The organism is Leeuwenhoekiella sp. ZYFB001 (assembly GCF_011784865.1).
Lineage (GTDB): Bacteria > Bacteroidota > Bacteroidia > Flavobacteriales > Flavobacteriaceae > Leeuwenhoekiella > Leeuwenhoekiella palythoae.
The window spans coordinates 406802-637487 of the sequence record NZ_CP050460.1; the positions used below are offsets into that span (position 1 = coordinate 406802).

Sequence of the window (230686 nt, forward strand, 5' to 3'; positions counted from 1 at the left end):
GCCTAAGGCTACAGCAGCGATGAGTCCGAAGACGGTGGTCAAAATTACCAGCAGATCTATACTCTTGATGCCAATTTTAGAAGCACGTGTTTTTGTATGGGTATAAACCGTACTGCTGGTATAGGCCGGGCGACCGTATTTAAATACAGCCGTGCCAATGGCTAAAGCAAAAACAGCATAAAAAGCCCAGGCGGTAAAGCCCCATTGGTAAAATGTAAATTCTAAAGCTTGAATTTCAGCAGAAGTTTTTGTAGCAATTGGCGGATGCTGCTGCATAAATACGGGCTCTTGAACAGCTCTGAGCAGAATGCCTGCACCCATTCCGGCGCTGTAAAGCATAGCGATCCAAGACAATCGCGAAAATGCAGGTTTTTCATTGGTTCTTCCCAGTTTAAATTTTCCTATGGGAGACACCGTAAGTCCTACAAGAAGAAGCACACATACTAAACCAAGAATAAGATAAAACCTTCCAAAATAGCTTCGAATGCTGGTTGAAAGCGTTTCGATCAATGCATAACTTTCTTCAGTAAATAAAATGATCAGACCGGCAAGACCAAGTAAAATCACAGCCGGAATCAGAATTAAAAGATTTGCTTTTAGCGTAGTTATGAATTTGATATTACTGTAGTTTTAGGTTCATAACGCGCAATATTGCGAATCATTCCTCCGAAAATAAAATAGTGAAAAGGCAGCATGCTGAACCAATAAAGGCGGCCCCAGAGTCCGCGAGGTCTAAAGGTAGCAGTTTGATGTAATATATTGTCGTCGTCGATCTCCCAATCAAGCCACGCCTCTCCAGGAACGCGCATTTCGGCAAAAAGCAAGAGACGACGCTCTTCTTTATCCGCGAGAAGCACGCGCCAAAAATCAAGAGAATCCCCTTCATAAAGTTCGTTGCTGTGCGTGCGTCCTCTCCGTAGACCTACACCTCCCCACAATTTATCTATAAAGCCGCGAATTTTCCACAAGGTGTTAGCGTAATACCAGCCACGTTTACCACCAATTGACCAGATGTTCTCAAGCGCTTGTTCTGGATTTTTCAGCTTTATACTTTGGCGATCTTTGAGGCAACCGTATTCGGGAATTTTGATATAATGATTAAGATCTTTTCTAAACCGCCCACTTACTAAACTATCTTTCCAGCTGGAGACTACCTGGTTTTGTTCAATTTTTTCAAAAGCGAGCTTGATAGCATCCGTATAATTTATAGGTTTTATATGGAGCATTTCCTGTAAACGCGTATCGCAGGTAATCACTTCTACACGCATACTGTCAACCAGATTGAGCGCAAGTTTATAACTGGTTGAAGTGACAAAATAAAGCCAATATGATGAAAGCTTGGGGCTCATTACCGGCACGTCTAAAATACTAAGACTAAGACCTCTTATTTTAGAGTATAGCAGCATCATTTGTTTATAGGTCAAAACATCAGGGCCGCCAATGTCAAATGAATCATTGTAGCATGATTTGTTGCCTAGAACTCCCGTTAAATACTGAATCACATTACGAATGGCAATGGGCTGACACCGCGTTTTAACCCATTTTGGGGTAATCATAAGTGGTAGTTTTTCGCAGAGATCTCTAATGATCTCAAATGAAGAACTCCCGGAACCTACAATGATGGCTGCGCGCAAAACCGTTAGATTAAAATTGCCTTGATATAACGTGTCTTCTACTTGTTTTCGGGAGTTGAGGTGCTTGCTTAATTTTTCATCATTCACGATACCACTCAAATAAATTACCTGCTCACATCGTGTTTTAGAGAGATAAATATTAAAGTTTTCTGCAGCGCGTTTTTCTTTCTCATCAAAATCAACCGTTGATGAGGTCATAGAATGAATCAGGTAATAGGCCGCATCAATGTCTTGAGGCAGTAAATCTGGATTGGGTTCTTCGAGAAAATCAATTTCAACAATACTGATCTTAGAACGCGTACGCAGGTTTACCGCTAGTCTGTTTTTGTCCCGAACGGCGCAAACCAATTCGTGCCCGGCCTCTAAAAGAAAGGGGATGAGTCGCATCCCGATATAACCATTAGCTCCTGTAAGTAATATTTTCATAGCCTTTTAAAGATACGATTTTAAAGAGGTAACCCGGTGTGAAAGTATTTGTAAAACTGACCGTTACAGATCCTCAGGACCTAGCGGAAGATTCTCAGCTTTAAAATCCATTATTTTCTTAATGAATTTATGCGTGGCTTTATCGTTAGCTTTCGCTCTGATTTTTATAAAATACTGATCTCTGTAAATGCTGTATTCTTCGGCTTGGCCTTTGTAGATGCGTAGTTTGTAGTACGGGATGATCAGTGCGTAAGATTCTAGCAACGAGCGGAAACCTACTATGATCCCGTTAGGGCGCATTTCAATATTACAGGTGTTGACATAGCTGTCCAGAATAAGTAGGTTGTGAATTTCAATACTCGTAGAAGTAATAAAAAGTTTTGACGAACCAATCCCTTTCATTTTAATGCGCTCGCGCAGCGTAAAAGGTTTTCCTAGTTCGGTGTTGATCTTTCGGGTAACTTCAGGATTATTGTAGGAGACATTAAGTAGCATTTTTTCTTTTAAAGATACCACTTTACAGGCGAATGCTATCTAAGCGGACTTTGATCAGCGTGAGTTGCGCTATTTTGCTTTGTCAACCGCTTGTTTTACGTATCTTTGCGCCTTCAGAAAAAGCACTCATGAATTTATCAGATAAACTCACAAAAGCCGTTAAAGATGCGGTTCAAGAACTTTTTAGCGCAACTCTAGAAAGTGTTGAAATTCAGCCTACTCGTAAGGATTTTGAAGGAGATCTAACCGTTGTGGTGTTTCCTATTTTGCGCGTTGCAAAAGGAAATCCGGCGGTAATAGGCGAGCAGATAGGAACTTATGTGAAAGAGAATCTAGACGAAATCGCAGACTTTAATGTCGTGAAGGGCTTTTTAAATCTTGTGATTTCAGATGCTTTTTACCTGAATTTCTTTGATGGGATTAAAGACCAAAAAAACTTTGGTCACGAGCCTGAAGCCGGTAAAGCAGTGATGGTTGAATATTCTTCGCCTAACACAAACAAGCCGTTGCATTTGGGGCACATCCGCAATAATTTATTAGGTTATTCTGTTGCCGAAATTTTAAAAGCTAGCGGAAAGAAAGTGTATAAAACACAGATCATCAACGACCGCGGAATCCATATTTGCAAGAGTATGCTGGCGTGGCAGAAATTTGGTGCAGGTGAAACTCCAGAATCAACCGGACTCAAAGGTGATAAACTGGTAGGGAATTATTACGTGAAGTTTGATAAAGCTTACAAAGAAGAACAATCATATTTAGTAGCGCAAGGAAAGACGAAAGAAGAGGCCGAAAAGGAAGCGCCGCTAATTCTCGAGGCTCAAGATATGTTGCGCAAATGGGAAGCCGGTGATGAAGAAGTTGTTGCACTTTGGAAAAAAATGAACGGCTGGGTTTATGAAGGTTTTGAAGAAACCTATAAAAATCTGGGTGTTGATTTTGATAGTTATTATTACGAAAGCAATACCTACTTATTAGGAAAAGACAATATTGAAGAAGGCCTTAAAAAAGGTGTTTTCTATAAAAAAGAAGACGGTTCGGTTTGGTGTGATTTAACCGAAGACGGTCTTGATGAGAAACTCGTTCTGCGAAGTGATGGTACTGCGGTTTATATGACGCAAGATATAGGTACTGCGATTCAGCGGGTGAAAGATCATCCGGATGTAGGCGGAATGATCTATACCGTAGGTAATGAACAAGATTACCATTTTAAAGTGCTTTTCTTAATTCTGAAAAAATTAGGTTATGATTGGGCCGAGCATTTATTCCATTTGAGCTATGGAATGGTTGATTTGCCTAGCGGAAAAATGAAAAGCCGTGAAGGTACTGTAGTTGATGCGGATGATCTTGTGGAAGAAATGGCGACAACTGCCGGAAACATTGCCCAAGAATTAGGGAAACTAGACGGCTACAGCGAAGCGGAAAAACAAGAGTTATACAAGATCATAGGTCTTGGCGCATTGAAATACTACATTTTAAAAGTAGACCCGAAAAAACGTATTCTTTTCAATCCGGAAGAATCTGTAGACTTTCAAGGAAATACAGGTCCGTTTATTCAGTATACTTTTGCGCGTATTCAGTCGATTTTGAGAAAGGCTCAAGATACCGGAGTTGCTGAAGATTATACGTATGAAACGCTTCAGCCTAAAGAGAAAGAGCTGATCAAACAACTTGCTTTATATCCTGAAACGGTACAGTTGGCCGCAGAAAACCACAGTCCGGCGTTGATTGCAAATTATACCTATGACTTAGTAAAGGAGTTTAATTCCTTCTATCAGCAAGTCTCTATTTTAGGAGCAGATACCGATGCAGAAAAAAGCTTCCGCGTAGCGCTTTCTAAAAAAGTAGGCGAAGTGATCGAAGCGGCATTTGGATTACTTGGGATTCAAGTTCCCGAGCGTATGTAATTAAAACGTCAGGCGGAGGGATGCATTAGGAGTAAAACCTAGTGAATTATTCTGTATGGCAATAGCCTGTGTGTTGTCGTCAGGGTTAACCTCATAATACCTTTGAATGGTATTGGTTTGATTTAGAATATTGATAATCCCCAGCGTAAATTTTGCTGTGACCGCATCCCAGTTAAACGAATAGTTAGCTGTGGCATCAAAACGCATGAAGTCTTCTAGATTGGCTGCATTTGGAGTGTCGTAATTCACGACGTAGGTGTTGCTACCGCTGGGCAGCGTTTCTGCATTTTCCATGGGTAAGGTATAAGGTCTTCCCGTGTGATAATTTAAACTCACTGCAATTTTAAAATTATTAAAGAGCGCATATGAACCTCCCGTATTTATAGAATGCCTGATATCTGTGTTGTTGGGAAAGGTCGCGGGATTCAGCGATTCAAAAGAATACACGTTAGTTGCCAAGGTGTAGGTAAACCAAGTGCTTAATTTTGGAGTGGTTTTGTTTACTAGAAATTCTAAACCTTTGGCCTCATAGCTGCCATTGGTTTTGATGAATTTAAATTGATTCTGAAAGCCTTGATTTGATGCAGTTATTCCGGAGACTTGTTTGTAAAAGCCGGTAAGATCAATCAGCCAATTGTTTTGAGTGTAATCAACGCCTAGACTTATTTGTTTGCTGGTGATTAAAGGAATGTCATTTTCATTGACTAAAACCCATCGCCGTTTTTCTACCCCGAGAAAATTATCTTCAAAATCAATGATCTGTGTGGTGCTTTGGTTTTTTAAAGCGGCTTCTGTTTTTAAAGCAAAATGCCCTATTTTTTGACGAATATTTATGCGAGGCTCTAGTCTAATTTTATTGAATTTTTCAAAATAGGTTGTACGTAATCCTATACGCAGCCTGAAATTGTCGGTAGCAAGGCTCCAATCTCCAAAAACCGCATGTTGCCTAACAACATCCTTTTTGCGTTGTTGAAACACCGGCTGATTGACACTTGTTGTATTGCGAATTCCAGTTTCAGTAAATTCATATCCGTGCTCAAAGTTCATGCGGGAATTCAGGTGCCAGGTTCCTTTTGCTTTAAAAGCGGTTTCGAGTACTTGATTGGTTTGAGCTAATACCTGATTGTTACTGAAATCTTGGTCTTTTGAGCGAATGTTGTATTGCGTATAATATGCATTAAGAAACGTGTCATAAGCGGGGTTAATGACGCTGCTCAGATGGATTCCGAAGGCGATATTATCCTGATCTATCAAACTTTCATTAATGAGTTGTTCATCAACGTCAGACTCAGCGTATTCTAGAGTGTTGTTGAGTGATATAAAACTTGCTCTGAGCTGATGTTTTGGACTGATATCGTAAAGAATTTTTGCTGAATAATCGTGAAATCTAAAATCAGAAAGTGCTTTGATGTTTTCAGCAGAGCTACCATCATTTTTGATCTCTGAATCTTGAAAACTTCGATTGAAATAAGAAATATACGTTGGTGTTTGAAAATAATCGGCAAAAGACCTTCTTCCGCTTATTTGAAGAGCGAGCTTTGTACTTATAGGTATTTGTAGAAAAGCGTCTGCACTGAGACCATTAAAGCCGGCACCACCTGATATTTTTTGGGTTATAGCATTAGGTGTGTACATTTTTATAGTACTGCTTACTCCACCTGAATACTCTGAGCTGTTGGCGTTTTTAGTGACTTCAACGCGCTCAGTTAAATTAGGATTGTACGCTGAAATTAAGCCAAAAAAATGACCGGTATGATACATTTTGATTTCATCCCAAAGCATCAAGTTTTCATCTTGGGTTCCGCCGCGCACATTTATGTTATTGATGCTTTCATCTATACTCTCTATTCCTGGTAAAATTTGCAGCGTTTGTAGAATGTCAGGATCTGTTAATCCCGGTAAAATGTCAAATTCACGTGTGTTTATCTCAATGCGGTCGTCTGGAAATTTACGAATACCTCGACTGAATAAGCGTTTGATCACCACTTCGTCCAACGTAAAACTTTTTGGAGCTAAACTGATTTGCTGACAATTAGAAGTGAGCTTTTCTACCTTAAGAACCTCGGTTTTATAACCTAAAAAAGATACCTTGATGCTATCTCCGGATTTTATCAGTGCCAGTTTAATAAATCCGTTGGCGTCTGTGACGGCACTCGCGTTTTTGTTTAATGCCTGAATTGTTGCTCCTTCCAGCGATTTCAGCGTTGCTGCATCAAGAATTTGAGCGCAAAAACTAGACGAAGTTCTAGGTAGAATACTATAATACCGATCATCGATTTTAGTGATCGTCAACCCGGTTTGCTTTGTGATATACTGCAAGGTTTGGTCTAATTGCTCAAACGTTGAATTCGGTAATTTTAGGTCTTGTACCGCTTCAGTTTGATACGAGAAACGTACGTTGAATGACGTTTCTACAGTATCTAAATAAGTAACCAAATCAACCTCGCTTCGGTCTTGAGCTGTGCCGAATATGGAAGTGAAAAGTAGTATGATCAGCCAACATTTTTCTTTATTCAGCATAAAATATAAAGCTTTGATCCTTGTCTGATTTATAGGTGATCCCAAACGGGAGGGTTACTCCTTGAAGCGCACTTTCTAATTTTTTGGTACTAAAACTACCAGTGAATACTTGGTCTTTTAATTGTGCCGGATAAGAAATCTGAATATTAAATTGACGTTCTAGCGCGGCGATCACAATATGATAGGGAACCTCGTCAAAGCTAAGCTCGTAGTCTAGCCAAGAGGGTTGGGTTTGATTATTGTTGATTTTCAATTCAGATTTACCAGATATCAAGCGATAGGTGTCACCAGGTTTGAGAATCAAGGTGTCAAGCGTTACCGCGACTTGTACACTTCCTTCGTAGCAGGAAACTTCAAAATAATGTTTTCTATGATTTACATTAAATTGAGTGCCCAGCACTTGTATTGTGCCTTGCGCAGTAGCAACTTTAAAAACACTTCCTTTATTGACTTTAAAAAAAGCTTCTCCTTCAAGTTCTAAATTACGCGTGCCATCTTCCCAATCTTTAGGATTATAGGAGATCTGTGAAGCATTGTTTAAGGTAGCTTCAGAAGCATCGGGTAAGGTGATTTGCACAAAACCATCTGTTGCTTTGATGATTTTTTGATCAGATTTTAAAAAGATATAAGAGGTTATTAAAATGACCAGGACGGCTGCTGCAGTGCTGATCCAAGTTTTATAGGGAAGCTTAATAACTTTAGGTTGCGGCTTTTGTGTAATTTTTGTTTTAAAGGACTTGTAAGCCGCTTGTTTATCAAGCGTATGAGACTTCAATCGGGAAGCGTATGCAGCTATTTTGTGGAATTCTTTATATGTTTGGGTTTGTTTAAATGCAGCCAATTCTTCGGCGTTCATGTCGCCGTTCAGCCATTTTAAAAGTTCTTCTTGATGCTGCATAATTTCCTTAGTTACTTGTTAGACATCTTAAAAGGGAAAAACCCTACCCTTTAAGTTGTTAAAATTCTGGGATTTGTTGCCTTAAGTTTTTTAAAGCCTGGCTCATACGTTTTTCGACCGCTTTTACAGAAATGTTAAGCATTTCTGCTATCTCTGCGTATTTCTTTCCATCTATTCTATTTAATAAGAACACTTCGCGCTGCGCTTCAGTTAACGAGCCGATGGCGCTGTTCAGCGTTTTTTTAAACTCTTTTTCGCGTAAAATAAATTGGGGGTCTTCGTTAGATTCTGATTCTTCTGAAGCTTGATTTCTTTGATAGTTCAACACCACTTTTTTATGCTTTACTGCATTAAGAAAAGAATTGTTAATGGTTGTAAATAAATAGGTTTTAGCTTTTTTGAACTCGATTTTGTTACAACGATTCCAGATTTTTACAAAAGCCTCTTGAGTCAAGTCTAGTGCTTCCTGTTCGTCCCCGCATTTATAAAAAGCAAAATTTTTAGCAGCCTGAATAAACTCTAGGTAGAAACGTTTAAAGGTAGCTTCGTGGCAAAGATCGGTATGCTTGTCTTGCTCGTTCATAGGGTTAGGGGCATCTATTATTTCAAAGCTACTAAAATATTTTTCTACTTTTTTTCAAGTGAGGGTAGGGTAAAGAGGTTTTGGGTTGTCTTAAGGGTGAATACGAACTTTAAATAACCTTTGTATAATTTTACTATTATGAAAAATCTAAAAACATTTTTAAGTATAACTTTTCTTGCAGCATTGCTTTTTGGTTCTTGTCAGAATGAAGAAGACGTGCTGATTGAAGGTAATGAGAATACCAATACGAAACAGTCAGAACCTGCAGAATATATAGAGCGTAGCACTGCAAACGACGGCTCTGAAGATGATATTCTGGATGATATAAGCTGTGCGTCTGTGATTCTTCCGGTAGTTGCAGAAGTGAACGGTCAAGAGCTTACCATTGTTAATGAAGCCAGCTTGACGTTAATCGCTGAGATTTTTGCCGAATTTACTAACGATGAAGATGAGGTGCGTTTTCAGTTTCCTATTGAAATGCGTTTAAGTGATTATTCGGTGGTGACTATTCAAAATGAGCAAGAGTTAGAGGCGTTAGAAGAAGCGTGTGAAGCGGCTGATGAGAGTAGAGATGACGCTATTAGTTGTCTGGAATTTGATTACCCTATTACCGTATTTACCTTTGACGCCAATGCACAACAGACAGGAAGCGTAGTGCTTACTAGTGATCAGGAAGCTTACGCATTTATCAATGATCTGGGTGACGATCAATATTTCAGCCTTCAATATCCAATTAGTTTATCTGGTTCGAGTGATGGAAGTATAACGATTAATTCTGATGCAGAATTGATTGCAGAATTACAATCGTGCGAGTCAGAAGATGATCTTGAGGAAGAGGCGCGTGATGAGGCCGAAGATCTAAGAGAAGATCTTGAAGAGGCGATTACCGGTGCGCGTTTTGAGCTTGAGTCTGGTGTTCAGGCAGGAGCAGAATTCAGTCAGCAATTTGCTAATTATACTTTTGAATTTACAAATGATAAGCGTGTAGTAGTGCGTAATAGCCTAACGAATCTGGTAACTAATGTGGAAGCATTTTTTAACACGACCTCAGAAACTGAAGTTTTTCTTGAGCTAAACTTTACGAGTGACTCAGAATTTTCAGTTCTTAACGGAACCTTTGAAGTGGTTAGTCAATCTTCAAGTACCATCGAATTGCAGAGCACCACAGATACGACATTTAAATTGGTTTTTTCTAAGTTATAAGCGTAAAGAATAAACGCCTCTTATAAAACGCTGTTCTTATGGATAAGGACAGCGTTTTTTTATTCCTTTTACCTTATAATAAGGCTTTACAAATAGCCTTCAAATCCTTAGCTTTGCATCCTTATTATTTGAAACACTTGATCCTGCTTTGAGGGCTGTGTTCTTATAGAATATTTTACCAATTCAAAACATTTCCTTGAATTGATATTGAGGAGTGTTTTTTAGTATATGACCTATGTTTGATAATTTAAGTGATAAGTTAGATAAGGCGATGCACGTGCTTAAGGGGCACGGCCAGATTACAGAAGTAAACGTAGCCGAAACCCTTAAAGAAATTCGTCGCGCCCTTGTAGATGCTGATGTTAATTATAAAATAGCTAAAGATTTTACCAATACGGTTAAAGAAAAAGCGCTGGGTCAAGATGTATTGACCGCTTTAAAACCAGGTCAATTGATGACCAAATTGGTAAAAGATGAACTTACCGAACTTATGGGCGGTGAGGCTGAGGGCATCAATCTTTCGGGGAATCCTTCGGTTATTTTGATGTCTGGTTTGCAGGGTAGTGGTAAAACCACTTTTTCTGGTAAGCTGGCTAACTTCCTTAAAAATAAAAAGACTAAAAAACCACTTTTGGTTGCTTGTGATGTTTACCGCCCTGCGGCGATAGATCAGTTGCATGTAGTAGGTGGGCAGATAGGTGTTGAGGTTTATTCGAATAAGGAAGAAAAAGATCCGGTTAAGATTTCTGAAGCCGCTATTGCGTACGCAAAAGCAAACGGATTTAACGCGGTGATTATTGATACCGCAGGTCGACTTGCTGTAGATCAAGCGATGATGAATGAGATCGCTGCGATTCACGAAGCGATCAAGCCACAGGAAACCTTATTTGTTGTTGACTCAATGACAGGTCAGGATGCGGTGAATACGGCAAAGGCGTTTAACGAAGTCTTGAATTTTGACGGGGTGATCTTAACCAAATTAGATGGTGATACCCGCGGTGGTGCGGCGCTTTCGATCAAAACAGTTGTAGATAAACCCATCAAATTCATCGGTACCGGTGAGAAGATGGAAGCAATTGACGTGTTCTATCCTTCACGTATGGCCGATCGTATTCTTGGTATGGGAGACGTGGTTTCTCTTGTGGAGCGTGCGCAGGAACAGTTTGATGAAGAAGAAGCGCGTAAACTGCAAAAGAAGATCGCTAAAAACCAGTTCGGTTTTGACGACTTTCTGAAGCAGATTCAGCAGATCAAGAAAATGGGTAATATGAAAGACCTTATCGGGATGATTCCCGGTGCCGGCAAAGCACTAAAAGGTCTGGATATTGATGATGACGCTTTTAAAGGAATCGAAGCGATCATTCACAGTATGACCCCGGCTGAGCGTACCCAGCCATCGATTATAAATTCAAGTCGTAAAAAACGCATTAGTAAAGGTTCTGGAACTTCGGTTCAAGAGGTGAATCAGTTGTTGAAGCAATTCAACCAAATGAGTAAAATGATGAAGATGATGCAAGGTGGCGGCGGAGCCAAAATGATGCAGATGATGAATCAAATGCGCTAAGCAGCATTCAGTTTACAGTAGGCAGTTGCAGTTTACAGTAGCCAGTCTCAGTAAGCAGTTCGACTCTAACTATAAAACCAAAACGCAATAATGACAATCTTAGACGGAAAGAAAACCAGTAACGATTTAAAAAACGAGATCGCCGAAGAAGTAAAGGCGATGAAAGAACGAGGTGAGAAAGTGCCTCATTTGGCTGCTGTTTTGGTAGGTAACGATGGCGCAAGTTTGACCTATGTAGGGAGCAAAGTGCGTGCTTGTGAGCGTATTGGTTTTGAGTCTACCTTAATACAATTGCCGGAAGAAACCACAGAAGAAGAACTTTTAGATCACATCAATAAACTGAATAATAATCCCGAGATTGATGGTTATATTGTTCAGTTACCGCTGCCGAAGCATATTGACGAACAAAAAGTGTTATTGGCGGTGGATCCTGACAAAGATGTAGATGGGTTTCACCCAACGAACTTTGGTAAAATGGCGCAAGATATGCCGGTTTTTATCCCGGCAACTCCGTTTGGGATTATGGAATTACTCAAGCGCTATAACGTAGAGACTTCAGGAAAGCATACGGTTGTCATTGGTCGTAGTCATATTGTAGGCCGCCCTATGAGTATTTTGATGTCTCAGAAAGGAACGCCTGGAGATAGCACTGTAACCTTGACGCACAGTCGCACCAAAAACCTTGAAGAGCTTACCAAGCAAGCTGACATTATCATTACGGCTTTAGGAGTACCTGAGTTTTTAAAGGCTAATATGGTTAAGGAAAATGTAACGGTTATCGATGTGGGAATTACCCGTGTACCAGACGAGACTAAAGAACGCGGTTACCGAATAGCAGGTGATGTAGATTTTGCTGAGGTAAGTAAAAAAGCAGATTTTATTACACCAGTTCCCGGTGGAGTAGGACCTATGACGATCGCGATGTTATTAAAGAACACTTTGCTTGCCAGAGCAAGACATAACGATCTTCAATCTTAAGATTGGAAAGTATACTAAAATAAAAAAAGAGGTCTATTAGACCTCTTTTTTTATTGGCGTGCCAAAGGATTAAGTATTTTAGAGCTTGGCTCAAAATTGAAAATTCGACTTTGAACCAAATGACTAAACGCTTGTCCTTAGGTAGTTTATTCAGAAAAATTTGGAATTAAAGCAAATGTCTTGCGCCTAATGCTGCTCCGATAATACCCGCATGATTACGCGTATGAGCTGCTACAATGGGTACGTCAGTTTTTAAATACTTGATGTATTCGTCCAGGTTTTTACTGGCACCACCACCTATAATGATCATTTCTGGTTGTGAAACTTGCATGGTAAGTTGTATGAATTTATTAAAGCGTTTTCCCCACTTTTTGAAACTCATATTATTATCAAGGCGCACACGGCGCGATGCATATTTTTCAATGATTTTCTTCTTTTTGTAGCGCATCTGGCCCAACTCAAAATTTGGTATAAGTTCGCCGTTATAAAAAACGCCACTGCCTATACCTGTGCCCACCGTCACCACGATAACCAGACCTTCAACGCCTTTGCCTACACCAAATTCCATTTCTGCGAGGCCAGCAGCATCAGCATCATTCATCACATTTACTGGTAAGCCTATTTTCTGCGAAATCATATCATCTACCTGAACACCTAACCAGGATTTGTCAAGATTACCATGTTCAAGCGCTTTACCCTTATGTATTACCGTTGGAAAACCTATGCCTACCGGACCTTTCCAGTCCCAATGTTTTACAACTTCGGCAATAGTGTTGACCATGGCTTTGGGTTCACGAGGAACGGGAGTGTCTAATCTAAAACGTTCACCTAAATATTCTTCTTTTTCGAGATTTACAGGAACGCCTTTTATTCCGGTTCCTCCTACGTCTACTCCCAGTATTTGCATAAATAGTTTTTTGGTCTTCAATAAAAAGTACTTAAAATTCAATCGTAAATTTTAAGCAGCTTATAATCTTGAGTGGCAATTTATTGAAAAACGGCAAAAACCAGCAAAATAATTGCAAGAATATAAAATAGCCAGAAAGGTTTGAAGTCTGTGGGGTTGGGTCCAAAAAGGAGTTTGGTGAGTTTAAACATCTCTGGTCGATGCTTGGCAATAAAGTTATACCCGTGATCACTTAAACGTTGAAAGCTTCGGTTGTTGACATACCAGCGGTGCGCATTCCATTTTATGGAATCACTGTAGGTATAACATCGATAAGCAGAATCTGGACCACTGTAAATGCTTCCGTCAAGTTCGATTAATCTACTCGCTTTTTTAAATTCTTTCAACGGAATATCAGGAAAGTCATTATGCGCGTCTTGATAGGTTTTATAGATGATGGCGTCTTTAGTTTTTATTTTCCATCGGGTGACCCAATATTTGCAAAAACCACACGTGCCGTCCCAGATCAGGACCGGCTTTCCTTGTGGAGGAAAATTAGTCTTCTTGATTTTCTGAAACATCCGGAATGATTTGATTGATGATTTCAGGTTCAGGATCGCCGTACTCGTGTTTGTAGATTTTAACGACTAAAAGAAATAAACTTATTAGCAAGGGACCAAAGATCAATCCTATAAAACCAAATAAAGGTACCCCGACGATAACACCAATTAGCGTTACTAGCGGATGTACATTGGCTAAGCGTTCTAACACATAAAGCCGAATCAAATTGTCTGTAGAGCCCACTACGACAAGACCATAAATTGCAATTCCCACGGCTTGTAGATTGTTTCCACTGGCTATGAGTAAAATGGTGACTGGCACAATACCTAATAAAGTACCTACAAAAGGAATCATACTTCCAATAGCGGTAATAACAAACCAGAAAAAGGGATCGGGAACCCCGAAAATGAAAAATCCTATGAGCGCAACAATACCTTGTGCCAAAGCGACTAACGGAATTCCTAATGCGTTGCTTTTTACCATGGCAACACTTTCGTGACCTATACGAGCTATGTTTTCTTTATTCAGCGGAATAAATGCATAAAGCGACTGGTGCATTTTATCATTATTAATAAGCATGTAGTACAAGATAAAATACATAATACCAATGGCGATAAATACATTGAAGGTGCCGCCGGCAAGGTTTTGAAGGTTAGTAGAAACCCAACTTGTAATGGAGTTGGTATCTATAGATTCACTGACTTTAAAGCCAAGGTCTGCCTCCCAAACGCCTACTTGTTTCTTAACAACTTCAACCACACGTTCAGAATTGCGCACGGCTTTCCCAATTTTATTGGTAAGCATCATCACAGTCAAACCGATAGGAACCAGTATAATTACAAACGAAGCCAGCATTGCAACAGCAGCCGCGAGGCCTTCTTTCCATTTGCGTTTTACGACTAAAAAGTTGTAGAACTTACGCAGCAATACATAAAGTGTAATGGCGCCTAAAACTCCAGATAAATACGGAGTCATCTCTTCTACGATCAATATGAATAAAAAGAGAATGAGAACAATTAAAAAAAGTTGGCGTACGAGTTCTGGTTTAAGTTTATTCATTATTTAGCAAATAACTGTGAGAGGTCTTTAAAGCTTTTAAATTCAAGCGCATTGCCACAAGGATCATAAAAAAACATAGTAGCTTGTTCACCGGGTAGTCCTTCAAACCTGATGTAAGGTTCAATTACAAATTCAACCTTTTTAGCTCTTAGGGTATCAGCGAACGTTTCAAAAGCATCCCAATCTAAAACTACTCCAAAGTGCGGTACAGGAACCGCCTTACCATCTACGGCATTATGATGCGCAGCAGCTTTTTCTTCTTTCGGTTTATAGTGAATCACCAATTGATGCCCAAAGAAGTCAAAGTCGACCCAGTGGGTGTCGCTTCTACCTTCTTCAAGTTCGAGTACATCGCGATAAAATATTCGGGCTTTTTCGACATCGTCTACAGGTATGGCCAGATGAAAAGGAGCAGGCATAAGGTTTGTTTTAATTATTACGTAAGGCTTTGATCAATTCTTGTTTAGTCATTTTTGACCTGCCTTCAATGCCTACTTTTTGCGCTTGCTTATAGAGGTCTTGTTTGGTGCGGTCTTCATACTTTTCAGCTTTTCCACCTTTTTTACCGGAGTCTGGAGTATTAGCAATACGTGCAGATTTTTCTTTGCTATAGCCTTTGTCGCGCAAGGCTTCATATTGTTCTTCGTTTTTTACTGAAGGAATTTGAGCTGCCATACTATCGTTTTTGGTTGTAACCTAAAAGTAAGGCGATTAATACACTTAGCCCGTGTCATTAACACAGGTTTAAATGTTTACAGGAATTGTGCTGAAATAAAGGGGAGCCGTTGAGGCTTAATTACGACGTCTGCGTCGAGGTCCAGAAGGTTTGATTGCCGGTTTTTTACCGGTCTCTTGTTCCGGCTCAAAGACTTTACTGCTGTCTGCTAAAAGATTATTGAGCTCGCTCAATTCCGAAGGTTTAAAAGCTCTGTATTTTCCTACCGGAATATCTAGACTGATATTCATAATGCGCACCCGTTTTAAACGCGTAACATTGTACCCTAAATATTCGCACATGCGGCGTATTTGTCTGTTAAGGCCTTGTGTCAGGATAATTTTAAAACGCTTTTTCCCCAGTTGTTCTACCTCACATTTGCGGGTGATCGTGTCTAAAATTGGGATGCCGTCAGACATTCTTTTTACAAAAGAAGCGTCTATGGGCTTATCAACATCCACGATATATTCTTTATCGTGGTTGTTACGAGCCCGAAGAATTTTATTCACGATGTCCCCGTCATTTGTTAAAAATATGAGACCTTCACTGGCTTTATCTAATCTCCCTATCGGAAATATTCGGGTGGGGTAATTGATGTAATCAATGATGTTGTCCTTTTCCACGCGAGTATCTGTAGTGCAAACAATACCTACAGGTTTGTGGAAGATAAGATATACCGGGGCATCTTTTTTCTCACCTACGACTTTGCCGTCAACCCTGATCTCATCAGCGCTGCTTACTTTAGTTCCCATTTCAGGAACGCTTCCGTTTACGGTAACGCGACCGGCATCAATAAGTTTGTCAGCCTCGCGGCGCGAACAAAAACCGACTTCGCTGAGAAATTTATTTATACGGGTAACATTAGCGTCTAACATAGTGTTTAAGGTAAAATTAAAACCGAATTAATCCTTCAAGAAGGTAATGATTTTCTCATTGACATCAGTGTCGTAGAGCGAGTGGTTGAGACCTTCAGTTTCTATAAATTGAGATTTTTGTAGTGCTTTGTGAATGGCTTGAGAACCCGAAAAAGGAGTGATAGGATCCTCTTTGTCGTGGATTACCAAAGTAGGCACTTTTATTTTTGTCGCAAACACCGAAGATGAAAAGTCACGCGTTTTAAAATCAAAGGTGTTTTGAAAAAACCTGTCTAAGGCTTGCAGCGCTCTGGTGTTGAGACCTAGGATTTTCTGATAGTCTTTCAATATGCTTTCAAGTTTATCAGGAGCCCCTAGAATCACCAGTTTTTCTGTTTTTATACTAGATTCTTGCGATTGATTATACAACACGGTCATGCCGCCCATAGAATGACCAATAAGATAATCAGGACGATAGATCTCAAGCATTTTGTCTAGGGTTTGATGATATAGCGGAACATAAAAGTATTTTCCGCTACTGTAACCGTGAGCAGGCGCGTCAAAAGCAATGATGGTATAGTCTTCTTTTTGTAGTCTGAAAATCATTTCTTTCCAGCGGTGACTGTGACTTTCCCAGCCGTGTACTAATAGAACGGTTTTACCACTTCCGGACCATTTATAAGGTTGAATTTTTAAATCTTCTACTGCAACTACAGGCTCTAGATTGGGGTTTAAAAATTCTTCGTGATGCGCTCCAATGCGTCCTCTACGAGGTTTACTAAAAACCTTGAAGGCTTTTCTTGCTGAAGCTTTTGGGTTGACTAATGCTAAGGCATTTATATAAAATCCTATTGCTTTAGGTAGTATTTTTTTGATCAGTTTATTCATAAAAAAACCCTCTTTTAAAAGAGGGTTCAAATATACGGGTTATGTAAAATTTAATGTCTGTTTTCGGCATCTATAACATCAGTGTCTTTTCTGTACTTTAAGAGTGAAATTCCTGAAAGGAAAAATATACCGCCTAAAATTGCTAATGCCCACGGACTAACACCGGTACTCATACTTCCAAAAATTCCCATAATACCTAATACCAATGCTATGGCGCCGCCAATTACCATTACTAGTGCTAAAATCTTAATCATAATATTTGTACTTATTAGGTTAGATTTTAAAAGTAGTAGAAATGAAGTTTAGCAGCTTTGAGATTAACGTGGCTTTAGGTAAGAATTAATACTTATTTATAACTTCTGAAATTTTTAATCTGATTTTCAAAAGGTTGAAGAGTGTTATTCTTCTTCTCGATGTACCTTATTAAAATCAAATGCCGGTTGACAAACCGATAGGTAAACACATTTTTGGTCAAAAGGGTTACTGTACTGCACCCGCGTGCCGGCTTTAATTTTTATCGATTGACCAGCCTCTAAAATGATGGGTTTATCATCAATTAAAAATTGCTTTTTTCCTTCAATGATGAAGGTGTATTCGTCAAATTCAGGGGTTTGAAACGGTTCGCTCCAATGTGGCGGTGCTATCATATGAGCGATACTTAAAGCAGTGCTTCCGTCACTGGCTTTGCCAAAATGTTCCCCGATGTATTTACCGTCATCAGTAGGGACGACAAAAGGAGTTTTCTGAATATGGTATTTAGCGTCAGACATTATCTTACATTTACCAGCCGATCATAAAGTATTTGATCTTGGCGTCATTTGGAATTTCCGCACCGGTAACTTTAGCATCCATATTAAAACGTAACTCTCCCGGAAGTTCATCACGATCAATAGTGAAATATGCATTGATATCATCAACAAAAATCACGATACTACTTATTAGTGTCTCAATTCTTGAGATCTCATAAGCTTCGGTGATGTCTTTATAGGTACTGTTGAGGTTGATGCCTTCTTCGGTGGTGTAGCGTTCATCAAAAACTTGAACAGTTTTAATTGTTTTTGGATTACCATCTTTAGTAGGCATCAGGCTTAGCAACTGCTTTCCACCTTTTTCATAAATTTCAATAGCGTTCACATTTAGCTCTTCACTTAGACCAGAATTTTGATCTACAACACTATCATTGCTAAAAATGGTTTTTAGTTCGCTTACTTGCGTTTCTTTAGTAAGTTCGCCTACACGATCAGCAGTAACATTAAAAGAGCTGTCTGAGTCGCAAGAGGTGAATAGTAAACTGGTAATTATAGCTGCAAAAAATATTCTTTTCATTATAAGGGTTTGTTTCTGTTAGGGTTTATTTTATAAGTTTTCCTAAAATGCCCAGAACACCGCGTATTACTGTGGCGCTGGTGAGCACTTTAATTATCGCTTTTTCAGTAGTGTTACTTCGGGAAGAAGTACGACTGCTTTTAGACACCGTTGCACGTTCTTCTTTAGCTTTTTCTTTGGCTTCTTCGCTTTCGGCCTTTTTGATTTTAGCATTAAGCAATTCATAAGCGCTTTCTCGATCTACAGTATCATTGTACTTAGGAGCGAGTGCAGATTTACGATTTATTTCTTCAATCTCAGCATCGGTAAGAATATCCATTCGAGACATTGGCGCACGCATCATTGTGGCTGCAAGTGGTGTGGGTCTACCTTTTTCGTCAAGAGCCGAAACCAGGGCTTCACCAGTACCTAAGGCGGTGAGCACTTCTTTAGTATCGTAATATTCAGAATCCGGATAGTTTTCGGCAGTGAGCTTAATGGCCTTGCGGTCCTTAGCAGTGAAAGCCCTGAGCGCATGCTGAATTTTTAAGCCTAACTGACTCAATACACCATCGGGAACATCCGTGGGGTTTTGCGTAACAAAATATAAGCCAACACCTTTAGATCGTATGAGTTTTACAATGCTTTCGATCTGGCTGTGCAGCGCTTTTGAAGCTTCTTTAAAAATAAGATGCGCTTCATCAATAAAGATGACCAGTTCCGGTTGATCGCTATCGCCTTGCTCAGGAAAAGTGCTGTAAATTTCCGCGAGCAAACTGAGCATAAACGTTGAGAAAAGTTGGGGCCTGTCTTGAATATCAGTAAGCCGAATGATATTTATTTTACCTCTCCCATTGTCATCTAGTCGAAGCAAATCATCAACATCAAAAGATTTTTCACCAAAAAAGATATCTGCACCTTGCTGCTCCAGTTGTACAACTTTTCTTAAGATAGCGCCTGCAGAAGCGGTAGAAATTCTGCCATATAGATCTTGAATTTCTTCTTTGCCTTCATCTGTCGCGTACTGTAATACTTTTTTAAAGTCTTTCAAGTCTAATAAAGGCAGGCTCTTGTCGTCACAATATTTAAATAGGATGGCGATGATACCGGCTTGGGCATCTGTTGCATCGATAATTCTAGAGAATAGAACCGGGCCAAATTCACTCACCGTGGCGCGCAGTCGTACTCCATTTTGTTCAGACAAGGTGAGTAGTTCTACCGGAAAATCTTTTGGTTCAAAGGGTAGGCCAATTTTTGCGTGGCGCTCATCAATCTTAGGGTGACCTTCACTTGCTTTTGCGATACCACTAAGGTCACCTTTCATATCCATCAATAACACGGGAACACCTTTTTCTGAAAGATTTTCGGCTAAAACCTGAAGTGTTTTGGTCTTTCCGGTTCCGGTGGCGCCAGCAATTAAACCGTGTCTGTTTAGGGTCTTTAAAGGAAGGTTTACGTGAGCTCCGGTTATCGTCTGCCCGTCAAGCATCGCAGCACCCACGGTGATATAAGCTCCCTTGCAAAGGTTTCCTTGTATAATGTGTTCTTTAAAGGCTTCGGTCTGGCTCATCGCTAAAAATTTGGACTAAAAATAAGGATTAATGCCAAAATCAAACCGACTTGCAATAGTTAATTTTTAACAGTTTGTAGCGCGTTTCGGTCCCCTTTAAAATAAGGTTGTTAGGCTTTGGTAACGATTTTAATGCGGCGTATCTTTGCGCCCTATGACAAAAGAGGCGACAGCAACCCGGGTAGAGCTGGGAGAGTTACTTCCGTTAATGGAAGAGTTTTATACCATTCAAGGTGAGGGTTACCATACCGGTACTCCTGCATATTTTATACGTGTAGGTGGTTGTGATGTAGGTTGCCATTGGTGTGATGTGAAAGAAAGTTGGGATGCGGCGATACACCCGCCTACTGAAGCTGCCGCGATGGTAGCAAATGCAAAAAAATACAGCAAGACAATTGTGATTACGGGAGGCGAACCTCTTATGTGGGATATGAATCACCTTACCGGTATGTTGAAAGATGAAGGTTTGCAGGTGCACATAGAAACCTCAGGAGCGTACGAACTTACAGGACATTGGGATTGGATTTGCCTTTCTCCTAAGAAGCGTATGTTGCCTAAACCTCGTATTTATGAGGAAGCTCACGAACTAAAAGTGATCATTTACAATAAAAGCGACTTCGCATTCGCGGAAGAACATGCCGCCAAGGTAAATGGTAATTGCAAACTTTTTTTACAACCAGAATGGAGCGTGCGCGAAAAAATGACACCCTTAATTGTAGATTATGTAATGGCTAATCCTAAATGGAGAGTGAGTTTACAGACACATAAATATCTAAATATACCTTAGTAGATTTTTTAAGCATCGGTAGATAGGGGTTTTTGAATTCACTACTTGCTTCAAGATCTTGCAAATTTGAGTAGAACCCATAAAAAAGGCTTCCAAATCGGAAGCCTTTTTTAATACCGTATTTTGAAAATTACATTTCTACTTCTTCAATAGGTACTTGGATGTACATGTCATCCCAACCTAAAAACATATCTGATCCATTTTCAGTAGGTTGAAAAGAGATTGAGAAAGATTCAATAGGGGCAGCAGTTTTATGAGCCGGAGTCGTAAAACGCACTAGGTCGCGTTCTTCCTTATATCCATAAGCGCCCCAAGTGTCCAAGTCTTTGTTTAGAATCACCGTCCATTCATCTTCAGTTGGGATCGTAAACAATGTGTAGGTTCCTGCAGGAACTTTAGTATCACCTACCATCATCTCTTTGTAGAATTTAATTTCGGTAGATTCATTAGCGCCGGTTCTCCATACCTCACCATATTTTTCTAGTCCATCTTTAGTGGCAAAAACATCACGTCCTTTTTTCTGAGGGCGGCTGTAGATTACGCGTACACGAGGAGTTTTGTCTTGGGCGCGAAACATTGCAATATCAAGCGGACTTTTGTCAAGTTCGCTAAATTTTTGTGCGTTTACGTCATTGCCAAAAATTAAGAAGCTAAGTAGAAAACTACCTATTATTAGGGATTTCATAAATGTTGTTTTTAATGTTGAAAGTCAAAATTTTATACAAATGTACAATGCGGTAAAACCTGTAAATGTTAAGCGAATCTTAAAAGAATATACCGCAAGTAATTTTGTATTTAATAGCATTCAAGAAGTATTCCAAATCTTCAAACCCCAGTAATTGCTCAAATCAACTACGATTGGCACGTGTAATTTCCTGTTCTTATCACTTTATAAAATTTGACTGCATATTTAATGCTGAAAGTTTTCTTTTATAATAAATAGCATTTGTAAAGTTTACATATGTAAGCATATGATTGTTTTTTGTTTGCGAATCAAAATGTAAATTACATCTTTGAACCATCAAATTAAAACAATACGATTATGTGTGGGATAGTATGTGCCTATGAATTGAAACAACCGGCTGAGGTTTTAAGACCACAGCTTTTAGAAATGTCTAAAAAAATACGTCATCGTGGACCGGATTGGAATGGAGTGTATAGTGATGAAAAAGCTATTCTAGCACACGAGCGTTTATCTATAGTTGACCCTGCATCAGGAAAACAACCTTTATTGAGCCCTGATGGAAAATTAATTCTTGCCGCTAATGGTGAGATCTATAACCATCAAGAGTTGCGCAAACAACTTAAAGGTCAGTATGATTTTAAAACACAGTCTGATTGTGAGGTTATTTTGGCGCTTTACCAAGAAGAAGGACCTGGCTTTGTAGATAAGCTCAACGGAATTTTTGCTTTTTCACTTTATGATGCTGAAAAAGATGAGTATTTCGTAGCCCGTGATCATATGGGTGTTATTCCGCTTTATATGGGATGGGATCAGCACGGAACCTTCTACGTAGCTTCAGAATTAAAAGCGTTAGAAGGAACCTGCACAAAAATTGAATTATTCCCTCCGGGACATTATTTACACAGTTCGGATGGAGAATTAAAAAGATGGTATTCTCGAGAATGGATGGAGTATGATGCAGTAAAAGAAAACGAGACCAGTATCGAAAAGTTAAGAGAAGCTTTAGAGGCTGCAGTTCATCGCCAACTGATGTCTGATGTTCCTTATGGAGTACTGCTTTCAGGAGGTTTAGATTCTTCAATTACTTCAGCGGTTGCAAAAAAATATGCTGAAAAGCGCATTGAGTCCGGAGATACAGACGGTGCTTGGTGGCCTAGATTGCACTCGTTTTCTGTAGGTCTTGAAGGCTCGCCAGATTTAGCGGCGGCTCAAAAAGTTGCAGATCATATTGGTACGGTACACCACGAGATCAAGTTTACCATTCAAGAAGGTCTTGATGCTATAAAAGACGTGATCTATAATTTAGAAACCTACGATATTACCACGATTAGAGCTTCGACTCCAATGTATTTAATGGCGCGTGTCATCAAATCTATGGGTGTGAAAATGGTGCTTTCAGGAGAAGGAGCAGATGAGGTTTTTGGAGGGTATCTATACTTCCACAAAGCGCCAAATGCTCAGGAATTTCATGAAGAAACCGTGCGTAAACTAAGTAAGCTGCATATGTACGACTGTTTACGTGCAAACAAATCTTTAGCTGCTTGGGGAATCGAAGGTCGTGTGCCGTTCTTAGATAAAGAGTTTATGGATGTTGCGATGAGCATCAATCCACAAGATAAAATGATCAACGGTGAGCGCATGGAAAAATGGGTGCTTCGTAAAGCCTTTGAATCATACTTGCCAGAGAGTGTTGCTTGGAGACAAAAAGAGCAGTTTTCAGACGGTGTAGGATACAGCTGGATTGATACCTTAAAAGAATTGGTGAACGAAAAAATTAGCGATGAGCAATTGGCTAACGCGAAGTTTAAATTCCCAATTCAGACTCCAACAAATAAAGAAGAATATTACTATAGAAGCATTTTTGCAGAGCACTTCCCAAGTGATGCTGCGGCATTGAGTGTACCTCAAGAAGCTTCTGTAGCGTGTAGTACTAAAATCGCTTTAGAATGGGATGAAGCATTCAAAAATATGAATGATCCATCAGGAAGAGCGGTGGCAAACGTACACAGTGATGCTTACAAAAAGACTGAACTTGCTTAACTAGCCACATACCACGTAAGTTTAGAGCGCTTTCTTTATTAAAGAAAGCGCTTTTTTTATGGTTTATCTAGTTTAGATTCTACTTCATTTAGAATCCTTGATTTTAGCTGTGATTTTTTCACAATTTGTTGATAACTTCAAATCTTTGGCCGGTCATTTATAAGCGTATTGCAGCGCCTTTTTTTATATTTGTTAGCTATCTATAAACACTGCTTAAAAGTGTTCTTAAAGCGGCTAAAAAGTTGCTGTTTTTTTAGATTTGAGATTAACTTAATAAAGATTTATGAGCGAAGAAGCCAATAAGAAGCAATATTCGGCAGACAGTATTCAGGCCCTAGAAGGGATGGAGCACGTGCGTATGAGACCTTCGATGTATATTGGAGATGTGGGAGTGCGTGGTTTGCATCATTTAGTTTACGAAGTTGTAGATAACTCCATAGATGAAGCTATGGCGGGGCATTGCGACAGCATAAAAGTGATCATTAATGAGAATAACTCGATATCGGTAAAGGATAACGGTCGGGGGATTCCGGTTGATTTACATAAAAAAGAAGGCGTCTCTGCACTTGAGGTTGTAATGACCAAGATAGGTGCCGGAGGTAAATTTGATAAAGATTCCTATAAGGTTTCCGGTGGACTTCACGGGGTAGGGGTGAGTTGTGTTAACGCACTTTCAACCCATTTAAAAGCTACTGTTTATCGTGAGGGTAAAATTTGGGAGCAAGAGTACGAGAAAGGTAAAGCGATGTATCCTGTAAAAGGAATTGGCGATACTGATGATCGTGGTACAGCTGTTACTTTTCTTCCTGATCCTTCTATTTTTCAAACCACTACAGAATACAACTACGATACGCTTGCCAGCCGTATGCGCGAACTGGCGTATTTGAATAAAGGTATTACGATCACCCTGACCGATAAACGTCAGAAGGATGATAAGGGCGAATTTGTTTCTGAAACCTTTCATTCTGAAGAAGGATTAAAGGAATTTGTACGTTTTCTTGACGGAAACCGCCAGCCGATCATTGGAGAAGTGATCTCTATGGAAGGTGAGAAGAATGATATTCCGGTTGAGGTTGCTATGATTTACAATGATAGTTATGCCGAAAACTTACACTCATACGTTAATAACATTAATACCCACGAAGGAGGTACGCATTTGGCAGGATTTAGAAGAGGACTTACGAGTTCGCTGAAAAAATACGCCGACGCTTCCGGGATGTTAGACAAGCTGAAATTTGAGATTGCAGGTGATGACTTTAGAGAAGGTCTTACGGCAATTATTTCGGTAAAAGTTGCAGAGCCTCAATTTGAAGGGCAAACCAAAACTAAATTAGGTAACCGTGAGGTTACTTCAGCGGTTTCTCAGGCGGTTTCTGAAATGGTAGAGATCTATCTTGAAGAACATCCTGATGATGCTAAAACCATTGTGCAAAAAGTAATTCTTGCAGCTCAGGCACGTCACGCGGCTAAAAAGGCCCGTGAGATGGTGCAGCGTAAGACGGTAATGAGCATAGGTGGCTTACCCGGGAAATTAGCAGACTGTTCTGAAACTGATCCTGAAGCTTGTGAGGTATTCCTTGTAGAGGGTGACTCTGCAGGTGGAACTGCAAAAATGGGCCGCGATCGTAACTTTCAAGCGATACTTCCGCTCCGCGGAAAAATTCTGAATGTTGAAAAAGCGATGCAGCATAAAGTTTTTGAAAACGAAGAGATCAAGAATATTTTTACGGCTCTTGGGGTAACTATAGGTACCGAAGAAGATAGTAAAGCGCTCAACCTTTCTAAATTAAGATATAAAAAGATTGTGATTATGTGTGATGCCGACGTTGATGGTAGTCACATTGCAACATTGATCTTAACCTTCTTTTTCCGCTACATGCGTGAATTAGTAGAAGGTGGTCACGTTTATATCGCAACGCCACCGCTATACTTACTGAAAAAAGGTAAGAAAATGCGTTATGCGTGGAGTGAGAAAGAGCGTGATGAATACAATGCACAGATGGGCGGAAGCGCTTCGGTGCAGCGTTATAAGGGCCTTGGGGAGATGAATGCAGAGCAATTGTGGGATACTACTATGAATCCTGAGTTTAGAACTTTGCGTCAGGTAACCATTGATAACGGTACAGAGGCAGACCGAATTTTCTCTATGTTGATGGGGGATGAGGTGCCGCCACGTAGAGAGTTTATCGAGAAAAACGCGGTATACGCTAACATAGATGTATAAAAAGTAATCGGTTAATTACTTGTTTATAAAGCCTGCTTCTTTTGGAGTGGGCTTTTTTTATAGCATTTTTAATGCATAAGGCTATTGGTTATCAGGGTTTTGTTATTTTTGAGTAAACCAAATCAATTCAATTATGAAAAAAAGAATACTCATTTGTTTTTCCATTTTAGCATCAATAAATCTGTTTGCGCAAGATGATGACGGCTTTGAAGCTGTAATCACTGCTGGAGCAGCAGATGCCAATACATTAATGGGAGCCTATATCGCGCCTGCAATGGAAGGTCTTGTTTACAGTATGTCTGGCGGGTGGTATCATACCGCAAAAACGCATAAAAAACTAGGTTTTGACATTACAATAGGTGTGAATGCAGCAATGGTTCCATCAGAAAAAGAAATGTTTGCTTTTGCTGATTTGAATTTTGAAAATACGATTACAGCCTCGCCGGGTGTTACTCCTACTGTTGCCGGCAATGGGACGCCTGCTGAAGTTACAGTAGTTACCCAGGATGGTGACACCGGGACTTTTACCATGCCCGAAGGTGTAAAAGACGATTTGCCTTTAAATGCAATGCCTGCGCCAACGCTTCAGGCTAGTGTAGGATTAGTTTATGATACTGATTTAATGGTCAGGGCGACTCCTAAAGTTGGTAGTGATGATGTAAAAGGAAGTTTGTTTGGAGTTGGACTTAAGCATAATTTGATGCAGTATCTAGGACCTTTAGATAAGCTGCCACTAAATGTTTCTTTATTAGGTGCTTTTACCACAATGAATGTGGATTATGACATTGAGGACGGTTCTTCTATAGACGGTACCGGGCAAGCGGCAGAATTTAAACTTAACTCTTATACAATACAGGGAATAGCGTCGTTAGATTTTCCGTTTATTTCAATCTACGGAGGTTTAGGGTATACCGGCGGAAAATCTGAATTAAATGTGTTGGGTACGTATACTGTAGAATACAATGCAGGTACCGAAACGACTACTTTGGTTGATCCTATAGCACTATCTTACAGTCCGTCAAGTGTACGAGCTTCATTGGGTGCTCGATTAAATCTGGCGTTCTTTAAAATTTATGCAGATTATACGGTTCAAGAATATAGTAATCTAAGTGCGGGGATCGCATTTAGTTTTAGATAAGATAGTTTACCACTTTTCCAAATGTTGCTTAAGCCACTTTCAATGCTTTTTGCTTAAAAGTGGCTTTTTTGTGGTCCAAAGTCTTAAAAACATGAGGAAGGCGTCGTATATAAAAATCATAACCTAATTTTAAGCTTTAAGAGTCTTAAAAGACTAAATGAAGTCGTAATTTTAAAGCCGCAATCGATAACGCAGGTTATCGCTATTTTTTTAAACTTAATTAATAACATTTTTAAATACATACCCATGAAAGTTACCGTAGTAGGAGCAGGAGCTGTTGGTGCAAGTTGTGCCGAGTATATTGCGATGAAAAATTTTGCGTCTGATGTAATACTTCTAGATATTAAAGAAGGTTTTGCTGAAGGAAAAGCGATGGATTTGATGCAAACTGCTTCTTTAAACGCTTTTGATACACGCATAACCGGTACTACCGGCGATTATTCTAAAACAGCAGGAAGTGATATTGCTGTAATCACTAGTGGTATTCCGCGTAAACCGGGTATGACACGTGAAGAGTTGATAGGTATCAACGCCGGGATCGTAAAAGATGTTTCTTCAAACTTGATCAAGCATTCTCCAGATGTGACCATAATCGTAGTGAGTAACCCAATGGATACGATGACGTATTTGGTACACAAAACTACCGGACTTCCTAAAAATAAAATTATAGGAATGGGTGGAGCGCTTGATAGTGCACGTTTTAAGTATCGTTTAGCTGAAGCTCTAGAATGTCCTATCTCTGATGTTGACGGAATGGTAATTGGTGGTCATAGTGATACCGGAATGATTCCATTAACGCGTTTGGCTACACGTAACAGCGTTTTAGCTTCTGAATTTTTAGCAGAAGATCGCCTAAATCAAGTAATGGAAGATACTAAAGTAGGTGGTGCGACGCTTACTAAATTATTAGGTACTTCTGCTTGGTATGCGCCGGGTGCTGCGGTTTCTGGACTCGTTCAAGCCATTGCTTGCGATCAGAAAAAAATGTTCCCATGTTCGGCTTTATTAGAAGGTGAATATGATCTTGACGATATCTGCATCGGAGTGCCGGTAATTCTTGGTAAAGACGGAATCGAAAAAATCGTTCCTGTGGATCTTTCTGATGCTGAAAAAGCGAAACTTCAAGAAAGTGCAGCTGCAGTTAAGAAGACAAACGGATTGTTAGAGCTATAATTCGAATAGCTGTTTTATAATTTAAAAAGCGCCATTCTTTACGAATGGCGCTTTTTTATTGACACCCCCAAAACTTTTAATGTCTGAGGCTTTCCGTGGGATGGTTTATCTTTTTAAGATTGACCGTGTAAATTCCTAGGATATTCTGTATTAGATGAATAGGGTTTAAGTAGTAGCATTTTATCATTCCGAAGAAAGCTTTAAAAAAGGCTTTGGTGCGTTGGTAGAGCTAATCTGTCATAACGGTTATTCTGTTTAATTTCAGTTTGTTAAAGCTGCATTGTTTAGGATGAATTTTACGCTTAATGTGATAAAAATCAGAGCTTTAAAAGGTTAAAGAAATCAAAAAGATATTTATTGGCATTTCTATGTTGAAACCCTATATTTGCACGTTTTACAAAATCGCCTGAAAAAGGTTTGGGAAGAATTAAATAAATATTAAAGAGTAATGCAAAATAAAGGACTCATTAGAGTATTTGCGATTTTATTTGGGTTGGTGTGTTTATACCAGCTTTCGTTTACGTATTTCACTAATCAGACAGAAGAAAAAGCTTCGGCCTACGCGGCAGAACAAGTTGATACTACCGTTGAAGATTATGTAGATAAAAGAGGCGAAGTTGAGCGTCGCTATTTAGATTCTATAGGGAATGATCCTATTGCTTTAGGTATCACTTATAATGACGCAAAAGAAAAAGAACTTAATAAAGGTCTGGATCTTAAAGGAGGTATGAATGCGATCCTTGAAATTTCTGTTGCAGATATTTTAAGAGGATTAAGCAATAACAGTACAGATCCTGCTTTTAACCAAGCCTTAGATCAAGCTGCAGAAACTCAAAAAAATAGCCAGAATAGCTTTTTAGAAGATTTCTTTGATGCTTTTGAAGCAATTCCGGGAGATAATAAATTAGCTTCTCCAGATATTTTTGCAAACACTACATTAGGAGAGAAGGTAAACTTCAATATGACTAATGATGAGGTAGAGCCTATTCTTGCTCAAGAAGTAGAAGAGTCTATCAATTCTGCGTTTGAAGTTTTGCGCAATCGTATCGATAAATTTGGTGTTACTCAACCTAACATTCAGCGTTTAGACAATCAATCACGCATATTGATTGAACTTCCCGGAGCCACCGATATCGAGCGTGTTAAGTTTCAATTAGAAAGTACAGCGCAATTAGAGTTTTACAAAACACACTATGCTTCTAATGTTGCTCCTTACTTATTACAAGTAAATGCAGAATTAAAAGAGCTTGTAGCTCCTGCACAGGAAGAAGAGGCTGTTGCGGAAGTAGATTCTACGGAAAGTACAGACGATTCTATCGAAGATCTTTTAGCAAGTGAAGAAGACTCTATCAGCCCTGCACAAGCTAACAATCCACTTTTTGAAGTGTTCAGTTTTAACCCGGCTATTCAGCAATATGCTCAAGCGCCGATTATAGGTTATGCTCAGGTAAAAGATACCGCAACGATTAATCGCTATTTTTCAATGCCTGAAATCGTGCGTTTACGTCCACAAGAATTGCGTTTTGCAAAATTCAGATGGGGAATTAACGAAGCAGAAACTGATGTGGTTCCACTTTATGCATTACAGTCAGACCGAAGCGGCGCTCCGGCAATGGATGGTGATGTGGTTCAAGATTCACGTCAACAATATACTCAAGCAGGTCAACCTTCTGTAGGTATTGATTTTGAAGGTCAAGGTCCTGGACAATGGGCAAAATTAACAGGAGAAGTTGCAACAGAAGGTAATGCAATTGCAATTGTTCTTGACGGTACTGTATATTCTGCAGCGACCGCTAAAGCAGAAATTTCTGGTGGTGCTACTGAAATCTCGGGAAGTTTTACAGTAACAGAAGCACAAGATTTAGCTAACGTACTTAAAGCGGGTAAGCTGCCTGCTTCGGCTAAGATTATTTCTTATGATGTTGTTGGACCATCACTAGGTCAAGAAGCGATCAATAGTGGTTTAATGTCATTTGTGATCGCGTTAGTGCTTGTATTGGTGTGGATGGTGTTCTATTATGGTAAAGCGGGTCTTTTTGCAGACGTTGCTCTAGCAGTGAACATTTTATTCATTTTTGGAATACTTGCAGGTCTTGGAGCTGTTCTTACATTGCCTGGTATTGCCGGTATTGTATTGACGATAGGTATGTCTGTTGATGCAAACGTTCTGATCTTTGAGCGAATCAAAGAAGAAATAGCAAGAGGTAAATCACAAAAAGACGCTATAAAAGATGGTTTTAGCAATGCACTATCTTCAATTCTTGATGCGAACATTACTACCTTCTTAACAGCGTTGATTTTATTCTTATTCGGTACAGGGCCAATTCAAGGTTTTGCAACTACGTTAATGATAGGTATTGGTACTTCGTTATTTACTGCAATATTTGTTACCCGCCTGTTTATTGATGGATACGGTAAGAATGGTAAATCTTTAGACTTTTGTACCGGCGCTACGCGTAACCTGTTTACCAATTTCAATAAGGATTTCCTTGCTAAGCGTAAGGTTGCTTATATCATCAGTGGTGTATTGATTGTAGTAAGTTTAGTTTCTTTATTTACTAATGGTCTTGATCAAGGTGTTGACTTTGTTGGAGGGCGTAATTATACCATTCGTTTTGAAAACCCTGTAAACGCTACTGAAGTAGAACAAAAATTGATCGCTGAATTAGAAAGTGCTCAAGCAAAAACTTATGGTGAAGCAAACCAATTAAAAGTTACTACGAAATATCGTATAGAAGAAGAAGCTTCTGAAGTAGATGAAGATATCCAGCAGCGTTTATATACTGCTTTAGAGGAGTATCTTCCTGCTGATTTGACGTTAGCGCAATTTGTAAAAGGAGGTTCTTCTGATGATAAAGTAGGTATTTTAGAGTATAACAAAGTAGGGCCAACTATTGCTGATGATATTAAAAAAGATTCATTCTGGGCAGTGTTAGGTTCACTAGTTGTAGTGTTCTTATACATCTTGTTACGTTTTAGAAGATGGCAATTCTCTTTGGGTGCAGTTGCGGCTGTATTCCACGATGTGTTGATCGTATTGGGAATTTTCTCTTTAACCTATCAATTCATGCCATTCAATATGGAGATCGATCAGTCTTTCATTGCTGCGATCTTAACAGTAATTGGTTACTCGCTTAACGATACGGTAGTCGTTTTTGACCGTATTAGAGAGTATATGAAAGAATACGGTACTAGCCGTAAAATGGGAATTATTATCAATCAAGCTATTAACAGCACTATAAGTCGTACGTTAAATACGTCTATGACCACCTTAATCGTATTATTGGCTATATTTATCTTTGGTGGTGCGAGTATAATGGGCTTCATGTTTGCCTTGATTGTAGGTGTGCTTGTGGGTACGTATTCTTCGATCTTTATCGCTACTCCTGTAATGTTTGATACCATTCAGAAGAAAGCTTTAAAGCCGGAAAAACAAAAAGAAGATGAGGAGCCTGTAGCTTAATTCGATTAAAGCACAAGACGCAAAAAGCTCGGTTTACGCAAGTAAATCGAGCTTTTTGTTTAATAGTAATTTGAAGTTTTTCTTAGCCTCGGAAAAGGGAATGACTCCCAGAAATAGATTGCTTAAAAAACTGAGATTTCAGTTTTTGAGGTAAACAGCTCAAGAACTTTCATACCTAATTCTGAATTGCCTTTTTCGTTCAGAGGCGGGCTCCATACCGCGATGCTGTAATGTTTGGGGTGTAGCGCTACAATGCCGCCACCTACGCCGCTTTTTCCCGGTAGCCCTACTCTGAATGCAAACTCGCCTGATTCGTCATAAAAACCGCACGTAAGCATTAGAGCATTGATGCGTTTGGCGAGCATAGTTGGCACCGCAAGGGCTTGCTCACTTTGATCTTGTTTGCTGTAGTTTAAAAATATGCTGAAGGCTTGCGCGAGCTGCTGGCAACTCATTGCTATTGCGCATTGATGAAAATAAAAGTCTAATAACGCATCAACATCGTTATTGATATTTTTAAAGTCTTTCATCAAATGAGCGAGAGCGGCATTACGATATTTATGTTGCATTTCTGAAGCTGCGACGCTCGTGTCATAATCGATAGACTGATCACCGGCAATATCGCGCACGTATTGTAGAAAATCTTCTTTTGGATTTTTGAGATGGCTCATTAAAATATCAGAGACCACAAGGGCTCCCGCATTAATAAATGGATTTCGGGGAATACCTTTTTCATATTCCAGCTGAACCAGCGAATTAAAAGGATCTCCCGATGGTTCTACGTCAACGCGATTCCATAGTTTGTTTCCTTCAAGTTTAAGCGCAAAAGCCAGGCTCAACACTTTAGATATACTTTGAATTGAGAAACGTTCTTGTGAGGCTCCTAAATGATAGTGATTGCCATTTATGCAGTTTAAATGAAGTCCGAATTTGGAAGCGTCTACCTTTCCTAACTCCGGGATATATGTCGCTACTTTACCGGAGTTTTTGTAATCCTTAAGTTCAGATTGAATGCTTTCGAGAATCGCTTGATAATTCATTCTTCGGGGAAAAATAAATTCCAGTTTATATTTTCTATAAGCTGAACTACTTGGGTAGAGATAGATTCGCCATTGTACACGACAGTTTGCCCATTCGGTTTAATCAAAGCGCGAGAGCCGCAAAATGCCGGGTTTCTAAAAATAATTTCTCTTAAAAGATTCTCTTTATCAGAATAGTAGTACTCTGTACTATCGCTAGGGGCGTTTTGGAGCTTTATGCCTTGCTCAAAAAAATCTAATCTAACTATGTCTGGGTAATTTTCTTCAATACTTGCTTTGCGAGCGTCAGTAAGATTTTTCCAATGGTCTATAACCTCTTTAGTGTAGTTGTTTGTAGAGTATTGCGGACTGCATAGATCATTGGTAAAAGTATAGGAGATGAAAAAAATCGTGCTATCAGCAAACTTTTTGTTAGTCACCTTTTCTAAATACTCCTTGAGGTCATTGCGGTTTATAACGCCTTGTTGATATTGAGGTATGAGTCGGGCAACACGGCTGCTATCTTTTGTTTCATAATCCCACCTAGAATATGCAGAATCGCGATTGCGCCAGAGCTTGTCAAATTCTTTCCTTTTTATTTCTTTTCCCTCTATATCTAAATGGTATTTTATCCGCTGGGCATTGGAGGTAATGCTGAACAAAACAAAAAATAAAAAGAGAATTCTAGAAGGCATAGTTATTATTTTAAACGTTTCCAGTCTACGGTGTCTCCCACTTTTATATTCCAGAGTTTTGCGATGCCTGCATTAGTTTCTAAAACGTATTGCACAGGAACTTCAGAAGGGAGGCTGGTTTCATCCATGGGTTTTGCATTTTCTATAATCGTTGCAATGGTTTTGTCCTCTTTGATGAAAAACAAGTCTAGTGGAATATAGGTATTTTTCATGTAAAAATTGTGCGGTCTTACATCCTCAAATACAAAAAGCATCGCCTGATTTTGCTCCATCGATTCCCGGTACATCAGTCCGGTCTCGGTTTCATAGTTGGTTTCGGCGATCTCAATATTAAAATACGCTTTGCTGCCGTCTTCTGTTTGTATCTGAAGTTTTCCTTCTTGCTGAAAAGTAATCTGCTCCTGAGTGATCTGTGTTTCTTCGGCTTCTTTATTTTTACACGCTAGAAGCGTAAAGCCTAAAATCCCGATGAATAAAAACTTCTGATACATAATTAATGATATTGCGGAGTTTGTTTCTGCTGAAGCGCTCTAAGAATTAAAAAGATTCCGATAAGAATAAAAGGAATGCTTAAAATCTGCCCGGTGTTAAAGCCGAAAATCCAGTCTTCACGGCCTTCTACTTGTGCGCGTTTAAAGTATTCTACAATAAAACGTACCGTCCATAAAAGCACTAAGAAGAGTCCAAATAGAAAACCTTCTTTTTTGCGCAAATTGGTTTTCCAATACACGAACATTAAAATTAGGAAAACAAATACATAACCAAAAGACTCCATTAGCTGTCCAGGAAAACGATAAGGGATCTCTGCGATATAATTTGCAAATTGAGGATCATCTGTTAAGGCTTGGTAAGCTTTGTGCTCATTAGGAATGCCGGTTAAGCGCTGTACTTCGTATTTGTTGTATTGATCTTGAACGAACTTAATTCCGAGGTTTGAATCGGTAATTTTCCCAACCATTTCAGAATTAAAAAAGTTACCAATACGTACAAATATGGCACCCAGAGCCACAGGAAGAATTACCCGGTCCAACAGCCAAAGCACGCTTTTTTTAAGGATTTTTTTGTTGTACAGATACATTGCAAAAATCATCCCTATTGCCGCACCGTGACTCGCTAAACCTTGAAAACCGGTGTATTCAATTTCCGGAACAAATCTAAAAGGTAGAATTACCGAAAGTGGATCTTCCCAAAGCAATTCGGTTTGATAAAAGAAAACGTGCCCCAGTCGCGCGCCAATTAAAATGGCTAAAACCGAATAGATAAATAATGGGTCTAATTTTTCTTCTTCAACACCTTCATTTTTGTATACTTTTTTCATCAGATACCATCCTAATGAAAAAGCGATCACAAACATTAAACTGTAATAGTGTATGGTGAAAAATCCTAAATCTAATCCGGTTGAAGGATTCCAGGTCATTTTTAAAGGGAGCATAAGCTTTGAAAATTTTGTGTTGTAAATATAGCAAAGCCCAAAGGCTTCTTAACTGTTTTTAGATTTTTTATATGCCGACTGCTTTTTAGCGGGAGGTACAGGGTCATAGCCCGAACCGCCCCAAGGATTGCAACTGGCGATGCGTTTTATAGCAAGCCAACTTCCTTTGAAAATACCGTGACGTTGAATGGCTTCAACACTGTAATGGGAGCACGTAGGCTCGTATCTGCACGAGGGGGGCAGAAGAGGTGATAAAAAACGCTGATACAGTCTGATAGGAAAGATGAGGGCTTTTTTAGCAAAATCTTTCATCAGGTGGCTTTTAAGCAAATGTATATGTGGTTCCTTCGCGACCATCTTTAAGCTGTATGCCTAATTCTAAAAGTTGGTCTCTGATCTGGTCGCTGGTAGCAAAATCCTTATTCGCGCGCGCTTCTTTTCTAAGTTGAATAAGCAATTCAATGGCGCCATTCAGTTTGTCTGTATTGGCTTCGGCTGCAGCGTTGATGTCTTCAAGTCCTAAAACATCAAAAACAAACGCATGAACAGATGTTTTAAAGGCATCTAGATCGCTTGAAGAAATTGTGGCCTTACCATCTTTAAGTTGGTGAATGTATTTGGCCGCTTCAAAAAGCTGCGCGATAAGAATTGGCGAATTAAAATCATCATTCATCGCGTCGTAGCACGACTGTTTCCAAGCTTCGATATCAATACTGCTCTTTGCTGAAGTAGGTAGCGAGTCAAGGAGATTTACGGCTTCCATAAGGCGGTTAAACCCTTTCTCACTGGCAAGTAATGCGTCGTTGCTAAAATCTAGAACGCTGCGATAATGTGCTTGCATCACAAAGAAACGCGCCACGCTTGGAGAAAAGCCTTTAGTCAGGAATGGGCTATCTCCGGTAAAAATCTGAGCCGGGAATATGTTATTGCCATCGCTTTTAGACATTTTTTTGCCGTTAAGCGTAAGCATATTGGCGTGCAACCAGTAATTCACAGGATTGTGGCCATGAGAAGCTTCAGATTGCGCAATTTCACATTCGTGATGCGGGAATTTTAAATCCATTCCGCCACCGTGAATGTCAAATTGTTTTCCAAGGTATTTTGTACTCATTGCAGTACACTCCAGGTGCCATCCGGGAAAACCGTCACCCCAAGGTGAGGGCCAGCGCATAATGTGTTGCGGCTCTGCTTTTTTCCACAAGGCAAAATCCTGAGCATTTTTCTTTTCGCTCTGGGCAGTTAATTCACGCGTGTTAGCGATCATATCTTCAAGATTGCGACCGCTCAACTTTCCGTAGTGATGACTTTCATTAAACTTTAGAACATCAAAATACACCGAACCATTTTTCTCGTAAGCAAATCCATTTTCAATGATCTCTTTAATGATCTCTATTTGCTCAATAATGTGTCCCGTAGCGGTGGGTTCAATACTTGGGGGTAAACAATTAAATTTCTGTAAAATATTATGAAAGTCTATGGTGTATTGCTGCACGACTTCCATAGGTTCTATTTGCTCTAACCGAGCTTTTTTTGCAATTTTATCTTCGCCTTCATCAGCGTCATCGGTCAAGTGACCTGCATCGGTAATATTGCGTACGTAGCGCACTTTGTATCCTAAATGCTTGAGATATCTAAAGATCATATCAAAAGACATAAAGGTGCGTACATTACCCAAGTGCACATTGCTGTAAACGGTGGGGCCGCACACATACATCCCAACATTACCCTCCAGAATAGGTTTAAACGTTTCTTTACTTCCGTTTATTGAATTGTAAACTTTAATTTCTTGCTTCTGGTATAAGGGCGCCATAAATCCTGGGTTGAAAATGCGTTATCGCTTATTTAAGTATAGTGCTTCGGTTGTTGTTAAATTAAAGTACTTCTTAAAATGGAGTTTCTAGTTTGATATAGTCTAAGAATTCACGCTTAACGGCTTCTTCTTTAAACTTTCCGCCAAATTCACTTGTTACTGTGCTGCTTTCAATATCACGTATTCCGCGGCTGTTAACACATAGATGTTTTGCATCTATAACGCAGGCAACATCTTCTGTGCCTAAAACTTTTTGCAATTCTTGAACGACTTGCATAGTAAGACGCTCTTGAACCTGAGGTCTTTTTGCGTAGTAATCTACCACACGATTCATTTTAGATAGGCCTACTACCGTGCCGTTTGAAATATATGCAACGTGCGCTCTACCTACAATAGGAAGCAGGTGATGTTCGCAAGTAGAATACACGGTGATGTTCTTTTCTACCAACATCTCGCCGTACTTATAATTATTCTGGAACGTAGAGGCTTTAGGTTTGCGCTGCGGGTTGAGTCCGCCAAAAATTTCGTTAACAAACATTTTAGCCACTCGATTAGGGGTGCCTTTAAGGCTATCATCTTTAAGGTCTAAACCTAAAGTTTGCATGATACGGGTAACATCTTCTTTAATGAGTTCGATTTTTTCTAAATCACTTAACTCAAAAGCATCATCTCTTAAGGGAGTAATTGCAGATGTACTGTGGTGATTATCACCTAATTCATCTATTTCTTTCAATTCTTCGTTCTCAAAATTCATTTTCATAGAGCTATTAGTCGCCACTTGGGCTAAAGGCTTGCAAAGATAGTTAATTTAACAACTTGAAAAACTTCTGTTGCTATCTGATTTAATAATGAGTTTATAGGGTCTGTCAATAAAAAAAAATGCCTCTTGAATTTTACAAGAGGCATTTATAAAGTATGTTGATCATCTATCGCAGCCAAAAAGTGTATTTCTCGGCTAGATCACTTAAAGCTGAAACGACAAGGTTGCTACGATGTTGGTGTTAATAGTATCAATAAATGCGGTATTGGTAAACGCGCCGTCATACAATCTTGGGTTTTGATCTTGTTTCATCCAATCGTAGGCAAGGTCAATACGTGTGTTGCCAAAAGAATATCCTAAACCTACAGAATAACCGGTAGTGTCACCAAGCGTTGTTTCATTTTCATACGGACTTTCAATAAAACGATAACCGCCTCTGAAACTCCAGCTATTTACCAAAAACTCTCCTCCTAACCTATAAGAAGAAACGCCTTTTAGTTGATTGTCTATTTGAGTGTTCAATTGCTGAAAAAAGGCATCGTTATCCGGCTTAAATTTAATTGAGCTATAATCTTGATACGAATAATCAAAACTTAAAAATCCGCGCTTTCCAAAAATGTAAGCAATACTTCCTGTAGCTTTTCCGGGAGTGACTAAATCGTAATCTTCGTAAATATTAATCACATTAGGCGCGATAACAATTTCTCCATTAGTTCCAGAAGTAGATAAAAACTGCTCTGTTTCTTCAGAAATAGTATAAAGCGTAGGAGTGTCGTACGTGGCGCCAACACGTAGGCTGGGTGAAAGATGGTAAATTCCACCTATCTGTGCCGAAATTCCAGAACCATAAGCTCTATATTCATTATCAAACCTTAGGCTGTTTACAGCGTTATTTGCGCTATTATTATCCTCAAATAAAGTGGTTTGTCTTGTGAAATTAAAGGTGTGCGCGTTAAGGTTTATCCCTAAAAACAAGGCTTCACTAACTTGAGCGGCAGCATTAAAGCTGAATTTGCTGCTGTTTCCAAAGCTGGTATATTGGTATTCTTGATCAAAAGAATTTCCATTTTGTGCATTGGTGTATTCGGTGTTATCCAATTCAGATGAAACAGGATCTATAAGATATCCCTGGTATCCTAGGAAGGCTTGCTGAGTGCCAAAATTTTCACTTTCGCCTAAATACTGATACAAGTCATCTGTGGTTTCACCTTCTTGAAATTCTAATAGATCAAGTGGAGCTCCTTGCGCATAGCCTAAAAAATAATCACTTATCGAGTTCGAGGAGATTCCCGAAGCAACATATCCATTGTCAAAATCATTGGTGCGATCGTAATTGAATCCGAAAGTTAGTTTGCGAAGACCTGCAGCACCCTGAGAGACAAAAACGCCACCAAATTGATTTAGATCTAAGTCAGATTCATCATTTACAGTGATTCCATCATTATAATAGGTCTGGTTATCATAATTCCCCGAAGATAAACTGAGCGACACAAAGCTACGATTAAAAATAGCAGAACCGGCAGGGTTCACGTTTATTGCAGAAAGATCACCCCCTAATGCGCCAAACGCGCCACCAACGCCGATGTATCGGGCAGTTCCGGTGATGTTTTGCGTACTATACCGTACTGCGTCTGCTACATTTTGAGCAAAAGAATATTGAGCACCTATTGCCAAGAATAGGAGTGTTAGAAATTTTTTCATCATAACAATTTAAAATGAAACTGAATATTATCCGCGACCACCACGGCCTCCGCCACGAGATGAACTTCCACCGCTACTACGGCTTCCGCCACTAGAACGAGCAGGTGAAGCACTACGCGTAGGAACTGAAGATCTTGTCATCGTACGAGAAGTTGAGCGCGTAGGTGTACTTACAGAATTTCGTGAGTATGTGCTAGAGCGGGTTGCTCTTACAGGACTGCTAGAGCTACTTCTGGTAATCGTATTACTAGAGCTTCTTCTAGAGTTACTTCTGTAAATACTATTGCTTGAAGCGCTTCGACTTCTACTAGAAACTTTAGCTGAATTATTTGAGCTACTTCTGCTGATGCGATCGGTATTCACACCTACATTATTTCTACTGTAGGTTCTACTGGTACGAGCATAATTTACTTCTGAAGAACGTTGAGAAGCAGAGCGAGCCGAAGAGATTCTTGAATTAGCTGATCTGTTCGTTCCGTACACATTGCTAGATCTTCTAGAGTTTGAATACGCTAATCTGTTGTTATTATACCTGGAATAGTAGTTGTTTCTGTAGAATACATTGCCATAGTAAGTGTTGTAACCGTAGTATCCATAATATGGGTAGCCATATCCAAATCCCCATCCGTTATAAGGATATCCCCAAGCACCATAGCCCCAGCCGTTGTAAGCGTAGCCAAAGTATGGGTTGCCCCAGCCTCCCCAGCCGCCATATGGTGTAGCCCAGCCTGGTCCAAAGCCAAAACCAAAATTACCCCAACCGTAGTTCCAGAAAGGTCTGTAATACCCGCCGAAACCAATGCGATTATAGAAATCAGGATAAATATTAACAGTGATATCGTCAACAACATCACCCCAACCCGGTTGAGCTTGGTAGGCTAAATCTTCATTTAGAATAGCTTGTTCTGTAGAATATTCAGCATTAGAGCTGTAGGAATCAATATCGGTAAATATATCGCCAGACTGTTGAGCCGCATCTAAATCAGCTGCACCTTGAGAAAAGTAGTTAGCATAAACACCACCATTAACAGTGGTACTAGCCACTTCTTGAGTGGGTTCTTCATATACTGTAGATCTTCCACCGTAGATGCTGTCATTCATTGTATATTGAGAGGGGCCACAAGATACTAATCCTGCTAGCGCCAATAAACCTAAAAAAGGTTTTAGAAATGTATTTGGAGTATTTGTCAAGCCGCGCATATCATCAGTTATTTTATTGTTGAACATTGTAAATTTAACTAGTTTTGCCGTCAATTTTGTGCATTTAACAAAGATGTTGCAAAACTTTAAAAATCATTTATAAAGACACAATATTTGTGCCAAATAAGAAGTTATGGGAAAGAATTTGACCACAAGGGCAGAAGATTACTCTAAATGGTATAACGAACTGGTTGTAAAGGCTGATCTTGCTGAGAATTCAGGAGTTAGAGGTTGTATGGTTATTAAACCTTACGGTTACGCTATCTGGGAAAAAATGCAAGCTGAACTGGATAGAATGTTTAAAGAAACCGGTCACGAAAACGCCTATTTCCCACTTTTTATACCCAAATCTTACTTTAGTAAAGAAGCGAGTCACGTAGATGGTTTTGCCAAAGAATGTGCTGTGGTAACCCATTATCGTCTCAAAAATGATGAAGATGGAAGCATTATCGTGGATCCTGAGGCTAAGTTGGAAGAAGAGTTAATTGTACGCCCAACTTCAGAAACTATTATTTGGGATACTTATCGAAAATGGATTCAGTCCTATAGAGACTTGCCTATTAAAGTGAACCAGTGGGCGAATGTGGTGCGTTGGGAAATGCGCACGCGTCTGTTTTTACGTACTGCCGAATTTTTATGGCAAGAGGGGCATACGGCTCACGCTACACAGGAAGAGGCTATCGCCGAAGCTAAACAAATGATGCGCGTATATGCGGATTTTGCAGAACACTTTATGGCAATGCCGGTAGTGCGCGGAACGAAAACCGAAAGTGAGCGTTTTGCAGGAGCATTAGAAACCTATTGTATTGAAGCGCTTATGCAAGACGGAAAAGCTTTGCAAGCGGGTACTTCGCATTTTTTAGGACAGAATTTTGCGAAAGCATTTGATGTTAAATTTGCAACTAAAGAAGGTGGTCAAGAACATGTGTGGGCCACAAGTTGGGGAGTTTCTACACGTTTAATGGGAGCTTTGGTGATGACGCATAGCGATGATCACGGGTTAGTGCTTCCGCCTAAATTAGCGCCAATACAAGTGGTGATTGTGCCTATTTATAAAGGGGAGGAGCAGTTAGATTCTATTTCTCAAGTGGCTAAGGAGCTTAAGCGTGAATTGCAACTACTAGGCATCAGCGTGAAATTTGATGATAGAGATACGCACAAACCAGGTTGGAAATTCAATGAATACGAGCAAAAAGGGGTGCCTTTAAGAATTGCTATAGGGCCACGCGATTTAGAGAAGCGTACTGTTGAATTAGCTCGAAGAGATACTTTGACTAAAGAAACAGTATCTAAAGATGATATCGTGAGTAGAGTGCAGGATTTATTGGTTGAAATGCAGCGCGCGTTGTTTGATAAAGCAAAGAATTTTAGAGATACGCATATTACTGAAGTAGATACTTACGACGAGTTTAAAGATATTCTTGAAAATAAGACTGGTTTTGTAAGTGCTTTTTGGGACGGAACCAAAGAAACTGAAGAGCGAATCAAGACCGAAACTAAAGCTACAATACGTTGTATTCCATTGAATGCCAAAGAGGAAGAAGGGGTTTGTGTGTACAGTGGTAAACCTGCGCAAATGCGTGTTTTATTTGCTAAAGCATATTAATTTAAAAAAAGTTTGTTTTGCTATTGTGTGATAATAAAATATGTGTATTTTTGCATCCGCAATTAAGCAAAATAATGGTCCGTTCGTCTAGGGGTTAGGACGCCAGGTTTTCATCCTGGTAACAGGGGTTCGATTCCCCTACGGACTACAAAGAGAATTGCATTTAGAAGTGCAAAAGTTATTTACATAATGGCCCGTTCGTCTATCGGCTAGGACGCCAGGTTTTCATCCTGGTAAGAGGGGTTCGATTCCCCTACGGGCTACAATTTAAAACAGAACGAGATAATGGCAAATCACAAGTCATCTTTAAAAAGAATTAGAAACAGCGAGACTAAGCGTTTAAGAAACCGCTACCAGAGTAGAACTACACGTAATGCAATGAAAAAATTACGTGAAGCTGATAAGAAAGAAGCTGAGACTTTGTTTCCTTCAGTAGTTTCTATGATTGATAAGTTAGCTAAGAAGAATATCATTCACGATAACAAAGCTTCTAACTTAAAGTCTCAACTTGCAAAGCACGTAAACGCGCTTTAATAAGTCCTGTTTAAGAATTAAGAGAACTCCCTCGCAATCTGCGTGGGAGTTTTTTTGTTGTCCACATGTTGCGTGCTTACTTTTAATAACGCCAGTTAATCGGTAGTTGAAATTTATTGTAAATGGTGCAGGTATTTCCGTTTTGAGTGGGTTTGGTATGGATGAATCTTAGTTGACCTTTACGGGGGGCTAACGCACAAAAAAAAGCGGCATCGAGTAGATGCCGCTTATGATATTTAAAAAGGGTTTCTAGCCGTTCATTGAGATTAGAAACTCTTCGTTGTTTTTAGTTTGTTTGATGCGATCGCTAATGAATTCCATGGCTTCAATAGGATTCATATCTGCAAGATATTTACGCATCACCCACATACGCTGTATTGCGTTTTCGTTAAGCAGAAGATCATCACGACGTGTGCTTGACGAAGTCAGGTCGATAGCTGGGAAGATTCTTCGGTTGGCGATCTTACGATCTAACTGAAGTTCCATATTACCGGTTCCTTTAAATTCTTCAAAAATCACCTCGTCCATTTTTGAACCGGTTTCGGTCAATGCAGTTGCAATGATTGATAAAGAACCGCCGTTTTCAATATTACGCGCAGCACCAAAGAAACGTTTTGGTTTATGCAAAGCGTTAGCGTCAACACCACCACTCAGGATCTTACCAGATGCCGGCTGAACGGTGTTATATGCACGAGCCAAACGGGTGATAGAATCTAAAAGTATAACCACATCGTGGCCACATTCTACAAGGCGTTTTGCTTTTTCAAGAACAATATTAGCAACGCGTACGTGTTCGTGTGCTTCTTTATCAAAAGTTGAAGCGACTACTTCACCTTTTACATTACGCTGCATATCTGTAACCTCTTCAGGGCGCTCATCAATAAGTAAGATCATTTGATAAACTTCAGGATGATTTGCTGCAATAGCGTTTGCAACATCCTTTAAAAGCATCGTTTTACCTGTTTTAGGCTGCGATACGATCATGCCACGTTGCCCTTTACCGATAGGAGCAAATAAATCCATTATACGTGTAGAGATCGTGCTCTGACGTTCAGCAATATTGAATTTTTCCTTCGGAAATAAAGGCGTCAAATGTTCAAATGAAACACGATCGCGAACAACACTAGGGTCTAAGCCGTTAATTTTTGAAACCTTGATTAACGGAAAATACTTCTCGCCTTCTTTTGGAGGTCTGATAACACCAAGTACGGTATCTCCGGTCTTTAGGCCAAACAATCTAATTTGAGATTGAGAAACATAAATATCATCGGGAGAAGAGAGGTAGTTGTAGTCACTAGAACGTAAAAAACCATAACCGTCTTGCATAATGTCAAGAACACCCTCGCTTTCAATTAAACCGTCAAACTCATAATCAGGCTCTCTGTAGCGGTTGCGGGTATCTTTATTACCGTTGTTGCTGTTGCTAGCGTTGTTGTTATTGTTGTTGCGGTTATTGTTGTTATTGCGATTGTTGTTGCTGTTGCTGTTCGAATTGTTGTTGTTATTCGAGTTGCTATTGTTGTTGTCCTTAGCGCTTCGGTTGTTATTCGAATTGTTGTTAGCATTCGAATTATTGTCTTTGCGCGAACGATTATTTTTAGATCTGTTATTGTCAGATTGTTTTGAGTTATCGTTGTCGGAAGTCGCTTTAGCTTGTCTAGGCTTGCGCTGTGGTTTTTCTGATTTATCATCAGTTTTACCGCTGGCTTTAGCATCGTTTTGAGAAGAATCTTTTGTAGCTTCTTTCTTGCTATCGTCTGCTGAGCGTGTATTTTTTTTAGGAGCGCTTTTTTGAGTTTTCTTTTGTGGCGCTTTTGCTTTTGTAGGGGTTTCAGAAGAAGTTTCTTCTATAACTTCTGCAACCGCTTTAGGGTCTGCGGCTTGATGATCAAGAACTTTGTAAACCAGATCTAACTTTTTGAGAGACCGGTACTTAGGGATGTCTAGTCCTTTTGCAATTTCTTGTAATTCAGGCAGCTTTTTAGCTTTTAATTCTGAAATAGTAAACATTAACTATAAGTATGAATTTCTGTAATTGAATTGATTTGAATGCAATCAAAAAATTTTGAGAGAAGATCTAATAAATTTTTTGGCAAGTAAGTAACCTACATAGAAGCGGTTACATTTATGGCTACAATTATACAACAATATTTTTTAATTAATCGGCTGTAGTCTAAAAGAAGTTTTTATTTTTGTCACCCGCAATGCACAATTAAGCAATGATTCAACGCATACAGAGCATTTATTTATTTTTAGCAGCACTTGTAGCTGCAGGCTTGCACTTTGCAATCCCCGTTTACAGTACTGCAGAAGGAGCGCCCGTTTATGCGGTTGATCATTTAGAGTTAGTAGCGCTGTTTTTTGGTAGTGCGCTTTTGTCTTTAATTGCGCTGTTTTTGTTTAAAAATAGAAAGCTTCAGTTTGTGCTGGGGCGACTCAATATAATATTGAACTTTATTTTACTAGGTGTGTTGGTTTACCAATCGCAAATCTTATCTGGAGGGGCGGCGGCCCCAGAGAAGGGTATTGGGATGCTTATTCCCATCATTTCTATCGTTTTTATCGCTTTGGCAAACAAAGCAATTAAGCGGGATGAGGATCTTGTAAAATCTGTAGATCGGTTACGATAGACCTAATATCTTAGTTAATTAGTGCGAAGAACCTGCTAGTATGCCAACTAGCAGGTTTTTTTATACGTATAAGTAAAGCGTTTCAAATCAGGAAATAAACTACCGTTTCATTTCGATGACTTCGAGATTATCAATTTTTCCTTGATCTACGGTAAAGCGCAACATCGTACGTGCCTTATGAAATCCGTGTTTACCAATGGCTCCGGGATTCATATGCAGCAACTTAAGTTTTTTATCAGGCATAACTTTTAAAATGTGTGAATGCCCGCATATAAATAATTTTGGAGGATTAGTGCGTAGCTCCTCTCTAATCGCTGGCAAATACCTCCCCGGATAACCACCTATATGCGTGATGAGCACATCTACGCCTTCGCATATAAAACGGTTGTTTAACGGGAACTCTTTGCGGATTTCGTGATCATCAATATTGCCAAAAACAGCGCGCAAAGGAGCCACTTTTTTTAAGGCATCGGTAACTGCGAGATCACCAATATCTCCGGCATGCCAGACTTCGTCTGCTGCTTTAGCATGCTTTAAAATTTGATCGTCAATATAGCTATGGGTATCGCTAAGTAAAAGTATTTTTTTCATAAAAACTATCCTGCTGGTGCTGCTCAGAGAGCAATTACAAAGATGTATCTTTGCCAATTCAATCACAAACAACAGGCTTGCGGTATTTTATTGATATAGTATACGACGGTACTTCTTATCACGGCTGGCAACGGCAGCCTCAAAGTATCACAGTTCAGGAGGTTTTAGAAGAAGCGTTGACCACTTTGCTACGCAATGAAGTTGCGGTGGTGGGTGCAGGACGCACAGACGCCGGAGTACACGCCACACAGTTATTTGCTCATTTTGATTGGGATGAAAATTTTTCTACGGAAGCGCTTCAGCATTTGCAATTTCGTTTAAATCGTTTTTTACCCGAAGCACTCGCGATTAATGCTGTGATTCCCGTTCGGCCCGAAGCACATGCACGATTTGATGCTGTTCGCCGAAGTTATGAGTATAAAATCCATACGACTAAGAATCCGTTTTTGGTCAATCAATCGTATTTCTTTGAGAAGTCGTTAGATGTTGATACGATGAATGCTGCGGCCCAACTGCTTTTAGGGAAACAGGATTTTAAATGCTTCAGCCGTTCAAAAACAGACGTTAAAACGTACATTTGCGAGATTACCGAAGCAGGTTGGACGCAAGAAAACACAAACCTTAAGTTTACCATTTCGGCAGACCGTTTTCTGCGAAATATGGTCAGAGCGATTGTGGGAACCTTGCTTGAAATAGGGCAGGGCAAAATGAAGTCGGAAGCTTTAAAGACTATTATTGCCAGCAGGTCACGTGCACAAGCCGGAGCCTCGGCACCGGCACACGGATTATATTTGACTGAAGTAGCCTACCCAAAAGAAATTTTTAAAATATATGGCGAGTAGTAAAGGAAATGCATTTGATTTTGGCTTGTTTAAAAAGCTGTTAAGCTATACGAAGCCCTATCAGGCACGCATGTATTTTGTCGCGATTTCAGCGATTTTGATCTCGATTTTTGCCGTGCTCAGACCCATTTACATCGAGTATGCGATGGATGAGGGGATGCAGCCTAAAGATATGGACAGTCTGATGTATTACATTGGGCTGAGTTTGTTAGTTCTTTTTGGGGAATCTATCTTTCAATTACTGTTTATCTACTTTGCAAACTGGTTGGGGCAACAAGTAGTGCTTGATATTCGTACCAAGCTGTTCAAGCATATGATCTACTTCAAAATGCAGTATTACGATAAATCTGCAGTAGGTAGACTGGTGACCCGCGCCGTAAATGATATAGAAACCATAGCAAGTATTTTTAGCCAAGGGCTATTTATGATCATTAGTGATTTGCTGAAAATGCTGGTAATAGCTGGTGTGATGCTCTATAAAAGCTGGCAATTATCGCTAATTGTTTTTGCGATACTTCCTTTTATTCTGTACGCTACACGAGTCTTTCAGCAGAAAATGAAAGTAGCTTTTGAAGAAGTGCGTACTCAGGTAGCAAACCTCAATTCGTTTGTGCAAGAGCGCGTAACCGGGATGAAAATCGTGCAGATCTTTTCACGCGAAGCAGTTGAGCGTAAGAAGTTTGACGAGATCAATAAAAAGCATATGACCGCGTGGAATAAAACCGTTTGGTACAATTCGATCTTTTTTCCAATCGCCGAAATGGTCACTTCAATAACTATTGGTTTACTAGTATGGTACGGCGGACTGCGTGCAGCTCAGAGTGATGTGATCACCATTGGTCTGGTAACGGCGTTTATTCAGTTTTCGCAAATGCTGTTTACTCCTTTACGCCAAATCGCAGATAAGTTCAATACGCTGCAAATGGGAATGGTCGCTGCGAATAGAGTTTTTGGTATTTTGGATACTGATGCCCGAATAGAAGACAACGGGACACACTTGCTGAGCGGTATTAAAGGAGATCTCAGTTTTGAAAATGTGCGATTCAGTTATATTGAGGGTGAAGAGGTTTTACGCGGAATTAATCTTGAAGTAAAGGCAGGGGAGACCGTAGCTATCGTTGGTTCTACGGGCGCCGGAAAATCTACAATCATTAATCTCTTAGGTAGGTTTTACGAGATTGACAGTGGAACAATTAAAATCGACGGGGTTGATATTAGTGATGTACAAGTGGCATCGTTACGTTCAGAAATAGCGGTGGTATTACAAGATGTATTCTTATTTGCAGATTCTATTTTAAACAACATCACGCTTAATAATCCTGATATTACAGAAGAAGATGTGATCACTGCGGCTAAGGCCATTGGCGTAGACCAATTTATAAGCAGTCTGCCTAACGGCTATCATTATAATGTGAAAGAGCGCGGTGCGATGTTATCAAGTGGGCAGCGCCAATTGATCGCCTTTTTAAGAGCGTATGTAAGTAACCCGAGTATTCTTGTTCTGGATGAGGCGACATCTTCAGTTGATTCAAATAGTGAATATTTGATTCAGAAAGCGATCAATAAGATCACTAAAGGGCGTACTTCTATAGTGATTGCGCACCGCCTTGCAACCATTAAAAAAGCTGACAAGATCATTGTGATGGAAAAAGGCCAGATCGTTGAAATGGGAAGTCACAAAGAACTTTTACAAGTAGAGAACGGTCATTATCGCAAACTTCACGAAGTACAGTTTGCAGCAAATCAAGAACCGGCTTAAATTTTAGCAGACTGGGCGTTTTGCATGTTTTCTAACATTTCATCAATCATACCTAGTTTTACCATTACAATGCCGATCACGATTCCTAGTATGAGCAGTAGAACGCTTCCTATAAGTAGAAATAAGGAAGTTTTTAAAATCAGGCTTGCAGCATTTAGGTTATATAGTCTTTTCAATACATATCCCGTATAGATAATATAACCGAACATACCCACTAAACTAAAAAAGGAATATAGCGGAGCCGACCAGATGCTGAGTATGATTAAGGCATAGAAAATAATATTGATATGACTAAATGCATACAGGTAAATGACTACGTGCTCTAAGTAGTTAAACTGCTTGTAATTCCAAAATACAATCCGGGAGATCAAAGCTAAAAGTGGAATGCTGATGATGCTTAACAAGCCTTGATACTCATTCATTCCAACAGTAATTTTTTTAGTAAGATCTACCTGAGCCTGATCTGAACCTGACGATAAGGCTAACTGATCAAAAAGCGTATCTAGAAAATATTCTTTGATGACAAAGACGTAGATACCGGCAATGGTAAGCGATAACGCAAAATAGCCAAAGGCAGAAATGTATCTTTTACGCACCCCATTAATATAGCCGCCTATGACATCTTCGGGTTTTGTAAAAAGCGCAATAAATGTTTTTGGTAAGGCCCCGTCAATACTAAGAAATCGATCATTAAAATCTTCAAGAAGATTTTTTGTTGTGATTCGATTTTTGATGATTTTTGCTCCGCAACTCTCGCAAAAAGCGGCGTTAGGGGCTAAGTTTTTAAAGCAATTACGGCAATAGCTAACGACGACGAGCTTACCGTCAGAGGGTTTGGTTTCCATAAGAATTTAACTAAGATCCTTTCTCAAAATCTCAATAAGTTCGGTCAAGTTCTTAAACAAAACAAATTCGCCATCCTTTAAATAACTGATGTTGCCGGTTTCTTCACTGACCACAAGGGCAACAGCATCTGTTTTTTCAGTAATTCCTACTGCAGCCCGGTGGCGTAAACCAAAACGCAACGGGATGTTTCTTTCGTTTGAAACAGGCAAAATAGCCCGGGTGGCCACAATAGTATTGTCTTCGATGATCACGGCGCCGTCGTGTAAAGTTGAATTTTTGAAGAAAATACTTTCTAAAATAGGTCTGTTAACCTCAATATTCATCTGGTCGCCCGTTTGCTTAACAAAGTCTAAATGCGTTGTGCGCTGAATGACAATGAGAGCGCCGGTGCGAACTTTACCCATTTTATCGCAGGCATCTATGATCTCTTCTACTTTAGTTTTAGAAGAATCCTGGGCTTCGTCATGAAGAAATTTAAAGTGTTTGAGGATTCCGGTTTTTCTGCCAATATTAGTAGAGCCTATCATCAGGAGAAACTTGCGTATTTCTTGTTGAAAAACAACAATGAGGGCAAACATTCCGGCACCAATAAACTGCCCAAGAATGGTACTCAACATTTCCATCTGAAGCAATTGTGTGATTTTCCACATTACCCAGATGATACAAATTCCTAAAAATATATTGATGGCGACGGTCCCCTTGACTAATTTATACAAGTAATAGAGCAGGGTGGCTACCAATAAAATATCGACGAGATCGAGTATTCTAAAATTTTCGAGAATGTCCAAATGCGCGCTGTTTTTTGTAAAAATAGGGCAAAATCTGCGGTTTTTTTAGTTAAACCTGTGGAGATTCTAGGAGTACTTCTACATAAACCGATCAAGTAAAATTCAAATAACTACAAAAATAGTTGGTTAACTAGTTTTTTCGTTATATGTTTGTTTTAAGATTTTGATTAAATTCTATGTGCTTTTAATCAGTAGGTTATCTAAAACTGACTTGATTAAACCAAAAATTATAGCCTTATGGAAAAATTGACCAATAAAGAAGAAGAGATTATGCACGTTCTATGGAAACTGGAAAAAGCTTTTGTAAAAGAAGTGCAAGCCGGTTTAGAAGATGAAAATCTCCATTACAATACTGTTTCAACTATCGTGCGTAATCTGGAAGAGAAAGGCTATGTTGATCATAAGGCCTTTGGTAAAACCCATCAATATTTTCCTATTATAAGTAGAGAGGCATATGGCAAGCGCTTTTGGAATGAAGCTACGCGACGTTTCTTTGACAGCTCTTATAAGAATATGGTTTCCTTCTTTGCCAAAGAGGAGAAAATCACAGCTGAAGAATTGCGTGAGATCTTAGAAATTATCGAAAACAAACAATAATATGGAACCACTTCTTTACTTATTTAAAGCCACAGCCATATTGAGTCTATTCTATCTGCTTTACACGCTGCTGTTGAAGCACGAAACCTTTTTTAAAACCAATAGACATTATCTGGTTTTAGGTATTTTGGCATCATTCATTACCCCGCTTTTAATCTTAAAACGCACAATCTATAAGCCAATGCCGGCAATGAATTTTGATCTGTTGGCCAACGCCAACTATACCACGACAGTTTTAGAAGAAGCGGCCCCGGCATTTACTTTTTGGGAAGTGGCCTTTGCGATTTACCTCTTGGGTGTCTTGATAATGTTAGGCTCTTTTATTCTAAAACTTAGCAAAGTTGTGTTCTTTTTGCGTAATGCAAAAAAAACCAGTGCCGCGGGCCATCAATTCATTCAAATTGATGGTTTAGATGCGCCGTTTTCATTCTTTAATACTATAGTGATCGATGCACGTGCACACGATCTAGAAGAGTTAGAGATGATCTTACTGCACGAGCAAGCACACGCTAAGCAGCATCATAGTTTAGATGTTTTATTAATACAGTTGACGTTGATTCTTCAGTGGTTTAATCCGCTTGCTTGGCTCTATAAAAGTGCAATTGTAGAAAATCTTGAATATCTGGCCGATGCTGCTACTGCCAGTCAGGTTACCAATTATAAGCAGTACCAACTCGCATTGGTCAAAGTAGCTGCACCAAAATGGGCGCCGGCCTTGACCAATTCATTTTATCAATCATTCATCAAAAAACGAATAGTTATGTTAAACAAGCAATCATCAAGCGAATTTAAAAAGTGGAAAATACTCCTGATCGTACCAGTACTTGGTGTGTTTATGTGGAGTTTTAATGTGAAGGAAGAAGTGAAATATCTGACTGAAGAAACTGCGACAAGCGCTTCATCAACACCGGTGATGTATATTTCGCCTTCAAGCAATGATGCAGATCTCGCCGCGATCGAAAGCTATTTTAATACCGAAATAGATGTTGTGGATCTACAGATCACTAATGTAAAGCGCAATACTCAAGCGCAACTTACAGGTTTTGCGATCGCAACCCGATTCAAAGGCCAAGCTGATTTTAAAAGAACGCTTGAGCTAAACAAACAGGATGATCTTGGCAATCCATTTAAGTATGCTATAAGTTATGATAAGCAAGAAATTATCATTGTTGATGTTAATGATGGGCAGCACAAAACCGTGATCGCTAAAGATGGAGTTAAGGGATATACTTTAAGTCCGCAAGTAAAAAATAGCTTAACGACTACGGGGAATCAGAATACAATGAATTTGCCAGAGATCATTGAAGATGCTCCTCAACCAGCACCACAGAAAACACAAAAAGCGAGCACTAAGCCGTTTAAAAAGATCATCACCCCAACAACAACAGAACGTGAGATTGAAGCCATTGCGAAAGCATTGGATGCCGAGTATGATGTTGCTATGCAGTTTTCTAGACTGAAGTATAACGATGCAGGAGAAATTTCTAGAATAAAAATTGAAATTCAAGATCGGGAAACCGGTAATAAAGCTTCCGCAAGTTATAATAGGGATGGAAATGCAATCGAACCTATTGCGGTCTATCGAAGTGCTGAAGGTACTTTTGGAGTAGTCTCAGGACAAAATTCAATTGTGCAGCGCAGTGCGATGACCGCCGAAGCATTAGCTGAGCGAAAGGAAGAAATGCAAGCACGTATCAAGGAAATGGAAGCGCGCAGAGAAGAGATGCAGGCACGATTTAGTGATTCTACCGAAAGAAGAACCGAAATGAAAGCCAGAATGGAAGAACGCCGCGTAGCGATGCAAGAGCGAATGGAAGCTCGAAAAGCTGAAATGAAAGAACGCGAAGAAGCTATGCGTAGTAAAATGAGAGCGCGTATGAACTTTAAAGAGGACAGCGTTTTTATGGATAAAGAACGTGTGATCAATGCTTCGGAGTTTAAAAATGCGACTAATAGAAAATCCCAAAACATATATTATAGGGTTCGTCAACCACAGAAAGTTTCAAATGTAATTTATGTTATTGATGGGAAAGTCATGGACGAAGAAGATTTTGACTTTAAATCAATAGATATTAAGATTATAGATTCTATAAATATCCTTAAAGGAGACACACCTTTTAAAAAATATAAAAACTATGTTGATGAAGAAACTGAAGGAGTAATCGAAATTTTCACAAAGCAGAAAGAAAAATAGTCTGAACTATTTTCAATGCATTTTAGAATCCGGTGTGACTATCAGTTGCACCGGATTTTTTTATGCGTGCGACCAAGTAATTTTGCCCGAGTAAGTTGATTGAAAAAGATGAAATGCAATTTTTTTAATGAAAAATCAACTTTTTAGCCCTTCAGTATTTCAAAACTCTTAAAAAACAGCCTGTAAAAGTTACAGGTAAATTGTTTTTTGCGAATTTTATTTATTAATGTAAACTTAATCGAAGGTGTTTCTATTTTAATTGAAAATAGAACTAATCTTTTTACTTACAATTCTGTATTCAATTGCATTAATACTTCGCGAAAACCTTGTAGATGTGCGTTTTACTTCCGTATTTGTGGTCAGATAAATGTTTAACAATCAAAAAATCAACATTATGGTCACTTTAATTTTAACAATCATTGAGACAGTTTTTGGATAATCACAAATTCGTCTTAACATATTCTGTAAGCGCGCACAGAATACTGTTAAAAGCCTAAATTTGAGTATACTGATTCTTTAATTTGTTAGCATTAAAACAGCATTATGAAAAAACGATTTTTTAAAACATTAGCTAAAATCAATAAGAAAGTGCTACCCAGTTTAACTAAGAAAGAGGTAGATCTTGCCAAAGCAAGCAAATTGCAATTGGCGCTATTTGGTTACAAACTTTGGGTAACTAAAAATGCATTAGATTAATAGTGCATCAAGCTATGCAAGTGATACTGCTTTAACTTTGACCTTCCGTCAAGAAAGCCTAACTCCATTAAAAAATTGCACTGCACTACAGTTGCACCACACTGTTCTACAAGTTTACAAGCAGCGGCAGCAGTTCCGCCGGTAGCCAGCACATCGTCGTGAACCACTACATAATCTCCTGGTTGTATGGCTTCCTCTTGAATTTCAATACAATCTTCACCATATTCTAAGGCGTATTTTTGCTGAAGAATAGCACCTGGCAACTTTCCCGGCTTTCTAATAGGTACAAAGCTTACTCCCATTTTTTGCGCTAAAGCCAAGCCAAATAAAAATCCTCTACTTTCTATACCCACAATTTTTGTAACATTGATATCGTGCAAGCCTTTTGCCAATAAATCTACAGCATAGTCGGTCGCTTTTGGAGAAGCCAGTAGCGGACAAATATCTTTAAATACGACTCCTTCTTTTGGAAAATCAGGAATGTCGTTGATGTATTTTTTTAAATTCATTTTTTAGCGAACTAGTATTATATAATAGGAGTTTAAAGATAAGCATTCTTATACGGCTGCTTGACGTGATTAGCGAGATTAAATGCGCTGCGCCTTGTAGTGAAGAAATAGGGTGTGCGACCTAGTAAAGTTTGTGGGAGGAGAGTTATTAGAATTAGAGCACGTACCTTTACAGAAATACTCTAAGAAACCTATGGAAACAATTTTAGTAGCTCAGTTTTTTGCTGCCTTTTATGGATTTTTGGCTATCGTATTGGGGGCTTTTGGTGCTCACGCATTGAAGAAAAAATTCACTTCAGATCAAATGGCAAGCTTTGAGACCGGTGTGAAGTATCAAATGTATCACGCGATCGTATTGCTTGTTTTAAGCTTTAATTTGGGCTTCAATACACTTCATGAACAATTGATCATCAACTGTTTTGTATTCGGTACTTTGTTGTTTTCATTTTCTATTTATGGTCTATGCATTACTGGTGCTTCAGGAAAGAAATGGCGATTTTTGGGGCCGATAACTCCTTTAGGAGGTTTGTTGTTAGCAGTGGGATGGCTGTTACTTTTGTATCACTTTATTGAAGATTTCCTATAAAAAAAGCCTCTCAAGAGGCTTTTTCACTCGAACATCGAGATGACTATTACACTTATTAAAAATAACTGCCTCAGAAGTTTATCCTGAGGCAGTGTATTAAGTAGGTTTATCTATTAATTGTTATATAGATACAGCGAAGACGCTGAGGTAAGGGTATTATTTACTGAGGGAGCAATATTCCCGCTTGCGCTAAGCGCATTGCTAAACCCAAGAACGGCTCCGGTAGCAATGTCAGATACAAAAACAGTTTTGGTCTTGTGATCGTACGCTACATCAATAGGATTGTTCATAAGGGTGCTTAACCCTTCAATAATATTCTGATCTGCAATGCTGATGCTTCCGCCGTCTGCAGTAGCTTCAATTACAGCGCTAAAATCTTGAATAACATTTATACCGCCATCAAGAGCACCACCGGCAGCAAGACCAATATCAGTCATGACCAGTACGTCATCTGCGGCGCTGTAGGTAATTCCGTGGGTTCTCACGATTCCGCCAATGCTTACGCGTTTGGTTGGCGTTAGTGCCCCATCCATTGTATTGCTGAAGAAATCTTCAAAAATTGCCAAGTCACTTGTAGTATCTACCACTGCAAGTAAATCGCCGCCTTTAAATGTGATTCCCCAAACCGGGAAACCTGGATCAAAGGTGTTCTCAAGAGTGAAAGAGCTTCCGTTGTACGAATACACATAGAACATATTTGCAGGATTATCTGCTACTACAACCTTGTTACCATACACGGCGATCTCTCGGGTACTGGATGTTGGCAAATCTGCAGCAAATGCTGCCGTTGCGCTACCACCATTCATTAAGGTTGAAAAATCACTGTAGTATTGTAGTTCTCCTTCCGAGCGTGATCCTAATAAAAGCGCATCATCAAATGCATTATAATAAATACCTTCAGAGCTAGCAGAAGCACTGCTGATCATACTAACCATTGCTCCTGATCCATCATAAACAGTAATGGTTCCGTCAGCAGTAGAAGTAGTATATAAACGTGTAGTTTGATTTATTGAAGACATCCCAACGTTTCCATCGGTTTCATCACTTGAGAAATAAATAGAAGATGCGGTAGCAAGATCAATTTCTAAACTCGGACTAATATCACCACCATCGCCCCAATCTGTAAATCCTAGTATTTTACCATTACCAACTTCTGCAATGTAGATCGCTCCGGTTTCAGAATCATACGCTACATCAATAGGATTCCCCATCATTGTTGAAGATCCGGCAATGCGTGTTTGCATTCCTACCGGTAAAACTTCACCATCTGAAAGTGCATCAAATTTGGTCGAAAACTCACTGATTACGTGAAAACCACCATCATCTGTAGCATTTGAGGCAGCACCAATATCAGTCATAATCATCACATCGTTAGTACCATCATAGGTTAGCCCGTGGGTACGCACGATACCTTCGATAGTTACACGTTTTGAAGGGTACATCATTCCATCCATCGCATTAACGATAAAGTCTGAATAAACAGCAAGGTCGCTGGTAGTATCTACAACAGCATAAAGGTCGTTTCCTTTAAAAGCAATTCCCCAAACTGGGAACGGTACTTCTACAGTATAATACAGCGCAAAACTGTTTCCTACTTTGTAATACACAAAGAATTTATTTTCACCATTATCAGCAACTACATAATAGTCACCACTAACGGCTAACTCCCGTGGACTATTTAAATCTGTGAATGTGCTGAACGAAGCGTTGATGCTTGCAGTTCCTAAGGTACTTGTACCGGCATACGCATCAAGCATCAATCCGGAGCGTGAAGCTTGTACTAACAGGTCAGATTCTGCATCGTAGTAAATTCCTTCTGCAGCTGTTGAAGTAGTAGTGTAGGTCACAATTGAGTCGCCAGAAACACTGTATTTTGTGATATTTCCGTCAGTGTTGTTGGTTACGTAAAGGTCTGCGCGTCTTCCCGGGTTAGATGCCATTTCACAAGGCATACAAGAACCGCCACAGTCAATACCGGTCTCGTCTCCATTCATAATTCCGTCACTACAAGTGGGTTCTTCAACCACAACAGGGGTCGCGTCATCATCATTATTACAGGCTATGAGCGTGCTCACAGCTATTGCAATAATGCTAAATTTTGTAAAAATTGTTTTCATAAATAGCTTAATTTGATTAGAAAAATTGAAAAATTATTAGTGTAATTCATCAATATTTACGGATGTATCAGTGCTTTAGGTTTTCTGAAAACTCACAAAATTTAGTTAAATGACTGTTAATAAAGTGGTTGGGTGCAGGCTTGGTAATTCTCTAGACAAGTCATGGTTTCAAATTTTAAATTCAGCCCACAACGGATAATGATCAGAAATCATATAGGAAAGCGAACGCTTGCTGAGGTTTCTATTGCTGAGTGCAAAGGGTAGAAAATCATAATTGCCCCCATTTATAAACTGCATCGTCAACTCTTTATTAGTGGAAACATCACGAAACCACGCCAGTTGGTCATAATATTTTGTTTCATTAAAAATGGAGCGGGTTACCGAAGGATCTTGAAGTTGGGGTGGTACGTAAAGCCCTTGTGATAAAAAAGATTGGTCTAATAAATCTCCGCGAACATTGATATTGAAGTCACCTAAAACGATCATATCCTGGTGATAGGCATTGAGATTTGAGGTCCACTCTGCAAGCCAACCGGCAATCGCTTTAAGTTCAGGGATACGCGCAGCAGTATTCTTTCCGTATAAGATATGCGCTGTAACGAGAATAAAGGTATGCTGATTACTTTTAAAGCTCACCGCATACGGAGTACGCGCAAACTGCTTGCGCAACGCATCACCTTCAATGGCATTTAACTGCTCTTCAGGAACAACAAGTTCGCACGCCAAGCCTGATAATTGCACCCTGCGGGTATCAAAAATATATGCAATACGCTCACCATTTCCGGGTGCACCGGCTGTAACATCTGTAAGTATGAGAGACCAGTGGTTGCCTAAATATTTCAAGGTATCGCGCAACGCACGTAAGTTGGACTTCACTTCCTGAATAGCGATGATGTCAAAACGCTTAAGAATTTCTGCAATACATAATAGACTATGTAAATCGCGTTTAGGGCTGTCGCCATCCCCGCTATACCATTCACGTGTTAAATTGCCAAAGTGCCTAATATTCCACGTGGCGATGAGTAAATTTTGATCAAGCTTTTTTGAAGGAATCCTAGCTTCTAAATCTGTGGTTAGCGCGTTGATGTTTTGCTGAATAGCTTCGGGCGGTGTATCTGATATGTTGGGCATAGTAAATAGATTTTAATCTAATTTACTAATTATCAGAATACTAAGAGTGTTTAAAAAGAAAAGCCCTCAGCACGTATGGCTCAGGGCTTCAAAATATATAATTAACGCTAAATCTAATTTTCAAATCTGATGGCGGCTAATCCAAATAAATAAATGAAAATCATTCTGTTAATTGTAACACTACCTAAAGACGATGCTTTTAAGGGTACGTGACACAATTTATTTGAATTAATAATTATTTAACATCAGCGGTCTAGAACGGCCAGGTTCGCAAAGCCGAAGCACTATCCCAAAACATAAATTCTAATTGACTGGCAGTATAAAACGCGTGGTGCATACGCTCTTGTTGTTGTGCTGTGCAGGTAGCTGCGACACGGTCGCAAGCTGCAATAGCTTGCTCAACAAGAACACTAAATTCTTCCCCGGCATAGGTATCAATCCATTTTTGGTAGGGATTATTTTGCTGTTTTTGTTTTTCGTAGATCACGTCACCTACTTTTTTGTAGATCCAAAAGCATGGCAACACGGCTGCCATCGCAACTTCTACTTGCTCTAAGGCCGCGGTACTTTTTAAAAAGTGTGCGTAATGATGCGAGGTAGGCCCTAAAGCCCCAGTTCTATCAATATGGAACTCCTTAAAAAACGATTCGTGTAATGCGTTTTCTACCACAATAGCACCTTCGGCAAAACGCGTAAAAGTGAGGATGTCTTCTACGTCGTGTGCTCGGGCAGCGATTAAAGCAAGCGCCCGGCCAAAGTTTTCCAAATAACTAGAATCTTGTAAAACGTAAAATTGAAACTGCTCTAAAGGTAGTGTGCCATCAGTTAATTGGGTGATAAACGGCATCTTTAAAATTTCAGAATATATGCCTTCTATTCGTTGCCAGCTCGCTTTACTCCAGCTCATATTTGATTAATTTTTGAGGATTGAAAAAATGATTGAGAGGCCCGTTACCTTGACCTATTTTGGCGTCTTTAGCATGATAAATAGCTTGATGCACATAGTCCTGACCTTTGGTCACGGCTTGTAAAAGGCTATGTTTTTGAGCTAAAAAAGAAGCAATCGCTGAAGAAAGCGTACATCCTGAGCCGTGCATATTTTGCGTTTTAAACTTTTCAAACTCAAATTCGTGAACGCTTTGATCCTGATCAAAAAAGAATGAGGTCAATAGATCAGTCTTTAAATGTCCACCTTTTAGAAGCACCGATTTGCAGCCCAGTTTAAGGATTTTAGTTCCGGCGAGCCGCATATCACCAAGGCTTTTAACAGGCATATCAGCGAGGATAGCAGCTTCGTCCATATTGGGTGTGATCACATTGGCACGAGGGAAAAGTGATGTTACAATACTTTTTATGGTCGCATTCTCAATAAGTTTGTGACCACTGGTCGCGACCATCACCGGATCAAAAACAACCGGAATATCCGGATATTCATTGAGTTTAGCAGCAATAACTTCTACCAATTCTGGCATGTGAACCATGCCTATTTTTACAGCGCAAGGCGGAATATCTTCAAATATAGAATCCAGTTGCTCTTTTACAACAGAAGTAGGAATACTAAAAATGGACTGAACCCCCGTAGTATTCTGTACCGGAAGTGCGGTAAGCACTGTGGTGGCGTAGCAGCCTAATGCCGAAATGGTTTTAAGATCAGCCTGAATGCCGGCACCTCCGCTTCCGTCAAATCCGGCAATGCTTAAAACCGTAGGATATTTATAGTACTTCATAATTAATATGGTTTTACTGTGCGTGATTTCAGTCCTTTTTCAATCTCCAAGCGTAATTCTTTTGCAGCGCTTTTGGGATTTTTGGCAGCGCAAATCGCTGAAACTACCGCAATACAATCTGCTCCGGCTTCAATTACTTTTTTGACATTGGAAGCCTTCATATGACCAATGGCTACAAGCGGTTTTTGAGTGCTCGCTCTAATTTTTTCAATGCCATCTAAACCCCAGGTTGTAACGGTATCTGTTTTGGTAGCAGTGTCAAATACAGGACTTATTCCTAAATAATCTGAAGTATAGGTTTGCTCGTTATATAGCTGTTCAAGATATTCAATAGAATAGCCTAGAATCCCGCAAGATTCCCAAGCTACTTTTATTTTAGTTGGAGCAATATCTGAGTTCCCCACGTGAATCCCTGCTGCAGCGCTTTTTTGAGCCACCTCAAGATTATCGTTGATAATCAGCGGCACGTTATACGGCTGCAACACTTCTTTCAACTGCAGCGCTTTATTTAAGAAGGCTTCGGTAGTATCTTTTTTTTCGCGTAGCTGAATAAGATCAACACCACCTTGAACTGCGGCTTCTGCAACTTCGAGAAAATTTCTGCCCTGGCATGCTTCTTCAGAAATCACTAAATAAAGACGGTATGGAAATGCACTTGCCATACTTAATCTAGAATTTTGACGGTGTTTATATACTCCTCTTTGGTGATCGAATGCAATTTATCAAGAAGATGCGTTTGTAAACTTCCCGGGCCTTGAGAAGACTTGGCGGCAAGTTCCCCGGCGACTGCCATTAAAGAAGTAGCAGCAAGAGCGGCTTCTTTTTTATTAGGAATTACAGCAATAAATGCAGCAAGAATCGCCGTCGCAGAACATCCCATTCCGGTGATTTTAGTCATCAGCGCATCTCCGTTTTTAAGTTGATCAACACTTTCTTCAGAAACTACAATATCAACAGCACCTGATATTACGACTAAAGCGCCGTATTCTTTATTTAAAAATTGCGCAGCTTCAATGGCTTCCAGGCTAGAAGAAGTACTATCAACTCCTTTTGTGGCTGTGGTATTATGTTTTGCCAAAGCCAAAATTTCTGACGCATTGCCTCTGATCGCTGTAGGTTTTAGCGCCAGTAATTCGCTAAGTACTTCATCACGATACGCAGTAGCGCCAGCACCCACCGGATCTAAAATCCAGGGTTTGTTATTTTGATTTGCGGCTGCAACCGCCAATATCATAGATTCTACCCAGTATTCATCAAGGGTACCAATATTAATCACCAAAGCCTGGCAGATGGCTTGCATACTTTGCATTTCGGGATGAGCGTGGGCCATTATAGGGGAAGCGCCTACCGCAAGTAAGGCGTTTGCGGTATTATTCATCACAACATAATTGGTGATATTTTGTACCAACGGAGCTTGCTCGCGAACACTGGTAATATGCTTAAAAAGTAACTCTTTCATAGATTGATTTTAAAAGTTCAATGGCTATAGAGTTACTTCTAGAGTAGAAGTGCAATGTAGATACTTTTCCCTACGCTGGTCTCAACCAAACAGGTTCAAAGGGACTGTCTCAATTCTAGTTGCTAGAATACCCCTAAAGCCAAATCAAAGATAAATGTTCTGCACGGAATGCAGTAAAATAAGCGTGGATAATTAAGTTATGGCAAAGCCAAAAAATCATTTACCGGTTGGTTATTTTCAAACTCAAAGAGTTTAGAATAATCCATAGCATTTGGAATCTGGTCCAGTTTGCAGAGCAATGCTACTGCTTGGCACATTCCATTGAACATCACTTCTTTTGAAGTGCGATCAACAGTAACTTCTGAACGTCTAGAAAGCGGAAGCGAATACCCGCAACCTTCTAAAAATGCTGCTTCGATCTGAAGTAATTCTAGAGGTGAGTAGCCCGCGAATGTTCTACCTAAAGATTGATGCACTTTACCCACATAGGTAAGTTTATTGCTTCCGTGGCCTTCCGTAAGGTGTTTCCAGCTGTCTGTATTATCTAGAATATTTCCTACAGCACAACTTTTACAACATTCAGGATTGAGGGTGTCATTATGAAATGCTTTGTATAATTTTTGAATAGCGAGGTCAAATCGAGCGGTAGCGTGCATCATCTTTTTCTTTTTTATAAAGTTACGAAATTCAAAACGAAGCTTTACTATGCAAAATCATCAAAGCGTGGTTATCGAGATAGTTGCCTTTTTAAGCTGTTTGCCTGACACTTCAAGATTAAGGTTTCCGGGGTTTTTAGTGCTTTCTACAAGAACCACGAGTTTGCCGCTAAAAAGTTTCATCTGAGGCTCATAAAACGATGCTAAAGAAGTAGGATCACCGTTACAAACCGCTTTAAAATTACCTTTACCGGTAACTTTAAACTTCAATGCGTTTGTTGCAGTGGGGCAGGGGTTGCCGTTTTTGTCAACCACAGAAACCGTAACAAAGCTAAGGTCTTTTCCGTTTGCAGTGATGGTTTTTCGGTCTGCTTCCAAAATAATTTGATGAGGTTTTCCCGCAGTTTTAATGGTTTTTTCAGCAGCTTGCTTTCCATTTTTATCAAGCGCGACCACTTTTAGTGTACCGGGTTCATAGATAACATCATTCCACATCAGGCGATACCGTGTTTGCGGTGTAGAATCATTTTTGATACGAATTCCTTGGCTTTTTCCGTTTACAAAAAGCTCGGCGCGGTCATAACTGGTGTATACAAAAACCGGAGTTTTTTTGCCCTCGCGACCTTCCCAATTCCAATGGGGTAACATATGAAGCGTTTCATCTTCTGTATTCCAACGGCTGCGGTAGAGATAATACCTGTCTTTTGGTATTCCTGCAAGGTCGATCATCCCAAAATACGAACTTCGAGAAGGCCAGCTGGTGTCATAAGGCGTGGGTTCACCAAGATAGTCAAAACCGGTCCAAACAAACTCCCCAATCACCCAAGGTTTATCATCTTGCATAATAAAATCTGTCTCCGGAAGATTTGACCAACTGCAATATTCGAGATCGTACGACGAACTTTGAAAATCAGGATATTCTTTCATACTCGCTTTTTCAACAGGGAATTTGTAAATGCCTCGCGAACTCACCGTTGAAGCAGTTTCTGAACCCAAAATAAAGCCCTGCGGAAACTTTTCATAAGCTTCTTCATACAGATGGACGCGGTAGTTTAAGCCGGGAATATCCAGAATGGCGCCAAAACCAGACTCCATTGTGGCTTTTACTTGATCCATACCCACGGTAACGGGGCGTGTAGGATCTTCCCGGTGAAAAATATTTTGCAACCATAAGGCGCGTTTTACCCCGGCGCTTCCGTACTGATCGGGCACCTCGTTACCGGCGCTCCACATAACAATAGAAGGATGATTGCGCGTAGCGCGCACAAGATTTACTACATCTTTTTCGGCGTAGTCATCAAAAAACCGATTGTAGCCATTTTTTACTTTAGGTTTTTTCCATTCGTCAAAGCTTTCCGCCAGAAATAAAAAACCCATTTCATCTGCTAATTCCAGTTGCTCAAATGAAGGCATATTATGCGCACTGCGAATGGCGTTACACCCCAGATCTTTTAAAATTTGCATTTGCCTGCGCAACGCTGCTTTGTTGACGGCAGTGCCTAAAGGTCCTAAATCGTGATGCAAGCAAACACCCTTAAATTTACGGGTTTCGCCATTGAGCTGAAAACCGTTTTCTGCGGAATAATTGATGGATCGAATACCAAATTTTGTAGCAACTTCATCCTTAAGTTCGTCACCAGCATACAGCTGCGTTACGGCTTTGTAGAGGTATGGATTTTCAGGACTCCATAAACTGGGCTTCACAACTTTTAAATTTTGGTCAAATTGCTGATCGTAAGATACCGGTGTTTGCTGCTGAGCTACAACTAGATTTTGAGCATCATAAATGGTCGTTTTTAGACTAAGATTTTTACCGCTAAAATTCGTTTTGATGTTGACTTTAGCCACTTCTTGAGTAACAACCGGAGTTGTGATGGTAGTTCCCCATTGGTCTATACTTGCAGGGTCTTTGATGATTAAGCTCACAGGTCTGTACAAGCCTGCACCGGGATACCAACGCGATGAAAATTCGGCATTAGAAAGTTTTACAGCGAGCGTATTTTGACCTTCTAGAAGTGCGTCGCTGATATTAAAGTAAAAGTACGCATAGCCGTAAGCCCATTCGCCAATTTTTTTACCATTGAGATACACCTCAGGTTCGCTCATAGCGCCTTCAAAAAGGAGAAGAACTTTTTTATTAAGATCTGCTGCATCAATATTGAAATTCTTTCTGTACCACCCTGTACCGGTAAAAGGTAAGGCTCCGGTGCGCCCGGTTTTTTCGGTGGGTATGCTCTCTCCGTTTTGAGTAATGGCAACGGTTTGCTTGTCGATCTCTTTGTCAAATGGGCCGTAAATCGCCCAGTCGTGAGGTACTGAAACTGTTTGCCACTGTGCGTCATCAAAATCGCTAGTTTCTGCGTTTGTGATTTCTCCCTTATGAAATTTCCAATTTTCCTCTAAGGTCTCCACACGCCGTGTTTGTTGAGCTGAAAGCACCAAAGAGAAAAGAAGTATTACAAGAACTAAGGTATTTTTGAGCATAATCTGGTGTTTGAAAAACTAGGCTCTAAAAATAGAAATAAATAAATGTAATAAATACGTTTTATATGAATTCTTATGGAAACATATCACAGCGGCATGCGTACCATTGCTTCGAAAAACTTTCTAACTCATCAAGATAGTTGTGAATGGCTCTTGTACCTTCAACCGATTTGTCGTTGTCTAGAAGAATAGGCGTCGTTGCCTCTGCAGTTATTGTGATTTTAGAAGGAATGAGTATCTGCTCTATTCGATCAATCAACAATTTATAGTCTGTAATATTTGTGATTTGAAGCTCTAGCATAATGACTTGTTCTAGGCTTTTAGTCGAAAGAAAAAGCAAAACCTTAAGCAAATGATGCAATCGATTTCGCAACCTTGTTTATTTTGGGTATTTTTAGTCAATTCAGTTTAAAGTAATCTTTTTTCCAATGCGTATTAACTATTTCCAATTTGTCTTCTTTTTAAGTTTTAATGCGTGCTGTTTTGCCCAGGATAGTCTTGTTACCCAGATACAGCAGATAGAAGAATCTATAGAAACGCCTAATATTCCAGAAAGGACGATTAATGTGTTAGACTATGGCGTTAAGACAGACGATGCTAAAAATGATAAGCCGGGATTTGATGAGGCTATTGCTGCTTTGGTTAAAGCAGGAGGCGGTATTTTAAAAGTTCCTAAAGGAAGCTATTTGCTGAAAGGACCTATTCATTTAAAAAGCAAAATCAATCTACACCTTGAGGCCGGTGCCGTTCTTAATTTTAGTGATACTCCTAGTGACTATCCTTTAGTCGCAACCAGTTGGGAAGGCACGTTTATTTCTAACTACAGTCCGTTAATTTATGCGTACCAAGCAGAGGATCTAGCGATTACCGGTAGCGGCACGATCAATGGCAATGGTGACGGAATTTGGGCCACTTTCAAAACTCAAGAAGAAGCGGACAAGCTTTCTAGCCGAAAGATGAACCACCAGCAAACACCGGTGACATCGCGAAGGTTTGGAAACGGACACTTCTTACGCCCGCAATTGGTGCAGTTTTTTGATTCAAAACGCATTCTAATTGAAGGTGTTCGGTTTGAAAATTCGCCATTTTGGTGTGTACATCTTTTGCGTTCTAATAACATAACTATTGACGGAATCTCTTATGATTCTCAAAATAAAAATAACGATGGTATTGACTTAGAGTACGCCAGTAATGTGGTGATAAAGAATGTAGTTTTTAATAATAGTGACGATAATGTTGCTATGAAAGCCGGGCGAGATACCGAAGGTCGCGCGAATGCCGCAACACCTTCTGAGCGCATTGTCGTACGCGATTGTAAATTTAAAGGACTGCACGCTATTGTGATAGGAAGTGAGATGTCTGCCGGGGTTCGTGATGTTTATATTTATAATAATGAGGCTTGGGGCTATTTAAAACGAGGAGTCTATTTTAAAACCAATTCAGATCGTGGTGGGTATATCAGAAATATAAATATCAGTGACAATACGTTTAAAACGGTAGAGGATGCTATTTTTATGACGGCCAACTATCACGGTGAAGGCAGCGGCAAACATATCTCTCAAATATCTAAAATCCTTCTAAAAAATCTAGATTTTGATCAGGCAGAAAATTTTGGTATTGTGTTAGAAGGATATCCTAACCAACCTATTTCAGATATTCGGTTAGAAAATATTCAAATTACTAAGGCTAAAAATGCACTTACATTAAGAGATACAGAAGGAGTTCAGTTTAAAAATATTCAGATTGGGGAAGCGGCGGGAACACCATCTTCGGTTAAATAAAAAAAGCCACTCAATTATTGAGTGGCTTTCCTTTTGTGACCTCGGCAGGATTCAAACCTGCAACCTTCTGAGCCGTAATCAGATGCGCTATTCAGTTGCGCCACGAGGCCTTTTTTATCTGCAAAATAATAACCAGCGGTTATCTCATTTTGCGGGTGCAAATATAAACCTTTTTTGGAGTTCTGCAAACATTAAAATAAAAAAAGCCGTTTTGGTGAGAAACGGCTTTTAAATTGGCTAATTAATCTCTAGTACATATTGTTTAATGCAGTGATGTCATTGGCATTAAATTCCCCATCTTCACTAGCGCTAAAACAAGCGAGCATTACAGAGCTAGGATCGTAACCTGTAGGAGTTCCTGCCACGTGGTTGGTGTCACCGCCTTCATTTACGTTTTGTCCACAACTTTGTCTGCTAAACCAGTCTGTATGTCTAAATCCAACCGAGTGACCAATCTCGTGGGTAATAACGTGCTCTACCACATTGGTGTCATAATTGGTAAGGCCATAAATCTGAACAAACTTGTAAGGCAAACCATTACTTGGGAATCCTGCGCTACCGCCGGCACCATTAGGATTGTTGACCGTGTTGTTGTAAACGACCATATCTTTATCCTGATAGTTAGTGCCAAAAGTCAAATTAAAACTGATACTTACGCCACTTAGACGATTGTAGTTGTCTACCGCCCATTGCAAAGCCGTACGTTCTTTTTGACTTAACGCCTGACTTCCGCCGGTATAGCCAATGATAGAGATCGTTCTACCTTGACTTACTAATGCTGAAGTACGATACTGTTTAGAATCACCTTTTCCTGATTTTGATTCTTCAACGTTAGCGGCCATTGCAGAAAGTTCTTCAGGAGTAATGATGACATCTTCCTCTAAGAAAAGTCGAGGTTCAGAAGAGCCGTCAGGAAAATAAAAGTCATCCCAACGTACATAATTGGTGTTCATCCCCAAGTCTTCAACTTGCTGGATAATGGCTTGAGAAACCTCGAGATTTGCTGTTGGTTCAGCAGTTGCTGTCGAGGTTTCTTCAACATCTTCAGAACAAGATGTAAGTGCCAGAGAGATTCCAAGGCTTAACAAGCCTACTTTTTTAAATGTTTCTGATAACATATAATAATAGTTAGTGTTAATAATACTTGTAAATTATTATAATTATTCAGAATAGCAAACACTTAAACGTTAAAAATAAAACTTTTAACGATTTTAAATCATTTAGAATAAAATGTTATGTAAGAAAAAAGCCTCTAAAATAGAGGCTTTGAAACTGTTTTATGTGTGAAGTATTTAAATGATTTCAGCGCTTAAACCTGCATCTAATAATGCAGAACATCTTGGCTCAAGATCATCATAGCTACCGGTTTTTACGGTGCATTTACCTTTGTAATGAACTATTAAGGAACATTGCTCTGCCTGAATAGGTGTGTGATCACAAACCTGTATTAAGGTGTCTATTACGTGATCAAAAGTATTTACATCGTCGTTATATACTACGATCTCATTATTTCTATCTACTGCCTCGAGGACATCAACTTCATCTTGTACCTTCTCTCTTGTGCTCATGGTGTAAAAAACTTAGGTTCAGGGAATTAATTTTTTACAAATTTACACGCTACCCAGTTATTTTTTTCAAAATTCATGATAAAATTTAAACCGTGCTGATTACACACATTAGTAATCGCAGGAATGTCTTGCGTATAAAATCCACTTAAAAGAAGAATTCCTTCGTGATTCAGACATTTAGCATACGTAGGAATATCCTGTAAAAGAATGTTGCGATTGATGTTAGCGATTATCAAATCATAATGCGTATCGCCTAGCATCGTCGCATCACCTTCGTAAGCCTTAATAAAATCTACATCATTTCGGGACTTATTTTCAACTGTGTTTTCAAAACACCAAGGATCAATATCAATAGCGTCAACTGGTTTTGCACCCTTAAGGGCAGCAAAAATTGCCAGAATACCGGTGCCGCAACCCATATCGAGTGTGCTTTTTTCTTCGACATCTATTTTAATAAGATGCTTGATCATCAAATGGGTGGTCTCGTGATGCCCGGTGCCAAAAGACATTTTAGGCTCGATCACGATATCATATTCCATATCAGGTTTTGGGTGAAAAGGAGCCCGCACAGAGCAAATACCATCTACTTCAATGGGTTCAAAATTCTTCTCCCATTCTTCATTCCAATTCACCGGTTCAATGGTGTTAATGGAATAAGTGATTTCAAATTCAGGATTGTTAAGAATAAAGACTTCGTCGAGTAAATTTTCTTTATCTAATGAAGCGAGGATGTATGCTTTTACACCCTCGTTTGTCTCATCAAAACTTTCAAAGTCAAGTTGGCTCAACTCTGCAATGAGTATTTCGGAACCGGGATTTACCGGATTGACCTTAAACTCATATTCAGCATATACCTCTGCCATAAATAGATTTAAAATGCATTTACAATGGTCATAAAGTCTTCTGCTTTTAAAGAAGCGCCACCTATAAGACCACCGTCAACATCTGGTTTAGAAAAGATTTCTTTCGCGTTAGCTGGTTTTACGCTTCCTCCGTAAAGGATGGTAACATTATCAGCGATTTCTTTAGAATACTCGTCTGCAATAGTTTTTCTGATAAAAGCGTGCATTTCTTGTGCTTGCTCCGGGCTGGCAGTTTCACCTGTACCAATTGCCCAAACTGGCTCATACGCCAATACAATATGTTTCCAAGCATCTGCATCTAGGTGAAAAAGCGCCTGACTGATTTGCTTATTTACAACTTCAAAATGCTCTCCAAAGTTTCGGTCTTTAAGTTCTTCACCAAAACAGTAGATCACTTTCATTTCATTTTCTAGCGCTGCGTTTACTTTTTCAGCAAGTAGATCTTCTTTTTCGCCAAAATAAGCACGACGCTCACTATGACCAAGAATAACTGTTTTTACTCCAACACCCTTAAGCATAGCTGCACTTATCTCACCGGTAAAAGCACCAGAAGAGGATTGATGCATATTTTGCGCCGCTACCTCAATATCAGAATCCTTAAGCGTTTCAAAAGCAGAATAAAGATTGGTAAAAGGAGGTGCGATGATTACTTCAGCATCTGAAGTTTTAGAGATTTTTTTGAGTCCGGCGATTAATTCTTGCGTGTCAGCAAGATCGGTATTCATTTTCCAGTTACCGGCTACGATATTTTTTCTCATTGTATTTGATTTAGTAGTTGATTGTCTTTAGTAGTTATTGCTCTATAAACTTTAATGGTTCCGGAAGCGTCGAGCAAAATGTAACGCGGAATCCAGTCTAGATCTATGCTGCTGCATAGTGGACCTTTCCAGCCTGATTTTATATAATAATGATCGCCTTTGAGATCGTATTTTTTGATCCCCTCTTTCCAGCTTTGTATATCTTTATCTAATGATAGAAAGACATAATAGATCTCTGGATTTTCATTCTGTAATTCTTTAAGGTCAGGAAAACCTTTAACGCAGTCTTTACACCAAGATGCCCAAAAATCAATCAAAACAGTTTTTCCTTTATGCATTTCCAAAACAGAGTTAAATGTTATTTCTGCTCCTCTTATATTAATCACAGCATCGTTTAACGCTTCTTCAGAAAATGACTTTTTTTGCGAAAAGGCAACCGTAATAAACAAGATTGCCAAAATTGTTAGTGTATTTTTCATAAAAATGGAATAAAATATAAAATTAGAATTAGTCGGCGTATTCTACAACATTTGACCTATCTAATACGCACTTTGGGATCTAGAATTCCGTAAATAATGTCTACGAGAATGTTGATGAGAATAAAAGTTGTAGCTATTACTAAAACAGCCCCTATAATTATAGGAAGGTCTAAAGTATTCAGCGCGTCTACTACTTCTTTACCAAGTCCATTCCATCCAAAAATATATTCCACAAAGACGGCACCGGCAAGCATCGAAGCAAACCAACCAGAAACAGCGGTAACTACAGGATTTAAAGCGTTTTTAAGCGCGTGACGCCAAACGATTTGACGCTGATTAAGCCCTTTAGCTTTCGCTGTGCGTATGTATTCTTGATTATAAACTTCGAGTAAAGAATTGCGCATCAATTGAATCACGACGGCAAGCGGCCGTATTCCTAAAACGATCGCCGGTAAAATGATGTTTTTAAGTTGAATATGAATGCCCTCGCCAAAATCATCCATCTCATATAGGCTTCCGGTCATATTCAAATTAGTATACTTATTAAGCACAAAACCAAATAACCACGCAAAGAGAATCGCACTAAAAAAACTAGGAACGCTCATACCAAAAGTACTGATCACCTGAATGGTTTTATCAAGCCACGTATCACGCATATTTGCCGAAACGATACCCAGCATAATACCTAAACTGATCGCGATAAAAATAGCGCTCACCGCAAGCACAATGGTATTAGGCAAGGTTTCTGAAATAACCTCAACAACGGTTTTTCCGGTCTTCTGAAAAGACTCTCTCAAGTAGGGCTTTTTTAAAACCAAAGAATGCGTACCAAAATCTACAAGCTTAGTGTACGAGTATTTTTCTGATGCAAGGCTGGTATAGCCGTTTCCGGTATTTTGATGAATAGAAATCGGCGAAAGATCATTTAAATAATAACCGTATTGCGTCAGCACCGGCTGATCAAAACCGTATTTGTGTTTGATGATTGCAAGTTGCTCGGGGTCTTCATTTTGATCAAGCATCATTCTTGCGGGATCACCGGGTAAAACGGTGAATAATAGAAACACTACGGTAATCACCCCAAAGAGTGTGAGTAGTGCATATCCTAATTTATTTAAAATATAAAAAATCAGAGTCTTTTAATTTCAGAAAGTTTGAGGGCTTTAAACTTAGCGTCTTCACCCATTAAATCGGCTACATATTCTTCAATGCTACGCTCAAATCCGGCGGCTTTTCTACGCTCATTAACCATCGCAACATCTTTAATCGGCCAAATGAAAAATCCGTTGGCTGCGGTTATTTGCGCCTGGCTTCCGTAAAGTTGTTCTTTGTTATTCTGCATTAAATACTTGTCTTCAAGAACAGCTACTCTAGATTTAGGAATTTCGCCGGCTTCGGCAGCATTTTTGAACAGCTCAAGATATTGCTCAATCTGAATAGGATTGTGTTCAATAACATCGAGCGCAATGAGATTTGTAGGTTCGCCCACCACAGATTTGCCGGGGTAACCTTGCGTATCAAGAATGTGTTTGACGATTTTAAGATTACTGGTGTCAATCATACGCTGTTTTTTCCATAGGTCACCGGAATAATCTTCAAGGTTTAGACCAGATTTTTCAGCTAATGCTTTGCGTTTTTGCTCATCAGTTTCCTGTAGAATTGGTCGGTATAATTGATCGTAACGCGCGATACTATCCAGACGATGCTTTAACTTCAGATCAAGTGAGGTTTTTGCAGAAGGAAGTGTTTCAAGCTCAATTTCATCAGCATCATTCCAGTGTCTTTTCTGAATAATGGTTCCATTGTGCAACTTTACAATTCCAGGATTACTGCGCACAATAGTTTTTAAGGTAGTAGCATCGGTAAAGTAAAAATCAAAATTGATGTTTTGTTTTTCTTTTAAATCATTAACCGAAGCATCTCCCGAAGCTGTAAGCCCAATAACCGAATATCCTTTTTTGAGCGCTTCGTTGGTAAGCTCTTTAATCACCGGCCAACCATTCCATTCTGTTTTGCTGAGGTCGTAAGCGATGATCACAATAAGGTTTGGAGTGTTTAAGAATTTTTCAGTGAAATTCTCACCGTCTTTCTCAATGGTGAAATCGTGAATCGGAGGCACGTAGCCTTTCTCAACAACTTCAGTTTCTACTGCTACAAACTCTCCGTCACTGCTAGGATATTCCCCTTGTGTTGTAATAATTTTTTCCTCCCCGTTGATGTTGAATTTCCAGTGATAATCAAAAACGGCTTCCAGAGCACCTTCAGGGATGGTCATCCCTTCGCTAATATTTACACCTTCCTTATACGCTCTAAAATCGATTGCCGGTAAATGCATTAAAACATAATATCCAAAACTCAAACAAGCGATAAATGTGGCAAATATGATGATCGATCTGCTAAAGTTTGAGAAAAACGGTTTGATGTGTTTGATGTTGATGAACAGAAAAACAATCATTATCAGCAAAATCACATCTTTAGTGAAGGATTGCCAGGGCGTGAGCGGTAATGCATCGCCAAAGCAACCACAATCTGTCACTTTATTGAAATAAGCCGAATAAAAGGTGAGAAAGGTAAAAAATACGATCATCAGCAGAAGCAACCACATCGTCAAGCGTTTGTAGTAGCCAATGATCAGCGCAACTCCCAGAACGAGTTCTACAATTACTAAAATGATGGCGAGTCCCAATGCAAACGGACTCATAAACTCCATATTTAAAACATCTGGAGCAAAATACTCTTGAAGTTTAAAGGAAAAACCAACAGGGTCGTTGAGTTTGACAAAGCCTGAAATGATAAATAATACGCCAACAAAAACGCGTATAAAGCCGATGAGTTTTTTCAAAATGATCAGTTATTTGAATGAGATTCTTCAATTAAAATAAGTGCAAAAACCGCATAATTGATCATATCTTGATAATTAGCGTCTATGCCTTCAGAAACAAGCGTTTTGCCTTTATTGTCTTCAATTTGCTTTACCCGCAAGAGTTTTTGTAAGATGAGATCTGTAAACGAACTGATGCGCATATCCCGCCAGGCTTCGCCATAATCGTGATTTTTATTCATCATCAAATCTTTAGTGATCTTGATCTGCTTGTCATAAGCTTCAAGCGATTCTTCCAGATTAAGATCTGGCTGGTCAACAACACCTTTATCTAACTGAACCAAAGCCATAATTGAATAATTAATTATGCCAATAAATTCAGAAGATTCATCTTCGTCAACTTTATGAACCGCATTTTCTTGTAAACCGCGTATGCGCTGCGCTTTGATGAAAATTTGATCAGTAAGCGAAGGAAGTCTTAGAATACGCCAAGCGCTTCCGTAGTCGCTCATTTTTTTAGAAAATAAATCCCGACACGTTTTTATGACTGCGTCGTATTGTGCTGAAGTTTGCTCCATTAACTTGTAAATTATTCTAAATAGTATTGAGAGGAATAAAAGATGTACGCTCAAACCTGTGCATTCGCGCAGCGAGGTCATCTAATTTCTGTAAATTTCGCCTAAAATAAGCAATCTAGAAAAACATCCCTCAAATCATGACTAGCATTAACTGTAAAGGAAAACTTATAGATTTTAAAATTCCGAAAGTGATGGGGATTTTAAACGTAACGCCAGATTCATTTTACGATGGCGGAAGTTATAAAAATGAAAAAGATATTCTAGCGCAGGCAGAAAAAATGCTCAACGATGGCGCAACATTTATAGATGTTGGTGCTTACAGTTCGCGCCCCGGAGCTCAGGATATTAGCGTAGACGAGGAGTGTGCACGTCTAATTCCTGTCGTAAACTTATTACTGAATAATTATCCAGATGTTTTATTGTCTATTGACACCTTCAGATCTAAAGTCGCTCAAGAAGCAGTAAACTCCGGAGCTGCCTTGATCAATGATATTAGTGCAGGTTTTCTTGATGAGGCAATGCTTACCACTATTGCCAAACTACAAGTGCCTTATATTATGATGCATATGCGTGGGACGCCACAGACAATGAAGAATCTTACGGAATATGAAGATGTTGTTCACGAAGTAATTTTTTATTTGAGCGAAAGGGTTGCAGCAGCAAGAGCGCTGGGAATTAATGATCTTATTGTAGATCCCGGTTTAGGCTTTGCAAAAACCATAGCGCAGAATTTTGAATTACTAAATGCTACCGAAAAACTGCAAGTTCTTGAGCTACCAATTTTAATAGGCCTATCGCGCAAATCTATGATCACAAAAACATTAGGTGTGGATTCAAATTCAGCCTTAAATGGAACAACTGCCTTAAATATGATCGCGCTACAAAAAAGAGCGTCAATTTTACGTGTGCACGATGTTAAGGAAGCGGTACAAACAGTACGCTTACATCAAGCACTCAAGGGCTCAAATTAAGTTAGCAGCTCTGTTACTAATGGGTTGTTTATATTCGCAGCCACAAAATAAAGTTTGATGAGTATTGTATATGTTTTAATAGGCTTGATGCTGCTAGTAGTGGGAGGGGAGTTTCTTGTTAGAGCTTCCGTGGGGCTATCCTTTAAGCTGAATCTTTCTAAAATGGTTATCGGTTTAACGGTGGTTTCTTTTGCAACCTCTGCACCTGAACTTTTAGTAAGTCTTCAAGCCGCACTAGACGGTTCGCCTGATATCGCCTTAGGCAATGTAATTGGCAGCAATATTGCCAATATAGCACTGGTTTTAGGTCTCACCGCAATCATTTCGACTTTAGGGATAGACAGTGATTTTTTTAAATTTAATTGGCCAGTAATGGTTTTGTTTTCGTTGGGACTTTATTTGGCTTTGGTAAACGATGCCATGATTTCTGCACTAGAAGGGTTTATCTTGTTCTTTGCCTTGATCGCATACCTTGTTTTGCTTATTCGCAGAGCGAAAAATGCCCGGCCAACAGAAGAAGGGCAAAATGATGAGATCGACGCCGGACTCTCTAAAACGTCTTACTTTAAAATTGTGGTATGGCTCCTCATAGGAGGATCGGCATTGTATTTTGGTTCAGAATTGCTGGTAATGGGCGCTAAGGATCTTGCAAAATCAGTTGGTGTGAGTGATTATGCGATTTCGGTAACGGTAATTGCTATTGGTACAAGTGTTCCTGAGCTTGCAGCTTCGATTATAGCTGCGATGAAAAAGGAAAAAGCAATCTCTTTAGGAAACCTTATAGGTTCTAACATTTTTAATATTGCTTCGGTTTTAGGATTAACTTCTATGATCACCCCCATACGCGTGCTCGACGACAGTATTTTAAACAATATGTTTTGGTTATTAGGTTTCGCAGTAGTATTACTTCCGCTAGGCTATCTTCCCTTAAAATTAGAATTAAACCGCTGGAAAGGCTTCATACTTTTTGCAGCGTATTGTGTTTTTATTGGGTTGGCATTTAGTTAAAAACTAGTAACTAAAACAGACGGCATACCACTTCTCAAAGTAGTTTCGTTTTTAAACATAAAAAAGCCCGCAACTTGCGGGCTTTCCTTTCTATTGAAAAAAAGGATTAGATTTTTTTCTCAGCTGTTTTTACAGTCTTAACGATACGACCCGCTACTTTGTATGGGTCTGCGTTAGATGCAGGACGACGATCTTCTAACCATCCTTTGTATCCTTTCTCTACAGTAATAATTGGGATACGGATCGAAGCTCCACGGTCTGAAATTCCGTAAGAGAAATCGTGAATAGAAGCAGTCTCGTGCTGACCAGTCAAACGCTGATCGTTAAACTCACCGTAAACTGCAATATGCTCAGCAGTTACAGGACGGAAAGCTTCACAGATAGTGTCGTATACTTCTTTAGAGCCAGCAGTTCTCAATGTTGTGTTAGAGAAGTTAGCGTGCATACCAGAACCATTCCAGTCACCTTTAATTGGTTTTGGGTGGTACTCAATATAGTAACCATACTCTTCAGTAAGTCTTTGTAATAAGTAACGAGCTACCCAGATTTCATCACCTGCTTTTTTAGCTCCTTTTGCAAAAAGTTGGAATTCCCACTGACCGCTAGCAACCTCTTGGTTGATACCTTCAAAGTTAAGACCAGCGTCGATACAAAGATCTGCGTGCTCCTCAACAAATGCTCTACCGTGTGTGTTTTTACCACCTACAGAGCAATAGTACATACCTTGAGGACCAGGATAACCACCAACAGGGAAACCTAAAGGCAGTTGTGTGTTTTTATCCATAATGAAATATTCTTGTTCAAAACCGAACCAGAAATCATCATCTTCATCATCAATAGTAGCTCTAGCATTTGATTCATGCGGAGTACCATCTGCATTAAGAACCTCAGTCATTACTAAGTATCCATCTCTACGAGCAGGATCTGGATATATTGCAACGGGCTTCAATAAGCAATCAGAAGAGCCTCCTTCGGCTTGTTTTGTTGAAGAACCATCAAAAGACCAAACAGGACAGTCCTCTAACTTCCCGCTAAAATCTTCTTCTACTTTGGTTTTACTTCTAAGATTGGCAGTAGGTGTATAACCGTCCAACCAGAGATACTCTAATTTTGATTTGCCCATAATAAATTGATTTTAAATTTTTTTTGAATTAAACTAGAAACAAATATAACATTTCTTTAATATCTGCATCTTTAAAAAATAGGGGGTGATGCTTCTTATTAACGGAATAAATTTAATAAGCCCCCTAAAAAATAGGGGTGTATTATGAAATCATATATTTTTGTACGTTTGAATTCTGAATTTCATAAAAATTAGCCTTAAAATGGAGACATTGCGATTTTTTGCCCTAAAAGAAAGCCTAAACAGAAAGCCGGTAACGATCCTAGAGACACAAAAGCGCTCTGAGTTGTTTGGTAAACACGTTTTTGGAAAAGATGCGATGCGTCAAGTTTTATCTCAGGATGCTTTTGAAGCGGTTGAAGACGCCATAAACACAGGAGCAAAAATAGATCGTGTAATGGCAGATAGTATTGCTGCCGGGATGAAGCAGTGGGCGTTAGAATTGGGTGCAACCCATTATACGCACTGGTTTCAGCCCTTAACAGGAGCTACGGCAGAAAAACATGATGCGTTTTTTGAACAAACTTCAGAAGGAAGGGCTATCGAGAAATTTGAAGGTGCAAAATTAGTTCAACAAGAACCAGATGCGTCTTCTTTTCCTCACGGTGGAATCAGAAATACCTTTGAAGCTCGCGGATACACCGCTTGGGATCCTACATCGCCGGCATTTATTTTAGATACCACCCTTTGTATTCCTACTGTTTTTGTATCGTATACAGGAGAGGCATTAGATAACAAAACACCTTTGTTAAGAGCGCTCAACTCCATTGATCATCACGCCACAGAGGTTGCTAAATATTTTAATAAAAGTGTTACTAAAGTCACGGCTACTTTAGGCTGGGAACAGGAATATTTTTTGATAGATTCAGCACTGGCAGCTTCTCGCCCTGACATCATGCAAACCGGGAGAGCCTTGCTTGGTCACGCTCCGGCTAAAGGGCAACAATTAGATGACCACTATTTTGGGTCCATTCCGGTACGTGCGCTTAATTTTATGAAAGAACTAGAGCAGCAATGTATGCTTTTAGGAATCCCAGTTAAAACACGGCATAATGAGGTCGCACCAAACCAATTTGAGTTAGCGCCAATTTTTGAGGAAGCCAACCTTGCGGTAGATCATAATTCGCTCATCATGGATTTGATGGACCGTATTGCTAGCCGCCATAATTTAAAAGTACTCTTCCATGAAAAACCGTTCGCCGGAATAAACGGGAGCGGAAAACATAATAACTGGTCTCTGGCAACAGATACCGGAGTCAACTTGTTAAGTCCAGGTACGACTCCGATGAAAAATTTACAGTTTCTTACCTTTTTTATAAATACTATTAAAGCAGTTCAGGAAAACGAAGCATTGCTTAGAGCGTCTGTGGCTTCGGCTTCTAATGATCACAGATTGGGTGCCAATGAGGCACCACCCGCGATTATGTCGGTATTCATAGGAAAACAGTTAACCGCTGTTCTTGACGAATTAGAAAAAGTAACAGATGGAAAATTGTCACCACAAGAAAAAACAGATTTAAAACTCAATGTGGTAGGTAAAATTCCTGAAATTTTGTTGGATAATACAGATAGGAACAGGACATCACCTTTTGCGTTCACCGGAAATAAATTTGAGTTTAGAGCTGTAGGTTCCACTACAAACTGCGCAAGACCCATGGTTGTTTTAAATACAATCGTAGCCAAACAGCTTAAAGATTTTAAAGCAGAAGTAGATAAGCTAATAGATAAGGAGAGCATGAAAAAAGATGATGCGATCTTTAATGTACTGCGCGAGTATATAAAGTCTTCTAAAAAAATAAGGTTTGAAGGTGATGGCTATAGTGCTGAATGGGAAAAGGAGGCCAAGAAGCGAAAACTGAGTAATAATAGAACTACTCCCGAAGCTTTAAAAGTTCAAATAGGAAATCAAGTTTCAAGCCTATTTGAAGAAATGGAAGTGATGAATACCGTTGAGCTTAAAGCGCGTTATGATATTGAATTAGAAGAATATATTAAAAGAATTCAGATTGAAAGTAGAGTTCTAGGCGCCATTGCCGGAAATCATATAATTCCCACAGCGATACGCTATCAAAATCTATTGATCAAAAATGTAAATGGCCTAAAGAATATCTACGAAGCCGACTATCAAGAGTTGGCTCAAGAACAACTAGAGCTTATTCAGAAAATATCGAAATATATTAGTACGATCAATAAAGAAATAAGTTTTATGATCGAAGCAAGAAAAGAGGCTAATGCACTAGATACTAAAGGAAGAGCAGAGGTATACCAGACTAAAGTATTACCATTTTTTGACTCTATACGGTATGCTTCAGATAAACTCGAACTTATGGTTGAAGATAAGTTATGGCCTTTGGCTAAAAACCGTGAACTACTTAATTTAAATTAAGTTGGTGCCAAATTTTTGGTGTATTAGAAGCCTCAGCACTATTAATACTAAGTAAATTAATTGTGAATTTCTTACTTTTTTAGTAGGTTAAATCCTACAAAATATTTTAAGGTAAGATAAAGGGTGTTTTTCCCTTCTCGTATTTAAGAGTAGGCAGGCTCTACGATTTTTATTTACAACGTTTTCGTAAGAGATGAATTTCATCGAAAAGTTACAATCTTCTTAAAATCTGAGCTTTAGATTTTTATAAATTAGCATCGCATTGAGGCTGAAAGAAGTACTTCAGTCTCAACTTCCCCTCAAAATCTCTTTTGGCTAGAGCCCCCTCTCTTTTAGGGTCAAAAGATTGAAATAGTATTTTATTAACCATTCTATATATTATTAATTTAAAACTTTTCAATCATGAAAAAAGTTATGTTAAGCGCAGCAGCGCTAATGTTTGGGGCAGTAGCATTTGCACAAACTAGCACTCAGGCTTCAGAAGCCGATCTAAGGGACACACCAATAACAGTACCGGTGGTTGATCCTACTTCAATTACTACAGCAGATAAACTCCCTGCAGCGGCAGCTACAGCAAACCGAGGTTATACTGAGCAAAATGCAACAATCCCTGGAGCTATGAATGATATCAAGGCCCGTCAAGAAGGTGAGAAAAACTCAATTGTAGGGTATCAAACCGGTGCGGGCAATATGGTATCTATGTCTCAGATGGGAGATGTAAATGGTAATGCGGCTGATAGTGGCGAATCTAATCTAATTTATTCTGAACAAATTGGTCAAAACAATGATGGAAGACTTGAGCAACAAGGCGATTTTAATGAGATTATCTTAGTTCAAGACAATGATAATTCATTTGCAGCTGGCGGTGTGGTAGGTAATAAAGCAGATGTGCAGCAAGGTACTGCTAATCAAGCAGAGAAGAACTTTGCTGCAATTGATCAGTATGGAGATGATAACTCAACTAAAATCTTACAGACTTATGATAACAGTGATGCATTCGTTATTCAGACTGGAGTTGGTAACATGGTTGAGGTTAACCAGTATGCTGACCCAGAAAACAGTAAAGGTCACGAGGCACTAGTTGAACAATTTGGGGATGATAATCAAGCGTTGATTAATCAAAACGCTGATGGAATGAAAGGTCGTAATTACGCTAGAGTTTTCTCTTATGGTAATAATAACAAATCAGAGCAAACTCAAACTACTGATAGTGATACAAAAGGTAACGTAGCTTTAGTGAACCAAGGTGTTGATACCGGAAGTTCAGCTGCTCTTTTTAATACTGCAGAATACGCTGTAGTAACATCAGTTGGTGAAGTTATGAACGGTACACCTAATACACAATCTGACTATAGTGAAGCTATTCAAACCCAGTCTGGTCACGATAACGTAGCGGAGTCTCATCAATTTGGTGCAGGTACTAGCGCTACTAATGGAGATTATTCTAATCAAACTCAAGATGGTAAAGGTAATGAAGCTTATGCGTTTCAAAATGCTTACGGAAGCGCTAGTGGTCGAGGTAATTCTTTACAATCAACACAAACTGGTGACGACAACTACGTAGCTACAGGGCAAAATGGTAGAAATCAAGATGCTACTATTTCTCAAACAGGAGATGATAACTATGCAGTTGCTACACAAAGAGGACGTGGTCATGTGGTAGATATTATGCAAAATGGAGATATGAACGCTGCTGAAACTGCTCAGTACGGGGTTGGAAACTCAATTGTTATAAGCCAAGACGGTGGACACAGTTGGAAGGCAGAGCAAGATGTACCAGGAGCTGCACCTAATGGAGGGAATTCTCTAGATGTTATTCAAGTTGGTCCTAGTACTATTCTTAACAGCGGACTTCAGACTCCTGCGGCTGTTACTAGAGTAGGTCTTACTGCACCTGCAATGGCTCGTGCATCGGGTTCACTTTAAGACTATGAGTATTCGTAGGATGATAAAAACCGCGTAATACAATTCTTGTAAAGGTGGGCATACTTCTAAAAAGTATGTCCACTCTTTATAAATTAAAAAAAGACGCTTTATGAAACCAAAATTCTTTTTTACGGCAATATTGATTCTTCTTATGACATCTGCATATGCTCAAACGTATAAAAATGAAACTAATAGTGATGATCAAAAACAATTAGTAGAAAAAGAACTGGTGTCTGCTCAAATATTAACCAATTTAGGTGTTGGAACTGCTCAAAACGATCGCAATGCAACTCTTAGAGGCAATAGTGTAGTGTTGAGTCAGATTGGCGATTACAATACAGCCGCGATAAATGTAGTTGCTCAGGCCAGTGAAATCAACATAAATCAAGTAGGAGATCAAAACTATGTAGGCTTAGATTATAAGGTTAAAACAGCTATTTCAGAAATTCTTCAAGAAGGTAATCGAAATACGGTTTATGACATTGTCAATAATCGTGATGCAGATATTTCGCTAGATATACAACAACAAGGAAATGATTTAAACTTTCAAAGACTCGGGGTAAATAAACTCACCGAGTCCTTGCAATTTAAGCAAACTGAAGCATCACCGGTATTGATTATACGTAGTGATTCTTTTGGGTTTGTAAACTAGAAAATGTGCTAATTAAACCTATTGTAAAATTGAAAATTATAAGTGTTTATAGTGTTCTTCTTTTTTTTTCATTGGTTAAAACACACGCGCAATTCTATAATAAAGAGGTCGCAGCGTCTATAAGGATAGAGCGAAATAGTGAGTTTTTAAAGTTTTTTGCATTGGCAGAAAATAAATCTCCTGTAGACCGTACCCTAGAATATGATTTTTTAATTTTTAAAACTCAAGCTGACGGCACAGTTTCAAAAGATAATGATAAACAAAGGTTCGTATTAAGTGCGTACGAAAAAAAGGAGCTTCAAACCTTAGTTTTATCTAATGCTGTCTCTAACAAAACAATTATCGTTTTATTAATCTATGATCAAGACGGTAAACCTATAGGTAAAGATAGGATCGAGTTAGAACAAGGTAGTCTATCGAATTTAGACAATTTAAAGGGAAATCTCATAGCCATTTCTTCAGATCAAATAGATCAAGCTGCTCCACAAGATGGTTTTAAACTACAAGGTCTGGTAATACAAAAGTCAATCACAAAAGCGGGCAGAGATTTTTACAAATACTTTTATTCCCTTTTCTACAATAAAGATATAAAGTCTTCCAAGAATATTAGAATTCTTGAGGTTCCGGGTAGATCAAGAACTACTCGCATCTCGGTTAAAATAGATGATTTTGTCGTTTGGCAATTTTTTGCCCAACCTCAGCGCAAATATCTTGAACAGCACGCAAGCATCGCAATTAGTAAGGTTGTAGAGCGATTGCAGATTTTAGAGCAACAGAAGGATAAGTTTATACACTATTAATATGAAAACAATTACTTTTTTAATTCTATTATTTGGAGGAATAACCTTCATGCACGCCCAGCAATTTACTTACAAACCGCTTAACCCGGCTTTTGGAGGGGATACCTTTAACTATAATTGGTTATTGAGTTCGGCTACTGTACAAAATGGTTTAAAAGAAGGTTTGAGTGCTGAAGATCAAAAGTCAGAATTAGAACAATTTGGTGATAATTTGAATAAACAAGTTTTAAGTCAGATTTCAAGAACACTGCTTCAACAACAAATAGAAGGAATTGGTGATTTTACCGAAGAAGGCACATTTACCTATGGAACGCTGGCCGTTGAAGTTTTTGAGAGTGAAGAAGGGTTAGTGATCAATATTCTAGACACTTCTACAGGTGAGCAAACTCAAGTTATAGTCCCAAATCAATAAATCAAGATGAAATTTTACAAAGTCATTACAGCGGTATTTTTAATTACCGCTTTAAATTCTTGCGGAACTTATTTCAACCAACCTTTTGACCAAACCCCGGCACGTTTAGGGGAATACTCTAAGTCTACTCAAAACCTATTAAACTTACCACCGGCCCAAGCTCCTGTGGAAGTGGCAGTTTATAATTTTTCAGATCAAACAGGGCAATATAAAGCGGTTGAGAATGGTAGTACATTTAGTACTGCGGTAACTCAAGGCTCTACGGCGATCTTACTAAAGGCACTTGAAGATAGTGGTTGGTTTATTCCTATAGAGCGAGAAAACCTAAGTAACCTTTCAACAGAGCGCAATATTATTAGAAACACAAAGCAAGAGTATATTAAAAATTTAAACCCCAATGAGCCACCGCTTCCACCACTTAAATATGCTGGTATTTTATTAGAGGGTGGCATTGTGTCGTATGATACTAATATAATTACCGGAGGTGTTGGTGCGCGTTATTTTGGACTTGGAGGTTCGGCAAAGTATAGGCAAGACCGAATCACGGTCTATTTAAGAATGGTCTCTACCAGTAATGGTGAAATATTAAAAACGGTTTATGTTTCTAAAACCATCTTGTCACAAGCGCTAGATGCTAGTTTGTTTCGCTTTGTAAAGTTTCAACGCTTATTAGAAACTGAGATGGGAATCACTCGCAATGAACCCGTTCAATTGGCAGTAAAAGACGCTGTTGAGAAAGCTGTTCACGATTTAATTATAGAAGGAATAGCAGATGGATATTGGTCTGCTAAAGGCGGAAATGCAGTTAATGAAGAATTAGTAACCGCCTACAATGCAGACAAAGAAGTTGCCGAAAGTACTGGATTGTATAATCGTATATTTTTTAAGCAGCAGTATACTAATGCCTTGAACTTCTCTTTAGGTACTACGATGCTTGATGCAGATTATAGTGCTAAGCGTTTTGGGGCTATGATTAAGGCAGGATATACGAAAGCATTGAGTCAAAGTTTCAGTCTAAATTTTAATGCAGCGTATTTAAATTTTAAAACGGGAGATACCTATGATCAAAATTTTGCAAGCGTTGATTTGAATGCCGAATTCAAACTTTTAAAAAATGATAAGTTATCACCTTATTTATTTGCCGGAGGTGGAGTTCTACTGGGCTTTTCTGAAAATGAAGAATCATTAGGTCTAGATGCTGGTCAAACCGATGCAAAAGTTCAATATGGTGCAGGTCTTGAGTATGCTCTATCTTCTAAAATTGGGCTCAAATTATGGGCAGAACATAATGTTACTTTCACCGATAAGGTAGATAACCTTATAAATGGTAAAAGAGATGATCATTACTTGAATTTGGGCGTTGGATTAAAATACTACTTCGATTTTGCTAAAAAGGCAACAATTCAAACTCCAACTGATGCAACTAACCCTGTTAATAATTAGAACAATGAAAAATAATTGTATTTACTTTTTAATTCTAACAGTAGGTCTAATGCTTTCTTGTAGCGAAGATACTATTGAAGAAAATGGTATAGGTTCGCTTGATGGTACTGTGGTTGATGCTGTTTCAAAAACGCCCTTAGCTAATGTGAAAATAGTTACTAATCCTTCATCAAGCACAGTGTTTACAGATGGTGATGGTAATTTTTTGATTGAAGCAGTAAAAACAGGAGAGTATTCTGTTCAAGCAGAGTTGGAAGGCTATACAGATGCTTTTGAAGCGGTGACCATTTTAAGTGAACAACGCAGCAGTGTAAGTTTTGAATTGGTTGTAGGTGGAGATGAAAACAGAGCTCCTAAAGTTCCCGAGTTACTTTCACCAGAAAATGGAGCTTCTGACTTAGAGGCAAAGGTCGAATTTGTTTGGTCATCATCTGCTAATGATACTGATGAAATTGTGTATACCTTACAACTTAGAAATGGAACTACAAATGAAATCCAGAATATAGAAGTTGTTGCTGATACTATGGCAACCGTAGAAAAGTTAAGGTATGGAAGCAATTATTTTTGGCAAGTAACTGCATCTGATGGAGAAAATGAACCTGTACAAAGCGTTTTAGGACAATTTAGTACAACTACAACGCCTGAAAATGATTTTCTATATGTAAGATCTATTAATGGGAATAGCGTGATTTTTTCAGGAGGTAACGATGAAGATGCTGATGATGAAAATACCGGAGAGATTAATTTTAATGAGTTTCAACTTACCTCAGAGACCTATAATAGCTTTAAGCCGCGACGTAATGTAGAAACCTCCAAAATCGCGTTTTTAAGAACTGTCGATGGAGCAACACAACTGCACACCATGAATTTAGATGGTTCAGACATAAAGCAGGTGACTAATGCTATTCCTTTAAATGGATTTCGAGTTAGTGAGCTCAACTATACTTGGGCACAAAACGGAGGAAAACTATACTATCCTAGCTTTGACAAGCTTTATAGCATTAATCCTGATGGTGGAGGTCTTTCTTTAATCTACCAAACTCCTGACGGAAGTTTTATTTCAGAAGTGAGTGCGGCTGCATTTGACGACAATTTAATCGCCTTGAAGACCAATGATAGCAACGGCTATAACGTAAGTGTATATACGGTGCGTTTATCATCAGGAACAATAGAGCAAATGGTTTACCAAAACACTCCGGGTGCTGTAATAGGTATTGACTTAGACGCAAACGGAAGCAGGCTTGTTTATGCTAAGGATACTTCTGGCTCAGAAAACACACAATACCGTCAATTTTCTAGCAGGATCTACATATATAACCTCAATACAAATTCTGAAGCGCTTTTAAATAATGGAGTAACCGAAGGATTGAATGATGTTCAACCTAGTTGGTCGCCTTCAGAGGGAGAAATCATTTTTGCTAGAAAACCGAGTAATCTAAATTCAGAACCTGAGATTTACATTTCATCTCTAAATAATTTCTCAAATGACGACCTTCTCTTTACTAACGCGTCAATGCCAGATTGGGAATAGTAGTAAAAAGCTTTTTTTAAAAACGTCCTGAAATATCAGGACGTTTTTATTTCTTACTTTTGCCAAATAATTAACAATCATGAGTCAAGAGATTTCTAAACGCTACGCTCAGCGTGGTGTTTCTGCCGGAAAGGAAGAAGTGCATAAAGCCATTAAAAATGTTGATAAAGGGTTATTTCCTAAAGCATTTTGTAAAATAGTCCCTGATTATCTGACCGGTAGTGAAGAGCATTGTTTAATTATGCACGCTGATGGTGCCGGGACTAAATCTTCGCTCGCTTATATGTATTGGAAGGAAACCGGCGATCTTTCCGTTTGGAAAGGAATTGCTCAGGATGCGTTAATTATGAATATCGACGATCTTCTGTGCGTGGGCGCTACCGATAATATTTTGCTTTCGTCAACGATTGGCCGAAACAAAAACCTGATCACCGGCGAAGTCATTTCTGCAATTATAAATGGTACCGAAGAATTGATAGCTGACCTTGAAAAGCACGGTGTTTCTATTAAAAGTACCGGTGGGGAAACCGCAGATGTTGGAGATCTCGTGCGCACCATAATCGTAGACTCTACGGTGACGGCGAGAATGAAGAAAGAAGATGTTATTGATAATGCAAATATTAAGCCGGGTGACGTTATCGTAGGTCTGGCTAGTTTTGGTCAGTCTACTTATGAAACCGAGTACAATGGCGGTATGGGAAGTAATGGTCTTACTTCTGCACGTCACGATGTTTTTGAAAACTATTTAGCCGAAAAATTCCCTGAGAGTTTTGATAAAGCTGTACCGGAAGATTTGGTGTACAGTGGCTCTAAAAAACTTACAGATTCCGTTGAAGCGAGTCCGTTAGACGCCGGAAAATTAGTGTTATCTCCAACACGAACTTATGCGCCTGTGATCAAAAAGATTTTAGCTTCCGTAGATAAAAGTTTACTACACGGGATGGTGCATTGCAGTGGTGGAGCGCAGACTAAAATTTTACATTTTGTTGAAAATCTGCACATTATTAAAGACAATCTATTTGAGGTTCCGCCACTATTCAAACTTATTCAAGAAGAAAGCGGTACTGATTGGAAAGAGATGTATCAGGTTTTCAATATGGGACATAGAATGGAATTGTATATAGATCCAAGTCTGGCTCAGGATATTATTGAGATCTCTAAATCCTTCAATATAGATGCTCAGATCGTTGGACGCGTTGAGGCTTCAAATGAGAAGTCACTAACAATTAAATCGCCCTTTGGTACGTTTGAATATTAATAAGTAATCTGTAAAATCAAATGATTTGAAAAGACTTGTATACTTCACTTTATGCTGCGTCATCCTTTTGACAGGTAAAGCTGTTCATGCGCAGCACGTCGCTTTTCCGCTTCCTATTAAAAAGAATTTAGTAAAACGATTAACTGAACAATTAGCTCCAAAACCGGAGACCAATTGGCAAGAATTGAATCGTGTGGGAATTGATTTAAGTGAAGTTGCTTTTGTGAATTGGAATGCCGGTGGTAGTAATTCCATTTCTGGTCTTGCTGAAGTGGTTCTAGAACGTAATTATTCTGATAAAAAGCGCAAATGGCGTAATAAACTTATTACGCGCTACGGAGTAAACAGTCAAGAAGGGCAGGAGTTACGCAAAACGGATGATAATCTAGAGCTTACCTCAGATTTTGGATACCGCCGCGATACCTTATCTAACTGGTACTATTCAGCTAAATTTAGATTTGCTTCTCAATTTACAAATGGATATAAATATCCTGATACCAGCACGCCAATTTCTCAGTTCATGGCTCCGGGCTACATCTTTTTAGGGGTAGGCGGTGAGTATGGGCAACGTTTGGATAATTTATCTATATACGCCTCTCCACTGACCTATAAATCAACTTTTGTGCTTGATCAAGACCTGGCTAACAATGGTGCTTTTGGTGTTGAACCTGCGGTGCGCGATGCTGATGGAAATATTATTAGGGAAGGTTCAAACGTCAATAGCGAATTGGGAATTTTGATACAGAGTTCTTTAAATGCTCAGGTAATGGAGAATATAAACCTGACCAACCTGGTCAATCTTTATACTGATTATCTAAAAAGCTTCGGGAATGTTGATATAGACTGGGAACTCAACTTGAATTTTAAAGTGAATAGTTTTGTGCTGGCTAAAGTGGGATCACATTTAAAATACGATAATGACGTAAAAATTACCGAAACTAACGTTGATGGTGAAGAAGTGGTAATGGGAGCCAGAACTCAGTGGAAACAACAACTGGGGATTGGCGTTGTTGTAGATTTTTAATCCTTATGGTATTTCTAAAACCAATTGGTTAACTTTTACGTAATTATTAGACAACCCCTAATAGTGTTTAATGGTATAAAACTATGACCCCAAAGTATTTATTGAATGATAAAGGCAAGTACTTATCTTTTATAGGTTTGCTTATTGTCATTAACCTCACCGTTATTGCCTTGACCGATCTCGAAACAAGCAGGTTGATACGCCTTGTAAGTATCGGTATTTTTTTTGCGTATTATCTGATCAAGAAAGAACTCCTAAACCTTTGGACGGTTATTGCGTTTTTGTTTTTTATAGGAAGAGATATATTTTTTCAATTCTATGAAGAACCTTGGGGGTACAAATCTTACCTGATCCTCGGAACATTGTGTTATCTGACCATAGTTTTTGAACGGCTTCCTAAAATTTCAGAGATAAATTTTAAACCCGGCGTAGTACTTATTACGCTTATTCTAGTTGCCGCAAATACTTATACGCTTTATGTGATTATGAATATGAGTATGGTAACCTATACCTTTCACGATGGTGTAGAACCCATACTTCTCTATGTTTATGGGGCAGCTATGATGGTTTTGGGTGTTCAGGCGATTGCTTACAATAACAAGTACAACAGCAACCGGTCGTTGTTGTATATCTTTTTTGCTTTTGGCTTTATATTCTCAGACATAGCCGCTTTATTTGCATATTATTTTGAATTTGAGATTTTCTATTTCTTTGATCGATTTTTCTTTTTAGGAGCGATGGCTATGTTGGTGCAGTACGGTCTCAATTATGAGAGTGTAAAAGAAGAATTCTATCAGTATGAGATGATTGATAAGAATCTTTAATACTAAAACATTTCTTAGCGCCGCCAAAGGTAATGCCCGAGGTAGTTTAATTTAATTCATTTTTATGGCTAAAATTTTAGGGATTGGATCACGCGTTAAGCACGCCGATTATGGTGAAGGCGTTGTGACCAATGTTACTTCAGAACTTTACTGGATCACTTTTATTGACAACGGTCTAGAAACGGTTACTATTGATACCGAAATGGAAATCATTGAGGCAGTTGATGATGAGGTAGATACAGTAAGTTTTTATGAGGTCGAAAAGACGTTGCGCAACTTACTGAAGCAGTATTCAGATATTTCTGAGATCGTACCTATAGCTGATAAATACAAAGGCGGCACCCTCACGTTAAGTCCGGCAGATGCAGGTCTGGCAAGTAAAGATATTCCTATTGAAACCTTCTTTCACAAGATCGTAATGGTGCGTGATCGTATTCGAGTGATGGAACAAAAGATCAACAGCAGTAAAAATCTTGACGATCAAGAGAAAATAGATCTTCAGCAATATATAACGCGTATTTACGGTAGTTTGACAACCTTTAATGTACTGTTTAAAAACAGTTCGCAAAACTTTAAAGGCTCTAGTAAATAAGGCCAGTAGCATTTAAAGCAGCTTATCAAAACAAAACCCTGAATATTTACATTCAGGGTTTTATTTTCTATAGGTCTAAACTGGTCTTATTCCTTTTGTAGCTCAAAAACTTCATTTAATGGGGTTTCTACAGGGGAATGGTCTGCGTTGGTTTCCATAATGTCAGCCATATAGGCCCACCATTTCTTTACAATAGGATCCCGCGGAAGTGTTGCAGTGGTATGCCCTTCTTTGAGTTGTTGAAATGCAAAAAGCTTCAGGCTAGATTCATCTAGAAAAATATGATAGGTTTCAATCCCGGAATCGTTTAGAAGTTGTTGCAGTTCCGGCCAGATCAAATCGTGACGGCGTTTATATTCTTTCTCAAAACCGGGTTTGAGTTGCATGGTAAAAGCGTGAACAGGCATAGTATTAGTTTTCTATTTGAATATCGATCTCAGTATATAATTGGTTAGCCAATTGTTCAACATAAGATTTAAAATAAGCAGCATCTTTAAATTTTGGCTCTTGGCTCAACTCCCAACCAGAAACTCCATAATAGGTCACCGGCGTATCGTTGCCTACATTGAGTTCAGCCAAATAGGATTGTGTGAAATTTCCGGTGCTTGGTGCTTCAGAATAATTTTGATAGGCAGCAGCAGGCAGAATCAATGCACTTCCCATAACCCATTTACGATCGTAGGTCAAGCTGTCATGTTGAATAAGCGCAACCCATTTTTCAGATTTTAATTCTTCTACACCATTTTTATTATTAATGTTAGAAAGCCCGATGGCGAGCGTATCGCCTTGCTGTAATCCGGTAACAGAAACCGTATTTTGATAGGCATACATCCCCGGCCATATACTCGTAGTCTCTTCTGCTTGATACGTATTTCCTGCGGTGTTCCAGTTAGTATAGTCAATATGCATGGTTGATTTAACCGCACCTTCTTCAACAATTTTAAAATGGGTTTGTTCTACATTGCTAAGCGTGTCTGTAACCAAAATTCCTAAACGTCTGATGCTGTCCTTTGCGATAATGCCAAATCCACCCAGTCCGGCTGAATTACCTACCGGAAAAACATCGCGGCCCCAAGCTTCCATCGTATGGTAATTGTCAACAACTGCGCCGGCCGAATCCAGACCAACATTTTCCGGAGAAATAGCTGCAGTTTTCTTACCGTAGACGTCTTTAGCATTTCTTCCGTCAAGATAATGTCTAAAGGCAACTTTATCGTTTTCCCAAGTTGGGCCATCGGTTTGATACTTTTGAAAACCTAAAGCTTTCGGCATATCCTGAGCAGAGAGCGTCTCTTCTAATGCAGGTTGTACAGGTTGGTCTTTCGCCTTACGTTTACCAAAACGTATACTTGTTTTTATGTCATATTGAGGAGCTTCTGCAACCCACTCAAGTTGAATTTTTTTAGCTTCTTTTGGCTCAAAATCCAAAACAAAAAATAGATGATCAGCTGTGCCATCTGCATCCAGATCACTCAATTGCGAGGCTATGGTATCTTGATCAAGTGTAAGTAGCGGATAGTTTTTTGAAGCGGTATACTCTAATTTTTCTAGCGCAATGGCAACAGCTTTATCATTAAGCGCTATGTCCTCAGGGTTGGTAAGGCTAATTTGTGTCAGTGTTTTTTCCTTATGCTGTGAGCAGCCGGCCAATCCTAAAATGAGGAAGGCGGTGCTCAGGCATTTTATTGACATAGGCAGCCAGTTGAGGACTTCTAAGTCTACATTGAAATTAAAAATGTGTTTTTTTTGAATACCTCTTGGATTTACCTCTTGATTGGTTGTTTTAAAAATGCTCATACTTTTTTTATTTTAGGCTGAATTTTAGCAGGAATGCTTTAATGTTTAAGCTCAACATTGACTTGCGGAGTATCTTTAGAAAACTCTTCCTTTAAAATTACTTTTAATTCATCAACTTTCTTAGGGTGTTCTAAAGCTATATTTTGGGTTTCTGATGGGTCTGTTTCAATATCATACAATTCAAAATCGGCTTGACCCTCTAGGTGGCGCGTTCTAATCAGTTTAAACGGCGGAACAATCAAAGATTCTTGCAAATGACCTCGAGTGTAAATAGGCTTTTTGCGTGCACTTGCTGATGTAGTTAGTAATTTTTCGATCGATTCCCCTTCCACCGAAGGCGGTATTGCTGTGGCCTGCGCCCATTGTAAAAAGGTTGGCATCCAGTCTGAAACATTAATATAATTTGAAGACGAACCTTTGGCATTTAGTTTCGGCCAAGAAAAAATTGCAGGAACACGAAGGGCTCCTTCATAATTAGAGGTTTTAAAATCCCTCAACGGTAGATTACTGCCCAGAGCATAATTAGGACCATACTTACCCTCATATTGAGTGGTAGGAATCCATTGTTCTTGAGCTCCGTTATCGCTTATAAAAAGAATGATGGTATTTTCAGCTCTTTGAGTTTGCTTTAATTTCTGCAGCACTTTGCCAATGCCGTGATCCATATGACTCATCGCAGCGGCATAAGCGCGTCGTGAACTGTCTGCAATTGTACTGTACTGTTCTAACCATTCATGAGGTTCCTGCAACGGAATATGTGGTGCGCTGTATGCCAACTGCAGGTAAAAGTTTTTTTCGGGATTTAGAGTGTCTAAATAATGTATCGCGCCGGCTGTAAGTAAATCTGTTACGTGCCCTTCTTCGGTGATGAATTTTCCATTTTTATACCAGGTGCTGTCGCCATTTTTATATGTATGCGCATACTGATCTAGTTGACCGTGTAAAAATCCGTAGGAGAAATCAAACCCATAGGCTTCGGGACCACTTTCGGGTTTTAAGCCTAAATGCCATTTACCCATTAATGCTGTGTTGTAGTTAAGCGCACCAAGCGCCTGAGGTAAGGTTATAATGCTATCCGGTAGATTGAGTTCACTGCGACCACTTATAGGAGCTACGATGCCCATTCTGCTTGCCGGACGCCCGGTTAAGAAACTTGCGCGAGCAGGGGAACAGGTGGGGTAGGTGTAGTAACGTTCTAAAAGAAGTCCTTGCGCGGCCAGACTGTCTAAAGTAGGCGTTTTGATTTCTGAACCGTGAATCCCTAAATCATTCCAGCCGGCGTCATCAGCGATAATGACTAAAAAGTTCGGTTTATCAGTGGAAACTTCAGATTTAGTACTCTGATTTTCCTTGCAAGAAACACTCACTAAAATGGACACTATGCAAGAAAAGAATAAAAAGAAAATTGATGAGAATCTTGGCATACGCGGTAATGAATAGTGTTTAATTAAAGGAAGCTATTCAAAGTTAGCGATCAAGCTAAGGTATTCTATCCTGTTCTCTCCTGTGTGTTTGCAGAGATTCACAAACTGCTGTAAAACAACAATGCCGCGGTGTTACCCGCAGCATTATCGTCTCAAAATTAGAATTAAATCTAAACACAAACAAAATCGTTAGTTACTCTTCATCGTTCCATACAAAAGGGAGGTACCAGTTTTCTTGAGACATTAATTTGGTACGTACGGCAGAAGCTTCTGCATTGCCTTGCGCATTCAGTTTAGCATAGATCTTATCAGCTAAAAATGCAGGATCGTTACGATGTATTGCTACGCGCACTAAGTCCCCCCAGCGATTGCCTTCAAAAGCAAGTTCGAGCGCAGCTTCTTCAATTAAATTATTTTCTATGGAAATCAAGCTGTCCCCATACACCGGCGCACGCTCGAGATAGGCTCTACCTCGCAGACCACCGTTGCGATACCAATTTCCTCTGTAGAATGGGAAATCACCTTGTCGCGCATCAAAATTATAAGGAAACGGAAGATTAGTCTGTTCTATATCTGTCACATCTTCAACACCTTCAACGGTATATTCATTTTGTAAGCCATAGTTCAGTAAAGCATCAGCGAGACGGTGTTGCCCATCGCGGTTTGCCGCTTCAGCATAACGTAAATGCAATTTTGCCGCACGGTACAGAAACCATCTGCCATCGCGTTGAAATACATCTACCGGCAATTGACTTACCGGGTTTAAGTAGTTATACAAATACTTCATGATAACCGGATCGCCGTTAATCATAGAGTAAGAGAACTTAGAACCGCGGGCATCATAAGGAAACCCGTTAAGCTGCGTTTGATCTTCCCACAAATTCATCGCTTCTTGAGACGGCTTGAGTAGGTAGTTGCCATTCTGATTAGAAAATAAATTGATGAACGGATTTTCAGGCGCAAAGCTGGAGTCAAAGGGTAGTGACCAGATCCACTCGGTGTTCCATAAGGCATCTGGCTCTCTAGAAAACATAGAACGCCAACCTTGCGTATTATTATTGATCAGCGCCTGAGCATCTTGCTCGCGGTAACGTATATAACCTACAGCTAAGTCATTATTGCTTGCGATCTCAGCATATTTTACGCGGTATACATCATAGCGTTCAGAGTCGCTACCACTGTCTGAGGCGGTTTCTAAAACCACTTTGTAGTGCGATGCTGCCTGCACATAATTACCTCGCCATAGATGTAAATCACCCAGCAAACATTCTTTATTGATGAAAAATTTCCCGGTGTTATACCCATCAACATCTATGAGTAACGTACTGTTAGCACTGTAAGTATCTGTATAAGGCAAGCCTTCGGTGAATGTGATGAGCTCATTTAATAATTCCTCAAATTGAATGCGTGGATATTGATTGAGGTTACGAATATCGTTTAGGTTCTCGACCGGCTCCGTGATGTAAGGCACCTGACCGTAGTGAATTCCTAATTGTAAGTATAACCAACTTCTTAAAGTTCCTATATCTGAGTAGCGCTCATTATATTCATTACTGTCTAATCTGTTATCAGCGCGCATAAGATCAAAATTCTTCAGCGCATCGTTACAATTGTTGATTACCTCATAGAAATCTTTCGGGCTTGCGTATGGGTTTTCTGCGGTTACGCTATGTTCGCTAAGTTGCGTGTAAAATGGACCAGCATTATAGGTGGGGCTTACTAAATCTGCACGCAATTCGTTAAGAACAACGTATTTTTCTGCAAGTCCCATAAACTTTCCATAGATACCCACCACAGCGGCATCTGCGTCAAAAACATCACGATAAACCTGATCTTGATTCAGTTGGTCCTGAGGTTCCACATCTAGATATTCTTGACAAGAACCTAATCCTAAGAGCAATGCAAGAGCCCCAAGCTTTAGCGTATATTTTGTATTTGTAAATAGTTTCATCATCTCTTTCTTAAATTATAGTCCTAGTCTTAAACCCATTTGTATTGTAGTAAACTGTGGCATTAACCCCAGATCTGCTCCTTGACCAAAAATGGAAGAAGTAGCACTGAACTCAGGATCGTAGCCTAAATAATCAGTCAGCGTAAACAGGTTGTTTGCGGAAGCATATACCTTAAATGATTTTATATGTTCTAGATCTATTGAAACATCATAGGCCACCACGAGGGTTTTAAGTCGTAAATAAGAGCCATCCTCAATCCAGCGATCAGAAAATGAAGCGTTGCCTAATGGATCGCCCCAAACTGCTCTGGGAATTGTAGTCTGCTGACCTTCTGCAACCCAGCGATTGTTTACAGCAATGGTCTGGTTTTCATAACCACTCATTTTCTCAAGATTGTAGCGTACACCATTGTAAAGATCATTGCCTAACGAAAAATTGAATAAGCTCGAAATGCTTAAGCGTTTCCATTTAAAGTTAGCGCTGAAACTTCCAAAAAGATCCGGATTAGGATTTCCTATCACTACGCGATCATCATCGTCAATAATGCCGTCATTGTTTAAATCTGTAAAAATCACATCACCGCCACTAAAAGCACGTAAAGCACCATTTTCCATTCTTCTACTTAAACCTGCGGCTTGAGCGTCGGCGGTAGTTGCATATACACCGTTAGTCTCATATCCAAAAAATAAATTAGCATCCTGACCTTCGTGCGTGATGTAGGTTGCGCCACCAAATTCAGAAATAATAGGTCCCGAAGGTAAACCGGTCACCTCATTGACGTAGCGCGAAAGGTTGAGCCCTAAGTCAAACTTAACATCAGAAGAATTTACCAGTCGGGTATTCAGGCTTAAGTCAATACCTTCAGTTTGCATATCGCCACTGTTAGAAACTACATAGTTAAAACCGCTCGTGGTATTAACCGGCTCGTAAGTGATCATATCAGAAGTTTTATTTTGATACACATCAACCGAAGCATTAAAGCGCTCATTAAACAAGCTCATGTCAAGACCTAAGTTCAGTTTAGATACCGTTTCCCATTTGAGTTCGGGATTCCCAATATTTCCGCGAACGAGGCCCTGAATCCCTAAAAGATTCTGGGATACATAAAGCTGCTGTGAAGTAAAATTGCCAATGTCATCGTTACCGCTTACACCGTAGCTTGCTCTCAGTTTTAAAAGGTCTAAAGCCGAAGCATTTTTAAAAAGATCCTCTGAAGAAAGCAGCCACGCTCCTGATACAGACCCTAAGGCTGCAAATTGAGAATCTCCAATGTTGAAGCCTCCATTTTGAATATCATCTCCAAAGCGACTAGAACTATCAATTGCTCCATTAAGCGTTAAATAATATTTGTTGAGGTAATCATATTCTGCGCTGAGGTAGCCGTTGATCCACTTCCATTCGCCTAAAGAACCTCCTACAACACGAAGTAAATTGCTCCCGGCGCCCACTGTTGTAAAATCATCTGTAGCCGAATTGAATCCAAGACCTAGATCGCTTTCAGATTCGTTGCTTTGTGTTCTAAAGCCTAATCTGAGATCTAAACCGTGCGTATTATTGAAGCGTTTTCCATAATTCAAATAGGTGTCAGTATACAGAGAGTATAAACGTTGTACTTCACTACCGCTGCGGTTGTTACCTATCGCCGTAGGTAAAATAACATCTGCCACACCAAAATCAGGAATAAAGAAAGACTCTCGTTCTTTGTTATATGTGAGCCCAACCAGCATATTAGCCTGAAGATTTTCGGCGATGCTATAATTGAAGTCCAGATTCCCGTAAAAGCGATAATTTTTATTAATGCCAATTCCGTTCTCAATAATTGCAAGCGGATTCCCCACATTAAATAGATCAACATCAGATAAATTAGGAGAAACTTCTCCGGCTGCATTGATCACATTTATTGCTGTAAATGGAGCTTTAGTAAGTGCCAGATACATTGGGCTGGTTTTGTACGCCAAACCTTGATCTCTTAAATGCTCTGTATTATGAATAAAGGAAAGATTTGCGTTTACGGTCAGTTTTTCGGTCAATCTAAGCGCGGCATTTAGGCGGGTGTTATACCGCTCAAGGCCTGTATTTCTGATTACACCTTCACTGTTGAGATAACCCACTGAAAGGCCATATTTTGCAATATCATCACCTCCTCTAATTTTTAAAAAATAGTTTTGGTTTGCACTGCTTTTAAAAACCTGATCTTGCCAGTTGGTTTGATTATGATAGGCATAGTAATTCTCACTTTGTCGATCATCATTCATCCAAGGGTAATTGGCTATTTGTTGCTGAGTATCTCCGCGTGTGGCAACAAGCTGAGACAAATAGGTTCTATAGTCTCCTGACCGCAATACGGGCAGTTCATTAGGTTCTTGGTTGATTCCGCCGTACATCGTAAAATCTATTTTAGTACTTAGATCAACCGGTCGGGTGGTGGTTATGATGATCACCCCGTTAGCTCCTTTGGTTCCATAAATTGAAGAGCCATCTTTTAAAACAGTTATATCTTCAATGTCTTTTACCTCTAGCATAGAAAGTGGAGAGGAACCGGTATACTGAATGATTCCGGATCCATAATCTTCATCATCGTAGATCATACCGTCTACAATAAGTAAAGGTTTATTTGTAGCATAAAGCGAATTAAAACCTCGTAGTGTAAGGTTTGCGCCCGCACCTGGCACGCCAGATTTACGTACACTGTTGAGGCCGGCTACACGCCCTTGTAAAAAATCTGCAACCGACTCATTAACCGGGTTGCCCCATTGTCCTTCAGAAAAGTTTACCGTAGTGGCAGCCTTTGGATTAGTATATTGTAAAGCTTGCCCTCCGGGTAATTCTGAATTTTGATAAAACTGAGAATAGTTGGCTTCATAAAGCAAAATTTCAATTCCGCTAGATCTGTTGTTGAGTGGGTGTACTTTACTTTGAAACTCTTGACCGCTAACGCTAAGCAGCGCATTTAGGTGCGGCACATTTATAGAAAAACTTCCATCTTCATTACTGATGGCAGCAGAAAAATTAGGCACGGCGATGTTTATTCCAGAAATGCCTTTACCGTTTGCAGCATTTTTAATGATTCCTGTTACTGCAATTCCTTTTGAAGACTCAGAAGCTACATCAGTAGTGTCAGCAGTACTTTGAGCATAGAGCCCTTGAGTAACTCCCCCATAGAGAAACAAGCATAAAATACAGGTTAGTTGTAATATTTTGAGCATAACTATTGGTTTAAAAGACATTACTTAATTACGGGCACTAGTTTTAAATAATCTAAAGTCAGGGTATTAGCACCTGTAGAGCTTGTGTTGGCTGCAATCAGTGAGATCAGGTCAAGCATTCCGGCCTGGTCCAGAGTGAATTCGCCAATATAAATCTCCTCATACGTATTAGGAGGAACATCAGTATAATCAAGGGTAGCAATAGGATCTGTCACCGTACCATCTTCTTGAATAGTGCCGCCAAACCTTAAGCGTTGTTGAAACGTGTTAGATTGTATATCATTGATCGCGCGCCAGTAAACCTCGTAAGTCGTGCTATAAAGATTGTTAGCATTATAGTAGATAGAGAACAATGGGACTTCGTGGTTTTGCACCATGATGTCATAAAACAGTTCTCCGTCAGGATCTTCTTTTTCGCGATAATAGGTGTTCCCACGCTTGTCACCTTGACTAAAACCTGATGGTTCTTCACCTTCAATTAGCGTAGTCAGCAAACGGGTCTCTAAAGGCACGTCTAAACTGCGCATAACATACACAATCCCATTACTCAACTGCACTTCTTCTACGATAGCATCTGTATCTATAGGGACTTTAACACCAAACTTTGAAGTGAGTGTATCTGGCAAATTTTGACGAGCAATTGCTTTGTGAAATGCCAAGTCCCGTACAGTAAAATAGCTGGCATAGGTTGTGGTAGAATCTTCGTTGCTTTTTATCAAATAAGGTTCAAGCTTTTGAACTTCGCTTTGATAAACTTCATCTTCCATCAAGAAAAAGGTATACTTGTTTTGCTCATTGTTGAGGTTGTAAACATTGGTGAAAAACGAATTGGTCAAAGAATCTGAAAACAGTTCAGGCATAAGTGCTGCAGTTGCTTTTGCAGTGCTATCCCTTTGATAGAGGTTAAATTCATTAAGGTCAATCAAAAAGGAGCTCATAGCATTTGCCGAAGCATCAGTGTTTAAATATTCCCAAATATTTTGTTTAGGCACTAAAGCTTTATCAATTATGTGAAATAAGCCATTTGAAGCATATTGATCTGCGGAAACGACATCGGCATCAGCCATTACAGATCCATTTTTAAATTCTAAATACTTGTGCGAAAGCATTTGCACCGTTAAGGTGTCGGCTTCAGTAACCGATGAGAAGGCAGTAAGCGCAATATGATTCTCAATAAAAAGCTTTTTAGCCGAAGCGTCAGCCAATGCGTCTGCTTCAATATTCGCCATCGCTTCATTAGTAGGCGCCCAAACCGTATAGGTTTTAGAACCTGCCAGAACTTTATCATAACCGGTTTCTTCTAAAAGCGCACCAAATTCTGAAGTTTCTGCGGTAGCAGTTATACGTTGATTTAAAGTAGCATTTAGATTTACATCAGTTGTAGCGCTATGTTCTTCCCACGGATCAGAGCACGACAGCATTGCCAGAAGGGCGATGCCGGCAGTAAAAATGCGTGTATGTTTATTTAGATAGATCATCCTTTTATGGAATTGTTTAGTGTGTTTGATTTTATTCATAAATGAGTCCGTCGCCTCCTGCTTCAAATTTTGGATACAGCTGATCCATATCTACAGGCCTGAATTCGATAACATCAATCCAAGATTGTCCACCGGCATAAGCAAGCGATTCTAAAGTTATGGTGTGTCTTCCTGTGGTAGGCACTTCAACAATACCTGCTAATCGCGAATTAAATCTGCTGGTGGTAACGCTCAAGTGACGCTTATATCCCTGAGATTCCAGGACACGCTCAGGAAGTTCGGTATTACCATATTCGGTAAAATTGATCAGGCGTGGTAATGCCTCGCCGTTAAACAATACTCTTACAGAACTTGATGCACGAGCATTTTGACGATAGGAAACCCAAATTTTGTAGCGTCCTTTTATGATCACAGGTGTGGTAAAGGCCAGATTGTTTATAACTCCCGTTCTGTGTCTTAAAAGCTCAACAACATCACCGTGCCAAGCCTGAGAAAGCTGCGCTCCATCACCAGTGGCAGCAGCCAGATATCCCATCTTAAAGGCTTCATTACCTTCCCAGGTTACTTCAGATAATTGCGATCTGGCCAACTCGGCATAGTTACCCGGTTTTCTAAACACGGCACTTAGTTGTCTGTATTCCGGTTGATCTGCAACATCAAAATATACAGGGGCCGGAAAACGTTTTTTAATAAAGAAATTATCATTTACATAGTGCAACACACCGTTAGACGCCGTGATATCACTTTGCGCTCTATTGATCTGAACGCCTGGTTCAAAAATACCGTTGAAGGTTTCCTCGTTGAGTAATAAAGAATCACTAGCGAGTTTTACACTGATTACTTCTAAAGGAGCTTTAGTGAGAACTACTGACTTTACCGCAAGGTCTGCTAAGTAATCTAACTCAGGAATTATGCGGTAAGCCACAAATAGGTTTAAACTATCTTCTGGGTTGGTAGGATCGTCAAGGTGGCTGTAACGTGCTTTTAAATCTTCGATAGAATTTAAGCCGGCCTCTTGAAAAATCGCATTGGTTTGTGCCAAAACGCTAACGTGGCTTGAAATACTGTCTTGGTCGTAAGTTACCGGCTGATCTAAAACATCATACCACCCTGTTTCGCGTACCGCTTCGGCAAATAATGATAATTCCGGGTCTGCATCAATGGTTTCAGCTAGTGTTTTATCAGCAACACGAAGCGCCTTATCAATCACGTGAATCACCCCATTACCTACTTCAAGATTTGACGTGATAATGCGCGAATCTTTGTTTATGGTAATACTTGATTCGCCATTGATATTAGAAGCTCCGGTGATCAAAAATTGGCCTTGTAGGCTTGGCGTTGCGATTTTTCCATCATTAAATTCAACAGTGGTCACAACATCAGAAAGTATGTGCAGCTTAGCAAGCTCTTGTAAATCTTCAAGCGGAACATCTGTTATACTTCCTGCGCCTACATCTCCTAAGAAGCCTTCAATGGCAGCATTGGTAGGAAGAAATAGGGTATAGGTCCCATAGGTATTCATAAAAGAAGCGTAGTCTGTCACTTCTAAAATCTCAAGGAATAGTGAATACTCCTCTTGGTTAGCTCTTAAAAATTCTGTGATATTTAGAGTCTCATCTGTAGACTCCTTATATTTTTCTTGGGTACACCCAAAAACCATACTCGCTAAAGCTATAAGTATGAAGACTGATGTAAGTTTGAACCCTTTAAAATGTGTTTTCATAGCTTGTAATTATTTGTAGAATGGATTCTGTGTGAGTGCTTTATTAGTGTACAGCTCAAACGTATTTATTGGTAAATAGTGGCTGTTAGGATCCTGAAGTTTTGCAAGAATACTTTGCTGTTGATTGGCAGGAGCACTGCGCAGTGCCACTCCAAGTAAGATGTCTAAATAGGCATAGTTGTTCTTACGCGCATTACGCAATACATCAAACCAGCGTTTTCCTTCAAAGGCAAATTCACGCGCACGTTCCCCTAGAATATAACGCCTTATCCCATCTTGATCCTGAGGTGTAACTTGTTCTTGCGTTTGTGCTATGGCAGCTCTTTTTTCTCTGAGATCTTCAATAATACTGATCGCTTCGGCGCCTCTTCCTAATTCGTTGAGGGCTTCAGCTTTCATCAATAGAGCATCAGAATATCTATAAATAAACCAGTGCGTGTCTGATTCTTGTAAAGCTTTACGCTGGTCTTCGTTGAGACCGGTGAATTTGTAAATTTCATTGGTTCCCGGAACCAGTGATGCACGTTCGCCGCGCACGTCTTTGTTTTCAGGCTCATCGAAGTCTACCCCAAATACTTCTTCCAGCACCGCAGGAGCGGCCAGATATTGAGGCTGTTGTAAAAAGATTCCGTAAAACGGACCGCGATTTTCGGGTGTGTATTGAAGTTCAAAAATGCTTTCGGTAGAATTGCCTATGGCAAAAACCGTGGTAAACCATTGCGGACTCGCATCAATCAATTCAAATTGTCCTGAGTTGATGATCTTATCAGCAGCGACTAAAGCCTCATCATAATTTTCTAACCACAGGTTTAGATCTGCCTGCATCGCATTGATGGCAAATTTTGTAATGCGGCCTTTGTTTTCAGGCGTGTTGCCATAATCTTCAACACTTAGGCGCTCTGCTTCGTTAAGATCAACCAGTACTTGCGCAAAAATTTGATCTTGTGGAGTGGTTTCAAGCTGAAAATTATCTCCATCAGACAAGGTGGCGTCAAGTTTAAGTGGTACATCTTTAAACGATTTCGCTAGCGTAAAATATAAGTAAGCACGTATCGCCAAAGCTTCAGATAAATAATTGTTGAGCTGCTCTTGTGTGAGTGTTGGGTCTTCCTCAAGTACGTCTGGTGCAAGATCGATCACCGTATTACAGTAGTTGATAATGCGATAAAATTGCGACCAGGTCGTAATACTGTTTGACGGTAAAATATTTGTGGTTATGATATCGCTTTGATCGTTTGAAGTAAAAGCAGCCGGACTCACCATTCCTCCGCGTAATTCGCCGTACATAAATAAATATTCAGCGAGCGTTAGATCGCTTTCTGATGGCGGTGTGTTCAGCATAGCAGAATAAATGCCAATCACTGCTGCCTGAACATCTTCTTTAGTTTGCCAGAATTCTTGGCGTACAGTACCATTCTCAGGTCTGAGGTCTAAGTAACTATCACAAGACAGACTTAATGCTGCAAGAAGGATAGCGAGTATATGTGTAATTCTTGTTTGCATAGATATGATTGTTCTAATTAAAATCGAGTTTGTATTCCTAAGGTAAATCGGCGCGTAGGGGGCGTTCTTGAGTAGTCAATTGCAATTCCAAAAGGATCGCCACCTCGCATATTCACTTCAGGGTCCTGACCGCGATAATTGGTAAATGTGAGCAGGTTGTCTGCTGTTACATATACGCGCAGGTCATCAAGTTTCCATTTTTTGAGAAAAGGTTTTGTAAAGTTGTAGCTGAAGGTCGCAGAGCGGAAACGCACAAAAGAAGCATCTTCTACATAACGATCTGAACCTAACCAGTTGTAACCGGCACCGTACACCGCGCGAGGCATATTGGTCTGGTCGCCCGGGTTTCTCCATCTAGACAGTACTGCGGTACTCTGATTGTCATACGTGTACATATTGGTTGTCAACATATCAGTACCATTCACGATGTCATAATCCAGACGATAGGTGAAAAACAACAACAGCTTAAACTGATCATTAAAGGTTACCGAAGGTCCAAAACCACCGGTGAATTTTGGGTTGCTATTTCCCAGATAAACCACATCTCTACTGTCTATGTTTCCATCTTTATTGATGTCTTCATAGATCGCGTCTCCCGGTTGAAAGATATAATCTGTGTTAGGGTAGTTGAAGCGCATGTAAACTGTTTCACCATTAGGCCCGGTGATCACATTGCCATTTGCATCCCGTGCTTGCGTAGATTCTAAGTCAGGATATACACCTTTAAAGCGATAGCCGTAAAACGAACCAAAAGGATTGTCAGTTTGTAAAAAGCGCTTGAACTCTCCATTACGATCTACATTACCGCTTTCACTAGGGTAGAATTCTGAAATTTCTCTAATGATATTCTGATTGCTCGCAATGTTGAAGTTGAAGTCCACCTTCCATTTATCTGTTTTAATAGGAGTGGTGTAAAGTCCTACTTCCCAACCTTGGTTATCTAAAGTACCTACGTTTTGATCAGAAAGGCTGCTGTAACCCGATACGGTGGTCAAATCTACATTTTGGAACAGTAGATCTTTTGTTCGGTTTTTGTAGACATCAACATCAAGCATAATTCTTCGGTTGAACATTTGTAGGTTTAAACCAATGTTCTGCCCGGTGAGAGTTTCCCAACGTAGATTGTCGAGTTCAATGTTTTGTGGGTAAACCCCGTTCATTCCTAAATAAGAAGAATTAAAGTTTCCGTAGACATTAAAATAGCGATAATCGTAACGCGGCGCGCGACCTGATTGACCATAACTAGCTCTAAAACTCAAGTCATCAATAAAATCATAGTTATCCATAAAAGGCTCTCCCGAAACTCTCCATCGCGTAGAAACAGAAGGGAAAAGTGCATAGCGATTACCCGGACCAAATTTTGAATTTCCGTCGCCACGTACACCTACATTAAAAATATAACGATCCAGTAAACTATATTGAGCATTTACTAATGCAGCGACGTTGCGAGACTGACTATTGTTATTATAAAGTTGCAATTCCGCATTTTGTGTTCTGGAAGGAACAGACGGGTCTGTAAGCAATGAAGACGCTGTGTTTGAAGTCAGTGCCTGGTGAGACTCGTATCTAAAATCATTGGTTTGAATTGATAAAAGCGTTTGCAATGAGTGGTCTTTACCGATCTCCGGTGTGTAAATAAGATTAGTCTTTGAAGTTACGCTGGCAATATCTACATCCGCATCAGAAGCTTGGTTAACCACAGTTTCTGTAAACGGTCTTCCGGTTGCATTTTGAGGTAAAAATGCTTTGGCTTTGGTACTGTTGAAGTCAAATTGCAGATCAAAAGTCGAGATCAATCGGCGTGGGATTAAATCTACTTTTAGATTAAAATGCGGTACGATACGTTCTCCTGTCTGTTCGTTGGTCGCATATTCTGCCATTGCTACAGGATTGTAGGTTCGGCTATAGGCGCCTTGAATATTTTGAGCAGGAGAGAAATAATTAGGAGTAAGATCTCCTACATCGTCATACTCATAGATGCTCATATTAGGCATTTTAGTATAAGCGACGCTTCTGAGTCGGTCTCCGCTGCTGGTTCCGTTAACGTAGTTTCGGTCTGTAACCGTATGTGTATAAGCGATATCAGCCTTGAATCTTATTCTGTCTGAAACAACATAATCTAAATTAAGACGCCCATTAATACGTTGAAAAGCGGTTCCTTTAGTTACACCTTTAGAATCGTAGTAACCTACTGAAGTATAGTAGCGCGCTTTCTCACCTCCACCTTGTAGAGAAAGATTGTGTTCTCCCGTTAAACCGGTCTGCGAAATGGCATCAACCCAATCTGTATTATTACCGTAGTTTTTATAGAAATATACCTCTTGTGGATCGTATTGAAATTCTTTTACAGTAAGGGTATTTAGTGGCGTCCCATTGCGATTCATAAATTCCTCAGGAATCAATTGTGAATATTGATCTCCGCTTAACATAGGTATGGTACGTGGTAGCTTCATAAAAGTACCGGTAAAAGTGTATCCAATTTTTGGTGCACCTACAGAACCCCGTTTGGTATTGATGACAAGCACCCCACTTGCTGCACGTGCTCCCCACATTGCTGTAGCTGCCGCATCTTTAAGTATGGTAATACTTTCAATATCTGAGGGTGCGATATTTAATAATGCCGCATAGCCTTGTTCGTCAGCAGAGCCAAAATTAAAATCCTCAGGGATTGAAGTCTCATAAGGCATTCCGTCAACAACCACGAGTGGATCAGACGAACCGGTGATAGATGAAGTTCCGCGGATGCGTATTTGCATTCCCGCTCCGGGATCTCCTGAGTTTGCCGTGATATCCACACCGGGAACGCGTCCTTGCAAGGCTTCGTCTATAGAAGCAGCCTGAGTATTTTCTACATCTGCCGCCTTTACTGTAACGGTACTGGTGGTCATATTTCGCTCTGAAATATCGAGGAGTCCACTTTCTGTTGGTTTTTCAACACTGATCATTACTTCATCAAGTTCATCTACTGATGGCGTAAGATTAATAGTGTAGCTCGATTGTCCTGAAAGCGGTATTGTTTGCGAGGTGTATCCTAAAGTTGAAATAACCAGTTTATTGCTTCGGCTTTTTACACGTATGGCAAAATTTCCGTCAAAATCTGCAATGACTCCGGTTACCGTTCTGTTTTCGGCATCTTGTTCAGCAATTGTTGCCCCGGGTATGGGTTGATTATTAGAGCTATCTAAAATAGTACCTCTAACTACCATATTGGCATCTTGAGCAAGCGTTTGATTACTTACTAGAATAAAAAGGATTATGGTGAAACAATAATGTATAGTTGTGTAAAGTTGTCTCATCTTATTCTGTATATAAAAGGTAGTTATCTACTAGGTGTATTAAACTGCGATCTGCAAGGTTGTTGCTGGCGCTGGGAATATAATCGGTGATGCGTCCTGCGGAATCTACAAAGCTCAGTTCGCCAGGGCCGGTTATTAAACCGATATAGGTTTTTTCTCCAATGCCATCTCTACGTAAAGTTTCTATCTGGCCGCTGATCAAACCATCGTCTGAAGCGGTTCGGGTGGCAAGAATGTGGTAACGTATAAAGTCTGCTACCTGATCCTGTTGCCCACCGTTTGAGGGGTTAAAGTCAGGGATTCCCGTTGTGGAATCACCCGGTAGGACTCCATCTCGTACTGCTTGTTCAATAGCAGCATTATTGGGTACCACAAAGGTGTAAGATGTACCGAGTTCAACACCGGTAATGCTTCCGGCAGCGGGATCATAGAGTAAAGAATTCTCCAGATAATTATAAAAATTGCTGTATTCTGAATCAGGTTCTTCCGCCAGGCGCATAATATCTAAACCGGGCGCTTCTTCACTAAATTCCAGTAAATTGTCAATATAATAGGTGCGGCCGTTACGCTGATCTTCAAACCCTATAATGTTTACTCGGTTTCCTAAGACCTCATTTCCGGCAGCAAAGACCGTATTGTTTTCCCATTTAATATATTCTCCCGGAAGGTCAAAATCACCGGAACGAATGATTCCTGAACCGGAAAGGTCATTAAGTTCGTCATTAGGCGTGGGGATAATTCCGTTATAAAGCACGCGCAGCAAACGAGACCTGGCAATAGTACCGGCCACGGTGTTTCCGGTAGCAGGATTTGTATACACCCATTCTTCACGGTTAATGTTGTAATCGTAACCTAAATCTCTTAGAACATCATCAGACGGCAGGAACAGCGTGTATCTGCTATTGATATTGCTTATGATTTCGCGATAGCCTGAACCATCATTATACAAACGTGTCGCTAAGGTAAATTCAGGATCTAAATACGCTGACGTATATACACTAAAAAATAAGTTAGACTCTTGTACCTTATTGGTGCCATAGAAGAAGCCATTGCTCAAAACTTGAGCTTCATTTACTTCAGTGCTTAAATCAATGCGTATATCTTCTTCTAGTGCATTACTATAGGCTTCCACAAGCGAAGGCCAGACTGCATTTTGTACCATATGCGCATTCACAAAATCCTCAAAAACATATTTAGGGAGTAAGTCTAGCGATGCATAATTCTTGAGCAAAACTTCATCAATAAAGCTTTGCAGAACGCTATTTTCAGGAACAAACATGGTGTAAGCATCGCTCTGCCCATCATTGTCTGCTTCTTTAAGGTAGTTTTCATTATTTGGTGAAAAGGATAGCGCAGGGTCATATACTTTTATGTAAACCTGATCTGTATTTCTAGTAAAATTCTGATAGGTAGTGGTCGCATCCTGATCAAACACATAGTTTACAAGATTGTCCTCAAGGATACTTCTAAAAAGGCTGTATTCGCTGCTGGTTTCAAGCTTTTGATCGAGATTGATTAACGGAAGCGAAACTTCATCAACTTCGTGAATGATCCCGTTTTCTGCTACAATATCAGCATTGACCATTGAAGAGCTCAGTACATTAAAGCCTGTATACGATTGCCCCGGGAAGAAATAATTGTAATCAAAGGCTCCTAAGCCATTGGCGGTCATATATTCATCTACAAAATAGGTGAGGTATTTATTGTTGTTGTCCCCGGGAATGTAAGGGTCGCCGTCAGGAGCATTATTCCGGTTAGAACCGGCGACAACGATTTCGTTTCCATCTACTGTTTTGACTTCAAAACCATCATAATAGGCGGTTCTTCTTCTAAATGCGTTGTCTTCTTCCCAGCCTGTATTAGATTGATAGTCTGAAAGACGCTCTGTTCTGAAGGCATTATAGATAAGCGCGTATCTAACGATCTTGTTTGCTAAGACGGAATCGATTGCACTAACGTTAGCGATACCTTGTTCTTGAAAGAAACGCTCAAAAGCCTCATCGTTTGGGGCGATCATGGTCCAGTAACCAGCTTTTCCTAAGATGTCTTTGTAATTGGCTTTTTCAATAAGTTGTGTAAGCACAGTAAAATTTCCTCGAGCTTCTAATTGTTGATAAATAGGCTCCTCAAGGTCATCGGGTCTTGCATAATATTCATCAAATTCTTTAGAGCTGCAACTAGCGATAACGATTGCGCAACAGAGAAATAAGATGTGCGTGAGTAATGGTCTATTCATTTAATTGATTTATAGCTGATGAATTGATAGATGGATTAGGGGGAGCTCCATCTGTGTGACTTGTTAAATTTATTAACAACCCAAATGTATTAGGAAATCTAATTTTGACTATCCTGCTCTAACCTGCTTAAAATATGCTAAATGCATTTAGTTGTGGGGGTTAGAGGTGGGTTGATGCGCGTTGAAGTCAGAGAATATGCAGGATAGTGTATGATTTACATTTATTTTATTTTTTATGATAAATTTTAGAAGTTTGATGAGAATACTTTGCAAAAACTGATCATTTTTAATTGTTTGTTGGTTTTGGAGAGGATCAAAACAGTATTTGCTTAAAGATTTGAATTGTCAATTCCTGGTAAATTCGTCACATTTCTTCTATTGAGCAGGCATTTTTTTTAGTTAAAAATCTACGAAAATTCAGTTTATAAACAAAATTCTTTGGATAACAATAAATAGTATATTATGTTTGTGCAATCGATTGTATTTTTTACATACTGAAATTGAAATCGTTTTCGTAATCCGTTATTACTAATCTTATGAAGAAATCAAGTGTCTTTTATGCTGTGCTCATCCTTTTAATAGGGCTTAGCAGTTCTTGTAAACAATCTGCCAAACAAGAATCGCAAGACGATAAAGCAGTCACCGAAAGTTTGTCTCTGGAAGGTAAAAAATGGTCTGTTCAAATGGCTGAGTCTATCAGGCATAGATTCCCGGAAGGCTATCAAATTGATGACCGAACCACGGCAAAATGGGATTATGTACACGGACTGGTATTAAAAGCTTTTCTTGATCTTGAGATGGTGACAGATTCTGTTGCGTATTACGATTATGTGGCTGATTATGCTGATCAGTTGATCAACGAGGACGGAAGTATTCAAACCTATACGCTGGACGATTACAACATAGATATGATTAATGCCGGTAAATTGCTGTTTGAGGTTTACGAGCGCTCTGGGAACGAAAAATATCTGAAGGCGATGCAATTATTGAGAAAGCAATTGGCAGAACATCCCAGAACATCACAAGGCGGTTTTTGGCATAAAAAACGCTATCCAAGTCAGATGTGGTTAGATGGTTTGTATATGGGAGCGCCTTTTTACGCCCAGTACGCAGTCACTTTCGGTGATCCTGAAAATTTAAATGATGTTGCTAAACAGTTTGACTTGATTCAAGAGCACGCGATCGATCCTGAAACTCAATTACTTTATCACGGTTGGGATGAAAGCAAAGAGCAGCAATGGGCTGATCAAGAAACCGGCGTGTCGCCTAACTTTTGGTCCAGATCATTAGGTTGGTACATGATGGCTTTGGTTGATGTGTTAGATTATTTCCCGGAAGAACATCCTAAACGAAAGGAGCTGATTTCTTACTTACAACAGCTCACCGAAGCTTTAATTCCTTATCAACATGAAAGTGGTTTATGGTATCAAGTGCCTACGATGGGAGACAAAGAAGGGAACTATTTAGAGGCATCCGGTTCTTCTATGTTTGCTTATGCAATTGCAAAAGGAGTGAATAAAGGCTATCTTGATCAGCGTTTTAAAGCTGTAGCCAATAAAGCTTTTGACGGCTTAACGCAAGAACTCATTGTACGCAATGATGATGGAACGATTACCCTGACTCAGGTGTGTGCCGTAGCCGGCTTAGGAGGAGATCCGTATCGCGATGGTTCGTTTGAGTATTATGTAAATGAGCGTCAAAAAGACAACGACCCAAAAGGAACAGGTCCGTTTATTATGGCTGCACTTCAACTAGATCGCTAATCAAACAAGAATCAAAAAAAATGAAAACTAGAATTTTATCAGGAGCTTTTGCCTTAGCAGCGCTTGTAGCTTGTAAAGAAAAGGAAGAAAAAAACACTATTGAGGAAATTATTGAAATAGAAGAAGTTGCTCCGGAAACCTATGCTGAAATATCGGTAAAAAAAGGCGGTAGCTGGAAAGAAGATACACGAGAATACATTGACGGATCTTTTGAGAATGTAGACGAACTTGTAGTTCCTGAGGAACATACCGATCATTCTTGGTACATACGCTATGAAGGTCCGGGATGGGAAAATAAGCAAACCGCATACCGTCTGTATTTAGATTGGAGAAATGCGATAGATATTTTTGGTAAAAAAGTAGATACTCTAGTGCTTCCTTACGTGGGGACAGATGGTTTTGACTCCTATCATAATAATGCACCTTGGGGGCAGGATATTTTAAAAGCCGGGAAATCTATGGGGATTGGCGGCTACGGAAGATTTACCGGTGATACCATAGCACACTTCAATGAAGTTCAGAAAACCAGCGTAAAAGTGAATAACGAAGCTTCTCAATCAAGTGTGGCAATTAATTATGAAGGTTGGAAAACCGGTGACGTTACAACAGACCTGAAGTCGGTTATCAGTATTTTTCCTGAAGATCGCTTTTTGAAAGCCGAACTCACACCCAGTATTTCTTTTGATGGCTTAGCTACCGGTATTGTGAAGTTTGAGGAGATTCCTTTAATGCAAGGAACAAGTGAGGATGGGTCTTGGGCCTACATCGCAACTTATGGCGTGCAAACATTAGCAGGAGAGCAGGACCAGCTGGGTATGGCAATTTTTTACAAAACCGAAGATGCAGAGGTTGTTGACGGTCCGCACGATCATTTGGTAGTATTTAACCCTTCAACCGAAACGCAAACCTATTACATTCTAAGTGCCTGGGATCAAGAGCGAAATGGTATTAAATCGAAAGAAGCTTTTGAAAAAGATTTAGCGGAAAAACTTGCTAAACTTGATAACCATGGGGTTTTAGAATAGGCATACCATACAGTACAGGATAAGGAAAGCACACAACCTTTTTAAATTTGGGTTTATAGAAATTCAATGTTCCATTTAAATAAAATGTAAATTTTACATTTAAAAAATAGAATTGTAGCTTTGAGAGATAACTTAAAGTGTAAACAGAAAAAATAATTCCATGACAAAATCAGAATTTAGATACGCACATCATCCTGAGGATGTAAAAAGATATACTACTAAAGAACTTAGAGAGCATTTTTTAATTCCGGAGTTGTTCGTTAAAAATGAGATCAATCTTACCTATACAATGTATGACAGGTATATCGCCGGAGGTGCATTTCCTGTTGATCAAGCGGTAAAACTTGAGCCTATAGATGATCTAAAAGCTGAGCATTTTCTTGATCGTCGCGAATTAGGAGTTATCAATGTAGGAGGAAAAGGTAAAATCACCGTTGATGGTGAGGTTTATGAATTGGGTAATAAGGAAGCACTTTACGTAGGTAAAGGTGTGAAAGAGGTTGTATTTGAGGCTACTGAGGAGCAGCCGTATTTTTATATCAATTCGGCACCTGCACATCACGCGTATCCAACAAAAAAGGTAACTAAAAAAGAAGCCGAAATTGTAGAACTGGGTGATACAAAATATTCTAACAAACGTGTGATTAATAAATTATTAGTTAATAGTGTGGTTGATACGTGTCAACTTCAAATGGGGATGACAGAGCTGCAAGAAGGTAATGTTTGGAACACGATGCCGGCGCATACTCATACCCGAAGAATGGAAGTATACTTCTATTTTGATCTTGAAGAAGGGCAAACCATAAGTCACTTTATGGGACAGCCAGACGAGACCCGTCACGTATTTATGAAAAATCACCAGGCGATCATTTCACCAGAATGGTCCATTCATTCTGGCGCAGGTACCTCAAACTATACGTTTATTTGGGGAATGGCCGGTGAGAATATGGATTACGGCGATATGGATGGCGTTTCACCAGAAGATTTAAAATAAGATGAGTTTATTCAGTTTAAAAGGAAAGACTGCACTAGTCACCGGATGCAAACGAGGAATAGGCTTCGCGATGGCTGAAGCTTTAGCCGAAGCCGGAGCTGATATTCTTGGAGTTTCAGCTTCTTTAGAAACTTCGGGATCAGCGATTGAAAAGGCGGTGAAAGCCGCTGGAAGCAGTTTTAAAGGATATCAATGTGATTTTTCAGATCGTAAATCGCTCTATGCCTTTATAGAAAAGGTAAAATCAGAAAATGATTCTATAGATATTTTAGTCAATAACGCCGGTACGATTTTACGTGCTCCGGCAGCAGAACACAGCGACGAATACTGGGATAAAGTAATTGAAGTAAACCAGAATGCGCAGTTTATTTTAAGTCGTGAGTTGGGTAAAGAAATGGTAAAACGCGGCAGCGGAAAGATCATTTTTACCGCGTCTTTGTTAACCTTTCAAGGCGGTATTACCGTCCCTGGTTATGCGGCTTCAAAAGGAGCGATTGGTCAACTTACTATGGCTTTGTCTAATGAATGGGCCGGTAAAGGCGTTCAGGTTAATGCGATTGCTCCGGGATATATCGCAACAGATAATACCGAAGCATTACGCGACGATCCTGATCGTAGCAGTTCAATTTTGGCGAGAATTCCGGCAGGAAGATGGGGGAAACCCGAAGACTTTAAAGGACCGATCATATTCTTGGCTTCTCAAGCCAGCGACTATATGAGCGGAACCGTAATGACCGTAGATGGCGGTTGGATGGGAAGATAATCTCATCATAAAAATTTAAGATCATGAGTACAAGTACAGCAGCACAGGTTAAAAACACATTTATAAAAGACAGCTTTCTTTTAGAAAATAAATATGCTGAAGAACTTTATCATAAATACGCTGCTCCGCAGCCTATTATTGACTACCACAATCATTTGCCACCGGCAGAGATCGTGGCTGATAGACAATTTGAGAACATCTCAAGGGTGTGGCTTAACGGAGATCACTATAAGTGGCGTGCGATGCGCACCTTTGGTGTAAATGAGCGTTTTATTACGGGTGATTCTTCAGATGAAGAGAAGTTTATGGCTTGGGCCAAAACTGTTCCGCACACGTTGCGTAATCCATTGTATCACTGGACGCATTTAGAATTGAAGCGTTATTTTGATATTGATGAGCTGCTTAATGAACACAGCGGTCCGGAAATTTATAAAGAAGTGAATCGCCAGTTACAGCTTAAAGAAAACAGCTGTCGCGGGTTATTGACCCAAATGAATGTAGAAACTGTTTGTACTACCGAAGATCCTTTAGATACCTTAAAACATCATCAGGCTTATGATGGCGCTGATGGCGGACTCAAGATGAGCACCGCTTTTAGACCGGATAAAGCGATTTTAATAGAAGCCGAAGGTTTTAATACGTATCTTGATAAGTTGGCTGAAGTTTCCGGAGTTTCAATTGTATTGTATGCAGATTTACAGGAAGCTTTACGTCGGCGTATCGACTTTTTTCATAAAAATGGATGCCGACTTTGCGACCACGGCTTAAATCAAATTTCGTGGACAGCATTTACAGCTTCGGAAATTCAAGAAATTTTTAAGAAACGCCGTGGGGGTGCCAGTTTGTCTTCCGTAGAAATTGAAAAATTTAAGACAGCCATTTTACTCTTTTTAGGAGAAACCTATCACGAATTAGGATGGGTGCAGCAATTTCACCTTGGTGCTTTGCGTAACAATAATAAGCGTATGCTGGCGCAATTGGGGCCAGATACCGGTTGGGATTCTATTGGGGATTATTCTCAAGCAGAAGCCTTATCAGGATTTTTAAATGCCCTTGACAGCAACGATAAATTGACTAAAACCATAATCTACAACCTCAATCCTTCAGACAATGAAGTGATGGCTACGATGATTGGTAATTTTAATGACGGAAGCGTTAAAGGGAAAGTTCAATTAGGTTCCGGATGGTGGTTTTTAGATCAGAAAGACGGAATGGAAAAGCAAATGAACGCGCTTTCTAATATGGGCTTGATCAGTTGTTTTGTTGGGATGTTAACAGACAGCCGAAGCTTTTTGTCATTTCCGAGACACGAATATTTTAGACGTGTGCTTTGTAATCTGTTTGGTAAAGAAATCGCTTCGGGCGAAATCCCAAATGATATGGATTTGGTAGGGCAGACAATTGCCAATATCAGTTATCACAATGCTAAAGAATATTTCAACTTCTAGAATCTAATGCGTAACACTCCAGACATAATCACCTTTGGCGAAGTGCTGCTACGATTGTCACCTGCAGAAAACCGAAAATTGACGCAGGCCAAGTCGTTAGATTTTTTCTTTGGCGGTACCGAAATGAATGTTGGGGCTTCTCTAGCCGTTTTAGGAGAGTCGGTAAAACATATAACCGCTGTTTCTGACGACCTAGTGGGCGAAGCCGCCCTTGCAAATATGCGACACTATGGTCTTGATGTTGCTGATGTTCAGAAAGTCGCACATCCTATAGGCCAATACATACTTGAAGTTGGTTCGGGAATGCGTAGCAGTCAGATTGCATACAACCGTTTAAACGGATCGTTTGCAAACATTCAGCCTGAAAACATAGCTTGGGATACCATTTTTGAGAATGCTCAATTTTTTCATTGGACAGGAATTACCCCGGCGATTTCAGAAGCGGCATATCAAGCCTTAAAAGCTGGGCTTGTATCTGCGAAAGAAAGAGGTTTGCAGATTACTGCAGATCCCGCATACCGCAGTAATTTATGGCAGTATGGGCGAAAAGGACAAGAGGTCTTAAAAGAATTAGTAAGTCTATCTACCATTTTTATTGGTGGTGTAAATGAGATCAATGAAATTCTTGGAACTTCTTATGGGCTAGACCAAGATGGATTTATCGCAGCCAGTAAAAAGTTGATGGAAGAATGCCCGAGCATTACACAGGTTTTTGATAAGATCAGAACCGGTTTGAGCGCTTCCTGGCAAAAGATCTACGGAAGAGCTTGGGTAGAGAATACCTATTTTGAAACATCAGAATTAGAAATTACACAGGTGGTGGATCGAATTGGAACTGGAGATGCTTACGCAGCCGGACTCATATACGGTTTGCTGCATTTTGATGCCGAAAAAGCACTGAATTTTGCCAACGCGGCGTGTGCATTAAAGCACACCATTTTAGGAGATGTGAATCTGGTTTCTGTTGCTGAAATCAACGAGGTGATGCAAGGAAATACCGGTGGAAGAATTAAAAGATAAAACAATAATTAATGGCTAAATATTCACGTATAGAAGTGGTGCTTCAGATGAAAGAAAACGGAATTGTTCCGGTTTTTTATAATGCTGACATAGCGGTTTGTAAGCAGGTTTTAAAAGCTTGTTATGATGCAGGCTTACGCACTTTTGAGTTTACCAATCGCGGAGACTTTGCTCACGAAGTTTTTGCTGATTTAAATAAATATGCTAAGGCAGAACTGCAAGGGATGATGATGGGAGTAGGTTCTGTGCTAGATGCAGGAACCACATCCTTATATCTTCAATTGGGAGCAGACTTTATTGTTTCTCCAATTGTCAATCCTGAAATGGCAAAAGCCTGTAACCGTAGAAAAGTAGCCTGGATGCCGGGTTGCGGTTCGGTTACTGAAATTTCTTATGCTGAAGAGTTGGGTGCTGAGGTCGTTAAGATCTTTCCGGGAGCACAGGTAGGTGGTCCTGCTTTTGTAAAAGGAGTAAAAGGACCTTTACCTTGGGCTAGTATAATGCCTACAGGTGGTGTGAGCCCTACCGAAGAAAACTTAAAAGAGTGGCTTGCAGCCGGAGTACACTGCGTGGGGATCGGGTCTAAACTTTTTGTGAAAAATACAGAAGGAGCCTACGATTATGCTGCGATCACGCAAACGATCAGCTCGGCGCTTGATCTTGTTAAAAAATTACGCTCATGAGCAGGCTGAAGAATTTTATTTTAATAGTTCTTGCCGTAGTTGGCCTTGTATGCCAGACTGCTTGTAAAGAAGCTTCAGATTCTCGCGTGATCAAACTGGCGCATGGTCTTGATGTGTCGCACCCGGTACATAAGGCGATGGTTTTTATGGGCGAGCGTCTCAAAGAAAAATCGGCCGGAAAGCTCAGTTTAGATATTTACCCCAGCCAGCAATTGGGTTCTGAGCGCGAATGTCTAGAACTATTGCAAATAGGAAGTTTGGGGATGACTAAAGTGTCCACCGGTGTACTTGAGAATTTTGCACCGCAACTTAAAGTATTTGGTCTTCCTTTTTTGTTTAGAGATGCAGAGCATCGGTTTGCGGTTTTAGAAGGTGAGATCGGGGAGCAGCTGCTAAGTTCGAGTATACCGCAGCGCCTAAAAGGCTTGACGTTTTACGACGCCGGTAGCCGCAGCTTTTATACTAAAAAACCCGTAGAAACCCCTGAAGATCTAAAAGGCCTAAAACTACGTGTGATGGAAAGTCAGACGGCGATGAATATGGTTAAAAACCTTGGAGGTTCTCCTACGCCAATTGCCTGGGGCGAACTCTACACAGCTTTGCAACAAGGGGTTGTGGATGGTGCAGAAAATAACTTGCCTAGTTTTTACCTGTCGCATCATTATGAGGTATGTAAATACTTTGTAGTGGACGAGCACACTGCGCTACCTGATGAGTTGTTGATAAGCACGCTTATCTGGGATGATCTTTCTGAAGAAGAACAGCGCTGGGTGAAAGAGGCTGCTGATGAATCCCTAGCTTTTGAAAAGGAAATTTGGCACGAAGCCGAAATGGAAGCGCTTGCCGAAATCAAGAAGGCCGGAGTAGAGGTAATTACACCAGATAAAGAACCGTTTCGCAATCGTGTGAAATCAATGTATGAGGAGTTTTCTCAGAATCCTGAGATGAAAAAACTAATAGAACAAATTCAAGCCATTAAAACCAATTAGAGTATGAAAAAAAGATTAGACAAAATTTTAGGAGGTATCTTGGTTTTTTTGATGGCTTCAATCGTTATCGCTGTGCTATGGCAGGTCTTTTCTAGATATGTGTTACAAGCTGCTAGTTCGTTTACGGAAGAAATCGCACGCTTCTTGCTGATCTGGATCGGTATTTTGGGAGCGGCTTATGCTGCCGGGCAACAAGATCACTTAGCGATTAACATAATTCCGCCTAAACTCAACATCAAAAACCGGATTAAACTGCGAATGGGGATTAATATTTTGATCATTTTATTCGCGCTTTTTGCTTTGATCGTTGGCGGCATCAATTTGGTTTACGTGAATTTCGAACTTGGGCAATATTCTGCAGCACTAGGCTTGCCGCTTGGTTTTGTTTATGCCGTATTACCCATAAGTGGCGCATTGATTATTTGGTATAAGATCATCGAATTAGCGAACCCTCAAAAATATTTAGCATCATGATAGAAGTATTAATTCTGGTACTGGTTTTCTTTGTGCTTCTGGGTATTGGGGTTCCTGTGGCTTGGTCTATTGGGATTTCCTGTTTATTGACCATTATGGTCTCTATTGATTCGCTAGCCAGTGTCACCACAATTGCTCAGCGTATGGCTACCGGTTTAGATAGTTTTTCGCTATTGGCAATCCCTTTGTTTGTGCTTGCCGGTCAAATTATGAATCAAGGCGGAATAGCGCTACGACTTATTAATTTTGCTAAAGCGCTTATGGGCGCACTACCCGGAGGACTGATCTATGTGAATGTTATTGCAGCGATGCTTTTTGGTGCAATTTCAGGTTCTGCGGTAGCAGCAACTTCAGCGATTGGAGGGATTTTAGGACCCTTTATGGAAAAAGAAAATTACTCTAAAGAATTTGGAGCGGCAATCAATATTACGGCTTCGACCACAGGATTGATCATTCCACCTTCTAATGTATTGATCGTATATTCGCTCGCGAGCGGCGGTGTCTCTATCGCTTCATTATTCCTTGCAGGATATATCCCCGGAATTTTAATGGGACTTGCACTAATGTTAGTGGCTACCTTCTGGATCAAAAAGAAAAAATACCCTGCAGGTGAACGCAGTAGTTTTGGGACGATACTCAAAACCTTTTTAGATGCTTTGCCTAGTTTGTTGCTGCTAGTCGTTGTAATTGGCGGAATTGTAACTGGGGTTTTTACAGCAACTGAAGCCTCAGGTATTGCAGTGCTGTATTGCTTAGTGCTTTCGTTTGTATACCGCGAATTAAAGATTTCGAGTCTTAAGAGCATTTTCTTAAGCTCTGTGGGTACCACGGCGATTGTGATGCTCTTGATTGCTACATCAATGAGTATGTCGTGGGTAATGTCTTTTGAGAACATTCCTCAAAATGTGAGTTCAGCATTGCTTTCGCTTAGCGACAATAAACTTGTTATCCTGATCATCATCAACGTTCTTTTACTCTTTGTAGGAACTTTTATGGATATGACTCCGGCAGTCTTGATATTTACGCCTATATTCCTTCCGGTGGTTACCAGTATGGGAGTTGAGCCGGTTCAATTTGGAATCATGATGGTAATGAACCTTTGTGTGGGACTATGTACCCCGCCGGTGGGCGCAGTATTATTTATTGGAGTAGGAGTGGCAAAAACTTCAATTCAGAAGATAATGAAACCCCTGCTGCCCCTTTATGCAGTAATGGCCATCGTTTTATTGATGGTAACCTTTATTCCGGCGATAAGCCTGTGGTTGCCTTCTTTATTTGAATAATTAATTAACGCATCAACCAGATAAACCCTATGAAAAATCTCACTCGAGCAAACACAGGTTTAACCGAAAAACTTCCTATTAAAGTCATTCAATATGGTGAAGGGAATTTTCTTAGAGCCTTTGTAGATTACATCATTGATAAACTGAATAAAGAAGCAGACTTTAATGCCGGTGTTGCGGTGATCCAACCGCTGCCAGGTGGGATGGTAAGTATGCTTAACGATCAAGACGGACTCTATAATTTATTTTTAAGAGGAATTAAAAACGGCGAGGAAACCGAAGAAATACACACCATTTCCTGTGTGCAGGAGGGGCTGAATCCGTATACAGATTACGATAAATATCTCGCACTAGCCAGTGGCGAAGAGCTAGAATTTTTAATTTCAAACACCACCGAAGCAGGAATTAGTTTTGACGAGAATGATACGCTTGCAGGCACGCCACACTCAAGTTTTCCGGCTAAAGTAACCGCTTTATTATACAAGCGCTATACTCATTTTGAAGGAGCTTCAGATATGGGATTGACGATCATTCCTTGCGAATTGATCAATCATAATGCAGATACCCTTAAGAAAATCATTTTGCAGTACGCAGATTTATGGGACTTAGAGCCTGCATTTAAAACCTGGGTAGAAGAGCACAATAGCTTTCATAATACATTGGTAGATCGCATTGTTCCGGGGTATCCTAAAGATGATATTGATGCGTATCAAAGTCAGTTAGCGTATAAAGATAATCTTATCGTATCGGCCGAAACATTTTTACTTTGGGTGATTGAAGGCGACGCGCGATTAAAGCTAAAAATACCGTTTGATAAAATCGACGAGAATGTTTTGGTCGTTGAAGATATGCAACCCTACCGTACACGTAAAGTGCGTATTCTTAACGGAGCACACACGACGATGGTTCCTTTTTCATTGCTCTACGGAAATGAAACGGTAAAGGAAACTGTAGATAACGCATTTACCGGAAAGTTTGTGCGAGATGCCGTATTTAAAGAGATTAATCCAACTTTAGATCTTTCTGAAGAAGAGTTGCAAGAGTTTGCAGATGCTGTTTTTGACCGATTTAGAAATCCGTTCATCAAACACTTATTGTCTAGTATTGCGCTTAATACGGTGTCTAAATTTAAAGTTCGCGTATTGCCTAGTCTTTTAGCTTTTGAAAAAGAATACAATCGATTGCCTGAAAATCTTACCTTTGCATTGGCGTGTTTAATCCGTTTTTATAAAGGCACTTATAAGGGTAAAGCATTACCTATTAAAGATGATGAGGCGGTTGTAGCATTCTTCAACGAAGCTTGGCAAACCGAAGACTATGCAAAAGTGGCTCAAAAGGTATTGAGCAATGTTGGGTTCTGGGATCAGGATTTAACTGCGATTTCAGGATTAGAACAAAAAGTTACTACGGCTCTGGCGTTGATTGAGGAGCACGGCGTAGAAGAAGCCTATAAAAAATATGCGGTCTAAAAGACTGTTTTTAAGTAAAGCACCTATGAAAAGCAAGTTGATAAAAGTACATCCTGAAGATAATGTGGCTGTAGCTTTGGTAGATTTATATGCCGGAGATACTGTTGATTTTGAAGGAAAATCGATAGCAATTTTAACCGATTCTAAAGCGAAGCATAAGATCGCATTGACCGATTTTAAGGTGAATGATCCTATCTATATGTATGGGGTTTTAGTGGGAAAAGCTTTAAGTGCGATTAATTTTGGAGGCTTGCTAACTACAGAGAATGTAAAACACGAGGCGAACTCAGTTTCTAAAAAAACAGAAACAACTTCGTGGACAGCACCTGATATTTCAAAATGGAAAGACCGAACCTTTATGGGGTATCACCGGGAGGATGGTCAAGTGGGAACGCAGAATATCTGGTTATTTTTTCCTTTAGTATTTTGTGAAAACCGAAATATAGAACTGCTGAAAGATGTTTTTGAAAAAGAGCTTTCTTTTCACAAAGCCAGTAAACAGCGACAATTGTTACGCAATTTGATCAGCGGTGCACCGGAAGATACAGCGGTTGCAGAAATAGAGGAAGAGCAGGCTATTTTTGACAATATTCAAGTGAAGTTTATCACACACCAAGGCGGCTGTGGCGGTATTCGTCAAGATTCGGTTTCTTTATCTAAACTGCTTGCGGGCTACGTTAATAACCCCAATGTGGCCGGGGCTACAGTATTGAGTTTAGGGTGCCAAAATTTACAAATTGACATTTTCAAACAAGCTTTGGCCGAAAAGAGCGCTGCTATTAAAAAACCTGTGCTGATCTATGAGCAGCAACAGGAGGGTACAGTAGATGAAATGCTTTCTAAAATCATTAAAGACTCTTTTGAGGGCATCAAAAAAGCGAATCAAATTCAACGTAAACCAGCCTCAATCTCAAAACTGAAGATGGGCTTAGAATGCGGTGGATCAGACGGTTTTTCGGGAATTTCTGCAAATCCGGCTTTGGGTTATGCTTCAGATATTCTGGCGGCAGTAGGCGGGTCTCCCATACTTTCTGAATTTCCTGAATTATGCGGAGTAGAGCAGGAGTTGGTGAATCGTTGTGTTTCTGATGAGGATGCCGAGCGTTTTATGTACTTGATGAAAGCTTACGAGAAATCTGCTGTGGATGCGGGATCAGGATTTGATATGAATCCATCTCCGGGAAATATCAAAGACGGCTTGATTACTGACGCGATGAAATCTGCCGGAGCTGCTAAAAAAGGTGGGACATCGCCTATTCAAGCGATTTTAGATTATGGAGAATATGTCACTAAGCCCGGGTTGAACCTTTTATGTACGCCGGGTAATGATGTAGAAAGCACCACGGCAATGGTAGGTTCTGGGGCGAGTGTTGTCGTATTTACCACTGGTTTGGGCACACCTACCGGAAACCCTATCGCACCTGTGCTTAAAGTGGCTTCAAACAGCACTTTGGCACGCAGAATGCCCGATATTATAGATATTGATAGTGGTGGTGTTATTCGAGGTGAAAAAACCATTGAAGAGATGGGAGAAGAAATCTTAGAGCACGTAATTCAAGTGGCGAGTGGCGAGATCCAGTCTAAGGCAGATGCTTTAGGTCAGGATGATTTTATTCCGTGGAAAAGAGGAGTGTCACTTTAAATCACAGTATAGAAATGCATTAAAAAGGAAGCTTCTTTTAGCTTCCTTTTTTTATTGAAGTATCTCGGGTATAAAGCTCTGGACTCAACACTACTTTTTTCTCAACCCTAAAATTCTTTTTAACGTCTGTAATTTGTTCCAGAAAAACCTGAGCGGCTATCTGACCCATCAGAACAGGAGTTTGCCCCACAGTCGTTAACGGGCGTTCTAGATATTTGGTAAACGGCTCGTTACTAAAGCCCACAACGCCTACATCTTCCGGGATTTTAAAGCCGTTAGCACGCAGCTCGCGCATACTACCTAAAGCAACATAGTCACTGGCAGAGAAGATTGCATCAAAGCTAATGTTGTTTTTTAAAAGGGATTTAACAGCCTCAATACCGGCTTCAACAGTGCTGTTTACTTGCAGCAAAAGATCATCATTTACGGGTAGGTTGTGTGCTTTAAGCGCAGCGATATAACCGTCATATCGGTGTTTGTAAATCTCAAGTTTATGATCGCCTCCTATGTGCGCAATATTGGTATAGCCTTGTTGAATCAGGTGTGTAGTGGCTTCATAAGCCCCTTCAAAGTCGTTGATCGTAACCGAACTCACTCCTGAAATATCCTTTTTACGGTCAAAAAAGATCAGTGGTACGCCTTCATCCCTAACTTCCTTTATGTGTTTTACGCTCTCTGTGGTTTTAGAAACTGAAATAAAAATTCCGTCTATATGCGTATTGAGAAGGGTTTTAATCTGTTTGGCTTCGCTCTCTACATTCTCGTGCGTTTGACAGATGATCACGTGATATCCTTTTGGTTCCAGCTCCTCCTCAATACCGCGAATCACCGAAGCAAAAAACGTGTGATTGATATACGGCACAACCACTCCCACGTTAAAAGTGCGACCACTTTTTAAAGCAAGGGCAAGTGCGTTTTGTTGATAATTGAGTTCCTTGGCGGTTTTTAAAACAAGTTCCTTAGTTTTCAAGCTCACACGATCACTATCATTTAGAGCTCTCGATACCGTAGCAGCACTAATATTTAGTTTTTTTGAGATATCGTAAATCGTAACCTTTTCTTTCTGGCGCATCTTCAATTAGGGTGTTGTAATCGTTTTCAATTTAGAATAATTTTTAATATTTCTCACTTTTTCTGTAGAATATACAAGAAGAAAAGCCATAAAATGGCACTTTAATTTATCAATCAGACATATTTAACTGTTAAAAACTGATTTTTTAATGAAAATTAGTCTTTTTTATTTGCATACTGATAATTAATATTTATTTTCGTGCAATCGATTACATTAATTGTTGCAGAACGAGTAATTTGATCAAACCCATTTAGATAACCAGTTTATTAATCTATGCTACCCATTTTAAGAAATCGATTTCGCTACCTTCTTCTAACCGTAGTTGCGGTTGGTTTAGTTTCAGTTTCCTGTAAAAATAAAAATGAGCAACCTAAAGCAGATTTAGCTCACACAGAAGATGTTTGGGCACAGGCTGACGCCATTATCGAAGAAATCGGGACAGTGACTTTTCAGGATTCGGTGTTCAATATTAATGAATACGGAGGTGTAGCAGATGGAACAACTATAAATACGGAAGCTTTTAAAGCTGCTATTGCTGCTTGCAATCAGGCGGGCGGTGGTAAAGTTTTAGTTCCTGAAGGAATGTATTTAACAGGGCCAATTCACTTAAAATCAAATGTGAATTTACACCTAGAGGCTGATGCTGAAGTCTTATTTACCACAGATAAGAGCGCTTATTTACCGGCAGTGCATACTTCGTATGAGGGGATGGAAATCATGAATTATTCTCCGTTCATCTATGCTAAAGGGCAGAAAAACATTGCAGTTACAGGCAGTGGAACTTTTAATGGTCAGGCGAATTCAGAGAATTGGTGGCCGTGGTGTGGTGCAGAGCGTTATGGGCATAAAGAGGGAGAGCCACAGCAAAAAGATGAACATAATTTACCTACGCTTTTTACAATGATCGAAGATGGTACTCCGGTCGAAGAGCGCATTTTTGGAGAAGGCCATCAATTACGCCCTTTGTTTTTGCAAACGCTGGAGTGTGAAAATGTTTTGATTCAAGGAGTGACTTTTACCAATGCGCCATTCTGGGTCATTCACCCGCTAAAATCAAAATATATAACCGTAGACGGGGTTACTGTGAACAGCCACGGTCCTAATAATGACGGCTGCGATCCTGAATATTCAAAATATGTGTACATCACCAATTGCAACTTTAATACTGGTGATGACTGTATCGCAATAAAGTCTGGACGCAACGGTGATGGTCGTCGTGTAAATATTCCTAGTGAGAACATTGTGGTTGAAAACTGTGATATGAAAGATGGTCACGGTGGTGTGGTTATGGGCAGTGAAATCTCCGCTGGGGTACGTAACGTATTTGTACGCGAGTGTACGATGAACAGTCCAAATCTGGATCGAGCCATAAGAATTAAGACGAACACGTTGAGAGGTGGTTTTGTTGAAAACGTCTATGTGAAGGATGTTGAAGTCGGTCAGGTAAAAGAAGCGGTGCTTAAGATCAATACATATTATGGCATCTACGGAACTCAAGAAGGGGACTTTATTCCAACTATAAAAAACATCAACTTAGAAAATGTTACGGTAGAAAATGGAGGGAAATACGGGCTGTTGATTCAAGGTAGAGAAGAAAAGCCGGTGACGGGAATCAGCTTGAAAAATGTAAGCATCAAAAATGCGGCGACTCCATTGAAGATTGAAAATTGCGAACCTATAAACTATGTAAATACAACTATTAATAACGAGAAATACGGAGAAAAGTAAACAGAAACAATTACAAACAGAAACAATCAAATTTAACATGATGAGAAATACACACACAAATTTTCTTATTCGAAAAAAGATTGGCTTGCTTTTAGTGCTGGCAAGCTGCCTTTTTTCGGTACCTGGATTTGCTCAGGACACACGCACGATTACCGGTACGGTTACTTCTGCAGATGACAGCATGCCGTTGCCCGGTGTAAATATTGTAGTTGAAGGAACCAGTTATGCTACGGTAACAGATTTTGACGGTAATTTTCAGCTAGAAGTACCCGGAGATGATGCCACTTTAGTGGTGAGCTATGTGGGATTTCTTACTAAAAATGTAGCCGTGGGTTCTCAAAGTACCTTTACGATATCGTTGGAGACAGATGTACAGTCTTTAAATGAAGTGGTCGTAGTAGGTTATGGAACTGTAAAAAAATCAGATCTAACAGGTGCCGTAGGTACTATAGGTTCTGAAAGTCTAACCGAAAGAAACATAACCAATCCCGTTGAATCTTTACAAGGTTTAGTGCCCGGGGTGCAGGTAAGTAACTCTACCGGTCGTATTGGTGATGGTTTTAATATCACCATTCGTGGTCAGAATTCAATTGGCGGTGGCGGTGATCCTCTTTTTGTAGTTGACGGCGTTCCTACTGATAACATTGATTTCTTAAATCCGCAAGACATTGAGCGAATGGACATCTTAAAAGATGCTTCATCTACTGCGATCTATGGTTCTCGTGGATCTAACGGGGTTGTGATCGTAACCACACGCAGTGGTGCAGGTGCAAAAGGCGGACTAACTGTGAGTGTGGAGTCTTTTGTAGGTGTTAAAGATGTAGCACGTTTACCAAAATTAATGGATCCACAAACTTGGTGGGATTATCACCAATCTGCTTATTTAGCTACCGCCGGAACGGATCCTAACACAGGCGCTGTTTCTGCCGAAACATTAGCGAATGCCGTTGGTGGTAATGGTTCTAACGAGGAGCTTTTAAGACGTGTAGCTGCTAATCAATCTTTTGACTGGTATGATGCGGTTTTAAAAACAGGTGTTCAGCAAAATACCTACGTAAATGCTTCCGGAAGAGCAGAAAATGGTTTGGGATATAACTTAGGCATTGGCTATCAAAATGAAACAGGAAACATCGATAATGAAGAATTGAATAAATATACTTTAAAGCTTGGTGTTGATCACAACATCAATGATAAGTTTACTTTAGGTACCAATGTTACGGTTACTTTGATCGATCAGGATCAAGGTTCTGATGTCGCTATGCGTGAAGCATTTCGATTAAATCCATTTTTAGATCCTTATGATTTAGATGGAGTTACGCTTTTTCCACAACCTGGAAAATTAGTGGATGAAAATGGAGATTTTATCATCAATAAAACCAGTACCTACAATCCGCTTTTAGAAATCAACAACTCAATCGATAACGTACGCCGTTGGAACGTGATTGGAAACAGTTATTTTCAATATCAAGCAACAGATTGGCTATCATTCAAAACCTCATTTGCCGCAGGTTATACAGATACGCGACGCGGAAGATCTTGGGGCGCACTTACCAATACCGGTGCCAGTAATAACAATTTGCCTTCTGCGCGCTTAGATCAAAGCCAGAATTTTAATTACACTTGGGACAATCAGTTCAACATCAATAAAACTTTTGATGAAAAGCACAATGTAAGTTTACTGGGGCTTTACAGTATTTTCTCTAATCGTAACGAAAATTCGTATTCGGCTTCTCGTAATATGCCTTTTGATACCAGTTTTTATAATATTGGCAGCGGAGAGCAAAGTACGTATGATATTGGTTCTGGATTCAATAAGAATACGCTGCGCTCTTATGCATTGCGTTTAAATTATTCATTTGATGATAAATACTTATTAACCCTATCTAACAGATGGGATGGTTCTTCGGTATTCGCAGAAGACAATCGCTGGGATTCTTTTCCGTCAGCAGCGGTGGGTTGGAATATCTCTAACGAGGATTTCTTAGCAGAATCAACAACGGTAAGCAACTTAAAATTACGTGCTAGTTTTGGTTATACTGGTAACAATATCATTGATCCTTATTCTTCATTAAACACATTGAATTCACAAACCTATTACGATTATGCCGGTACCGTTTCTAACGGATTTATCTCAACGCAAATCGCTAACGCGGCGTTACGTTGGGAGCGTACTCGCGAATTTAACGTGGGGGTTGATTTTGGATTTTTAAATGATCGTATCACCGGTAGTGTTGATGTTTACGACAGACTTTCTGACGATCTATTATTTACACAAGATCTTCCTAGCGAAACCGGGTTTTCTAACATTAATGCAAACGTAGCTTCGGTAAACAACAGCGGTGTCGAACTTGCTCTAACTACCCGAAATATTCAGACCGAAGATGTAACCTGGACGACCCAATTTACGTTCACTAAAAATACTAACGAGCTGCGCACCATTTATGGGCAGAGCGAAGTAGATGATATAGGGAACAACTTATTTATTGGAGAATCCCTAGATGCGATCTACAACTACAAATTCACCGGAATCTGGCAGGCAGATGAAGCCGATGAAGCAGCAGGCTACGGGATGGAAGAAGGTCAGGAGAAATTGCTTGATGTTAACAATGACGGTCAATATACACCAGATGGTGACCGTATCATTTTAGGTTCTTCTAACCCTGATTGGACCGGAAGTTTCTTCAGTTCGCTACGTGTAAAGAACTTTGACCTTTCTACTTCTGTAATTGTAACGCAAGGAGTTTTAGTGTACAGTAATTTTCATTCTAATTTTGCCGATACACGTGATCGTGGGCGTCAAAAATTAGATATAGACTGGTATGTTCCTGCTAATGATGCGGGCTTACCGGCAAGAGCATCTAATACCTATCCGCAGCCACGTAACGAAGGTTCTTTTTGGAGAAACAATGGCGTAGGCTATTACAAGAATGCATCGTTTGTAAAAGTGAAAAACATTGCACTAGGCTATAATCTGGGTGATGGCGCCTTAGAAAAATTAGGCTTTACATCATTGCGTGTTTATGCAAACGTGCTTAACCCATTTGTATTTACAGATTATGAAGGCTATGACCCAGAATGGGCAGGAGCGAGTTTAAACACAGGTAGACCGGCTTCTGTGACGTATCAGTTAGGCTTTAATTTAAAATTTTAAGAAGATGAAAAAGATAACCTATATATTAAGCTGCCTCACTGTTTTGTTTACGGTGATCAGTTGTCAAGATTTTTTAGAAGAAGAAAATGAATCTTTTGCCGTTGCCGAAGAATTTTATCTTACCGGTGAAGGCTATCAATCGCTAATCAATGCTAATTATTCACAATTGCGTGAATTGTACGGTAATGCACCTTGGATCTACGTTTGTGGAACAGATCTTTTTGCCGAAGGACGTGATGCAGAACCCACAGGATTGAGCAGATATTCTGACCTTAATCCGTCTTCTTCAGGTGTGGCAGAATTGTATGACAATGCATACAGAGCCATTCAGTTAGCAAATACTGCAGTGTATTACGCAGATTTAACCGAATCTACAGATGTACTTGATCAGCAGTTAGGTGAAGTACGATACCTACGCGCAAATGCCTACTTTTTATTAGTGCAAACCTATGGAGGTGTTCCATTAATAACAGAATATTTTAGAGAACCGGTATTAGAATTTTCTAGAGAAAGTGCTGAGAATATCTATGGTTTTATCATTAGCGAACTAGAAGCTGCGTTAAACCAAGTAGGTTCAGGAACATATCAGGGAAAAGTAAATCAGCGTGCAGTGAATCATCTGTTAGCCAAAGTGTATTTGACTAGAGGCTATGAAAGCTTCGGTTCTACTGCAGATTTTACTACAGCTGCTTCTTATGCGGAAGCTGCGATTGCAGGGCAAGGCTTAAATCTATCTTTCGCCGAATTATGGGCGCCGGGAAATCCTACCTATCCTATAAAGGAAGAAACCTTATTTTCGGTACAATATGATCCTGCTTCAGTAAGTACAGCGCCTTTTGATCTAGGGCATCAGCAAACGGCTTATTTTGGTCCGTATCAAGGCGGAAGCGAGGTTGCCGGTGACGCACCTTACCGTACCTACACCTTGTGTCCAACACAATTTGCAATAGACCTTTTTACCGAAAATGACGAGCGGTATGCTGCTACTTTTATGACTGAAGTGTATAGTCGTTATTTTGACTTTTATGATGTTGATGATACCAGTACACTTCCGGTAGCGCATTACTATGCTCCGGCTTGGGAAGCCACTCAGGCAGATCAAGATGCATACATGGCGGAACACCCTGAAGCAACGTATCACCCTTACGGAAGTTATGTGCCTTCAGCAAATCCTACTAATGATTATCAAACCATTCCGCTTAAGAAATTTGATGATCCTGAGGCTCCGTTTGGGCAAAACACAAGTAGAAGAGATATCGTATTATCTCGTTTGGGAGAAACGTATTTGATCGCTGCAGAAGCTTATTTACAAGCTGGTCAACCAGGAACCGGTCTTACTTTTCTTAATGATGTGCGTGAGCGTGCAGGCGTAGTTGATGCTACTCTGGCGGAATTTGATATCGACTATATTTTAGATGAGCGTGGGCGCGAACTTATGGGTGAATATCACCGCTGGTTTGACCTGAAGCGTACCGGTACGTTGATCGAGCGAGCTTCGGCATACCACTATCTTGTTGAAGAAGGTAATTTTAATGGTGCAAACGGCGAACTCAAGATCTTGAGACCTATTCCGCAAAGTGCTTTAGACTTGAATCAAAATAATGACTTTGAACAGAATCCTGCATACCAGTAATTTTTGAATTTTAATTGAGCGTGAAAAAAGCTTACCCATTTTGGGTTAAGCTTTTTTCTGCTTTTTAAATGGTTTTATGATGAGAACACGTTACGGTCTGATATTTTTCATTTTGATGGTTTGCACTGCATTGAAACTTTCTGCACAGGAAAAGCCCATCGAAGTCAAACCTTATACCTTAGAGACGACTTATGAAAAACTCAAAAAGGAATATCCTTTTATAAAACCAATAGAAGCTCTAAAAACAGGTGATTTCAAAGTTTTAGAAGATCTGGCGTATGAGCGTGTCAATGGTCGAGAACTAAAGGCAGACGTTTATATCCCTACCGCTAAGGCGGAAAAGTATCCGGCCGTCTTATTGGTTCACGGCGGGGGTTGGATCAGCGGGAGCAAGGCTAATGTCAGGCCTTTAGCGTTACAATTAGCAAACCACGGCTATGTTGCTGTCACCGTAGAATACAGATTGAGTACCGAAGCAATATATCCCGCAGCGGTTAAAGATCTCAAAGCGGCAATTCGCTGGATTCGAGATCAAGCTGAAGCGTTTAAGATTGATAAAAACAGGATAGCCATTTTAGGCAATTCGGCAGGAGCACAACTAGCTACTTTGGTAGGTGTTACCGGAAACTCTGAACTGTATAAAGATCCACAGGATACCACTTCAGATGCGGTACAGGCGATTATAAATGTTGACGGAATTGTATCTTTTACACATCCGGAATCAGAAGAAGGAGAAGTCGCAGCGCAATGGCTCAACGGTTCGCGTTCTGAAAATTTAAAACATTGGGAGGAAGCTTCACCTTTAACTTATGTAAATACAAAAACGCCGCCCACCCTTTTTATCAACAGTACACAGCCACGTTTTCACGCAGGCCGTGATGATATGCTTCAGATTTTAAATCAGCACGATATATATAATGAGGTGCGTACGTTACCGGGCACACCACATTCGTTTTGGCTAGTTCAACCTTGGTTTGATAAAACGCTTCAGTATAGTTTATCTTTTTTAGATCGGGTTTTCGATACAGAAAGTTCAGAAATCTATAAAATCCTTACCGTGGCTCAGGACGGTAGTGGAGATCATCAAAGTATTCAGGAAGCGATTAGTAATACACGCGATCTAGGTCCCGGATTTGTCAAAATTCTGATCAAAGAAGGCGTTTATAATGAAAAGATTGAGATCCCGGCTTGGAAACGTAAAATTGCTCTTATAGGAATGCCTGGAGACGAAGTAGTTCTTGTGAATTCTGATTATTCGGGTAAACTAGATTCTTTATCTAATAAGGAACACAACACCTTTACCTCATACACGTTGAAAGTGGAAGGTCAAGATTTTTATGCTGAAAATTTAACCATTCAGAATACTTGGTGTGAGAAGGGGCAGGCTGTAGCCTTACACGTTGCAGCAGATAGAGCGATTTTCAAAAATTGCAAGATTTTGGGTTGTCAAGATACGGTCTACACCGCGGGAGAGGGGAATCGTATGCTGTTTGATTCGTGTTATATTGAAGGTACAACCGATTTTATTTTTGGGCAGGCAACAGCATTTTTTGAAGCTTGTGAGATTCGTAGTCTATCAAATTCGTATGTCACCGCTGCGTCAACGCCTAAGTTTCAAGAATACGGGTATGTGTTAAAACAGTGCACCCTTACCGCAGCTCAAGGCGTAGATCAGGTATATTTAGGAAGGCCGTGGCGCCCGTATGCTAAAACGGTTTTTATAGAAAGTAAACTGGGCGATCACATAATGCCTGAAGGATGGAATGTATGGGACAGTGATGCTATGTTTCCGCATAAAGAGCGCACAGTTGTTTATGCTGAATTTCAGTCTACAGGAGCCGGTGCGAACCCTGATGAACGGGTGTGGTGGTCACATCAGCTTTACGAAGAGGAAGCACTGCAATACACAAAAGAAAAAGTTCTCGGCGGCAAAGACCATTGGGACCCAGATAAACAAATTTCAATTTTAAAATAGACTTGATGAAGCATTTAAAAAAACTAGTACTTTGCTTAACCTTAGCCACATTTTCGGTAATAAGCGCGCAAGAAAAACCTACGCTGTATCTTATTGGCGATTCTACAATGGCTGATAAGAAAAACCCGGAGGAAAATCCTGAACACGGCTGGGGTCAAGTGCTTCCGGAATTGCTCACCGATGCTATTGAAGTCAGTAACCACGCGGTGAACGGACGTAGCAGTAAAAGTTTTATTACGGAAGGGCGCTGGGAAATCGTACTAGAAACCTTAAAAAAAGGCGATTTTGTATTCATTCAGTTTGGTCATAATGATCAGAAGTTTAAAGACAGTACGCGCTATACCAATCCGTTTACACAGTACAGATACAATCTAGAGCGTTATGTGAAGGAGACACGAGAAGCGGGAGCGACCCCAATTTTAATGTCTTCTATTGTTCGACGCAAGTTTAACGAGCACGGCACACTTGAAGATACGCATGGAAATTATCCGTTGGTGGTACGTATGGTGGCCAATGATTTAGACGTTCCGTTTATCGACATGCAATTCCTGACGGAGCGATTAGAGCGAAAGTTGGGTCCTGAAAAGTCTGAATCCATTCACTTACATTTTGAACCGGGCGAAAATCCTTATTATCAAAATGGAAAACACGATGATACGCACTTGTCCTACACCGGTGCAAAGATGATTGCGTCACTGGCTTTGCAAGAAATTGCCAGACAGGATTTGGAGCTAGAAAACTACATTAAACCTCAAGTTTTGGAGGTAGAAATTGTTACCTTGAAAGACTAATTACTAACCAAAAATAAATAGTATGAAATCTTTGATTTCAGTAGAAAACAAAATAATTGTCATCAGCGGCGCTACGGGCGTTTTGGGTGAATCTATGACGCGTTCATTAGCCGCAGCCGGTGCTCACGTAGTCGTATTGGGACGCAATCAGAGCAAGGTAGACGCGCTGGTTGATAGCATCAAACAAGAGGGAGACCAAGCTTCGGGCGTTGTTGCAGATGTGACTAGTAAAGAGGCTTTAGAAGCAGCTAAGGACACAATCGAGAATCATTTGGGCTACATAGATGTATTGATCAATGCTGCCGGTGGAAATATGAAAGGCGCATTAATTCTTCCAGAGCAAAGCCTTGCCGATGCTGATGTAGAAGAAATGCGCAAAGTGATAGATCTGAATTATATAGGCAGCTTTTTACCTACGCAGGTATTTCTTCCGTTATTAGAAAAGTCAAAAAAAGGTAGTGTGTTGAACATTTCTTCGGTAGCAGCGCATTTACCGTTAACGCGTGTGATGGGCTATGCTTCGGCAAAGGCAGGAATCGAGAATCTAACCCAGTTCTTAGCCATCGAGTTTGCACAAAAACAGGAGAACCCCATTCGGGTAAACGCTTTGGCTCCGGGGTTTTTCTTAACGGAACAAAACCGCGAATTGCTCACAAACAGCGATGGAAGCCTTACCGATCGTGGCGAAAAAATCATAGCACATACGCCTTTGGGTAAATTTGGCGATCCGCAAGAACTCAATGGTGCTATCCACTGGTTGTGCAGCGATGCGGCCAATTTTGTAACCGGAACCGTAGTGACTGTTGATGGTGGTTTTAAGGCTTTTGCCGGAGTTTAATTTTAGCAAGTAGAGATGATACAAACGATGAGATGGTACGGGCATAAAGATCCCGTTACGCTACAAGATATTAGGCAGGCAGGAGCGACCGGTGTGGTTCACGCGATGCACGAAATTGAAAATGGTGCGCTATGGTCTGTTGAGGTTTTAAAACAACGCAAAGCCGAAATTGAAGCCGCGGGACTTGCGTGGAAAGTTGTAGAAAGCCTTCCGGTAACTGAACCTATAAAAACCCGAAGCGGAGCTTTTCAGGAGCATATAGATAACTATAAACAGTCGCTCATTAATCTTAGTGAAATAGGGGTTGAGGTAGTGTGTTATAACTTTATGCCAGTATTAGACTGGACGCGCACCCAATTGGCTTATCCGTTAAAAAATGGCGCGACTGCATTACGCTTTGATTGGGCGCATCTTGCGGCCTTTGATTGTTTTATGCTGAAGCGAAAAAACGCAGAAAAAGATTATGATGAAAAGATATTAACCGAAGCAAAACACTTTTTTGATAAGGCTTCAACCGAAGAAAAACAGAAGTTGGAGGATGCGATCATCGCTGGTCTCCCGGGCGCTGAAGAAGGATACAGTCTCGAGGGATTACAGGAAGCTATTGATAAATACGCTTCAATTGACGAGACTAAAGCACAGGAGCATTTAAAGCTTTTTTTAGATGAAATTTTACCAGTCGCTGAAGCCGCAGGAGTAGCTATGGCGATTCACCCTGATGATCCGCCGCATCCGTTTTTTGGCTTGCCTAGAATAATGAGTAAAGCTTCAGATATTGCGCGTTTACTAAAAGATAACGACAGCACATATAACGGGGTCACCTTTTGCACTGGTTCGTTCGGAGCCCGTGCAGATAATGATTTGGTGCAAATGATCAATGATTACGGCAGCCACATACATTTCATTCATTTGCGAAGTACTAAGAGAGATGCGATGGGCAACTTTTTTGAGGATAATCATTTGGAGGGCGATGTACCTATGCCGGCTGTAGTCCACGCTCTTTTAGAAGTAGAAAAGAAAAGAGGGAAGCAATTACCTATGCGACCTGATCACGGCCATCAGATGCTTGACGACCTCAAAAAACCGCTCGCACATCCGGGGTACACTGCGATAGGCCGTTTAAAAGGATTGGCAGAATTACGCGGGGTAATCGCAGGGATAGAATTTATGCAGAACAAAAAGTAACCTTATGAGCACAAAAGCAACGAGCGACGTATTTTTTAAAACAGATAAAAATGCCTGGGAGCAGGCTGATAATGGGATCACAAGACAAATTATAGCACACAACAACGATCTAATGGTTGTAAGTGTCAAGTTTGAAAAAGGAGCTATAGGCAGCGTGCACGACCATGTGCACACTCAAGGCAGCTATGTAGTTTCGGGAAAATTTGAGATCACGATCAATGGGAAATCAGAACTGTTAGAAGCTGGTGACGGCTTCTATGTGCCGCCGCACGCGCCACACGGAGCAAAATGTCTAGAAGCAGGAATTTTAATCGATTCGTTTAATCCGGCTAGGGAAGATTTTTTAGAATAGTAGAAGCGGCTCTAGAGCCGCTTTTTTAATTAAGTCCTAACTTTAGATGCTTTTAATATCTACATCATTTTGGATTAAGAATTATGACTAATACTACCGCTTATACCGAATTAGAGACCTTTACGCATCGCGAATTATTCATCAAAATATGGCGATCTCCTCGCCGGGTATTCAGGTATATGCATCAGCGCGGAATTGATGATTTTGTACAAACGCTGTTGCTTTTAGCGGGTATTTTTAATGCCTTTGATCGTGCTATTGAAAAAAATCTTGGTGATAGCTTGTCTTTGCTTTCCGTAATTGGATTTAGTGTCTTTGGTGGAGCGCTTTTTGGTTGGATCTCTTATCATTTGTACGCAGCGCTGTTAAGCTGGACTGGCAAGTGGATAGGAGGGTGTGCTTCTAGTAAAGAACTAGTAAGAGTTTTGGCTTATGGAATGCTACCTGCTATTACAGCTTTAGTATTTTTAATGCTTCAAATAGCCATTTATGGCGAAGCAGTTTTTCAAGAGGATTTAGATTTAACCAAAGGAAGCTCTTTTGATAAAGTGATTTATTACACTTCAGTTTTTTGTGAAATAGTTTTATCTATTTGGTCGTTTGTTCTCATTTTGATCGGTATTTCAGAAGTGCAAAATGTAGGTCTCTTTAAAGCATTTTTAAATTTGATCTTGCCCATTTTTATAGTGCTTCTGCCTATTTTACTCATCAGTGTGCTATATTCGGCAATCCTTTAATTTAAAGGCTTGCGGTATTGTTATTGAAAAAAATACTTGGTCTGATTTTCCTGTAAAATAGCTCTTACAAAGTCTCCAAAAATCACTTAAAAATTTAACGCTGAATTAATAAATGAACTATAATAAAAATATACATTTGTGTAACCAGTTACATATTTAGGATGAGTGAAGATTTTTTGATTGAAATGGGCTACGCCGGTTTAACCGGTAGATTAAAAAGATTGAGTGATGCTTTTATGTATCAAACTCGGGATTTTTATAGAGAACACGACAGTGAGATAGAGCCCAATTGGCATATGATCTTTTTACTTCTTCAGAAAAATGAAACGATGACGGTAACCGAAATTGCAGAGGCGTTACAGCTCTCGCATCCGGCGATCGTAAAACTTATAAATAAAATGAAAAAACGCGGCTATATCAATTCTAATCTGGATCCTGAAGATAACCGCAGGTATAACCTGGTTTTATCACAAAAAGCCAAAAAAGAACTACCTGTTTTAGAAGCCTATTGGGAAGCCGGTAATAAAGCGCTTGAAGAAATGCTTGAACACAATACCTTATTGCTTGAACAATTAGAACAGCTTGAAGCCCGTATGGCGGAAGCTGATTTTAAAACCCGAATGGATAAACTCCTTATAAACGAATAGAACGTTCCAAATTTTAAAGGCTATGAAGTTACTCATCGATATTTCAGGATGGGCGGGCTCTTTTCTTGTAGTCCTCTCGTATGCACTTACTCTAATAAAAAACAAAGATTTTAGTACTTATTGTATTTTAATGAACCTAGTAGGAGGAATGTTGATTGCGGTCAATTGCTTTTATTATAAAGCCATTCCGTCTTTAGTTACCAATGTGATCTGGAGTATTATAGCCTTACTCTCTATTTACCGCGCTAAAAGGCATTGGTATCAAGACCGAAAAAGAAAAAGAAAAGCGCAGGGGTATTGATGCAGTTGCACCGATTGTAGTACCTTCGGGTATGTGCAAATTACAACGGATTTACATTTTCCTGTTTCTTTTTACTGCGGCTTTTACAGCCTGTAAAGAAGTTAATGATACTCCTAAACTTACCATTGCCACCGCTGCTAATATGCAATTTGCAATGCAGCGGTTGGCAGACGATTTTACTAAAGATACAGGGGTGCCTTGTGAATTGGTGATCAGTTCTTCGGGGAAATTAACGGCACAACTCAAAGCGGGAGCACCTTACGATATTTTTGTTGCGGCAAATTTGAAATATCCGCAGGAGGTTTACGATGCTGGTATTGCGGCAACATCCCCTAGAATTTACGCATACGGTAAACTTGTTATCTGGACGTTGCGTAGCGAATTAAAACCTGAATTTGCGACGCTTCAATCAAATGCGGTCAAACATATTGCTTTGGCCAATCCAAAGACAGCGCCTTATGGAGAGGCAGCGGTTGCTGCGTTAAGCACATTGCAATTGGAGGAGGCTGTGGCTGATAAGTTGGTTTATGGTGAAAGCATCGCACAAACCAATCAGTTTATTATTTCCGGCGCAGCCGAAATAGGATTTACCGCACTTTCGGTAGTAAAAGCACCTTCTTTAAAAACCAAAGGATTCTGGGCGCCGGTAGCCGATTCCTTATACAAACCCATAGCGCAAGGGGTTGTGAGGATCTCACAGGATGCAGCAAAAAAACAACAGGCAGAAGCATTTTATGCTTACCTTTTTACCGAAGAAGCACAGAAAATTCTTCAAGATTTTGGATATTCGGTAGGTGAATAGTTTCAACGGAAATATAAAAACCATTCAAGTTAACGGCAATCTTAGTTTGGTGCTGGTTGAAGTTATACCTAAACTTCAGCTAAAAGCCATCGTGATCGACACGCCTGAAACTGCAACCTATCTTCAATCTGAAGCTCCGGTTGCTGTACTTTTTAAAGAAACCGAGGTGATCATTGCCACTGCAGAAGTGCCGCAGATCAGTTTGCAAAACCGCATTCCTGCAAGTATTGTTTCCGTAGAAAAAGGAGCGTTACTTACTAAACTCAAATTACAGTCAGATGCCGGTGTGCTCATAGCTATCATAAGCACAGATTCTGCATCGCGTTTAGAACTGCAAGAAAGCAAAAAGGTGATCGCGATGATCAAGTTAAACGAAGTAATGTTACGTGGTTTATGAATTGGGAACCTCTTATCCTCACGTTTAAACTAGCGGTACTTACCACTTTTATTTTGCTAGTGGTTGCATTACCCTTGGCCCGATGGTTAAGCACTACAAAAGCTAAAATTAAACCTGTCATCGAGACGCTGGTGAGTATGCCGCTGGTGTTACCGCCCACGGTTTTGGGGTTCTATTTTTTAATGGCTTTCAGTCCTAATAATTTCTTTGGAAATTGGCTCAACGAGTGGCTGGGTGTTAAGTTGGTTTTTTCGTTTGCGGGTTTGACCGTCGCGTCTGTACTTTATAGTTTGCCGTTTATGGTTCACCCGCTGCAGTCAGGTTTGAGCAGCATTCCGCGATCAGTAACAGAGGCTGCTTATGTGATGGGGAAATCCACTTGGGAAACGTTTTTCAAAGTGCAACTTCCGCAGATCAAACCAGCATTACTTACTGGTATTGTATTGTCTTTTGCACATACCGTGGGTGAATTTGGAGTAGTGCTGATGATAGGTGGCAATATTCCGGGAAAAACAAAAGTAGCGTCTATCGCGATTTATGATGAGGTTGAAGCCCTCAATTACGATGCTGCTCATTTATATTCTTTTATTCTCTTTGCGATTACTTTTTGCATTTTACTTGTCGTGTATCTCGTGAACGGAAATCATTTTAAAAGCCTTTATAAATGATCGAGATTGATTTTACTAAAACATTAGATGGGGGAGCAGGTAGTTTTGATCTTGAACTGAAACTGGCTTTAGAAGCCGGTGCATTTACCACGATCTATGGAGCGTCTGGCGCGGGGAAAACTTCTACTTTAAGAATGATCAGCGGATTGATGACTCCAGATCGTGGAAGTCTCGTTGTAAACAATGAAGTCTGGTACGACAGTTCAAAAAAAATAAATAAAAAACCTCAGGAGCGCAGTATAGGTTTTGTTTTTCAGGATTATGCCTTGTTTGGTCATATGACGGTCTTAGAGAATCTGATTTTTGCCAAAGGAAAAAAAGATGGCACTAACACTATTGACGAACTTCTAGAGGTGATGGAGTTGCAGCAACTGCAACACCGCAAGCCTGAAACACTAAGCGGCGGACAAAAACAGCGAGTGGCGCTGGCGCGGGCCTTGGTACAAAAACCAAAACTATTATTGCTTGACGAACCCTTTGCAGCGCTAGATAATACCATACGTTTTAAACTTCATGAATACTTAAAGCGTGTTCAAGAGCGCTACGATCTAACCACAATTTTAATATCTCACGAGGTAGGCGAAATTATCAAGTTGGCTGACAAGGTGGTCTACTTAGAACAAGGAAAGATCAGTAAAATAGGCTCTCCTGATACAGTCTTTACCAATCAAAATTTAAGTGGAAAATTCAAATTTCCGGGAGTGGTTGTCAAGGTTGAAAAGGAAGAGATCATCAGCGTCGTGAGTGTTCGCATTCATACGCAAGTGGTTAAAGTAGTGGTGCAGCATCACGAAGCCGAAGCGCTTACCTTGGGCGATCAGGTGATGGTCGTCTCAAAAGCGTTTAACCCCATACTTTATAAATTAGAAGCATAAAAAATCCGGAAGTTGTCTTCCGGATTTTATGTTAGGCTGTTGAAGCGCGTAATATTCTGAAAAAATTTACTTCTGTTCTGAAAAGTGTGTTTAATCTTTCTGTTGTAAAAACCATTCAATTTTTTCTACTTCAGTAGTGCATCCGCAATAAAAAGGAGCGCGCTCGTGCAGTTCATTAGGAATACGTTCCATAATGCGACCATAACCGTCAGAAGCTTTTCCTCCCGCTTGTTCCGTAAGAAAAGCCATAGGGTTACATTCGTAATTTAGACGCAGCTTACCCTTAGGAGCTTTAGTTCCTTCAGGATATAAATAGACTCCGCCTAGCAACATGTTTCGGTGAAAATCTGCCACCAGCGACCCGATGTAACGTGAGGTAAAAGGTCTGTTTTCTTCTTCGTTAAGCTCTTGCGCCCAACGTATAAACTTTTTAATTCCTTGGGGAAAGTGCACATAATTCCCTTCATTTACCGAATAAATTCTACCAGATTCCGGGTACTTCATATTAGGATGAGAGAGGAAAAAAGATCCAATTCCGGGATCAAAGGTAAAACCGTGAGTACCATTTCCTGTGGTATACACGAGCATTGTTGAGGTTCCGTAGATGAGATAGCCCGCAGCAACCTGATTGATACCGGGTTGTAGAAAATCTTCTAAAGTTACAGGCGTCCCCACCGGGCTGATTCTGCGATAAATGCTAAAAATGGTACCTACCGTAATATCAACATCAATATTTGAAGAACCATCAAGCGGGTCAATAAGCACTACATAATTGGCATTTTTATGTTGCTCCTCATTAAAAACTACAAAATCTTCAAGTTCTTCTGAGGCCAAACCGCAAATATCGCCACGATCACGTAATGTGCTGATAAACATGTCATTGGCGAGTACATCTAGTTTTGCTTGGGATTCTCCTTGTACATTTTCTTGACCGGCTTTTCCGCGTATTTCTGCGAGTCCGGCTTTGTTGATTTCTTGATTTACCATTTTTCCGGCGAGCCTGATAGCGCTCAGAAGTGAGGTGAGTTCGCCTTTAGCATACGGGAAATCTTTTTGGTTTTGAACGATAAATTCGCCAAGCGTGGTGTGTCTTTCCATAAAAGTGTGTTCTGGTTGGTATATGTAATAAAATTACTTTTTTATTAAAAAATGTATCAAATACATTTTTTACAATCGATTACTTTGATTTTTTATTGATTATTTAGCAAAGAATTCGTAGTAAAGTTAACGCAAAGTTTTGTGATTCAAAGCTTCAGTATACTTTTAATTTAGGAGTTACGAGCGGAAGTTTTTTGTGATAAATATCGCTTAAAGTAGCGGCTTAAATAAAGCATTAAAATTGTTTTAAAATCAAAGTTAACTCCAAGAAAACCGCTAATTTCGAGCTTAATACTAGAATTTATGAGTAAACATATTGTAATTATTGGGGGAGGCTTTGCCGGAATCAATCTTGCTAAAAAACTAAGTAAAGTATCGTACTACCAAGTTACCTTAGTAGATAAAAATAATTACAATTTCTTTCCGCCCTTGTTGTATCAAGTATCCACGGGATATCTTGATCCTTCGAGTATCACTTTTCCGTTTAGAAACCTTTTTAGAGGCCAGGCGAATTTTAGGTTTAGAATGGGAGAATTTTTAGAAGTTCAGCCTGAAAATCATCAGATCATTTTGAATAACGGTACGCTACACTACGATTATTTGGTATTGGCTACGGGAACGCAAACCAATTATTTTGGACTTGATCAGATTGAAAAGCATGCGATTCCCATGAAGACGCTTGAAGACGCATTAGAAATGCGTAATCTTTTACTACAGCGACTTGAAGAAGCCACGCGCATAGATGATAAGTCACAACGTTTACCCTATTTAAATATGGTGGTTGCGGGAGGTGGTCCTACCGGAGTTGAAATTTCCGGGGTTTTTGCAGAGTTGCGTAATCATACGATAAGAAAAGAATTTCCTGAGCTCATAGGTTCGGGAAGCCGAATTTATTTGATCAACGGTGGGGGAGAGCTGCTTTCGCCTATGAGTGAGAAAAGTCAGCAATACACGCTTAAAAAACTACAAAAAGCAGGTGTGGAAGTTTTGCTTAACACGCGAGTTGTAGATTTTGATGGCGAAAAAGTTATGATGAAAGATGGTTCTCATATTTATAGCAAAAACCTTATCTGGGCGACGGGCGTGACCGGCTTTCGATTTAAAGGAATCCCCGATATGGCTTATGAACGCGGTAACCGGTTAAAAGTAGATGCCTATAATAAGGTCGAAAATGTACAGGATATTTATGCTATTGGTGATGCCTCAATAAGCACTGCTGACTCAGATTTTCCTACCGGGCATCCGCAACTTGCGCAAGTTGCCATGCAACAAGGTAGAGTATTAGCTAAAAACCTGGACCGAATGGCTAAAGGAAAGCCGCCCAAACCCTTCAATTATCTTGATAAAGGATCTATGGCGATTATTGGGAGCAGTAAAGCTGTTGCCGATATGCCTAGACCAAAACTACACTTCAATGGTTTTGTAGCCTGGTTTGTATGGCTATTTGTACACCTATTTGCATTAATTGATTATCGAAATAGAGTGCGTACGTTCTACAACTGGTCTACAGAATACCTTACCCAAAATCAAGATCTCAGACTGATCATAAGACCAAACACAAAGCGGAAATAGTTTATACGGTTTTAGTTATTAAGAATATTCTTACGATTTATTTTCTATGGAAGTAAATCGTTTTTTTTAATTCTGAATCTTCTCACATAAATCGATTTACTCCTTTGATTTAGGATGAACGACTATTAAATGCTGATATAGTGGTAGTTGTAAAAAATAATTACTTGTATAAAACAGTAATATGCGTTTATATTTCCGGGTCACATTCCTACGATAAATAAAATTACACTTGTAAAAAATTAAAAAACACCCAAACTAAACCGATAAAGTTGTGTTTTTTATCCAGTTTTTGTGTTTTTTAAAGAATCCTTATCTAGCTTAGTATAAACAAAAGTTAATACTCTCATTACAAATTTTCCAGAGTAGACGTTCATTTTGACATTTAAGAGGGTTTTTAGCCATACTTATGTCAAAATTTTCTCACCCCTATTTACATTTTAAAATCTTGACTGACAACCATATATGGTTGTTGGCCTAGGCTTTTATTGCTCAGATTTAACGTTTTAAAAATAACCTCTCAACCTTAAAACAAAGTAACTATGGTGAACTTTACTTTTCGAAATTTTATTTTCAAATCCATTTTTTGCCTGCTCCTTGTATGCAGTATAGGGCAAAATGCTTTAGGGCAAACACAGACGTTTGCAACTAACTTAGTTGATATTGATACAGATCACGTAGTTAATGGTTCTTTTGCTGTAGATGGTGATCTAAATACCACTGCAGAGCTAGAAGCTAATAGTGGCTTGGCATTAGGTATAGGAGCTTATAACAGTTTTATTGAGATAGGCTACGATACTCCGGTAGCAGCAAATACCACAACCTTCATACGCATAGATACTCAGGATGAACTTCTTCGCGTTCTGCTAGGTGGTGGTCTGGGTAATCTATTAGGAGATGTTCTTGGGGTAGTCCTTATCGGAAATCAAGAATTTACAGTCGAAGCCAGATCGGGCACAACAACGGTGCTTAGCGCAGACTCCTCTGACCCTAATACCTTTGATTCTCCCCGAGTGCGTGTGGTAACAGATGTTAGTGGTGCGATGTATATTGCTATGACCCCAAATCAATCATACAGCAGTATACGCATCACTAATAGTATAGGTTCGCTTCTAGGTTTAGGTAATACGAGAACATTAAATGTGAGAGGCGCATTTTATAATTCTGGCGCTTTAACGTGTAATGATCCACTTTACACCTCTTATGATGGAGACGGTCTTAGTCTTGATCTATTGCAACTGGGAGGAGCAGGAGTCAATAATCCTGAAAATGCTATAGATAATGATCCCAACTCTTTCTCAGAATTGAGTCTTGGGGTGTTGGACGTAGCTGCATCTATAGAGCAAATAGTTTATTTTGGTGTCCCATCACAGCCCACTGAAGATTTTAAAATCAGTTTAAGAGTAGATCCAACATTGTTGGCTTTAGGAGTGGTTAACAATATCACCTTTGAGGCCTACAATGGTCCTACATTAGTCTCGAGTTCGAGTCTTTCATCCCTATTAAATCTTGATCTTTTGGGCCTTTTGCAAGGCGGTGCTGTCGCGCAGGTTCCTTTTGACGTCGCTGGACCTGCAGACCGCATTGTGGTACGTTATACCTCCTTATTAGGAGTTAATGTTTTTCAAAGATTAGACTTATATGATGTAGCGATCACTCCCGGAATTCCCGTGATCGACGCTGCATCAGAGAATGTTGAAGTATGCGAGGGAGAAAGCGCTTCTTTAGTGGCGACTACGGCGAGTGCGGGTGCAGAACTGCGCTGGTATGACAGCGAGGTTGGCGGAAATTTACTGGCAACTACAGCAAGTGGTGAGGCTTTTACCACCGCGGCATTGTCAGAAGATACGACCTTTTATGTAGCCTCCTTCTTAGCGGGTTGTACCGAAGAATCCGGCCGCGTGGCCGTGGAGGTGACTGTTAATCCCTTACCGGAATCCGGCGATATCACTGTTTTAGGATTTGATCTTCCTATCTGTCTTCCGGAGCTGCTTACTATTGTTCCCACAGCAACGGTCAACGGAAGCTTCAATTATTACCTAGATGCTAACGGAACGCTACCGATCACTGATGGTTTAGTAGAAGATGGAATTACCTATACTATCAATGCTGATGGCGAACTTGAAGTAGAAGGGTTAACCCAAGCTGACGGTCCGTTTAGAGTGTATGTAAGTTTAGTGGATGCAGTCACTGGTTGTGAAAATGCACCGGGAGACCTTCAGGTAGTTGATGTTACTTTTGATGGCGGTCCTGAGCCAACCATTGCTTTAGATCCGGTAACGCCAGACAATATCATCAACGCAGCCGAAGCCGGAACGACCATCGCCCTTACCGGAAGCGTAGGTGGTGACGCCGAAGCAGGTGATCCTGTTGTGGTTACCGTAAATACCTTTGAGTATACTACCACAGTAGCTGCAGACCTTAGCTTTACGGTAGATGTAGCCGGCGCGCAATTGGTAGCTGATGATGATCTTACCGTAGATGCTTCAGTAACGGCAACAAATCTATTGACGTGTCAGACTACAGTATCCACCACACAAACCTATACGGTAGACCTTGATGATCCTGCAATACCTACGGTAGATGCTCAGATCACCAATACCGATACCCCTACGATTACCGGTACCGCTGATTCTATAGATAACCTGACCGTTACCGTAGATGGAATAACTTACAGTGAGGGAGATACCAATTTAATAGACAATGGGGACGACACCTGGACATTACTCATTCCTGCAGCAAATGCACTGGATGATGGGGTGTATAATGTGATCGCTACCGCTACAGATATAGCAGGCAACAGCAGTACAGACGCTACCACCGATGAACTTACCGTAGACACCACAGCACCTACGGTACCAACAGTGAATACGCAAGAAACCAGCGATACCACACCTATTGTGACCGGTACTGCTGATTCTGAAGATGCCATTGTAGTGACCCTAAACGGAGTAACCTACACTGAAGGAGATGGTGATTTAATAGACAATAATAACGATACGTGGACCTTAAATGTCCCTGCCGGAAATGCACTTGCAGACGGTACGTATGATGTGGCGATCACCGCTACTGATACCGCAGGCAACACCTCTTCAGATGTTACCGTAGATGAGTTGGTGATCAATTCTACGTTACCAACCCAGCCTACAGTGGTACCACAGGTAACCAGTAATCAGTCGCCAACTATCACAGGAACTGCAGACTCTGCAGATGATCTAACGGTAACGGTAGACGGGGTGACCTACAGCGAAGGTGATGGCAACTTAACCGATAATAACGATGACACTTGGACGCTGGTACTTCCGGTAGTACTGACCGATGGGGTTTATGATGTAACAGCCACAGTAACCCAAGGCATCCAAACCGCAACTGATCCTACCACCGATGAACTTACGATCGATACCACAGCGCCAGCGGTTCCAACGGTAGACTTTTTAACGACTAATGATACTACACCAACGATTACCGGAACCGCGGATTCTTCAGCAGACTTGGTGGTAACCGTAGACGGAGTAGCTTACCCGGAATCCGGAGCCGATTTAACCGACAATGGTGATGGTACGTGGACTCTAAATATTCCTTCAGCTTTAGCAGAAGGAACCTACGATGTGGTAGCCACTTCAACCGATGCAGCCGGAAACAGCAGCACGGATGCTACCACCGATGAATTAACAATAGATACGACTGCACCTACGGTACCAACGGTTGATTTGTTGACTACCAATGACAACACGCCAACCATTACGGGAACTGCAGATTCTTCAGCAGACTTAGTGGTAACGGTCGATGGAGTGGCTTACCCGGAATCCGGAGCCGCTTTAACCGACAATGGTGATGGTACGTGGAGCCTTGATATTCCTTCGGTATTAGCAGAAGGGACCTATGATGTGGTAGCTACTTCTACTGATGCAGCAGGCAACAGCAGTACTGATGTGACCACCGATGAACTTACTATTGATACGACAGCGCCAGCGATTCCAACAGTTGACTTTTTAACAACGAATGATACTACACCAACAATTACCGGAACCGCTGATTCTTCAGCAGACTTGGTGGTAACGGTTGATGGAGTGGCTTATCCGGAATCCGGAGCCGATCTAACCGACAATGGTGATGGTACGTGGAGCCTTGATATTCCAACAGCATTAACTGCCGGAACCTATGATGTGGTAGCTACTTCTACTGATGCAGCGGGAAATAGCAGCAGTGATGCTACAACTGATGAACTTACCATTGATACAACCGCACCAACAGTACCCACGGTTGATATGCTGACTACTGCTGATACCACTCCGCGTATCACCGGTACTGCAGATTCCACAGATGATCTTACCGTTGAAGTAGACGGAGTAACCTATACTGAAGGAGATGGTGATCTCACCGATAATGGTGATGACACCTGGACTCTAGAGGTTCCGGTAGCGCTGGCAGAAGGAACGTACGATGTGATTGCCACAGCCACCAATATTTTAGGTACGTCAAGTGTTGATGCTACCACAAACGAACTTACCATTGACACAAGTATTTGTAACAGTCCGTCATTCACCACCACAGATGTTAGTGGCGTGGGACTACTAGGCGCGGGAGTGACCAATCCTGAAAATGCGATCGATGGAGATCCTGCCACTTTCTCTCAACTAGCTTTAGGTATTGTGAGTGTGGCGGCTTCGGTAGAGCAGGAAGTTTATTTTGATACTGCAACGCAACCTACCGAAGATTTTAAAATCAGTTTAAAAGTAGATCCGAACCTATTGGCTTTAGGAGTAGCTAATAATATTACCTTTGAAGCTTATAATGGAACCACACTTGTTTCTAGTTCAAGCCTTTCAACCTTACTGAATCTAGATCTTTTAGGACTTTTAGAGAATGGCGATATAGCAGCAGTACCTTTTGATGTTGGCGGAGCTGCAGATCGAGTAGTGGTGCGCCTGTCCTCACTTTTGGGTGTAAACATCGCACAGAGTCTGGACTTTCACGATATTGCTATTACGCCAAGTCTTCCTATCATCGATGCTGCATCAGAGGATGTTGAAGTGTGTGAGGGAGAAAGCGCTTCTTTAGTGGCGACTACGGCGAGTGCGGGTGCAGAACTGCGCTGGTATGACAGCGAGGTTGGCGGAAATTTACTAGCAACCACAGCCAGTGGTGAAACCTTTACCACTGCGGCATTGTCAGAAGATACTACCTTTTATGTAGCCTCCTTTTTAGCGGGTTGCACCGAAGAATCCGGCCGCGTGGCTGTAGAGGTGACTGTCAATCCCTTACCGGAATCCGGCGATATCACTGTTGTAGGATTTGATCTTCCGATCTGTCTTCCGGAACTGCTTACTATCGTTCCCACAGCAACGATCAACGGAAGCTTCAACTATTATCTAGATGCTAACGGAACGCTGCCGATCACTGATGGTTTAGTAGAAGATGGAATTACGTATAGTATCAATGCTGATGGCGAACTTGAAGTAGAAGGGTTAACTCAGGCTGACGGTCCGTTTAGAGTGTATGTAAGTTTAGTGGATGCAGTCACAGGCTGTGAAAATGCACCGGGAGACCTACAAGTGGTAGATGTTACTTTTGATGGCGGTCCTGAGCCAACCATTGCTTTAGATCCGGTAACGCCAGACAATATCATCAATGCAGCCGAAGCAGGAACGACCATCGCCCTTACAGGAAGCGTAGGTGGTGACGCCGAAGCAGGTGATCCTGTAATAGTTACCGTAAACACCTTTGAGTATACAGCCACAGTAGCTGCAGACCTTAGCTTTACAGTAGATGTAGCCGGCGCGCAATTGGTAGCTGATAATGATCTTACCGTTGATGCTTCAGTAACGGCTACAAATCTATTGACGTGTCAGACTACAGTATCCACCACACAAACCTATACGGTAGACCTTGATGATCCTGCAATACCTACGGTAGATGCTCAGATCACCAATACCGATACTCCTACGATTACCGGTACCGCTGATTCTATAGATAACCTGACCGTTACCGTTGATGGAATCACCTACAGTGAGGGAGATACCAATCTAATAGACAATGGCGACGATACCTGGACGTTACTGATTCCTGCAGCAAATGCACTGGATGATGGGGTGTATGATGTGATCGCTACTGCTACAGATATAGCAGGCAATAGCAGTACAGACATAACCACCGATGAACTTACCGTAGACACCACAGCACCTACAGTGCCAACAGTGAATACTCAAGAAACCAGCGATAATACACCTACAGTGACCGGTACTGCTGATTCTGAAGATGCTATTGTAGTAACCTTAAACGGAGTAACCTACACCGAAGGAGATGGTGATTTAATAGACAATAATAACGATACGTGGACCTTAAATGTTCCTGCCGGAAATGCACTTGCAGACGGTACGTATGATGTGGCGATCACCGCTACTGATACCGCGGGCAACACTTCTTCAGATGTTACCGTAGATGAGTTGGTGATCAATTCTACGTTACCAACCCAGCCCACAGTGGTACCACAGGTAACCAGTAATCAGTCGCCAACTATCACAGGAACTGCAGACTCTGCAGATGATCTAACGGTAACGGTAGACGGGGTGACCTACAGCGAAGGTGATGGCAACTTAACCGATAATAACGATGACACTTGGACGCTGGTACTTCCGGTAGTACTGACCGATGGGGTTTATGATGTAACAGCCACAGTAACCCAAGGCATCCAAACCGCAACTGATCCTACCACTGATGAACTTACGATCGATACAACCGCACCCGCGGTTCCAACGGTAGACTTTTTAACAACGAATGATACTACACCAACGCTTACCGGAACCGCGGATTCTTCAGCAGACTTGGTGGTAACCGTTGATGGAGTAGCTTACCCGGAATCCGGAGCCGCTTTAACCGACAATGGCGATGGTACGTGGAGCCTTGATATTCCTTCAGCTTTAGCAGAAGGGACCTATGATGTGGTAGCCACGTCCACCGATGCTGCCGGCAACAGCAGCAGTGATGCAACAACCGATGAATTAACTATCGATACCACTGCACCGGCGGTACCAACGGTTGATCTATTGACTACTAATGACAACACGCCAACCATTACCGGAACTGCAGATTCAGCAGATGATTTAACGGTGATGTTAAACGGTATAACCTATACCGAAGGCGACGGCATTCTGACGGATAACGGTGACGACACGTGGACTTTAGTTGTGCCAGATGCTAACGCACTTCCTGACGGAACTTACGATGTAATGGCGACTGCCACTGATGCTGCGGGCAACAGCAGCAGTGATGCAACTACCGATGAACTTACTATTGATACGACTCCGCCGACGGTACCAACGGTTGATCTGTTGGCTACCAATGATAACACACCAACCATCACGGGAACTGCAGATTCAGCAGATGATTTAACAGTGATGTTAAACGGAGTAACCTATACTGAAGGCGACGGCAATCTGACGGATAACGGCGACGACACGTGGACTTTAGTTGTGCCGGATGCTAACGCACTTCCAGACGGAACCTACGATGTAATGGCCACTGCCACCGATGCGGCCGGCAACAGCAGCAGCGATGCAACTACCGATGAACTTACGATCGATACAACCGCACCGACGGTACCAACGGTTGATCTGTTGACTACCAATGACAACACGCCAACCATTACGGGAACTGCGGATTCTGCAGATGAACTTACCGTGATGTTAAACGGAGTAACCTATACCGAAGGTGACGGCAATCTAACGGATAACGGCGATGATACGTGGACGCTGAACGTTCCAGATGCTAACGCACTTCCAGACGGAACTTACGATGTGATAGCGACTGCTACCGATGCAGCCGGCAATAGCAGCAGTGATGCTACCACCGATGAATTAACCATCGATACCACTGCACCAACAGTTCCAACGGTTGATCTGTTGACTACTAATGACAACACGCCGACCATTACCGGAACCGCGGATTCTGCAGATGACCTTACCGTGATGTTAAACGGAGTAACCTATACTGAAGGCGACGGCAATCTGACGGATAACGGTGACGATACGTGGACTTTAGTTGTTCCAGATGCTAACGCACTGCCTGATGGAACTTACGATGTAATGGCGACTGCCACTGATGCAGCCGGCAACAGCAGCAGCGATGCAACCACTGATGAATTAACGATCGATACTACTGCACCGTCAGTTCCAACGGTTGATCTGTTGACTACCAATGACAACACGCCAACCATTACCGGTACTGCGGATTCTGCAGATGAGCTTACCGTGATGTTAAACGGAGTGACCTATACCGAAGGTGACGGCAATCTGATGGATAACGGCGATGATACGTGGACTTTAGTAGTTCCAAATGCTAACGCACTTCCTGACGGAACTTACGATGTGATGGCGACTGCCACCGATGCAGCTGGCAACAGCAGCAGCGATGCTACCACTGACGAATTAACGATCGATACGACAGCGCCAGCGGTTCCAACGGTTGATCTGTTGACTACCAATGACAACACACCGACTATCACAGGAACTGCAGATTCAGCAGATGACCTTACCGTGATGTTAAACGGAGTAACCTATACCGAAGGCGACGGCAATCTAACGGATAACGGCGACGACAAGTGGACTTTGGTTGTGCCAGACGCTAACGCACTTCCTGACGGAACTTATGATGTAATGGCGACTGCCACCGATGCAGCAGGAAACAGCAGCAGCGATGCGACTGTAGACGAACTTACGATCGATACGACTGCGCCAACAGTTCCTACGGTTGATCTGTTGACTACTAATGACAAAACGCCAACTATCACAGGAACTGCGGATTCAGCAGATGATTTGACAGTGATGTTAAACGGAGTAACCTACACCGAAGGCGACGGTAATCTGACGGATAACGGCGACGACACGTGGACTTTAGTTGTGCCAGACGCCAATGCACTTCCAGACGGAACCTACGATGTGATGGCGACTGCCACTGATGCAGCGGGCAACAGCAGCAGCGATGCAACTACCGATGAACTTACGATCGATACAACCGCACCGACGGTACCAACGGTTGATCTGTTGACTACCAATGACAACACGCCAACCATTACCGGTACTGCGGATTCTGCAGATGAACTAACGGTGATGTTAAACGGAGTAACCTACACCGAAGGCGACGGCAATCTTACCGATAACGGCGATGATACGTGGACTTTAGTTGTGCCAGATGCTAACGCACTTCCTGACGGAACTTACGATGTGATGGCAACCGCTACCGATGCAGCCGGTAACAACAGCAGCGATGCAACCACCGATGAATTAACCATCGATACGACTGCACCGACAGTTCCAACGGTTGATCTGTTGACTACCAATGACAACACGCCAACCATTACTGGAACTGCAGATTCTGGAGATGAACTTACCGTGATGTTAAACGGAGTAACCTACACCGAAGGCGACGGCAATCTTACCGATAACGGCGATGATACGTGGACTTTAGTTGTGTTAGATGCTAACGCACTTCCTGACGGAACTTACGATGTGATGGCAACCGCTACCGATGCAGCCGGAAATAGCAGCACTGATGCAACCACTGATGAATTAACGATCGATACTACTGCACCGACTATTCCAACGGTTGATTTGTTGACTACCAATGATAATACGCCGACCATCACCGGAACTGCAGATTCTGTAGATGAGCTTACCGTGATGTTAAACGGAGTAACCTATACTGAAGGCGACGGCAATCTAACGGATAATGGCGACGATACGTGGACTTTAGTTGTGCCAGATGCTAACGCACTTCCTGACGGAATTTACGATGTAATGGCGACCGCCACCGATGCAGCCGGTAACAACAGCAGCGATGCAACCACTGATGAATTAACCATCGATACCACTGCACCGTCAGTTCCAACGGTTGATCTGTTGACTACCAATGACAACACGCCAACCATTACCGGTACTGCGGATTCAGCAGATGAGCTTACCGTGATGTTAAACGGAGTGACCTATACCGAAGGTGATGGTAATCTGACGGATAACGGTGACGATACGTGGACTTTAGTTGTTCCAGATGCTAACGCACTTCCTGACGGAACTTACGATGTGATGGCAACCGCTACCGATGCAGCCGGAAATAGCAGCACTGATGCAACCACTGATGAATTAACGATCGATACTACTGCACCGTCAGTTCCAACGGTTGATCTGTTGACTACCAATGACAACACGCCAACCATTACCGGTACTGCGGATTCTGCAGATGAGCTTACCGTGATGTTAAACGGAGTGACCTATACCGAAGGTGACGGCAATCTGATGGATAACGGCGATGATACGTGGACTTTAGTAGTTCCAAATGCTAACGCACTTCCTGACGGAACTTACGATGTGATGGCGACTGCCACCGATGCAGCTGGCAACAGCAGCAGCGATGCTACCACTGACGAATTAACGATCGATACGACAGCGCCAGCGGTTCCAACGGTTGATTTGTTGACTACCAATGACAACACGCCAACCATTACGGGGACTGCAGATTCTGCAGATGATTTGATAGTGATGTTAAACGGAGTAACCTACACCGAAGGTGACGGCAATCTGACGGATAAGGGCGATGATACGTGGGCTTTAGTTGTGCCAGACGCTAACGCACTTCCTGATGGAACTTACGATGTGATGGCGACTGCCACCGATGCAGCCGGCAACAGCAGCAGCGATGCCACGCTTGACGAATTGACTATTGATTCCACAGGACCTGGTATTCCAACAGTAAACAGTCAGACCACAGCAGACGTTACTCCGACGATTACCGGAACTGCAGATTCTTCAGAGAGTTTGACCGTAAGCGTTAACAGTATAACCTATGTAGAGGGTGATGGGAATTTGGTTGATAATGGCGATGATACGTGGACGCTGACTATTCCTGATGGAAATGAGATAGAAGAGGGGACTTACGATGTGATGGCTCAAAGTAGTGATGGTGTGGGGAATACTTCAGTAGATGCTACAATTGATGAGTTGGTAATCAACGTAGGAATACCTTCAGGTGATGAAAATCAGGCGTTCTGTTCAACAGATCCTGTGACGCTTCAGGATATTGTTTTAGATCAGTCAAACATTGTTTGGTATGATCAGCAAACAGAAGGTGTTCAGCTTGATGAAACTACGCCTTTAGCAGATGGAGTCACCTATTATGCAGCTCTTGTAGTAGATGGAGTAGAGGGCAACGGTCGTTTTGGAGTAACTGTTATGCTCACGCAACCTACCACTGCGAGTATCGAAGCTTCACAGGCTAATGCGTGCTTGGGCACTGAGATAATCTACACCACACAGTCTGGCATGTCAAATTATATGTGGACGATCACTTCAGGAGGTTCAATCACTTCGGGAGGTGGCCTAGATGATAATTTTGTGGCTGTAATTTGGGATATCCCAGGAAACAATACCGTAAGCGTGACTTATGATACAACGCTTTCTTGTATCGTTGAAACTTCGGCTGATCTGGATGTTATTGCAGAAGCTTGTTCTGATTTAAGTATTTCTAAATCGGTAAATCTAATGAATCCGGCAATTGGCGAGCAGGTAACGTACTTAATTGAAGTAACAAATACCGGTGAAACGGATATTACTAATATTCAAGTAAGTGAAGCCCTTCCGTCAGGTTTAGAGTTTGACAGTTTTACGGCACCAATAGGTGGTTACAATCCGCTTACCGGAGTGTGGACAATTCCTTCTTTAGCAGCAAATAGCAGCACAACATTAACAGTTGTAGCTACTGTTCTAAGCACAGGAGACTATAGAAACGTAGCAGAAATAATCACTTCGACACCAATAGACAGCAATACCGGAAACAATACTTCAGAAGTAGAGATCGATCCTGATTGCTTGATGGTATTCAATGAGTTTTCGCCAAACGGTGATGGGATGAACGATCTGTTTACGGTACGATGTATTGAAAAATACCCTAACAATACGGTAAATGTGTATAACAGAGTAGGACAGTTAGTCTTTACTGCTAGTGGTTATCTCAATACGTGGAATGGGGATTCTAATGTAGCTAACTCTATAAACAAATCCAGCGGTTTACCTGCAGGAACCTATTACTACGCTATAGAGTTGGGCGAGGGTGAGCGTACCCTAACCGGTTGGATTTATATAGCTCGATAATAAATTAATTCTCTCATTAAAATTTAATAATCATGACAAAAATAGTCACAACCTTAATCAAACTGATGATTGTGGCGTGTAGTGCTGCCGGTATTTACGGGCAGCAGGCGCCCAACTATACGCAGTATATGTACAATACTATGACAGTGAACCCTGCTTATGCAGGCTCATCTGATGCATTGAACATTACAGCAAATTATAAAGCACAATTCACCGGGATCGACGGGGCACCAGAAACCATCAACTTAGGTCTGGAGACGCCTGTCACCTATAATGTAGGTCTGGGTTTAAACATAACTCGGGATGCCTTAGGCCCTTCAGAAGACTTGAATATTGACGGAAATTTTTCTTATGCCATTCAGTTGGCTGAGCGTACGTATTTGTCTTTTGGTTTAAAAGCCGGTTTTAGAGTACTCAACGTTGATTTTAGAAAAGGGGTTTTTGATAATCCTAATGACCCTTCATTTATGAATAACATCAATAATCAATTTCTAGGTGTTTTAGGAGCCGGTACGTATTTATATAGCGATCAATGGTATTTGGGACTTTCAACGCCTAACTTTTTCTCACAGGAATATTATGATGAGGAAGATGATTTTGTGAACACAGAGCAGTTACACGTGTATCTCATTGGAGGATATATATTTGATATCAGTCAGAATACAAAATTCAAGCCGGCCGCTTTATTTGATTATGTAGAAGGGGCGCCTATAAGAGCAAATCTATCGGCTAATTTTCTTTTTCTGGAGCGCTTTACTATTGGGGCAGGGTATAGTATGGATGCTGCCGTGAGCGCATTGGCTGGCTTTCAGGTAACCAATAATATTTTTATAGGCTATGCTTACGATTATAATACTTCAGACTTTAATCAATACAATGAGGGGAGTCATGAGATCTTAATTAAGTTTTCTCTTGCTAGAAGACGAGGAGCAACTTTTTCACCAAGATTCTTTTAAAATTGAGACCCATGAGAACTATTTATATTTTACTACTATTTATAAGTGTTAATGCTTTCTCACAAAGCAATCTAAAAAAGGCAAACGAACTTTATGATAGACATATTTATATAGAAGCTGCTCCGGCTTTTGAGAAATATATGGCTTCAGCAAAAAAAGAGAATGTAGCACCCGAGGTTTATATGAAAATGGGTGATGTTTATTACAATCTTAAAGATTACTACAAGGCAAAAGAATATTATGAAATCTGGTATAAAAAGGTTGGACCTAACCAAGATAACTTTCAGGGGTTTCAATATTACGATACCCTGCGTTATCTCAAAGAATACGATAAAGCGAGCCAAGTGGTTGAGTTGTATGTAAAAGAAAAAGGAACGCCCGAAATGCTTAACGCATATTATGAAGAAAAATCAAGATTTGAAGAATTGATTAAGGGAGACACCCTGTACACAATTAAAAATCTGGAATTGAACTCACAGTATGCTGATTTTGGTGGTGCGATAAGTGAGGGTACATTTGTTTTTACTTCAGCCCGAAATAAAGAAGCTAATAAAATTTACGAGCGTGATAATACACCCTATTTAGCTATTTATAAGGCAGATATGAACGGTCCCGAATCTTTTTCAAATATAGGACTATTTAATGAAGACTTAGAAACGCCGTATCATGATGCAACTGTAAGCTTCTCACCTAATAGTAAATACATTTACTTTGCTTCTAGCGCTCAAGATAATAAGAGAAAGATTTTTACGGGGGATAAACGCAATTACTTCAATATTTATCGTGTAGATCTTACAGCAAAGAAACTAAAGAAAGAGTTATTGCCTTTTAATGGGGACACGTATTCTTCGGGACACCCTTTTGTAACCGAAGACGGTACCAAACTGTTTTTCGCATCAGATATGCCCGGTGGCTTTGGTAAAGCAGATATTTATGTTTGCGATATCTACGAGGACGGTACGTATTCAAAACCACGAAATTTAGGCCCTTTGATCAACAGTATTGTTGATGATTATTTTCCGTTTTATAAAGATAACACCTTGTACTTTTCATCTGAAGGACACGTAGGATTTGGCGGACTAGACGTTTATAAAACTAATTTTCAAGACGGAATTTTTGGAGCCGTTATCAATCTGGGGCCTAACATCAATTCTAATGCAGACGATTTTGCTTATGTAGCTGGTTTAGAACCTGACTCAGGTTATTTTTCCTCAGACCGTGCTGGCGGAAAAGGTGGTGATGATATCTATAGCTTTAAATATAACGTAAAAGAATGTTTACAAACGATCACCGGTACGGTGTATGATCTAGAAACAAAAGAGATATTATCTGGCGCTAAAGTGACTGCCTATATTAATGATGGTCAGGTACATCAAGAAGTGATTACCGATGAAATGGGATCCTACACTATGACGTTAAACTGTGAAACTACCTATACCTTAGAGGCTACGAAAGCGGGCTATGGAGAAGACGCTTTAGATTTTTCAACAGACTTGATTCCTGGTCATTTAATGGATATGGTTGACTTTAGGCTAAAAGATCTTTCAGAAATTTTTGTGACCGATGGAGATGTTGAAAAGATACGTATTGATCCCATTTACTTTGAATATTATCGGTACAATATAAACGACGTAGCTGCAATTCAGCTAAAGCGGGTCATTGAAGTGATGGATTCTTATCCTGAAATGATCATTAAAATCGAATCGCATACAGATCAGCGCGGAACAGATTATTTTAATAAAACCCTATCCTCAAACAGGGCAAACTCAACAAAAGACTGGCTCATAGAAAATGGTATAGATCCTTCTCGTATAGAGAGTGCTATAGGCTATGGGGAGTCAAGACCCATACATATTTGTGATGAAGACGGAAAAACCTGTACAGAACTGGAATACTCTGAAAATAGGAGGTCTGAATTCATCGTTGTAAGCAGGTAATGAGAGGCGTTAGAATCATTTTTCTTCTTTGATTTTAACGTAGAAACTCCCTCTTCTGAGGGAGTTTCTTATTTTATAGAATACCAGTCTTAGCTCATAGATTTTAAGAAATACTGTTAAACTTCTTTATTGTTGAATATCACTTAGTATCTTTAATTATAAATAATGCTAAAGATAGTCGGTTGATTTTGAGAAAAATGTAAACCGAAGCTTTAATACTATAAGCAGGCTAAAACTAAACTTAACTTTGATTCATTAGCTGTAGGGGGCTCATGGATTTGTCTAAAATAGTTAGCCTGCTTTTTTATTTCATAGCTTAAACCCTTATAATCCGAAACTTTCTTAGAGATTCAAAAGGTATGTTGGATCAATCTTGGGGGTCTTTCTTTGAGATGGTCAACTTTCAAATGTTCATTCCACCTTTAGTTTAAGTAGTAGCTAGAGTATTGTTTATAATTATACCTTTCTAAAATAATATATGATTCAAATTACTTTTTTCAATAATTAAATTGAATCCCTCTTTCCTATAGATTTTCAGTAATAAAATTTCTAGTATTTTGTAACCTTAATGTAACAAAGCGATTTTACCCTATAACGGTCACTACATACCATGAAATTTAAAAAGTCTATTTTCTTAGTACTTGGTCCTGTACTATTTTTAATACTGCAACAGTTAGACGCGCCAACCGGCATGTCACAGCCCGCTTACAATATTCTTTGCGTAACGTTATGGATGGCATTATGGTGGGTTACCGAAGTCGTCCCTATCGCAGTGACTGCTTTGCTTCCTATTGTATTGTTTCCGCTTACGGGGGCGGTAGATATCTCAACGACTACAGCGTCGTATGGGCACAAATATGTGTTCTTGTATATGGGCGGTTTTATTTTAGCAATTGCAATTGAAAAATGGAATCTCCACAAGCGCATCGCTTTGCATATCATCAAAATCATTGGGACCAATGTCAAAAATATTATTCTAGGTTTTATGGTGGCAACCGCATTTTTATCTATGTGGATTTCTAATACTGCTACTTCTGTAATGATGCTGCCCATAGGGATGTCAATCGTATCTCAGTTAAAGGACAATCCCAATACTATTGCAGATGAGAATATGATTTTTGGGAAAGCACTGATGTTGGGTATTGCGTATAGCGCCTCGATAGGAGGTGTGGCAACTTTGATAGGAACGCCGCCAAACTTGGTTTTCGCCGGTTATATTGAAGAGGTTTATGCGATAGATATTAGCTTTTTTCAGTGGTTTAAGTTCGGTTTTCCTATTAGTTTGATCTTGCTCGTTATCAGTTGGTGGTACCTCACAAACATTGCATATTCTTTTAAACAGAAAGACTTTCCCGGCGGAAAAGCAGAAATCAATCGCTTGCTCAAGGAGTTGGGACCTATGCAGCGTGAAGAAAAAACGGTGTTGGTTGTTTTTACAACTACGGCTATTTGCTGGATCACCAGATCTTTCTTCTTAGAAAATTGGTTTCCCGGCATTGATGATACCATCATCGCAATAGCTGCAGGTATTTTACTATTTACACTGAATGCTTCCGGAAAAGGAAAACGTATTTTACACTGGGAAGAAGCCGTAAATATTCCTTGGGGAATCATTCTTCTTTTTGGCGGCGGAATGGCATTGGCATCCGGTTTTGAGGTTACAGGATTGGCAAAATGGTTCGGACTTCAGATGACTCTTTTAGATGCCTTACCGCTTTTATTGATTATTCTCCTTGTTATTTTCAGTGTCAATTTTATAACAGAATTGACTTCAAATCTTGCCACCACGGCGATGTTATTGCCCATTCTGGCACCAATAGCGCTTGAGCTTGATCTTAATCCTTATATGCTTTTAGTTGCAACCACAGTTGCCGCTTCTTGTGCGTTTATGCTGCCGGTGGCTACACCGCCCAACGCCGTAGTTTTCGGTTCAGGATATCTTAAAATACCTGATATGGTAAAAGCCGGATTTTGGATGAATATTGTTTCAATAATCCTATTAACGTTATTTGTATATTTTATGCTTCCATTCGTTTGGGATTTTGACCCTTATGGGTTTAGTAAAAAGTTTGTGACCGAAGGAATATCAGGATAGGAATGCACTAAAGTATTAGTTATAATGTTAAAGTCGCTCTCCATTACGGAATTCCGTACTTTTTTCTGAACGCTTCTTCTTTTATTTGCTACGGATTAGATTTAAGATCAAGAACGAGCAGATTACTGTTGCATTCTAATAATTTTGTTGGCTGTAGGGGGCGTTGCAAAGCGATTAGTACAAACAGATCTGCTCTTCTTTTTTCACTACACCCGAAGCGATTCAACCCCAATAAAAAAGAGCTGTTTAGGAGATAAGCTCTTTCATTATTTTTATGGTTTCGGTTGGATTTTCAGCCTTAAAAATAAAGCTTCCAGCCACTAAAACATCTGCACCACTCTCTATCAATTGTTTTGCATTACGATCTGTCACTCCGCCATCAATTTCGATTAACGTATTAGCATTATGCGTGAGAATGATCTCTTTTAATTCCCGCACTTTTCGGTAGGTATTCTCTATGAACGATTGACCGCCAAACCCCGGATTCACACTCATAATGATGACTTGGTCGATATCAGTAATTACATCTTTTAAAAGGTGTACTGGCGTGTGTGGATTAAGCGCTACTCCTGCTTTCATTCCTTCTGCTTTGATCGCCTGCAAGGTGCGGTGTAAATGGGTGCAAGCTTCGTAATGTACGGTAAGATTAGTGCTTCCTAAAGCTGCAAAAGTCTTGATATAGCGATCTGGATCTACGATCATTAAATGTACATCAATCACTTTTTTTGCGTGCTGCGTTATGGCTTGAACCACCGGCATTCCAAAAGAGATATTGGGTACAAAAACACCATCCATCACATCTACATGCAGCCAGTCTGCATCACTAGCGTTGACCATTTTAATATCGCGTTCAAGGTTTGCAAAATCAGCAGCAAGGATAGAAGGAGCAAGGTATTTAGGAGTCATATCAAATTTTATTTATAGCGTAAATTTAAGAATTGCTGCTTTAGAAGTGGTGTCAATTTAGATTTATATCAGCTCAAATAGATACCATGAAAAATCCCCGGTAATCAGCCGGGGATTCATTCATCAATCAAAAAACGAACAGTTATGATGAACTGTTGTTACTTTAAATATTTTCTTGGGGTTTCAATATTAGTGCAATTTACTAAAAAGCTAGCGAAACACCCTATTTTTAACGAATTCTTGTAAAATCTAGCCTAAATAGGTTTTTAAAATTTTGCTGCGAGAGGTGTGTTTAAGTCTTCTGATCGCCTTTTCTTTAATTTGGCGTACACGCTCACGAGTAAGGTCAAAAGTCTCACCAATTTCTTCAAGAGTCATAGGATGTTGATGACCTAAACCAAAATATAAACGCACAACATCAGCTTCGCGTGGCGTTAGCGTTTCTAGAGCACGTTCGATCTCTGTACTAAGGGATTCGCTAAGCAATTCACGGTCAGGGTTAGGAGACTCACCAGAGCGCAAAACATCATATAAGTTAGAATCTTCCCCTTCAATAAGTGGCGCATCCATACTTACGTGACGACCTGCATTCTTAAGCGATTCTTTTACCTCATTAACAGTCATATCAAGCTCTTTTGCAATTTCTTCAGGGCTTGGCGGACGCTCATTAGCTTGCTCTAGAAACGCGTAAGTTTTGTTGATTTTATTGATACTTCCGATCTTGTTTAGTGGAAGACGCACAATGCGTGATTGCTCAGCTAATGCTTGTAAAATAGATTGTCTAATCCACCAAACAGCATAAGAGATAAATTTAAAACCGCGCGTTTCGTCAAAACGCTGCGCAGCTTTGATAAGACCTAAATTTCCTTCATTAATCAAGTCAGGAAGCGTTAGCCCTTGGTTTTGGTATTGTTTTGCAACAGAAACCACAAAACGCAGGTTAGCTTTAGTCAATTTTTCTAATGCACGCTGATCGCCTGCTTTAATACGTTGTGCTAATTCAACCTCCTCATCGGCAGTAATAAGGTCTACTTTACCAATTTCTTGTAAATACTTGTCAAGCGAAGCGGTTTCTCTGTTAGTAACCTGTTTTGTAATCTTAAGTTGTCTCATAGGACCATCACATATTTAAAATGTTCCACCGGATTGGTTATACCGGTACTCAATGTTTGAATCGCAGCGGCAAAATGCGTAACTGCTGATTTACCTATTATACGTAAAGAGGTAATTAAAGGTTACAGAAATATTTAATTTTTTTTAGAAAACTTTAACAAATAGCTGAACGACTGATTTTTTCGCTTAAAGACCAAAATTTGCTATACTTCTTTTAGTCCAATCAGCTGAAGATTGACATCTACTAATGCTTTGTTATAAAGCATTTCAAAAGCTTGGAGATGCGTTTTTGCTTCTTCGATTTTATCAGCATTTTTAAGATGCGTTTCTATTTGTTGTAGATGATGACCGTGTTCTGTCATCCCAAGATTCATAAAACTCGATTTCATTTTATGAGCCAGCGTACTCGCTCTGGCATAATACTCACGCTCAACACAGTTGCGTAGACTGTTGAAATCTTCAGGGGTTTCTGTAATGAATACTTCAAGAAGTGCAATTACAAAATCTTTGTCGTTATCAAAAATGGCAAAGAGTTGATTTAAATCTACGGAAGAAGGCGCCGTTTCAGATAGTGCTTTTTGAGGTTCAGGCGGCTCAGGATCCTGTTGTTTTTGCTCCACAGGTTTTTCAGCGGAAGAATTATCAGAAATCAACCAATATAGTACCTCTTTTAGCGCTTCTTCCTTCAAGGGTTTTGTCAAATAAAAGTCAATACCTGCTTTAATAGCATTTTTACGCGCTTCCGGAAAAACATCAGCAGAGCACGCCACGATAGGTACTTTATTTAATTGATCTTGTTCTGACCTTCTAATGGCTGCAATAGCGTCGAGCCCGTTCATAACCGGCATATGCATATCCATCAAAATAAGATCGTATTTTTTAGGTGCATTGGTGTAAATAGCGACCGCTTCTTCACCATTCTCAGCAATATCCGCTTGAACTTCTAAACCCTGAAGCAGTTGACGAATGTAAAACTGGTTCATCTTATTATCCTCAGCTACAAGAACGGTCAAGCCTTTTAAATGCTTCGGTTTACCGTCAACAGGTTTTTCGAGATCTTGAAGCTTTTTACGTTTACTCTTTTCAAAGCTTAGGTCAAAATAAAAGGTAGAACCCTCGCCAACGAGACTTTCAGCACTGAGTTTTCCGTCTTGTAAATTAATGAGCTCTTTGGTGATGGAAAGACCCAATCCTGTACCATTTATTTTAGCGTGCTCCGGCTCATCAACTTGATAAAAACTATCAAAGATTTTATTCAGTTGTTCGGCGGGGATTCCTATTCCTGTGTCTTTAACGGTAAACTTGATTTTGACCGATTCAGCAGTTTCTTCAACTAGCTTTAGATCAAGTTGTATGACACCGCGCTTGGTGAATTTAATAGCGTTACCTAACAGGTTAGTAATGATCTGATTTAATCGATATTGATCGCCAATCACAATATCCGGAATGCTTGGGTCAATTTCGGTATTTAGTTTTAACCCCTTTTCCCGAGCCTTTACTTCAAAAGCATTTGAGAGGTTGGTGATCACTTCCGCCAGATTAAAATCAGAAGACTGTAAGGTGAGCTTTCCTGCTTCGATCTTTGAAAAATCAAGAATATCATTCACAATCGACAAGAGATTTTTTGCCGAAAATGAAATGCCTTCTAAGTTTTTCTTTAAAAGTTGCTTATCGTCAAAACCTTTCTTGATTAAAATTTCAGAAAGTCCTAAGATCACGTTGAGCGGGGTGCGGATCTCGTGGCTCATATTAGACAAAAACGTCGTCTTTGCTTCCGCAGTGCGCTCGGCATTCATTTTAGCCTTCAAGGTATCTTTTCGCTCTGTGATATTTCTGATAAAAAGACTAAAAGTATCTACGGGTTCAGAATAGTTATTGGTAAAAGTGACCTCATAAGGCATGAGTTCACCTTGAGTATTTTTAATATCCAGCTCCACACGATTACCAATGAGCGCCAGAGGTTGTTGTTTATAGAGGTTCTGAATGTCTGTATGCAGCTTTGTACTGATGGCCTCAGGAAATAATTTATAAACGGAAGTTTGCCTAAGTTGTTCCTTCTCAAGGCCAAAAATGCGCGTACTCAAGGTATTCATTCCTTTAATCGCCCCGGAATTATCAAAAAGCAAGTAACCGTCCAATAAATTCTCCAGCACATCTACGTGCGTGGTTTGCGCACTATGCGCCGATGGTTTTTGCTTAGGTAAAGGGGTTTCCTGAGGTGGAAGGGGCTCTATAGGCGGTTTAAAATAGTCTTTGTTAGCCGACTCGTTTAGCAACGAAGTAAAAAGCTGCGGCATCACATCATTGATGGCTACGACTGCATTTAATTTTTCATAATAGCTGAAAAACTCTTCTTTAGTACCCGAGAATGCTGAATCAACAAAGTCTTGCCCAAAGATTTCACCAAATTCTTTATTGATCTTATATGCATCATCTTTAATTCTTCTAAAGCTGTTAATCTGCTGAACAAGATCTGAAGATGGCTCTGCGTGAAATGCTTTTTCTAAAGAATTCAGCCACGAGATCGTGGTATTTAATTCCGGATCTTCATCTTTAAACTTCTTTAAAATCGTAATCAGAAAGAGTTGCGCAAGGCTGATTTCTTGGTTTTTTCCGCTAGTGTAGAGCGGTAAGAATGCATTAGAATTTGCAATTTTTGGAAATTGCTTTTTGATCTGTAAACGCAACTTCTCTTCTGTGCTGATGTAACGCGCATCGTGATTGATGAGGTAAAACTCTAAATCGAGATAAAAGTTGACAACACAGATTTCTGCTAAATAGGTATCTTCAGGAAACTCAAAATTTTCAATCTTCGATTCTAAAAGTTTCAATCTAGGGCCCGGCGTGCCCAAACCGATGAGGTAATTGAAAAAGTTTTTTATAGGATCTTCTGTAGAATCACTTTTAGTAATCCTAGTAGCACGATGATTGAGAAGACGATCTATAAATGAGCTCATTGGGTGTGAGATGGCAAAACAAAAGCTTTATTTCGTTTAAAGGCTAAATTAAATATTTTAAATGAATACTAATGAATTTTACTTGTAGGAAAAGTTTGAATTTAAGGCTTTTACCAAAAATCAAATTTCATTGCTTTTTTGCTGAAAAATTTTCAGTAGATGATTTTAAAACTTGATAAAAAAATAAAAGGGAGCTCAATGAAGAACTCCCTTTTTGAATAATATTTACTGATAATTAGACTCTTACGTGTCCGTCACCAAATACATAGTATTTATTTGTCACCAATTGTTTTAATCCTAAGGGACCTCTATGGTGCAATTTATCGGTACTGATCGCTAACTCGGCACCAACGCCCATTTGTCCGCCATCTGTAAATCGCGTGGAAGCGTTATGATAAACCGCTGCTGTATCTATGTTTTCCATAAAGATTGTCGCAGCTTCTTTATCAGTTGTCATAATCGCACTGGAGTGACCACCGCTGTAGGTGTTGATCTTTTCCATAGCTTCTTCCATACTGTCAACAGCGCCAAGAACAATTTTCATCGCTAAAAATTCTTCATACCACGTATCTTCATTCGGAATCACGGCATTATCGCTAAGAACTTCTTTTGAAGCTTTGTCTGCTAATACTTCAACACCTTTAGCTTTAAGAATTTGATCTAATTCTTTGATCTTAGCTTCATAATCAACAATGTTCTTGTCTACCAATACTTTATCTAGCGCGTTACATCCAGATATTTTATCGGTTTTAGCATTGATGATTACCTCAATAGTTTTGGCCCAATCTGCTTTTGGATGCACATATAGGAAGTTGTTTCCTCTACCGCTAACCAAAACAGCACATTTAGCGTGTTCTTTTACAAATCCGATTAAGCGCTCACCGCCACGAGGAACAATCAAATCTAAAGGTTGATTAGGATTCTTTAAGAATGCCTGAGTTTCTTCACGATTCATTTGTAACATAGTTATCCAAGACTCATCAAGGTCATTCTCGCGTAAAGCTTGTTTCCAGCAGTCTACAAGAACCACATTACTATGATGCGCCTCTTTACCACCTTTAAGCAAAATTTTATTATTTGCTTTAAAAGCTAGAACTGCAGCTTCAATAGTAACATCAGGACGCGATTCATAAATGATCATAATGGTTCCAAATGGAGCTGTCTTATTGATGATTTTTAAACCGCTATCAAGTGTTGTATTTGAAATTTCTTGACTTACAGGATCTTCTTGATTGCGCACCTCTTTAATCGCCTGAATCATTCCGGCAATTTTTGCATCGTTTACAACCAATCTGTCGTAAAGGGCTTGATCGTCGCGATTAAAAGCCTCTAAATCTTTTTTATTAGCTTCTAAAATTTCGCTTTTTCTTGATTCAATAATCGTCATCATTGAATCAAGAACTTTATTTTTTATATCTGAATTGAGTAATTGCATTTTACTTTTTTTCTTTTATTAATTTGAATTGAACGAACTAATCTATTTCAAACTTAAGCTTGAAACTTAGTACCAATTTCTTTGCCTTCCAGAAGGTCAACAATCACATTAGGTTTTTTACCATTAGCAATAAAGCAAGTGATGTCTTTGCGAGCAGTTTCTTTAGCGATTTTAAGCTTAGATTTCATTCCTCCTCGTCCTTCACCTTCGGCTTTGTTATTTTCTTGAACGTATTGTTCTACTTTTTGCTCAGGGTGTACTTCTGTTAATTTTTCTGATTCATCATCATCAGGATGCCCTGTGTAAAGTCCGTCTGTATCTGTAAGCAGAATTAATGCATCTGCGTTGATCAATTCGGCTACAAGACTTGCGAGCTCATCATTATCAGTAAACATTGACATAGTTAATGATACTGCATCATCCTCATTTGCGATAGGTATAATACCTTCAGACAATAAACCTTCATAGCAATTGATCATATTCTCGCGGTGCTTCCCTGGCGCAAAATCACGCTTAGTAGCAAGCAATTGAGCGCAATGCATACCAAAACTATTAAATAGCGTATAATAGTGACGCATCATACGAGGTTGCCCAACTGAAGAGAATATTTGTCTACGGGTAGAAGCATCTTCATAATTGCATTCTCCTAAGACTTCTTTACCTGCAATTGCAGAACCTGAAGAAACTAAAACAGGCTGGTAACCTTTTTCATAAAGCTCTGCGATTTGTCTCACAAGCTCATGAAGAACAGGCCCAACAATTCTGTTGTTTCTATTGGTCATTACATTAGTTCCTACTTTTATAACTACACGTTTTGTGCTCATAGTTTTATTTTTCTTTACCGAGTTCTGTTGCACGGTCAAATGCTGCATAAGCAGCTTCTTTAATTAATTCTTTAACGTTATTATCTTCCATTGAATCTAGTGCGGCACGCGTCGTACCACCTTTTGAAGCAACGCGATCCATCCACTTTTCAGGTGTAAGATCAGATTCATTAAATAGTTTCACAGCGCCTTCAAAGGTTTGTGATACTAATACTTTTGAATCGTTAGGAGAGAAGCCCATTTTTAATGCTGCTTCTAACATAGACTGCATAAAATAAAATACATATGCAGGACCACTACCTGAAATACCAGTAGAAGCATCAATAAATTGCTCTGTTTCTACGTGTATTGACTCACCAGTAGTATCTAAAAGACTTCTAACAGTCAATAATTCCACTCTACTAACCTCTTTAGATTCTGTAAAAGAAGTCACTCCTTTACCTACTTTGGCAGGTAAATTAGGCATAGTACGTATAACTTTTTTTACGCCTAAACCTTCTTGAATGGTATTTATAGTTACACCCGCCATTAACGATACAAAAAGTTGATCTTGGTTTATGTAGGGCTTAATACTGTCAAATAATGATTGACTGTGGTACGGTTTAACCGCGATAAAAATAACATCAGCTTGTGGCACACATTCTTCAATGCTGTCATAAGCATCAAACTGCGCCATAGTTGATAAAGCTTCTGTTTTTTGAGGTGAGACATCAAAGATCATAAGCTTGCGCTTATTTAAAAATGGGGAGTTTGCCATTCCTTCGGCATAGGTAAGTCCCATATTGCCAGCACCTAATACTAATACTTTCATTAAATAGTTTTTAATTAATTAGTTCGCCCTATTTAGTGCAAGTATCATGCGAGACTCAGAAAATGAGCAAGTATCCTAGAATATTGATAGGAAAAAGGCTGTTAGCGTACACCCAATGAAGCTTAAGGAAGGTTTGCTAACTAAATGTTAAAAAAGCATTGCGGATTTCGCAGTTCCTTTTTGGCAGTTTTTCTGCCAAATGCTGTACATCTGTCAGTTTTATGTCAGTAGTAGTAGGTAATATCCAAATATTATGAATCAAAGAATATTTTTAAAGGAAATAAATTGAATTAAGCAGGGATTTCAATTTTCAGCGATTTGACTCAAAAAACATAAAAAAAGGGAGCATTTAGCTCCCTTTTTCAATAAAATCTATCAGAAATTAATCTCTTTTACGATCTTTATTTCTGTTATCGCGGCCTCGATTGTCACGAGATCCACGGTCTTTGTTGTCATTATTTCTAGGAGCACGTTCTTTGTAACCTTCCGGTTTTGGCAGAAGTGCTTTACGAGAAACTTTTTCCTTGCGTGTACGAGAATCGATTCCGAAGTATTTTACTTCAAATTCATCTCCCATATTAACCACGTCGCTTACATTCTCTGTTCGTTCCCAAGCAAGCTCAGATACGTGAAGAAGTACTTCATTACCCGGAGCAGCAAGATATTCTACAACAGCACCAAAGTCAAGCATCTTGATTACTTTCACTTTGTAAGACTCACCAACTTTTGGTTTAAAAGTGATTGAATCTATTTTTGCAAGAACTGCATTGATTCCTTCAGTTCCTGTACCTAGAATTTCAACGACTCCTTCTTCGGTTACAGGATCTTCGTTGATTACAATGGTAGTTCCAGTTTCTTTCTGAAGTTCTTGAATTACTTTTCCGCCAGGTCCTATAAGCGCACCAATGTATTCATTAGCAATGCGCGTAGTAACCATTTTAGGAGCGTAATCTTTAACATCCTCACGAGGTTCTGAGATAGTATCGGTAAGATGATTTAAGATGTGTAAACGACCATCGCGTGCCTGGTGAAGTGCTTTTACAAGAATTTCGTAAGAAAGACCTTTTACTTTAATGTCCATCTGGCAAGCAGTGATACCATCAGCCGTACCGGTCACTTTAAAGTCCATATCACCTAGGTGATCTTCATCACCAAGAATATCAGAAAGTACAGCGTATTTACCGCTTTCAACATCAGTGATAAGACCCATTGCGATACCAGAAACTGGTTTCTTAAGTTTTACACCGGCATCCATAATGGCCATAGTACCTGCGCAAACTGTTGCCATAGAAGAAGAACCGTTAGATTCTAAAATCTCTGAAACAACACGTACGGTATACGGGCAATCTGCTGGGATCATTCCTTTTAATGCACGCTGTGCTAAGTTACCGTGACCTACCTCACGACGAGACGTTCCACGAATAGGACGCGCTTCACCGGTTGAGAAAGGAGGGAAGTTGTAGTGTAAATAGAATGTTTCTTCACCCTCATAAGAAGGCATATCAATTTGATTAGCCTCTCTAGATGTACCTAACGTAACGGTTGCAAGCGCCTGAGTTTCCCCACGTGTAAAGATAGAAGAACCGTGTACAGATGGTAAATAGTCAGTCTCACACCAAATTGGGCGAATCTCAGTAGTCTTACGACCATCAAGACGTAAACCTTCATTTAAAGTAAGATCGCGTACTGCAGCTTTTTCGGCTTTGTAGAAATACTTAGAGATCAAATCTCCAAACGCTTCAAGATCTTCTTCCGAGAAGGTTCCTTTTACTTCTTCTTTAATGGCGTCAAAAGCAGTGCTGCGCTCGTGTTTAGAAGAACCTGCTTTGGCTACTTCATACACTTTGTCATACGTTAAGTCGTGAACTTTTTTCTCAAGCTCTGCGTCCTCAACTTCTGGTTCGTACTCACGGGTTGGTTTTTTACCAAAAGCTTCCGCAAGGCGAATTTGAGCCTCACACTGAACTTTAATAGCTTCGTGAGCAGCTTTGATGGCTTCGGTCATTTCTTCTTCAGAAATTTCGTCCATCTCACCTTCAACCATCATTACAGAGTCAGCCGAAGCACCAATAACCATATCGATGTCAGATTCTGCTAACTGTGTGCGAGAAGGGTTGATGATAAACTCACCGTTTACACGACCCACACGTACTTCAGAAATCGCACATTCAAATGGGAAATCTGAAAGTTGAATTGCTGCAGATGCTGCAAGACCTGCCATCGCATCAGGCATTACATCTTCGTCATGAGACATTAACTGAATCATAACCTGAGTTTCTGCGTGATAATCTTTTGGGAACAATGGGCGAAGTACACGGTCTACAAGACGCATGGTTAATACTTCACCATCACTTGGGCGAGCTTCTCTTTTGAAGAAACCACCAGGATAGCGGCCAGCGGCAGCAAATTTTTCACGATAATCTACCGTTAACGGAAGAAAATCAACATCACTTTGCTTGTAGTTTGAAACTACGGTACAAAGCAACATACATTTACCGGATTGAACAACAACAGAGCCGTGTGCCTGTTTTGCCAATTTACCGGTTTCGATAGAGATCTCTCTACCATCACCAAGGTCAATGACCTCTTTGAAAGTCTTTGGAATCATATTTTGATTTTTCATCTGTATCCTAAATCGAGGATACTGTTAAACATAAGCTGCAAACCTATTCAGGTTGCGGCAAGGTCGTTGTGTTGTTGTGTGTAGTGTTTGACCAATGAAAAACCTAAGGATAGCTTTCTTTGCCCTTTCGGGACTTAACCAAAAATATGGTTTTTATTTTACTGAAGCTTCAAATTTAGTCTGAAACAAACAGATTTTAAAAATAAAAGGGACTGAAAAACAGCCCCTTTTATAAATAAGAATTATTTTCTTAAACCTAATTCTTTAACGATAGCACGATATCTGTTGATATCTTTCTTAGTTAAATAGTCAAGTAATGCTCTACGCTTACCTACTAACTTTACTAGAGAACGCTCAGTGTTAAAGTCTTTGCGGTTTCTTTTTAAGTGCTCTGTAAGGTGGTTGATGCGGTGTGTGAACAACGCAATTTGTCCTTCTGCAGATCCGGTATCGTTTTTGTCTTTACCGAACTGGCTGAAAATTTCATCTTTTTTCTCTTGAGTAAGATACATGCCAATATTATTTAAATAGTTTTTATGTATTCAATGAGGTGATCTCATTGAGCCGGCAAAGATACAATTAATTTCTAAATACCGGTCTGTTATTTTTAATTGCGAACAGGCTGATTTAAAATCAAGTCGATGTAAAGGTTGATATTCTTTTTCAGTTCTTTTCGGTGTGATATAAAATCAAGGAAACCGTGCTCTTTTAAAAATTCTGCTGTCTGAAAATCTTCAGGCAATTCTTGACCGGTAGTATCGCGTACAACACGAGGTCCTGCAAAACCAATTAAAGCTCCCGGCTCAGAAATATTAATATCACCTAACATCGCAAATGAAGCAGTGGTTCCACCGGTGGTAGGATCTGTACATAACGAGATGTATGGAATTTTTGCTTCGGCAAGTTGCGCCAGTTTAGCAGAAGTTTTTGCTAATTGCATTAAGGATAATGCAGCTTCCATCATACGTGCTCCACCAGATTTTGAAATGATCACTAAAGGTACGTTGTGCTTAAGGGAGTAATCTGCAGCACGCGCGATTTTCTCGCCCACTACAGAACCCATAGATCCACCGATGAATTTAAAATCCATTGCAGCAACAACAAGGTCTTTACCCATACTTTTACCTACGGCAGTACGTACGGCATCTTTTAAACCGGTTTTTGCTTCTGCATCCTTGAGACGGTCAACATATTTTTTAGTGTCTTCAAATCCTAACGGATCTTTTGAAGTAAGATTTTTATCTAGCTCTTTGTATTTGCCTTCATCAAAAAGAATTGAAAAATACTCATTACTGCCTATTCTTACGTGATAATCATCTTCTGGACTTACGTAAAAATTCTTAGCAAGTTCATCTGCATCAATGATTTTACCGGTAGGAGATTTGTACCAAAGTCCTTTAGGTACATCTTTTTTATTTTCGGTAGCAGTTTGTATTCCTTTTTCTTTCCGTTTAAACCAAGCCATATTTTGTGCTTTTTAGTTTGTAAGCTTTTAGGGGTGCTTCTTAAAAATTAAGAGGCTGTTTTTAAAGGTTGAAAAACCTCAGAATATAAATCCTGAGGTTTTAAAATTTCTTTTCGCGGATGCGAAATTACAAAGTATTTACGTTATTTAAATCTTCAAACGCTTTTTCTAAACGCGCCACAAAAGATTCTTCACCTTTGCGTAACCAAACGCGTGGATCGTAAAATTTCTTATTTGGGCTGTCTTCTCCGGTTGGATTACCTATTTGTGTTTGAAGATAGTCTGCATTTGCATCAAAATATTTGCGAATACCTTCCGTAAATGCCCACTGTAAATCAGTATCAATATTCATTTTGATAACGCCATAGCTAATACCTTCACGAATTTCTTCAACGGTAGAACCACTTCCTCCGTGGAATACAAAGTCGATATGGTTTTCTCCAACCCCGTATTTTTCTGAAATATATTCCTGAGAATTCTTCAAAATTTTCGGAGTCAATTTTACGTTACCAGGCTTGTAAACCCCGTGAACGTTACCAAAAGCCGCAGCGATGGTAAACTGATCACTTACTTTGCTTAATTCTTCATAAGCGTAAGCAACTTCTTCTGGCTGCGTATACAATTTAGAAACGTCAACATCAGAGTTATCTACACCATCTTCTTCACCACCGGTGATACCAAGTTCGATTTCAAGAGTCATTTCCATCTTGCTCATACGCTCAAGGTATTTTTTACAAAGCTCGATGTTCTCTTCAATAGGCTCTTCACTAAGGTCAATCATATGAGAGCTAAAAAGGGAATGCCCATGTTCTTTATAGTATTCTTCAGAAGCATCAAGAAGACCGTCAATCCAAGGTAAAAGTTTTTTAGCGCAGTGGTCAGTGTGTAAAATAACTGTTGCACCATAACGCTTTGCTAATTCGTGCACGTGTTTTGCTCCTGCGATTGCTCCTGCAACTGCTGCTTGCTGGTTATCGTTAGCATAACCTTTTCCTGCGTTAAATTGAGCACCTCCGTTAGAAAATTGAAGGATTACAGGTGCATTTAATTTTGCAGCTGTTTCTAAAACACCGTTTATGGTATTAGAGCCGATTACATTTACAGCTGGAAGCGCGTAGCCATTTTCTTTAGCGTGTTTAAAAATTGCCTGAACTTCTTTACCGGTTGCAACCCCCGGTTTGATACTATGACTCATAAGTTGTTGTTTACTTAGTTAAGGGCATAAAATTAATAAATAATTAGGGTTTGACCACCTAATTTGCTTAGAAAGGATAGTTAATACCCACGTTATAGACCGCATTAGAAAAATTTGTGTTTTTAAACCAGCGTTCGCCGTTAGGTAGCGCGGGATCATAGGTTTTAAATCCTATATCAAAACGCAAAACAAAAAAGCTAAAATCATAGCGTAGACCAAAACCGGTTCCTACGGCGATATCTTCAAGACTTTTTAAGCCGGTAAAGGTGGCCTGTGGATCTTCAATATTATCTAGCGCGTTCCAGATGTTTCCTACATCGGCAAAAATAGCGCCTTTTAAATCACCTAAAAAGGTAAAGCGTTGTTCTGCGTTAAACGCCAGTTTCATATTGGCTTCATTAAAATCGTTAGGGCTATCCGTGCTTCCGGGGCCTAAGCGGTATGCTTGCCAGGCGCGGTTGTCATTAGATCCACCACCAAAAAAACTGCGAATAAAAGGGATACTGTTTGAATTTCCATACGGAATGGCAATACCTCCGTATGCCCTTACAGCCAATATATTGTCGTTGCCAAAATCCCAATGTTTAATAAAATCCAATTCGGTTTTTACATATTGCGAGAAGGTCACACCAAGAACTCTTGAGGAACCGTTTTCATTTTCTTCAAGTCCTATCAGATTGCTAATGGCGCTTAATGTATTACCGGCAACTTCAAGCTTGGCTCTAAAACTGGTAAACTCATCGTCAAATAAATTATCCCGAGTGTTTTTGTAGTAGGTAAAACTAGAAGCTAATATCAAGTTGTCTTCGGTAAGGCGCTGGCGGCGTTCTTCAATATTCACAACGTCATTAAACTCTGTTGTGGTAACGGCAATATTTCGGTTTTGTACAGCATTTATAAAGTCTAAAGCACCATCCGGAATATCTAAATTGCCCTCTTCATTTAAATACGGAATCACCTGTGTAGGATACCCAAGAGCGATAGTGTTCAGTTCGTCGTACGAATTCTCATAAACGTTAAAGTAGTTTGAGATATTCAAATTACGCACATACTGAATGTCAAAAAGATCAAAACGGTAATTTAAATTTTCTGAAGGGGTCCATTTATAATTAATTCCGCCGGTGACATTTTGTTTATCTAAACCTATGTTTTGCTGAATACCTATACCGGTCGTGAAACTGGTAGAAGGTGACATTTCAGGTGCGATGAAATTGGTGCGAATAGGGAAGAAGATACGCGGAATCGTCAGACTTACATCGGCACCTATTTCAGTGATATCAAAAAGCTCAGGGCTGTTGCTTCCTGCTGCGGTTCTGGAATCTCCTATACTTGCACGCCCGGAAATTTGCAAAGTTTCCATTCCGCCTAAAACATTTCTAATGCGTAGCGAACCACCGCCGGCAATCCCAAAACGTTGAATATTGGAGGTAGAAACATCAAAGTCTGCCCTCAGGTTGAATTTAGGCAGTGGGGTAAGCAGAATATTGGCGATAAGATCTGTGCCTTCTGGGTCATCAGGATCTTCAGAAAACCGAAGGTCTGGATATCTAAAAGTGCCCAGCTGACTTAATCGAATTAAGGTTTGATTGCGTGCCTCGTCGCTGTAGGTTTCTCCGGGCTCAATGAAAATCGCATCGATTAGGCGCTTAGACTTATACCGCAATTTGTCATAAGCATAGAGGTAATGATCATCGCGCACCAGACTATCTGAATAGGTGTCGTTGCGCAAAGCATAACCATAATCTGTTGTGACTTTAACCTTACTTATTTTATGAACCTTTAGTGGTAATTCATAAACCGAATCTCTCCCGCGGATCTCCCTGTTTCTAATGTTCATCTCGAGATTAACCCGATGGTTGGTATTCACTGAGTCTCCTACAAAACTTATAAATTCCTGATCAAAATGAAACAAGCCGTTATTACGCATCAGCTCGGTGATGCGACTGGTTTCGGCGTTGATGTCGAGCAGTTCGTATTGCGCATCTTTCTTGATAAAAGACTCATTTTTATGCGCTTGGTAAATAGAATCTGCAGCAGCAGATTTGATAAAGGTTTTTAACGAATCAATGATATATGGTCTTTGCGTATTTACCGAATAGATCACCTTAGCACGTTTGTTTGCGCTATCTTTCTCGATCTCATAGGTCGTTTCGGCATTAAACCAGCCTTTACTGTTGTAGTATTCGGTTAAACGGTCTGCCGATCTTTTGGTAAGATTTTCGGTAATGATCGCGGGCTCTTCCCCAAAATCTTTAAGCACTTCGTTAAAACCTAGTTTAAATTTGATGTACTTATCGAGTTGTTTTCGCGAGAGTACGCCAGACCAAAATTTTAACGTTCGCTGGTCGTTGTCGTTTAATTTATGCTGAAGAATGCTGTCTAAGTTGGGACGCGCCCAATTGTAAATGTATAGTCTAACCGGAGTTCCTAAAAGCGGAACTTTTGTATTGGGCTGTAAATACGGAATGTTATTAATGTTGTAGGCTTCGTTGACTTCACCGTTAACGACAATCTCATTTTCAGAAAGTAAATATTTTCCTTGCGGAACACGCTTTACCGCATCACAGGCAGCTAGAACGAGTAGCAGTATGATAAATAATCCTATTTTTGCGGAAAGTTTTTGCAAGGGCTTTTTTATAAAAATAACTTCAAAAATACACATTAGACGTGGTTAGCAAAAGCCAAATAAAATTAATAACGAGTCTGTCTCAAAAAAAGTACCGCCAGCAACACGGCTTATTTGTGGTTGAAGGAATTAAAGGCATTCAAGAATTCTTAGATTCTCATTATACGCTGCACAGTTTGTACGCTTTAAAAGGATATTTTGAAGCGCAAAATGCTATTGAAATTGCTGAAGCGGCACTTAAAAAAATCTCATTTTTAAAAACACCACAGAAGGCTTTAGCTGTTTTTGAGATTCCGAAGCGGAGTAGTGAAAAAGAAGCGGGTTTTCAATTGGTACTAGACGATGTACGCGATCCGGGTAATCTGGGTACTCTGATCAGACTCTGTGATTGGTATGGGATCAAAACGCTGGTGTGTTCTCAGCAAACAGTAGATTGTTTTAATCCTAAAGTAGTGCAGGCCACAATGGGATCACTTACCCGAGTGATGGTACATTACACAAATTTGGACACCTATTTATCGGGGCAGACGCTTCCGGTGTATGGGGCGTTTATGGATGGTGAAAATGTGTATCGCGCGTCAATACCCGAAGATGCTATTTTAGTTTTAGGAAATGAAGCAAACGGAATTTCAAGTGCTGTTTCAGAAAAGATTCAGCATAAAATAAGTATCCCACAATTTGGGACTTCAACCACCGAAAGTTTAAACGTGGCAATCGCCGGGGCAATTTTAGTAAGCGAATTTAAACGCGGATAGGCCTATTTTATCGCGCAGATACGCAGTCTTTTATAGTCGGCATAGTAATGCCCGTCTCTAAACAAAGCTTGATGCACCTGCTCCTGAACTTCTTTGCGAATGGCGTCAGCTTCGGCATCTGGGATATCGGTAAAATAGTGTTTGGCAAACATATTGAGCCAATCAATAATGCCGGTTTCAGGATCTTGTAATTTTGTAGGTCGCTCGTATAAATGCGCAAAGGTGACTTGAAACCCTGATTTTTCTAAGAAATAACAATATGTTCCCAACTTTGGAAAATACCAATTAATCGTTCGGGATTGTTTGATATATCCTTTTTCTTTTAGAACTGCACTTAAAGCAGTGATGATGGTTTCAATATTTCCGGCTCCACCCATTTCTAAGAGTAGTCTACCGCCGGTTTTTAGGTTGCTGTACATCGCTGAGATCGCAGCTTCAGGATTCAAGATCCAGTGCAGGGTTGCGTTACTAAAGATGGCGTCATAGGGTTTTTGATCAATAAAACTCTCACCGCGCGCCGTGATGAATTCAATACCATCAAATTTTGATTGAGCAGCATCAATCATCTCTTGCGAAGCATCAATACCTATCAGTTGAGCGCCGCTTTCGGCAATTGCAGCAGTAAGTTCACCGGTACCACAACCCAGATCTAAAATGCGTTCACCTTCCTGTGGATTAAGCATACTGATGAGGTCTTTTCCGTAGTTGAATACAAAACCGTGTTTTTCTCTATATAAATCTGCTTCCCACATTATTGAAAGGTAAAGTTTAAAAATATGCCGCGCGACTGCATAACTTCAATATTTGAAGTGTACAAACTGTTAGGATCTTCATCTCTAACGAGTTCATCAGACAATGCAAAGACACCGCGAATACTTGGTGAAAATTTAAAATAAGGTAAATATAAATCAATGCCGAAACCTACCTCATAATAAAAGGTATTGTTAGTCATTCTAAATTGGCCAGAGCTATTATCGTCCGGATTTTTCTCGTTGCTCGATAGGTTGTGCGAATAGCTAAAACCACCCACGACAAAAGGTTTGAAGTTGTTTAAGCGTTTTGTAGAAAACTTAAGCAAGAGCGGAAAATGAATATAGGTAGAATTTAATTCTCGTATGCGATCGTTCTCATCTCCCGGAATATCCAGATAAAAAAGCGTTCTGGCATTGTAAACGAGTCCGGGTTCAAAACGCAGATCTAGGTATTCATTTATGCGTTTATTTCCTAAGAGCCCAACATTGAAGCCATAGTTTTGTTCCACATAAATATCTGGTCTGTCTTCTTTATAGTCAAAATTGAAATCATACCTGTTGATACCAAAGTAATAACCCCAACTCCACGATTTTTTGTCAAAATTCTCATCGTTGAGAATGCGCTCGCGGGTTAAAAATTGAGCTTGAATTTGAGAACCAGCCCAAATCAAAAAGAAAACAAGTACCAGTTTTTTTTGCATAAGTTACTTTGATGCTGAATAAATTGTGGCTACACCCATAGTTTGTGGGTGATCTTCAACATGTGTAAACCCTGTTTTTCTTAAAATATTGTTGAGTTTTTCACCATAAGGAAAAACAGATGCGCTTTCGCTCAAATAAGCATACGCGTCGCGGTCTTTAGAAAATACGCGTCCTATGAGCGGAAGTAAGGTTTTAGTATACAACCCGTAACCTTGTTTGAACGGAAATTTAGTAGGTACTGAAGTTTCTAGAATCACAAAAATTCCGCCGGGTTTTAGCACGCGAAGAATTTCGGCAAGACCTTTTTCTAAGGTTTCAAAATTGCGAATTCCAAATGCTACGGTGATGGCATCAAAATAATTGTCTTCAAAAGGAAGGTTTTCAGAATCTCCCTGAACCATTTCGATCGTGGTACTCAGGTTTTTTGCTGCAATTTTATCTTTTCCTACTTGCAGCATTCCGGCAGAAATATCAAGACCAATGATCTTTTCGGCATCAGTTTTTGCTAGATTAATCGCCAGATCTCCGGTGCCTGTAGCTACATCAAGAATGCGTTTTGGCTGTGTGGCTGCAACCATATTCACCACTTTTTTACGCCATTTTACGTCAATCCCAAATGAAATAACCCGGTTGAGCCCATCGTATTCTTTTGAAATTGTGTCAAACATTTGCTCAACTTGCTCGCGTTTTGACCTGTCTGAATTCTTATACGGATTAACGTTACCGCTCATAACTTACTTTTATTGGCAAATATAGTATTTGTTGCGTGATAGGACGGCCTGTTTTAGAAGGCTGTTATATTTAAAGTTATCTCTAGTAAATCTTATATCTTTGCAAGGTTTTGCTCACAAAGTGACTGCAAAAGGCATCGGTTTTTTATCGATGTTAGAACCTAACTCAAATTGCCTTACACCTCGTGTGGCGGGCTGTTTATTAAAAATTGCTATGAAGATTGTTATCGCAGGTGCCGGGGAAGTTGGCTTTCATTTGGCTAAACTTCTTTCTTTTGAATCGCAAGATATTACGCTTATCGATGTTGATAAAGACAGTATCTCGTATGCAGATACGCATCTTGACATTCGCACCATTCGCGGAGATTCAACCTCTATCGCCGTTTTAAAAGAAGCGCGTATAGACACCACCGATCTTATAATTGCAGTTACCGCAAGTGAGACAACCAATATTACGGTTTGTGTTTTGGCGAAGCAAATGGGAGCAAAGCGCACGATTGCACGGATTTCAAATACCGAGTTTATAGAAAATCAAGAAGTAGCCGGATTTAAGAAATTTGGAATAGACGAACTCATTTCGCCTGAAAGTCTTGCGGCTTCAGAAATAGAATTGCTCCTGAACCAGTCAGCATTTAATGATAGTTATGAGTTTGAAAACGGAGCATTAACAATGGTTGGGACTTCGCTGAGCAGAACTGCTTCTTTTGTAGGAAAGAGCGTTAAAGAGGCGGCACGTATTTTTCCCACCTTGCACTTTATGCCGATCGCAATTCAGCGAGAAGGTACACAGTATACTTTGATTCCGAGAGGAGATACGATCTTTAAAGAAGGTGATCAGGTTTATTTTATGACGGTAAAAGAAGGGGTTGAAGAACTCTACAAGCTTACCGGCAAAATGAAGCAGGAGATCAGAAACGTGATGATTTTAGGCGGAAGTAAAATAGGCTATAAAACGGCACGTGATCTTTGCTCGCATAATTTTAAGGTAAAACTGGTAGAAAAAGACAATGACAAGGCTTACGATCTAGCCGAAAATTTACCCAAAACCTTAGTGATCAACGGGGATGGGAGAAATGTAGAACTTCTTGAAGAAGAGAATATCTACGATATGGATGCTTTTATTGCGGTAACCGGAAATAGTGAGACTAATATTATGTCGTGCTTGGTAGCCAAGTCTAAAAGCGTAAAAAAAACCATCGCTTTAGTTGAGAATATGGATTATTTTCAGCTTTCGCACAGCATAGGAATCGACACCTTGATCAATAAGAAATTACTCGCCGCAAATAATATTTTTAGATACATACGTAAAGGTGATGTTGTGGCAATGACCAAACTCAATAATATGAATGCCGAATTGCTAGAATTTAGCGCTAAGCCTAATTCTAAAGTTACAGGCAAACGTATTAGAGATTTAGATTTTCCGCGCTCGGCAACCATAGGAGGTATCGTGCGCGATGGAAAAGGGATAATTCCGCTTGGAGAAAACCGCATAGAGGTGGGAGATCGTATTGTTGTATGTTGTTTATTGCGATCGATTAATAAAGTAGAACGCATGTTTATCTAAGTATATGCCTAGCAGACCCAGACTCAATTTTAAAATCATTTTTCATTTAATGGGAGTATTGCTCCTTTTTAATGGAGCTTTTATGCTGGTTTCGGCCATTGTAGGCTATTTTTATGATGCAGTGTCTGTCGCTGTCGGGATCATTTCTGCCGGTTTGTTGACCGTTTTCTTAGGAATGATTTTTATGTTCTTCACACGAGATCATAAAAAAGAAATTCAAAAACGAGAAGGGTATATTGTCGTTACTTTTGGATGGATCTTTATGTCCCTGAGTGGTTGTTTGCCGTATTTGTTTACGGGATCTATCCCTTCTTTTACAAACGCATTTTTTGAAACCATAAGCGGTTATACCACCACCGGAGCTTCTATTCTAAATGATATTGAAGCGATTCCTAATGGGGTTTTGTTCTGGCGAAGCACCACACACTGGATAGGTGGTATGGGAATCATTGTGCTCGCGATTGCGATTTTACCATTATTAGGAATAGGAGGAATGCAGCTTTTTGCGGCTGAAGCTCCGGGCCCCAATGCAGATAAATTGCACCCGCGAATCACAGACACGGCTAAACGGCTTTGGCTAATCTATTTTGGCTACACTGTGGCAGAAACGATTCTTCTTCAGATCGCCGGGATGTCTTTTCTTGATGCTGTTAATCACGCGATGAGTACCTTGTCAACAGGTGGTTTTAGTACAAAAAATGCAAGTGTTGCGTACTGGAATGATAACCCTGCGGTGCAATACATCATTATTCTTTTTATGTTTTTGGCAGGAACCAACTTCGTCTTAAGCTACTTTGCTTTTAAAGGAAAATTGCGCAACGTTTGGAAAGATGAGGAGTTCAAACTGTATTCTGCTTTTACGGTAGGATTCACATTATTGGTGGTTTTGATCATAATTTTCCGTGCTGATGTGTCGGTTTCTTCCATTGATCATCCTATGGTTTTGGGAGAATATGAGAGCGCGATCAGACACGGCTTGTTTCAGGTGATTTCGGTGATTACAACTACTGGGTTTGTTTCGGCAGACTTTACGATGTGGGCGCCTTTTGCTACAATAATCTTTTTCGGACTCATGTTTTTAGGTGGTTCTGCAGGTTCCACTTCCGGTGGAATTAAAGTAGTAAGACACCTTATGATCGTGAGAAATGGGGTGCTCGAATTTAAACGTACGCTGCATCCTAATGCAATTTTACCCGTGCGTCACAACGGTAAAGCGGTCAAAAAGGAAATTGTTTTCAATATTCTGGCGTTTTTCATTCTTTATCTGCTCGCCTGGATTATTGGTGCTTGTGGTTTGGCTTCGATGGGACTCGATTTCCCAACAGCTTTGGGAGGATCAGCGTCTTCTCTGGGTAATGTAGGTCCGGCTTTTGGTATTTTAAGCCCGGTGAATAATTTTGATGCCTTGCCGGTTTTGGGTAAATGGTGGTGTGCCTTTTTAATGCTTATCGGTCGTCTGGAGCTCTTTACTGTTTTGATTCTGTTAACGCCGTTCTTTTGGCGTAATCGCTAGTAAGGGTTAACTTTGTTAGTGCTGTGAATTCAGCTGAAAAGCAAAAGTCAGGTCGCTTTTGTTTTTCGACTAATCCCAACCAACCCAAAAATAATTGTTTTGAAAAATTACGATCTCATTATCATAGGTGGTGGCCCTATAGGTTTGGCCTGTGGAATTGCCGCTACAAAAGCCAATCTCAATTATATAATTCTTGAAAAAGGAGTGCTTGTCAATTCGTTGTACAATTTTCCTGAGCAAATGACCTTTTTCTCTACTTCTAATCTACTCGAAATAGGGGATGTGCCATTTGTTGCACATAATGATAAACCTACACGCAAGGAAGCCTTAGAGTACTATCGCCGCGTTTATGATAGTTGGAAGTTGAATGTGAAACTCTATACTCCAGTAGAAAGTATGAAGCAAACCGAAACGGGATATGTACTTCAAACACCAAAAGGAGCATACAAATCTTCTGCTGTAATTGTTTCTACAGGATTTTACGATACTGCAAGACGTTTGAATGTTCCGGGAGAAGAGCTTGCCAAAGTGCGCCATTTTTATGACAGTCCGCATCCTTATGTCAATCAAAAGATCTTAGTGGTTGGCGCTGCCAACTCTGCTTGTGATGTTGCTTTAGAAACGTATTACAAGGGAGCTGAAGTAACGATGGCTATTCGCAGCAATGAGATTTACCCAAAAACTAAATATTGGATCAAGCCCAATATCGAAAACCGAATTAAAGAAGGTTCAATAAAAGCCTATTTTGAGTCTACCGTTGAGGAGATTGAGCCGCATAGTGTAATTCTCAATACCCCAGACGGAACGGTTGAATTAGAAAATGACTTTGTATTGGCTATGATTGGATATACCCCGGATTTTAATTTGTTTGAACGTTTAGGAATACCTGTAGATGAAGAAAATCATAAGAAGCCAATTCATAACGAAGAAACTCTAGAGACACCATTGCCCAATGTTTATGTTGCTGGAGTCATCAATAGCGGATTAAAAACAAGTAAATTGTTTATTGAAAATACGCGCGTGCATGCTGATATGATCATTAAGGATCTTAAAAAGAAGCTTACGGTAACTTCAGAATAGTTAATGAATCCCTAAAGTTCAATTTGCCAAAAACCAATAGCATTTTTCTTCTCGTAAGTGTAGTGTAACTAAAAAAAACTTACATTATGAAAACGAGAAATTTATTTTTTACAATGCTTGTAGCCTTAGTGATGGTTGCAACCACTCAAGTATTTGCACAAGAAACCAAAATGGTAGGCGGTGCAGCGATGTATCCTACGAAGAATATTGTAGAAAATGCAGTCAACTCTAAAGATCACACCACTCTGGTTGCGGCTGTAAAAGCAGCAGGCTTGGTTGAGACTTTGCAAGGTGAAGGACCATTTACAGTATTGGCACCAACCAATGCAGCTTTTGAAAAACTTCCGGAAGGAACTGTGGCTAACTTACTGAAGCCTGAAAATAAAAAGGCTTTAAAAGGTGTTTTGACTTATCACGTGATTGCCGGTAAAAATTCGGCAGCAGCAATTATTCAAGATATTAAAGATGGTGGAGGAATTGCAGAATGGACAACCGTAAATGGCCAAAAGTTATGGGGTATGCTCGATGGCGACATGGTGCAAATCAAAGATCAAGCAGGTAACGTAGCAACGGTTACAATTGCCGATGTTAATCAGTCCAACGGAGTGATTCACGTAGTTGATACGGTACTGCTTCCTGAGATGTAATAGAGATAATATAAAAAGTAAAAAGCGACCCCTAGAGGTCGCTTTTTTAATGTTATAAAGCCGAATTTATTTTAGGAAACCGCTTTTTTAATTCGCGCTAAAGCTTCTTTGATTTGATCTTGACTTGCTGCATATGAAATACGTATGCAGTTAGGATTACCAAATGCTTCGCCGGTTACCGTAGCAACGTTTGCTTGCTCTAGAATATAAAGCGCAAATTCTGAAGCATTGTTTATGGTTGTACCATTAAGCGTTTTTCCGAAGTAATGCGAAATATTAGGGAAAACGTAAAACGCACCTTCAGGCTCGTTACACTCAAAACCTTCAATATCATTGAGTAAACCTAAGATCAATTTTCTGCGCTCTTTGAACTCATCAACCATATATTGAATTTTGCTCACTGGAGCTTCAAGGGCTGTAATCACGGCACGTTGTGCGATACAGTTAGCACCACTGGTCACCTGACCTTGAATTTTATTACAAGCACGTGCGATATAAGCCGGAGCTCCAATATAACCAATTCTCCATCCGGTCATAGCAAATGCTTTTGCTACACCATTCACGGTTACAACACGGTCGTACATATCTTCAAACTGTGCCATACTTGCGTGACCACCTACGTAATTGATGTGCTCATAAATTTCATCACTCACCACTACAATTTGAGGGTGCTTTTGAAGCACATCGGCAAGCGCGCGCAATTCAGCTTCACTATAAATAGATCCGCTAGGATTACAAGGCGAACTGTACCAAAGCATTTTAGTTTTTGGAGTGATGGCAGCCTCTAATTGTTTTGGAGTCATTTTAAAATCGGTATCCAATGAAGTTTCAACTTCAACAGGTACACCTTCAGCAAGCTTCACAATGTCTGAGTAGCTTACCCAATATGGGCAAGGTAGCAACACCTCGTCTCCCGGGTTCAAGCATACTTGAGCTACATTGTAAAGTGATTGCTTAGCTCCTGTTGAAACCACAATTTGAGAGCGATCATAAGTAAGATTATTGTCGCGCTTAAATTTTGTGATGATAGCATCTTTCAGCTCAACATAACCGTCAACCGGTGTGTATGAATTGTAGTTGTCGTTTACAGCTTGTATCGCTGCATCTTTAATAAAATCTGGTGTATTAAAATCTGGTTCACCAAGGCTCAGGCCAATGATGTCCTTTCCTTCAGCGCGTAACTCACGCGCTTTTGCAGCCATGGCAAGTGTAGCCGAAGCAGCCAGATTATTAATTCTATCAGATAGTTGGTTGGTAAGTGTTTCCATTTAAAAAATGTAAAATTAAGCAGTTTGAAGAGCGGGGCGCATGCCCATCTCTTTTAAGTATCTAAAATGAGCAATTACCGCTTTGCGTGTGGTTTTATACTCATTATAGGGTAAGTTGAATTCTTGAGCCGTTTCCTTCACGATCTTTGAAATTTTCGTGTAGTGAATATGGCTGATGTGTGGAAAAATATGATGTTCTACCTGATGATTTAATCCACCGGTAAACCAGTTTACGATCTTGTTCTTAGTAGAAAAGTTAACCGTTGTAAACAACTGGTGAATGGCCCAAGTATTTTTCATAGTGCCGGTCTGGTCCGGAAGCGGCATATCTGCTTCGTCGATCACGTGTGCTAATTGAAACACAACACTTAAAATAACGCCAGCTGTATAATGCATCACAAAGAAACCCAATAAAACTTTCCACCAGGCAATGTCTAATATCAATAACGGAAGAATGATCCAGATGCTTAAATAGATCAACTTTGTGATCACCAGTTTGGTCCATTCTAACTTCGGATTTGGGAATTCACCGTAAGATAATTTACGCTTCAGGTAGCGTTTCATCTGAAGAAAATCAGTGGTAAGGGCCCAGTTAAAGGTTAATAACCCATATAAAAAGATCGAATAATAATGCTGAAAACGATGGTGCTTATACCATTTTGCGTGTTTTGAAAAACGTAGAATGCGTCCCGCTTCAAGATCTTCGTCGTGACCATGTATGTTGGTATACGTGTGGTGCAATACATTGTGTTGAACTTGCCAATTGTAAACATTTCCGGCAAGAATGTAGATGCTGCTTCCCATCACTTTATTTACCCATTTTTTCTTAGAGAATGAGCCGTGATTACCATCGTGCATTACATTCATTCCCACTCCGGCCATGCCTACACCCATTACTATGGTCAATAGCAATTGAGCCCAACCCGGCATATCTATGCTGAGCAGTAAGAAGTATGGGGTTAGAAATAGCGAAAACATTACTATTGTTTTCACGTATAATTTCCAGTTTCCGGTGCGTTCTACATTATTATCTTTAAAATAAGCGTTTACGCGCTTATTGAGTGTTCTGAAAAATTTAGCCGAATCAACTCTTGAAAATTTTATTGTCTTTGTGTCTTCCATAGAATAAAGCTTATCGCAAAAGCACTTTTTAAGTGTTTTTTAACGCGACCTCAAAAATAAGATTTATATCGTTTTAAGGTCTGAAAATCCTTTAATTTAACGCCCGAAATCCTAATTTTGTTGCCATAAAATTCTATTATGGAGCTAATCAAGCACTATTTTTCAGATCTTGATGAAAATCAATTGATTCAGTTTGAAAAGTTGAATGAATTGTATCAGGATTGGAATCTAAAAATCAATGTAGTATCTCGTAAAGATATTGATGAGATCTACTTGCGACACGTTTTACATTCTTTAGGAATCGCTAAAGTGCAAGCTTTTAAACCGGGAGCGCAAATTCTAGATGTGGGTACCGGTGGTGGTTTTCCGGGAATTCCGTTAGCGATTTTATTTCCTGAGACGCAATTTCATCTCGTAGATAGTATTGGGAAGAAAATAAAAGTGGTTGAAGAGGTTGCTGCAGGGTTAAATCTAAAAAATGTAAAAATTACAAATGATCGCGTTGAAAATATTTCGGGCGAGTATGATTTTATCGTGAGTAGGGCAGTAGCACAAATGGAAACTTTTGTACGATGGATTAAAGGTAGAATCGCTAAAAAGAGTGAGCACCAACTTAAAAACGGAATTCTTTATCTCAAAGGTGGTGATCTAACCGAAGAACTTCAACTGTATAAGTCGGCTAAGATCTATGACTTGAGTGATTACTTTAAAGAAGACTTTTTTGAAACTAAAAAAGTGGTGCATCTTCCCTTAAAATACAAAGGATAACAAGCATTTATACAAAAAAATAGCGGCTCAAGGAGCCGCTATTTTTGTTTAAGTTCGTAGCATATTTAGGTACGTTCGGTTACATCGTGTTCCAAAACTTCTTAAGAAATCTTTTGCTCTGTTGAGCAACGTGGTGCGCTGCTCCTGATCGATCTCAAGTAACGTATCTTCAAGTTCTTTAAGCTTGTCATCAATACTTTCTGGATCGCGAACCAGATAGAGTTTTTCTTTCTTTCGGGTTATTCTGCGTTTGCTTTTCTTTTTTGAAACATCAATAACTGAATATTTTACTTTCAGTACATACATTTTATTTTCCTCCGTCGTCATAATCATCGTATTTTGATTACTCAAAGGTAAAAAAAATAGTTCAGATAACCTTAAATTTAAGTTTACGTAACATTAAGTTAACATTGGGAGTAAGGTTAAAAGAAAAGCTACCGCTTTGAAGACGATAGCTTTATGTTAGATTTTAAGAAGAATTTACTCTCCTAAAAATGGATATCTGTAATCTTCTGGGGTAACAAATGTTTCCTTAATCAAGCGCGGAGAAACCCAACGTAATAAGTTGAGAACGCTTCCTGCTTTGTCGTTTGTTCCCGAAGCACGAGCACCACCAAAAGGTTGTTGTCCTACCACTGCACCCGTAGGTTTATCATTGATGTAGAAGTTACCCGCTGCGTTTTGCAAAGCATCTGTGGCTTCAACAATTGCATAACGATCTCCTGATAGAACAGCACCAGTTAATGCATAATCGCAATCGTCTACAAGCTCTAAAGTTTTAGCCCAATCAGCATCTTCATATACGTAGATCGAAACTACAGGACCAAACAATTCGGTAGTCATTGTAGTATATATAGGATCTGTAGTAACGATTACTGTAGGCTCTACAAAGTAACCGGTAGACTTGTCGTAATTTCCACCAGCAATGATTTCAGCTTCGCTGTCTTCTTTAGCTTGGTCAATGTATTTAGCTAGCTTATCAAAAGAACCTTCGTGAATCACAGCAGTGATGAAGTTGCTCATATCTTCTGGTGATCCCATTTTAAAAGATTTAATATCTTCTAGTAAGAATTCTTTAACCTCTGACCAGATGGATTTTGCCACATAAACCCGACTTGCTGCACTACATTTCTGTCCTTGGAATTCAAAGGCACCTCTAGAAATTGCAGTAGCAACTTGTTTTGGGTTTGCGGTAGGATGCGCTAAAATAAAATCTTTACCTCCGGTTTCTCCAACGATACGTGGGTACGTTTTATAAGTGTGAATATTTGCGCCAATTTTTGCCCAAATATCTTTAAATACGTGTGTTGAACCGGTAAAGTGAATTCCGGCAAAATCCGGACTCGCCAAAACCGTGTCTGTGATCATCTCAGGATCTCCCATCACCATATTGATCACTCCGGCAGGAACACCTGCTTCTTCAAAAACTTCCATAATAACCTGAGCAGAATAAACCTGACTGTCACTTGGTTTCCATACCACGGTATTACCCATCAATGCCGGAGCAGCCGGTAAGTTTCCTGCGATTGCAGTAAAGTTAAATGGTGTTACGGCATAAATGAATCCTTCAAGTGGGCGGTGCTCAACGCGGTTCCAAGCAGCAGCTGAAGATTCAGGCTGTTCAGAGTAAATTTCACTCATATATTGCACGTTGAAGCGCAAGAAATCTATAAGTTCACAAGCACTGTCAATTTCCGCCTGAAAAATATTCTTAGACTGTGCCAGCATAGTCGCTGCATTAATCTTATAACGGTAAGGTCCTTGAATGAGTTCAGCGGCTTTTAAGAAAATAGCTGCACGTTGCTCCCAAGGCATTTTCGCCCATTTTTTACGAGCTTCTAACGCGGTTGAGATTGCATCTTCAATGTGTTTTTTTTCAGCTAAGCTATATTTTCCTAAAGCGTGTTTGTGGTCGTGTGGCGGAGACATCGTACGCGTATTTGACGTTTCGATTTTTTCGCCATTTATATAAAGAGGCACATCAATCGTGCTGTTGTATAAATTTTTATAGGCTTTTAATACTTCTTCTCGTTCTGGAGTTCCCGGAGCGTAGCTTTTTACAGGCTCATTGATCGCAACAGGTACTTCAAAAAATCCTTTTGACATATAATTATTTTTTGTTGTTTTTAGTATTTGTTCGTGCTAAACTTTGAACGTGCTAAAGTTACAAAATATAAAAGGCAATACCTTGCGCGAACGAGACGCGATTTATATACTATTTTAATGGAATTTTGGGCCTAGTTGAGCAAATGGGTAGCGCTAAGCTTAAACGTGGGTATTGAAACTTGAAATTGAGCGGAATTTGTAAAATTGATCATCGTATAATACCCGTTCATTGCCCCAAAAGGAGAACGTAGCAAACAGCCCGAAGAATAGGTGTGTGTTTCTCCCGGTTTAAGTACGGGCTTCTGGCCAATTACGCCTTCGCCAACTACTTTCTCTTGAATATTTAATGCGTCATAAATATCCCAAGATCTGCTTAGTAATTGCACGGTGTCTTCGCTATTATTGGTGATACTTACTTTATAACCAAAAGCATAGAAGAGCATCCCTTCTTTTGTGAAGGAGCCTTCAAAATAAGTATCTACAGATACCCGAATGCCTTTAGTTACTTGTTCTACCATAATCAATAAAGCGCGGCAGTGAGAAAAAAGAATACGCTGCCCGTAAGTATTCCTAGCATTAAAAATACAATATTTAGTATAAAAAACTTCATTAAAGTGCGCAGGCGGCTTTCTTGGTAGAAGTTTCGCAGCGCTTTGTAAAAATAAAATGGCGCAACAAAACTGATAAAAAGTCCGGAGAGCAAACTGCTGCCCATTAGGAATTCAGGAACGAGTAATAATAGTAGTACGAGAAACAGAAAAGTGAATATATGGAAGATAAAAATGACGTGTTCCATATAGTTATAACTTCTTTTTACAACGAAAACTGACCGTATTGCAGCTAAACAATAAAGGCAGATGCTCCCTATGTACGGTGTCTTAAATAAGGACTGTAGTTTCTTGTTGGATGTGGTTCTTAATTTATTCTTGTGGAAGCGAACTGATTCAGATTTATAGTAAAGTAGCAAGAAAAAACACGCAAATAACGGTGCTAGAAAAAATAAGAAAACCGGGATTTTTTTTGCGAGGTACTGGCCGAAGGCTACCGGATTTTCTTGAATACGTTTTAAGCCTTTTTCACGATCATACAGCCAAACATTCAATTTGCTTTTAGAATACTCAAGACTGTCTAAAGCCTGGTATGGATTTTCAACTTTTGTCTGCAATGAGAATATGTGAAACATTTTTAGCTTAAATGCGGTGCGGCTGACAAAATTGAGTGTGTCTAAACTGCTTTCTCTTCTGTAAATAAGGGGCAGTTGCTCGAGGCTGTCTTTGTCTTTAGTATTTAACGCAAGCGTTTTGTAATAGTTGATGGAATCAAGAGGGATCTCCGCCTGATCGTCGTCATCTTGAAAGTTGAATATGTTTTGTAGCGACGGATTTTCTTCAGACTCCGCATCTGCAATTTGAATAAAATCAAGAAAACCGCTTAGTAGAAAATAAATTATGCTTACGCTCAAAAAAAATCGAAACGGATTAGCATAGCGCATACGCTTTCCGCTAGTGAAATTTCGAGTGATGACTCCGGGTTTAAACAGAAGGTCTTTAACGGTGTATCTAAACCTGCTGTCATAATTGACTATACTGATGATGAATTCGCCAAAATAATCTTGAAGCGATAATTTTTTAGTCGAATTGAGTTGTCCGCAATACGAGCAATAGCGGTCGCTGATTTCCAGCGGATGCCCGCAGTTGAGGCATTCATTGCCTCTGTAGCGCAAAGATTTTCTGGAAGTCTGCTCTAGTTGTTTACTCACGTTCTAAAGATAGAACGATTTTCTTAAAGTTAGTCTCTGCGTACATTAGAAATTGAGGTAGAGAGCGCATTCCCTCTGCCTATGAGTTCGTCGTATCTGCTTCCCGGAGCTCTGTAATACACGAGAACATCATAAACATTTTCAGTCTGCCAAAAATCGCCATCAACGGGATTGTATTTGAGCATTTTACCGTCCTTAACCACCACATAGCGGTAATTGTAGTAGCCTTGTTTGAGCAAAATGGGCAATTCGTAACGCTGATTTTCAGGATTGAATTGCAATTTGGTAGCATCTTCAATCACAAAATTATTGAAGTTTCCGTAGAGGTGTATCTCTTCCCCCTCAGGTCTTTGTGGGTGATCTAGGCTAAAGTGAATCCACGCATATTCCGCATTCACTTTAGGCTGATCTCCCTGTATGGTGTTGATCTGAAAATTTCCGTTAAGGTCAGGATTGTAAGTGTAAACGCCGTCCTTTCGGGTGTTGTTTCCATATAAATAATTGTGGTAAAGTTTAAGCAACTCTATATATTGAATGCGATTGGTCGCAGCCCTAATATCTTTATTGTCATAATCAAAAAACTCATTTCCTGCGTAAAAAGAGGTTTCTTCATCATAACGGTATTGCAAAAGATTACCTATGCTGTATTGAGGAGGTATGTTGCTCACAGACCTTTTAAGATCGTTATTTTGAATAATCAAGGGTTTTACAGTTTCATCAGGGTTAATTAATATATTTTCACCGGAATCAACATTAAAATTCACCACTTGTTTTTCTTCTATGAATTCCAGATTGCGGGTACGCAAAACCTCGACGCCCACTGTAACTTGAGGATCGTAGATCATGAATTTTCGCGAAAAAATAAGCTCGTCATCACTGTTAAAGACGCTTAGTAAATAATTGCCAGATTTTAAGATCGCAGTACTGTACTGGTTAGGGATTTGCAATTCGTAATGTGTATACAGCTGAAGCGTGCTCACTGAATTGGTGTAATTCATAATACGCACATCATCTACACCTTTGAGATATTCAGTTTTTGCCAATACTGAAGGAGTCCAGTCATAATTGTGATGGGTAATGGTGTAATAATAATCAGCTTCATCGCCAATGATGTCGTCAAAACTCAAATTAAGCGGGTCGCCCAATCTGATCACCGGAAGCTGACTTTGTGCGGTATTACCATAAAATTGCACAGATTTGATATAGGGTGGGGCAGGAACTTCGGTAGCCACCTGACCAAAAAGAGAACAGAAGGCTAGAAGTAAGAATAATGTCGAAAACGTTTTCATTTAGCAAATTAAGGTGTAAAGCGGCATCATTGCAGCACCTAAGTCTTATTTGGAAACGATCTATATAAGTCCGAAAACTAGGTGGTATAAGCGGTTCGCGCTGCTTCAAATGTAACGAAAATTATGCCGCTTTATTTTTATAATCTAGTTTGTGTAAGAACCTTGTAAAATTTGTAAATTCGCACACCTCAATTCAAGCATATAAAGGGTTGAGAATAACAAGAACTTTAACATATACTTCCTATGTCAAAAGACATTAAGATCAAAAAAGGTCTTGATATTAAATTGGTAGGTGAGGCTGAAAAGACACTCGCCGAAGCGCCAAAATCAAGAACTTATGTGATCAAGCCTTCAGATTTTCATCTTGTAACTCCTAAGATGCTATTTAAAGAAGGAGCTAGCCTAAAAGCAGGAGAGCCACTTTTCTTCGCTAAAAAAGATGAAAGTATCAAATTTGTTTCGCCGGTAAGTGGAACGCTAACTGAGATTAAACGAGGAGCCAAACGTGTGATAACACATCTTGTCATTGAGGCAGATGGTAAAGACACGACAGTAGAATTTCCTACTCTTGATGTTGCTACTGCAAATGCAGAAGCGATTAAAGCCAGAATGTTAGAATCTGGTTTGTGGCCGTTTATCAAGCAGAGGCCTTATGATATCATCGCTAGCACTAAAACCACTCCGGATGCTATTTTTATTTCTGGCCACAACAGTGCGCCTTTAGCACCAGATTATAACTTTAGTCTCAAAGGAAAGGAAGCTTATATTCAAGCTGCAATTACAGCATTAAGTAAATTAACCAGTGGTAAAATTTACTTAGGTGTTGCTAAAGCTGCAGATTCTGTTTTTGCAAATATTAGCGAAGTAGAAATGCATACTGTATCAGGACCGCATCCTAGCGGAAATGTAGGTACGCAAATCAATAAAATTGCTCCTATTAATAAAGGAGAAACCGTATGGACCATCGCTCCTGAAAATTTAGCGATTATCGGAGAGCTTTTCCTTACAGGTAAATTTAATCCTGAGCGTGTGATCTCGGTTGCAGGTTCTGGAGTTAAATCACCTAAGTATTACAGAACAAAAATAGGAGCTGAGGTTTCTACTTTTGCGTATTCTGCAGGTGTTAAGGGAGATAATGTAAGAATGATTTCAGGTAATGTGTTGACGGGAGCGCAAGTTGCAGCAGACGGTCATTTAGGGTATTACCACAATGAATTTACCGTGATTCCTGAAGGTGATGATTATGAATTATTCGGGTGGAATAAACCGGTATTCAACAAGATTTCTTCTTCAAGAGCATTGACTTTTTCTTGGTTATTCCCGAATAAAAAATACGATCTAGATACCAATACAAACGGAGAGCACAGGGCTTTTGTGGTTACCGGAAATTATGAGGAAGTTTTTCCTTTAGATATTTATCCGCTACAATTATTAAAAGCTTGTATGGTGCAAGACCTTGATGCGATGGAAGCTTTAGGAATGTACGAGGTTGCACCTGAAGATTTTGCGCTTACAGAGTTTGTTTGTGTGTCAAAACAACCACACCAAGCCATCATTCGTAAAGGATTAGATTTAATGCACGCTGAAATAGGATAATAGCTATGGGATTAAAAGAAAAACTACACGGAATTAAAGAGGATTTCAAGGGCAAAAAAATGGCGCCGGCTTTTAATGCGCTGCACACTTTTTTGTATACGCCTAATGAAACCACACACAACGGGTCGCACATTAGAGCTGTTGATGATTTAAAGCGTACCATGAACACTGTGATTATGGCGCTTGTACCTGTTTTAATATGGGGAATTTTTAATGCAGGTTATCAGCATTATGCTGCTGTTGATGCTGCAAACGGAGTGATTCGTGAAGCAAGCCTTTTTGGCAACTTCTTCACTTGGGATAATTTTACGATGGGAGCGATTACCGTGCTGCCGCTAGTAATTGTTTCTTATGCTGTAGGACTGGCTGTAGAATTTGTTTTTGCAGTAATTAAAGGTCACGAAGTAGAAGAAGGTTATCTGGTAACCGGTATGCTTGTACCTTTGATCGTACCGGTAGACATCCCGCTTTGGATGCTTGCTGTTGCGGTTATTTTTGGTGTTGTAATAGGTAAAGAAGTTTTTGGTGGAACCGGAATGAATATTCTTAACCCTGCACTTACTATTAGAGCCTTTTTATTCTTTGCGTATCCTACTTGGATGAGTGGAGATAAAGTTTGGGTACACGGTGCAAAAGAAGCCGTTGGCACTCCGGATGCTATTTCTGGAGAAACGATTTTAGGGTCTTACGCTCAGAATTCTTCAGTGGTATATGATTTTGCAGATAAGTTCTTTGGGTTTATTCCCGGATCTGTAGGAGAGACTTCAACCTTCTTAATCTTATTAGGAGGACTGTTCTTGATGTTTACTAAAATCGCTAGTTGGAGAATTATTCTAAGTGCGATCGTTGGAGCTGCTGTAATGGGCCTTATTTTCAACGGTGTTGTAGATGCAGGATGGATTACGGAGTCAAGTAAATTCTATGGTTTGATGAGCACGCCTTATTGGGAGCACCTGATCATTGGGGGTATCGCTTTTGGTATTGTATATATGGCAACTGACCCTGTGTCAGGAGCGCAAACCAATACCGGTAAGTACTGGTACGGTTTCTTAATTGGTTTTATTTCAATTATGATTCGCGTATTCAACCCGGCATATCCTGAAGGAGTATTCTTAGCGATTCTTTTGATGAACGTTTTTGCTCCTACAATTGACCACTATGTGGTTCAAGCCAACGTTAAAAAACGTATGAAACGTTTAAAACTTAAAACTGCTTAATAATGGCAAATACAGATAAAAATAGTTACACGATAATCTTTGCTATAGTGATGGTGCTTGTAGTAGGGGCGTTATTAGCCTTTACAGCATCAAGTCTTAAGCCTACGATTACCGAGAATGAGCGCTTTGAGAAACAACAGAACATTCTTTATGCGATGGGCATTAATGAGAATGTGGAAGGTTCGGTAAATTTTATACCTACCGCAGAAGTTGAAGCAGAGTTTTCAAAATACATCAAACAACAATTAGTTATTCAGAATGGTGAAGTTAAGCAAGACAGTGCGGCTTACTTGATTGACCTTAAAGGCGAATTAAGTAAAGACATGTCTGAGCGTAAGCTTCCATTGTTTGTTGGCGAAAAAGAAGGAAAAGATTACTACATCATCCCACTTTATGGTAAAGGTTTATGGGATGCGATCTGGGGCTTTGTAGCACTTGATGCTGACTATGTAGTACAAGGTGTTTTCTTTGATCACAAAGGAGAAACTCCGGGTCTTGGAGCAAACATCAAGGAGCGTTATTTTATGGATGACTTCACGGGTGAAGAGATTATGAATGGAACCCAGTATGAAGGTATTACTGTAGCGAAGGGAAATAACGACCCGTTAAACGACAGAAAAGATGATGGTAAGGTTGATGCCATTGCAGGAGCAACAATTACCGGAAACGGAGTAACTGCAATGATTAACAGTACGGTTAAGCTTTATATTCCTTACTTAAAAGATATTAAATTATAATTATGGCACTACTATCTAAAAAAGACAGAGGTCTTATAATGGACCCTCTAGCAGATAACAACCCAATTACCATTCAGGTTTTAGGAATTTGTTCGGCACTGGCGATTACGGCGCAGTTGAAAGCTTCGATAGTAATGGCAGTTTCAGTATTGTTTGTACTATCAGTAGGTAACGTGGTGATTTCGCTTATGCGAAATATCATTCCTTCTAAGATCAGAATTATTGTTCAGTTAGTTGTAGTTGCTGCTTTGGTAATTATCGTTGACCAGGTGCTTAAAGCATTTGCTTACGAATTGAGTAAGACGCTTTCGGTTTTCGTGGGACTTATTATTACTAACTGTATCATTATGGGACGTTTTGAAGCATTTGCTTTAGGAAATGGTCCATACAGATCTTTTCTTGACGGAATAGGAAATGCTGCAGGATATGGAGCAATCTTAATTATCGTTGGATTCTTTAGAGAGCTTTTAGGTTCAGGTACCTTACTTGGATTTAAAGTACTTGGTGATCCGATCGAAAAAACAGGTCTTTATGCAATAGGTTATGAAAACAACGGTTTTATGTTGCTTTCGCCAATGGCGCTTATTGTTGTGGGGATTATCATTTGGGTTCAGCGTTCTAGAAACAAAACCTTAATTGAAGAAAACTAAAGATTACGATTTGAGTTAAAACTCATTTCTAACTTCTTATTATAAAAAAATGGAACACGTAGAGTTATTTTTTAAATCAATCTTTATAGACAATATGGTATTTGCCACGTTCTTAGGAATGTGTTCTTACCTGGCGGTGTCTAAAAAAGTTTCTACCGCTGTAGGTCTAGGGGCTGCTGTAATCTTTGTATTAGCAGTTACGGTACCTATGAACTGGTTACTTGATCAATATGTATTGCGCCCGGGAGCTTTAACTTGGTTAGGCCCTGAGTATGCAGAGTACGACTTGAGCTTCTTATCTTTTATTCTATTCATCGCAACGATTGCTACAATGGTGCAATTGGTTGAGATCGTAGTTGAGAAATTTGCACCTGCATTATATACTTCTCTTGGTATTTTCTTACCACTTATCGCTGTAAACTGTGCGATTTTGGGAGGTTCTTTATTTATGCAGTCTAGAGATATTCAAACTTTAGGTTTGGCTTTTAATTACGGTTTAGCTTCAGGAATCGGTTGGTTCTTGGCAATTCTTGCGATTGCAGCCATCCGTGAGAAAATTAGATATTCTAACGTTCCTGCACCGTTAAGAGGATTAGGAATCACCTTTATCATTACCGGACTTATGGCTATTGGTTTTATGAGTTTTGGTGGAATGTTAACCGGTGGCGAAGAGAAAACCGAAACTACTGACGAAGTAGCAAAAGTAGAAGTTCAAAAACAAGATACTGTTGAAGAAGAGGAGTCTTTAGCCGAAGTATCTCAAGAAATAAACAACAAGTAAATATGTTTTTAGCAGCAAGTACAGGAGGAGTTATCGCAGCAACTGTAGTGGCGTTTTTAGTACTAACACTTGTGTTAGTGGGACTACTACTTTTTGCAAAAGAAAAATTATCTCCATCAGGTCCGGTAAAAATTACCATTAACGGAGAAAAAGAAATTGAAGTTGATTCAGGAAGTTCGTTGCTTTCAACTTTAGGTGGAAAAAAAGTATTCTTACCATCTGCTTGTGGTGGTGGTGGTACTTGTATTCAGTGTGAGTGTCACGTACTTTCAGGTGGAGGTGAAGCGCTTCCTACTGAAACGCCACACTTTACTCGTAAAGAATTAGCAGCAGGAGCACGTCTTGCTTGTCAGGTAAAGGTGAAGCAAGATATGGATATCACCATTCCTGAAGAAGTATTCGGTATCAAGAAATGGGAGGCTACTGTAGTGCGTAACTATAACGTAGCATCATTCATCAAGGAATTTGTTGTTGAGATCCCTGAGGATATGGACTATAAAGCGGGTGGATATATTCAGATCGAAATTCCTGAGACTACAGTGAAGTTCGAGGATATTGACATTACTGCCCATCCGGAAGAGCACGAAACTCCTGATAAATTTAAAGAAGAGTGGGATAAGTTTAAACTTTGGCCACTTGTAATGAAGAATACAGAGACTGTAGAGCGTGCATATTCGATGGCCTCTTATCCTGCAGAAGGACGTGAGATTATGTTGAATGTACGTATTGCAACACCTCCATTTGACCGTGCTAAAGGTGGATGGATGGATGTAAATCCTGGAGTTGCTTCTTCATATATTTTCAGTAGAAAGAAAGGAGATAAGGTAACAATTTCTGGTCCTTACGGTGAATTCTTTATCAACGAGTCTGAAGCAGAAATGCTTTATGTAGGTGGTGGAGCTGGTATGGCACCAATGCGTTCACACTTGTATCACCTATTTAAAACCCTAAAGACGGGTCGTAAAGTGACTTATTGGTACGGTGGTCGTTCTAAGCGCGAATTATTCTACCTTCAGCATTTTTATGAGCTAGAGAAGGAGTTTGATAACTTTAAATTTTATCTAGTACTTTCTGAACCTTTAGAAGAGGATAATTGGAAAGTAAAAGAAGATATTGATAGCCCAGGAGATGGTTTTGTCGGATTTGTACACAATGCTGTTATCGAGCAGTACTTGAGCAAGCACGACGAGCCAGAAGAAATCGAATTGTATTTTTGTGGGCCTCCATTGATGAACAAAGCAGTTCAAAAAATGGGAGAGGATTTTGGTATCCCAGATGAGAATATTCGTTTTGATGACTTCGGAGGATAGTCAAAACTTAAATTATCAAAAAGCCGTTACGAAAGTAGCGGCTTTTTTTCTGCTATAATTCCACGCGCTGTATCTTTGCTTTATGGCAGAATTATTAAATAAACAGGAGCTTCATAACCTTGCGATGAATATTGTAGGAAAAGATCTAGAAGCTCAGGGTTTTGAATTTTTAGGGGTGAATAGCGAACTCAAACGCAATCCGCAGTTTGTAGCTTTACGCGACAAAAAATTGCATTTTGTGATCGTGCGGGCTGTGAGTTATCCTGAAAATGCTAATGCCTACGATGAAGGTTTTATGAGTGAAATGAAGTTGCACGCAGATAAATTTAATGCCAAAACCTTTTATGCAGGAGTGGGTTTGGGTAGTGCAGAGGATTACGGAAAACCCGTAGAAAAGGGAGATTCTTACACAGTTATATATAACGGCTTACAAGAAATAGAATAATGAAGTATTTATTAGGTTTAGCATTAGGTTTGATTGCTATAAGTTGCGATACAGACCCAAAGTTGGTTGTGCTTTCAGGACAGGCATTAGGAACGGGATATCAAGTACAATTTTATGCCGATGAACGCTTTGAGGTTTCTCAGAAGTTTGATTCAACAATTGCAGCAATTAACAAGTCCATGAGTACGTACCAGCCGGATTCTGATATTTCAAAGATCAACACCGGCGATACAACAGTTGTTGTTGATGCTATGTTTAAAGAAGTGCTCGCGTTGTCTAGAAAAGTCTATAGGGCTACTAATGGCTATTATGATCCTACTGTGGGGATTTTGGTTAACGCTTATGGCTTCGGCCCGGGAAAGCCTTTAAAACAACTTGACAGTACAACATTAGACTCTTTAAAAGCATACGTAGGTCTTGATAAAATTAAAATTTCTGAAGAAGGCAAAATAATAAAGGATGATAAGTCGGTGTATCTTGACTTTAATAGTATCGCTAAAGGCTATTGTATTGATAGAATTGGGGCGATGCTAGAGGAAAATGGTGTTGAGCATTATTTGATTGAATTAGGTGGCGAACTTTTAGCACACGGAAAGAATTTGTCTAAAGATCAAGCCTGGAGAGTAGGTATTGAAAATATCAACGCTCCGGTCACAGATAGAGATTATACCGAAGCAGTTTCCCTAGAAAATAACGGGATGGCGGGCTCTGGTAATTATCGCAAGTTTAGAGTAGACTCTGTAACGGGGCAGCGCTATGTACATACGGTGAATCCATTAACGGGTTTAGCTGAAAAAAGTGATGTGCTGAGTTCAACGGTCATTGCTAAAACCTGCGCAGAGGCTGATGCCTATGCAACTGCATTTATGGCTTTAGGTTTTGAACGTTCTAAACAAGTTTTAGAACAAGCTGATGCTATCGATGCTTATTTGCTTTACACGCAAAGTGAAGGAGCCAGCGTGCAGGTTTATATGTCAACTAAGTTTCAAGAGTATTTGATTCCGGCTAATTAATCAAGGTAAAGTGGCCGGTTACACGAGCTCCTTCGGGTAAAACGAGTTCGAACCAATAGTCGTCCGGTTTAAGAATTTTGTCTAAATATGTTCCATCCCAGCGGGCAGCTTGAGCGCTTAGCTCTTTAAGCAATTTTCCATACCTATCATAAATGCGCACATAAGCTCCGGGATATTCATTTAAACCAACAAGTTCCCAAGTATCGTGGTAACCATCACCATTTGGAGTGAAATATCTGGGATAATCCAGAATAAGAAAGGCTTGGGATTGCACAGAACCACATCCGTTAAGGTCTCTTACCGTAATGGTATGGTAACCTCTGGATAAGCCGGTAAATGTATTGCTAGAGGTATAGCCTCCGTTATCTAATGAAAATTCATAAGCCCCTTGTCCGGTAACATTGATGATCGCTTCATTCTGCGGATAGTTTAGACCTACCACTTCTACATCTACAATGGTTGCGCGCTCTGAGGCTAGCACTTGTGTGGTTTTGGTTGTAGAGCATCCATACGAGTTGAATGCGGTTACACTATAGGTTCCGGGTTGATTGACGGTGATCGTATTTAAAGTAGCCCCGCTTTGACCCGTACTCCATTCATAACGAGTAAACCCTGCATCAATTTTTAAGGTAAACGGATTGGGATCATCTACACATAAGTATTGAATTTCTTCAAAAGTGTAGTCGGGGGAATCCACAACCAAAATGTCAAAAGAGCCGTCAGTGTAACAGCCGGTTACTGTATTTATAGTTCTAAAATAAAGCGTTCGGGAATTAGCTGAAGCATCCCAGCTTATCGGAAGTCGGTCAACGTCATTTGCCCGATTTGCTATAGATTCATAAAAATAAGTGTCAAAATCGTCAGGATCTAATCCATTTAATGCCTCACTTTCAATGTCTGACAAATCATAAGTGAGTGTGGTGTTATCATCACGACAATATATCAAAGGGTCGGGTTGATTTAATATTGGGCCATATTCATAGTCTACTCTGAAACTATCTGTAATTATGCATCCCGTTGCAGTATTTCTAATATTGAAGAATATTTCAATTCCACTGAAAGGAACATTGATGTTAGTTATAGCCCCGCGATTCGTAAATGCATCAATTGAAGAACTGTAATAAGTAATATTTAGATCGGAGTCAGAACCTGTGATCTGGTCGTTCAACGCAGCAAGGTCATAATTTTCAATGGTGGTAGCGTTACAGATATAAAGCTGATTTGGGTTGTTATAAACCGGATCTCTATTTACAATGAGATCAAATGTTTCAATCGAAGAGCAGGGGCCGGTTCTACTACTAATGCGCGCGTAGATAGTTTGCCTATTTGCAGTGGTGTTAGTGTATGTGTTGGGTAGCGGATTCTGGTCAAGGTTGGCATCACCTAATGAAGCGTGAAAACTAACCTGAGAGTCGGGGTGTCCGCTTGTGATACTTGAAGCTTGACTTGCGAGGTTAAAATCGTAAAAGCCGTCGTTGCTGCCTACAACATCACAAACTTCTAAATCTTGAATGGTATTGTAATCGGGCGTTTCAGGAAACGTAGCAGTACCATTTAAGTTAATTGAAAATCCTCCGGCTCCTATGGCACGATCAACTAAGAGATAATAGCGCTCTCCGGCATTTACTGTTAATTCTTGCAGATACCCATTACCATTGCCTCCCGGTCCCTCAGTAACATCTGTTTCTGTTGCGTTTAAACCCGTATTTGCGCTCACTCCTGCATTTTGAGGATTGGTACTACTGCAGCGAATAGACCTTCCTAAATTAGCACAATCAGTAACCGGGCCATAAACCGCAAAGTCATAATCATCTGTGCCATTAGCGGGAACGATATCAAAACCTAATGTTCCGGCTTGATCAATATTGATCTCAAACCATACCGTAGCTGTGTTAAAACTGTAACAGGGAGGTACAAAGTTTCCGGGGAGACTGAATTCATCAAAGCCAATACCATTTGGTTCTACACCTACCGGAGTGTTGCCGCAAAGAATGATAGCATTGGTACAATCATTTGCTTGACTATATATCCAGTTGTTGAAAGCGAGAAGGACAAACAGAATAAAATAGCTTTTTTGCATAGCGATCATTTAAAACATACGGGCAAGAGCTCTCCTGGTGCTAAGCGGTATTTATCTACAGTTGCTACTGGCATCTTAGCGGTCAGGTCAATTTCCTTTACCTTAAAACCTATGGACCGTAATTTATCAAAATAATCGCGACCATAAATCCTAACGTGGTCATATTGACCAAATACTTTTGCGCGTTCTTTAGGATCTGTTATAGAATCATCAGCAAAGGTCTTGGCTCTATTCAGATCTTGCGGAATTTGTAAAATAGCCATTCCACCCGGCTTGAGTACTCTATATAATTCTTGCATCGCTTTAGTGTCATCAGGAATATGTTCTAAAACGTGATTACAAAAAATGATATCATAAGTATTTTCACTGAAGGGCAAATCACAAATATCAGCTTTGACATCCGCGAGAGGAGAATTCAAATCAGTAGTAGTATAATCAAGATTTTGCATCTGCTTAAAGCGCTTGTAAAAGGCTTGTTCTGGTGCGAAATGAAGTACTTTTTTCTTTGCTTTAAAAAAATCAGTTTTCTCTTTTAGGTATAACCACAGGAGGCGATGTCGCTCTAACGAAAGGGTAGAAGGGGAGAGTACATTCTCTCTTTGGTTTTCGTAACCGTACGGCAAAAACTTCTTAAAGGTTTTTCCGTCTATAGGATCTTGATAGGTGTCGCCTCGTAGACTGAAGGCGAGAAAAGGTCTTGCAATGTAACTGAGACGAATTAATAAAGGGCGCGGAACACTATTTAAAACACGCTTAAAAAGACTTGAAATCATACTTGAAGATCTCCCCAGTTTTCTCCGGTTTTAATACGATGCAATTGCATTTCTGAAACACCAAATTGTTTCGCCAAAACTTTTAATCGGGTACGCCTGTTAGGGTCAAGTAGTTTTTTCTTAAGTACTTTAGCTTCGGCGTAACTTAATTTAGTGTAGTGACGTTCCCCTGAAGTACGGCGCTTAATATCTAACGGACTCGTTTTTTGGTGCGCATAGCGCTCTTTGTGCGTGGCCCATTTTAGGTTAGTAACTCTATTGTCTGTCTTGTCGTGATTGAGATGTAATACCGCTTTTTCGTTTTCTCCGGCCTTTAAAAACGCTTTCGCCAGCAACTTGTGCAGATAAAAATTACGGCGTTTGCCATTAGCTAATTTGATGTTTACCGTTACATAGCCATTAATGTGTCCACCTTTAATAATATTCCCATTTGGGTTTTTATTGTAGCTGCGCACTTGACCATAATTTGAAAGCCCTATTTTATAGCCTTCTTCCCAGTTATCTTCACGATAGTCAATCCAAGTTTCTAACTGCATGGCACTTGGTATTTAAAAATTAATTGGTAATAGGTTGAGCTCTAAAGGCATCTTCTTCATCGCTGGTAATGCCTAAAGCGTCATAAATATACTTAAAAGTTGAAAGAAGCTCCGGTTTTCCGTCTACTAAAGCAACATCGTGCTCAAAATGAGCGCTAGGCTCGCCGTCGCGGGTAGTGATCGTCCAGCCATCGCGATGTTGTTTGATGCGGTGTGTTCCTCTATTTACCATAGGTTCAATAGCGACAACCATTCCTTCAATAAATTTTTTACCGCGGCCTCGACGTCCGTAGTTAGGCATTTCAGGATCTTCGTGCATTTTAGCGCCCAGACCGTGACCTACTAATTCACGTACAATGCCATAACCGTGATCTTCACAATACTTCTGAATCGCATAACCTACATCTCCTACGCGATTACCAAACTTAAATTGTTCAATCCCTTTATAAAGCGATTCTTTAGTGACCTTCAATAATTTTTTAGTTTCAGGAGCTACTTCGCCTACTTCAAAAGTATAGGCGTGATCCCCGTAAAAACCATTTTTTAGAGCGCCACAGTCTATTGAAATAATATCGCCGTTTTCAAGAGGTTTGTCATTAGGAATCCCGTGTACCACTTGTTCGTTTGGGCTCATGCAAAGGGAATTAGGAAAATCGTATAGTCCGAGAAATCCGGGAATAGCACCGTGGTCGCGAATGCAGGTTTCGGCGATCTTATCAAGCTCTAATGTGGTTACACCGGGTTTTACTTCTGCTGCTAAGGCACCAAGAGTTTTAGATACGATTAGTGCGCTTTCACGCATAAGTTCTATCTCTTCTCTTGTTTTTACGATAATCATAGTCTCCTTTTTTGAAGCTGCAAAGTTACAAAGTTTACTTGATAATCTAGATGTAATGCGCGCGGCTTATACAACTAAAATACTCCTTATATGTTATCAGGATTATTAGCGATCGTTTTAAAGAGTTTAGCCTTTGCTTTATAAAGCTTGTACGTGAGTTCTATTTGCTTCAGCTGAGAATCAATAAGTTTCAATTCGCGCGAATTGATCAAGAAAATCGAACTTTCGCCTACCTGATATTTACGCTCTTCTGCGTTGAGCATCGTTGCGTAATTGGTAACCAGTTCTTCGGCCATTGCATTTTGCTCTTGCAAGGTGAACAACTCAGTATTCACAGCTTTTATTTTATTCTGAAGTTGCAAGCGCGAGTTGGTCAGATCCAGTTCGGTGTCTTGTAATTTCAACTTCGCAAGTTCAAGATCTCCACGTTCTTTCCGAAGAAATAAAGGCATTTTAAAATGCAGTCCGGCTTTATAATTCTGAGTATAAAAACTGTCCAGATTCTCAGGTTCTGATGAAATAAAATTATAATTCACATCAATCACCGGAAGCAATTTATTGGCTTTAAGTCGCTTTTCAATTTCTAAACCTTCCACTTTATACGCCAGAGAGCGCATTTTAGGATGCTCGTTGATCTGAAAATCTGCAAGATCAAAACCGGTAATATCCAGTGTTTCATCAATAACAAAAGCTAAATCGTCCTGAGGAAAAACATCATCCTGTAGCTCCACAGGAATATTATTTCCTAACCAGAGGTAATTAGCTAATTCTAATTTTTTCTGAACGTACTCGAGTTCTACCTCTTTTAAACTCAGCGCTCTGCTTTGAACACTAATTTTAGCTTCAGTTGTATCAATTAACGGAATATCGCCCAGCAACGCGCTTTGCTTAATTCCTCTAAAACGAACGATGGTATTTTCTAAAGATCGCTCGTAAAGCAACACTTTTTTATAGGCTTGTAACCAGTCAAAATAAGCTACAGCCGCATCGTGCAAAATGGCGTTCACTGCCAGATCAAGATCAGCTCGCGCTTGCTGCTGATATACTTTAGCCTGTTTCAACGTGGCCATACGCTCATTGATCCATAAGCCTTGTCCTAAAGAAGCAGAGATCCCCGCAGTATAGAGTCCGTTTTCAGGAACTGTTTTTTGCGGATTTAAATAATATCCTTCGTTTTCTTCAAATTGTGCCTTAAGATCAATTCCGTACCAGGTAGGGATTTTAAAAGTAGCATTTAGCAGATCATAATATTCAGTTTCTTTGAAAACCTTCTGATCAAAATCTACTTCAACTTTTGGGTCAAAACCGCCACGCGCTTTGAGTAGTTTAGCATCTCCGGTTTCTAAAATCAGGTTGGCTTGCTTCGCTACAGGATGGTTTTGTTTCACCAGACTTATATACTCTGAGAAACTTAAAACCTGCAATGAATCTACCTGAGCTTGAAGCCCGAAAACACAACATAGAAAGGCCAGTATGATTATAGCTTTTCTCATTTTTTAGCAGAATCTTTATTAGGTGTTGCTGTTGTTGGGGTATAGTAGTTAGGTGGGAAACCGTTGAGTTTTCGCCACAACTCATACCAGATGGGCACGTCTTCTAAAAGTGCTAATGTGTTTGCACCGGCACCTATACGCAAAGCTTCGGGCCAAGGCTGCTCATCAGGGTCGGGAGCTAGAAGCACACGGTATTTTCCGTTAGGGCTTATGAAGCGCTCTACGGCAACTACCTTTCCTCCAAAAGTTCCAAAGGAATTATACGGCCAACCGCTAAAAACTATAGAAGGCCATCCATCAAACTGAATACGCACTTTTTCACCGTCGTGAATCAACGGAAGGTCTATGGGTTTTACATAAGTTTCTACCGCAATATCATAATTGGTAGGCATAATACTCACCAACTGTTGTCCTTCTTTAAACGTCTCGCCAATACCTCCTATGATCGCTTTATTGATAAACCCATCTTGTGGTGCTCGCACGTAATACAAGTTATTACGGATCTCATAATTGGTGCGGGTATTCTCTAATTTGCTCACCGCAGCTTCTGTGTCTAGCTGTGTAGAAAGCGCTGTCGCTTGATCACTTTGAGCTTTGGAAATCTTATCGGCGTAGGTTGCTTCAAGACGGTTAAGCTCTATTTGTGCATTTAACAATTCGTTGCGACTGGCCAATAATTTATTTTCTTGCGAAATGATCTTAGCCTGAGCTTCCTGCAATTTCAAGCGTTTTTCTTCAACATCGGTCACTGCTTTTAAGCCCTCTTGTTGTAAGGCCAGCGTTCGCTCATACTGACGCTCGGCAATCCTAAGATTGGTTTTGGTCGCTTCAAAATCAATACTGTCGCTTTTGATCTTTAACTGTGCTTGAATGCGTTTGTTATCTGCTTGTTTCAACTTTAAAATACGTTCGCTGCGCAAAGCTTCGATCTGATTACCTAAGGCGTTTACCTTATTTTTATAGGACTCTACCGAACTGGCTTTAGCACGCACCTGTTGGTCTGTACGCTCTACCAGATTAGGGTCAAAATATTCATTTTTCACTTCGGTAATAAAAAGGATCGTATCTCCTTTTTTTACCGACTCTCCCTCGCGTACATACCATTTTTCAACACGCCCGGGAATGGGAGATTGTATGGTTTGCGGTCGCTGCTCAGGGGTAAGTGTTGTTACATAACCTATACCTGAAATGGTCTGCGTCCATGGCAGAAAAAGTACTACGATTAAGATCACCGTAAACACTTTGAGAAAGCGATTAAAGTAGGCATAATGCTTTTTCTCTAAGACCTTTTTTGAAGCCTTATAGCCGCTAATATCTACCTTTTCGTTTATTTTATCTTGAGATATATTAAGCATAGGAGTTTAATTTGAAGTTGAAAGTTTGCCGCCGTCTAGCCACAAAGTGCGTTCACAGCAGTTGCGCCAAGCTTCGTCTTTACTGGCAACAATGATTGCCCAGGAGTTAGACTTGTCAAATAAAAAGTTTACAATGCGCCCTTTTTCTTCCGCAGAAAATTTAGTCAGCGGTTCTTTTAAGATCAAAACTTTAGGCTTGCGCACAATACTGCGCGCCATCACAATCTTATCTGCAATGGTTTTTGAAAGTCGCTGCCCTTCTGGTTTTATAAGCGTATCTAAACCTTTGGGTTGATCTTTTACAAAATCAGATAGCCCCATTTTTTCAATTGCCCAGTCTATATTTTCCTGCGGAACCGTTTTGTCTCCAAACGTAATGTTGTCTAAAATGGTGCCTTCAAACGGAGTTTCCTCAGGAAAGGATTGCCCTAACAAGGCTCTGTAATGATTGAGCTGAATCCCTTTAACCGATTTATTATTGATGAAAAATTCACCCGAAGTAGGTTCTAGAATTCCGGCGATGATCTTCAGTAAGGTTGATTTTCCGGCGCCGTTGGGGCCGTTAATCAGTACGTGTTCGCCGGGATTGATTTCAAGCGAAACTTTGTCAAGAATGGTAACTTCGTCAGCTTTATCTACATAGCTTACGTTGCGTAATTCCAGATTAAGATTGTCTGCATTGTCAAAAGGTTTTGATAACTCTTGATCTTCAAGTTTTTTGTCAACTACCTGACCCACTTTTTCTAAAGCCGTAAGCAGATCGTAAAAATTCTCAAGTCCTAAAATGAGTTTTTCAACCGAATTGATGATCAATACAATTATAATCTCAGCAGCCACAAATTGACCAATATTCATAGTTTGATTCAGTACCAGAAAACCACCAATTAATAATAGACCGGCGGTTACGAGTACTTTAAAAGCGATCATTTGTATAAACTGAATGCGCAAGATTTTAAAGTGACTCTCACGCGCATCTACGTAATCACTTACTAGAGCATCATTTTTGTCGAGCGCAAGACTAGATCTACCGGAAAGCTTGAAGCTTACCAGTGCCCGCGCGATCTCTTGGATCCAATGTGCGATCTTATATTTGTATTTTGATTCGGTAAGACTGGTTTGTAACCCGGTGTTTCCGGTGAATTTAAACACTAAATAAATCAAGAGAATCAGAAGGATTCCGTAGAAAATAAAAAACGGATGGTAAAACGAAAGCAATACCAACCCGAAAACAATTTGAACCAAAGCAGCCGGAAAATCCAGCACCAGTTTATACAAACTCTTCTGTATCGTGAGAATATCAAAAAAACGGTTTGCTAATTCCGGCGGATAATAATCTTTAAGTTCGCTCATCTTTATCTTCGGAAAGCGATAAGTAAATTCAAAAGATGCACGCGTAAAGATCTTTTGCTGCACATTCTCCAGAATACGTATTTGCATCAGTTGCAACGCACCTACAAAGGCAACTCCCAAAGTCACTAATACAACGAGAATAATCCAGGAAGTAGTGATCTGCGCACCTTGAATAAGATTTACGATCGCCTGAATCCCTAAAGGAAGCGATAAACTTACGAGACCGGCAAAAATGGCATAATAGAGAATTTGTAAGAAATCTTTCTTCTCTAATTTAAGTAGCCTTACAAAACGTTGCCAGGGCGTTAATGTTTTAGATTCCATATAGTGTTTAGGAGTTTAAAAGGTTTGAAGTAAGGTGGATAAAGTATTGCGACGGTGAGGTCTTCTTTCCACAATCTGTTAAGGAGGTAAAATGATCCTTTAGAAAATGCTGATGTAATGAGCCCGCTAAGATGGTACTTGCCAGACTTGCGGGGTAAGGATAGCCTTCATTTACATCTGCGATCATTTCTTTCAACCGGGTTGAAAGTCTTTTGTAAATAACAAAATAACCTTCTTTATTTTCATCATCTACCTCTTTAGTGAGGTAAGATTTTGAATATTCATTGATAACGATCTTGTTAAGCGCTACCTCATTAATATGATTAAATGAATGATCTTCTTCAACCTCACGCGTAAGAATCTCGATGGCTTGTTCTAGTTTTTCTTTAGGATCGTGAATGTTTGCAGTAGCAAAAGCGAGTTGGTATTCTTTCCATCCCCAATACCAATTCGTCAAATAAATCAAGAATTTATGCTTATTCTCAAAATACCTGTAGATCGAACTTTCGTTAGATTCAATACAATCGCCTAATTTTTTGAATGTAAAATTATCAAAGCCTAATTCGTTGATTAATAAAATACCGTGCTTAACAATACGTCTTCCTAATAGCGAAGATTCGGGGTCTTTTAAATAGACATTGTCGTTGATAATGATCTTCAAATTGCGAAGTAACTCATCCATAAAAACAAATTTTGATCGCTAAATTAATAGTAATACTATTAATTCTGAAAATTTTACAATTATTTTAGTCTATAACGTTATAGTATTTGGAAATAGGCTTTTGATTTAGAGTTATTTATAGATGAAAGACTAAGAGTATTGATGACTTCAGAGGAACAATTCGATTTAAAAAAATAGTCTTTTAGGAGTTCACCTTTTGATTTCTTCAAGGAATACCGTGTACGCTTTATGTATCTTTGCGCAATCAAAATTGAAAAATGGCACAGAATTTTAAATCCTTAGGACTGAATAAAAACCTGATCAAAGGCTTGAATGAGCTTGGCATTGTAAATCCAACTCAAATTCAAGAAGAAGCTATTCCGTTGCTTTTAGAAAGAAATGCGCATTTAGTTGGGCAGGCTCAAACCGGTACCGGAAAAACTGCGGCTTATGGATTGCCAATTCTGGAGCGTATAAATGCGAATCAAAAGAGTATACAGGCGCTGATTCTGTGTCCAACGCGTGAATTGAGTCAGCAGGTAGCAAAGCAGCTTTTTAAATTCACAAAATATACCGAGAAGATTTTTACCGAAGCCGTTTACGGTGGGGAGAAGATAGATATTCAGATCAAAAATTTGAGCAGACCTACACATATCGTTGTGGCTACCCCGGGACGTTTGATCGATTTGCTTAATCGAAAGGCGATTGACTTATCTCAGGTGCACACCGTGGTGCTTGACGAAGCCGATGAGATGCTGAGCATGGGCTTCAAGCAGCAGCTAGACGAAATTTTAAGCGCGTTGAGAAATGTTGAAAATAAATGGTTGTTTTCAGCGACTATGCCGCACGGAATCAAACAGATCGTTAATCAGCATATGGCCGAAGATGCGTACCGTATTCAGATAAGTCGCGATGTGGTGAATAAAAATATTGAGCATAAATTTTTGCAGTGTGAAGAGGTTGATAAACTACCTATTCTTTTGGACTTCCTGAGAAGTAAAAAAGGAGAACGCGGAATTATTTTCTGTAAAACCAAAGCGGCAACTGCAAAACTGGCCAAACAACTAATTGCTAAAAATGTTGCTGCCGAAGCTCTTCAAGGAGATATGCTACAAAAGGAACGGGATAAAGTGATGCGTGCTTTTAAAAACGAAAGTTTGCGCCTACTTGTTGCAACAGATATTGCTGCCCGTGGGATTGATGTTCAGGACCTCACTTTTGTGATTCATTATCAAATGCCTGATCAAGAAGAATATTACACTCACAGAAGTGGCCGAACTGCAAGAGCCGGTAAAGAAGGCTTATCGCTGGCTTTAGTGACTTCTAAAGAGTTGCGCACTCTTCGTAATTATGAAAAATCTTTAGGAATTGGCTTTAGTGAGGTAAAAGCACGCTAGTAACTTTCAATAACCTTTTTGATATCGGCACGCGTTAAAACACCGCTTTGTCGCCAAACCTGCTCTCCATTTTTAAAAAGCATCAGGGTAGGAACACCGCGCACCTGAAATTTCTGAGCTAAGGTTTGATTTTTGTCGACATCAACTTTTACGATCTTGACCTTTTCGCCCAGATCTTTTTTTACGTCTTCAAGTATAGGTGCTAGCGTTTGGCACGGTCCACACCATGTCGCAAAAAAATCTATCAGTACCGGAGTTTCTGAATCTGTAAGATTACCAAAGCTTGTTTTCATACTGCAAAACTAGGAGTATTCCATTTAAATGTAAAAAGCTTTAACGACATCTTAATACAATGCTAAGAAGCGCTGATACGGGCGTTAAATGCCGTTAATCCTTTAGTGCGCCTTTTGGGCGCTAAGTAACTTTAACCAAGATTACTTGAACCGCAAAAAATACTAATGTTATGGAAACCAGTAAAGAAAATGTTTTAGTGGCAGGCGCAAACGGAACGACCGGAAAATTGATCGTAAGCTATCTCGATCAGTCGCAATATTATAACCCGGTGGCTATGGTGCGCAAACAAGAACAGCAAAAGCAATTTAAAATACAAGGAATAGACACCGTTTTAGGGGATTTAGAAAAGGATTTATCTAAAGCGGTAAAAGGTATTGATAAGGTAATTTTTGCTGCGGGTTCCGGCGGAAACACTGGTCCTGAAAAAACAATTGATGTAGATCAGGAGGGTGCCAAGCGACTTATAGATGCGAGCAAAGATGTTGAGGTTAAAAAGTTTATCATGCTAAGTTCGATTAATGCTGATAATCCTGAAAGTAGCGAGTCGCTGAGACACTATCTGGAGGCTAAACGTAAAGCAGATAATTATTTAAAGAATAGCGGACTTAATTATACGATTGTGCGTCCCGGAACTTTAAAAAATGAAGAAGGCACGCGCAAAATAGAAGCGGCACTTGATGTAGAGCACGGCGAGGTTACCCGAGACGATGTTGCGTATACATTGGTTCACGTGTTAAATGATGATGTGGCGCAAAATGCCGTTTTTGAAATGGTAGAGGGGGAGCAAAGAATAGAGGATGCTATTAAAGAATTTTAAACATTTTCCATATGAATCGATATACTCCTATCTGTTTTGTGGTCTTCACGCTCACTTTATTTTCTTGTGTAGAAAGCACTCCTAAAAATCCTGAAGTCGAAAGTCAATCGAAAGAACAAATTTTTGATAAGGGTACCCGCACCTCAAAAGAAAAGTTTGTGGGAGATGTTTATATGAATTTATTAGTTCCTGAAGATTCAATATACACTACAAAATCGGGTAGCGTAACTTTTGAAGCGGGCTCACGTACCAACTGGCATTATCACCCTAGCGGACAACTTTTAATGGTAACAGAAGGAACAGGATATCACCAGATTGAAGGCAGAGCTAAAGAAACCATAGTTAAAGGGGATGTAGTTAAAGTGCCAAAAAATGTAAAGCATTGGCACGGCGCTTCAACAGATGAAGCTATGATCCACATTTTTGTAATTCCAAATACAGAGATGGGAGCCTCCGTATGGTTTGAACCTGTAAGCGATGCAGAATTCACAGAATAGATTACAATTTGAAGTATAAAATCTGGTCTGTTGATTTATCAGTAGGCAAATAAAAAACCCTGTGAAGTGTTGATTTCACAGGGTTTTTTTAATTCTAGTTGTACCCGGGATGGGACTTGAACCCACACGTACGAAGTACACACGGCCCTCAACCGTGCCTGTCTACCAATTTCAGCACCCGGGTCTGTTTAATTCAAAATTACTATAAAATAAAACCAGACGGCAAAATCTGGTTTAAATTCTTGTGACTTGGCTGGGGCTCGAACCCAGGACCCTCTCCTTAAAAGGGAGATGCTCTACCAACTGAGCTACCAAGTCGATGGTGTACTAAAAAACAAAACCAGACGTTAAAATCTGGTTTATGTGGTTTGTGACTTGGCTGGGGCTCGAACCCAGGACCCTCTCCTTAAAAGGGAGATGCTCTACCAACTGAGCTACCAAGTCTTTCCTTAAATGCGGCTGCAAATATACATCCATTTTTTTAATCTACACAAGCCTTTTTGTGATAAATTTGAATAAAATTAAAGAAGCAGGTATAGGCTTCTGAAAATCAGTAATTTTTTAAAATGAAAATCTATTTAATAGGCTATATGGGTTCAGGAAAGTCTACCTTAGGAAAGATCTTGGCCCAAGAGCAGGAGATGAATTTTATCGACTTTGATCATTTTCTTGAAGACAAAGAAGGGAAATCTATTGCCAAAATTTTTGAGGAGCGCGGTGAGATTTATTTTAGAAAAAAAGAATCAGAATATTTAAATGAATTGCTTCAGGGGTATGATAACACAATTATAAGCCTGGGAGGCGGTACACCTTGTTACGGAGACGCAATGGAGCGCATTAAAGCAGCCGAAGGAACTTCGGTTTATATAAATGTAGGCGTTGCGGAATTAACACAGCGTTTGTGGTCTCAACGCGATCATCGTCCTGTTTTAAAACATCAGGATACTCCAGAAAAATTAGAAGAATTTATACGGAAACACTTATTTGAGCGCAGTTATTACTACAATCAAGCAGCTGTCAAATTGATGGTTAAAGGAGAGCCTGTAGGCGAACTCGTCGCGCAATTGCAACAAAAACTATTCTAAGATCGCAGAGTCTTTGCCGGGCTTGAAGCGCACTTTAACGCGTTCATTAAGTGAAGTGCTCAAGGAGATACCTTTAAAATCTGCCTTAACCGGATATTTTTTATGATTACGATTGACTAAAACAGCGGTCTTAAATTGTTTTAGAGGTACATCTAAAAAGTGCTTTACACCGTAAATCAGCGTCGTTCCGGAATTCAAGACATCATCTATAAGCACAAGAGATTTATCTTTGTATTCTGATGCATTAAGAGAGGTTTCAACTGTGCCTTGAGGAGCAGTTTTATTCATTGTAACTTTGCACAAGGTACATTGAAGCGCTGAAACTTCCTCGAGAATTGCTTTTAAACGCTCGGCAATAACATAACCGTTAAGTGCGATTCCGGCAAGAATAATTTCTTTTTCGTCTACGTTGCTTTCGTAGATCTGATAAGCAATTCGGCGAATTTTATTCTTAATGTCTTCGTGATCTAAAATGGTTTGCACCTCGGTTTTCATCATTTAGCTGTTGTTGATTTTTCAAAGATAAAAAAGAGTTCGTTGCCTTGTCTTGGTTTTATAGAATTATAGCAGGCTTCTAAAGTTCTAAGTTCAAAGTAAGACGTAAATAAGTTTTGATATTCTGTTAAGCTTCCGCCAAATGGAGGCCCTTTTTCAGTCAATTCAAAGTTAAATAAGACTCCTGAAATTTTGCCTTTTTCGGCTAATAGATCAAAGCAGTGTTGGACATAGCTAGGTCTTAAATCAGGTTCTAAAGCACAAAAAAAGGTTTGTTCTAAAATTAGATCATACGTGCCGTTATGTTCAAAAAAATCACCTTCGATCAGTCGATAGTTACAGTTTTCCGGCAGGCGTGCTTTTAGATTTCGCAACGCGGAAACTGAAAAATCAACTACCGTGACATTTTCAAATCCTAAATGCGCTAGGTGCAGCACTTCGTGGCCATAACCGGCTCCAGGAACAAGAATTTTTAATTCTTTGTTAGTAATCTGGTCAGTATATTCTTTTAAAGGTTGAGTCACTTGGCCGGCGTCCCAACCCGTTTGATCATTTTGATACCTGTGCTCCCAATAATTTTTATTTAAATCAGTCTTCAAAAAAGTCGTCGTTTTCGTAAAAGTCATCAAGATCACGCCGATCTTTTTTAGTAGGCCGCCCGGTTCCTTTTTTTCGATAATAATCCTGTGAGTATTTTAAAAGATCTAGTTTTTCAAGGTTTTCAGCAGGGGTTTTATCAACGCAGTAGAGGCCAACCAATTTGGCTCCCACGCGACTAGGCGGATGGTCTAAAACCTCGATGACATAGTTAATTTGATTTTTTCTTACTTGAATGGTGTCTGATGGAAACACTTCTCGTGAAGGCTTCACTGCAACATCATTAATTTTTACCTGTCCTTTTTTACAGGCATTTGTAGCTATAGAACGTGTTTTAAAGTATCTCACACACCACAAATATTTGTCAACTCGCATAATCTATTGCTTTAAAGCTCGTTTTTAACAATACAAAAATAGCGTAAAATTGTATCTTGCGCGACCTAAAAGCAATATGATGACTATGGTAAGAAAAGTGTTTGTGGCGGTTATGGGCCTTTTATTTTTTGTTTCTTGTAAAAAAGATGATGACGGAACTACAGAGATCGAAGTTCGTGATCGGGGGGAAGTGCAAGTAGAAAGTTCGGCCAACTTGAGAGCTTATCTTGATACGCACTTTTACAATTATGAGGAATTTGAAACGCCTGCTGCTGACTTTGATTTCAAAATTCGTTTTGATACGATTAGCGGAGCTAATGCTAATAAGACACCACTTTCTAATCAGGTGATCACACGTCAATATACTTTTGAAGATACTGATTATGAGCTATACATTTTAAAAGCTCGAGAGGGAGCAGGAGTACAGCCTACTTTTGCTGACTCAACTTTTGTGAATTATCAAGGAAGTGTTGTAGGTGGAAATCGTTTTGATGCTTCGGTTACGCCGGTTTGGTTTGATTTAACTCAGGTGGTTTTTGGTTTTGCTAACGGAGTAAGTGAATTGAAAGCCGGTACGCAGTTTACTCAAAACGCTGATGGTACATACAGCTTTGGAGATGATTATGGCATTGGAGCTGTTTTTATTCCAAGCGGACTAGGGTATTTTAATAGTTCGGGGACTGGTTTTTCGGCATATTCAGATCTTGTGTTCACCTTTGATCTTTATCGTGCAGTAGAGGATTCAGATAATGATAATGACGGGGTTCCTAACTGGAGGGAAGACATCAATGGTAATCATTATGTAAATGAATTAGGAGATGATACTGATGGAGATAATGTGCCTGATTATTTAGATACAGATGATGATGGTGACGGAACGTCTACGCGCGATGAACTGGATTTTGATGAAGATGGAAATACCATATATATTGACTCAAATAATGATGGTCTGGATGATTATTTAGATCCAGATATAGGATAAAAAAACCATTAAAGGAAATAAAAAAGCCCGTTATCAACAATGATAACGGGCTTTTTATTGGCGCCACCAAAGATTTTAGCACTCTGAGGTTTACCTTATAAACATAATTATAAATTAAGCGATACACTTAAAATAAGTTGATCAGGTCGTGTGTCTATTCTTGATCCCGAAGTGATGATTCCGTTAGAATCTAAAAACTCTGCTTCGTTATCACCAAAACCACGCTCATAGCGTAAGTCAACGCCAAGTTTTCCTAAAGCGATTGCTGCGCCCACATTGAGACCTACTGTAAAATCGTTTTTTACATCTCCCAGGGTGATGCCGTCATACTCGGTATCTAAAATGTATTGAAAAGCAGGACCTGCAAAAACTTGTAGTGGCCCAATAACTTCAAGACCTACTAGAACCGGTAGGTCTAGCTTTTGCATGCTAAAATCATCATCTTCGTAGGTAGAATTGAGCTTGGTATAAATAAGTTCTGGTCGCAAGAAGAGTTTTTCTCCTGTACGCCCAAAGACACCCACGTGGTAGCCTATATCGCTACTTGGGTCTTGATAAGCGTTTTCGGCAGAGTCGCTAATGTCTCCTGTGCCTCCGTAATTAAGACCGGCTTTAATTCCAAAACCGGGATCTGATTGTGCGTGTGCAAACGACACGGCTAAAAATAAAATTCCTAAAAATGCTCTTTTCATATCAGTTAAGTTTAGCTCAAAATTGAGCGGTTAAAGTTAAAAGAGATCTGTAAAGATCGCCTTAAACTAGCTGATAGAAGCAAACATTTTTAGGAATAAATCTATAAAAGTGCTTACTTCTTAGCTAGCACTCTATTAACGGCTTCTACAATAGATTTAGTATTAAGGCCGTATTTTTCCATAAGTTGAGCAGGAGTTCCACTCTCACCAAAAGTATCATTGGTTGCAACGAATTCTTGATAAACAGGATCGTTTTTGGCAAGCAAGCCAGAAACGCTTTCACCAAGACCGCCTAAGTAATTGTGCTCTTCACAAGTTACTACGCAACGTGTCTTTTTAATAGAATTTAAAATAGCTTCATCATCAAGTGGCTTGATGGTGTGGATGTTAATAACCTCTGCGCTGATTCCTTTTTCCTCAAGTGCTTCGGCAGCTTCTAGAGCGTGCCATACTAGGTGACCGGTCGCCAAAATGGTAACATCAGAACCTTCAACAAGGTGTAATGCCTTACCGATTTCAAATTTTCCGTCAGCTTCAGTAAAGTTAGGAACGCTAGGTCTACCAAAACGTAAGTAAACCGGTCCGTCGTGATCTGCGATCGCAATGGTGGCTGCTTTAGTTTGGTTAAAGTCACAAGGGTTGATCACGGTCATTCCCGGTAACATTTTCATTAAACCTAGATCTTCAAGAATCTGGTGCGTTGCTCCATCTTCACCAAGAGTAAGACCGGCGTGAGAAGCACATATTTTTACATTTTTTCCAGAATACGCAACACTTTGACGAATTTGATCATACACACGACCAGTTGCAAAGTTTGCAAAAGATGTTGCGTAAGGTATTTTTCCGCCAATGGTCATACCGGCAGCCATACCAATCATATTAGCTTCTGCGATACCGGTTTGAAAAAAGCGTTCTGGATGGTTTTTAGCAAAGTCGTTCAGTTTTAAAGAGCCGGTAAGGTCTGCACAAAGCGCCACAACATCTTCATGAGTTTTGCCCAATTCGTCCATACCTGCACCAAAACCAGAACGTGTATCTATATTTCCTGAATTTGTGAATTTTTTCATATTTCTGACCCCATTTTATTCGTTATGAGTAAGATATATTCGGGGTAATTTTTAAGGTTAATAGTTTCTTTTTGATGGGTGTCAATTAGTAATCCCCTAAAGTCTCAAGGTTTTGCGCTAGTGCTTTTTCTAATTGCTCATCATTAGGCGCTTTACCGTGCCAAGCGTGGCCATTCATCATAAAGTCAACACCGTGTCCCATAATGGTATGTAGTAAAATACAAACCGGTTTTCCTTTACCGGTGCGTGATTTAGCTTCGTTGAGACCAGCGATAATCGCCTCGATATCATTTCCTTTTTCAACGTCTAAAACGTCCCAGCCGAAAGCTTCAAACTTAGCGCGTACACTACCCATGTTCAAGACATCGTCAGTGCTTCCGTCAATTTGCTGACCGTTGAGGTCAATAGTGGCAATTAGATTATCTACCTTGTTACCGGCAGCATATAAAATCGCTTCCCAGTTTTGACCTTCTTGTAATTCACCGTCACCGTGAAGGGAATAAACAAGGCTGTCATCACCGTTTAATTTTTTAGTTTGAGCAGCCCCAAGAGCAACACTCATTCCTTGTCCTAAAGAACCTGAAGCAATGCGAATACCTGGCAGGCCTTCGTGAGTTGTTGGGTGACCCTGTAAACGAGAATCTATTTTTCTAAACGTATTTAATTCTTCAACCGGAAAATAGCCAGAACGAGCCAAAACGCTGTAAAATACAGGAGAAATATGTCCATTAGACAGGAAGAATAGATCTTCGTCCTTTCCGTCCATATCAAAACCTTCTTTACGTTTCATTACTTCTTGATATAAGGCTACAAAAAATTCAGTACAGCCTAATGATCCTCCCGGATGCCCAGAACTCACTTGGTGCACTTGCCTTACGATGTCTCTTCTTACCTGAGAGACAAAATCTTCTAATTGTTTTGTGTTTGGCATTTTAATTAAGTTAAAATTTGAAGTTCAAAAATACCCATTTTAAATACGTATTACAATCAATAACCCATATATTACTAAGCTTTTAAGGAAATTTAAGAAGATTGATATTTTAAGTGTGAAATTCGCACTTATCTTGTGCTTTTCTGTATCAAGACTATCTATTAAATAGTTTTATCTTTGCCGCTCTAAATTATACTATGCAATTTAATCTTGTCACAAAAGACGCTGCCAGTAAGGCGCGTGCAGGAGCAATCACCACCGATCACGGAACCATTGAAACCCCAATTTTTATGCCCGTGGGCACCGTTGCCACGGTAAAAGGGGTGCATCAGCGGGAGCTAGAACAAGATATAAATCCTGATATAATTTTAGGAAACACCTACCATTTATATTTAAGACCACAAACCGAAATCCTCGAGAAGGCCGGTGGCTTACATAAGTTTATGAATTGGGACCGAAACATTCTAACCGATAGTGGCGGGTATCAAGTTTATTCACTTTCCGCAAATCGAAAGATCAAAGAAGAAGGTGTGAAGTTTAAATCACACATCGATGGCTCATTTCACATGTTTACACCAGAGCGTGTGATGGAAATTCAGCGTAGTATTGGCGCCGATATTATTATGGCTTTTGATGAGTGTACGCCGTATCCTTGCGATTATAATTACGCAAAACGCTCGATGCATATGACGCATCGATGGTTAGATCGCTGTATCAACCATTTGGCCAAAACGCCTCTTAAATACGGTTATAATCAGGCGTTTTTTCCTATTGTTCAAGGGAGTACCTATAAAGATCTGCGGAAACAATCTGCGGAGTATATAGCTAACTCGGGAGCGGTAGGAAATGCCATTGGCGGACTTTCAGTAGGGGAGCCTGCTGAAGAAATGTATGCGATGACTGAAGTGGTGACCGAAATCCTTCCGGAAGATAAACCGCGGTATTTGATGGGCGTGGGAACACCTATCAATATTTTAGAGAATATTGCGTTAGGTATAGATATGTTTGACTGCGTAATGCCTACGCGTAACGGGCGCAACGGAACTTTGTTTACACAACACGGTACGATAAATATTAAAAACAAAAAATGGGAAGCTGATTTTTCTGCGCTTGATCCTGACGGAACGACTTGGGTAGATACCGCGTATTCTAAAGCTTATGTGCGTCATTTATTTAGTGTGAACGAAATTTTAGGGCGTCAGATAGGGACCATTCACAATCTTGGTTTTTATATGTGGCTGGTACGCGAAGCCCGAAAACATATTATTGCCGGAGATTTTTACAGCTGGAAAGAAAAAATGGTAAAACAAATGGATAAAAGACTTTAGATGAAAATCCTTGATTGGTACATACTGAAGCGTTATCTGGGCACTTTTATAGGAATGCTGCTCTTATTTATCCCCATCGGGATCACGGTAAATCTCGCCGAGAAGATAGATAAGATGTTAGCTAACGAGGTGCCTTTTGTTGAGGTAGCGATCTATTATCTCAATTTTACCATCTATTTTGCCAATCTGTTATTTCCGTTGTTTTTATTCCTGTCGGTGATTTGGTTTACTTCAAAACTGGCAAACAATACTGAGGTTATCGCATTTTTGAGTAGTGGTGTTTCGTTTTACAGGTTTTTACGACCTTATCTTATAGGAGCAACGCTGGTTTGTATCGGGGCTTATATTCTGGGTACTTATCTTGCGCCTAATGCCAGTAGAGGGTTTAATGAGTTTACTTATGAATACCTCAAAAATGGTAAGGCAGCACGGGAAACCCGAAATGTTTACCGCCAGATCAATGATCACGATTACATCTACGTGAGTAGGTTTACACCGTCTAGCAAAATGGGGCAGAACTTCACTTTAGAACATTTTGAAGACAATACGCTGCAATATAAAATTCAGGCGCGCAGTATCGTCTACCGTCCTGAAGATACACTCTACCGCCTTAATGGTTATAAAAAGCGAATTGTAGGTAAAGAGGGTGATATTTTAATTTCAAAACCAAAATTAGACACCTTATTTTCTTTTGACCTAGAAGATCTCACCCCGCTAGAATATATCGCGGAAACTTTGACGACTCCAAGATTACGAGAGTTTATAGATAAGGAGCGCGCTCGAGGTTCTTCGGCGATCAACAGGTATGAAGTGGTGCTGTACAAACGCTACAGTTTACCGGTGAGTGCCTATATCTTAACCATTATTGCCGTTGCAGTTTCTTCGATGAAGCGCCGTGGAGGAATGGGAATCAATTTGGCGTTGGGGATTTCACTAGCCTTTATATTTATCTTTTTTGATAAGGTTTTTGGGACCATTTCAGAGCAATCAGATTTTTCGCCTATGGTTGCCGTATGGCTGCCTAATGTGCTTTTTGGTATTTTAGCTGTTTATCTTCTCAACCGTGCAAAACGATAGTCTTAAAAGTTACCTTCATTTTCACGTCATCGTGTTCATTTGGGGGTTTACGGCAGTTCTGGGTGCTTTGATCAGCATTGGTGCTACGGCATTAGTTTGGTATCGTATGCTCATTGCTTCTCTGGTTATATTTGTCTACATAAAAATTAAAGGGATTTCGCTCAAGGCGAAAGGAAAAACACTGTTAGGGCTTGCAGGTGTTGGTGTTCTAATAGCCTTGCATTGGTTGACGTTTTTCGGCGCGGTAAAAATCGCTAATGTTTCTATCACTTTGGCGATGATGAGTACGGGTGCTTTCTTTACAAGCATATTAGAGCCTATCTTTTATAAACGGAAACTCATCTGGTATGAACTCGTTTTTGGTTTGCTTGTTATTGGTGGCTTATATCTCATTTTTGAAGTAGAAACACGTTACACCGAAGGAATCATCGTTGCGCTTATTTCGGCATTACTGGCGGCCTTGTTCACGCTATTTAATGGTAAGTATGTCAAGAAGCACGATTCGGTGATGATCTCTTTTTATGAGCTGCTTACCGGGGCCTTGTTTATTACTGTTTTTCTGGCGGTAACTAATCGTTTTGACGCTTCCTTTTTTCAAGTGCAGCAAACAGACTGGATCTACCTTATAATTTTGGCTACGGTGTGCACCGCGTATGCATTTATCGCTTCGGTGAAAGTTATGAAGCATCTAACCCCATATACGATTATGCTCACCACAAATATGGAACCGGTTTATGGAATTATCCTCGCATTTCTCATTTTAGGCGACGCCGAACAAATGAATACCGGATTTTATTTTGGAGCGATTCTTATTTTATTGACGGTAATTTTAAACGGAATTTTAAAAAATGCCCGAAGACGCAAGGCTGCACGTGCATTAAATACGATAAAAACAAACTAAAAAAATGACCGGTTAAAAACCGATAAGGGTTTGGGAGAAGCTTTTTAAAACCTTTATATTTGTCAGCTAACTAAAAATTTCCCCTAAATGGAATATTTAGAATTTGAACAACCTATTAAGGAGCTAGAAGAACAGCTCCAGAAGTGCTCACTTATTGGTCAGGAAAGTGATGTTGATGTGACCAATACGTGTAAGCAAATAGAGAAAAAACTCATTGATACTAAGAAGGAGATTTATAAAAATCTTACGCCTTGGCAACGAGTTCAACTTTCACGTCATCCTAATCGCCCGTATACATTAGATTATATCAAGGCGCTTTGTGGGGATACTTTTTTAGAACTTCATGGAGATCGCAATGTCAAAGATGACAAAGCGATGATAGGTGGTCTAGGGAAGATAGGCGACCAGAGCTTTATGTTGATCGGTCAGCAAAAGGGATTCAATACAAAAACGCGTCAATACCGTAATTTCGGTATGGCAAATCCAGAAGGCTACCGCAAGGCTTTGCGACTTATGAAAAGTGCAGAGAAATTTAACCTTCCTGTAGTTTGCTTTATTGATACTCCGGGAGCTTACCCGGGTCTTGAAGCTGAAGAGCGCGGTCAAGGAGAAGCGATCGCTCGTAATATTCTTGAAATGACCCGTCTTAAAGTGCCAATCATCGTCGTGATCATTGGGGAAGGAGCCAGTGGTGGAGCTTTAGGAATAGGTGTTGGAGACAAAGTATTGATGCTTGAGAATACGTGGTATTCTGTGATTTCTCCAGAATCTTGTTCTTCGATTTTATGGAGAAGCTGGGAGTTTAAAGAGCAAGCGGCAGATGCCTTAAAGCTTACCGCAAAAGATATGAAGAAGCAAAAGCTTATTGATGAGATCGTAAAAGAACCTCTTGGTGGGGCGCACAGTGATCGCGAAGCGACCTTCACTACAATAAAAGAAGAGATTTTAAAAGCGTTTAAAGAGTTTAAAAACTTATCACCAAAGGATTTGGTTGAAAAACGTATGGATAAATATTCAAATATGGGTGTATTTAAAGGCTAATACACTTAAACATCACTTGCGACAAAATTCCGGAGTTTTGCACTCCGGATTTTTTTATGCTTGTTAACAAGAATATTTAGTTATCAACAAGCTATTTGTTAATTTATGGTGGACAATGACAGCATTGAAAAGTTGAACCTGCCAAAGCAAATTTTTTACATTCGCCCTCATGGAAAATCTGAAAACCAAGCCCAATTTTATAAATCCTAAAAAAGATGTGATCTCCTTAGAACGTGGTAAGTTACCACCTCAAGCTATTGATTTAGAGCAAGTTGTTTTAGGTGCGATGATGATCGATAAGAAAGGTGTAGATGAGATCATAGATATTTTAAGTCCAGAAGTTTTTTATAAAGATGCGCATCAACATATTTATGATGCTGTACGCGCATTATTTGAAAACGGCGAGCCTATTGACTTATTAACTGTTTCTCAGCAGTTAAAGCAAATGGGGAAATTAGATCAAGCCGGCGGCGATTACTATTTGATTCAGTTAACTCAAAAAGTATCGTCTTCAGCACATATTGAGTACCACGCCCGTATTATACTTCAGAAATACATTCAGCGTAGTTTGATTAAAATTTCAAATGAAATTATCGAAGAAGCTTACGACGAGACCACAGATGTTTTCGACTTACTCGATAATGCCGAAAGTAAACTTTACGAAGTAACACAAGGGAACATCAAGCGTAGTTCTGAAACCGCGCAGAGTTTGGTAATTCAGGCTAAAAAGAAAATCGAAGAGATCTCGAACAAAGAAGGGCTTTCAGGGATTCCATCAGGTTTTGATCGTTTAGATAAATTGACTTCAGGATGGCAGGCGAGTGATTTAATTATCGTTGCTGCACGTCCGGGTATGGGTAAAACGGCACTTACGCTTTCTATGGCGCGTAATATTGCGGTAGGACAAAATATTCCGGTGGCGTTTTTCTCTCTGGAGATGGCTTCGGTACAGTTGATTACCCGTTTGATCTCTTCAGAAACCGGCTTGTCTTCAGAAAAATTAAGAACCGGTAAACTCGAAAAACACGAGTGGGAGCAGCTCAATGTTAAAGTAAAGAGCTTAGAAAAAGCGCCTTTATTCATTGATGATACACCATCGCTTTCCATCTTTGATTTACGTGCAAAAGCACGGCGTCTGGCATCACAACACGGGATTAAGATGATCATTATTGATTACTTGCAGTTGATGACCGCCGGCGGGAGTCAAAAGGGTGGAAACCGTGAACAGGAAATCTCGATGATCTCGCGTAACCTTAAAGCACTCGCAAAAGAATTGATGGTGCCGGTGATCGCATTATCACAGTTATCACGTGCGGTTGAAACGCGTGGTGGAAGTAAACGACCGCTGCTTTCTGACCTTCGTGAATCTGGTGCGATCGAGCAGGATGCCGATATTGTATCGTTTATCTATCGCCCTGAGTATTATAAGATTGATGAGTGGGATGATGAGGAGCGTAGCCCAACAGAAGGCCAAGCCGAATTCATCATCGCGAAGCACCGTAATGGTGGGTTAGAAAATATTAGGCTGAAGTTCTTAGGGCACCTCGGTAAATTCGACAACCTTGATGATTTTAGTACGCCGTATCAGTTTGAATCTGCAATGAATCAAAATGCAGCAGCTAACGATGATACCTTTACTCCAGACAGTTTCCCAACGCCTGATCAGGCTTTTGGAAGCTCGATGAATGATGGTGGCTTTGATCGAAACGGAGAAGACGAGGTTCCGTTTTAGAATTTAAAGAGAATAAATAGAGAAAGGAAGTCGGTTTTGGCTCCCTTTTTTTTTGGCGCCGCTAATGGGAAAACAGCCAGGTTGTCTTTGGTATAGTTTATTAAATCAACTTAGCTAAATACTAGGCATAGTCTTTGAATCGTTGTAACTTCAACAGCATAAATAAGTAGACTTTTGAGCTTGAATATATATTGTACTTTTCGACGGTTTTTTCTATTTCTTTGCTTGTGTGTTTTTTCGCTTCCTGCGAGCGCTTCCTATGTGTTGATCCCAATGGATGCCGAAAGTCAGAAAGAACATTTAAAAGCATACGGTATCACCTATTGGACATTAGCACAGCAACAAAAAGTAAAATGGTTGCTCAATTACAGAGGTGGAGCTTTTTTACTTCCGGATACTGAAGAGCTTCAAAAAGAATGTATGATACGTGGAGTTTCGTTTGAAGTTCTAAGCGACGCTAAAACTGAAAGTATTTTAGCCGAAATTGAGAGTCCGTCGCAAAATATGGAAGCGATCGTGCTTGAAAAAGCGCCTAAAATAGCGGTCTACACACCAGATAGTTCGGTGCCATGGGATGATGCGGTTACGATGGTTTTAGAATATGCCGAAATACCTTACGATAAAATATATGACCGCGAAGTGCTGGCAGACGAACTCGTGCTGTACGACTGGCTGCATTTACATCACGAAGATTTTACCGGACAGTATGGAAAATTCTACGGCTCATACAGAGCGACTTCTTGGTATATCGAAGAGAAGAAACAAGCCGAAGCTCTTGCGACAGAATTGGGTTACGATAAAGTTTCTCAAGCGAAGCTCGCAGTTGCTACTAAAATCAGTGATTATGTGATAGGTGGCGGCTTTATGTTTGCGATGTGTAGCGCGACTGATAGCTTTGATATTGCGCTTTCGGCAACGGGAGTTGATATTTGCGAACCGATGTTTGACGGTGACGCTTCAGAGGCTAATTATCAGGCCAAAATCAATTTTGAACGCACCTTTGCTTTTACAGATTTCACGTTGGTTAAAAATCCGCAGCAGTATGAATTCAGTAGTATTGATACGACGCCGTTTAGAAGAGTTCCGGTAGATACAGATTATTTTAGTCTAAAAAGTTTTTCGGCAAAATGGGATCCTGTACCTACGATGCTCTGCCAGAACCACACCGCTTTGGTGAAAGGTTTTATGGGGCAAACCACTGCCTATAATCCTAAAGAGATCAAAGCGAATGTGCTAGTTATGGGCGAAAACAAAGCCAATGGTGAAGCACGCTACATACACGGCGTAAAAGGTAAAGGCTTTTTTACCTTTTATGGCGGTCACGATCCTGAGGATTATCAGCACCGTGTGGGTGACCCTAAAACAGAATTAAAATTGCATCCTACGAGTCCCGGATACCGCTTGATTCTCAATAATATATTGTTTCCGGCAGCAAAGAAGAAAAAACAAAAAACGTAAATGAAACGTACTGTTCTGCTTCTATGTTGTCTGTGTTTGCTAGCCGGGCTGCAAAGAAAGTCGGCACGAATGCCTTGGCGTGCCGGGCATACATTAAGATGGTCAGACTTTCAGGCGTTACCTGATGAGCACAGCGGGTTTTCTGCCAGTGCTAACACAGGAATTAGTCATCGATATACTATTTCTAAAGCGGGTGTGCTTGATCCTTCAAAATCAATTATCAAAGCTAATTTCTATCCCAAACTCTCGTGGTACAAGCCGGAACTTATAGATGAATTTACACTGAAACACGAGCAAACGCATTTTGATATTTCCGAAGTGCATGCGCGAATGTTTCGCAAGGCGGTGGCAGAATTTCAATTTACCCGAAACTCTAAAGCAGAAATTCAGAAAATTTATAAGAAGATCGAAAGTAGCCGGCGCAAGATGCAACAGCAGTTTGATGCAGAAACAGAACACTCCGTAGATCGGGAGGCTGAAATCCGCTGGGAATCCAATGTAGAAGCTTTACTGCGTAAGTACAGGCATTGGGCCGATTGAAACGCTTGATTTTAAGGTTTCTTATGTAATAGGCGTTAATCTTGTGTTAGAAAATTTAAGTTTCCCGAAGTTCTCGGCTAACTTTAAAAGAAAAACTATGATACGAGAAGGAAGTACAGTACAATGGAAATGGGGTAACGGTACCGCTAAAGGCGAAGTAAAAGAATCTTACGCTAAAGAAATTACCAAAACAATTGACGGTAGCGAAATTACCCGAAAAGGAGAAAAAGGCAATAAAGCGCTTTTAATCAAACAGGAAGATGGTTCTACTGTTTTAAAATTAGAAAGCGAAGTAGAGAAAGCATAATAGCGAATGGCAGAGTTTGTAAAACTTTATGACGAAAACCCCAGCGAACGTGAGATCAAACGTATTGTTGAGGTTTTAAAAAATGACGGGGTAATCATTTATCCCACAGATACGGTGTACGGTTTGGGTTGCGACATTACCAGCAATCGAGCATTGGAGCGGGTTGCACAGTTGCGCGGAGTAAAATTGGCGAAAGCTAATTTCTCTTTTATCTGTGAAGATTTGAGTAATCTTTCAGATTATGTGCGGCAGATAGATACGCCAACATTTAAATTATTGAAACGGGCATTGCCGGGACCTTACACCTTTATTCTTCCTGGGAACAATAATTTGCCTACTGTGTTTAAAAAGAAGAAAACTGTTGGGATACGAGTGCCGGATAATAACATCGCTCGTACTATTGTGAAGCATCTTGGGAATCCCATTATTTCAACTTCGATTTATGATGAAGATGATGTGATTGAGTACACTACAGATCCAGAGCTTATTCTTGAAAAATGGGATAAGCTTGTAGATGTTGTGGTTGATGGCGGATATGGAGGTAATATTCCATCTACAGTGATTGACCTGACCAGTGGTGAGGCCGTTTTAATCAGAGAAGGTAAAGGAGATCTTACCATTTAGAATTCGCTTTTTAATTTTAAGTACTACAGGATTCCAAAGCAATTTCTTGAGACTTTGGGTAGAACTTTAATTTGGATTAGATGTAGACCTTATAGAGAAAACCTTTGGCTTATGCCAATAAAAAACCCGGTCATTTGACCGGGTTTTAATATTTTAAAACTAAAGCTTTTTAGTTTTTAGGCATTCCCTCTTCAATCATTTTGTAGAATTGGTCTAGCTTAGGAAGAACAACAATACGTGTTCTACGGTTACGAGCACGACCTTCTGCAGTATCATTGCTAGCAAGAGGCACGTAGTAACTTCTACCTGCTGCAACCATACGCTCTGGTGGTACACCAAATTCTTCTTGAAGAATACGTACTACTGAAGTTGCACGCTTCACACTAAGATCCCAGTTATCTTCAATTACTGAAGTACTAATTGGTTTACTGTCTGTGTGACCTTCTACCATAAACTCGATGTCTGGCTTGTTTTTAACTACAGTTGCAACTTTACCAAGAACTTCTTTAGCGCGGTTCGTTACATCCCAACGACCACTGTTAAATAATAATTTGTCTGAGATAGAAACGTAAACAACACCTTTCTCAACGTTGATCTCGATGTCTTCGTCATTAAGGTTACCTATCGCTCCTTTTAAGCTAGTAACAAGAGCAAGCGTTACAGAATCCTTACGGTTCATCGCATCACGGAATGCTTTGATCTGAAGGTCTTTTTCTTTCATTTGCTCAAGAGACTTTTCTAAGTTTTCAGCACCTTTAGCTGAAAGTGTAGTTAAGTTTCCTTGCGTATTGATCAAATTGTTATTTGCACTTCTTAGGTCAGTGATTTGCTCTTTCATCGTTTCACTTTGCGCTAAACAAGCGTTAAGTTTTACGGTTGCTGTGTTAAGCATATCCTGCGTTTCTTTTTGTTTTGCCTCTAATGCAGCATATTTCTTTTGAGATACACAAGAGGAAAGAAGTACCAGCGCTGATGCCGATACCATCATTAATTTTCTCATAATTTCAGTTGTTATCTTTAATTTTTAGTAACGTCAAATGTATTAAAATTCGTGCCTAAATGCCCAACCTTAACAATACTTTAGATTTTGTTAAAATATGTCGCTGTAGTGCTTATTTTTCCTTATGAAATACTCCCAGACGATAGATTTGACCTTGGCGTAGGGCTGATTTCCTGAAGTGCGTGCACGCTTGTTAAGCAATTTTGGAATTTGGGCATAAAAATTGAAATGCGCTTTGAGCACTGCTGTAAAATGTTTCGGTTTTCCTTCTGCTAAGAATTTAAAAGCGGCGATTCCGTCGAGGCACATTCTCGCAAATAGAATAGGGTAAACCTTAAAACCTGCTACGTTTTTTAATAAAAGCATCAAGTTATTTCTAAAATTCAAAAAGGTTTTTTTCGGATTCATTTGCTCTAGCGTGGCTCCGCCTAGGTGATACACCACACTTTCTCCTATATATTGAATGGAATACCCTAGATTCTTTATTCTCCAGCACAGATCAATTTCTTCCTGATGTGCAAAGAAATCTTCATCAAGAGCGCCGGCCTGCCAAAAAACTGATTTTCGCACGGCTAAACAAGCGCCAGTCGCCCAGAAAATTTCTAAAGAATCATTGTATTGCCCGGTGTCTTCTTCACAGGTGTCAAATATGCGTCCGCGACAAAAAGGATATCCTAAAGAATCTAGAAATCCTCCGGCAGCACCCGCATATTCAAAGTGTGTTTTCTTTTTTAGATCTAAAAGTTTTGGTTGGGCAGCCCCCAGATTTGAATCTGTTTCAAAAGCTTTGATCATAGGTTCAAGCCAACCGGAAGTTGTTTTAATATCACTATTCATCAGGATCAAAAGCTCTTCGTCCAAGTATTGCAAGGCGTCATTATAGCCTTTGGCATAGCCGCCATTTGAAGCATTCTGAATGATCTTCACCTGCGGAAATTCAGCTTGTACAAAAGCGACAGAAGTATCGGTTGAAGCATTATCGGCTACATAAATGGTCGCTAAATGCGCGCTATTTTTGATGACGCTGGGTAAAAATTCTGCTAGTAGTTTTTTACCGTTCCAATTGAGTATAACGATGGCTGTTTTCATAAGCTGTAAACCGGAATATCTCGTAAGAACACATATTTTTTCGCTTCATAATCCATCTGACAATAGTAATGGTTGAGTCCGTTAGTCACCATTAAATATTCTGCTTTTACCGCGAGATTATACCGCGCAATCTGATCAAAAGTTTCCTGTGTGATTTTAACCTTTGGGGCTTTGCATTCAATGATCAAAAAAATGCTTCCGTCAGGATTAAAAACAACGCCATCATAACGTTTTGAGGTGTTATTGATCTTTAATTCTTTCTCAACATTTATAAGCGATAACGGATATTTATACGCGGCTAAAAGATGTTTTACCACGTGTTGCCGCACCCATTCTTCCGGGGTGAGTACCACAAATTTTTTACGAATAGGGTCAAATATAAGCGGTTTATTTTCGCTACTTTTGAGCCTGAAGGCATATGGAGGAAAATTTAATTCTTGCATCGTTTCAAAGGTAATCAACCTACGGAATTTTTTAAGCCTGCATCAGTTTTAAAACTTCGTCCCAATCGGGATATTCATTTATAAAGAGATTCAATACAACCTTGGTAGAAGAAGTTACACGCATTGTAAAGGATATTAAAAAAGGCAATCTGAGACCTATTTATTTCTTAATGGGAGAAGAGCCTTATTATATAGATCAGCTTGCCGATTATATTGCTGATAATGTGTTAACCGAAGAAGAAAAGGGATTCAATCAGATGGTGCTTTACGGGCGTGATGTGTCTCTTGATGATGTACTATCGCAGGCCAAACGTTTCCCAATGATGGCAGAGCGTCAAGTGGTGATCGTAAAGGAAGCTCAGGATATGTCACGCGAAATCTTATTGCAACCTGATAAAAGCAAGAACAAACTTGAGGCTTACGCCGAAAATCCGCAGCCAACTACCGTTTTGGTGTTCTGTTATAAGTACAAGAAGCTTGATAAACGCAAGCGGGTTTATAAGGAAATTGCCAAGAGCGGACTCATCTTTGAAAGTAAGAAGCTTTATGAAAATCAAGTGGGTGACTGGATTCGGCGCGTGATGTCTGGCAAAGGCTACACCGTAGAACCCAAAGCGGCGCATATGCTCGTGGAGTTTTTAGGAACCGACTTGTCTAAGATCAATAACGAATTAGAAAAACTTCGGCTAATTCTTCCTGAGGGCAGCACGATCACACCACTTGCAGTTGAGCAGAATATCGGGATCAGTAAAGACTTTAACAACTTTGAGTTGCAGCGCGCCATTGGTGAAAAAGATGTGGTGAAAGCGCATCGTATCATCAATTATTTTAGTCAGAACCCCAAGGATAACCCGATGGTCGTGACCATTGCTTTACTCTTTAGCTTCTTTCAACATTTATTGATCTATCACGGTTTGCCCAGTAAAGACAAGAGCACCGTTGCAAAAACGCTAAAAGTAAATCCTTTTTTTGTTGGCCAGTATGTAGATGCAGCGCGCAATTACCCGATGAAAAAAGTGAGCCACATTGTCAATTTATTACGCACGGCAGATGTAAAAAGTAAAGGTGTTGGCGCTTACAACCTTTCGCAGGGAGATTTGCTCAAAGAGCTTTTGGTGCAAATAATGTCTTAATTAAGCCTCGTTTACAAAAGCAACACTGTGCGTCGCTACGATTGCAGCAGTTTCGGTGCGTAGGCGGCTTTCTCCAAGCATTACAGGGCTGAATCCGGCTTGAATGGCTTGTTCTATTTCGCTAGGCGAAAAATCTCCTTCAGGACCTATTAAGATCAAAACATCTCTTTTAGGCTGAAGTTTTTGTTTGAGCGAAAATCTGTTAGTTTCTTGACAATGCGCGATAAAGCGATCCCCGTTAAAACCTTTTGTAGCCTCTAAAAAATCACTGAAGGATTGCGCTTCATTCAGTTTAGGAATATGCGCTTTCAAAGATTGCTTCATAGCACTTTGAATGATGCGCTCGTAGCGCTCTTCTTTAATGACTTTACGCTCGCTATGATCACAAATAATAGGAGAAATTTCAGAAATTCCTATTTCGGTGGCTTTCTCGAGAAAGAGCTCAAAACGATCATTCAACTTTGTTGGCGCAACAGCCAGATGTAAATGATAGGGTAGTGGCTGTTCTGAGGTTACTTCTAAGATCTTAACCGTACAGTTTGACGGACTAGCTACGATGATTTCGGCTTTAAAGAAGTTTCCAGCCCCGTTGGTGATATCCAGTACGTCACCGGTACGTTTACGCAGTACTTTTACAATGTGCTTGCTTTCGTCTTTAGGAAAAGTCGCTTCTTTAGCTTCCGCAGCAATTTCTGGATGATAAAAGAGTTGCATACTTAAATTTTTAGACGCGATTGCGCCATTACTTTGGTATCAGTATAACCGGTTTCGGCTAGATTTTCCTCAAGGTATTTGAGGTATCCAACGATCCCGATCATCGCTGCATTGTCTGTGGTGTACTCAAATTTGGGGACAAAAGTTTTCCAGCCATATTTCTGCTCTGCGTCTTTAAGCGCTTTACGGATCCCGCTGTTTGCTGAAACCCCGCCGCCGATGGCCACTTGTTTAATGCCGGTTTGCTTTACCGCTTTCTTGATTTTATCCATCAAAATATTAATGATCGTATGCTGAATGGACGCACAGATATCATTGCGGTTTTTCTCAACAAATTCAGGATCTGCGGCGACCTCTTTCTGATAAAAATAAAGCACCGCTGTTTTGAGTCCGCTAAAACTAAAATCCAGATTGCCTACTTTCGGTTTAGTGAATTTGTACGCTTTAGGATTTCCTAGTTGCGCATATTTATCGATCAATGGTCCGCCGGGGTAAGGAAGACCAAGAATTTTGGCACTTTTATCAAAAGCTTCGCCCACCGCATCGTCCAAGGTTTGACCAATTACCGTCATATCAAAATAACTGTCCACGCGAACGATTTGGGTATGCCCGCCGGAAATCGTCATCGCCAGAAATGGAAACTCTGGTTTATCGTAACCTTCTTCATCAATAAAATGAGCGAGAATATGCGCCTGCATATGATTTACATCGATCAACGGAATGTCTAATCCCATCGCCAAAGACTTTGCAAAAGAGGTCCCTACGAGTAACGAACCCATAAGTCCGGGACCGCTGGTAAAAGCAATCGCATTAAGGTCTTCTTTTTTTACATTTGCCTTGCGCAGCGCCTCGTGCACCACCGGAACAATATTTTGTTGATGGGCGCGTGAGGCCAGCTCAGGAACCACACCGCCATATTGCTCGTGAACAGCCTGACCTGCCACAACATTTGCAAGGGTTTTGTCGTTGTGAAGCACAGCAGCCGCTGTATCATCACAAGAAGATTCTATAGCAAGGATATAGGTGTTATTTTTTGACATTAGGTCGCAAGGTATAGGGAATGTT

General features: G+C 40.0%; 197 protein-coding genes, 6 tRNA genes and 1 riboswitch (1 of these 204 only partly in view). Of the genes, 96 read left to right on the forward strand and 107 right to left on the reverse strand.

Annotated features, from left to right (window positions below; all coding sequences use genetic code 11):
* From HCN54_RS01730 to HCN54_RS01740, 3 genes are all read right to left on the reverse strand, one after another.
* Positions 1-618, reverse strand: the 5' portion of a protein-coding gene (locus HCN54_RS01730; protein WP_410503581.1) for a BCCT family transporter. 876 nt of this gene lie to the left of the window's left edge; 618 of the gene's 1494 nt are visible here — the first part of the coding sequence; it begins with the start codon at positions 616-618; the stop codon falls past the left edge of the window.
* Positions 606-2060: an SDR family oxidoreductase gene (locus tag HCN54_RS01735; protein ID WP_167596281.1), complete on the reverse strand. Its 1455-nt coding sequence runs from the start codon at positions 2058-2060 to the stop codon at positions 606-608. Before HCN54_RS01735 ends, HCN54_RS01730 begins: the two co-directional genes overlap by 13 nt.
* A 63-nt stretch (positions 2061-2123) precedes the next feature.
* On the reverse strand, positions 2124-2555 hold the full coding sequence (locus HCN54_RS01740; RefSeq protein WP_167596282.1) for a hypothetical protein: 432 nt from the start codon (positions 2553-2555) through the stop codon (positions 2124-2126).
* 128 nt (positions 2556-2683) lie between these two features.
* On the opposite strand from HCN54_RS01740, the gene argS reads away from it, so the two are divergent.
* Positions 2684-4459 carry an arginine--tRNA ligase gene (gene argS / locus HCN54_RS01745; RefSeq protein WP_167596283.1) on the forward strand — a complete coding sequence of 592 codons (1776 nt, stop codon included), beginning with the start codon at positions 2684-2686 and terminating at the stop codon, positions 4457-4459.
* On the opposite strand, the gene HCN54_RS01750 is transcribed toward argS, so the two are convergent.
* Genes HCN54_RS01750 through HCN54_RS01760 form a run of 3 tightly spaced genes read right to left on the reverse strand, consistent with a single transcriptional unit; the run spans position 4460 to position 8460 of the window.
* Positions 4460-6979, reverse strand: coding sequence for a TonB-dependent receptor (locus tag HCN54_RS01750; RefSeq protein WP_167596284.1), 2520 nt, complete (start codon positions 6977-6979; stop codon positions 4460-4462).
* Positions 6969-7877, reverse strand: coding sequence for a FecR family protein (locus HCN54_RS01755; protein WP_167596285.1), 909 nt, complete (start codon positions 7875-7877; stop codon positions 6969-6971). The genes HCN54_RS01750 and HCN54_RS01755 overlap by 11 nt, the downstream gene beginning before the upstream one ends.
* 58 nt (positions 7878-7935) lie before the next feature.
* Positions 7936-8460 (reverse strand): RNA polymerase sigma factor, encoded by a 525-nt coding sequence (locus HCN54_RS01760; RefSeq protein ID WP_167596286.1) that lies wholly within the window; start codon positions 8458-8460, stop codon positions 7936-7938.
* Positions 8461-8598: 138 nt separating this feature from the next.
* Between HCN54_RS01760 and HCN54_RS01765 the strand changes: the two genes are divergently transcribed.
* From HCN54_RS01765 to folD, 3 genes are all read left to right on the forward strand, one after another.
* Positions 8599-9663 carry a hypothetical protein gene (locus tag HCN54_RS01765; RefSeq protein WP_167596287.1) on the forward strand — a complete coding sequence of 355 codons (1065 nt, stop codon included), beginning with the start codon at positions 8599-8601 and terminating at the stop codon, positions 9661-9663.
* A 235-nt stretch (positions 9664-9898) separates the two neighbouring features.
* On the forward strand, positions 9899-11227 hold the full coding sequence (ffh, locus tag HCN54_RS01770) for a signal recognition particle protein (protein WP_167596288.1): 1329 nt from the start codon (positions 9899-9901) through the stop codon (positions 11225-11227).
* Positions 11228-11317: 90 nt separating this feature from the next.
* Complete coding sequence (gene folD, locus HCN54_RS01775) at positions 11318-12205, forward strand: bifunctional methylenetetrahydrofolate dehydrogenase/methenyltetrahydrofolate cyclohydrolase FolD (protein ID WP_167596289.1); 888 nt, start codon at positions 11318-11320, stop codon at positions 12203-12205.
* Between the two features lie 166 nt (positions 12206-12371).
* Here folD and ppgK read toward each other — a convergent pair whose 3' ends face one another.
* The 11 genes from ppgK to HCN54_RS01830 all read right to left on the reverse strand — a co-directional run bounded on the left by ppgK (position 12372) and on the right by HCN54_RS01830 (position 20043).
* A complete protein-coding gene (ppgK, locus tag HCN54_RS01780; RefSeq protein WP_167596290.1) occupies positions 12372-13112 on the reverse strand; it encodes a polyphosphate--glucose phosphotransferase in 741 nt (246 codons plus the stop codon).
* An 80-nt stretch (positions 13113-13192) separates the two neighbouring features.
* Positions 13193-13672, reverse strand: coding sequence for a thiol-disulfide oxidoreductase DCC family protein (locus HCN54_RS01785; protein ID WP_167596291.1), 480 nt, complete (start codon positions 13670-13672; stop codon positions 13193-13195).
* Positions 13647-14711 carry an AI-2E family transporter gene (locus tag HCN54_RS01790; RefSeq protein WP_167596292.1) on the reverse strand — a complete coding sequence of 355 codons (1065 nt, stop codon included), beginning with the start codon at positions 14709-14711 and terminating at the stop codon, positions 13647-13649. The genes HCN54_RS01785 and HCN54_RS01790 overlap by 26 nt, the downstream gene beginning before the upstream one ends.
* Complete coding sequence (locus HCN54_RS01795; RefSeq protein ID WP_167596293.1) at positions 14711-15130, reverse strand: VOC family protein; 420 nt, start codon at positions 15128-15130, stop codon at positions 14711-14713. Before HCN54_RS01795 ends, HCN54_RS01790 begins: the two co-directional genes overlap by 1 nt.
* A 10-nt stretch (positions 15131-15140) precedes the next feature.
* Complete coding sequence (locus HCN54_RS01800; protein WP_167596294.1) at positions 15141-15386, reverse strand: Rho termination factor N-terminal domain-containing protein; 246 nt, start codon at positions 15384-15386, stop codon at positions 15141-15143.
* A 117-nt stretch (positions 15387-15503) separates the two neighbouring features.
* Positions 15504-16301 carry a 23S rRNA pseudouridine(2604) synthase RluF gene (gene rluF, locus HCN54_RS01805; protein WP_167596295.1) on the reverse strand — a complete coding sequence of 266 codons (798 nt, stop codon included), beginning with the start codon at positions 16299-16301 and terminating at the stop codon, positions 15504-15506.
* A gap of 27 nt (positions 16302-16328) precedes the next feature.
* Positions 16329-17168: an alpha/beta fold hydrolase gene (locus HCN54_RS01810; RefSeq protein ID WP_167596296.1), complete on the reverse strand. Its 840-nt coding sequence runs from the start codon at positions 17166-17168 to the stop codon at positions 16329-16331.
* A 50-nt stretch (positions 17169-17218) separates the two neighbouring features.
* The gene (locus HCN54_RS01815; protein ID WP_072984019.1) at positions 17219-17422 is read right to left on the reverse strand and encodes a hypothetical protein; all 204 of its coding nucleotides are present in this window, start codon (positions 17420-17422) and stop codon (positions 17219-17221) included.
* 144 nt (positions 17423-17566) lie between these two features.
* Positions 17567-17938, reverse strand: coding sequence for a cupin domain-containing protein (locus tag HCN54_RS01820; protein WP_167596297.1), 372 nt, complete (start codon positions 17936-17938; stop codon positions 17567-17569).
* A gap of 10 nt (positions 17939-17948) precedes the next feature.
* Positions 17949-18494 (reverse strand): hypothetical protein, encoded by a 546-nt coding sequence (locus HCN54_RS01825; RefSeq protein ID WP_167596298.1) that lies wholly within the window; start codon positions 18492-18494, stop codon positions 17949-17951.
* 25 nt (positions 18495-18519) lie between these two features.
* Positions 18520-20043 (reverse strand): helicase HerA-like domain-containing protein, encoded by a 1524-nt coding sequence (locus HCN54_RS01830; protein ID WP_167596299.1) that lies wholly within the window; start codon positions 20041-20043, stop codon positions 18520-18522.
* 154 nt (positions 20044-20197) lie between these two features.
* Here HCN54_RS01830 and HCN54_RS01835 point away from each other — a divergent pair, with 154 nt between their 5' ends.
* Positions 20198-20830, forward strand: coding sequence for a 7-carboxy-7-deazaguanine synthase QueE (locus HCN54_RS01835; RefSeq protein WP_167596300.1), 633 nt, complete (start codon positions 20198-20200; stop codon positions 20828-20830).
* Positions 20831-20960: 130 nt separating this feature from the next.
* On the opposite strand, the gene HCN54_RS01840 is transcribed toward HCN54_RS01835, so the two are convergent.
* Entirely contained in the window at positions 20961-21515 is a 555-nt protein-coding gene (locus tag HCN54_RS01840; protein ID WP_072984014.1) for a DUF2911 domain-containing protein, read from the reverse strand.
* 357 nt (positions 21516-21872) lie between these two features.
* Between HCN54_RS01840 and asnB the strand changes: the two genes are divergently transcribed.
* The 5 genes from asnB (at position 21873) to secDF (ending at position 31553) form a co-directional block, all read left to right on the forward strand.
* A complete protein-coding gene (gene asnB, locus HCN54_RS01845; protein WP_072984013.1) occupies positions 21873-23555 on the forward strand; it encodes an asparagine synthase B in 1683 nt (560 codons plus the stop codon).
* 283 nt (positions 23556-23838) lie between these two features.
* Positions 23839-25779: a DNA topoisomerase (ATP-hydrolyzing) subunit B gene (gene gyrB, locus HCN54_RS01850; RefSeq protein ID WP_072984012.1), complete on the forward strand. Its 1941-nt coding sequence runs from the start codon at positions 23839-23841 to the stop codon at positions 25777-25779.
* 133 nt (positions 25780-25912) lie between these two features.
* Positions 25913-26917 (forward strand): DUF6588 family protein, encoded by a 1005-nt coding sequence (locus HCN54_RS01855; protein ID WP_167596301.1) that lies wholly within the window; start codon positions 25913-25915, stop codon positions 26915-26917.
* Between the two features lie 246 nt (positions 26918-27163).
* A complete protein-coding gene (locus tag HCN54_RS01860; protein WP_072984010.1) occupies positions 27164-28090 on the forward strand; it encodes a malate dehydrogenase in 927 nt (308 codons plus the stop codon).
* Between the two features lie 448 nt (positions 28091-28538).
* The gene (secDF, locus tag HCN54_RS01865) at positions 28539-31553 is read left to right on the forward strand and encodes a protein translocase subunit SecDF (protein ID WP_167596302.1); all 3015 of its coding nucleotides are present in this window, start codon (positions 28539-28541) and stop codon (positions 31551-31553) included.
* A 122-nt stretch (positions 31554-31675) separates the two neighbouring features.
* Here secDF and HCN54_RS01870 read toward each other — a convergent pair whose 3' ends face one another.
* The 9 genes from HCN54_RS01870 to HCN54_RS01910 all read right to left on the reverse strand — a co-directional run bounded on the left by HCN54_RS01870 (position 31676) and on the right by HCN54_RS01910 (position 40197).
* Positions 31676-32593: a glutaminase gene (locus tag HCN54_RS01870; RefSeq protein ID WP_167596303.1), complete on the reverse strand. Its 918-nt coding sequence runs from the start codon at positions 32591-32593 to the stop codon at positions 31676-31678.
* Positions 32590-33267 carry a hypothetical protein gene (locus HCN54_RS01875; protein WP_167596304.1) on the reverse strand — a complete coding sequence of 226 codons (678 nt, stop codon included), beginning with the start codon at positions 33265-33267 and terminating at the stop codon, positions 32590-32592. The genes HCN54_RS01870 and HCN54_RS01875 overlap by 4 nt, the downstream gene beginning before the upstream one ends.
* Before the next feature lie 5 nt (positions 33268-33272).
* Positions 33273-33758 carry a DUF192 domain-containing protein gene (locus tag HCN54_RS01880; RefSeq protein WP_167596305.1) on the reverse strand — a complete coding sequence of 162 codons (486 nt, stop codon included), beginning with the start codon at positions 33756-33758 and terminating at the stop codon, positions 33273-33275.
* A 2-nt stretch (positions 33759-33760) separates the two neighbouring features.
* Entirely contained in the window at positions 33761-34699 is a 939-nt protein-coding gene (lgt, locus tag HCN54_RS01885; RefSeq protein WP_167596306.1) for a prolipoprotein diacylglyceryl transferase, read from the reverse strand.
* 48 nt (positions 34700-34747) lie between these two features.
* Positions 34748-35011 (reverse strand): membrane protein insertion efficiency factor YidD, encoded by a 264-nt coding sequence (gene yidD, locus HCN54_RS01890; RefSeq protein ID WP_072984004.1) that lies wholly within the window; start codon positions 35009-35011, stop codon positions 34748-34750.
* 10 nt (positions 35012-35021) lie between these two features.
* A complete protein-coding gene (gene cysS / locus HCN54_RS01895; protein WP_167596307.1) occupies positions 35022-36509 on the reverse strand; it encodes a cysteine--tRNA ligase in 1488 nt (495 codons plus the stop codon).
* 73 nt (positions 36510-36582) lie between these two features.
* The gene (gene folE / locus HCN54_RS01900; RefSeq protein WP_370174935.1) at positions 36583-37263 is read right to left on the reverse strand and encodes a GTP cyclohydrolase I FolE; all 681 of its coding nucleotides are present in this window, start codon (positions 37261-37263) and stop codon (positions 36583-36585) included.
* A 210-nt stretch (positions 37264-37473) separates the two neighbouring features.
* Positions 37474-38973 (reverse strand): OmpP1/FadL family transporter, encoded by a 1500-nt coding sequence (locus HCN54_RS01905; protein ID WP_240924925.1) that lies wholly within the window; start codon positions 38971-38973, stop codon positions 37474-37476.
* Between the two features lie 24 nt (positions 38974-38997).
* The gene (locus tag HCN54_RS01910; RefSeq protein ID WP_167596308.1) at positions 38998-40197 is read right to left on the reverse strand and encodes a hypothetical protein; all 1200 of its coding nucleotides are present in this window, start codon (positions 40195-40197) and stop codon (positions 38998-39000) included.
* A 106-nt stretch (positions 40198-40303) separates the two neighbouring features.
* Between HCN54_RS01910 and proS the strand changes: the two genes are divergently transcribed.
* The 4 genes from proS (at position 40304) to rpsT (ending at position 42310) form a co-directional block, all read left to right on the forward strand.
* On the forward strand, positions 40304-41776 hold the full coding sequence (proS, locus tag HCN54_RS01915; protein ID WP_167596309.1) for a proline--tRNA ligase: 1473 nt from the start codon (positions 40304-40306) through the stop codon (positions 41774-41776).
* Positions 41777-41852: 76 nt separating this feature from the next.
* Positions 41853-41924 (forward strand) — tRNA-Glu (locus tag HCN54_RS01920).
* Positions 41925-41967: 43 nt separating this feature from the next.
* Positions 41968-42039, forward strand: a tRNA-Glu gene (locus tag HCN54_RS01925).
* 22 nt (positions 42040-42061) lie between these two features.
* Positions 42062-42310, forward strand: coding sequence for a 30S ribosomal protein S20 (gene rpsT / locus HCN54_RS01930; RefSeq protein ID WP_072983999.1), 249 nt, complete (start codon positions 42062-42064; stop codon positions 42308-42310).
* 249 nt (positions 42311-42559) lie between these two features.
* Here the strand turns inward: rpsT and rho are convergent, their stop codons facing one another.
* A complete protein-coding gene (gene rho, locus HCN54_RS01935; RefSeq protein ID WP_167596310.1) occupies positions 42560-44320 on the reverse strand; it encodes a transcription termination factor Rho in 1761 nt (586 codons plus the stop codon).
* Positions 44321-44529: 209 nt separating this feature from the next.
* Between rho and HCN54_RS01940 the strand changes: the two genes are divergently transcribed.
* Complete coding sequence (locus tag HCN54_RS01940; protein ID WP_072983996.1) at positions 44530-44940, forward strand: DUF4293 domain-containing protein; 411 nt, start codon at positions 44530-44532, stop codon at positions 44938-44940.
* A 99-nt stretch (positions 44941-45039) separates the two neighbouring features.
* On the opposite strand, the gene HCN54_RS01945 is transcribed toward HCN54_RS01940, so the two are convergent.
* On the reverse strand, positions 45040-45531 hold the full coding sequence (locus HCN54_RS01945; protein WP_167596311.1) for a metallophosphoesterase family protein: 492 nt from the start codon (positions 45529-45531) through the stop codon (positions 45040-45042).
* Positions 45532-45581: 50 nt separating this feature from the next.
* On the opposite strand from HCN54_RS01945, the gene truA reads away from it, so the two are divergent.
* Together truA and HCN54_RS01955 are read left to right on the forward strand one after the other, a co-directional pair.
* Complete coding sequence (gene truA / locus HCN54_RS01950; protein ID WP_240924926.1) at positions 45582-46373, forward strand: tRNA pseudouridine(38-40) synthase TruA; 792 nt, start codon at positions 45582-45584, stop codon at positions 46371-46373.
* Positions 46363-48132 (forward strand): ABC transporter ATP-binding protein, encoded by a 1770-nt coding sequence (locus HCN54_RS01955; RefSeq protein ID WP_167596312.1) that lies wholly within the window; start codon positions 46363-46365, stop codon positions 48130-48132. The genes truA and HCN54_RS01955 overlap by 11 nt, the downstream gene beginning before the upstream one ends.
* On the opposite strand, the gene HCN54_RS01960 is transcribed toward HCN54_RS01955, so the two are convergent.
* Both HCN54_RS01960 and cdaA read right to left on the reverse strand, forming a co-directional pair.
* On the reverse strand, positions 48129-48977 hold the full coding sequence (locus HCN54_RS01960; protein WP_167596313.1) for a DUF3667 domain-containing protein: 849 nt from the start codon (positions 48975-48977) through the stop codon (positions 48129-48131). The two genes, HCN54_RS01955 and HCN54_RS01960, sit on opposite strands and share 4 nt — an antisense overlap.
* Positions 48978-48983: 6 nt before the next feature.
* On the reverse strand, positions 48984-49766 hold the full coding sequence (gene cdaA / locus HCN54_RS01965) for a diadenylate cyclase CdaA (RefSeq protein ID WP_072983992.1): 783 nt from the start codon (positions 49764-49766) through the stop codon (positions 48984-48986).
* Between the two features lie 237 nt (positions 49767-50003).
* Between cdaA and HCN54_RS01970 the strand changes: the two genes are divergently transcribed.
* The 3 genes from HCN54_RS01970 to HCN54_RS01980 all read left to right on the forward strand — a co-directional run bounded on the left by HCN54_RS01970 (position 50004) and on the right by HCN54_RS01980 (position 53253).
* A complete protein-coding gene (locus tag HCN54_RS01970; RefSeq protein ID WP_072983991.1) occupies positions 50004-50363 on the forward strand; it encodes a BlaI/MecI/CopY family transcriptional regulator in 360 nt (119 codons plus the stop codon).
* A 1-nt stretch (position 50364) separates the two neighbouring features.
* On the forward strand, positions 50365-52557 hold the full coding sequence (locus HCN54_RS01975; RefSeq protein ID WP_167596314.1) for a M56 family metallopeptidase: 2193 nt from the start codon (positions 50365-50367) through the stop codon (positions 52555-52557).
* 543 nt (positions 52558-53100) lie between these two features.
* Entirely contained in the window at positions 53101-53253 is a 153-nt protein-coding gene (locus HCN54_RS01980) for an SsrA-binding protein (RefSeq protein ID WP_072983989.1), read from the forward strand.
* Here the strand turns inward: HCN54_RS01980 and HCN54_RS01985 are convergent.
* A complete protein-coding gene (locus tag HCN54_RS01985) occupies positions 53250-53762 on the reverse strand; it encodes an adenine phosphoribosyltransferase (protein ID WP_072983988.1) in 513 nt (170 codons plus the stop codon). The genes HCN54_RS01980 and HCN54_RS01985 overlap by 4 nt on opposite strands.
* Before the next feature lie 193 nt (positions 53763-53955).
* Here HCN54_RS01985 and HCN54_RS01990 point away from each other — a divergent pair, with 193 nt between their 5' ends.
* Positions 53956-54348, forward strand: a complete 393-nt coding sequence (locus tag HCN54_RS01990) for a DUF423 domain-containing protein (RefSeq protein ID WP_167596315.1) — start codon at positions 53956-53958, stop codon at positions 54346-54348.
* Between the two features lie 113 nt (positions 54349-54461).
* On the opposite strand, the gene HCN54_RS01995 is transcribed toward HCN54_RS01990, so the two are convergent.
* The 9 genes from HCN54_RS01995 to HCN54_RS02035 form a co-directional block, all read right to left on the reverse strand.
* On the reverse strand, positions 54462-56465 hold the full coding sequence (locus tag HCN54_RS01995) for a hypothetical protein (RefSeq protein ID WP_167596316.1): 2004 nt from the start codon (positions 56463-56465) through the stop codon (positions 54462-54464).
* 168 nt (positions 56466-56633) lie between these two features.
* The gene (locus HCN54_RS02000) at positions 56634-57596 is read right to left on the reverse strand and encodes an endonuclease/exonuclease/phosphatase family protein (RefSeq protein ID WP_167596317.1); all 963 of its coding nucleotides are present in this window, start codon (positions 57594-57596) and stop codon (positions 56634-56636) included.
* Positions 57597-57849: 253 nt separating this feature from the next.
* Positions 57850-58503, reverse strand: a complete 654-nt coding sequence (gene tenA / locus HCN54_RS02005) for a thiaminase II (RefSeq protein WP_167596318.1) — start codon at positions 58501-58503, stop codon at positions 57850-57852.
* The gene (gene thiD / locus HCN54_RS02010; protein WP_167596319.1) at positions 58490-59323 is read right to left on the reverse strand and encodes a bifunctional hydroxymethylpyrimidine kinase/phosphomethylpyrimidine kinase; all 834 of its coding nucleotides are present in this window, start codon (positions 59321-59323) and stop codon (positions 58490-58492) included. The genes tenA and thiD overlap by 14 nt, the downstream gene beginning before the upstream one ends.
* Positions 59324-59325: 2 nt before the next feature.
* The gene (gene thiE / locus HCN54_RS02015) at positions 59326-59985 is read right to left on the reverse strand and encodes a thiamine phosphate synthase (RefSeq protein ID WP_167596320.1); all 660 of its coding nucleotides are present in this window, start codon (positions 59983-59985) and stop codon (positions 59326-59328) included.
* A 2-nt stretch (positions 59986-59987) separates the two neighbouring features.
* On the reverse strand, positions 59988-60782 hold the full coding sequence (thiM, locus tag HCN54_RS02020; protein WP_167596321.1) for a hydroxyethylthiazole kinase: 795 nt from the start codon (positions 60780-60782) through the stop codon (positions 59988-59990).
* Positions 60783-60832: 50 nt separating this feature from the next.
* Positions 60833-60927, reverse strand: a riboswitch (TPP riboswitch).
* Positions 60928-60979: 52 nt separating this feature from the next.
* Positions 60980-61438, reverse strand: a complete 459-nt coding sequence (locus tag HCN54_RS02025; protein WP_167598814.1) for a Na(+)-translocating NADH-quinone reductase subunit F — start codon at positions 61436-61438, stop codon at positions 60980-60982.
* A gap of 60 nt (positions 61439-61498) precedes the next feature.
* A complete protein-coding gene (locus HCN54_RS02030; protein WP_167596322.1) occupies positions 61499-63922 on the reverse strand; it encodes a DUF4982 domain-containing protein in 2424 nt (807 codons plus the stop codon).
* Positions 63923-63995: 73 nt separating this feature from the next.
* Positions 63996-64223, reverse strand: a complete 228-nt coding sequence (locus tag HCN54_RS02035) for a hypothetical protein (protein ID WP_167596323.1) — start codon at positions 64221-64223, stop codon at positions 63996-63998.
* Between the two features lie 127 nt (positions 64224-64350).
* Here HCN54_RS02035 and HCN54_RS02040 point away from each other — a divergent pair, with 127 nt between their 5' ends.
* Positions 64351-65703, forward strand: coding sequence for a glycoside hydrolase family 28 protein (locus HCN54_RS02040; protein ID WP_167596324.1), 1353 nt, complete (start codon positions 64351-64353; stop codon positions 65701-65703).
* Between the two features lie 36 nt (positions 65704-65739).
* On the opposite strand, the gene HCN54_RS02045 is transcribed toward HCN54_RS02040, so the two are convergent.
* The 9 genes from HCN54_RS02045 to HCN54_RS02085 all read right to left on the reverse strand — a co-directional run bounded on the left by HCN54_RS02045 (position 65740) and on the right by HCN54_RS02085 (position 72770).
* A tRNA-Arg gene (locus HCN54_RS02045) sits at positions 65740-65813 on the reverse strand.
* Between the two features lie 138 nt (positions 65814-65951).
* A complete protein-coding gene (locus HCN54_RS02050) occupies positions 65952-66821 on the reverse strand; it encodes a M57 family metalloprotease (protein ID WP_167596325.1) in 870 nt (289 codons plus the stop codon).
* Positions 66822-66995: 174 nt separating this feature from the next.
* Positions 66996-67271 (reverse strand): ATP-dependent Clp protease adaptor ClpS, encoded by a 276-nt coding sequence (locus HCN54_RS02055; RefSeq protein WP_167596326.1) that lies wholly within the window; start codon positions 67269-67271, stop codon positions 66996-66998.
* A 26-nt stretch (positions 67272-67297) separates the two neighbouring features.
* On the reverse strand, positions 67298-68134 hold the full coding sequence (prmA, locus tag HCN54_RS02060; RefSeq protein ID WP_167596327.1) for a 50S ribosomal protein L11 methyltransferase: 837 nt from the start codon (positions 68132-68134) through the stop codon (positions 67298-67300).
* An 8-nt stretch (positions 68135-68142) separates the two neighbouring features.
* On the reverse strand, positions 68143-68892 hold the full coding sequence (tpiA, locus tag HCN54_RS02065; RefSeq protein ID WP_072983975.1) for a triose-phosphate isomerase: 750 nt from the start codon (positions 68890-68892) through the stop codon (positions 68143-68145).
* A complete protein-coding gene (locus HCN54_RS02070) occupies positions 68889-69371 on the reverse strand; it encodes a TlpA family protein disulfide reductase (RefSeq protein WP_167596328.1) in 483 nt (160 codons plus the stop codon). The genes tpiA and HCN54_RS02070 overlap by 4 nt, the downstream gene beginning before the upstream one ends.
* Positions 69372-69427: 56 nt before the next feature.
* Complete coding sequence (locus HCN54_RS02075) at positions 69428-70504, reverse strand: ABC transporter permease (RefSeq protein WP_167598815.1); 1077 nt, start codon at positions 70502-70504, stop codon at positions 69428-69430.
* On the reverse strand, positions 70501-72213 hold the full coding sequence (locus HCN54_RS02080; RefSeq protein ID WP_167596329.1) for a BT_3928 family protein: 1713 nt from the start codon (positions 72211-72213) through the stop codon (positions 70501-70503). Before HCN54_RS02080 ends, HCN54_RS02075 begins: the two co-directional genes overlap by 4 nt.
* 5 nt (positions 72214-72218) lie before the next feature.
* Complete coding sequence (locus HCN54_RS02085; protein ID WP_167596330.1) at positions 72219-72770, reverse strand: DUF1599 domain-containing protein; 552 nt, start codon at positions 72768-72770, stop codon at positions 72219-72221.
* 137 nt (positions 72771-72907) lie between these two features.
* Here HCN54_RS02085 and folP point away from each other — a divergent pair, with 137 nt between their 5' ends.
* Together folP and HCN54_RS02095 are read left to right on the forward strand one after the other, a co-directional pair.
* Positions 72908-73741 carry a dihydropteroate synthase gene (folP, locus tag HCN54_RS02090; RefSeq protein WP_167596331.1) on the forward strand — a complete coding sequence of 278 codons (834 nt, stop codon included), beginning with the start codon at positions 72908-72910 and terminating at the stop codon, positions 73739-73741.
* Positions 73742-73798: 57 nt separating this feature from the next.
* The gene (locus HCN54_RS02095) at positions 73799-74749 is read left to right on the forward strand and encodes a calcium/sodium antiporter (protein WP_167596332.1); all 951 of its coding nucleotides are present in this window, start codon (positions 73799-73801) and stop codon (positions 74747-74749) included.
* A 106-nt stretch (positions 74750-74855) separates the two neighbouring features.
* Here HCN54_RS02095 and HCN54_RS02100 read toward each other — a convergent pair whose 3' ends face one another.
* Positions 74856-75872 carry a glutamine synthetase beta-grasp domain-containing protein gene (locus HCN54_RS02100; protein ID WP_167596333.1) on the reverse strand — a complete coding sequence of 339 codons (1017 nt, stop codon included), beginning with the start codon at positions 75870-75872 and terminating at the stop codon, positions 74856-74858.
* A 202-nt stretch (positions 75873-76074) separates the two neighbouring features.
* On the opposite strand from HCN54_RS02100, the gene HCN54_RS02105 reads away from it, so the two are divergent.
* From HCN54_RS02105 to HCN54_RS02155, 11 genes are all read left to right on the forward strand, one after another.
* Complete coding sequence (locus tag HCN54_RS02105; protein ID WP_167596334.1) at positions 76075-78258, forward strand: glutamine synthetase III; 2184 nt, start codon at positions 76075-76077, stop codon at positions 78256-78258.
* A gap of 402 nt (positions 78259-78660) precedes the next feature.
* A complete protein-coding gene (locus tag HCN54_RS02110) occupies positions 78661-80184 on the forward strand; it encodes a hypothetical protein (protein ID WP_167596335.1) in 1524 nt (507 codons plus the stop codon).
* Between the two features lie 109 nt (positions 80185-80293).
* On the forward strand, positions 80294-80836 hold the full coding sequence (locus HCN54_RS02115) for a hypothetical protein (protein WP_167596336.1): 543 nt from the start codon (positions 80294-80296) through the stop codon (positions 80834-80836).
* Positions 80837-80865: 29 nt separating this feature from the next.
* Positions 80866-81636 carry a CsgE family curli-type amyloid fiber assembly protein gene (locus HCN54_RS02120; RefSeq protein ID WP_167596337.1) on the forward strand — a complete coding sequence of 257 codons (771 nt, stop codon included), beginning with the start codon at positions 80866-80868 and terminating at the stop codon, positions 81634-81636.
* Between the two features lies 1 nt (position 81637).
* A complete protein-coding gene (locus tag HCN54_RS02125) occupies positions 81638-82048 on the forward strand; it encodes a curli production assembly/transport component CsgF (RefSeq protein ID WP_167596338.1) in 411 nt (136 codons plus the stop codon).
* Positions 82049-82054: 6 nt separating this feature from the next.
* On the forward strand, positions 82055-83491 hold the full coding sequence (locus HCN54_RS02130; RefSeq protein ID WP_167596339.1) for a CsgG/HfaB family protein: 1437 nt from the start codon (positions 82055-82057) through the stop codon (positions 83489-83491).
* A 4-nt stretch (positions 83492-83495) separates the two neighbouring features.
* A complete protein-coding gene (locus HCN54_RS02135) occupies positions 83496-85022 on the forward strand; it encodes a carboxypeptidase regulatory-like domain-containing protein (protein ID WP_167596340.1) in 1527 nt (508 codons plus the stop codon).
* 79 nt (positions 85023-85101) lie between these two features.
* Complete coding sequence (locus tag HCN54_RS02140) at positions 85102-86280, forward strand: AIR synthase related protein (protein WP_167596341.1); 1179 nt, start codon at positions 85102-85104, stop codon at positions 86278-86280.
* A gap of 25 nt (positions 86281-86305) precedes the next feature.
* Entirely contained in the window at positions 86306-87304 is a 999-nt protein-coding gene (locus HCN54_RS02145; RefSeq protein WP_072983959.1) for a DUF3078 domain-containing protein, read from the forward strand.
* 83 nt (positions 87305-87387) lie between these two features.
* The gene (locus HCN54_RS02150) at positions 87388-88128 is read left to right on the forward strand and encodes a hypothetical protein (protein ID WP_167596342.1); all 741 of its coding nucleotides are present in this window, start codon (positions 87388-87390) and stop codon (positions 88126-88128) included.
* 64 nt (positions 88129-88192) lie between these two features.
* Complete coding sequence (locus tag HCN54_RS02155) at positions 88193-88720, forward strand: hypothetical protein (protein WP_167596343.1); 528 nt, start codon at positions 88193-88195, stop codon at positions 88718-88720.
* Between the two features lie 86 nt (positions 88721-88806).
* On the opposite strand, the gene rhaM is transcribed toward HCN54_RS02155, so the two are convergent.
* From rhaM to HCN54_RS02205, 10 genes are all read right to left on the reverse strand, one after another.
* Positions 88807-89127 carry an L-rhamnose mutarotase gene (rhaM, locus tag HCN54_RS02160; RefSeq protein WP_167596344.1) on the reverse strand — a complete coding sequence of 107 codons (321 nt, stop codon included), beginning with the start codon at positions 89125-89127 and terminating at the stop codon, positions 88807-88809.
* A gap of 4 nt (positions 89128-89131) precedes the next feature.
* Positions 89132-90517, reverse strand: coding sequence for a DUF4861 family protein (locus tag HCN54_RS02165; protein ID WP_240924928.1), 1386 nt, complete (start codon positions 90515-90517; stop codon positions 89132-89134).
* Between the two features lie 38 nt (positions 90518-90555).
* The gene (locus HCN54_RS02170) at positions 90556-91884 is read right to left on the reverse strand and encodes a sulfatase-like hydrolase/transferase (protein WP_240924929.1); all 1329 of its coding nucleotides are present in this window, start codon (positions 91882-91884) and stop codon (positions 90556-90558) included.
* 250 nt (positions 91885-92134) lie between these two features.
* A complete protein-coding gene (locus HCN54_RS02175; protein ID WP_167596346.1) occupies positions 92135-93895 on the reverse strand; it encodes a RagB/SusD family nutrient uptake outer membrane protein in 1761 nt (586 codons plus the stop codon).
* A gap of 12 nt (positions 93896-93907) precedes the next feature.
* Positions 93908-97099: a SusC/RagA family TonB-linked outer membrane protein gene (locus HCN54_RS02180; protein ID WP_240924930.1), complete on the reverse strand. Its 3192-nt coding sequence runs from the start codon at positions 97097-97099 to the stop codon at positions 93908-93910.
* Between the two features lie 20 nt (positions 97100-97119).
* Positions 97120-98577, reverse strand: coding sequence for a fasciclin domain-containing protein (locus HCN54_RS02185; RefSeq protein WP_167596348.1), 1458 nt, complete (start codon positions 98575-98577; stop codon positions 97120-97122).
* Positions 98578-98608: 31 nt separating this feature from the next.
* Positions 98609-100300, reverse strand: coding sequence for a fasciclin domain-containing protein (locus HCN54_RS02190; protein WP_167596349.1), 1692 nt, complete (start codon positions 100298-100300; stop codon positions 98609-98611).
* 9 nt (positions 100301-100309) lie between these two features.
* Positions 100310-101803 carry a RagB/SusD family nutrient uptake outer membrane protein gene (locus tag HCN54_RS02195; protein WP_167596350.1) on the reverse strand — a complete coding sequence of 498 codons (1494 nt, stop codon included), beginning with the start codon at positions 101801-101803 and terminating at the stop codon, positions 100310-100312.
* Positions 101804-101820: 17 nt separating this feature from the next.
* Entirely contained in the window at positions 101821-105099 is a 3279-nt protein-coding gene (locus HCN54_RS02200; protein ID WP_167596351.1) for a SusC/RagA family TonB-linked outer membrane protein, read from the reverse strand.
* A gap of 1 nt (position 105100) precedes the next feature.
* Positions 105101-107335 carry a fasciclin domain-containing protein gene (locus tag HCN54_RS02205; protein ID WP_167596352.1) on the reverse strand — a complete coding sequence of 745 codons (2235 nt, stop codon included), beginning with the start codon at positions 107333-107335 and terminating at the stop codon, positions 105101-105103.
* Between the two features lie 536 nt (positions 107336-107871).
* On the opposite strand from HCN54_RS02205, the gene HCN54_RS02210 reads away from it, so the two are divergent.
* From HCN54_RS02210 to HCN54_RS02265, 12 genes are all read left to right on the forward strand, one after another.
* Positions 107872-109098: a glycoside hydrolase family 105 protein gene (locus HCN54_RS02210; protein ID WP_167596353.1), complete on the forward strand. Its 1227-nt coding sequence runs from the start codon at positions 107872-107874 to the stop codon at positions 109096-109098.
* Between the two features lie 20 nt (positions 109099-109118).
* Entirely contained in the window at positions 109119-110123 is a 1005-nt protein-coding gene (locus HCN54_RS02215; protein WP_167596354.1) for a DUF4861 family protein, read from the forward strand.
* A 160-nt stretch (positions 110124-110283) separates the two neighbouring features.
* Positions 110284-111117, forward strand: coding sequence for a 5-dehydro-4-deoxy-D-glucuronate isomerase (gene kduI / locus HCN54_RS02220; protein WP_072983945.1), 834 nt, complete (start codon positions 110284-110286; stop codon positions 111115-111117).
* Position 111118: 1 nt separating this feature from the next.
* Complete coding sequence (locus HCN54_RS02225) at positions 111119-111880, forward strand: SDR family NAD(P)-dependent oxidoreductase (RefSeq protein ID WP_167596355.1); 762 nt, start codon at positions 111119-111121, stop codon at positions 111878-111880.
* Positions 111881-111903: 23 nt separating this feature from the next.
* Positions 111904-113328 (forward strand): glucuronate isomerase, encoded by a 1425-nt coding sequence (gene uxaC, locus HCN54_RS02230; protein ID WP_167596356.1) that lies wholly within the window; start codon positions 111904-111906, stop codon positions 113326-113328.
* A 6-nt stretch (positions 113329-113334) separates the two neighbouring features.
* A complete protein-coding gene (locus HCN54_RS02235; protein ID WP_167596357.1) occupies positions 113335-114348 on the forward strand; it encodes a sugar kinase in 1014 nt (337 codons plus the stop codon).
* A gap of 11 nt (positions 114349-114359) precedes the next feature.
* Positions 114360-115031, forward strand: a complete 672-nt coding sequence (locus HCN54_RS02240) for a bifunctional 4-hydroxy-2-oxoglutarate aldolase/2-dehydro-3-deoxy-phosphogluconate aldolase (RefSeq protein ID WP_167596358.1) — start codon at positions 114360-114362, stop codon at positions 115029-115031.
* Positions 115028-116020, forward strand: a complete 993-nt coding sequence (locus tag HCN54_RS02245) for a TRAP transporter substrate-binding protein (protein WP_167596359.1) — start codon at positions 115028-115030, stop codon at positions 116018-116020. Before HCN54_RS02240 ends, HCN54_RS02245 begins: the two co-directional genes overlap by 4 nt.
* Before the next feature lie 3 nt (positions 116021-116023).
* Positions 116024-116494, forward strand: coding sequence for a TRAP transporter small permease (locus tag HCN54_RS02250; protein WP_167596360.1), 471 nt, complete (start codon positions 116024-116026; stop codon positions 116492-116494).
* Positions 116491-117777: a TRAP transporter large permease gene (locus HCN54_RS02255; RefSeq protein ID WP_167596361.1), complete on the forward strand. Its 1287-nt coding sequence runs from the start codon at positions 116491-116493 to the stop codon at positions 117775-117777. Before HCN54_RS02250 ends, HCN54_RS02255 begins: the two co-directional genes overlap by 4 nt.
* Before the next feature lie 29 nt (positions 117778-117806).
* Positions 117807-119246, forward strand: coding sequence for a tagaturonate reductase (locus tag HCN54_RS02260; protein ID WP_167596362.1), 1440 nt, complete (start codon positions 117807-117809; stop codon positions 119244-119246).
* A gap of 25 nt (positions 119247-119271) precedes the next feature.
* The gene (locus HCN54_RS02265; protein WP_167596363.1) at positions 119272-120888 is read left to right on the forward strand and encodes a UxaA family hydrolase; all 1617 of its coding nucleotides are present in this window, start codon (positions 119272-119274) and stop codon (positions 120886-120888) included.
* Positions 120889-120925: 37 nt separating this feature from the next.
* Here HCN54_RS02265 and HCN54_RS02270 read toward each other — a convergent pair whose 3' ends face one another.
* Complete coding sequence (locus tag HCN54_RS02270; RefSeq protein ID WP_167596364.1) at positions 120926-121960, reverse strand: LacI family DNA-binding transcriptional regulator; 1035 nt, start codon at positions 121958-121960, stop codon at positions 120926-120928.
* Positions 121961-122233: 273 nt separating this feature from the next.
* On the opposite strand from HCN54_RS02270, the gene HCN54_RS02275 reads away from it, so the two are divergent.
* The 15 genes from HCN54_RS02275 (at position 122234) to HCN54_RS02345 (ending at position 138040) form a co-directional block, all read left to right on the forward strand.
* Positions 122234-123688, forward strand: a complete 1455-nt coding sequence (locus tag HCN54_RS02275) for a glycoside hydrolase family 28 protein (RefSeq protein ID WP_167596365.1) — start codon at positions 122234-122236, stop codon at positions 123686-123688.
* 37 nt (positions 123689-123725) lie between these two features.
* Positions 123726-126839 (forward strand): SusC/RagA family TonB-linked outer membrane protein, encoded by a 3114-nt coding sequence (locus tag HCN54_RS02280; RefSeq protein WP_240924931.1) that lies wholly within the window; start codon positions 123726-123728, stop codon positions 126837-126839.
* Between the two features lie 4 nt (positions 126840-126843).
* A complete protein-coding gene (locus HCN54_RS02285; protein WP_167596366.1) occupies positions 126844-128472 on the forward strand; it encodes a RagB/SusD family nutrient uptake outer membrane protein in 1629 nt (542 codons plus the stop codon).
* A gap of 76 nt (positions 128473-128548) precedes the next feature.
* Entirely contained in the window at positions 128549-130447 is a 1899-nt protein-coding gene (locus HCN54_RS02290) for a pectinesterase family protein (RefSeq protein ID WP_240924932.1), read from the forward strand.
* A 5-nt stretch (positions 130448-130452) separates the two neighbouring features.
* Positions 130453-131238, forward strand: a complete 786-nt coding sequence (locus HCN54_RS02295; protein WP_167596367.1) for a rhamnogalacturonan acetylesterase — start codon at positions 130453-130455, stop codon at positions 131236-131238.
* Positions 131239-131260: 22 nt separating this feature from the next.
* Positions 131261-132076 (forward strand): SDR family oxidoreductase, encoded by an 816-nt coding sequence (locus HCN54_RS02300; RefSeq protein WP_167596368.1) that lies wholly within the window; start codon positions 131261-131263, stop codon positions 132074-132076.
* A 15-nt stretch (positions 132077-132091) separates the two neighbouring features.
* A complete protein-coding gene (gene uxuA / locus HCN54_RS02305; protein WP_167596369.1) occupies positions 132092-133261 on the forward strand; it encodes a mannonate dehydratase in 1170 nt (389 codons plus the stop codon).
* 4 nt (positions 133262-133265) lie between these two features.
* A complete protein-coding gene (locus HCN54_RS02310; protein WP_167596370.1) occupies positions 133266-133613 on the forward strand; it encodes a cupin domain-containing protein in 348 nt (115 codons plus the stop codon).
* Positions 133614-133696: 83 nt separating this feature from the next.
* A complete protein-coding gene (locus HCN54_RS02315) occupies positions 133697-134350 on the forward strand; it encodes a Yip1 family protein (protein ID WP_167596371.1) in 654 nt (217 codons plus the stop codon).
* Between the two features lie 161 nt (positions 134351-134511).
* Entirely contained in the window at positions 134512-134997 is a 486-nt protein-coding gene (locus HCN54_RS02320; protein ID WP_167596372.1) for a MarR family winged helix-turn-helix transcriptional regulator, read from the forward strand.
* A gap of 22 nt (positions 134998-135019) precedes the next feature.
* On the forward strand, positions 135020-135298 hold the full coding sequence (locus HCN54_RS02325; RefSeq protein WP_167596373.1) for a CBU_0592 family membrane protein: 279 nt from the start codon (positions 135020-135022) through the stop codon (positions 135296-135298).
* Positions 135299-135329: 31 nt separating this feature from the next.
* Positions 135330-136100: a molybdate ABC transporter substrate-binding protein gene (gene modA, locus HCN54_RS02330; RefSeq protein ID WP_167596374.1), complete on the forward strand. Its 771-nt coding sequence runs from the start codon at positions 135330-135332 to the stop codon at positions 136098-136100.
* On the forward strand, positions 136093-136497 hold the full coding sequence (locus HCN54_RS02335; RefSeq protein WP_167596375.1) for a molybdopterin-binding protein: 405 nt from the start codon (positions 136093-136095) through the stop codon (positions 136495-136497). Before modA ends, HCN54_RS02335 begins: the two co-directional genes overlap by 8 nt.
* Complete coding sequence (modB, locus tag HCN54_RS02340; RefSeq protein ID WP_072983913.1) at positions 136494-137165, forward strand: molybdate ABC transporter permease subunit; 672 nt, start codon at positions 136494-136496, stop codon at positions 137163-137165. Before HCN54_RS02335 ends, modB begins: the two co-directional genes overlap by 4 nt.
* Complete coding sequence (locus HCN54_RS02345) at positions 137162-138040, forward strand: ATP-binding cassette domain-containing protein (RefSeq protein ID WP_167596376.1); 879 nt, start codon at positions 137162-137164, stop codon at positions 138038-138040. The genes modB and HCN54_RS02345 overlap by 4 nt, the downstream gene beginning before the upstream one ends.
* A gap of 90 nt (positions 138041-138130) precedes the next feature.
* On the opposite strand, the gene fbp is transcribed toward HCN54_RS02345, so the two are convergent.
* Positions 138131-139138 (reverse strand): class 1 fructose-bisphosphatase, encoded by a 1008-nt coding sequence (gene fbp / locus HCN54_RS02350; RefSeq protein WP_167596377.1) that lies wholly within the window; start codon positions 139136-139138, stop codon positions 138131-138133.
* A gap of 303 nt (positions 139139-139441) precedes the next feature.
* Here fbp and HCN54_RS02355 point away from each other — a divergent pair, with 303 nt between their 5' ends.
* The 5 genes from HCN54_RS02355 to HCN54_RS02375 all read left to right on the forward strand — a co-directional run bounded on the left by HCN54_RS02355 (position 139442) and on the right by HCN54_RS02375 (position 157835).
* Positions 139442-140710, forward strand: coding sequence for an NAD(P)/FAD-dependent oxidoreductase (locus HCN54_RS02355; RefSeq protein ID WP_167596378.1), 1269 nt, complete (start codon positions 139442-139444; stop codon positions 140708-140710).
* A gap of 539 nt (positions 140711-141249) precedes the next feature.
* Entirely contained in the window at positions 141250-152847 is an 11598-nt protein-coding gene (locus HCN54_RS02360) for an Ig-like domain-containing protein (RefSeq protein ID WP_167596379.1), read from the forward strand.
* A 32-nt stretch (positions 152848-152879) separates the two neighbouring features.
* Entirely contained in the window at positions 152880-153803 is a 924-nt protein-coding gene (locus HCN54_RS02365; protein ID WP_072984424.1) for a type IX secretion system membrane protein PorP/SprF, read from the forward strand.
* A gap of 11 nt (positions 153804-153814) precedes the next feature.
* Positions 153815-155740 carry an OmpA family protein gene (locus HCN54_RS02370; RefSeq protein ID WP_167596380.1) on the forward strand — a complete coding sequence of 642 codons (1926 nt, stop codon included), beginning with the start codon at positions 153815-153817 and terminating at the stop codon, positions 155738-155740.
* Positions 155741-156350: 610 nt separating this feature from the next.
* Positions 156351-157835, forward strand: coding sequence for an SLC13 family permease (locus tag HCN54_RS02375; RefSeq protein WP_167596381.1), 1485 nt, complete (start codon positions 156351-156353; stop codon positions 157833-157835).
* 246 nt (positions 157836-158081) lie between these two features.
* Here the strand turns inward: HCN54_RS02375 and rpe are convergent, their stop codons facing one another.
* The 11 genes from rpe to HCN54_RS02430 all read right to left on the reverse strand — a co-directional run bounded on the left by rpe (position 158082) and on the right by HCN54_RS02430 (position 173826).
* Complete coding sequence (gene rpe / locus HCN54_RS02380; RefSeq protein ID WP_167596382.1) at positions 158082-158741, reverse strand: ribulose-phosphate 3-epimerase; 660 nt, start codon at positions 158739-158741, stop codon at positions 158082-158084.
* A gap of 249 nt (positions 158742-158990) precedes the next feature.
* Entirely contained in the window at positions 158991-159854 is an 864-nt protein-coding gene (locus HCN54_RS02385) for an RNA polymerase sigma factor RpoD/SigA (RefSeq protein WP_072984432.1), read from the reverse strand.
* Between the two features lie 203 nt (positions 159855-160057).
* Positions 160058-162811, reverse strand: coding sequence for an ATP-binding protein (locus HCN54_RS02390; RefSeq protein ID WP_167596383.1), 2754 nt, complete (start codon positions 162809-162811; stop codon positions 160058-160060).
* Positions 162812-163046: 235 nt separating this feature from the next.
* Complete coding sequence (locus HCN54_RS02395; protein ID WP_167596384.1) at positions 163047-164246, reverse strand: glutamate-5-semialdehyde dehydrogenase; 1200 nt, start codon at positions 164244-164246, stop codon at positions 163047-163049.
* Between the two features lie 53 nt (positions 164247-164299).
* Positions 164300-165070, reverse strand: a complete 771-nt coding sequence (gene proB, locus HCN54_RS02400) for a glutamate 5-kinase (protein ID WP_072984438.1) — start codon at positions 165068-165070, stop codon at positions 164300-164302.
* A gap of 4 nt (positions 165071-165074) precedes the next feature.
* Complete coding sequence (gene proC, locus HCN54_RS02405; RefSeq protein ID WP_072984440.1) at positions 165075-165881, reverse strand: pyrroline-5-carboxylate reductase; 807 nt, start codon at positions 165879-165881, stop codon at positions 165075-165077.
* Positions 165882-166263: 382 nt separating this feature from the next.
* Positions 166264-168489 (reverse strand): polyribonucleotide nucleotidyltransferase, encoded by a 2226-nt coding sequence (locus HCN54_RS02410; protein ID WP_167596385.1) that lies wholly within the window; start codon positions 168487-168489, stop codon positions 166264-166266.
* Positions 168490-168746: 257 nt separating this feature from the next.
* On the reverse strand, positions 168747-169016 hold the full coding sequence (rpsO, locus tag HCN54_RS02415) for a 30S ribosomal protein S15 (RefSeq protein WP_167596386.1): 270 nt from the start codon (positions 169014-169016) through the stop codon (positions 168747-168749).
* Positions 169017-169111: 95 nt separating this feature from the next.
* Complete coding sequence (gene accD, locus HCN54_RS02420; protein ID WP_072984444.1) at positions 169112-169969, reverse strand: acetyl-CoA carboxylase, carboxyltransferase subunit beta; 858 nt, start codon at positions 169967-169969, stop codon at positions 169112-169114.
* Between the two features lie 127 nt (positions 169970-170096).
* The gene (gene fbaA / locus HCN54_RS02425; protein WP_072984446.1) at positions 170097-171164 is read right to left on the reverse strand and encodes a class II fructose-bisphosphate aldolase; all 1068 of its coding nucleotides are present in this window, start codon (positions 171162-171164) and stop codon (positions 170097-170099) included.
* A gap of 67 nt (positions 171165-171231) precedes the next feature.
* Entirely contained in the window at positions 171232-173826 is a 2595-nt protein-coding gene (locus tag HCN54_RS02430; RefSeq protein WP_167596387.1) for a BamA/TamA family outer membrane protein, read from the reverse strand.
* Positions 173827-173831: 5 nt separating this feature from the next.
* On the opposite strand from HCN54_RS02430, the gene HCN54_RS02435 reads away from it, so the two are divergent.
* Complete coding sequence (locus tag HCN54_RS02435; RefSeq protein ID WP_167596388.1) at positions 173832-174545, forward strand: TrmH family RNA methyltransferase; 714 nt, start codon at positions 173832-173834, stop codon at positions 174543-174545.
* Positions 174546-174547: 2 nt separating this feature from the next.
* Here HCN54_RS02435 and HCN54_RS02440 read toward each other — a convergent pair whose 3' ends face one another.
* From HCN54_RS02440 to ubiE, 3 genes are read right to left on the reverse strand one after another with little or no spacing between them, the layout of a single operon-like run.
* Positions 174548-175297: a class I SAM-dependent methyltransferase gene (locus HCN54_RS02440; protein ID WP_167596389.1), complete on the reverse strand. Its 750-nt coding sequence runs from the start codon at positions 175295-175297 to the stop codon at positions 174548-174550.
* Positions 175297-175998, reverse strand: coding sequence for a porin family protein (locus HCN54_RS02445; protein ID WP_072984454.1), 702 nt, complete (start codon positions 175996-175998; stop codon positions 175297-175299). The genes HCN54_RS02440 and HCN54_RS02445 overlap by 1 nt, the downstream gene beginning before the upstream one ends.
* A gap of 3 nt (positions 175999-176001) precedes the next feature.
* The gene (gene ubiE, locus HCN54_RS02450; protein WP_167596390.1) at positions 176002-176730 is read right to left on the reverse strand and encodes a bifunctional demethylmenaquinone methyltransferase/2-methoxy-6-polyprenyl-1,4-benzoquinol methylase UbiE; all 729 of its coding nucleotides are present in this window, start codon (positions 176728-176730) and stop codon (positions 176002-176004) included.
* 214 nt (positions 176731-176944) lie between these two features.
* Between ubiE and trkA the strand changes: the two genes are divergently transcribed.
* From trkA to HCN54_RS02470, 4 genes are all read left to right on the forward strand, one after another.
* Entirely contained in the window at positions 176945-178294 is a 1350-nt protein-coding gene (gene trkA, locus HCN54_RS02455) for a Trk system potassium transporter TrkA (RefSeq protein ID WP_167596391.1), read from the forward strand.
* A gap of 49 nt (positions 178295-178343) precedes the next feature.
* Positions 178344-179807: a TrkH family potassium uptake protein gene (locus HCN54_RS02460; protein WP_084673184.1), complete on the forward strand. Its 1464-nt coding sequence runs from the start codon at positions 178344-178346 to the stop codon at positions 179805-179807.
* A gap of 99 nt (positions 179808-179906) precedes the next feature.
* On the forward strand, positions 179907-180887 hold the full coding sequence (locus HCN54_RS02465) for a YpdA family putative bacillithiol disulfide reductase (RefSeq protein ID WP_167596392.1): 981 nt from the start codon (positions 179907-179909) through the stop codon (positions 180885-180887).
* An 86-nt stretch (positions 180888-180973) separates the two neighbouring features.
* Positions 180974-181534 carry a fasciclin domain-containing protein gene (locus HCN54_RS02470; RefSeq protein WP_167596393.1) on the forward strand — a complete coding sequence of 187 codons (561 nt, stop codon included), beginning with the start codon at positions 180974-180976 and terminating at the stop codon, positions 181532-181534.
* A gap of 71 nt (positions 181535-181605) precedes the next feature.
* Here the strand turns inward: HCN54_RS02470 and HCN54_RS02475 are convergent, their stop codons facing one another.
* Both HCN54_RS02475 and HCN54_RS02480 read right to left on the reverse strand, forming a co-directional pair.
* Positions 181606-182802: a pyridoxal phosphate-dependent aminotransferase gene (locus HCN54_RS02475; RefSeq protein WP_167596394.1), complete on the reverse strand. Its 1197-nt coding sequence runs from the start codon at positions 182800-182802 to the stop codon at positions 181606-181608.
* A 15-nt stretch (positions 182803-182817) separates the two neighbouring features.
* Complete coding sequence (locus tag HCN54_RS02480; RefSeq protein ID WP_072984466.1) at positions 182818-183924, reverse strand: fatty acid desaturase family protein; 1107 nt, start codon at positions 183922-183924, stop codon at positions 182818-182820.
* Positions 183925-184062: 138 nt separating this feature from the next.
* Here HCN54_RS02480 and rsmG point away from each other — a divergent pair, with 138 nt between their 5' ends.
* Positions 184063-184692, forward strand: coding sequence for a 16S rRNA (guanine(527)-N(7))-methyltransferase RsmG (gene rsmG, locus HCN54_RS02485; RefSeq protein WP_167596395.1), 630 nt, complete (start codon positions 184063-184065; stop codon positions 184690-184692).
* A 48-nt stretch (positions 184693-184740) separates the two neighbouring features.
* Here the strand turns inward: rsmG and HCN54_RS02490 are convergent, their stop codons facing one another.
* From HCN54_RS02490 to HCN54_RS02510, 5 genes are all read right to left on the reverse strand, one after another.
* Positions 184741-185019, reverse strand: coding sequence for a hypothetical protein (locus HCN54_RS02490; RefSeq protein ID WP_167596396.1), 279 nt, complete (start codon positions 185017-185019; stop codon positions 184741-184743).
* A 153-nt stretch (positions 185020-185172) separates the two neighbouring features.
* On the reverse strand, positions 185173-186798 hold the full coding sequence (pruA, locus tag HCN54_RS02495; RefSeq protein WP_167596397.1) for an L-glutamate gamma-semialdehyde dehydrogenase: 1626 nt from the start codon (positions 186796-186798) through the stop codon (positions 185173-185175).
* Between the two features lie 131 nt (positions 186799-186929).
* Positions 186930-187316 (reverse strand): Co2+/Mg2+ efflux protein ApaG, encoded by a 387-nt coding sequence (apaG, locus tag HCN54_RS02500; protein WP_072984474.1) that lies wholly within the window; start codon positions 187314-187316, stop codon positions 186930-186932.
* A gap of 2 nt (positions 187317-187318) precedes the next feature.
* Complete coding sequence (locus HCN54_RS02505; protein WP_167596398.1) at positions 187319-188557, reverse strand: DUF3667 domain-containing protein; 1239 nt, start codon at positions 188555-188557, stop codon at positions 187319-187321.
* A gap of 29 nt (positions 188558-188586) precedes the next feature.
* Complete coding sequence (locus tag HCN54_RS02510) at positions 188587-189846, reverse strand: type IX secretion system plug protein domain-containing protein (RefSeq protein ID WP_167596399.1); 1260 nt, start codon at positions 189844-189846, stop codon at positions 188587-188589.
* A 243-nt stretch (positions 189847-190089) separates the two neighbouring features.
* Here HCN54_RS02510 and HCN54_RS02515 point away from each other — a divergent pair, with 243 nt between their 5' ends.
* From HCN54_RS02515 to HCN54_RS02550, 8 genes are all read left to right on the forward strand, one after another.
* Positions 190090-191442: a Na(+)-translocating NADH-quinone reductase subunit A gene (locus HCN54_RS02515; RefSeq protein ID WP_167596400.1), complete on the forward strand. Its 1353-nt coding sequence runs from the start codon at positions 190090-190092 to the stop codon at positions 191440-191442.
* Positions 191443-191447: 5 nt separating this feature from the next.
* On the forward strand, positions 191448-192659 hold the full coding sequence (locus HCN54_RS02520; RefSeq protein WP_167596401.1) for an NADH:ubiquinone reductase (Na(+)-transporting) subunit B: 1212 nt from the start codon (positions 191448-191450) through the stop codon (positions 192657-192659).
* Between the two features lie 2 nt (positions 192660-192661).
* Positions 192662-193396 carry a Na(+)-translocating NADH-quinone reductase subunit C gene (locus HCN54_RS02525; protein ID WP_072984484.1) on the forward strand — a complete coding sequence of 245 codons (735 nt, stop codon included), beginning with the start codon at positions 192662-192664 and terminating at the stop codon, positions 193394-193396.
* A gap of 2 nt (positions 193397-193398) precedes the next feature.
* Complete coding sequence (locus HCN54_RS02530) at positions 193399-194046, forward strand: NADH:ubiquinone reductase (Na(+)-transporting) subunit D (protein WP_167596402.1); 648 nt, start codon at positions 193399-193401, stop codon at positions 194044-194046.
* A 49-nt stretch (positions 194047-194095) separates the two neighbouring features.
* Positions 194096-194827, forward strand: coding sequence for an NADH:ubiquinone reductase (Na(+)-transporting) subunit E (nqrE, locus tag HCN54_RS02535; protein WP_167596403.1), 732 nt, complete (start codon positions 194096-194098; stop codon positions 194825-194827).
* Between the two features lie 2 nt (positions 194828-194829).
* On the forward strand, positions 194830-196137 hold the full coding sequence (gene nqrF / locus HCN54_RS02540) for an NADH:ubiquinone reductase (Na(+)-transporting) subunit F (protein ID WP_072984490.1): 1308 nt from the start codon (positions 194830-194832) through the stop codon (positions 196135-196137).
* Positions 196138-196219: 82 nt separating this feature from the next.
* Positions 196220-196582, forward strand: a complete 363-nt coding sequence (locus HCN54_RS02545; protein ID WP_072984492.1) for a Na(+)-translocating NADH-quinone reductase subunit F — start codon at positions 196220-196222, stop codon at positions 196580-196582.
* Positions 196582-197595 carry an FAD:protein FMN transferase gene (locus HCN54_RS02550; RefSeq protein WP_240924933.1) on the forward strand — a complete coding sequence of 338 codons (1014 nt, stop codon included), beginning with the start codon at positions 196582-196584 and terminating at the stop codon, positions 197593-197595. Before HCN54_RS02545 ends, HCN54_RS02550 begins: the two co-directional genes overlap by 1 nt.
* On the opposite strand, the gene HCN54_RS02555 is transcribed toward HCN54_RS02550, so the two are convergent.
* From HCN54_RS02555 to HCN54_RS02590, 8 genes are all read right to left on the reverse strand, one after another.
* A complete protein-coding gene (locus HCN54_RS02555) occupies positions 197588-199675 on the reverse strand; it encodes a T9SS type B sorting domain-containing protein (RefSeq protein WP_167596404.1) in 2088 nt (695 codons plus the stop codon). The two genes, HCN54_RS02550 and HCN54_RS02555, sit on opposite strands and share 8 nt — an antisense overlap.
* Before the next feature lie 5 nt (positions 199676-199680).
* Entirely contained in the window at positions 199681-200445 is a 765-nt protein-coding gene (locus HCN54_RS02560) for a class I SAM-dependent methyltransferase (protein ID WP_167598820.1), read from the reverse strand.
* A complete protein-coding gene (locus tag HCN54_RS02565) occupies positions 200445-200984 on the reverse strand; it encodes an HNH endonuclease (RefSeq protein WP_072984500.1) in 540 nt (179 codons plus the stop codon). The genes HCN54_RS02560 and HCN54_RS02565 overlap by 1 nt, the downstream gene beginning before the upstream one ends.
* 19 nt (positions 200985-201003) lie before the next feature.
* Positions 201004-201822 carry a type I methionyl aminopeptidase gene (gene map / locus HCN54_RS02570; RefSeq protein WP_167596405.1) on the reverse strand — a complete coding sequence of 273 codons (819 nt, stop codon included), beginning with the start codon at positions 201820-201822 and terminating at the stop codon, positions 201004-201006.
* An 86-nt stretch (positions 201823-201908) separates the two neighbouring features.
* Positions 201909-203315, reverse strand: a complete 1407-nt coding sequence (locus tag HCN54_RS02575; RefSeq protein ID WP_167596406.1) for a TolC family protein — start codon at positions 203313-203315, stop codon at positions 201909-201911.
* Positions 203312-204670: an HlyD family secretion protein gene (locus HCN54_RS02580; RefSeq protein ID WP_072984506.1), complete on the reverse strand. Its 1359-nt coding sequence runs from the start codon at positions 204668-204670 to the stop codon at positions 203312-203314. Before HCN54_RS02580 ends, HCN54_RS02575 begins: the two co-directional genes overlap by 4 nt.
* A gap of 6 nt (positions 204671-204676) precedes the next feature.
* Positions 204677-206344 (reverse strand): peptidase domain-containing ABC transporter, encoded by a 1668-nt coding sequence (locus HCN54_RS02585; protein WP_167596407.1) that lies wholly within the window; start codon positions 206342-206344, stop codon positions 204677-204679.
* A 7-nt stretch (positions 206345-206351) separates the two neighbouring features.
* Positions 206352-207026 carry a TetR/AcrR family transcriptional regulator gene (locus tag HCN54_RS02590; protein ID WP_072984510.1) on the reverse strand — a complete coding sequence of 225 codons (675 nt, stop codon included), beginning with the start codon at positions 207024-207026 and terminating at the stop codon, positions 206352-206354.
* Positions 207027-207283: 257 nt separating this feature from the next.
* Between HCN54_RS02590 and HCN54_RS02595 the strand changes: the two genes are divergently transcribed.
* The gene (locus HCN54_RS02595; RefSeq protein WP_167596408.1) at positions 207284-208402 is read left to right on the forward strand and encodes a DEAD/DEAH box helicase; all 1119 of its coding nucleotides are present in this window, start codon (positions 207284-207286) and stop codon (positions 208400-208402) included.
* Here the strand turns inward: HCN54_RS02595 and trxA are convergent.
* The gene (gene trxA, locus HCN54_RS02600) at positions 208399-208695 is read right to left on the reverse strand and encodes a thioredoxin (protein ID WP_072984514.1); all 297 of its coding nucleotides are present in this window, start codon (positions 208693-208695) and stop codon (positions 208399-208401) included. The two genes, HCN54_RS02595 and trxA, sit on opposite strands and share 4 nt — an antisense overlap.
* A gap of 170 nt (positions 208696-208865) precedes the next feature.
* On the opposite strand from trxA, the gene HCN54_RS02605 reads away from it, so the two are divergent.
* Entirely contained in the window at positions 208866-209513 is a 648-nt protein-coding gene (locus HCN54_RS02605; protein WP_167596409.1) for an SDR family oxidoreductase, read from the forward strand.
* Between the two features lie 11 nt (positions 209514-209524).
* Positions 209525-210010 (forward strand): cupin domain-containing protein, encoded by a 486-nt coding sequence (locus tag HCN54_RS02610; RefSeq protein ID WP_167596410.1) that lies wholly within the window; start codon positions 209525-209527, stop codon positions 210008-210010.
* Positions 210011-210111: 101 nt separating this feature from the next.
* Here HCN54_RS02610 and HCN54_RS02615 read toward each other — a convergent pair.
* From HCN54_RS02615 to HCN54_RS02625, 3 genes are all read right to left on the reverse strand, one after another.
* Positions 210112-210194, reverse strand: a tRNA-Leu gene (locus HCN54_RS02615).
* Positions 210195-210255: 61 nt separating this feature from the next.
* Positions 210256-210328 (reverse strand) — tRNA-Lys (locus HCN54_RS02620).
* Between the two features lie 53 nt (positions 210329-210381).
* Positions 210382-210454: transfer RNA gene (locus HCN54_RS02625), tRNA-Lys, on the reverse strand.
* A 122-nt stretch (positions 210455-210576) separates the two neighbouring features.
* Here HCN54_RS02625 and HCN54_RS02630 point away from each other — a divergent pair.
* Positions 210577-211095 carry a shikimate kinase gene (locus tag HCN54_RS02630; protein WP_167596411.1) on the forward strand — a complete coding sequence of 173 codons (519 nt, stop codon included), beginning with the start codon at positions 210577-210579 and terminating at the stop codon, positions 211093-211095.
* Here the strand turns inward: HCN54_RS02630 and HCN54_RS02635 are convergent.
* The 3 genes from HCN54_RS02635 to HCN54_RS02645 are packed head-to-tail and all read right to left on the reverse strand — an operon-like array spanning position 211087 to position 212562.
* Complete coding sequence (locus tag HCN54_RS02635; RefSeq protein WP_167598821.1) at positions 211087-211590, reverse strand: phosphoribosyltransferase family protein; 504 nt, start codon at positions 211588-211590, stop codon at positions 211087-211089. The two genes, HCN54_RS02630 and HCN54_RS02635, sit on opposite strands and share 9 nt — an antisense overlap.
* Positions 211590-212189, reverse strand: coding sequence for a methyltransferase domain-containing protein (locus tag HCN54_RS02640; protein WP_240924934.1), 600 nt, complete (start codon positions 212187-212189; stop codon positions 211590-211592). Before HCN54_RS02640 ends, HCN54_RS02635 begins: the two co-directional genes overlap by 1 nt.
* On the reverse strand, positions 212179-212562 hold the full coding sequence (locus HCN54_RS02645) for an RNA-binding S4 domain-containing protein (RefSeq protein WP_072984522.1): 384 nt from the start codon (positions 212560-212562) through the stop codon (positions 212179-212181). The genes HCN54_RS02640 and HCN54_RS02645 overlap by 11 nt, the downstream gene beginning before the upstream one ends.
* Positions 212563-212647: 85 nt before the next feature.
* Between HCN54_RS02645 and HCN54_RS02650 the strand changes: the two genes are divergently transcribed.
* Complete coding sequence (locus HCN54_RS02650) at positions 212648-213544, forward strand: FKBP-type peptidyl-prolyl cis-trans isomerase (RefSeq protein WP_240924936.1); 897 nt, start codon at positions 212648-212650, stop codon at positions 213542-213544.
* A 107-nt stretch (positions 213545-213651) separates the two neighbouring features.
* Here the strand turns inward: HCN54_RS02650 and HCN54_RS02655 are convergent, their stop codons facing one another.
* From HCN54_RS02655 to HCN54_RS02665, 3 genes are all read right to left on the reverse strand, one after another.
* Entirely contained in the window at positions 213652-214236 is a 585-nt protein-coding gene (locus tag HCN54_RS02655) for an outer membrane beta-barrel protein (protein ID WP_167596413.1), read from the reverse strand.
* 113 nt (positions 214237-214349) lie between these two features.
* Positions 214350-215303: a transketolase family protein gene (locus HCN54_RS02660; protein ID WP_072984528.1), complete on the reverse strand. Its 954-nt coding sequence runs from the start codon at positions 215301-215303 to the stop codon at positions 214350-214352.
* A gap of 85 nt (positions 215304-215388) precedes the next feature.
* On the reverse strand, positions 215389-216234 hold the full coding sequence (locus tag HCN54_RS02665; RefSeq protein WP_167596414.1) for a transketolase: 846 nt from the start codon (positions 216232-216234) through the stop codon (positions 215389-215391).
* 197 nt (positions 216235-216431) lie between these two features.
* On the opposite strand from HCN54_RS02665, the gene tgt reads away from it, so the two are divergent.
* The 9 genes from tgt to HCN54_RS02710 all read left to right on the forward strand — a co-directional run bounded on the left by tgt (position 216432) and on the right by HCN54_RS02710 (position 225242).
* A complete protein-coding gene (gene tgt / locus HCN54_RS02670) occupies positions 216432-217562 on the forward strand; it encodes a tRNA guanosine(34) transglycosylase Tgt (RefSeq protein WP_167596415.1) in 1131 nt (376 codons plus the stop codon).
* Positions 217563-218639 carry an LptF/LptG family permease gene (locus tag HCN54_RS02675; protein ID WP_072984534.1) on the forward strand — a complete coding sequence of 359 codons (1077 nt, stop codon included), beginning with the start codon at positions 217563-217565 and terminating at the stop codon, positions 218637-218639. It abuts the gene before it with no gap.
* The gene (locus HCN54_RS02680; protein WP_167596416.1) at positions 218626-219540 is read left to right on the forward strand and encodes a DMT family transporter; all 915 of its coding nucleotides are present in this window, start codon (positions 218626-218628) and stop codon (positions 219538-219540) included. Before HCN54_RS02675 ends, HCN54_RS02680 begins: the two co-directional genes overlap by 14 nt.
* Positions 219541-219627: 87 nt before the next feature.
* Positions 219628-220581: an acetyl-CoA carboxylase carboxyltransferase subunit alpha gene (locus HCN54_RS02685; protein WP_072984538.1), complete on the forward strand. Its 954-nt coding sequence runs from the start codon at positions 219628-219630 to the stop codon at positions 220579-220581.
* 169 nt (positions 220582-220750) lie between these two features.
* Positions 220751-222313, forward strand: a complete 1563-nt coding sequence (gene dnaB, locus HCN54_RS02690; protein WP_072984540.1) for a replicative DNA helicase — start codon at positions 220751-220753, stop codon at positions 222311-222313.
* 273 nt (positions 222314-222586) lie between these two features.
* Positions 222587-223771 carry an asparagine synthetase B gene (locus HCN54_RS02695; RefSeq protein WP_167598823.1) on the forward strand — a complete coding sequence of 395 codons (1185 nt, stop codon included), beginning with the start codon at positions 222587-222589 and terminating at the stop codon, positions 223769-223771.
* On the forward strand, positions 223772-224311 hold the full coding sequence (locus HCN54_RS02700; protein ID WP_167596417.1) for a DUF922 domain-containing protein: 540 nt from the start codon (positions 223772-223774) through the stop codon (positions 224309-224311). It abuts the gene before it with no gap.
* A 97-nt stretch (positions 224312-224408) separates the two neighbouring features.
* Positions 224409-224618 (forward strand): DUF2945 domain-containing protein, encoded by a 210-nt coding sequence (locus HCN54_RS02705; protein ID WP_167596418.1) that lies wholly within the window; start codon positions 224409-224411, stop codon positions 224616-224618.
* A gap of 6 nt (positions 224619-224624) precedes the next feature.
* Entirely contained in the window at positions 224625-225242 is a 618-nt protein-coding gene (locus HCN54_RS02710; RefSeq protein WP_167596419.1) for an L-threonylcarbamoyladenylate synthase, read from the forward strand.
* A gap of 169 nt (positions 225243-225411) precedes the next feature.
* Here the strand turns inward: HCN54_RS02710 and HCN54_RS02715 are convergent, their stop codons facing one another.
* The 3 genes from HCN54_RS02715 to HCN54_RS02725 form a co-directional block, all read right to left on the reverse strand.
* Positions 225412-226242, reverse strand: a complete 831-nt coding sequence (locus tag HCN54_RS02715) for a flagellar motor protein MotB (RefSeq protein WP_072984549.1) — start codon at positions 226240-226242, stop codon at positions 225412-225414.
* A 90-nt stretch (positions 226243-226332) separates the two neighbouring features.
* Positions 226333-227331: a glycosyltransferase family 2 protein gene (locus HCN54_RS02720; RefSeq protein ID WP_167596420.1), complete on the reverse strand. Its 999-nt coding sequence runs from the start codon at positions 227329-227331 to the stop codon at positions 226333-226335.
* Positions 227328-227774, reverse strand: coding sequence for a type I restriction enzyme HsdR N-terminal domain-containing protein (locus HCN54_RS02725; RefSeq protein ID WP_072984904.1), 447 nt, complete (start codon positions 227772-227774; stop codon positions 227328-227330). The genes HCN54_RS02720 and HCN54_RS02725 overlap by 4 nt, the downstream gene beginning before the upstream one ends.
* A 101-nt stretch (positions 227775-227875) precedes the next feature.
* Here HCN54_RS02725 and holA point away from each other — a divergent pair, with 101 nt between their 5' ends.
* Positions 227876-228907 carry a DNA polymerase III subunit delta gene (holA, locus tag HCN54_RS02730; protein WP_167596421.1) on the forward strand — a complete coding sequence of 344 codons (1032 nt, stop codon included), beginning with the start codon at positions 227876-227878 and terminating at the stop codon, positions 228905-228907.
* On the opposite strand, the gene HCN54_RS02735 is transcribed toward holA, so the two are convergent.
* Both HCN54_RS02735 and tsaD read right to left on the reverse strand, forming a co-directional pair.
* Positions 228908-229621 carry a 16S rRNA (uracil(1498)-N(3))-methyltransferase gene (locus HCN54_RS02735; RefSeq protein WP_167596422.1) on the reverse strand — a complete coding sequence of 238 codons (714 nt, stop codon included), beginning with the start codon at positions 229619-229621 and terminating at the stop codon, positions 228908-228910.
* A gap of 2 nt (positions 229622-229623) precedes the next feature.
* On the reverse strand, positions 229624-230661 hold the full coding sequence (gene tsaD / locus HCN54_RS02740; RefSeq protein WP_167596423.1) for a tRNA (adenosine(37)-N6)-threonylcarbamoyltransferase complex transferase subunit TsaD: 1038 nt from the start codon (positions 230659-230661) through the stop codon (positions 229624-229626).
* Positions 230662-230686 lie beyond the last annotated feature (25 nt).

Bases quoted from the DNA above. Each gene is read 5' to 3' on its own strand.
- HCN54_RS01735 (WP_167596281.1), bottom strand. From the start codon at position 2,060: ATGAAAATATTACTTACAGGAGCTAATGGTTATATCGGGATGCGACTC.
- HCN54_RS01740 (WP_167596282.1), bottom strand. From the start codon at position 2,555: ATGCTACTTAATGTCTCCTACAATAATCCTGAAGTTACCCGAAAGATC.
- argS (WP_167596283.1), top strand. From the start codon at position 2,684: ATGAATTTATCAGATAAACTCACAAAAGCCGTTAAAGATGCGGTTCAA.
- HCN54_RS01750 (WP_167596284.1), bottom strand. From the start codon at position 6,979: ATGCTGAATAAAGAAAAATGTTGGCTGATCATACTACTTTTCACTTCC.
- HCN54_RS01755 (WP_167596285.1), bottom strand. From the start codon at position 7,877: ATGCAGCATCAAGAAGAACTTTTAAAATGGCTGAACGGCGACATGAAC.
- HCN54_RS01760 (WP_167596286.1), bottom strand. From the start codon at position 8,460: ATGAACGAGCAAGACAAGCATACCGATCTTTGCCACGAAGCTACCTTT.
- HCN54_RS01765 (WP_167596287.1), top strand. From the start codon at position 8,599: ATGAAAAATCTAAAAACATTTTTAAGTATAACTTTTCTTGCAGCATTG.
- ffh (WP_167596288.1), top strand. From the start codon at position 9,899: ATGTTTGATAATTTAAGTGATAAGTTAGATAAGGCGATGCACGTGCTT.
- folD (WP_167596289.1), top strand. From the start codon at position 11,318: ATGACAATCTTAGACGGAAAGAAAACCAGTAACGATTTAAAAAACGAG.
- ppgK (WP_167596290.1), bottom strand. From the start codon at position 13,112: ATGCAAATACTGGGAGTAGACGTAGGAGGAACCGGAATAAAAGGCGTT.
- HCN54_RS01785 (WP_167596291.1), bottom strand. From the start codon at position 13,672: ATGTTTCAGAAAATCAAGAAGACTAATTTTCCTCCACAAGGAAAGCCG.
- HCN54_RS01790 (WP_167596292.1), bottom strand. From the start codon at position 14,711: ATGAATAAACTTAAACCAGAACTCGTACGCCAACTTTTTTTAATTGTT.
- HCN54_RS01795 (WP_167596293.1), bottom strand. From the start codon at position 15,130: ATGCCTGCTCCTTTTCATCTGGCCATACCTGTAGACGATGTCGAAAAA.
- HCN54_RS01800 (WP_167596294.1), bottom strand. From the start codon at position 15,386: ATGGCAGCTCAAATTCCTTCAGTAAAAAACGAAGAACAATATGAAGCC.
- rluF (WP_167596295.1), bottom strand. From the start codon at position 16,301: ATGTTAGACGCTAATGTTACCCGTATAAATAAATTTCTCAGCGAAGTC.
- HCN54_RS01810 (WP_167596296.1), bottom strand. From the start codon at position 17,168: ATGAATAAACTGATCAAAAAAATACTACCTAAAGCAATAGGATTTTAT.
- HCN54_RS01815 (WP_072984019.1), bottom strand. From the start codon at position 17,422: ATGATTAAGATTTTAGCACTAGTAATGGTAATTGGCGGCGCCATAGCA.
- HCN54_RS01820 (WP_167596297.1), bottom strand. From the start codon at position 17,938: ATGTCTGACGCTAAATACCATATTCAGAAAACTCCTTTTGTCGTCCCT.
- HCN54_RS01825 (WP_167596298.1), bottom strand. From the start codon at position 18,494: ATGAAAAGAATATTTTTTGCAGCTATAATTACCAGTTTACTATTCACC.
- HCN54_RS01830 (WP_167596299.1), bottom strand. From the start codon at position 20,043: ATGAGCCAGACCGAAGCCTTTAAAGAACACATTATACAAGGAAACCTT.
- HCN54_RS01835 (WP_167596300.1), top strand. From the start codon at position 20,198: ATGACAAAAGAGGCGACAGCAACCCGGGTAGAGCTGGGAGAGTTACTT.
- HCN54_RS01840 (WP_072984014.1), bottom strand. From the start codon at position 21,515: ATGAAATCCCTAATAATAGGTAGTTTTCTACTTAGCTTCTTAATTTTT.
- asnB (WP_072984013.1), top strand. From the start codon at position 21,873: ATGTGTGGGATAGTATGTGCCTATGAATTGAAACAACCGGCTGAGGTT.
- gyrB (WP_072984012.1), top strand. From the start codon at position 23,839: ATGAGCGAAGAAGCCAATAAGAAGCAATATTCGGCAGACAGTATTCAG.
- HCN54_RS01855 (WP_167596301.1), top strand. From the start codon at position 25,913: ATGAAAAAAAGAATACTCATTTGTTTTTCCATTTTAGCATCAATAAAT.
- HCN54_RS01860 (WP_072984010.1), top strand. From the start codon at position 27,164: ATGAAAGTTACCGTAGTAGGAGCAGGAGCTGTTGGTGCAAGTTGTGCC.
- secDF (WP_167596302.1), top strand. From the start codon at position 28,539: ATGCAAAATAAAGGACTCATTAGAGTATTTGCGATTTTATTTGGGTTG.
- HCN54_RS01870 (WP_167596303.1), bottom strand. From the start codon at position 32,593: ATGAATTATCAAGCGATTCTCGAAAGCATTCAATCTGAACTTAAGGAT.
- HCN54_RS01875 (WP_167596304.1), bottom strand. From the start codon at position 33,267: ATGCCTTCTAGAATTCTCTTTTTATTTTTTGTTTTGTTCAGCATTACC.
- HCN54_RS01880 (WP_167596305.1), bottom strand. From the start codon at position 33,758: ATGTATCAGAAGTTTTTATTCATCGGGATTTTAGGCTTTACGCTTCTA.
- lgt (WP_167596306.1), bottom strand. From the start codon at position 34,699: ATGCTCCCTTTAAAAATGACCTGGAATCCTTCAACCGGATTAGATTTA.
- yidD (WP_072984004.1), bottom strand. From the start codon at position 35,011: ATGAAAGATTTTGCTAAAAAAGCCCTCATCTTTCCTATCAGACTGTAT.
- cysS (WP_167596307.1), bottom strand. From the start codon at position 36,509: ATGGCGCCCTTATACCAGAAGCAAGAAATTAAAGTTTACAATTCAATA.
- folE (WP_370174935.1), bottom strand. From the start codon at position 37,263: ATGAATTTTGAGAACGAAGAATTGAAAGAAATAGATGAATTAGGTGAT.
- HCN54_RS01905 (WP_240924925.1), bottom strand. From the start codon at position 38,973: ATGATGAAAAAATTTCTAACACTCCTATTCTTGGCAATAGGTGCTCAA.
- HCN54_RS01910 (WP_167596308.1), bottom strand. From the start codon at position 40,197: ATGTTCAACAATAAAATAACTGATGATATGCGCGGCTTGACAAATACT.
- proS (WP_167596309.1), top strand. From the start codon at position 40,304: ATGGGAAAGAATTTGACCACAAGGGCAGAAGATTACTCTAAATGGTAT.
- rpsT (WP_072983999.1), top strand. From the start codon at position 42,062: ATGGCAAATCACAAGTCATCTTTAAAAAGAATTAGAAACAGCGAGACT.
- rho (WP_167596310.1), bottom strand. From the start codon at position 44,320: ATGTTTACTATTTCAGAATTAAAAGCTAAAAAGCTGCCTGAATTACAA.
- HCN54_RS01940 (WP_072983996.1), top strand. From the start codon at position 44,530: ATGATTCAACGCATACAGAGCATTTATTTATTTTTAGCAGCACTTGTA.
- HCN54_RS01945 (WP_167596311.1), bottom strand. From the start codon at position 45,531: ATGAAAAAAATACTTTTACTTAGCGATACCCATAGCTATATTGACGAT.
- HCN54_RS01955 (WP_167596312.1), top strand. From the start codon at position 46,363: ATGGCGAGTAGTAAAGGAAATGCATTTGATTTTGGCTTGTTTAAAAAG.
- HCN54_RS01960 (WP_167596313.1), bottom strand. From the start codon at position 48,977: ATGGAAACCAAACCCTCTGACGGTAAGCTCGTCGTCGTTAGCTATTGC.
- HCN54_RS01970 (WP_072983991.1), top strand. From the start codon at position 50,004: ATGGAAAAATTGACCAATAAAGAAGAAGAGATTATGCACGTTCTATGG.
- HCN54_RS01975 (WP_167596314.1), top strand. From the start codon at position 50,365: ATGGAACCACTTCTTTACTTATTTAAAGCCACAGCCATATTGAGTCTA.
- HCN54_RS01980 (WP_072983989.1), top strand. From the start codon at position 53,101: ATGAAAAAACGATTTTTTAAAACATTAGCTAAAATCAATAAGAAAGTG.
- HCN54_RS01985 (WP_072983988.1), bottom strand. From the start codon at position 53,762: ATGAATTTAAAAAAATACATCAACGACATTCCTGATTTTCCAAAAGAA.
- HCN54_RS01990 (WP_167596315.1), top strand. From the start codon at position 53,956: ATGGAAACAATTTTAGTAGCTCAGTTTTTTGCTGCCTTTTATGGATTT.
- HCN54_RS01995 (WP_167596316.1), bottom strand. From the start codon at position 56,465: ATGAAAACAATTTTTACAAAATTTAGCATTATTGCAATAGCTGTGAGC.
- HCN54_RS02000 (WP_167596317.1), bottom strand. From the start codon at position 57,596: ATGCCCAACATATCAGATACACCGCCCGAAGCTATTCAGCAAAACATC.
- tenA (WP_167596318.1), bottom strand. From the start codon at position 58,503: ATGAGCTGGAGTAAAGCGAGCTGGCAACGAATAGAAGGCATATATTCT.
- thiD (WP_167596319.1), bottom strand. From the start codon at position 59,323: ATGAAGTACTATAAATATCCTACGGTTTTAAGCATTGCCGGATTTGAC.
- thiE (WP_167596320.1), bottom strand. From the start codon at position 59,985: ATGGCAAGTGCATTTCCATACCGTCTTTATTTAGTGATTTCTGAAGAA.
- thiM (WP_167596321.1), bottom strand. From the start codon at position 60,782: ATGAAAGAGTTACTTTTTAAGCATATTACCAGTGTTCGCGAGCAAGCT.
- HCN54_RS02025 (WP_167598814.1), bottom strand. From the start codon at position 61,438: ATGCACGCTACCGCTCGATTTGACCTCGCTATTCAAAAATTATACAAA.
- HCN54_RS02030 (WP_167596322.1), bottom strand. From the start codon at position 63,922: ATGCTCAAAAATACCTTAGTTCTTGTAATACTTCTTTTCTCTTTGGTG.
- HCN54_RS02035 (WP_167596323.1), bottom strand. From the start codon at position 64,223: ATGCTAGAGCTTCAAATCACAAATATTACAGACTATAAATTGTTGATT.
- HCN54_RS02040 (WP_167596324.1), top strand. From the start codon at position 64,351: ATGCGTATTAACTATTTCCAATTTGTCTTCTTTTTAAGTTTTAATGCG.
- HCN54_RS02050 (WP_167596325.1), bottom strand. From the start codon at position 66,821: ATGTTATCAGAAACATTTAAAAAAGTAGGCTTGTTAAGCCTTGGAATC.
- HCN54_RS02055 (WP_167596326.1), bottom strand. From the start codon at position 67,271: ATGAGCACAAGAGAGAAGGTACAAGATGAAGTTGATGTCCTCGAGGCA.
- prmA (WP_167596327.1), bottom strand. From the start codon at position 68,134: ATGGCAGAGGTATATGCTGAATATGAGTTTAAGGTCAATCCGGTAAAT.
- tpiA (WP_072983975.1), bottom strand. From the start codon at position 68,892: ATGAGAAAAAATATCGTAGCCGGTAACTGGAAAATGAATACCGATCTT.
- HCN54_RS02070 (WP_167596328.1), bottom strand. From the start codon at position 69,371: ATGAAAAATACACTAACAATTTTGGCAATCTTGTTTATTACGGTTGCC.
- HCN54_RS02085 (WP_167596330.1), bottom strand. From the start codon at position 72,770: ATGGAGCAAACTTCAGCACAATACGACGCAGTCATAAAAACGTGTCGG.
- folP (WP_167596331.1), top strand. From the start codon at position 72,908: ATGACTAGCATTAACTGTAAAGGAAAACTTATAGATTTTAAAATTCCG.
- HCN54_RS02095 (WP_167596332.1), top strand. From the start codon at position 73,799: ATGAGTATTGTATATGTTTTAATAGGCTTGATGCTGCTAGTAGTGGGA.
- HCN54_RS02100 (WP_167596333.1), bottom strand. From the start codon at position 75,872: ATGGGCAAATCAAAATTAGAGTATCTCTGGTTGGACGGTTATACACCT.
- HCN54_RS02105 (WP_167596334.1), top strand. From the start codon at position 76,075: ATGGAGACATTGCGATTTTTTGCCCTAAAAGAAAGCCTAAACAGAAAG.
- HCN54_RS02110 (WP_167596335.1), top strand. From the start codon at position 78,661: ATGAAAAAAGTTATGTTAAGCGCAGCAGCGCTAATGTTTGGGGCAGTA.
- HCN54_RS02115 (WP_167596336.1), top strand. From the start codon at position 80,294: ATGAAACCAAAATTCTTTTTTACGGCAATATTGATTCTTCTTATGACA.
- HCN54_RS02125 (WP_167596338.1), top strand. From the start codon at position 81,638: ATGAAAACAATTACTTTTTTAATTCTATTATTTGGAGGAATAACCTTC.
- HCN54_RS02130 (WP_167596339.1), top strand. From the start codon at position 82,055: ATGAAATTTTACAAAGTCATTACAGCGGTATTTTTAATTACCGCTTTA.
- HCN54_RS02135 (WP_167596340.1), top strand. From the start codon at position 83,496: ATGAAAAATAATTGTATTTACTTTTTAATTCTAACAGTAGGTCTAATG.
- HCN54_RS02140 (WP_167596341.1), top strand. From the start codon at position 85,102: ATGAGTCAAGAGATTTCTAAACGCTACGCTCAGCGTGGTGTTTCTGCC.
- HCN54_RS02150 (WP_167596342.1), top strand. From the start codon at position 87,388: ATGACCCCAAAGTATTTATTGAATGATAAAGGCAAGTACTTATCTTTT.
- HCN54_RS02155 (WP_167596343.1), top strand. From the start codon at position 88,193: ATGGCTAAAATTTTAGGGATTGGATCACGCGTTAAGCACGCCGATTAT.
- rhaM (WP_167596344.1), bottom strand. From the start codon at position 89,127: ATGCCTGTTCACGCTTTTACCATGCAACTCAAACCCGGTTTTGAGAAA.
- HCN54_RS02165 (WP_240924928.1), bottom strand. From the start codon at position 90,517: ATGAGCATTTTTAAAACAACCAATCAAGAGGTAAATCCAAGAGGTATT.
- HCN54_RS02175 (WP_167596346.1), bottom strand. From the start codon at position 93,895: ATGATGAAACTATTTACAAATACAAAATATACGCTAAAGCTTGGGGCT.
- HCN54_RS02180 (WP_240924930.1), bottom strand. From the start codon at position 97,099: ATGCTCAAAATATTACAACTAACCTGTATTTTATGCTTGTTTCTCTAT.
- HCN54_RS02185 (WP_167596348.1), bottom strand. From the start codon at position 98,577: ATGATCTATCTAAATAAACATACACGCATTTTTACTGCCGGCATCGCC.
- HCN54_RS02190 (WP_167596349.1), bottom strand. From the start codon at position 100,300: ATGAAAACACATTTTAAAGGGTTCAAACTTACATCAGTCTTCATACTT.
- HCN54_RS02195 (WP_167596350.1), bottom strand. From the start codon at position 101,803: ATGCAAACAAGAATTACACATATACTCGCTATCCTTCTTGCAGCATTA.
- HCN54_RS02200 (WP_167596351.1), bottom strand. From the start codon at position 105,099: ATGAGACAACTTTACACAACTATACATTATTGTTTCACCATAATCCTT.
- HCN54_RS02205 (WP_167596352.1), bottom strand. From the start codon at position 107,335: ATGAATAGACCATTACTCACGCACATCTTATTTCTCTGTTGCGCAATC.
- HCN54_RS02210 (WP_167596353.1), top strand. From the start codon at position 107,872: ATGAAGAAATCAAGTGTCTTTTATGCTGTGCTCATCCTTTTAATAGGG.
- HCN54_RS02215 (WP_167596354.1), top strand. From the start codon at position 109,119: ATGAAAACTAGAATTTTATCAGGAGCTTTTGCCTTAGCAGCGCTTGTA.
- kduI (WP_072983945.1), top strand. From the start codon at position 110,284: ATGACAAAATCAGAATTTAGATACGCACATCATCCTGAGGATGTAAAA.
- HCN54_RS02225 (WP_167596355.1), top strand. From the start codon at position 111,119: ATGAGTTTATTCAGTTTAAAAGGAAAGACTGCACTAGTCACCGGATGC.
- uxaC (WP_167596356.1), top strand. From the start codon at position 111,904: ATGAGTACAAGTACAGCAGCACAGGTTAAAAACACATTTATAAAAGAC.
- HCN54_RS02235 (WP_167596357.1), top strand. From the start codon at position 113,335: ATGCGTAACACTCCAGACATAATCACCTTTGGCGAAGTGCTGCTACGA.
- HCN54_RS02240 (WP_167596358.1), top strand. From the start codon at position 114,360: ATGGCTAAATATTCACGTATAGAAGTGGTGCTTCAGATGAAAGAAAAC.
- HCN54_RS02245 (WP_167596359.1), top strand. From the start codon at position 115,028: ATGAGCAGGCTGAAGAATTTTATTTTAATAGTTCTTGCCGTAGTTGGC.
- HCN54_RS02250 (WP_167596360.1), top strand. From the start codon at position 116,024: ATGAAAAAAAGATTAGACAAAATTTTAGGAGGTATCTTGGTTTTTTTG.
- HCN54_RS02255 (WP_167596361.1), top strand. From the start codon at position 116,491: ATGATAGAAGTATTAATTCTGGTACTGGTTTTCTTTGTGCTTCTGGGT.
- HCN54_RS02260 (WP_167596362.1), top strand. From the start codon at position 117,807: ATGAAAAATCTCACTCGAGCAAACACAGGTTTAACCGAAAAACTTCCT.
- HCN54_RS02265 (WP_167596363.1), top strand. From the start codon at position 119,272: ATGAAAAGCAAGTTGATAAAAGTACATCCTGAAGATAATGTGGCTGTA.
- HCN54_RS02270 (WP_167596364.1), bottom strand. From the start codon at position 121,960: ATGCGCCAGAAAGAAAAGGTTACGATTTACGATATCTCAAAAAAACTA.
- HCN54_RS02275 (WP_167596365.1), top strand. From the start codon at position 122,234: ATGCTACCCATTTTAAGAAATCGATTTCGCTACCTTCTTCTAACCGTA.
- HCN54_RS02280 (WP_240924931.1), top strand. From the start codon at position 123,726: ATGATGAGAAATACACACACAAATTTTCTTATTCGAAAAAAGATTGGC.
- HCN54_RS02285 (WP_167596366.1), top strand. From the start codon at position 126,844: ATGAAAAAGATAACCTATATATTAAGCTGCCTCACTGTTTTGTTTACG.
- HCN54_RS02290 (WP_240924932.1), top strand. From the start codon at position 128,549: ATGATGAGAACACGTTACGGTCTGATATTTTTCATTTTGATGGTTTGC.
- HCN54_RS02295 (WP_167596367.1), top strand. From the start codon at position 130,453: ATGAAGCATTTAAAAAAACTAGTACTTTGCTTAACCTTAGCCACATTT.
- HCN54_RS02300 (WP_167596368.1), top strand. From the start codon at position 131,261: ATGAAATCTTTGATTTCAGTAGAAAACAAAATAATTGTCATCAGCGGC.
- uxuA (WP_167596369.1), top strand. From the start codon at position 132,092: ATGATACAAACGATGAGATGGTACGGGCATAAAGATCCCGTTACGCTA.
- HCN54_RS02310 (WP_167596370.1), top strand. From the start codon at position 133,266: ATGAGCACAAAAGCAACGAGCGACGTATTTTTTAAAACAGATAAAAAT.
- HCN54_RS02315 (WP_167596371.1), top strand. From the start codon at position 133,697: ATGACTAATACTACCGCTTATACCGAATTAGAGACCTTTACGCATCGC.
- HCN54_RS02320 (WP_167596372.1), top strand. From the start codon at position 134,512: ATGAGTGAAGATTTTTTGATTGAAATGGGCTACGCCGGTTTAACCGGT.
- HCN54_RS02325 (WP_167596373.1), top strand. From the start codon at position 135,020: ATGAAGTTACTCATCGATATTTCAGGATGGGCGGGCTCTTTTCTTGTA.
- modA (WP_167596374.1), top strand. From the start codon at position 135,330: ATGTGCAAATTACAACGGATTTACATTTTCCTGTTTCTTTTTACTGCG.
- modB (WP_072983913.1), top strand. From the start codon at position 136,494: ATGAATTGGGAACCTCTTATCCTCACGTTTAAACTAGCGGTACTTACC.
- HCN54_RS02345 (WP_167596376.1), top strand. From the start codon at position 137,162: ATGATCGAGATTGATTTTACTAAAACATTAGATGGGGGAGCAGGTAGT.
- fbp (WP_167596377.1), bottom strand. From the start codon at position 139,138: ATGGAAAGACACACCACGCTTGGCGAATTTATCGTTCAAAACCAAAAA.
- HCN54_RS02355 (WP_167596378.1), top strand. From the start codon at position 139,442: ATGAGTAAACATATTGTAATTATTGGGGGAGGCTTTGCCGGAATCAAT.
- HCN54_RS02360 (WP_167596379.1), top strand. From the start codon at position 141,250: ATGGTGAACTTTACTTTTCGAAATTTTATTTTCAAATCCATTTTTTGC.
- HCN54_RS02365 (WP_072984424.1), top strand. From the start codon at position 152,880: ATGACAAAAATAGTCACAACCTTAATCAAACTGATGATTGTGGCGTGT.
- HCN54_RS02370 (WP_167596380.1), top strand. From the start codon at position 153,815: ATGAGAACTATTTATATTTTACTACTATTTATAAGTGTTAATGCTTTC.
- HCN54_RS02375 (WP_167596381.1), top strand. From the start codon at position 156,351: ATGAAATTTAAAAAGTCTATTTTCTTAGTACTTGGTCCTGTACTATTT.
- rpe (WP_167596382.1), bottom strand. From the start codon at position 158,741: ATGACTCCTAAATACCTTGCTCCTTCTATCCTTGCTGCTGATTTTGCA.
- HCN54_RS02385 (WP_072984432.1), bottom strand. From the start codon at position 159,854: ATGAGACAACTTAAGATTACAAAACAGGTTACTAACAGAGAAACCGCT.
- HCN54_RS02390 (WP_167596383.1), bottom strand. From the start codon at position 162,811: ATGAGCTCATTTATAGATCGTCTTCTCAATCATCGTGCTACTAGGATT.
- HCN54_RS02395 (WP_167596384.1), bottom strand. From the start codon at position 164,246: ATGCAATTACTCAATTCAGATATAAAAAATAAAGTTCTTGATTCAATG.
- proB (WP_072984438.1), bottom strand. From the start codon at position 165,070: ATGAGCACAAAACGTGTAGTTATAAAAGTAGGAACTAATGTAATGACC.
- proC (WP_072984440.1), bottom strand. From the start codon at position 165,881: ATGAAAGTATTAGTATTAGGTGCTGGCAATATGGGACTTACCTATGCC.
- HCN54_RS02410 (WP_167596385.1), bottom strand. From the start codon at position 168,489: ATGATTCCAAAGACTTTCAAAGAGGTCATTGACCTTGGTGATGGTAGA.
- rpsO (WP_167596386.1), bottom strand. From the start codon at position 169,016: ATGTATCTTACTCAAGAGAAAAAAGATGAAATTTTCAGCCAGTTCGGT.
- accD (WP_072984444.1), bottom strand. From the start codon at position 169,969: ATGGCTTGGTTTAAACGGAAAGAAAAAGGAATACAAACTGCTACCGAA.
- fbaA (WP_072984446.1), bottom strand. From the start codon at position 171,164: ATGAGTCATAGTATCAAACCGGGGGTTGCAACCGGTAAAGAAGTTCAG.
- HCN54_RS02430 (WP_167596387.1), bottom strand. From the start codon at position 173,826: ATGTGTATTTTTGAAGTTATTTTTATAAAAAAGCCCTTGCAAAAACTT.
- HCN54_RS02440 (WP_167596389.1), bottom strand. From the start codon at position 175,297: ATGTGGGAAGCAGATTTATATAGAGAAAAACACGGTTTTGTATTCAAC.
- HCN54_RS02445 (WP_072984454.1), bottom strand. From the start codon at position 175,998: ATGCAAAAAAAACTGGTACTTGTTTTCTTTTTGATTTGGGCTGGTTCT.
- ubiE (WP_167596390.1), bottom strand. From the start codon at position 176,730: ATGAGCGGTAACGTTAATCCGTATAAGAATTCAGACAGGTCAAAACGC.
- trkA (WP_167596391.1), top strand. From the start codon at position 176,945: ATGAAGATTGTTATCGCAGGTGCCGGGGAAGTTGGCTTTCATTTGGCT.
- HCN54_RS02460 (WP_084673184.1), top strand. From the start codon at position 178,344: ATGGGAGTATTGCTCCTTTTTAATGGAGCTTTTATGCTGGTTTCGGCC.
- HCN54_RS02470 (WP_167596393.1), top strand. From the start codon at position 180,974: ATGAAAACGAGAAATTTATTTTTTACAATGCTTGTAGCCTTAGTGATG.
- HCN54_RS02475 (WP_167596394.1), bottom strand. From the start codon at position 182,802: ATGGAAACACTTACCAACCAACTATCTGATAGAATTAATAATCTGGCT.
- HCN54_RS02480 (WP_072984466.1), bottom strand. From the start codon at position 183,924: ATGGAAGACACAAAGACAATAAAATTTTCAAGAGTTGATTCGGCTAAA.
- rsmG (WP_167596395.1), top strand. From the start codon at position 184,063: ATGGAGCTAATCAAGCACTATTTTTCAGATCTTGATGAAAATCAATTG.
- HCN54_RS02490 (WP_167596396.1), bottom strand. From the start codon at position 185,019: ATGACGACGGAGGAAAATAAAATGTATGTACTGAAAGTAAAATATTCA.
- pruA (WP_167596397.1), bottom strand. From the start codon at position 186,798: ATGTCAAAAGGATTTTTTGAAGTACCTGTTGCGATCAATGAGCCTGTA.
- apaG (WP_072984474.1), bottom strand. From the start codon at position 187,316: ATGGTAGAACAAGTAACTAAAGGCATTCGGGTATCTGTAGATACTTAT.
- HCN54_RS02510 (WP_167596399.1), bottom strand. From the start codon at position 189,846: ATGAAAACGTTTTCGACATTATTCTTACTTCTAGCCTTCTGTTCTCTT.
- HCN54_RS02515 (WP_167596400.1), top strand. From the start codon at position 190,090: ATGTCAAAAGACATTAAGATCAAAAAAGGTCTTGATATTAAATTGGTA.
- HCN54_RS02520 (WP_167596401.1), top strand. From the start codon at position 191,448: ATGGGATTAAAAGAAAAACTACACGGAATTAAAGAGGATTTCAAGGGC.
- HCN54_RS02525 (WP_072984484.1), top strand. From the start codon at position 192,662: ATGGCAAATACAGATAAAAATAGTTACACGATAATCTTTGCTATAGTG.
- HCN54_RS02530 (WP_167596402.1), top strand. From the start codon at position 193,399: ATGGCACTACTATCTAAAAAAGACAGAGGTCTTATAATGGACCCTCTA.
- nqrE (WP_167596403.1), top strand. From the start codon at position 194,096: ATGGAACACGTAGAGTTATTTTTTAAATCAATCTTTATAGACAATATG.
- nqrF (WP_072984490.1), top strand. From the start codon at position 194,830: ATGTTTTTAGCAGCAAGTACAGGAGGAGTTATCGCAGCAACTGTAGTG.
- HCN54_RS02545 (WP_072984492.1), top strand. From the start codon at position 196,220: ATGGCAGAATTATTAAATAAACAGGAGCTTCATAACCTTGCGATGAAT.
- HCN54_RS02550 (WP_240924933.1), top strand. From the start codon at position 196,582: ATGAAGTATTTATTAGGTTTAGCATTAGGTTTGATTGCTATAAGTTGC.
- HCN54_RS02555 (WP_167596404.1), bottom strand. From the start codon at position 199,675: ATGCAAAAAAGCTATTTTATTCTGTTTGTCCTTCTCGCTTTCAACAAC.
- HCN54_RS02565 (WP_072984500.1), bottom strand. From the start codon at position 200,984: ATGCAGTTAGAAACTTGGATTGACTATCGTGAAGATAACTGGGAAGAA.
- map (WP_167596405.1), bottom strand. From the start codon at position 201,822: ATGATTATCGTAAAAACAAGAGAAGAGATAGAACTTATGCGTGAAAGC.
- HCN54_RS02575 (WP_167596406.1), bottom strand. From the start codon at position 203,315: ATGAGAAAAGCTATAATCATACTGGCCTTTCTATGTTGTGTTTTCGGG.
- HCN54_RS02580 (WP_072984506.1), bottom strand. From the start codon at position 204,670: ATGCTTAATATATCTCAAGATAAAATAAACGAAAAGGTAGATATTAGC.
- HCN54_RS02585 (WP_167596407.1), bottom strand. From the start codon at position 206,344: ATGGAATCTAAAACATTAACGCCCTGGCAACGTTTTGTAAGGCTACTT.
- HCN54_RS02590 (WP_072984510.1), bottom strand. From the start codon at position 207,026: ATGGATGAGTTACTTCGCAATTTGAAGATCATTATCAACGACAATGTC.
- HCN54_RS02595 (WP_167596408.1), top strand. From the start codon at position 207,284: ATGGCACAGAATTTTAAATCCTTAGGACTGAATAAAAACCTGATCAAA.
- trxA (WP_072984514.1), bottom strand. From the start codon at position 208,695: ATGAAAACAAGCTTTGGTAATCTTACAGATTCAGAAACTCCGGTACTG.
- HCN54_RS02605 (WP_167596409.1), top strand. From the start codon at position 208,866: ATGGAAACCAGTAAAGAAAATGTTTTAGTGGCAGGCGCAAACGGAACG.
- HCN54_RS02610 (WP_167596410.1), top strand. From the start codon at position 209,525: ATGAATCGATATACTCCTATCTGTTTTGTGGTCTTCACGCTCACTTTA.
- HCN54_RS02630 (WP_167596411.1), top strand. From the start codon at position 210,577: ATGAAAATCTATTTAATAGGCTATATGGGTTCAGGAAAGTCTACCTTA.
- HCN54_RS02635 (WP_167598821.1), bottom strand. From the start codon at position 211,590: ATGAAAACCGAGGTGCAAACCATTTTAGATCACGAAGACATTAAGAAT.
- HCN54_RS02645 (WP_072984522.1), bottom strand. From the start codon at position 212,562: ATGCGAGTTGACAAATATTTGTGGTGTGTGAGATACTTTAAAACACGT.
- HCN54_RS02650 (WP_240924936.1), top strand. From the start codon at position 212,648: ATGGTAAGAAAAGTGTTTGTGGCGGTTATGGGCCTTTTATTTTTTGTT.
- HCN54_RS02655 (WP_167596413.1), bottom strand. From the start codon at position 214,236: ATGAAAAGAGCATTTTTAGGAATTTTATTTTTAGCCGTGTCGTTTGCA.
- HCN54_RS02660 (WP_072984528.1), bottom strand. From the start codon at position 215,303: ATGAAAAAATTCACAAATTCAGGAAATATAGATACACGTTCTGGTTTT.
- HCN54_RS02665 (WP_167596414.1), bottom strand. From the start codon at position 216,234: ATGCCAAACACAAAACAATTAGAAGATTTTGTCTCTCAGGTAAGAAGA.
- tgt (WP_167596415.1), top strand. From the start codon at position 216,432: ATGCAATTTAATCTTGTCACAAAAGACGCTGCCAGTAAGGCGCGTGCA.
- HCN54_RS02675 (WP_072984534.1), top strand. From the start codon at position 217,563: ATGAAAATCCTTGATTGGTACATACTGAAGCGTTATCTGGGCACTTTT.
- HCN54_RS02685 (WP_072984538.1), top strand. From the start codon at position 219,628: ATGGAATATTTAGAATTTGAACAACCTATTAAGGAGCTAGAAGAACAG.
- dnaB (WP_072984540.1), top strand. From the start codon at position 220,751: ATGGAAAATCTGAAAACCAAGCCCAATTTTATAAATCCTAAAAAAGAT.
- HCN54_RS02695 (WP_167598823.1), top strand. From the start codon at position 222,587: ATGGATGCCGAAAGTCAGAAAGAACATTTAAAAGCATACGGTATCACC.
- HCN54_RS02700 (WP_167596417.1), top strand. From the start codon at position 223,772: ATGAAACGTACTGTTCTGCTTCTATGTTGTCTGTGTTTGCTAGCCGGG.
- HCN54_RS02705 (WP_167596418.1), top strand. From the start codon at position 224,409: ATGATACGAGAAGGAAGTACAGTACAATGGAAATGGGGTAACGGTACC.
- HCN54_RS02710 (WP_167596419.1), top strand. From the start codon at position 224,625: ATGGCAGAGTTTGTAAAACTTTATGACGAAAACCCCAGCGAACGTGAG.
- HCN54_RS02715 (WP_072984549.1), bottom strand. From the start codon at position 226,242: ATGAGAAAATTAATGATGGTATCGGCATCAGCGCTGGTACTTCTTTCC.
- HCN54_RS02720 (WP_167596420.1), bottom strand. From the start codon at position 227,331: ATGAAAACAGCCATCGTTATACTCAATTGGAACGGTAAAAAACTACTA.
- HCN54_RS02725 (WP_072984904.1), bottom strand. From the start codon at position 227,774: ATGCAAGAATTAAATTTTCCTCCATATGCCTTCAGGCTCAAAAGTAGC.
- HCN54_RS02735 (WP_167596422.1), bottom strand. From the start codon at position 229,621: ATGCAACTCTTTTATCATCCAGAAATTGCTGCGGAAGCTAAAGAAGCG.
- tsaD (WP_167596423.1), bottom strand. From the start codon at position 230,661: ATGTCAAAAAATAACACCTATATCCTTGCTATAGAATCTTCTTGTGAT.